The organism is Rhodococcus sp. JG-3 (assembly GCF_000482405.1).
Taxonomy (GTDB): domain Bacteria; phylum Actinomycetota; class Actinomycetes; order Mycobacteriales; family Mycobacteriaceae; genus Rhodococcoides; species Rhodococcoides fascians.
Genome location: NZ_KI519398.1, coordinates 4,536,820 through 4,766,188, shown reverse-complemented (window position 1 = coordinate 4,766,188; position 229,369 = coordinate 4,536,820). Strand labels below are relative to the sequence as shown.

Sequence of the window (229,369 nt, the reverse complement as noted above, 5' to 3'; positions counted from 1 at the left end):
TTCGCTTCGGGTGTGAGCGGCACGCGCATGATCTCGGTGATGCCGAGCGGTGCCAGAGCGGCACCGTACAACTCGGCACTGGCGGCGAGATCGGCGACGCCGATATTGAGGTGGTCGATCTGGGATCCTGTGCGGTCGATGTTCGTCATGCCCTGACGATTCCCGAGATCGCGGACGGTTACGGTCCTGAATCGAATGGATCTACCGTGTTCATTTCTGCGTCGAATCGATGACGGATGTAGTTTGCCCGGGCACGAGAGTCTCGGGCAATGGTGAACCGAGGTAACGACGTCAGGATCGGTCGCGACATTTCTCTGCGGGCCGGGGCCACACGTCGACAGTTTCTGACGTGGAGTGCGTTGGTGGGGGCGCTGGCCTTCACGCCCGAGCTTGCGGGGACATCCGCGACTGCAGGTGCGCAGTCCGTGATCACCCCCGACTATCCCTTCCGTCTCGGTGTTGCCTCCGGCGATCCGTTGCCCGATTCGGTGGTGCTGTGGACCAGACTCGCCACCGATCCGTTCGCCCCGCTGGGCGGCATGACGCCCGGCGTGGTGCCGGTCCAGTGGCAGATCGCTGCCGATGAAAAGTTCGGTCGTATCGCAGCGCAGGGTATCGAGCTGGCAACTGAATTCGACGGTTGGTCCGTTCACGTCGATGTGCGCGGGCTCGAGCCGGCGCGCGAATATTTCTACCGTTTCCTGGTCGGCCCACATGCGAGTCCCGTCGGTCGCACCAAAACTGCACCCGCACTTGGGCAGCCGCTGAGCACCCTCGATTTCGCCTGGGCCTCGTGCCAGAAATGGGAGGACGGCTACTTCGGCGCGTACCAGGACCTGGCGGCCTCGAATCTCGATGTGGTGTTCTTTCTGGGCGACTACATCTACGAGTACGCGATCAAAAACGAGGGTGCGCGGGCGGGCGAGCCGCGCACCGAATCGGCGGCCCGAGAAACCATGGTGCTGGCCGATTATCGCGATAGGTACGCCCTGTACAAGGCAGACGAGAACTTGGCGGCCGCACATGCGTCGGCACCGTTCGTCTCGACGTTCGACGACCACGAGGTGGACAACAACTGGGCCTCGCAGATCAGTCAGGACGCCCAGGAGTGGAGCCCGCGGAACGACCCAAGCCAGAACGACGATCCCCGAGAGTTCCTGCTACGCAGGGCCGATGCGTTCAAGGCGTGGTGGGAGAACACTCCGGTGCGCGCGAACCTGCGGCCCGTCGGTCCGGACATGAAGGTCTATCGCCGGTTCTCGTTCGGTGATCTGGTGGACTTCTCGGTGCTCGACACCCGGCAGTACCGCAGCGATCAGGCTCATGGAGACGGTGAGCACGCGCAGGACGCCGAGACGGCGGATCCGGCGCGCACCATCACCGGTGCGGCACAGGAACAATGGATCCTCGACGGATTCGCGGCGCCGTCGAGGTGGAACTTCCTGGCGCATCAGACCGTCATGTCCGATCTCGCGCAGGGGCAGGGCAACGACCGCAAGGTCGGCATGGATCCGTGGAGCGGCTACGAAGCGTCCCGGCATCGAATTCTCGACGGAGCCAGGGATCGTGGCACGAAGAACGTGGCGTCGATCGTCGGCGACATCCACCGGACGATCGTCTCGGAGTTGCGACGCGACTACCAGGATCAGGTCTCGCCGTTACAGGGAGTCGAGATCGCCACCACGTCCATCGCGTCGGGCAAGGACGGTGCCGACATCGACAAGACCGGTGCTGCGATCGCCGACGGTTCACCCCACGTCAAGTACGGAAATGCCCGTCGCGGCTACCTGCGCAGCACCCTGACACCCACCGAATGGCGTTCGGAGGTAAGGGTTCTCGATGCCGTGTCGACGCCGGGTAAGCCGGTTCGCACGGCCATGACGGTCACCGTTCCCGAGGGGCGGCCGGAGATTCAGCTGGGGTAGCGCCTGGTGCCGCAGGCTCATCCCGTGCCGAATGTTCGGATCATGGACCACACCTCGGGCCCCTCACTCGGTGTGGCGTGGCTCGAAACACGGAACCCGGCCCGCTCGTACAGGCGAACGTTGCGCAGATCCGATGTGTCCAAGGCCAACCCGGAGGCACCACGTTGCTGAGCTTCCTCGACGGCCTTCTCGAGCAGTAGTCCGCCGATCCCGTGCCCTTGCCGATGCGGTTGCACGCCGAGCGTTTCCAGTGTCCATGACCCCGGTGCCGCGTCGCTGGAGGACAGTCGGTCGATCCGATCTCCGTGTAGCTCGATGATCCGCGCGATGGATTCGTCACCGGGCGGAGGGGCATCTGCGGGCAGTAGTGCAGCGACCCCGGCGTAGTCGGCGGTGAGCAATACGATTCCGTGTCGATGCGCATGTTGTAGGTACAGCTGCTGGAGTTCCTGCAGCGTGGCCAGGTAGTCCTCGGCCGGGATCACCCATCGCGTCCATGGGTAGTCGGCAAATGCGTCGCGCAGTGTGTCGGCCGCTGTTGTCAGATCGTGGTTTTCGGCGAGTCGGGTGGCGGGATGGTGCATGGGTAAACCTCTGGAAAGACGGCTCAGCGCCCGTCGGCGATGATCTGTGCGACGTTGCGTTCGGCGAGTGCGGTGATGGTCAGTGATGGGTTGGCGGCACCGGTGCTGCCCGGGATCAGGGCACCGTCGACGACGTAGAGCCCGGGGTGGCCCTTGACGCGACCGTAATCGTCGGTGGCGTCGCCGAGTACTGCGCCGCCCAGGGGGTGCGCGGTGAAGGTGTCGTCGACATCGCGGGTGAACGGTTCGGCGGCGACGATGGTGCCGCCGGCCTGCGCCATGCGATTCTGCACGGCGCGTAGGGCTTCGACGGTGTCTCGGCTGCCACCCTTGGGCCAGTTCAGGGTCAATCTGTTTGCGGCGGAATCGAATCCGAAGTTTCCCCGAAGCGGGTCGATGGTCATACCGAGTGAGCCGAGGAAGCCCATGTTCACGGGAACGCCTGGGGTGTACCAGTTCTCGACGGTCAGGGGCAGTCCGGAGTCGTCGACGATGCGGGATGCGCAGGGCGCAGCCTGCGGTCCGGCAGACATCGGTCCGAGGGACCTGGTCATCGAGGCGTCGCCGTTGGTGCCCCAGCCGGTGCCGACGAATTCGTTGAGGTTCGACAATGCTCCGGTGGTGCGTGCGCGCATCAACAGTTCGGTGGTACCGATGGATCCGGCCCCGAGGACGAGGGTGTCGCACGTGAGTGTCCGGGTCTCGACGATGTTGCCGAACGGGTCGAGGCGTTCGATGTCGACGCGGTAGCGGCCGCCGGATTCGCTGCCGATCGCTGCGACGCGGTGGCTGTGGCACACCGTCGCGTTACCGGTGGCTTCGGCTTGGGGGATGTAGTTCTGGGTCAGGTCGTGCTTGGCACCGTTGGAGTTACCGAAAGTGCTTTCCCCGACGGTCGCGGACGGCCGGGAGCGGCCGGCGATCTCGTCGCGCACGACGTTCCAGTTCCAGTTGCCGTCGACTGCTTCGGGGCGGAAGCCTGCACGGCGGGCGTGATCGTCCCAGGTTCGTGAGTGAGCGAAGTTGGGGCTGTTGTAGACGTCCTCGGGCATCGCCGACGGCCGGAGCATGGAACGGGCCTTGGGATACCAGGTGGCTGCCATCTCGTCGTAGTTCAGGCGTCCGCCGAACGAGAGGTCGAAGAATTTCTTGTTCGGTGCGATGGTGACGCCGGTGTAGACCACGGAGCCGCCGCCGACGGCTGCGCCGCGCCAGACCGAGAGGTTCTCGTAGCGGGTGGTGTCGAGGACGCCGCCGAAGAGGTCGACCGGTCCGACAGGGAGACCGGTGATGTTGGTGAACGAGGTCTGCTGCCACAGTCCGCGGCCGTCGGCCGTCATGTCCGCCGTGAAGATTTCGCGCCAGGGGTCGCGCGGCCAGCGCAGTCCGCGCTCGAGAACGGTCACCGCGGTGCCGGCCTGGGCCATGCGTAGGGCGGCGGCGCTGGCTCCGAAGCCGGAACCGATGACGATGACGGGCGAGTGGTCCGGTGGCCGGGGAGGGTCGGCGAACAGTTCGGGTACCAACGACCGGATTCGGTCTGCTCCGATCGGCAGAGCGCCGGCGACGGAGGATCCGGGCAGTCCGGTCGAACTCAGGACCGGGGCTGCAGCGGCGCCGAGCATTCCGGCAGCGGCCAACCGCAACAGTTGCCTTCTATTCACGGCAGTACTTCCCCCTCGGACACCTCGCGGACAGCGCTCCCGATTCTGTCGTGTTTGCGACAAGAAAGCCAACGGTCCGGTCGTATTTCGGGACGGCTCCCAGCTCGGCCTCAGGTTTGCCTGCCAGACTCCGCTCATGGTGTCGGCATCGGTGGCTGTATTACTGCTCGTCGTAGCGGTCACGGGGGTCGTCGCGCACCTGTTCGACGGACGTGGGCAGCCGATGGCGGTCGCTGCGGCTTTGGCACATGTCCTCATGCTCGCGGCTGTGCCCGGAACCGTGTTGGCAGGTGTGGCCTTCGGTGGGTGGGGGCTGGCGGCAGGATCGGCGGTCTCTGCCGCGGCGGTCGCGACCCAGTTCCGGCTCCGCTACCGCCGCGTCGCCCGGAGGCCGAGCGAGTCGGACCTGACGGTGTTGCACGCCAACATCTGGCTGGGCCAGGCCGATCCGGGTGCGTTGATCGCGCTCGTCGAACACCATCGGCCGGACGTGCTCACTCTCGTCGAGCTGACGCCCGAGGCAGATGCGAGTCTGCGACCCAGGCTGTCCGAGCTGTTACCGCACGCCCACGTCAGCGCTGGACCCGGAGGGAACGGAACCGGCATCTACAGCCGATTCCCACTCGCCGACGAGCAGCGGCACGACGGCTTCGTGACGGAACTGCTGTCGGCTCGGGTACAGATGCCGGGCCGGCCGCTGGTGTTCGCGGTGCATCCTGTTCCGCCGTGGCCGCGGGAGCCGTCCGAATGGGTACGTGAGCTCGGGCTGCTTCGGCAGCTGCTGGCCAAGATCCCCGCCGACGACGGACCCGTCGTGGTGGCCGGGGACTTCAACGCCACGCAGGACCACCGGCGCTACCGCGACCTGCAGGACGGCCGATTCGTCGACGCCGCGGTGGCCACGGGAGCAGGCATGCTCAGGACGTATCCGGCGCACACCTGGCACCCGCCGGTCATTGCCATCGACCATGTTCTGGTGGCAGACATGGGGGTTCGTTCGGTCGAGGCCGTGACCGTCCCCGGCTCCGACCACCGCGGCATCCTGTCGCGATTGGCTTTCTTACCGAACTAGGGCTTTCCGAACTAGGGCTTTCCGAACTAGGGCTGGGCCGGCAACTGCTGCAGCGACCACTTGTTGCCGTCGGGGTCCGCGAAATACACGAATGTTCCCCAGCCCTCGTCCTTTGGCTCCTCGACGGTCAGGCCCACCGCGGTGAGGTGGTCGTAGGCCTCCTGGGCACTGTCGACAACCATCAGAATGCCTGCGCCGGCACCGGGTTCGGCGTCGGTGATGCCCTCGCCGATGGCGATGGAGCACGCCGATCCCGGGGGAGTGAGTTGGACGTACCGAATGCCTTCCCATGGGCGTGCGTCGTGGTCGGCATCGAACCCGATCGAGGTGTAGAACTCCTTGGCGCGGTCGACGTCGGTGACAGGGACGGTGATGAGTTCGATCTTCATGGTGAGAGTCATGAAGCAATGATGAGCCCCATTGCGGACACATTCAGTCCGCGATGAGCAGGTCGTTCCGAGAAATATGCCCGACGCCCCGCCGGTTGCAGCTGATGTGTTCTTCTCACTGCTCGACCGATCCCGCACGAGGGCAGGCGTCGACGACGCCGCAGCGCTCCGTCACACCGTCGAACGCGGCGTGCACGCCGAAAAGCTCGGGCTGCACCGGTTCTGGGTGGCCGAGCATCATGCGGTACCCGGTATCGCTTCGGGCGCGCCTGCGGTTCTCGCAGCGGCGGTGGCGTCGCAGACCTCGCGCATTCGCGTCGGATCCGGCGGGGTGATGCTGCCCAACCATCAACCGCTGATCGTGGCCGAGCAGTTTCTGATGCTGGAGTCGCTGTTTCCGGGTCGGGTAGACCTGGGCGTCGGGCGGTCGCTCGGGTTCACCGAGCCGGTGCGCGCCGCGCTGCGTCGAGACCGCGACGCTCCCGATACTTTCGAGGCCGACATCGCCGAACTGCGGTCGTATCTCGACGGGTCCGGTCCTGTGACCGCGCGGCCGGCAGCCGCGCCGCCGCCGATGTTCGTGCTCGCGACCGGTGCCGGTCTCGAGGTCGCCGCCCGCGCCGGGCTGCCGGTGGTCGTCGGTGGTCCTGTATTGCGCGGGGACGACCCATTGGCGCTGTATCGCAAGCACTTTCGGCCGAGTTCGCAACTGTCGGAGCCGTACGTGATCGTCTCGCTCGATGTGACGATCGCCGCGTACACAGCAGACGCGCGCCGTCTCGCACTCCCGGAGGCATGGGCGATGGCGCGATCGCGGCGCGAGGGCGAATTTCCGGCGCTCGAACCCGCCTCGTCGATCGACGAAACGCGGTGGACGCCGCGCACCCGAGATCGGATCGAATCCTCGTTGGACGCAACCATCCTCGGCACGGCCGAGCAGGTTCGGCCCCGGCTCGACGAGCTGATCGAGCGCACCGGAGCGGACGAGATCATGGCCTCCACGTCGACGTTCGACCGGGCCGAACTGTTCGCCGCGGACGCCGCTTTCGCTCAGCTCTCCGCCGCTGTTTCTTGAACCGGAGCTGTGGGCTGGGCCGGTGCCGTATCGGCCAGCGCGGCAACCAGATCGCGTTGAATGTCGGTGGCCGGCACGGTCGCGTCGACCACTGCCGAGACCGGTAGTCGCAGCCGACGGTCGGCCTCGGTGCGAAAGACGAGGCCGGTTTTGGGTGTGCTCTCGGCCGTGCTGGCGTAGAGGATCGACCAGCATTGCGGGTGGTTGAGCAGTTCGGCGCTCGCGGTGTGATCGGACGCCACCGGCGGGCCGAAGGTCAGTGGAAGCCCACTGCGTTTCATCTCGCGTTCGATGACGCGGTGCAACAGGATCTGCTCGCTTCGTTTCGGCAGCAGCAGTGGGTATTCGGCGAGTTGGCTCAGGCTTGGGTTGGGTTCCCCGGCCAGGGGATGGCCCTCTGCGAGGACGACGACGAGGTCCTCGGTCCACAGTTCGGTGACGTGCAGACCGGAGCGTTCGACGCTGCCGCGGATCAGTGCCACCTGGCAGTCACCCGACGTCACCGCTTCGATCTGTTCTGCGAATCGTTTGAGAACGAAGTCGATCTCGGCGTCGGGATGGCGTTCGCGTACCGCGACGATTGCCGAGATGGCGTTCGCGGCGAACGTCATGTTTCCGGTGAGGCGGAGTTGGTTTCGACGCCTGGTCGTCAGCGCCAACGCTGCCTGTTCGAGCTCCACCATGTGGCGGGCGATGGACACCAATTGTGCTCCGACGACGGTCAATCGGACTGTGCGTGAGGTGCGCTCGAACAGCGGCTCACCGATCTCGCGTTCGAGCTTGGAGATCTGCAGACTGATCGCTGATTGCGAGACGTAGCACCGCTCGGCGGCACGGGAGAAGTTGAGTTCTTCCCCGACCGCGAGGAAGTACTTCAGTTGCCGCAGCTCCACGGCGACCTCCATTCATGAGTTCTGCTCATGGATGCTATTTCAACTTTCGCGTTGATAGCGCAGGAACGGCGGAGTTTCATGGAGGTAGTTCTGCGATCTACAAGAAATGTGTGCTCGGAAAGGGAAGTGCCGTGAAAACGTACGACGTCGTCATCGTGGGTTCGGGATTCGGAGCGTTGGCCGCGGCCAAGGCTCTGGGCAAGGCCGGTGTGACGTTCTCTCTGATCTCCAGCACCACCGAGCACCTGTTCCAGCCGCTGCTCTACCAGGCAGCAACCGGGATGATCTCGACGGGCGAGATCGCCCCGCCGATCCGGCGCATTCTGGCGCAGTACGACTCGGCCGATGTGCGTCTGGGCCGAGTGGTCGACGTCGATCCCGAGAGCCATCAGGTCACCTACGTCGGTGGCGGCGAACGCCACACCATCGGTTTCGGTCGCCTGATCGTCGCCACCGGAGCCACTCAGGCCTACTTCGGCCGCGACGAGTTCAAGGACCGCACCTTCGCGCTCAAGACCGTCGACGACGCAATCGCCCTGCGTGAGCAGATTCTGAGCTGCTACGAAAAGGCGCACCAGACCTCCGATCTCGACGTACGCAAGGAGCTGCTCAGCTTCGTGGTCGTCGGTGCAGGCGCAACCGGCGTCGAACTGGCCGGCCAGATCAGGGATCTCGCGCACCGGTACTTCGCCGGCTCGTTCCCCGATATCGGACCCGACGACGTCACGGTCACCCTCGTCGACGGTGTGAAAGAGGTACTCCCCGCTTTCGGTGGCAAGCTCAGTGCCTATGCCCGCACCAAGCTCGAGAAGTCGGGCGTCGACGTCGTCACCGGTGCCATGGTGACCGATATCGCCGACGACGTCGTGACGGTGCAGGACGTCGACACGAAGACCTCGCGTACCTACCCGGCCAAGACCGTGATCTGGTCGGCCGGCGTTCAGGCCAGTGAGCTGGCGGCGACGATCGCCGAGCGCACCGGGTGCGAGACCGATCGGGCCGGTCGGTTGCTCGTGCACGACGACCTCACCGTCGGTACCGCGAAGGACATCTACGCGATCGGCGACGTGACCTCGCTGCACAAGCTGCCGGGACAGTCGCCGGTCGCGATGCAGCAGGGTCGCCACGTAGCCAAGACGATCATCGGAAAGGTCGACGCCGGAACGCCGTTCAAGTATGTCGACAAGGGCAGCATGTCGATCGTGGGCCGATTCAGTGCGGTGGCTCGACTGTTCGGCAAGGTCGACATGTCCGGACCGATCGCTTGGTTGATGTGGCTCGCGGTGCACCTGATGTACCTGGTGGGCTTCCGCAATCGTTACGTTGCAGTGGTGTCGTGGATGACGTCGTACATCGGCGACAAGCGACCGCACTTCCAGTACACCGACAAATCCGGGTCGATGCTGGAACTTGCCGACGAGACATCGGACAGCGAGACATCTGACGACGAGGAACGTTCAGCGGCTTAGGGTTCGGATAGAGCTAGCTGCTCACCAGACCGTTGCGGTAGGCCCAGATCACCACGTGCACTCGGGTGCTGACCTCGAGCTTGCGGCAGATGTTGCCGATGTGGGTCTTGACCGTACTCTGCTCGAGTCGCAGTGATCGGGCGATCTCGCTGTTGCCCAGCCCTGTCGCGAGCAATTGCACCACCTCCATCTCCCGGAGACTCAGGTCGTGTTGTGGGGCAGTGCTTCTCGCCGATCGCTGTGGTGCCCCGCGTCGCGCGAACTCCGCCATCAACCGCGGAGTGACGCGCGGCGACAGGGCCGCTCCGCCGGCGGCGACGGTCGTCACGGCGTCGGCGAGCTCGTCCGGATCGGCATCCTTGAGCAGGAATCCGGATGCACCGCTGTCGAGTGCGGCGAACACGTACTCGTCGAGATCGAAGGTGGTGACGACGATGATGCGAACATCGTCGAATCGCGCCAGGATTTCCCGTGTCGCGGTGAGTCCGTCGCCGTTCGGCATCCGAATGTCCATCAGTACGACGTCGGGCTGCAGCGTCGAGACCTGTTGAACGGCATGACGTCCCGACGAGGCGTGTCCGACGACCTCGATGGCGGAGTTGCCGGCCAGGAACAGCTCGAATCCCTGCCGAACCACGGGTTGATCATCGACGATCAGTACTCTGATCATGCCGATACCCCGTCGGGACGCGAGATTTTGCCGTCGACCGGTAGTTGCGCGCGCACCACCCAGCCTCTGCCGTCGGCGAGCTCATTCGGCCCGGCTTCCAGCGTCCCGCCGAACAGGGCTGCTCGCTCCCGCATGCCGGGAATGCCGAATCCCTGACCCGAGGAATCGTCCTGACCGGAGGTGGGGGAAGCAATCGTGTTGGAAACGGTCACCTCGACATTCGAGGCTCCAGTGCTGACCTGGACCAGCGCGGCGCAACCGGGCGCGTGGCGCCGGGCATTGGACAGTGACTCCTGCACGATGCGAAAGCTCGTCAACTGCACCGCGCTGTCCATGCGGGCTGCGTCGCCGGTGACCTCGAAGTCGATGGAGGCGAACGACAATCGAGACTGTTCGACGAGGTCGGTGATATCGGAGATCATGGGCTGTGGTGCGCCGCCGTCATTGTCGGTCGGGCGCAGGATACCGACAATTTGGCGGAGACTGTCGAGGGTGCGCTGACCGTGTCCGATTGCGCCGGTGAGTAGTTCGCGTGCCTGCTCGGGGTCGCTCGTGATGAGAGTCCTCGAAGCCTTGGCCTGGATGAGCATGCCGGTGAGGTGATGGGCTGCGACGTCGTGCAATTCGCGTGCCATGGTGCGCCGCTCATTGTCCAGAGCTGTCTCCAGGCGTTCTCGGTGCGCCGATTCGGCCCGCCCCAGTGCCGCCTCGCTCTCCAGTTCCTGGGCCCGGCCACGTGCGATGTATTTACCCAGCGCGATGAGCACCGTGTAGTTGATGGCCAGGTTGGCGATCTGTTCGGCCACCACTCCGACGCTGCCGCCAGGTCCGGCTGCGGCGTCGGGAAAGGACAGGCGTGTATCGACGCTGACCAGGATCTCCAGTATCAATCCTGCGCCGAGGGGAACGAAGAGTCGCGGGCCGCTCACGCGAATTGCCAACGCGGCGATGGCGAACCAGTACAGGGGAGTGAAACCCAAAGTGCGCTCGGGTAATACGAGGATGAGTGCCACGCTGATCGCGACCACAGCCGAGTACGAGAAGACAGGGTAGGTCCGGCGGACGCAGGTCGCCGCTGTCATCGCCAGTACTGCGACGACACTTACCGTGATCAGGGCCGGGCTCTCGACGAGTTCGTCTCTGGTGTCGCCGACCATGCCCGTCGAGAGTTGGAATGCGGCGTAGACGACGGTGGCCAGCAGCATCTCGACGGGCAGGACCACCGGATTACGGGGCCGCCAGGAAGGGCGGAACGTGTTCGGTATCCGGGACCTGCCCATCATCAGCGTCGACTCCGTTCTGCTGCAGTGTCTTTCGAGACTACTGCAGTATCTTTCGAGCGCCCAGGGCTCTTGGTTCCCAGCACCCACAGCGGTCCGGTGACGAACCAGAAGAACGTGATGACGCCGAGCGGTTGCACCACTGTTTTCAACGCTGCTGCCTGCTCCGAGTCTGCCACGGTGGCCGCCAGCACGTAGGTGATAGCCAGTGCTATTGCGGCAGCGCACAGCCATTTCACGAATCCTCGGATCTCGTTGCGGTAGGCCTGCGGTCCGGTCTTGGCTGGCGTGGACGGTGCCGGTCCTCCCGCAAACCGGTGGGCGAAGCGCACGTCCAGCCAGGCCACAGTGGAGTGTGCGAACACGAGGGTCCAACCGAGGTAGATACCGGCGAGACGGTGAGCGAACTCGACCTCCCCACCGCGATGCAAGTCGACGGCGACGGCAGCGACGAGGACGAGATCTAGGACCGGAAGCAGCGCCAGCACGACGGTGCTGGCTCGCCGCATCCTAGCCAGGTAGCGCACGCACAGGCCGCCGAGGACCAGTACCCAGAAACCGACTTCGCAGACGGCGATGGTGAGCAGAATCGGATTGTCCATGGGCCGATCTCACGCGAGTCGACTCTGATGCGGTATCCCGCCGAGGCGTCGTAGCTGGTGATTCCTACCGACGTACGACGCGGCAGTCCACCGAAAGTCGTAGTAGGCCGCGCTACTGTGGAAATTACGCATACGGGACACGAAAAGGGAGTCGACGATGGCAGGCAAGAAGATCGACAGAGTCCATGCACAGTCCGCGCTGGAAACGGTTCGCGAGAATCCCGGTATTGCATTGATTGCCGCCGCACCTGCATTGGTGGTGCTCGCGGTGGTGTGGTGGCTTCTCGGATTTCCCGCCGCGCTGATTCTGCTGATCGCCGCAGGCGGTGCCGGCTACCTGTATCTCCGGAACCGTTAGTCGGGTCTACGCGCCGTCGGAATCGGCGCGGGGGATGCAGAATTCGGTGATCGTGGCGGTACTCGCTGCCAGCTCGGCCCAGCTGCATTCGGTGGTCAGCACAGCGATCGCCGAGGTGGGGAAGCGGTGTCGCACTTCGCGGGCCACGTCGGTGTCGTCGTCGACGGCCAGTTCGAGTGCCGTCCACGGAATTCCGGGCTCGTGCCCGACGACCAACAGTGTCGAGACGGTCACGTCGTCGAAGTAGGTGTCCGCCAGTTTGATTTCGTCGATGATTTCGTCGGCCGAACCACCGTAGATGTCTCGCTCGAAGCGGGTGGGTGCATCGCCGAGGCCGGTGGCGGCCAAGGTCTCGCGAGTCCGCAGAGCCGTCGAGCACAACACGGCGTCGACGACCCCGACGTGCTCGGTGATCCAGGCTCCCGCCAGTCCTGCTTCCCGTTGGCCGCGTGGAGCCAGTGGCCGCTCGTGGTCGGGCACGCCGTCGGGGTAGCCGGATTTTCCGTGCCTCATCAGCACGAGAGTCCTAGTGGTCGCCATGCCGTCCACCGTAAACGGTCAGGGCAACCTCGTCGGGAACGACGTTCACCGGCTCGGGGAAAACGAACTTCCGCATTGCCCACCACCGGAAGGCGGTGGCGAGCAGGGTGCCGACAATGGAGCCACTGACGAAGTCCGCGATGTTCTCGGTGATGAAAGACACGTTGGGAGCGCGCAGATCCAGCACGTAACTCGACACCCAGAGCGGCAATTGGTTGATGGCCAGACCGGTCCCGGCGACGGCGAAGAACAGCGCTGCTTCGTGATGGCGACGTCGTCCGCCGCGGGCAGTGAACGACCATTCCCGGTTGAGAACGTACGACACGATCGTCGCGATCAGCACGGCCAGAACATTGGCTGTCACCGGCTTGTCCTGCAGGATCGTCCACTTCAAGCCGAAGAACAGCACGACGGTGACGACGAAGGTGATTGCTCCGACGATGAGGAACTTCAGAGCCTCGGCGTGCTTGACGAGGGGCGCGAGCCAACGCTCGGGAACGTGGTCGGTGAGGCGGTCGGACACATGCATCCCATCGACGTTACCTCGAGTAACGGGTTGGGTAGTCCCATCAACGATAGGCTCGCGGCACTATGGGCCGCCCGAAAACCAGTGCTCGCTTGTCCGTTCTGATCGTCTTCTTCGTCAACGGCGCGGTGTTCGCCAACTGGGCACCCCGCATTCCCGAGATCCAGAACTCGTTGTCCATCGATGTTGCCACGCTAGGTCTCGCACTTGCAGGGGTCGGTGTCGGCGGGCTTGCCGCAGCACCCGTTGCCGCCGTGCTGGTTCACCGATTCGGCAGTCGGTGGGCTGTTCTCGCGTCGGGACTCTTGTTGTGCGGTGCGTTCGTGCTCCCCGCTGTGGCGGTGTCGTGGTGGACGCTGCTGGCAGCTCTGGTCCTGCTCGGCGGGGCCGACGCGGTGATGGATATTTCCATGAATGCTCAGGGAGTGCTGGTCGAGGAGCGTGCGGGTCGATCTCTGCTCAGTGGCTTTCATGCCGCGTGGAGCGTCGGGGCGGTGGTGGGCGGAGTGGCGGGTTCTGCGGCCGCGGGTGCTCGCCTTCCGGTCGCAGTGCACTTCGCCTGCGTCGCCGTGGTGCTGGTTCTTGCGCTCGCGGCGGTCGGCCGGGGTCTGTTGGGTCCGGATGCGCGGCCGGATGAGTCCGCCGACGGCCCAACTCCTCAGCCGGCCGTCGGCCGTCCGATTGCGGCGCTGGCCATGCTCGGCGCGGTGGTTCTGCTGGCCGGCCTGATGGAGGATTTTCCGCAGTCCTGGAGCGCGGTGTACATGACGACCGAGCAGGGTGCCGGTCCTGGCGCTGCCGGTCTGGCGTTCGTGGCGTTCTCGGTGGCTATGTTGGTGGGACGCCTGGTGGGTGACCGGATCGTCGATCGGTTCGGACCGTCGTCGGTACTGACGGGTGGCGCAGCGCTGGTTGCGGTCGCATTTGCAGGCATCGCGGGGCTGTCGGTGCTCGCCGTCGACGTGCCTGTACTGGTCATCGCTGCATTCGCGGTCGCCGGCCTGGGTTCGAGTCCGCTGTTTCCCATCGTGTTCAGCCTGGCCGGACGGCTTCCCGGCGTCTCGTCGGCTGCGGCGATCTCGACCGTGTCGCTTATCTCGCGTGCCGGATTTCTGCTGGCACCGTTGGTGGTCGGGCGGGTCGTCGAGGCATCGGGCTTCGGGTCGGTATTGGCCGCGATCGCTGCCGCGGGCGTCGTCGTCGCGGTGATCGGGTGGCTCTACGGCCGCAAATTTCCCGTGGACTCGGCTCAGGACTGCGGCTCCAGATAAGTGCGCAACAACCGACGTACCTCGTCGGCCGTGAGTTGCTCGGGATACGTCACCGCCTGCAATGTCAGTCCGTCGATGTAGGTATGCAGTTCGGCCGCGGCATATTCGTCGACGGTGCTGTCGAATGTGAATGCGGGGGAGTTCGGTCGATCGAGATCGTGCAGGTGCGCCCACGCGAGCCGACAGAGGTAACGGCTGCCGAACCACCCGGCCGTCTTGAGGGCGGCTAGTCGCTCGTCGAATCTGGCACGCACGAGCGCTTCCAGCCACACCGATGCCTCGGCGCGGCGGTCCTCGTCGAGTGGCAGTAATTCCTCGAGGACTCGGATCGCGCGAACCAGGCCGTCACCGCCGGCCGGATGTTCCTCCAACCGATGTACGACGCGTTGCGTCATGGCCTCGGCCGCGAAGAGGACAAGTTCTCCTTGATCGGAGAAGTAGTACCGCAGTGATCCAGGGGAGACGCCGGCTTCGGCAGCGACGCTGCGTACCGTCGCCCCGTTCATTCCTGCTCGTTCGATGACGCGCCACACGGCGGCGACGATCTCCGCTCGGCGTGCGTCGTGGTCGACGATCTTCGGCATCGGTCTGTTCTAGCACGAGAGCGTTTTTTCGACACGACTGTGCTGAAACCGTGTTACGGTACAGCTGTGTTATTTAAACTCGCCGGGCTTGCGCTGGTGGACAGCATCGGAGTCGGGACACTTGCAGTTCCGTTGTGGATGATGCTGCGGCCGTCGTTTCGGGCAGGTGTCGTTCTGCTCCATCTGTGTGTATTGGGGCTGCTGTACCTCGGGGTCGGTATCGCCGTCTGGGCGGCCTCCGACGGCCTGAGGGTGGCGATTCCTGGTGACGCGTGGATTCGGTTGGCGGTGGGTGTTGTAGTCCTGCTCGTGGGGGTGGTCTGCGACCGTCGGCGTCGAGTCCCCAGCAGTGCGTGGTGGACGCGGCCCCCGGGAAGTGTTCGCGGGGTTGTTCTGCTCGCGGTCGCTGTGGGCGCGGTGGAGGTGGCGACGATGCTGCCCTACTTTTCGGCAGTTGCCATCGTGGGAGATGCGGACCTGGGGCGGTTGTCCTCGGTGTCGATTCTGGCGGCCTACGTGCTTGTGATGCTGTCGCCTGCCCTCGTCCTGCTGGCTGTCGGAGTGGTTGCGCAGGAGCGTATTTCGTCGGTCACGCGACCGCTGGTGCGGCGCGTGGACCGTTGGACCGGCGACGTAGCGGCAACGGTGTCGATCGTGGTGGGCGCGCTACTGGCCGCGAATGCGGCGATCGAACTGAATCTGGTCTGACCTGGTTGTGGTCCGAATCGATGAAAGGGAAGCGATGAAGGTACGAGAGGCGGGCAGCATCGTCGTGATCGTCGTCGGAGCTGTGCTGGCGCTGTTCTTCTGGGACCTGCAGTTCTCCTGGTTCCAGGGCGGCCCGATCGGCTGTGTTCTGGTGGTGCTCGCGATGGTCGACGTATGGGAATCGCGTCGCGGCACCCCGAGGAAGGGGCTGCTCGCGGAACTGCGAGACGACATCGTCGGCACGAAAGATTCGAGCGATGAGTCCGACCGTGACACCCGGCCGTGAGTGGCACCGCCGGTTCGTATCGCCGGGACCATACTGATTTCTCGGCCGAGGCGTGATAAACAAGCTGTTCGGCGATCTGTATCGAGCGGAATGGTGGTGGTCTGGTGACGACCGGTGTCGACGCGGGTCTTCGTGCTCGCTCGCCTCGGCGTGGTCTGACCGCTGCCGGTACCGCCGTGATGGTTGCGGCTCTGGTGGTCGGGTGGGTCGTCGTGTATTTCATCGGCTTGGTGGGTGCGCTGTGGCGTTTTCGTGAGCCGCATGCGCCGGCACCGATCCTCACGATGCACGATCAGTGGACCGATCTCGCGGTCGGCGCACTGCAGGTCGTTGTGGGGGCGATCGCGATCGGCGCGGTGCATCTCGCGCGGCGACGGACTTTGCCGGCGGTGCTGCCTCTGCGGCATGGCTCCGCGCGCGAGGCTGCGTTGACTTGGTGTGCTGCGATCGGCGCGGCGTCGGCGATAGTGCTCGTATTGTCGCGACTGAATATCGTCCGGTTCGGGTTCTCTATCCCTGCCTCTGTCGAATCGGATTGGCTTGCAGTCGTTTCCGCGCTCGCTGTCGGTCTGAGGGAGGAGCCGATTCTGGTGGCTCTGCCGGTTCTGCTGTTGGTGGGCAGGATGCCGATCTGGGCGATCATGGGGTTGTCGGCAACGTTGCGGGGCTTCCTGTACCTGTATTTCGGCGGCGGCGGATTCCTGTGGGCAGCCATATGGGGCGCGGCGGCGGTGTGGGTGTATTACCGATATCGGCGATTGTGGGTGCTGATCCTCATTCATGGATTCGTGATGAACATCCAGGTCTTCGACCGGGTGATTCCGTCCGACAATTCGGCGACGGTGCTGCAGTGGATCAACATTTTGATCCTGTTCGCGGCCCTGCTGTGGTGGATCACGCCCCGCGCCCTCGATGCGTTCCTGCCGAACACGGTGGCTGTCCGTTCCAACGATCGGGCTGTCGACACGACGCCTGTGGTGACCGACGTCGTGCTGAATCCCGAGAACGCGAACTCCGACCGATCCAGAAACGAACCACCCGTCAAGCCCTGACCATGCGCGCCTCGTGGCATTCCCACGTCGGGTCGAAGCGGGCTTCGCCGTCCAGCTCGAACCCGTTCTTGCGATAGAAGGCGATCGCGCGCTCGTTGGCGGCGGCCACCCACAGATACGCAGCGGGAGTGTCCTCACCTAGTGCGTCGTTCATCAACGCCAGTGCAATGCCGGTGCCGTGGTGTTCGGGCAGAACGTTCAACGACCACAATTCCCTGTGTGCAGGCGGATTTTCGTCGCGCGGGGGTCCTCCGGTCGCGAAGCCGACAATGCGTGAGTCGCCAACGTCGACTGCACATCGGGTGCGAACTCCACGCGCCGACGACTCGTCGCGATGGGCGATGATCTGCTGCCACCGTTCGATGCGGTGCGCGGGCCTCATCGCATCCAACTTCGCACCGTTGATCATTCCCGCATACGTTGCCTTCCAGATCGCAACGTGTGCTGTACCGATCTGCTGCTCGTCGCCGGGCCGGATGTCACGAATCGAGTAGCTGCGCATGGTGCCGTTATACCGGCCCGAACTCGGTGACCGAATCGAATTTTCTTGTCGGACCCCTCTCGTACTATCGAATACATGTTCGATACCGGGGGGTGGGGAGCGGTGGAGACGCCGTCGGTCGATGACTGTATTGCGGGGTTTCTCGATGTCATCGCGCTCAGCCGTGTCCAGGAGAATCTTGCCCGGGCGGGGACCGTCCTGGCGTACTGCGACGTGCTCGAAATGCGGTTGGAGGCTGCCGAATCCGACGGTGGGGACCCTGGCGAGACCGTTCGCGGCGCTTTGTGCGACTTGGCCGTGACGATGACCGGCACGCGTCGCGATGCGTCGGTGATGCACGATGTCGCCGAGCGTTTACATCGAATGCCGTTGACGGCCTTGCGTTTCGTGACCGGCAGCTTCGACTGGTCGACGGTAGTCACCATAACCTCGGTGTTGCATCGCGCCAGTGACGAGACCATCTCGACAATCGAATACGAGGTCTGCGCCGCAGGGGGCCGAATGCGTCCGCAGGCCTTGCGGAACCGAATCTGGCGGTTGTGGATGAGGGCCGATCCGGACGGCGCTGCGCAGGCTCGCGAGACCGCGAAGTCGGAGGAAGTCGGAGTGCGGATCGACCGCACCGGTCCCGGCGGTATTTCGTCGCTCATCGCAAAAATCACGCATCTCGAGGCGGCCGAAGCGGATGCGCTCATCGTCGAGATTGTGGGGACTGTCTGCAAGGACGATCCGCGGTCGACGGGGATGCTGCGGGCGGCGGGACTGATGGCGTTGCTACACGGCGAACATTCGCTGGCCTGTCAGTGCGATCTGGGCGACGACTGCCCGGTTGCGGGCGGCACCGATGATCTCCCTCCTCGGCGCGGGCATCTCCTTCAGATCGTGGTGGCGGTGGAGACGCTGCTGGGACTGTCCTCGGATCCCGCGTCCTTGGCGGACGGGACGCCCATCGATCCGGAGGTGGCGCGCATCGTCGCCACCGACGCGAAATGGCAGGCCATGCTGACCGAGTTGGTCGACATGCTCAAACCCGAGGGAAACAGTTCCGACGACGACGACGACGACGGCGACGGCGACGACGGCGACGACGGTGAGGGCGGCGACGACGGTGAGGGCGACGAGGGCGAGGGCGACGACGGCCCTCAGGGCGGTAACCCGAAAGGTGGAGGACCGTCTGGCAGAGGGCCGGATGGCGGTGACCCGAACGACGTGAATCCTGATGGCAAGTCCGGCCCTGACGGCGATTCCGGTCCCGACGGCCATGGCGGTTCCGAGGGCGATTCCGGTCCTGACGACGATGCGGGTCCAGGCACCGGCGACCAGGACGACCGTCGCGGAAGAGGACCGGACGGCGTTGGAGGCTCGCAGCGCGGTGAGTGCAGCGGTCGAGACCCGGGCAGCAGTAAGTACCCGGACAGCGGGCACGACCCAGGCTTGCGGTTGTCGACCGGTTTGTTGCTACGTCGAGTGGTGGGCATCGGGCGCGTGCGCGCTGCCGGCGAGCTTCCGTCGATACGCGGGTCAGGTGACTGCGCGAATTCACCCGCCGTCCCTGTGCTGGGGGAGGAGTCTGTCCGCGATGGGCTGGTCGTGCGGTGGCTCGCATGGATTGCCGAGAAGCCCGAGCGTGCTCGGGGCATCTTTCCCGACGGCCACGGCGGGGAGCGCAGTCCATCTCAGGCTGCGGTGACCTATCGACCCAGTGCCCGCGTCGCTGCTGTCGTTCGGGCGGCGTATCGCACGTGCACGTTCCCCCGTTGCGACGTGCCGTCGGCGCGGTGCCAGATCGATCATCTGGTGCCGTTCGATCAGGACGATCCGCGGCGGGGAGGTTGGACCATCGTGACCAATCTTCAACCGGTGTGCGTGTTCCATCATCAGGCGAAGACCTCGAAAACGTGGTCGGCGGCGATGGTGGCCGGAGGGGTAATTCTGTGGTCGAACTCGCTCGGGTTGCGCTCGATCACGTTGCCGGACTTCTCGATCGGATTGCACGCGGGTCGCAGCCGACGTCGGAAGCGGTCTGCGAAACTAGTGAAGTCCCTGTCCGAACCGACCCGATGGGAACTCGACTACAGCGGATCCGCACCCCCGACGCTCGCGGACTTCCGTGCTGCCTCGACGGACTCGGCAAGGAAGAGGCTGGCAGAGAAGAGGCGGGCCTATCTCGAGCATTGCCGCGTTGTACACGCACGAATACGTCAGGACTGGAGTCGATACGATCCTGCGCCCTTCTGACGCCGGCACTGCCGGTGCCCGATAGGTGGTCAGGGCCACGCACCTGCTACCTTGAACGCCGTTCAAGTATCTGGGGCAGGTGATCGCCCCTTCCTCGAGGAGCCACCGTGTCAGGTATCGACAGCAGTACTCGCCCGCCGAGCCGTAAGGTCGGTCGAATGAACGTCTCCGCCCGCGACATGGCGCAGATCGCGGTGTTCGCGGCGCTCATCGCCGCGCTCGGACTGCCGGGATCGATCACGGTGGGCTTCTCCGGAGTCCCGATCACCCTGCAGACCCTCGGCATCATCCTGGCCGGCGCAGTTCTGGGACCACGCAAGGGCACGGCCGCAGTACTCGTGTTCCTCGCCCTGACAATGATCGGCCTGCCGCTGTTGGCGGGCGGACGCACCGGCCTCGCGGCGATGGCCGGCCCCACCGTCGGATACTTGATCGGCTGGATTCCCGCAGCGCTGATCATCGGTTGGCTCACCGCCCGCATCCTGCCGAAGTACTCGATCGTGCTCGGACTGCTGATCAACGCCGTCGGCGGGATCCTCGTCATCTACATCTTCGGCACCATCGGATTGCTGCTCCGCACCGACGTCGGGCTCTTGGCCGCGATCACCACCAACGGACCGTTCCTGCCCGGCGACATCGCGAAGGTCGTCGTCGCCACGGTCGTCGCCAAGAGCGTGCACCGCGCTTACCCGGGACTGATCAAGAGGTGACTTTTACGCTGGGAGGTCGAGACCAGGACACCGCCATCGTCTGGCGCGGTCGCAGTCTCACCTACGCCGAACTCGACGCCGCCGTCGAGCAGTGGCCTCACCTCCCGGCACACGCCCAATCTCACGACGCCCAATCACACGACGCATCAGCACTGGATCTGCCGGACGCGTTGGTCTGTGTTGTCGCGGCGGCTCGGCAGGGGTGCGCGGTGCGAGTCGAGGACCCGGCCGCCAGGCCCGAACGCAGCGGCGACCCCGACCCCGACGCCTTCCTGCTGGTTGCAACCTCCGGTTCCACCGGCAAACCCAAGCCGCTCGCGCGGACCGCGGCGTCGTGGGTCGACAGCTTCGCCGAGTTCACCGACATCACCGGCATCCGTCCCACCGATTCGGTAGCGATCACCGGACCCCTGCACGCCACGATGCATCTGTTCGCGGCCTTGCATGCGCTGTGGCTCGGTGCCTGTGTCACCGACGATCAGGCGCAGGCCACGGTGGTACATGCGGTCCCCGCTGTGTTGCGGGACGTCGCTCCGCGGATGCCGCACCTTCGGATTGCGGTCGTTGCTGGAACGATGCTGGACTCCGTTGCAGCTCGGTCTGTTCCGGACAGCGTGAGACTGGTCGAATATTATGGGGCCGCCGAGTTGTCCTTGATCGCAGCGAGGGTCGTGGGTGAGCAGCCGACGCTGGCGCTGCTTCGCGACGTCGAGGTGCGCACCGACGACGGTTACCTGTTCGTGCGGTCCCCCTACGCCGCCTGGAGTGCACGTGATTGGTTCGCCGTCGGCGACCTGGCCGACGTGCGTGGCCGGGAACTCGTCGTCCACGGGCGCGGAGATGCGGCGATCAACGTCGGCGGCACCACCGTGATCGCCGAGGACGTCGAGCGAATTCTGGTCTCGATCGACGGCGTCCTCGCCGCCGCGGCGATCGGCACTCCGCACTCCGTTCTCGGCGAAACAGTCTCTGCCGTCGTCGAACTCGACGGTTCACGCGATCTGGACGTGGTGCGCGCCGATGCCCGAGCGATCATGACCAAAGAGGCACTACCGAGGCGGTGGACGGTGGTACAGCAGTTGCCCCGCACCGCCAGCGGAAAAATCGCACGCGGGGCACTGCTGGCTAGAGGAGCACTGGCGTGATGCCCACACCCGTTGTTGTCGCGGGTAAACGCACCGCGATCGGCATTGCAGGGCACGGGTTCGCCGATGTCACGGCACCTAACTTGGCGGTACCGGTTCTGAAAGCTGTTGCTGCAGAGATCGATCCGCTCGGTGTTCCGATCGACGACGTGATTCTCGGCAACTGCCTCGGCCCAGGCGGTGACGTCGCCCGAGTGGCGGCGTTGGGTGCCGGGCTCGGGTTCGCCGTCCCCGGGGTCACCGTCGATCGCCAGTGTGGATCCGGGTTGGACGCGTTGGCCCAGGCCGCGTCGCGCATCCGGAGCGGCGACGAGACGATGATTCTGGCCGGGGGAGTCGAATCTGCAAGTACCAGCCCGTGGCGGTTCTGGCCGCCCGTCGGCGACGCGGAGCCGGTCCGCTACACCCGAGCGCCGTTCGCGCCCGACGGTTTCGACGACCCGGACATGGGTGTTGCGGCGGATGATCTCGCGCGGCGTCGTGGGATCGGTCGCGAACGCCAGGATGCCTATGCCGCACGGTCTTTCGCCCGAGCGGCAGCGTACGACTTCTCCGCGGAAATCGTGGCTGTGAACGGCATGGCTACCGACGAGCGCATTCGGCCCAACATGACGACGCAGCGCCTGGGCAGGCTGCGCCCCACGTTCAGCACAGACGGGACCGTGACTGCCGGTAATTCGTGTGGAATCTCCGACGGCGCAGCCGTTCTGGCGGTCACCAGCCTCGAGCGAGCCGCAGGCATGCCGGCGCTGCGCATTCTCGGCAGCGCTGTTGCCGGGTCCGATCCTGCCCTCCCCGGGCTCGGACCGGTACCCGCGATCGACAAACTGCTCGCCCGCACCGGGGTGGCGCTGAGCGACATCGAAACAGTCGAGATCACCGAGGCCTTCGCGTCGGTCGTGCTTGCCGTCGCGGACGAGCTCGGCATCGACGAGGACCGCATCTGCCCGGACGGTGGTGCCATCGCAATGGGGCATCCGTGGGGAGCGTCGGGCGCAATATTGTTGGTGCGGTTGCTCTCTCGTATGCTGCAGCCCGGAGGCCCTGCGCTGGGGCTGGCGGCCTGCGCTATCGGGGGCGGGCAGGGAATAGCAATGCTGGTGGAGAGAGTGTCATGAGTACGGTCGCCTTCGAGAACATCTCTCACGCATTCGGCGAGCGGCAGGTGTTACGCGGTATCGATCTCGAATTCGACGAACGCCGTATCGGTATCATCGGGTCCAATGGATCGGGAAAATCCACGCTGGCCCGCATGATCAACGGGTTGATCAAGCCCGATACCGGCCGGGTCACGGTCGACGGAATCGACGCGGCCAAGAAGGGCGCGCAGGTCCGCAAGAAGGTCGGCTTCGTCTTCACCGATCCCGACTCTCAGATCGTCATGCCCACCGTCGCTGAGGATCTCGCGTTCTCGCTACGGAGGTCCGGGCTCAGCAAGACCGAGGTGGCCGAGCGTGTCGACGAGATGCTCGTCCGGTTTCGACTCGATCGGCACCGCGACCACCCTGCTCATCTGCTGTCCGGTGGACAGAAGCAGTTGCTCGCCATCGGGGCCGTCCTCATCCGGCGGCCGGAGGTGATCGTCGCGGACGAGCCGACGACGTTGCTCGATCTGCGTAACGGCCGCGTCGTCGCAGACGCCTTGAATTCGATGGACCAGCAGGTCATCGTCGTGACTCATCAGCTGGCATTGCTGGACGGTTTCGAGCGCGTCATCGTCATCGACGACGGGCGAATTGCATTCGACGGCACCCCGGCTGCCGCGGTCCCGGCCTACCGCGAGTTGATCGGATGATCGGTCTCTACCGCCCCGGTGATTCGTTGCTGCATCGGATGAGTCCGGGATCGAAACTGCTGGCGCTGATCGTTGCCATTCTGGCGACGGTGATTCTCGCACGCACACCGCTCGAGGTCGGCGTGGTTGCCGTAATGGTCGCAGTACTGTTCGCGGTCGCCCGCATCCCTGCGAAAGTAGCTCTGGCGCAACTACGTCCGGTGCTGTGGATGCTGCTGATCATTGGCGTGTTCCAGGTGATCATCACCACCTGGCAACGCGCAGTGGTGGTCTGCGGAGTGCTGATCGTCTCCGTCGCGTTGGCCGCGTTGGTCACGCTGACCACCCGGGTCACCGACATGCTCGATACCGTCACCCGAGCCCTCGGTCCCGTCCGCCGCTTCGGCGTCGACCCGGATCGAATCGGTTTGCTTCTCGCCCTTGCCATTCGCTGCATACCGTTGTTGGCGTCGATCGTGCAGGAAGTGTCGCAGGCCCGAAAGGCCCGCGGCCTGCAGTGGTCGATGACGGCCCTGGCCACACCGGTGTTGGTGCGTGCGCTCCGTACCGCCGATGCGATGGGCGACGCTCTGGTGGCGCGCGGTGTTGACGACGACGGTGTGGACGACGACGGTGTGGATGACGACGGTGCAGATGACGAGTGACCTTCTCACCGCGCGGATAGCGCAGCACTGCGATCGGGCAGACATCGCGATCGTCGACGCGACCGGTCGGATCACGTACCGGGATCTGTGGCGTCGGGTGGAACGTGCGGCCGCTTCGATGGCCGGGATGCATCGAATCGCGGTGTTGCCGACGTCGGACATCGACTCGCTGATCGTCGTCGCGGCCGCGATGCATGCCGGCGTGAGTGTCGTTCTGCTGCATCGGCATCTGCTACCCGGCGAATTCGTCGACGCGATGTCGGTCACTGCACCGTCGCTCATCGTGGCGCATCCGCGTCAGCACGCACGATTGCACAGGTGGGGTGCCGACGCGGTGCTGGCACCCGAGCAGCTCGCCGGCGACCGTGTTGCGCGCGTCGATCCGCCGGCACGCAGCGCCGAACTGCTCGTGGGCATCACCTCCGGAACCACCGGCCCACCGAAATTGTTCGTTCGTGATCAGGCGTCCTGGGCGGCCACGCTCGACCGTTCCGATTCTCTGTTCGATCTCGGTCCGGGCGACAGAGTGTCTGCATCGGGAACTCTCGATCACACGCACTTTCTCTACGGTGCGTTGCACGGGCTTACTCGCGGCGCAACGGTGGACCTGCGCACGGCGGCGGCCGCTCTCGAATATGCTCCGACACACCTGTATTCGGTACCGACGATCGCCTGGGACATCGCGCGGTCGAACGTGCAGTACCCCAGCGTCCGCGAGGTGCTGTCGTCTGCGGCGAGATGGCCGCAGTCGGGTCGGGCGGCACTTGCCACGGTGCTACCGAACGCGACCATGACGCACTTCTACGGCGCGTCGGAACTGAGCTTCGTCTCCTACGACCGTCGAACGTCCGAGGGGGCGGAGATCGAGGGGGCGCTGTTCGACGGCGTCGAGGTGGAGACCAGGGGAGAACTGCTGCACGTGCGCAGCGACATGCTGTTCGACGGCTATCTGAGTCGGGTGGGTGAGCACACCACCCTGACGGACGGGCCGGTCGACGGGTGGATGACGGTCGGTGATCGCGGCAGCGTCGACCAGGGCCGGCTGACCTTGCTCGGCCGCGGCAGCGAGACGATCGTTCGAGCCGGCCTCACGGTCGAGTTGCCCCCGATCGAGGCGGCGCTGTTGTCGGTCCCCGGTGTTCTCTATGCCGGAGTTCTGGGCCTGCCCGATGACCGAGCAGGGGAGATACCGGTCGCCGGAGTGGTTGTAGCACAGAATGATTCACCGACGGTGGCGCAGATACGGCGGCACCTGCGTTCGTTGCTCCCCGACCCGAGTCTGCCCGTCGTCATTGCGATCGTCGACGGTTTGCCGCGTACCCCGCGCGGCAAGCTCGATCGTCAGGCCTTGGGTGCAACCTTGGCGACGGTCCGGACCGTCGGTTCGCCCGAGGCTCCGGTGACGACGAACCAGACGGTCAGCGCTCCGCCCTCGTAGCGGTGACGCAGCGTCACGCGTTCGTTCGCCAGCACCGGCGTGAGGTATTCGATGACGGCGCGGTGGGGCGCTGCGGCCAGGTGCGGCAAGTCCACCAGGAGTTCTTCGACCGCGTGCCAGTACGCCGCGTTGTTGAGGTGGTTGAAAGGATCGATATCGGTTGCGCGCAAAGGGAATTCGATGTCGCTCTGGGACTGCGACGGTACCGGTTCGGTCAGCCACGCCTTCCAGCGCAAGCGGTGCTGATCGGTGGTCTTGGCCAGCATCTCCAGTGCCCCGTCGCTGATGCGCGTCGGCATGCCGGTGTCCTTGCTGATGTTGATCCAGAAGCCCTCGGTTTCGATGCGACCACCCTTGGGGGTCGTCACCGCCACCCGCATGTTGGACCACCGCGTCGACATCGAGGAACACCAGCGCCGCAGGTGCACGCGGTCGGGAAAGTGGATGGGCTCGAACACGTCGATGACGGTGCGTCGCACGATCCACATCGGGTCGGTCTTACCCAGAGGGGTGGCGTCGAGATTGTCGGTGCCGATGTCCTGGAGGTAGCGCGCGACACCGTCGAACCGCAGTCGGTTGTTGGGGTCGATGTCGCCGGTACGTACTGGCCAGCTCGTCTCGAAGCCTTCACCGGGCGGCGGCTCGGGTGCCAGTTCGTCGTCGAAGCCGGCCGGTTCCACGCGTGCATTGGTCACGTCCGCACTGTACGCGGGTGGACCCACGTGATACCCGTCAGAGGATGTGGCGAGCTCGCATCCCGTCGAACACCGGTGCCACCCGCACCACGTCACCGGTGGTGGGCGCATGCACCATCTGCCCGTTGCCCATGTAGATCGCCACATGTCCCGGGCCCGCCGCGCCCCAGTTGCCGAACAGTAGATCGCCCGGCTGTGCGAGGGCCATCGGCACCTCGGTGCCCACGTTCCACTGCGTCTCCGACGTACGCGGCAGGGTGACCTTTCCGCCCGAGGCCTTGAACAGTGCGTAGGACGTCAGGCCCGAGCAGTCGAATCCGCCGCCGGACGGTCCGTTGATGTTTCCGCCGCCCCACACGTACGGCAGGCCCAGGTAATCCATCGCCAATTGCACTGCCCGCCCGCCCATTCCGGTGAGATCGAGCCCGGCGAACGGAGTGAGGATGGCCGCGAACTGGGCCTCGGTGGCCCGGATGCGCGCTACGTAGGGCTTGGTCTGAGTCTCGTAATCGACTGACCCCGAAGGCATTCCGCCCGAGCGCAACACTGCACCCGCTCCGGCGTTGTATCCGGCGAGGGTCAGGTCCGTCGTGTCGCCCGAGACCTTGCCGTCGCGCTTCCAGCCGTCGACCTGTCCGTAGATGTCGCACAGCATCGTTCCCGACGCCATGACCGAGTCACCGATGCTGTTGACGTCGACCACGCCGTTGCCGTCGTAGTCCTTGCCGTAGGTTGCCCACGTTCCCGGCATGAACTGGCCGGGTCCCTGTGCGCCGGTGCTCGATACCGGAGCTGTCGGACCGTATCGAAATCCGTTCTCGGCGGCATAGAGTGCGGCGATCGTTGTGGCCTTGACGCCGCCGCAGATGTTGCCCGCCTTCTGCAACCACGGAACGAACGCGGTGATCGCTCCCACTGCACCCAAACCGATAGGACCGACATTGATGCCGGTGAACGTGATGGGTAGACCGGGGAACAGTGCTCGCCGAATGGCTTCGGCCGATGCCATGAACGCCGTCTGGGTCGCGATGTCGGCGGCGGTGTACGTCCGGCCGGCGAATTGCAGGGCGCCGGTGGCGAGCCCGGCGACGGCGCTGGATGCCGTACCGGACGAGAAGACACTGAAGGGAAGCGGGGCGCTCGGCGTGATCGCCGCCGGTGTGAGACCCGCAGCCATTCCCACTGCGGGCGAGGCTGCTGTGGGCGTCACTGCTGTGGGCGCTTCCGGCGTCTCGATCTCGGCAACCGTGGGCATTTCCGGAAGCATCGGTTCGACGGCGGTGTGCAGTCCCTCGGCGGCGTCGTTCAGGGTCCGGTCTGCGACGTCGGCGGCGGGTTCGGGCATGGTGCCCATCAGCTCTGCCCATTGATCGGACATCGTTTTTCCCTGGTCCTCGGCAGCGGCAGCGACCGCGGCTGCCTGATCCTTCACCGCCTGATTCTGCAGTGGAGCTGGGGCGTCCGTTCCGGCGACTGCGCCTGCGGCAGACACGATGACGGCAACGATGACTGCGAAGGGATCGCCTGCCATGCTTCGACTCCTGTTACTCGATCGTTCTTCCCCGAGCCAGGAGCTGTGATCAGACTCACCCGGGTGCTGCAATCATCATGCACGGTGCAGCCGATCGACTCATGAGTTTTGCGAAACTGTCAGAGCAGCGAAACTCAGAGCAACGAGGCCCAGTAGTCCGAGAACCGGATTCCGATGAGCGCGACGACGATTGCGTACCACACGGCGAGCAGCGTCCACCGCCATTCGAGGAAAAGACGGCCGACTGTGCCCGGGCATTCGTCCGGATTACTGGAGCCGGTGCTGATCAGTCGGCTCAGAGCCAGTACGAACAGTGGCATCGTCACCGCCCACACCACCATGCAGTACGGGCACAGGGCACCGATCTCGTAGAGGCTCTCGAAGATCAGCCAATGCACGAACACTTCGCCGAGCAGCAGACCGGCACTGAGTCCGAGCCAGAACCAGTGCGGGAGTTCGACGCGGCCGAGCCACAGGATACCGGCGACGAGAGCGACGGAGAACGCCACGATTCCGAGGATCGGATTGGGAAATCCGAACAGCGCAGCTTGCTTCGTGACCATCACCGACCCGCACGAGAGCACCGGATTCAGGCTGCACGACGGAACATAGGACGCGTCTTCGAGGAGCTTGAATCGTTCGATCGTCAGGGTCAGTGCGGCGAGGAGCCCCAGTGCGCTGAAGAGTGTGAAGACTGCAGCGCCGGCGCGAGTTCTCATGGTCGGTTACCGGTTGCTGCTCAGTTTCCGGCTGCCGCGGCGGCAGCGAGGATGTTCTCGGGTGTCGGGGTGGCGACGTCGGTGCCGTTGACACGGACGCTCGGCGTTCCGTTGATGCCCTCGCCGATGACGGTCTGCGTCTGGGTGGTGACCCAGTCCGTGTAACTGCCGTCGGTGATGCACGACGCGGTGGCGGGGGAGTCGGCACCGGCTGCGGCGGCGATCTCGACGAGCTTGTCGTCGGGCAGACCGTTGCCGTTCTCGGCGGGCTGCTCGGCGAACATCGAGTTGTGCCAGTTCATCCAACTGTCCCGATCGTTCTCGGCGACGCAGATCGACGCGCTCGCAGCACGAGTGGAATACATCGTGCCGTTCGAGAAGCGATCGAGAATGGAGATGGGACGGTAATCGACGGCGACGTTGCCTGCGTCGGCCAGCTGCTGCAGAGTCGATCCGCTGACCGACTCGAATGCCTTGCAGGCCGGGCACTGGAAGTCCTCGACGACGCTGACGACAGTGGTGGCATCGGGGTTGCCGAAACGAATGGCACCGTTCGCGGTGAGCGACGTGGGCGTCAGCTGCGGGCCCGATGTGGAACTGGCGTCGGGAGATGCCTCACCCGACGTCGAATCCTTGTTGACGATGAACAGAGCAATGGCTGCAACGAGTGCGATGAGAACTACCGCGACGACGATCTGGATCAGCGTTCGACGATTCTTGTCGCCGTTCTGCATTGCCCGGATGTCCTTGGACGCTCTGCCGTCTCTCGATGCCTTGTTGCTGGTGTTCACGGCGACCAGTTTATGCAGGACAACCTGAGTGTCAGATGAGAGCAAGGTCGAACAAGTGCAGTATCAGATAAGAGCAGTATCAGATAAGAGCAGCGAGTCGTTCGATTGCGAATCGGTATCCGTCGATGCCGAGTCCGGCGACGACTCCGCTGGCGATCGGAGAGACGTAGGAGTGGTGCCGGAACTCCTCGCGGGCGTGCACGTTGGAGATGTGCACCTCGATGATCGGGACCTCGGGGATGACGAGTGCGTCACGCAGTGCCACCGACGTGTGGGTCAGTCCGCCGGGGTTGATGACGATGCCCGACGCCACCCCGCGTGCCTCGTGGATCCAGTCGATCAACTGTCCCTCGTGGTTGGACTGCTCTGCTTTCACGTCGAGTCCGTGTGTGGCGGCGGTCTTCTCGCACAGGGCGACGACGTCGGCGAGGGTGGCACGGCCGTACACCTCGGGCTGACGGGTGCCGAGCATGTTCAGGTTCGGACCGTTGAGCACCAGCACTTGCTTGGCCATGACGTCACTCGCTTTCCTGCTCTACGAACTACCGGGTCCGATCATTCCACAGCGTGGTTGACACAATTGCCCCGTGAGCATTGGGAAGACGGTGAGTACGGGGAGAACCGTATGGGTGGTGTGGGGCGTCGGTGTCTTCGCGTATGTCATCGGGGTGCTGCATCGGACGGCCTTCGGGGTCGCAGGGCTGAGCGCTGCGGACCGGTTCTCGATCTCCCCGTCTCTGTTGTCCTCGTTCGTGGTGCTGCAGGTGGTCGTGTACGCGGCGATGCAGATTCCGGCCGGAGTGCTGCTGGATCGGATCGGTTCGCGCAAGATGATCGCTGCCGGTGCGCTGATCATGGCGTCGGCGCAGATAACGTTGGCGCTCACCGAATCGCTGCCGGTCGCGGTGGCGGCACGTGCATTCGTGGGCATCGGCGACGCGCTGACGTTCATCTCGGTCCTGCGTCTGGTGCCGCGTTGGTTCTCGCCGCGGCGGGTGCCGATCGTGTCCCAGTTGACCGGGCTGCTGGGTCAGCTCGGGCAGGTGCTCTCGGCCGTTCCGTTTCTGATTCTGTTGAACGGGCCGGGGTGGACTTTCGCTTTCGGTAGCGCGGCGGCACTGGGTTTGCTCGCACTCGTCCTCTCGCTCGCTCTGATTCGAGATCGTCCCGACGACAGCACTGCTCCGGAACCGGAGCCGACGTCGTTGCGACAGACGCTGGACTCCATCGGCGAGGTGTGGCGACGACCGGGAACCCGGCTCGGATTCTTCTCGCACATGGGGACCCAGTTCTCGATCACCACGTTCGCCTTGTTGTGGGGTGTGCCGTACATGACCACCGCTCAGGGATTGTCGGCGTCGACGGCCGGAGCGCTGCTGACGTTGTCGGTGCTGTCCGCGGTGGCGTCGGGCATCGTGCTCGGTTTGCTCACCGGGCGCTACCCGATGCGTCGGTCCTGGCTGGTGCTGGCGATCATGGTCAGCAACGCCACGATGTGGGCCATCGTGCTGTCGCTGCCCGGACCTGCGCCGCTGTGGCTGCTCGTTCTTCTCGTCGTGGTGATTTCCGTGGGTGGGCCCGGGTCGGTGATCGGATTCGACCTCGCCCGCACGTTCAATCCGAGTGCCAATCTGGGGACGGCTCAGGGGATGGTCAACATCGGCGGCTTCCTGGCATCGCTGTTGGTCATCGCGGCGATCGGGTGGATTCTCGACGCCATGGGCGGTTACGACTTCGACAGTTTCCGGGTCGCGATGCTGGTGCAGTTTCCCGTGTGGATCATCGCGATCATCGGGGTGCTGGCGACACGGCGCAAGACGCGCAAGGTGCTCGCGGCCGACGGCATCCACCCGCACACGATGCGCGAGGTCCGAGACCGGATGCGCCGCAAATAAACCTTTGCTTAGTCGGCTTTCTACGAGCATGCTGGTGGTCCGAATATCGTTGTAGGACACAAGCAAACGTTACGTAAAGGTGAAACAAAGAGATGGTAAGCGAGCCTGAAGCGACCGCCGAGCGTGAAGCGAGTGCGGTGAGTGGCGAGTACTCGCACCGCGAGATCATGACCATTCTGTCGGGCCTGATGATGGGTATGTTCCTGGCGGCTCTCGATCAGACCATCGTGTCCACGTCGGTACGTACTATCGCCGACGACCTGAACGGGTTCTCCGTTCTCGCCTGGGTGACAACGGCATATCTGATCACGTCCACTGTCTCGACCCCGCTGTACGGCAAGCTCTCCGATCTCTACGGGCGCAAGCCGTTCTTCATGACGGCCATCTCGATCTTCGTCGTCGGGTCCATGCTGTGCGGCATCGCGACATCGATGTACGAGCTCGCAGCTTTCCGGGCCGTGCAGGGTTTGGGTGCAGGTGGCCTGATGTCGATGGCGTTGGCGATCATCGGCGACATCGTGCCCCCGCGGGAGAGGGCCAAGTATCAGGGTTACTTCCTGGCGGTGTTCGGTACGTCCAGTGTGCTCGGGCCGGTCATCGGCGGTCTGCTGGCCGGGCAGTCGTCCATTCTCGGCATCACCGGCTGGCGCTGGGTCTTCTACATCAACGTTCCGCTCGGCATCATCGCGCTCGTCGTCGTCTGGCGGGTGCTGAACCTGCCGGTCTACCGCCGCGAGGCCCGCGTCGACTGGTGGGGCGCAGTGCTTCTCAGCGTCGGGCTCGTGCCGCTGCTGATCATCGCCGAGCAGGGCCGCGTCTGGGGATGGAGTTCGCCGCGGGCACTGCTGTGCTTCGGGATCGGCATCGTGGGCGTCATCGCGTTCGTTCTCGCCGAGACCAAGATGGGCGACGACGCCTTGATCCCCATGCGGTTCTTCCGAAACCCGTTGTTCTCGTTGTGTATTGCCGTCAGTGTCATCGCAGGCGCAGCCATGTTCGGCGGCATCTCGTTGCTGCCGCAGTACCTGCAGGTGGTCAAGGGTTCCTCGCCGACTCTCGCCGGTTATCAGACCTTGCCGCTCGTCGGCGCTTTGATGATCGCGTCCATCGTGTCGGGTTCGATCATCTCGAAGACGGGGCGGTACAAGACCTTTCCGATCGTCGGCACTGCGCTGATGGCGATCGCCATGTTCACGTTCCACTACGTGCACGCCGACACTCCGTTGTGGCAGACGATGGTCGTGATGGGTGTGTTCGGTCTCGGTCTCGGTTCGATGATGCAGCCGCTCACGTTGGCCATCCAGAATGCGATGCCGCCCAAGGACATGGGCGTCTCCACCTCGGCGGCAACGTTCTTCCGTCAGATCGGTGCGACGGTCGGCGTGGCGGTGTTCCTCTCGATGTTGTTCACGCAGCTGACGCCCAAGACCGGCGATGCGTTGGTCGCCGCCGGTTCGACGCCCGCGTTCCAGCAGGCCGTGCAGAGCGCGGCCACCAGTGCCGATCCGTTGGAGTCCGGGTTCGCGAAGGCCATCGCCTCGGGTGATGCATCCGTTGCCGGTAGTGCCTTGCAGGACAGTTCGTTCATCCAGAAGCTCGATCCCGCGCTCGCCGAGCCGTTCCGCATCGGCTTCTCCGACGCGATGGACTACGTGTTCCTGGCCGTGTCGATCCTGATGCTCCTCGGATTCGTCCTGGTGCTCTTCCTCAAGGAGGTGCCGTTGCGCACGATGTCGGGTCTGGCGGCAGCTCAGCAGGAGCGCGACGAAGAGCGAGCGAACGACGTGGGCACGGGTCTACATTGATGGCGTGAATTCGGAGAACTGGGTTCGGCTCGGCTCGGTGGACACCTGGTACGCCGAGGTGGGCGACGGGGAACCGCTGGTCCTTCTCCATCCTGGGGGCGCTGATGCGCGAGCACTGGATGTCACTGTTGCCGGGTTGTCCTCGGCGTTTCGGGTGTTCACCCCCGAACGTCGAGGGCATGGCCGCACCCCTGATGTTTCCGGGCCTGGTCTCTCCTCCGAGTTGACGTTCTCGGACATGGTCGACGACACCATTGCGTTCATCGAGCAGGTCGTCGGGCGACGGACGCGGTTGGCCGGGTGCAGCGACGGCGGTGTCGTAGCGCTACTGGTGGCGCTGCAACGCCCGGATCTGGTGGATCGTCTCGCCTGCGTCGCGAGCGTCTTTCATCGCGACGGTTGGGGCGGCGGGTTGTCCGGTCTCGCCGATGCCGACCGCAGCGATTTCGTATGGCGACTCGACGATATGCACAGTGCAGATCCCGCACTGACTGCTAGCGATCTCGCCGCGTTGTCGGTGCGCACTCTGGTGATGATCGGTGACGACGACGAGGTGAGCATCGAGCATGCTGCCGAGTTCTACCGCAGTGTGCCGGTCGCCGAGCTGGCAATAGTCCCGGGTACCTCGCATGGCGTGTTGGTCGAGAAGCCCGCGTTGTGCAATGCAATATTGCTGGACTTCTTCACCCGGGATGCAGTGCAGACGTTCGCGCCCATTCGCCGAGCCTGATCTGTGGTCACGGGTTGTGACGCAGGCCGTCGAACAGTGCGTCCAATCCGCGATCGAGTTCGTGGGCACCGTCGTATGTGGTGATGAGGGGCGGCAGGACGGACATGATCGGGAAGTCCTCGATAGGGAGTCTGCGTAACGCGAGGCTGAGTCTGTCGACTGTCTCGTCCGGGTTGTCCGTCGTCTCCTGCGTTTCACTGAGCACGTGACCGCGGAGCAACGACATCAGCAATCGGTAGGCCGAGAGTGACTCGGGGACAGTGAATCCCGCGGTGGCAAACAGGCCCAATATGCCTTCGAGTGACATCAGGGACCTGGTGGTGCCCAGGCCCAGCGGAGTTGCTCGCGGCCGAGTCGCCAGCAAAACGGCCGCGCGCGGATGTGCCAGGGCGAGTTCGCGATAGTGCCGACCGAAGATCGTCAGCTGACGTCGCCAGTCGGTGTCCGATCCGTCCACCGACACGAGGTCGCCGAGAATCGAATCGGCAACGGCGTCGAGTAGTGCTTCCTTGGTGGCGACGTACCGATACACGGTCATGGGGTCGCGATCGATCGAGACGGCCAGGCTGCGGATGGTCAGGCTGTCGAGTCCGGTGTCGTCGATGATGCCAAGGGCGGCCGACACGACGAATTCGTGGTCGATTCTGTCCCGAGAGTTGTGGCTGCTGCGATCCGAGGGGGTCATCACATTGCTCCACCATTTTCGGTTATTCAGACAAGCGGTAAGCCGACGGCTTTCGGTCGACAAACAATTTTATTGTTCACCAACGTCATTCGCTTGACCCTCGACCCTACACATGGTGTGCTGTAGGCCTACACCGTAGAGATACGGGGAAACTCGCTGTTGCGGAGTGGGCCACGAGCCTCCGCCCCCTCTACTCATGTCGCGCAGTTGAACAGCCAGCCGGCGACGCCATCGAAGTACGGATACCGCGAGACCTCGGCGCCCCTGGATCGTTCCAGTGACCATCGTCGATCGTCGTGGTACTTCTGCAGACATCATCGAATCTCGTCGGGGGAATCGATATCCCTAAAGCGTTGTGCGGCAACAAGCCTCGCACGCATCCCCTCGAACAGATCGGTACACACCATGTACTCTCCGCAACATCGTCCTGCGCAGTCCAGATCCCGACGCAAGGGCTCGGCGTTGATTCCCCTCGTCGGTACCGTCGCACTGGCCACCAGCGCACTCATGCTGGTCAACGCCTCTTCGGCCGACGCTCAATCACCTGCTGTCGCCGTCCCCACCGTCGGTCTCGGTGCCGCAGATCCGTACGCAATTCTTGCCGGCTCCACCGTGACCGACGCGGGTGGATCTGTGATCAACGGCTCCGTGGGTGTGAGCCCAGGTGACGGGAACCCTTCGAGCGTCAGCGGACTGCTGCAGGGCCAAGTGACCAACGGCGTCATAGATGACAAGAACGAACGAGCACTGAATGCGAAAGCTGCTCTGCAGGTTGCATATACCGACGCTGCCAACAGATCGGGTCCTGAACTGGTCCCGGTCGAGCTGGGCGGCACCACTCGGTACGCCGGTTTGTACAAGGGCGACACACTCGGACTGACCGGATCTCTGCCTCTGACGCTCGATGCGCAAGGCAATTCCGCTGCGGTCTTCATCTTCCAAGCTGGATCCACTCTCATCACGGGGTCGAACAGCAGTGTCTCGCTGATCAACGGGGCCAGCCCGTGCAACGTGTTCTGGCAGGTGGGAAGCTCGGCCACTCTCGGCACCGGCACCGATTTCGTCGGCACGGTCATGGCGCAGGCGTCGATCACCGCGACGACGGATGCCGATGTGCGGGGACGGCTCTTGGCTCTGACCGGCGCAGTCACCCTCGACTCGAACACAATCAGCAATGCGGAGTGTGGGATCACCGAACCTCCGGTGACGACGACGCCGCCGGTCACGACCACGACGCCTCCGGTCACGACCACCACACCGCCGGCACCCACGACAACGACACCGGCACCCACGACAACGACGACCGCCCCGGGTGGCGGCGGCGGTACACCGGGTGATGGTGGCGGTACGCCGCCGATCGTCATCGAAGTACCCCCGATTCCGGGTCTGCCGCCGATCCCCGGCATCACGCTTCCGCCGATTCCGGGTATCCCGAACGTGCCGGACAACCCGAACACGCCGGATCAGCCGAACACTCCGGACCAGCCGCGCACTCCCGATCAGCCGAACACCCCGGACCAGCCTCGGACTCCGGACCAGCCCAACACCCCGGACCAGCCGCGCACTCCGGATCAGCCGCGCACTCCGGATCAGCCGCGCACTCCGGATCAGCCGCGCACTCCGGATCAGCCGGGTACATACAACCCCGGTGGCCAGATCACCCAGATTCCCAACGGTGGAGTCGAAACGGGCGATGGCAGCACCAGCGTGCGGCCGACCGCGGCGTCGATGACGTCGATGTGGGCTGTGCTGTTGGTACTCGCTGCAGGCGGGGTCTCCGCCTTGGCGCTCAGCCGTCGTCGACGCTGAGCAACACGTGAACACTGAGATCGATACTGCTGCAGAAGTTTCCCGCACTGTGACCCGTCGCCGGGTTGCAGTGCGGGCTGCGGCAGCAGCCTGCCTGATGGTGGTGGCCCTCGTGTCGGGGTGTGCGACACCCGTCGATGAACCCGCTCCGACTCGAACGTCAGCGGCGACATCGGCTGACGTTGTTGCTCAACCCAATTCGGTCCCTGCCCAGAGCGGTGGTTCGGCCGATGGTGTCGCATCTCCGCCCGAACGTATCGAGATCGACGCGATCGGTGTCGATTCCGATGTGATGGACCTCGGGTTGAATCCCGATGGAGCAATGGAGGTCCCGCCGGGCGGTTTTCCCGCAGGCTGGTACACCGGATCGCCGATCCCGGGTCAGCTGGGACCGTCGATCGTTGCCGGCCACGTGGATTGGGCCGGTAGTCCAGGTGTCTTCTACCGACTCCGCGAACTGGAGCAGGGAGACGATGTGTCCGTCACTGCCGAGGATGGAAGTACGGTCCGGTTCGTCGTCAGCGCTGTGGAGCAGTATCCGAAGGATGCTTTCCCCACCCAGAAGGTGTACGGCGATCTCGACCACCCAGGGTTGCGTCTGATCACATGCGGTGGCCAATTCGATTCGGATGTCGCCAGTTACGAGGACAACATCGTCGTCTACGCGGATCGGGTCTGACGCTCTACCTTCCTAGCCCGGCTCGAGTTCGAGGTCGATGAAACTACCTGCCGTTCCGCGCCTTGGGGTCTGCGGTAGACGGTCGGAAGGTGCCCGTGATTTGCGAGCTGCGTAGTTGCAGGCACGGTGACGGCAGTGGTGCCGGCATTGGAGACCCAGAATTCGACGCCATCAGCAAGCATGACCGGAGTCCACAGGCCCATGGTCTTCAGGCTGTGGTAATAGCGGCACAGGCAGACCTTCATGTCAGCTCGAATCGCTCCAGCACCACCTGAGTGTCGTCGTTCACCGTGAAATTCGGATCACCCAGCTCCTCGCGGACTTCGACGGACTGCCAGAATCTTTCGTGTCCGGCACGCCACTGCGCCACATCGGCGTATCCCTCACCCTCGTCGAGCGCATGCTGCAGCGGAACATCGCTCAGCGCAACGACATCGACGGCCGTGGTCTCGATGACCCCGACCACGGCACCCGCCGAATTCACCACCGCACCGCGTTCGCCGACCCTCGGCAGCTCCTCGTCGGTGTACTGAGCCAACAGGCTTGCCGTGCTGGTCTTCGCGCCGGACAGCACGGCCGCAACCAGCGTGTCCCGTAGTGGGCCCGGGTAGGCGAACTCGACAATCGGCAGATCGGTCACTCACGCATCATATTTCGAGGTCTACCCACACCAGTCTGTGGTCCGACGGGTGCTCGGCCTGATCGGGCCAATACACCTGCGAGTCGCGCACGGTCATATCGTCCGACGGCAGCACGTAGTCCACCCGAAGGTCACCCGGCGTCGGATCAGCGAAATCGGCTGTGTCCGTGCCATGTCCATCGGACGTGGGTGCCGGATCTCGAACCCGCGGAAGATCCAGAACCTGTGCGATGGCACCGGCCACGGAGTCGCCGTCGACCGGATCGCTGTTCTGGTCGCCCATCATCACGAACGACGCTCCCTCGTCGAGTCCGCCTCGCACGCCGTTGTCGTCGTAGAGGTAGTCGGCACCGGAAATGTAATCGGCGCTCAACCGGATCTCGTCGTGATTGCGCTTACCGTTACGGTCCTCGGGTCCGTCGAAGGATGGGGGAGTGGGATGCGAGGCCAACACGTGCAGCGTCTTCCCGTTCACGTCGACGGGCACGTCCCAATGAGACTTGCTGGACAGTCGAAGCGCGTCTGCGTTCTCTCCGTAATAGTCGCGCGGTAACAGCGAGTTCGGCATGTCCTTCCACAGAAAGTTCTGGAACGTGCGTACCGAACCGGTGTCGATCGGGAACTTCGAGTACACCACCATGCCGTACTGACCGGGAAACTGTCCGAATCCCCAGGCGTCACCGGGGCCACCGAGTGCGCCGTCCCCGTCCAGGTCGAGTCCCGAGTCGACGCCGGTGTTCACCGGAGCAGTGAAGAAGAACGGGTATTGCCCGTCCAGATAGTTCTCGTTGAAGAGGGTCGGGCCATCCGATCCCGAATAGTCGAACTCGTTGACCAGCAACACATCCGGAGAGTTCGCGGAGATCACGTCGGCCACTGCGCGAGCCTGGGCGTTCTCCGCGCTCAGGTCGGTGACCAACTGTCCGGCCGCGGACCGATTGAGACTGGCGTTGAACATCGCCACCCGGATGCTCGACGGTTCGTCGGGGGTCGGGTCTGCAGTAGACGGGTCCGTGGTGGAGCAGCCGGCAGCCATGAAGGCGAGGGTAACGGCGACGGCCACAAGTCTCGACGTTTTCACGTTTCCGACCGTAGAGACGGCAAGCGAACGTAAGGTTACGAATTAACAAGCAAGCGTGCTTGCTTTTTTCTCGTGCCTTTGTGAAGCTGGTCCCATGGCAGACCTCGACTCACTCGTCGGCGATCTCCGTGCCGAGGGTGACGACCTCGACGCGCTGGTGGCCGAGCTGGCACCCGAACGCTGGGCGGCACCTACTCCGGCGGCGGGCTGGACGATCGCACATCAGATTGCGCACCTGTCGTGGACGGATCACGTCGCGGAGCGAACCACTTCCGCAGCGTCCGGTGATGCCGCGGCCGAGGAGGAGTTCGCCCGCACGCTGAAAAAGGCCTGGGAGAACCCCACCGGGTTCGTCGACGACGCCGCCGAGGAGGAAGCGAGCAATCCGGAACTGTTGAGCGCCTGGCGAACCCGCCGCCACGCCATGACGGACGCGCTGAAGCAGGTCCCGTCGGGCGTCAAGATCCAGTGGTTCGGGCCGCCCATGAGTGCCGCGTCCATGGCCACCGCCCGTCTCATGGAGACGTGGGCCCACGGACAGGATGTCGCCGACGCGCTGGGCGTCACCCGCGTGCCGACCGACCGAATCCGCGGAGTCGCACACATCGGCGTCCGGACACGGGATTTCGCCTACGCCGTCAACGAGCAGACTCCGCCGGCGGAACCGTTCGGAATCGAGCTCACCGCACCCTCGGGCGAAGTGTGGACATGGGGCCCCGACGACGCAGAACAGCGTGTCACCGGATCTGCACTCGACTTCTGCCTTCTCGTCACTCAGCGCGCACACCGCGACGATCTGGACGTTCGAGCCGACGGGGCCGATGCCGCGCACTGGCTCACCATCGCCCAAGCCTTCGCAGGCCCTCCCGGACAGGGACGAGACAAGGCAGGACGCGAGAAAGCATGACCGTACGTATAGGCAACTGCTCCGGTTTCTACGGAGATCGACTGTCCGCGATGCGGGAGATGCTCGAAGGAGGAGACCTCGATTACCTCACCGGTGACTACCTCGCCGAGCTGACCATGCTCATCCTCGGACGCGACCGAATGAAGGACGCGACCCGTGGCTACGCCAAAACCTTTCTGCGGCAGGCCGAGGACTGTCTCGGACTGGCACTCGACAAGGGCGTGAAGATCGTCGCCAATGCCGGCGGACTGAATCCGCGTGGACTGGTCGAGGCGTTGGAGAAGCTGGATTCCGGCGCGAAGATCGGCTACGTGGACGGCGACGACCTCCTCGGCAGGGCAGGCGAACTCGGCCTCGGCAGCCCGCTGACGGCAAACGCCTACCTCGGTGCGTGGGGAATCGTGGAATGCCTGAACTCCGGTGCCGACGTCGTCGTGACCGGTCGCGTCACCGACGCCAGTGTCATCGTCGGCCCCGCCGCCGCTCACTTCGGCTGGTCGACAACCGATTACGACGCACTGGCCGGCGCAGTCATCGCGGGCCACGTCATCGAGTGCGGTACTCAAGCAACCGGCGGCAACTACTCGTTCTTCACCGAGATCGCCGACATGTCCCGTCCCGGATTCCCGATCGCCGAGATCGAAGCCGACGGATCCTCCGTCATCACCAAGCACGAGGGCACCGGCGGTGCCGTCAGCGTCGGTACCGTCACCGCGCAACTGCTGTACGAGATCACCGGGGGCCGATACGCGAACCCCGACGTAACCGCGCGCATCGACACGGCGGTCCTGGCGCAGGAGTCCAGCAACCGAGTATCGATCAGCGGGGTCACCGGAGAAGCGCCGCCGCCCACCTACAAGGTCTCGCTCAACGCGCTCGGCGGCTTCCGCAACGAATTCACGATGGTGTTGACCGGCCTGGACATCGAGGCCAAAGCCGAACTGGCGCAACGGCAGTTCGAGTCGTGGTTGCCCGCCCGACCGACCGAGTTGGACTGGACTCTGGTGCGTACCGACAAGCCCGACGCCGAGACCGAGGAAACCGCAAGCGCGTTGCTGCGCTGCGTCGCCCGCGACAGTAACCCCGACGCGGTGGGACGCCAGTTCTCGGCTGTGGCGGTCGAACTCGCACTTGCCAGCTACCCGGGCTTCTCGGTCACCGCACCGCCCGGAAACGGAGCCCCGTACGGGGTGTTCACCGCAGGTTTCGTCGACGCACACGACGTACCGCATACGGCCCACCTGGCCGACGGCACCGAACGCAGCATCGCACCCTCGGCGGAGACGCGAGTCCTGGAATCGCTGGTCGAACCGCAGCTGCCGGCACCGCGAGCCGCCGAGGACACCATCCGACTACCACTGGGCACCATCGCCGCGGCCCGTAGCGGAGACAAAGGTGGGAGCGCCAACGTCGGGGTCTGGGTGCGCACCGATGACGAATTCGCCTGGCTGGTGCACGCATTGACGGTCGAGACCCTGAAGAAGATGTTGCCCGAGGCCGAAAAACTCACTGTCACTCGGCATGTACTTCCCAACCTGCGGGCGGTGAACTTCGTCATCGACGGCATTCTCGGCCAGGGCGTTGCATCGCAGGCCAGATTCGATCCACAGGCCAAGGGGCTCGGTGAATGGCTGCGGTCGCGGCACATCGACATCCCCGAAACACTCGCTTACAAGGGAGCACTCGTATGAGCATCTGGACGACGCCGGAGCGTCAGCAGCTTCGCAAGACCGTTCGCAGTTTCGTGGAGCAGGACATCGCGCCGCACATGAATCGGTGGGAGACCGAGGGCGAGATTCCGCGTGAGCTGCACAAGAAGGCGGCCGCTCTCGGTTTGCTCGGCGCAGGGTTTCCCGAGGACGTCGGCGGCGACGGCGGTGATCTCGCGGACGCGGTGCTGATCTGTGAGGAGATGCACCAGGCCGGCGCGTCGGGCGGACTGTTCGCTTCTCTGTTCACCTGTGGAATTGCGTTGCCGCACTTGGTTGCCGCGAGAGATCCTGAGCAAATCGACAAGTGGGTACGGCCGACGCTGGCGGGGGAGAAGATCGGCTCGCTCGCGATCACCGAGCCGGGTGGCGGCTCCGACGTGGGTCATCTGCGGACCAAGGCGGTCAGAGACGGCGACCATTACGTCGTCAACGGGTCGAAGACCTACATCACCTCGGGGTGCCGTGCGGACTTCGTCGTCACCGCGGTCCGGACGGGAGGCGAGGGTGCAGCCGGAGTGTCGCTCCTCGTCGTCGAAAGGGGCACACCGGGCTTCGAGGTCACCAGCAAGCTGGACAAGATGGGCTGGCGCGCCTCCGATACCGCCGAACTCTCCTTCGTCGACGCACGGGTTCCGGTGGCCAACCTGGTCGGTGCCGAGAACAGTGGCTTCGTCCAGATCGCGCAGGCATTTCTCACCGAGCGTATCGCTCTCGCCGCTCAGGCCTACGCCAGCGCGCAGCGGTGCCTCGATCTGACGCTGCAGTGGGTTCGAGACCGGGAGACCTTCGGAAAGCCGCTCATCGCACGGCAATCCGTACAGAACACCGTCACCGAGATGGCGCGCAAGATCGACATCGCTCGCGTGTACACCCGCTCCCTCGTCGAGCGGTCCATGCAGGAGGACGGTGACTTCATCGCCGAGGTCTGCTTCGCCAAGAACACCGCCGTCGAGTCCGGGGAGTGGGTGGCCAATCAAGCCGTCCAACTCTTCGGCGGACTCGGGTACATGCGCGAGAGCGAGGTCGAACGGCAATACCGCGACATGCGCATCCTCGGTATCGGCGGCGGAACCACCGAGATTCTCACCGGCCTTGCCGCAAAACGATTGGGGTACCAGGCATGAGCGTGCTGAAGTCCACTCTCGACACCGCATCGGAGCAGTACACCGGTGCCACCGAAGCCATGCACACCAAACTGGCCGAGATCGACGCCGAACACGACAAGGCGTTGCTCGGTGGCGGTCAGAAGTACGTCGATCGACACAAGAAGCGTGGCAAGCTGCTCGCCCGTGAGCGCATCGAATTGTTGATCGACGAGGATTCCGCGTTCCTCGAACTGTGCCCACTTGCGGCGTGGGGCAGCGACTTTCCCGTCGGTGCCAGCACCGTCATGGGTATCGGTGTCGTGTGCGGGGTCGAATGTCTCATCGTGGCCAACGATCCCACGGTCCGCGGCGGGTCCAGCAACCCGTGGACCCTGAAGAAGGGGTTCCGCGGCAACGACATCGCCACCCAGAACCGACTGCCGGTGATCTCTCTCGTCGAGTCGGGCGGTGCCGACCTGCCCACGCAGAAAGAGGTGTTCATCCCCGGTGGGCGCATGTTCCGCGATCTGACGCAGCTCTCGGCGGCCGGTATTCCGACCATCGCCCTGGTGTTCGGCAACTCGACTGCGGGCGGTGCCTACGTTCCCGGCATGTCCGATCACGTCGTCATGATCAAGGAACGATCCAAGGTGTTCCTGGCCGGACCGCCCCTGGTGAAGATGGCCACCGGTGAGGATTCGGACGACGAGTCGCTCGGCGGAGCCGAGATGCACGCTCGAAAGTCGGGTCTCGCAGACTACTTCGCCGTCGACGAGCAGGACGCCATCCGTATCGGACGCAGCATCGTCTCCCGGTTGAACTGGAAGAAGAAGGGGCCCGAGCCACGCACCGAGGTCATCGAGCCACTCGCCGATCCCGAGGATCTGCTCGGCATCGTCCCCACCGATCTGAAGATCCCATTCGATCCCCGCGAGGTCATCGCCCGCATCGTCGACGGTTCCGACTTCGACGAGTTCAAGCCGATGTACGGCGGCTCGCTCGTCACCGGTTGGGCAGAGTTGCACGGCTACCCGATCGGCATCCTCGCCAACGCACGCGGCGTGCTGTTCAGCGAGGAATCGCAGAAGGCGACGCAGTTCATTCAGCTCGCCAACCGGTCGAACACGCCACTGCTGTTCCTGCACAACACCACCGGCTACATGGTCGGCAAGGAATACGAGGAAGGCGGCATGATCAAGCACGGATCGATGATGATCAACGCCGTCTCCAACTCGAAGGTGCCGCACATCTCGATCCTGCTCGGGGCGTCCTACGGAGCCGGCCATTACGGCATGTGCGGCCGCGCCTTCGATCCTCGCTTCCTCTTCGCCTGGCCGTCCAGCAAATCCGCCGTCATGGGTGGCGCACAGCTGGCCGGCGTCATCTCCATCGTCGGACGCGCCGCCGCAGAAGCTCGCGGTCAAGCGTTCGACGCGGAGGCCGATGCCGGACTGCGCGCGATGATCGAGAATCAGATCGAAGCCGAATCGTTGCCGATGTTCCTGTCCGGACGCCTCTACGACGACGGCGTCATCGATCCCCGTGACACCCGCACGGTAGTGGGAATGTGCCTGTCGGCCATCGCCTCTGCCCCGATCGAAGGCACCGCGAACTTCGGTGTCTTCCGGATGTGATGCCCGCATGCTGAACAAAGTCCTCGTGGCCAATCGCGGCGAAATCGCCCGACGCGTCTTCACCACCTGCCGCGCGGAGGGCATCGATACCGTCGCGGTCTTCTCCGACGCCGACGCGGCATCTCCCCATGTGCGTGAGGCGGACTCCGCTGTGCGTCTGCCTGGGCAGAGCCCGTCCGAGACTTACTTGCGCGGAGAATTGATCATCGCCGCCGCGGTGCAGGCCGGAGCCGACGCGGTCCATCCGGGATACGGATTCCTCTCCGAGAACGCCGAATTCGCCCGGCAAGTTCTCGACGCCGGGTTGACCTGGATCGGACCGCCCGTCAAGGCCATCGAATCGATGGGCTCGAAGGTCGAGTCCAAGAAGATGATGGCCGACGCCGGAGTGCCGGTGTTGACTCGACTCGATCCCGAGTCGGTCACCGAGAACGAGCTACCGGTACTGATCAAGGCCTCCGCGGGCGGCGGCGGTCGGGGGATGCGCATCGTCCGCAGTCTCGATGCACTGCAGTCGGAGCTTGAGGCAGCCGGACGAGAAGCCCTCTCGGCCTTCGGCGATGGAACGGTGTTCATCGAGCGGTACATCGAAACCGGGCGGCACATCGAAGTTCAGGTCATGGCCGATCGATTCGGCACGGTGTGGACGGTGGGCGAGCGTGAATGCTCGATCCAACGCAGGCACCAGAAGGTCGTCGAGGAAGCTCCGTCGCCGCTCGTCGAACGCATCGACGGCATGCGCGAGAAGCTTTTCGAAGCAGCCACACTGGCATCCGAGGCCATCGGCTACGAGGGTGCAGGGACCGTCGAATTCCTCGCCGACGAAAAGGGAAATTTCTTCTTCCTCGAGATGAACACCCGCCTGCAGGTGGAGCATCCGGTCACCGAATGCACGACGGGTCTGGATCTCGTTGCGCTGCAGATCCAGGTTGCGGCGGGGGAGCGGCTACCGGCCGAACAGCCCACGACACGGGGACACTCGATCGAGGTTCGGCTGTACGCCGAGGATCCGGCTCAGGACTGGCAGCCGCAGAGCGGTGCCGTGCACCGATTCGAAATCCCTGGTGCGCAGTTCGAGGTGTCGGACAAAGCTGGATACATCAGAGTCGATTCCGGCGTCGAGACGGGCAGTGTGGTGGGAACGCAGTACGACCCCATGCTCGCCAAGGTGATCTCCTTCGCCCCGACGCGGGACCGAGCGGCGACTCTGTTGGCGAAAGCACTGCAGAACGCCACCATTCACGGCCTGAAGACCAATCGCGATCTGCTGGTCAACATTCTGCGCCATCCGGCGTTCCTGGCGGGCGACACCGATACAGCCTTCTTCGACACGCACGGCCTCGATGTCCTGGCTCAGCCGTTTGCGCAGGGCCGGGCCGAGGAACTGTCGGCGCTCGCGGCTGCCTTGGCCGACGCGGCGAGCAACGTCTCGCGAGCTCGGGTGAACCGGGGTCTACCCGGCGGCTGGCGCAATCTCCGGTCGCAACCGCAGCGCAAGACGTACAACGACATCACCGTCGAATACTCGATCGGACGCAGCGGACTCACCTCCTCGGTGGAGGGTGTCGAACTGGTGGAGCACACACCGACCTCGGTGACGTTGGACGACAACGGTATTCGTCGTATCTTCGCAGTGAGCACCTACGGGTCCGACGTGTTCGTGGATTCTTCCCTGGGCCCCGTTCGATTGGCTCGGGCACCGAGGTTCACCGACCCCACCGACGAGGTGGCGGCCGGATCACTGCTCGCGCCGATGCCGGGCAGCGTCATCAGAATTGCTGCTGCGCAGGGAGATACCGTCACCGCGGGCCAGCCCATTCTGTGGCTGGAGGCGATGAAGATGGAGCACACCGTGACTGCACCCGCCGATGGTGTGCTCACCGAACTGAACGTGCAGCAGGGTCAGCAAGTCGAGGTAGGACAGGTCTTGGCAGTAGTCACCGACACGCCAGTCGTCACCGATAACGGAGTGGAGCAACCATGAGTTTCATCGAAACCGAAGAGCAGAAGGGTCTGCGCAACGCAGTCTCGTCACTGGGCAAGCGCTACAACTACATCGATTACGTGCTGCCCAAGGCGCGTAAAGGTGAGCCACTGACCGAACTGTGGAACGAGGCGGGCAAGCTCGGCTTCCTCGGGGTCAATCTGCCCGAGGAATACGGCGGCGGAGGCGCAGGCATCTACGAACTTGCGCTCGTGCAGGAGGAGTTGGCTGCGCACGGTGCCGGTCTACTGCTCGTCGTCGTCAGTCCGGCCATCTGCGGCACCATCATCGGCAAGTACGGCACGCCGGACCAGAAGCAGGAGTGGCTCACCGCCCTTGCCGACGGTTCCAAGATCATGGTGTTCGGCATCACCGAGCCCGACGCCGGATCCAACTCGCACCAGATCACCACCACGGCGCGTCGCGACGGTGACGAATGGATCTTGAAGGGCAACAAGATCTATATCTCGGGCGTGGATCAGGCCGACGCCGTATTGATCGTTGCCAGAACGGAAGACAGCAAGACCGGCAAGCTCAAGCCTGCCCTGTTCATCGTGCCCACCGACGCTCCGGGACTGCAGAAGACGCAGATGCAGATGGACATCGTCGAGCCCGATCATCAGTTCGTGCTGTTCCTCGACGACGTCCGGTTGCCTGCCGAGGCACTCGTCGGTGAGGCCGACGCTGCCCTGATGCAGTTGTTCGCCGGACTGAACCCCGAGCGCATTCTCGGTGCTGCGATGGCTGTCGGTATGGGTCGATACGCTCTGGACGCGGCGGTCAAATACGCCAACGAGCGGACGGTCTGGAAGACGCCGATCGGCGCTCACCAGGGCTTGGCGCACCCGTTGGCGCAGTGCAAGATCGAGCTGGAGTTGGCGAAATTGATGATGCAGAAGGCCGCGGTGCTCTACGACTCCGGCGACGATTTCGGTGCCGCCGAGGCCGCGAACATGGCGAAATACGCTGCTGCCGAGGCCAGTATCAAGGCACTCGATCAGGCGATCCAAACCCACGGTGGTGCCGGGTTGAGCAGTGAATACGGATTGGCTGCGATGCTCGGAGCCGCCCGTATCGCCCGCGTTGCTCCGGTGAGCCGGGAGATGATCCTGAACTTCGTGAGCCAGCACTCGCTCGGCCTGCCGAGAAGCTACTGATGGCCGTTCTCGTCGAGTCGGGCAAGGACACAGCGTATTTGACGTTGGATTCGCCGCAGAACCGAAACGCGCTGTCGTCGGTGTTGGTCGAGGAGCTGACAGCGGGCCTCATCGCTGCGGCGCACGACGACGACATCAGAACGATCGTGCTCGGTCACACCGGTACGACGTTCTGCGCCGGTGCAGATCTCCGGGAAGCCGGGGCGTCGCCGGAGCTCCGGACTCGGCAGATGCTGGATCTGATGCGGCTGATCATCGACACCCCGAAACCCGTCGTCGTACAGATCGATGGTCATGTGCGGGCAGGCGGGATGGGGCTCGTGGCGGCGTGCGACGTCGCCATTGCCGGACCGGAAAGCTCGTTCGCGCTGACCGAGGTTCGCCTCGGACTGGCGGCGTCGGTCATCTCCGTCGCCGTGCTGCCGCGATTGACCTCCCGGGCGGCGAGTCGATACTTCCTCACCGGGGAAACATTCGACGGTGCCACGGCCCAGGAGATCGGTCTGGTCACCGTGGCCGACGCCGTTCCCGCGGCCGCGGTGGCCGACTACATGATCATGTTCAGGAAGTGCTCGCCGCAGGGCTTGGCCGAGTCCAAACAGCTCACCACCGCCGCGATCCGACGCGAGATCGACGAGCGCGGAACGGCCGTCGCCGAGCAATCGGCCAGGTTGTTTGCATCGGAGGAAGCCCGAGAGGGGATGATGTCCTTTCTGGAGAAGAGGCCGCCGTCCTGGGCTGCCGAAAAGTAGGTCGAGAAGGAGCAGGGAGATGGTGATGGCGCGCGAACCCAAGCAGGATCGCAGCAGGGTGACGCGTCAGCGACTGCTCGAGGCGACGATCGACTCGCTCGCCGAGCAGGGCTGGAGCGCAACGACGGTCGGGGTCGTCGCCGAGCGCGCCGGCGTCTCTCGCGGTGCCACCCAACACCATTTCCCGACGCGTGAGGACCTCATCACCGGGGCACTCGAGTACATGTTCGACACTCGGATGGACCATGCTCGCCGCGAGGCACAGGAGATTCCGCCCGGACCCGGCCGAACGAAACTGGTGGTGGAGAGGCTCGTCGAGTACTACACGGGTCCGATGTTCAAAGCGGCGCTGCAGGTCTGGACGGCGGCGTCGGCCGATCCGGAACTGCGTGATCGGATCGTCCCACTCGAAGAGCGATTCGGTCGTCGAGCACACACGATGGCCGTCGAGAACCTCGGAGTCGACGACAACGATCCCGTCACCCACCGTCTGGTCCAGGCGACGCTCGACCTGGCGCGTGGGCTCGGTCTCGCGGACGTCCTGACCGACGACGCGCGTCGCCGCGTCGAAATCGTGCGAGCCTGGGCCGATGTGCTCGATGCCTCGCTGAACGCGCGGCTGTCCGCCGTAGGAGCGGTAGCGCACTAGACGCGCACGATCTGCAGTTCCGATCGACCTGTGCTTGAGTCGGCTCGTGACTTCCGATTCCGCACGCGTCCACCGTGGCCATATCTTTCACATCGCGGGCTCGCCCACGGTGCTCGAGGCCGCAACCGCGTTGGTGTCCATTCCCGACGGTGCCCTCGTGGTCGGCGGTGACGGCAGGATCGAGTACTGCGGCGAGTTCGATTCTCTACCAACGCACTACGCCCATTCGGATGTGTTCGATCATCGGCCCGGCTTCCTACTGCCTGGATTCGTCGACACGCACATCCACTTCCCACAGACCTATGCCGGCGATTCCTACGGCGGCGGGCAGTTGCTCGAATGGCTGAACACGTGCATCTTTCCGTCCGAGTCGCGCTTCGCCGATCCGGAGTTCGCGGCGGCCGCTGCGCGCGACTTCTGCGCAGCACGCATTCGCGCCGGGACGACGCAGGCCATGGTGTTCGGGTCGGCATTCCCGCACGCACAGGATTCTTTGTTCTCCGAGACGCTCGAGCACGGACTGCGCATCGTCAGTGGCCGCGGGATCCAGACCACCGGCCCCGCGTCGGCGCACGCACTGATCACAAGTGAGGACGAGGCGATCCGCCTGGTGTCCGAGGAGATAGAGAAGTGGCACGCCGCCGATACCGGCGACGTCGACACGGCGATGCTGCACGTCGCCGTCGTACCGCGTTTTTCACTGTCGGTAACGACGGACACGCTGAGGAACCTCGGCGAGCTCTACGACTCCGTACGCGGCAGAGGCGTCTACTTCCACACGCACCTCAACGAGAACAACCGACCGGGCACCGGCGAGATCGACGCCACCAAGGGTGCGTACCAGGTCGAGAGTTACCTGGACACCTACGACGGCAAGTTCCTGCCGGGCTCGCAAGTAGGCGGCAAGAGCCTGCTCGGTCGACGGTCGATCCTCGCGCACGCGGTGCACTGCGAGGACGCAGAACTGACGAGGTTGGCCGAGACGGGTACGTCCATCGCGCACTGTCCCACGTCGCAGCAGTTCCTGGGCTCGGGCACGATGCCCTGGAAGAGAACCGTCGCCGCCGGGGTCACCATCGCCATCGGGTCCGATTTCGGTGGCGGTGACGAGTGGCTACTACCGCAGGTGCTCGCCGACGCGTTCAAGGTGCACATCTCCGAACCGGGAGACGCAGGCCTGTCGCTGCATCCGGCCGAACTGTTGTTCACCGGAACGCTCGCCGGGGCACGTGCACTCGACATGGAGGAGCGCATCGGCAACTTCGACGTGGGGAAAGAGGCGGACTTCGTCGTCGTCGATCCCGACGCGTGGCCGCAGCTGGCCGCAGCCGTCGACCACGGCGTGCGGGCCGAGGACCCCGAGCTGGCCCGCGACCAGACCCTATTCGCCCTGCTGATGGCCATGCGAGAGCCGGCCATCGTGGGTGTGTACGTCCAAGGACGCGCTGTGCACGGCACATGACCGCTGCCCTGTTCGGTTGGTAGGTTCGGTGCGACGCGAACTGCAGCATCGGACCAGCACGCGAAGGACGGCATGAAGCGAGTGACACTGGTGATCACCGCGGTCGCCGCGCTGATCGCAGGCTGCGGTGGCTCGGATACCGACGCCGCCGATACCGCGCCCGAGCCGTCGACGAGCAAGGCCGCGTACGAGCCCGGCCCGTTCTTCGGCGAATGCGGATCGATCAGCGACGCCGAGGTGCAGGCCGCGTTCGGTGCCGGACCGTTTGCCCAAGTCACCCGCAACTCCGTCGGCTGTCAGTGGGAAACCGTGGCCATCAGCGGACCGAGTGTCAGCTTCTCCTGGTATCGCGGCAGTCCGATCGGCCGCGAACGCGCCGGGTCCGAACTGATCGGCCGTCCGGCCAAGGACATCGCCATCGACGGCAACCCCGGATTCGAAGCCGAGCAGGGCCCGTTGTGCGAGATCGGTGTGCAATTCGGCGACGACTTCTTCCATTGGTCGGTCACCTACTCCGAACAGATCCCGGCGCGCCCGCCGTGCGACGTCGGGAACGAACTGGCGAAGCTGACCGTGGAGCGTAAGCAATGAAATCTCGAGCAAGTACTTCGAGACGGGTTTTCGCCGCCGCCGCGACCCTGCTGCTCGCGGCCGGTTGCTCTCAGTCGGTCGAGGGCACGCCGCGGCCGGCGAGCTTCGCCGGCTCGGGCAACCAAGAATTCACCAAGTTGTTGACCGAGTGCGATGCCGTCTCCGACGACCAGATTGCCGATGCCACCGGAGCCGACGAGATCGCTCGCGGCTTCTTCGGAGCGATCTGCCGATGGGATCTGATCGGTTCCGCGGGCATCGTGAAGGTGACGTTCAACTGGTTCGAGTCCGGCACTCTGGCCGCCGAGCGGGCAGCCGACGAGAAGATGACGTACACCGTCAGCGACACAACGGTGCAGGGACGCAAGGCAATACAGGCCCAACGGCCCAACGACCCGGACTCGTGCGGAGTGTCGGCCGGAGCGGACCAGGCGGGCATCTTCGGGTGGTGGGTGCAGTACCGTCCGGGCGTCGCACACCCCGATCCCTGCCAGGCGGCAGCGAAGCTGGCAGACCTCACACTCAACCTGAGCAGATAGGTTGCGTATCAGAGCGAAGGGTGTTTTGACCCGAGGCCGCGCCGCCGGGTATCGTTATGGGTCGTGTCCGGCCTGGCCGGACCGTTTGTGTGCCTATGCGAGGTACAGCCGTGCGCACGTTCGTCTCGAGAACGCGCAACCGGCTGGACGTGTGGGGGTATGCGACACACCCGACCGCGGGGTGCAAGAGACCCGCGGAGACGTCATGGGTGAGGAGCAGTGTTCTCTTGCTCCAACTGCTAGATCCCTGTTTATCGACACGAAGAAAGCCGGTTTATGCCAACGATCAACCAGCTGGTCCGTAAGGGTCGCACCGACAAGGTCGCGAAACTGAAGACCGCTGCCCTCAAGGGCAGTCCCCAGCGCCGTGGTGTGTGCACTCGCGTGTACACCACCACCCCCAAGAAGCCGAACTCCGCTCTCCGTAAGGTCGCGCGCGTTCGCCTGACCACCTCGGTAGAGGTCACCGCGTACATCCCCGGTGAGGGCCACAACCTGCAGGAGCACTCGATGGTGCTCGTTCGCGGCGGTCGTGTGAAGGACCTCCCGGGTGTGCGTTACAAGATCATCCGCGGCTCGCTCGACACCCAGGGTGTCAAGAACCGCAAGCAGGCTCGCAGCCGCTACGGAGCCAAGAAGGAGAAGAGCTGATATGCCACGCAAGGGCCCAGCACCCAAGCGGCCGCTGATCAACGACCCGGTCTACGGATCGCCGTTGGTCACGCAGCTCGTCAACAAGATCCTTCTCGACGGCAAGAAGTCGACCGCAGAGCGCATCGTCTACCAGGCGCTCGAGCAGGCTCGCGAGAAGACCGGCACCGACCCCGTCGTCACGCTCAAGCGTGCACTCGACAATGTCAAGCCGGCCCTCGAGGTTCGCAGCCGACGCGTCGGCGGTGCCACCTACCAGGTGCCCGTCGAGGTTCGTCCCGGCCGCTCCACCACGCTGGCACTGCGCTGGCTGGTCACGTTCTCGCGCGCTCGTCGTGAGAAGACCATGGTCGAGCGTCTGGCGAACGAGTTGCTCGACGCCAGCAACGGCCTCGGTGCCGCTGTGAAGCGCCGCGAAGACACTCACAAGATGGCCGAAGCCAACAAGGCGTTCGCTCACTACCGCTGGTGATCTCCTCGCTCGGGCGGTATTCGGAACTTTCCGATGCCGCCGGAGCGTTGATCAGCTCAGGCAATACCTCTTCCAACACCAAGGCGGGTTAACTCGTGGCACAGGACGTGCTGACCGACCTCAACAAGGTCCGCAACATCGGCATCATGGCCCACATCGATGCCGGCAAGACCACCACTACCGAACGCATCCTCTTCTACACCGGTATCTCCTACAAGATCGGTGAAGTTCACGATGGCGCAGCCACCATGGACTGGATGGAGCAGGAGCAGGAGCGTGGCATCACGATCACCTCTGCTGCCACGACGTGCTTCTGGAACGACAACCAGATCAACATCATCGACACCCCCGGTCACGTCGACTTCACCGTCGAGGTGGAGCGCTCGCTCCGCGTCCTCGACGGCGCTGTCGCAGTGTTCGACGGCAAAGAAGGTGTCGAGCCGCAGTCCGAGCAGGTGTGGCGTCAGGCCGACAAGTACGACGTGCCGCGTATCTGCTTCGTCAACAAGATGGACAAGCTCGGCGCGGACTTCTACTACACCGTGCAGACCATCATCGATCGTCTCGGTGCCAAGCCGCTGGTCATCCAGCTGCCCATCGGTGCAGAGAACGAGTTCGAGGGCGTCATCGACCTCGTGCAGATGAAGGCTCTCGTGTGGAGTGGCGAGACCAAGCTCGGCGAGAAGTACGAGATCCAGGAGATCCCGGAAAACCTCAAGGAGCGCGCAGACGAGTACCGCACGCAGCTGCTCGAGACCGTGGCCGAGTCCGACGAAGCGCTTCTGGAGAAGCACTTCGGCGGCGAAGAGCTCACGATCGACGAGATCAAGGGCGCCATCCGCAAGATGACGGTCAACAGCGAGCTGTACCCGATCCTGTGTGGATCCGCGTTCAAGAACAAGGGCGTTCAGCCCATGCTCGACGCGGTCATCGACTACCTCCCGTCTCCCCTCGACGTTGCCGAGACCATCGGACACGCCGTCGGCGACGAGGAGAAGGAGATCACTCGCAAGCCGTCCGCAGACGAGCCGTTCGCGGCTCTCGCGTTCAAGATCGCGACGCACCCCTTCTTCGGCAAGCTGACCTACGTCCGGGTGTACTCGGGCAAGGTCGACTCCGGCGCTCAGGTCATCAACTCGACCAAGGGCAAGAAGGAGCGTCTGGGCAAGCTGTTCCAGATGCACTCCAACAAGGAGAACGCGATCGCGACCGCGTCTGCCGGTCACATCTACGCCGTCATCGGCCTCAAGGACACCACGACGGGTGACACGCTCTGCGATCCGCAGAACCAGATCATCCTCGAGTCCATGAGCTTCCCGGACCCGGTCATCCAGGTCTCGATCGAGCCCAAGACCAAGTCCGACCAGGAGAAGCTGGGAACAGCCATCCAGAAGCTCGCCGAAGAGGACCCCACGTTCTCGGTGAAGCTGGACGAGGACACCGGCCAGACCGTCATCGGCGGCATGGGCGAGCTCCACCTCGACATCCTCGTCGACCGTATGCGTCGCGAGTTCAAGGTCGAGGCCAACGTCGGCAAGCCGCAGGTTGCGTACCGCGAGACCATCCGCAAGACGGTCGAGAAGCACGACTACACGCACAAGAAGCAGACCGGTGGCTCCGGCCAGTTCGCGAAGGTCATCATCAAGCTCGAGCCTTTCGAGGGCGAAGACGGCGCGACGTACGAGTTCGAGAACAAGGTCAGCGGTGGTCGTGTGCCCAGGGAGTACATCCCCTCGGTCGACGCCGGTGCACAGGACGCCATGCAGTACGGTGTTCTCGCCGGATACCCGCTGGTCAACGTCAAGGTCACACTGCTCGACGGTGCGTACCACGACGTCGACTCGTCGGAGATGGCCTTCAAGGTCGCCGGCTCACAAGCGTTCAAGGAAGCCGCCCGTAAGGCCAGCCCCGTCATCCTCGAACCCGTCATGGCCGTCGAGGTCATCACGCCCGAGGATTACATGGGTGAGGTCATCGGCGACCTGAACTCCCGCCGTGGTCAGATCCAGGCCATGGAGGAACGCAGCGGTGCCCGTATCGTCAAGGCACTGGTTCCGCTGTCGGAGATGTTCGGCTACATCGGAGACCTTCGGTCGAAGACGCAGGGCCGCGCTAACTACTCCATGGTCTTCGATTCGTACGCAGAAGTTCCCGCGAACGTAGCGAAGGAAATCATCGCGAAGGTCAACGGAGAGTAATTCTCTTCGTTTGCTGGACCACGCTCGACCTGTAATAAGTAACAACACATACGCGTGCGTGCCCCGTCGGGGCCCGCACAGATCAGTCCAGGAGGACACACAGTGGCGAAGGCGAAGTTCGATCGGACGAAGCCGCACGTCAACATCGGCACCATCGGTCACGTTGACCACGGTAAGACGACGCTGACGGCTGCAATCACCAAGGTTCTGCACGACAAGTTCCCGGACCTGAACGAGGCCTCGGCTTTCGATCAGATCGACAAGGCTCCGGAGGAGAAGGCTCGTGGTATCACGATCAACATCTCCCACGTCGAGTACCAGACCGAGAAGCGCCACTACGCGCACGTCGATGCACCGGGTCACGCCGACTACATCAAGAACATGATCACCGGCGCGGCTCAGATGGACGGCGCAATCCTGGTCGTGGCAGCTACCGATGGCCCGATGCCGCAGACCCGCGAGCACGTGCTCCTGGCCCGCCAGGTCGGCGTGCCGTACATCCTGGTCGCACTGAACAAGGCCGACATGGTCGACGACGACGAGATCATCGAGCTCGTCGAGATGGAGGTCCGCGAGCTCCTCGCTTCGCAGGAGTTCGACGAGGACGCACCGGTCATCAAGGTCTCCGCACTCAAGGCACTCGAGGGTGACGAGAAGTGGGGCGAGTCGGTTCTGGAGCTCATGCAGGCCGTCGACGACTCGGTTCCGGACCCCGTCCGTGAGACCGACAAGCCGTTCCTCATGCCCGTCGAGGACGTCTTCACCATCACCGGCCGTGGCACCGTGGTCACCGGACGTATCGAGCGCGGCTCGGTCAACGTCAACGAAGAGGTCGAGATCGTCGGCATCCGCCCCGGCTCGACCAAGACCACCGTCACCGGCATCGAAATGTTCCGCAAGCTGCTCGACTCGGGTCAGGCAGGCGACAACGTCGGCCTCCTCGTTCGTGGCATCAAGCGCGAAGACGTCGAGCGTGGACAGGTCATCATCAAGCCCGGCACCACGACTCCCCACACGGAGTTCGAGGGCAACGCCTACATCCTCTCGAAGGACGAGGGCGGCCGCCACACGCCGTTCTTCAACAACTACCGCCCGCAGTTCTACTTCCGTACCACGGACGTTACGGGCGTTGTGACCCTCCCCGAGGGCACCGAGATGGTCATGCCCGGTGACAACACCGAGATGTCCGTCACGCTGATCCAGCCGGTCGCCATGGACGTCGGCCTGCGTTTCGCAATCCGTGAGGGCGGTCGTACCGTCGGAGCCGGTCGCGTCACGAAGATCATCAAGTGATCTAGCTTCACCCAGCTCTACGAAAGCGGCACCCACCTTCTGGTGGGTGCCGCTTTTGCGTGTGCACGCGACCTCCTCAATGTGCGGCCTCCCTTGTGTGGCCCTCCCGTTGGACGGCCCTCCCGTCGGGATCAATGTGGGTTTCAGTCGCTCAGACTGCAACAAAGTCGCATTGATCCGGCGGGTAGAGGGGAGTACACGACCGGAAAATGGGACGCATCGGACGCGGCTGTCCCGTAACGTCGCTGCGGTGCTACTGACCGTGACTGCAAATGCCACAACCGATTTCCCGGACGCCTCCGATATCGGGTATTTGTTGCACAAGCACCCCGATCGCGTGCAGAGCTGGAACCTGCCGATGGGTGCCACCACGGTGCTGTATCCCGAGGTCTCGGCTGAGTGCACCACCGTCGCCGTTCTCGCCGATGCCGACGCCGCCTCCGCATTGGCGGTAGCGCTGTCGCGGCTGTTCAAGCAGACGCTGGCAGGCGTCTGTACCACAAGACCCGAATTGGTCTCTGCGGCAATCGATCTGAGCGTCACGATGCCGGCCGCGCCGTCGCGCGGTTCGCCAGATCTTGCGCCTCGGCTGTTCGGACCCCTCGGATGGAATGTCGAGGCCACCCCGATCCCACTGGATTCGACGCAGCCGAACTGGGGCGACTCCGAATACGTGGATCTGGTACTCACCGGCACCTTTCCTCTGTCGGCTGCGCTGCGGCACCTGTACGTACTGCTGCCAGTGCTCGACGACACCAAGCACTATTGGGTCGGTGAGGACGAGGCGGACAAACTCGTTCGGGCAGCGGGGGATTGGCTCGGCGAGCATCCGGAGTCGTCGTTGATCGCCTCCCGATATCTTGCGCACCGGCGTGAGCTCGTCGAGTCCGCACTCGATCGTCTGGTCCCCGATGCGCCGGAAGAGGTTGTCAGCCCACGGGATCCGACGTTGGCCGAGCAGCGAGTACATGCGGTACTGGCCGCACTCGGTGATGCCGGTGTGAAGTCGGTCGTCGACATGGGGTGCGGCGAGGGTCGCCTGTTGCGTGAGTTGCTTGCGCACAACACAATCGAGCGGATACTCGGTGCCGACGTGAGTGATCGTGCGCTGGCGAAGGCGCAGCGCAGGCTCCGGCTCGACGAGATGTCGGATCGGCAGCGTGGACGCATCGAACTGGTCCAGTCGTCGGCGACCTATCGCGACGTGCGGTTGCAGGGATTCGACGCGATGGTGCTCATGGAGGTCATCGAGCACATCGACCTCGAACGCCTTCCGGCGTTGGTGCGCTCGGTCTTTCGAGAGGCACGTCCGACAACGGTCTTCGTCACCACACCGAACTCGGAATACAACGTGCTGTACCCGGGCCTCGACGCCGGGGCCTTTCGGCACGTCGATCACCGATTCGAGTTCACCCGTGCCCAATTCGAGCAGTGGGCAACGTCGGTGGCGGACGCACACGCCTACACCGTTCGCTTCGACCGCATCGGACCCGTCGACGACGTGCTCGGCAGCCCTACCCAGATCGCGCTATTCACCAGAGAGGAGCAGTCCCAGTGAGTACCTACGAGATTCCGGACCTGTCCCTCGTCGTCCTCGTCGGCATCAGTGGATCGGGGAAGTCCTCCTTCGCTGCAGACCGGTTCGGCCCGTACGAAACCGTGTCGAGTGATGCCTGTCGAGGGATGGTCAGCAACGACCCCAACCTGCAGAGCGCCACCAAGGATGCGTTCGCCCTCCTCGAGTTCCTGGTCGCGACCAGGCTGCGGGCCGGTCTGCTCACCGTCGTCGACGCCACCAACGTGCAACCGGCGGCTCGCAAGGCCCTGATCGCACTGGCTCGTGAGCACGATGTCCTTCCGGTTGCCGTCGTGCTCGACGTGCCGGAACCGGTCTGTGCACAGCGCAACGCCGAACGCGCCGACAGGACGTTCGGCCGAGATGTGCTGCGTCGCCAGCAGTCTCAGCTGCAGCGCTCGATGCGAGGGCTGTCCAAAGAAGGCTTTCGCTCGGTCCATGTACTCGACGGCGTCGACGCGGTGGCGTCGGCGACGTTCGTTCGTACCCCGCTGCGGAGCGATCGACGGCAGCTTTCCGGGCCGTTCGATGTCGTCGGCGACATTCACGGATGTCTGTCCGAGCTCGAAAGCCTGCTCACGACATTGGGTTACACGCTCGAGCGCAACGCAGACGGTAAGGCAGTCGGAGCAACGCCTCCGGAGGGTCGAACTGCGGTGTTCGTCGGGGACTACGTCGACCGTGGGCCGGATTCGGTCGGAGTTCTGCGGCTCGTGATGGGGATGGTGGCAGAGGGTTCAGCACTGGCAGTTCCGGGCAATCACGAGAACAAGCTCGTCAAGGCGCTGCGAGGTCGGAAGGTCACTGCCTCACACGGTTTGGCCGAGACACTCGAGCAGCTCGGCGGCGAGACCGAGGAGTTCCGCCGCGACGTGCTCGAATTCTGTGATGGCCTCGTCGCACACCTGGTGCTCGACGGCGGAAAACTCGTCGTTGCGCACGCGGGGTTGATCGAGAAGTACCACAACCGGGCGTCGGGCCGAGTACGTAGCTTTGCCCTGTACGGCGACACCACCGGCGAGACCGACGAATTCGGGTTGCCGGTGCGGTATCCCTGGGCTCAGGACTATCGCGGGTCGGCGACGGTGCTGTACGGGCACACGCCGGTGCCGGAGGTGCAGTGGGAGAACAACACTGCGTGTCTGGACACGGGGTGTGTCTTCGGCGGCAAGTTGACGGCGCTGCGGTATCCGGAGCGGGAGGTCGTCTCGGTGCCGGCGGAGCAGGTCTGGTACGAGCCGACCCGGCCGCTGGGTGGGTTCGTTCGGGAGTCGTCCTCGCTGGATCTGTCGGACGTCATCGGACCGACCGGAGTGGAGACTGCGCTGCGTGGGCGTGTGTCGATTCGTCCGGAGAATGCCGCGGGCGCATTGGAAGTGATGAGCCGGTTCGCCTTGGCTCCGCAGTGGCTGCACTACCTTCCGCCGACCATGGCACCGAGTCGTACCTCGGAACGAGAGGGCTATCTCGAGTACCCGACGGAGGCATTCGACGCGTATCGGGCGCTCGGTGCGTCGACGGTGATCTGCGAGGAGAAGCACATGGGCTCGCGGGTGGTCGTCGTGGTGTGCCGCGATGCCGACACCGCTCGGGCGAAGTTCGACGCTCCCGACGGTGCCCTCGGCACCGCGTACACGCGGACCGGTCGGCCGTTGTTCGACGAGACCGTGACCGGGGTGCTCATCGCTGGGGTGGCCGACGCTCTGGAGGGGGCCGGCGTGTGGGATGAACTGTCCTCGCACTGGCTGGTTCTCGACTGCGAACTGATGCCGTGGTCTGCCAAGGCGGAGGGCCTGATCAAGTCCGAGTATGCGGCGCCTGCTGCCGTGTCCCGGGCGAATCTCGAGGCCGAGGAGTCCGTGCTCGCTCGGGCGGCCTCGCGCGGCCTGGCCGTGTCCGAACTGCAGGAACGGAACGTGAGTCGGCAGCGCAACCTCGCCGAGTTGACTGCTGCGTATCGGCGGTACAGCTGGCCGACGGATGGACTGGCAGGCGTCAGCCTCGCCCCGTTCCAGCTGTTGGCCTCCGGCGCCGGCGCGTATGCGGACCGCCCGCACGAATGGCACCTTGCACTGGCCGATCGACTGGTGGCCACTGCGCCGAAGCTGTTCACGACGACGCGTCGGATCGAGGTCGATCTGTCGTCGTCGGATTCGGTTGCGGCAGGGGTGACATGGTGGGAGGAGTTGACGGCACAGGGCGGTGAGGGAATGGTCGTCAAACCGGCGGCCAACATGCCGCGCGGAAAGATGCAGCCCGGCATGAAGGTTCGTGGCCGGGAGTACCTGCGGCTGATCTACGGTGCGGATTACACCGACCCTAATCGACTCACTGCACTGCGTAACCGAAACGTGGGACACAAGCAGTCGATGGCGCTACGCGAATACGCGCTCGGCATGGAGGCGTTGGACCGATCGGTGCGTGGTGAACCGTTGTATCGCATCCACCAGGCCGTGTTCGCGGTACTCGCACTGGAATCGGAGCCGGTGGACCCGCGGTTGTAGGTGCCTGCGGCAGTGGTGTGGCTATGCGCCATCTGGGGCACATAGCCACACCACTGCGGCGAAGCCGCACTCAGGCCCGCGGCGGTGAAAACGGAGTGATTCCGGCACCGATCGGTGCTGCAATTGCGGCGGTCACCGCTATGGATGCCCAGAAGGTGGTCGAGTCCAGCATCACGCCTCCGGCAAGTCCGCAGACCGCGACGACGATGCCACATCCGATCAGCAGTGCTGATTCAACAGCGGCGTGGAGCAGGCCGATTCGATCGGGGGCACGACGGGCGTTGAGCCAGATCATCGTCCCGGTCGTCGCGAACACCAGGGGGACGTAGAAGTAGAGGGAACTGTCACCGAGTTTCGATGCGAACGCGACGATCACCAGTACCGCTCCGAATGCCACCGGGACAGAGAGGGGCATTCCGCCGGACCATCGCTCGAATCTGCTGCGCGTCGATGCCGTCATGGATCCACCGTAACGTGACGTCAGGTCCGTTTGTCGATGTGCAGTTGGACGCGTGTCGCCACGTCCGCGCCGCCAAGCGACCGCGCCACGAACGCGGCGCGGGACTCAGCTTCGGCGGTGAAGCCGACGACGTCGAAATCGGCTGCAGCATAGACCGATACGGTGATGGTGGGCATACCTCGGTCGTCGATGGCAGTTCCCCTGGCCCGTCTTACGCCAGGGAACTGCGCCAACTCCGCGGCCACGCCCGACGCGATCGCACTCAGGTCCACATGCGCCGAGAAGTGTGGCTCCTCGATAACGCTCGCCGTTCCGGTCGTGCGTGGTGAGAAGTTGCCGATCAACAACACCAGCGCCGCGACGACGGCCACCGCGACGACGATTGCCAGAGTCGGTACCCACCAACCCTGCTGCGGCAGTTCGGCAATACGAGCACGGTCGAAGCGAGAGAGCGTCTCCCGTGCCCACGGAACGTCGTAGTGCCACGCAAGTGCGAAGCCGCCACCGGCGAGCAGAGCGGCTCCCGCGATGACGGCAACGACTCGATCCAGTCCGGCGACAAAGGTTTTCACTACGACACCCGTGTCGGTTGCGACACCGAGTGCTGCACCGTCAGACGCCGCCCACCCGCGGCGACGGACAGTAACGGACCGAGGGCAGCGCGCACGGCAGCGTCGGCAGTGTCCGGAGAAACAGCTCGATCTCGCTGCACCCGGACCTCGATCTTCCTGCGTGTGACGACGGTATGCGCGTCCACGACTCCGCGGGTGGACTGCGCTGCAGCACTGCACAATCGAGCGATGTCGGTCGGCGTGGCCCAGACGGTGGGTGTCGGGCCGCCCAATCCCGAATGAGTTCTCGTCCGAGGTTTGACGCCCGCAAAGACGAAGAGTGCACCGACGACGATCGATCCGATGGCGGGAGCGATCATCCACCCCTGCCAGTGCAGTTGCGAAACCCAGTGCACGGCATCGGCAATCCATGGGCTGCCGACGATGTGTCCCTGAGCGATGAAGAATTCGCGGCCGGCTACGAACGCCACGGCGAGGAGGGCGAACCCGAACACCAGCGCCACCGGCATCGCCGCGGGACCGGCCGTGGGTGGTCGAGGTGAAACCACCGCAGCAGCAACATCATCGGCGGCAACGTCGGGCCCGCGCGCCGAACGGTCCAGCGCGGTATCCGACACCAGCACGTTCACCCGATGCACGTGCACACCGGTCATCGTCGCCAGTGCGGCCTCGACGGTGCGGTGAACCGACTCGGTCACGTCGGTGATCTGCGAGGGCCAGCGCACTCCGATGTAGAGGTTGACCGAGACGGTGTCTTCTCCGAGGGTGACGTCGGCTCGGGGAAGTTCGCGGCCGGTCAAACGCGACATGCCGCCGGTGGTGCGGGTGACCCGAGGGTCCTTCGATGCCGCCGCGATGGCCGTTCTCGACAGCGCACGGTGTTTGATCTCCAGACTTCCGCGCGACTCGTCGTGGGCACTGTGGTGTTGCACTCCACAACTGTAGTGACGCGGTGCACCTCGGCCGGATCGGCGGCGCAATTCTTCCTGGCATACTGCGGTTGTGTCGGAAATCGTTCGGGTGACCACGTCGGATATTGCCTCGGCCGAGGCGTTGCTGGAGCCGGTCATGCGCCGGACGCCGGTGGTCGCGTCACGGATTCTGTCCGACCTGACCGGTCACGAGGTGCGCCTCAAATGCGAGAACCTGCAGCGCACCGGATCGTTCAAGCCGCGCGGGGCGTACAACCGCATCGCCAGGCTCGACGCCGACCAGCGAGCCCGAGGCGTGGTGGCGGCCAGCGCAGGCAACCACGCTCAAGGTGTCGCGTGGGCCGCGTCGCAGGTGGGGATCACCTCGACGGTGTTCATGCCGGTCGGAGTGTCGCTGCCCAAACTCGTCGCCACCAAGGCGTACGGCGCGACGGTTCATCTGGTGGGTAATACCGTCGACGAGGCTCTGACGTCGGCACGGGAATTCGCCGACCGTACCGGTGCCACGCTCATCCACCCGTTCGATCATCTCGATATCGTGGCCGGGCAGGCGACGCTCGGAACCGAACTGCTGCAGCAGATGCCGGACGTCGGCACCATCGTGATTCCCACCGGCGGCGGGGGACTGTTGGCGGGTGTCGCCGCTGCGGTGAAGCTGACGAGACCGGACGTCAGGGTTATCGGCGTGCAGGCCGAGGGCGCGGCCGCGTGGCCGGCGTCGTTGGAGGCGGGCCACCCGATCGCGCTGACGTCGATGTCGACGATGGCCGACGGCATCGCCGTCGGTCTCCCCGGATCGGTGCCGTTCGATCACGTGCAGGGCTGGGTCGACGACGTCGTCACCGTCAGTGAGGACGCGCTGTCGCGCGCCTTGGTGCTGTGTATCGAGCGAGCGAAGCTCATCGTCGAACCGGCGGGTGCCGCTGCGGTGGCAGCGCTCATGACGCACTCGGCCGAGGAATTGAGTCTGACGGGGTCGGTGTGCGCGGTGCTGTCGGGCGGAAACATCGATCCACTGCTACTCACTCATGTCATCACCCACGGGCTTCGGGCCGGTGGACGTTATCTGGCCGTGCGGGTGACGATTTCGGACAAGCCGGGCGGACTCACCGGCGTCCTGGGGGTCGTGCGCGACGCCGGTGCGAGTGTCGTCGACGTCGTGCATTCCCGCACCGGGGGACGTCTGGGTCTCGAGGAAGTCGACGTCATGTTGACCGTCGAGACACGCGGACCCGATCACCGCGGCACGGTTCTCGACGCCCTGGGCGCAGCGGGATATGCGGTGCAGGTCGAGAACTGACGGCCGGGTTCACACAGGTCGCACTGGTACCTTGATCAGCGACCTGGACCAGGACATCGGTGGGAGAAGTTTGCATGGCACGGCTCGTCGCGATCGTTTCCGCACTGGTGGGAATCCTGCTGACGATCTCGATACCGCTGTTGCCGATCGAACAACAACAGTCGTCGTTGACCTGGCCGCAGAGCGAGACCGTCGGCAATGTCGAGGCTCCGCTCGTCGGCTACACCCCGATCAGCGTCGACGCGACCGTTCCGTGTGCAGCCGCGGCTGATCTCTCCGACGGCGGCCTGTTGCTGTCCACGTCGCCCAAGGGATCGCCCGACGCCTATCGCTACGGTCTCGTCGCCGAGGTGACCGGGGGCGAGGCGTCGCAACTGAAGGTGACGCTGCGCGATTCGGTCCTGCTCGAGAAGCCGGTCGCGGAACTGAGCCCATCGACTGCGGGCGACTGCTTGCTGACGATCACCTCGAACGGCACCGCGACCACTGTCGGACTGACCGGTGACGACACCGTCTCCCGTGAGGGCGACGTGCGGCCCCAGCTGGTCGGAGTGTTCAGTGATCTGCAGGGCAACGTTCCCGGTCTGCAGCTGCAGGCCGAGCTGGACAGTAGGTTTTCTTCCACGCCCAGCGCGCTGAAGTGGTTCGCGATGATCGTCGGAGTGCTCGCCACGGGAATATCGCTGGTGGCCCTGCACCGCCTCGATCTGTCCGACGGCCGTCGCGCCCGCCGGTTCCTGCCGCGTCGCTGGTGGAGCTTCGGGCCGGCCGACGCGGTGGTGATCGGGACTCTGCTGGTGTGGCACGTCATCGGCGCGAACACCTCCGACGACGGCTATCAACTGGGCATGGCACGCACGGCCGATCACGCCGGGTACATGGCCAACTACTTCCGTTACTTCGGGGTGCCCGAAACACCGTTCGGCACACCGTTGTACGACATGTTCACCCTCCTCTCTCACGTCTCGACGGCCAGTGTGTGGATGCGGATCCCGACGCTGATCTGCGGCGTCGTCGTCTGGCTCGTCCTCAGTCGTGAGGTGATCCCGCGGTTCGGTGCCGCTGCCCGCGCGTCGAAAACTGCGTTGTGGACCGGCGGGCTGGTGATGCTGGCGTTCTGGTTGCCGTACAACAACGGTCTGCGCCCGGAGCCGTTCGTGGCTCTGGGCGTGTTGCTGACGTGGTGTTCGGTGGAGCGGTCCATCGCGACACGGCGACTGCTGCCTGCGGCAGCGGCGATTCTGATCGCTGCGTTGACGGTCACGTGCGCACCGTCGGGCTTCATCTGTTTCGCGCCACTGATTGCCGGTGCCCGGCCGGTGATTCAGATCGTCGTCGCCCGCGCTCGCGAGTTCGGCAGCACTACACTCGGCGCGGCAACACTGCTCGCCCCGCTGGTGGCGTCGGGCACGGTGGTACTCGTCTTCGCGTTCGGGAATCAGACCGTGGCCGGCATGCTCGAGATGCAGCGGGTGCACACTGCGGCCGGGCCGAGCCAGGCATGGTTCGAGGAGTACCTGCGCTACCAGTGGCTGATGAACATGGACATCGACGGCTCGCTGGCGCGCCGCTTCGGGGTGTTCGTCATGGTCGTCTCGCTGATCGCGGTGGTGATCGCGATGCTGCGTAAGGGCGGCAAGATTCCCGGCACCGCCACCGGGCCCGCTCGACGCATCGTCGGCATCACCGTCGGGGCCATGGCGTTGATGATGATCACCCCCACCAAGTGGACGCATCACTTCGGCGTGTTCGCCGGGCTCGCGGCCTCGGTTGCGGTGCTCGCGGCCGTGGCAACCGGCGCAGCGGTGCTCCGTTCGCGGCGCAACCGATTGCTGTTCGCGGCGGCCGTATCGTTCCTGACGGCGGTCGCCTTCACCGGAACCAACGGCTACTGGTACGTCTCGGCGTGGGGAGTTCCGTTCTGGGACAAGCCGATTCTCGTGGCCGGTCTCGGTATCTCGACGATGTTCCTCGGCCTGACGGTACTGCTGTTGCTCGCCGCCGTGTGGTTCCATCTGCGTGCGCCGTACGTCCGCGCCGACAAGCCGATGGCGCGATGGTGGTCGGTGCCGCCGATCGCCGTGGCCGCAGGTCTGATGGTGCTGCTGGCCGTGGCATCGATGGCCAAGGGCGCGGTGGCTCAGTGGCCGTCGTACTCGGTCGCGAAATCGAACCTGTCGGCGCTGGCCGGCAACACGTGTGGACTCGCGAACGACGTGCTGCTCGAGACGAACCCCAATGCCGATGTGCTGCAACCGGTCAGCGGCGACGCCGTCGCCGCTCTGGGGGCCGAGAACGACGGGTTCACCCCGGACGGGGTTGCGCGGGACCTCACCGCAGACAAGGAATCCTCGGCGTCGGGCACCTCGAACACCGTCGACACCGAGGATCAGCAACAGCCGACGTCGACCACCGGAGCCGGAACCGGGGGCAGTGCACTGCCGTACGGCCTCGACCCTGCGACCGTGCCGGTGCTGGGGTCGTTCGGATCGGACACTCCCGCCACCCTGACCACCGGCTGGTACGCGCTGCCCGCCGATCCCGGTCAGCTCGTCTCCATCGCCGCGGCCGGACGCATCCGCTCGGTGAACTCCGACGGCATCGTCACCTACGGCCAGAACCTCGAACTCGAGTACGGAGTGGACGGCCGGGCGCAGGGGCGGGTGACGCCCATCGACATCGGCCCGACGCCGTCGTGGCGCAACCTGCGGGTGCCGATGGACCTGATTCCCGCCGGCAGCAACATGATTCGTTTGGTACTGAGTGACACCGACCGCGACCCGGACCAGTGGCTCGCGGTCACCCCGCCGCGGGTGCCGCGTACCCAGACGTTGAACGAGGTGGTCGGGCGCGAGAATCCGGTGCTGTTGGACTGGGAGGTGGGCTTCAACTTTCCGTGTCAGCATCCGTTCGATCACCGACTCGGGGTTGCCGAAGTTCCGCAGTACCGGGTGTTGCCGGACCGCAGCGGTGCCGTCATCACCAACGCATGGCAGGACCATTTCGGCGGCGGCCCGCTCGGATGGATCGATGTCGTTGCCTCGGCCCGCACCATCCCGTCGTACCTGGACGGGGACTGGGATCGCGACTGGGGATCGATCGAGCAGTACACACCGTACGACCGGTCGGCTGAGCCGGCGAAGATCACAGCCACCGAGATCCAGCGTTCCGGCCTGTGGACGCCCGGTCCCATCAAAACCGGTTAATCTCTACGCGTTCGGAAGTCCTTATACCGACAGTGGAAGAAACGGGGAGAGGGCCATGGCGAACGCTATAGAAGTAGAGAACCTGGTACTTCGGTACGGGAAAAACGTCGCGCTCGACGGGATCGATTTCACGGTGCCCGAGGGCACGGTGCTCGGTGTGCTCGGCCCCAACGGTGCGGGCAAGACGACGGCGGTGCGGATCCTGGCCACTCTGCTGCAGGCAACGTCCGGTTCGGCGCGGGTGTTCGGGCTCGATGTGGCGAAGCAGGCCAACGAGGTTCGGGGGACGATCGGCCTGACGGGCCAGTTCGCAGCCGTGGACGAGTATCTGACCGGGTACGAGAATCTGGAGATGGTCGGTAGACTGTTCGGGCTGCGCAAGGCCGAGGCCAGGAAACGCGCCGACGAGCTGCTGAGCAGATTCGACCTCGAATATGCACGCGACCGCACCGCCAAGCAGTACTCGGGAGGTATGCGTCGCCGACTCGACATCGCGGCCAGTCTGATCGGCAGGCCACGGGTGGTGTTCCTCGACGAACCCACCACCGGTCTCGACCCGCGCAGCCGAATCACGATGTGGGAGTTCATCGCAGATCTCGTCCGTGACGGAACGACGATCCTGTTGACGACGCAGTACCTCGAGGAGGCGGACCGGCTCGCCGATTCGATCATCGTGCTCAACAAGGGCAAGATCATCGCGCGCGGCACCGCCGACGAGCTGAAGGCCCAAACGGGCGGCGAGCGAATCGAATTCGTACTCACGGACCGATCTCAGGCCGATCGCGCCAAGGAGATCCTGACCCCGATCGGCGTCGAGCCGCCCACCCTGGACGAACAGGTGGGACGGATCGTCATGCCGGTCAACGGTGGATCGAAGGATCTGTCCACGGCGTTGAGCCGTCTGGAAGCTGCAGGGATCGGGGTGGTCGACGTCGGTCTGCGACGGCCGAACCTCGACGATGTGTTCCTGTCTCTGACCGGTCAGACCACCGGCGAGCCCGAGGCTGCGGAGGAAGAGAAATGAGCAACGTTCTCCTGGATTCGGCGATCATCACCAAGCGAAACCTGATCAAGCTCAAGCGAGTTCCCGATCTGCTGTTCTTCGCAACGCTGTCACCGATCATGTTCGTGCTGTTGTTCGCCTATGTCTTCGGCAGTGCCATCGACGTACCCGGTATCGACTACAAGAGCTTCCTGATGGGCGGCATCTTCGTTCAGACGATGATCTTCGGTGCGTCCATCACCGGATCCTCACTGGCCGAGGATCTGCAGAAGGGCGTCATGGATCGCTTCCGGTCGCTGCCGATGGCGCGATCTGCCGTCGTCATCGGGCGGACGGCCGCCGACGTCGGCAACAACGTCGTCACCATCACGATCATGTCCATCACCGGACTCATCGTGGGCTGGCGCATCACGTCGTCGTTCTTCGACGCTCTGCTCGGTTACGTGCTGTTGCTGTTGTTCGCGTACTCGATTTCGTGGGTGATGGCGCTGGTAGGACTGATCGTGCGCTCCCCGGAGATCTTCAACAACGCGTCGTTCATCGTGATCTTCCCGCTCACGTTCATCGCGAACACCTTCGTGCCGATCGACAACTTCCCGAGCGTGCTCAAGACCATCGCGGAATGGAACCCCATCTCGTCGGTGACCCTGGCCGTGCGTGAGCAGTTCGGCAACACCAATCCGATGGCCCCACCGCCCGAGGTGTGGCCGTTGCAGAACCCGGTTCTTTACACGTTGATCTGGGTCGTGGTGATGCTCGTGGTGTTCGTGCCGCTGTCGGTCCGCAAGTACCAGAAGACGATGACTGCCTGAGATCGTCCGAAACGACAACACCCCCGGCCGCTGAGCGACCGGGGGTGTTGTTCGAGAAAAGGCTCGAATCAGGTGTGGTACGGCTCTGCGCTGACCAGCGTGACCTTCATGGTCTTGCCGTTGGGCAGGGTGTACTCGCGGGTGTCGCCGACCTTCGCGTCGATGAGCGATCCACCCAGCGGGGACGCGGGGGAGTACACCTCGAGCTTGCTGTCGCGGGCACCCTCTTCGCGGGTGGCGATCAGGAAGGTCTCGGTGTCGGACTCGTCGCCGTCGTAGTAGACCTTGACGACGGATCCGGGCAGAGCCACGCCCGACTGGGTGGGCGCCTCGCCGACCTTCGCGTTGTTGAGCAGTTCCTGCAGCTGACGAATGCGTGCTTCCTGCTGGCCCTGCTCCTCGCGCGCAGCGTGGTAGCCGCCGTTCTCCTTCAGATCGCCCTCTTCGCGACGCTCGTTGATCTCGGCGGCGATGACGGGGCGATTGGAAATGAGCTGGTCGAGTTCGCTCTTGAGCCTGTCGTGTGATTCCTGGGTAAGCCAGGTCACCTGGGTCTCGGTCATCTCGATCACTCCCTCGTAGTCGGAATCTCGAGTTCGATTCCGGTTTCTAGGCGGTAGGGCACGCAACGAAGAGGGGACTCCAATGGATGGATCCCCTTGGTCGGCCCGCATCCTGGAGCCGTCGACATCGTTGACGCAGGTAACCCTGCCCGCAATGCAGCAATACACGGCACCTGTGCGGCAGCCGTGTACGACCCGAGCTTACCACGAACAGGCTCTTCGCCTATCGGGCTCGTAAATACTCGGGAACATCGAGGCTGCAGCCGTACACGTCTCCGACGGCGGGTGGGGACGACGTCGTCACGTCGGTGGTGAGCTCCACCGTGGTCGAGGAGGACTCCGGTGGGATGTACACCTCGCGCCGTCCCGTCTCGGAACCGTCGCGAGAACGAGCGCGGACGATGCACACCGCCGGCTGCTCCGGGTTCTCTCGGGTGACGCTGAATCGGATCGACATCGTGCTCTCGTCGACGATGTCGAACGAAAGCTGGCTGCCTTCGACGGGCTTGACCGAGAATTTCGTGTACGCGTAGTAGGCCACGCCGAGCCCGACCAGCAGGACCAGTGCCACCAGTGCGATCTTCGTCGCACGTTTCGGAGCTCGCCGAATGCCGCTCGGACCGGAACCCGACGGGTATCTACCTGCGGGAAGTGCGTTGGTCATGTCAGCTCTCGGAGTGAAATCGGGGGTGCCGCTGGGGGCATGTCGGCGTCAGGTGGAACTATAGGGCAGGCAAGAACAAGGCGAATCCGAGGTGAGGAAGAACGTGTCCGGACTGCGGCTCATGGCAGTGCATGCCCATCCCGACGACGAGTCCAGCAAAGGTGCTGCGACCACGGCCCGCTATGCGGCCGAAGGGCACGACGTTCTGGTCGTCACGCTCACCGGCGGCGAGCGAGGGGACATCCTCAATCCGGCGATGGACATTCCGGGCGTCCACCAACGGATCAGGGAGGTTCGACGCGAGGAGATGGCCGAGGCCGCGCGCATCCTCGGGGTACAGCAGACGTGGCTCGGATTCGAGGACTCGGGACTCCCCGAGGGCGATCCGCTGCCGCCGCTGCCCGAGGGCTGCTTCGCGCTGGTGCCTTTGGAGGTGTCCACCGAGGCGTTGGTGAAGGTGGTTCGGGACTTCAAGCCCCACGTCATCACCACCTACGACGAACGCGGTGGCTACCCGCATCCCGATCACATCCGCTGCCACGAGGTCTCGATGGCCGCGTGGGAGGCCGCGGGCGATCCCGAGCGTTTCCCCGATGCGGGTGAGCCGTGGACTCCGCTCAAGCTCTACTACTCGCACGGTTTCCTGCGTAAGCGCATGCAGCTCTTCCACGACTGGTTCATCGATCGCGGCGAGGAGAGCCCGTTCGTCGACTGGCTGAAGCGGTGGGACGGTCAGCGCGACGAGATCATGGAGCGCATCACCACGCAGGTCGACGTGGGTACCTGGTTCGAGCAGCGCGACGACGCACTGCGAGCCCATGCGACGCAGATCGATCCCAACGGAGCGTTCTTCGCGGTGCCGGTGGACGTCCAACGCAAGTTGTGGCCCACCGAGGAGTTCGAGCTCGCCCGCACCCGCGTGACCACGTCACTGCCCGAGACCGACCTGTTCGCGGGAATAGAAGAGACCGAACAATGATCGTGTCGATCCTCGCCCAGCAGCCCACGGGGCCCGAGTTCGGCAAGTCGTCGCCGATCGGTCTGGTGATCCTCGTGGCGTTGCTGGTCGGAACGGCGCTGCTGATCTGGTCCATGAACAAGAAGATCAAGCGTCTGCCCGCGACGTTCGAGAAAGAAGATCCCACGCTGGATCAGGCGCTCGACGAGGGCACCGATCGTGGGGGCATCACGCCGAGCCCACAACCGGACACCAGCCGTCCGAAACCCGCTGTCTCCGACAAACCCGCTGTCTCCGACGAACCCTGATGCTCGACGCGAACACGCTGGGCGAATCCACCAGTCCGTATCTGCGTCAGCACGCCGACAATCCGGTGCACTGGCAGCAGTGGGGACCGCAGGCACTGCAGTCCGCGCGTGATCGCGACGTCCCGATCCTGTTGTCCATCGGGTACTCGGCGTGCCACTGGTGTCATGTCATGGCACACGAATCGTTCGAGGACGAGGCCACCGCGGCCCTGATGAACGAGCACTTCGTGTGCATCAAGGTCGATCGGGAAGAACGCCCCGATCTCGATGCGGTGTACATGAACGCCACTGTCGCGATGACCGGTCAGGGCGGTTGGCCGATGACCTGTTTCCTCACACCCGAGACCGAACCGTTCTACTGCGGGACGTACTACCCACCGGCCCCACGCCAGGGGATGCCCTCCTTCGAACAACTACTGACCGCAATCGCCGACACCTGGTCCACCCGGCGACAGGAGGTGTTCGACGCGTCCGCGGCCATCGTCACCGAACTGCGCAAACAGAGCTCCGGAATTCCGGCCGGCGGACGACCGATGGACGCCGATTTTCTGGCCGCGTCCGTCGCGGCGGTCTGCGCCGACGAGGACACCACGTACGGCGGCTTCGGCCGGGCACCGAAGTTTCCACCGGGTGCACTGCTCGAGGGTCTGCTCCGGCACTACGAGCGCACCGGCAACGGTGAGGTACTCGACGTAGTTCGACGTACCGCGGCGGCAATGGCGCGCGGAGGCATGTACGACCAACTCGCCGGCGGCTTCGCACGGTATTCGGTCGACGCCGAATGGATCGTTCCGCACTTCGAGAAGATGCTCTACGACAATGCGCTGCTGCTGCGGTTCTACGCGCACGCCGCCCGGGTCGACGATGATCCGCTGGTGCGTCGGGTGGCGTCGGATACCGCACGATTCATGCTCGGTGAATTGCGCACGGCCAACGGCTGTTTCGCGTCGGCGCTCGATGCCGACACCGAAGGAGTCGAGGGTCTGACCTACGTGTGGACCCCCGAGCAGCTGGTCGACACCCTCGGTTTCGAGGACGGTGTGTGGGCGGCAGGCCTGTTCGCGGTGAACTCCGCCGGCACGTTCGAGGCCGGTATGTCGGTGCTGCAACTGCCCGCCGAGCCCGAGGACTACGACCGGTTCGCCCGCATCCGGAACGCGTTGTCGGCGGCTCGAGCGTCGCGGCCGCAACCCGGTCGAGACGACAAGGTGGTCACCGCGTGGAACGCACTGGCCATCACCGCGTTGGCCGAGGCCGGAACCGGCGCGAACGAACCGACCTGGGTCGACGCCGCCGTCGAATGCGGCGAGCAACTGTTCGCCACTCACGTCGAATCGGGACGTGTCCGGCGGGCGTCCCTCGGTAGCGCAGTGGGTGAGGCCACCGGAGTGCTCGAGGACTACGCCTGCCTCGCCGTGGCCGCTGCCACGCTGTTCCAGGCCACCGGCGACGCCGTCTGGACCCGACGGATGACGACGATCCTCGACGCCGCGATCGAGCACTTCGCCGATCCCGACGACGCCGGCAGCTGGTTCGACACCGCCGACGATGCCGAGACCCTGGTGACCCGGCCGCGGGATCCGATCGACGGCGCGACTCCGTCGGGAGCGTCGACGATGGCCGAGGCTCTGCTCACCGCCGCCGCCCTCGTCGATCACGAATCGTCCGCACGGTACGCCGAACTGGCCGCTGCCTCGCTCGCACGAGCAGCGGCCATCCTCGAACGCGCCCCCAGGTCGGGTGGTCACTGGCTGGCCGTGGCCGAGGCGTCGGTGCGCGGCCCGATTCAGATCGCCGTGTCGCTCGCACCGGACGGTGAGTTGCTCGCCGCCGCGCGATCGCTGGCACCCGGAGGTTCCGTGGTGGTCGCAGGCTCGGCCGACTCGTCTGCGCTGCTGACGGGCCGACCGCCCGTCGACGGGCAGGAAACGGCGTACGTGTGTCGCGGATTCGTCTGCGACCGGCCTGTGACGTCGGTCGAGGATCTGGCGGCCGCACTGCGGAAGTGACGTCGCCGACGCGGTGTTCCGCCTTCCGACGGGTCGTCAGAACAGGACGAGCCACACTGCCACGAGGTGGCAGATTGCCGCCAACACCGTTGCTGCGTGGAAGAATTCGTGATGGCCGAATGTCGTGGGCCACGGGTTCGGCCACTTGGTGGCGTAGAGGACCGCCCCGACGCTGTAGAAGATGCCGCCGACCAACAGCAGCAGGAACGGTGCGAAGCCGACGTGCTCGATCAGGGTGGGAGCGACCGGCACGATCGCCCAGCCGAGCACGAGATACAGCGGTACCCCGACCCAGCGGGGAGCGGTGGGCCACAGCATCTTCAGAGCCACCCCGCAGATCGCTCCGATCCACACGACGATCAACAGAGTTCGTCCCGTCGCGGCCGGCAGACCCAGTACGGCGAACGGGGTGTAGCTACCGGCGATGAACAGGAAGATCATGGAGTGGTCGGCGCGTTTCATCCAGATCTGCGACGCGGTGGTCTTCCAGTGCACGCGGTGATAGGTGGCGCTGACGCCGAACACCCCGCACACGGTGATCGAATAGATGCCCGTCGCGAGGCCTGCGCTGACCGACACCAGGCTGAACGCCATCGTGACGAGGGTGATCGCGCACACTACCGCGACGCCGAAGGCGTACAGGTGAATCCAGCCACGCATGCGTGGCTTGACGGGTATCTCGTCCAGTCCGAACATCGTCATGAAAGATGACCTCCCGTTCCGCCGTAGTGAACCTACGCAACCGTAGGTTCGGACGCTACTGTACCGGCCGCCCGCTCGAAGACGTCGGCGTAAGGTGATCCTCCGTGGTGATGAGAGCAGCGGTGACGAAGTAGTGGTGATCATTCCGCAGAAGGTGCGCGGCGTTCTCTACAACGTGTACGAGCGGCGTTTGTTGAGTCAGCTCGAGGGTGTGCAGCACCCGCGGCACGTCGCGGTGATGTGTGACGGCAACCGGCGGTGGGCACGGGAGAACGGGTTCACCGACGTCGCGCACGGCCACCGCATGGGGGCGCTCAAGATCGCCGAGATGCTCGGCTGGTGCGACGCTGCCGGAATCGAGATGGCCACCATCTATCTGCTCTCGACCGAGAACCTCCGACGGGATGCCGACGAACTCGATTCGCTGCTCGACATCATCACCGACGTCGTCGAGGAGATCTGCGGACCCGAGATGAACTGGGGTGTCAAACTCGTCGGCACTCTCGATCTGCTGCCTGCTTCGACCTCACGCCGGCTCAAGGAGGCGGCTGCGCGCACCGAGGGCCGAACCGGAACGCACGTCAACGTCGCCGTCGGATACGGCGGGCGTCAGGAAATCGCCGACGCCGTGCAGTCACTGGTCACCGAGAAGATCGCCGAGGGCATCACCGGGGACGAGTTGGTGGCCTCGATCAACGTCGACGGTATCGACAGTCACCTGTACACCTCGGGGCAGCCCGATCCGGATCTCGTCATCCGCACCTCGGGAGAGCAACGCCTGTCCGGTTTCCTGCTGTGGCAGAGCGCATATTCGGAGATCTGGTTCACCGAGGCCTATTGGCCGGAATTTCGCCGCGTCGACTTCTTGCGGGCCCTGCGTGATTTCGCCGCACGGCACCGTCGGTTCGGTATCTGACGTGCACGGTACTTCGTAGCCTGCTACGAACTTCCACTCACGACCTGGACCTACAACTTTCGCAGGCGCAGCCGGTTGATCGCATGGTCGTTGTCCTTGCGTAGCACCATCGTTGCTCGCGGACGAGTCGGAAGAATGTTCTCCACCAGGTTCGGCAGGTTGATCGAATGCCAGAGATCCTCGGCCGCGATCTGCGCGTGATCGTCGGACAGTCCTGCATAGTGATGGAAATGCGAGGACGGGTCGGTGAACGAGGTCTTACGTAGCGCCAGGAATCGTTTGACGTACCAGCTTTCGATGTCCTCGATCCGAGCGTCGACGTAGATCGAGAAGTCGAACAGATCCGAGACCATCAGCCGAGGTCCGGTCTGGAGTACGTTGAGCCCCTCCACGATCAGGATGTCGGGCTGGCGAACCATGTGGTACTGGCCTTTGACGATGTCGTACGACACGTGCGAATAGACCGGCGCGCCCACCTCTTCGGTTCCGGACTTGACCTCGGTGACGAACCTGAGCAGCTTGCGTCGGTCGTAACTTTCGGGAAAGCCCTTGCGGTGCAGGATCCCTCGGCGCATGAGCTCGGCCGTCGGATACAGGAAACCGTCCGTGGTGACGAGGTCCACGCGGGGATGGTGATCCCACCGGGCCAGGAGTGCTTGCAGCACACGGGCAGTGGTGGATTTACCGACCGCGACGCTGCCCGCTACGCCGATGACGAACGGAACCTGTCGATCGGGATGTTTCTCACCGAGGAACGTGGCCGTTGCCGCGAACAACCGCTGGCGCGCGGCCACCTGGAGATGAATCAGCCGGGCCAGCGGCAGATAGACCTCGGCCACCTCGTCCAGATCGATCTGCTCACCGAGGCCGCGCAGACCGACCAGTTCTTCCTCGGTGAGTACCAACGGTGTGGATTGACGCAGCGTGCGCCACTGCACACGGTCGAACTCGACGTACGGACTGGACTCGCTCACGCACGCCACCTGAGCATCGGAGCTGCTGAGGATTCGGCGTTGCTCCTGTCGGGCGCGAGTCGCATGGTTCCAGATTGTGCTCGGTGCCTGTCCACCGCGCACGGGCGGGGTCGTTCGCCGTACTAGGGTTCGGATATGGATGCTGCTTCCCTGGTTCGCGAATACCTGTTGCTGGGCCTGAGTTTCGACCGACTCGAAGACGGTTTCGTCGACGCGTACACCGGTGATCCCGAACTGCGTCGAATCACCGAGAACGCCCCGGCGCCGGAGCCGCGTGAGCTCGTCCGTCGAGCGCAGACACTGCGCGCCGAGCTCGGCAACGTCGAACTGACAGCGGAACGCCGGACGTTTCTCGACGTCCACCTGCGGGCGTTGGAATGCTCCGCGCGCAAGTTCGCAGGCGAGAACATCGGCTTCGTCGACGAGGTCCACGCCTACTTCGACGTTCGAATCGCACCGGGGGATCAGGACCAGTACCTGCAGGCGCATCGCAAGATGGACGAGGTGCTCCCCGGACCCGGCTCGCTGAGCGAACGGTTGATCGCCCACCGCCGCGCCGACGTCATCCCAGCGGATCGACTGCAGGACTGCGTCGAAGCGTTCTCGTCCGCATTGCGCGACCGTGTCCGCGCCGAATACTCGTTGCCCGAGAACGAGAAGGTGACGTACGAGGTAGTCGGCGACAAGCCGTGGTCCGGCTTCAACTACTACCTCGGCAACTTCCAGTCCACCGTCGCGATCAACTCCGACATCGAACAGCAGATGGCCAACCTGCCCCACCTGATCGCGCACGAGTCCTACCCCGGCCACCACACCGAGCACTGCCGCAAGGAGACGGGGCTCGTCGGCGCAGGACAACTCGAGCAGACGTTGTTCGTGGTCAACACTCCGCAGTGCCTGATGGCCGAGGGGCTCGCCGATCACGCTCTCGGGGCGATCGTCGGCGAAGGCTGGGGCGCATGGGCGCAGGAAATCTACGCCGACCTCGGACTGCGATTCGACGGCGACAAGGCCGAGCGACTCTCGGCGGCGTCGAGCCAACTGCTGGGGGTTCGCCAGGACGCCGCTCTGTTGCTGCACGATCAGCACAGGAGCGAGGACGATGTGGCCGCCTACCTGGAGCGATGGTCACTTGCCTCGCCGCAGCGCGCACGGCAAAGTCTGCGCTTTCTGTCCTCGCCGCTGTGGCGGGCGTACATCAGTACCTACGTCGAGGGCTACAAGCTTCTCGCCGGCTGGCTGGATCAGGGAGAGACCGCCAGTGAGCGGGCGCAGCTGTTCGGCAGACTGCTCGACGAGCCACTGACACCGGGTGCAGTACGCGTCTCGTAAACTGGCCCAGGTCCGTTGTTTATTGATGCCCCCTTACTCTGCTGTCCCTTGGAGACTCCTGTTATGACTGACGTCAACAACCTGTCACTGGCCGAGCTCGATCCCGAGGTCGCCGCGGCGATGGCAGGTGAACTGGGACGTCAGCGCGACACCCTCGAGATGATCGCCTCGGAGAACTTCGTGCCCCGCGCGGTTCTGCAGGCCCAGGGCAGCGTCCTGACCAACAAGTACGCCGAGGGCTACCCCGGACGCCGCTACTACGGCGGCTGCGAGCACGTCGACATCGTCGAGGACCTCGCCCGCAATCGCGCCAAGGAACTCTTCGGTGCAGAGTTCGCCAACGTGCAGCCGCACGCCGGTGCGCAGGCCAACGCCGCGGTACTGATGGCACTGATCAACCCGGGCGACAAGATCATGGGACTCGATCTCGCCCACGGCGGCCACCTCACCCACGGCATGAAGCTCAACTTCTCGGGCAAGCTCTACGAGGTCGAGTCCTACGGGGTGTCGAAAGAAGATCACCGCATCGACATGGACGAGGTGCGCAAGCAGGCCATCGCCGCCAAGCCCCAGGTGCTGATCGCCGGCTGGTCGGCCTACCCGCGCCACCAGGACTTCGCTGCGTTCCGTTCCATCGCCGACGAAGTGGGCGCACTGCTCTGGGTCGACATGGCGCACTTCGCCGGACTCGTCGCCGCAGGCGTGCACCCCTCACCCGTGCCTTACGCAGACGTCGTGTCCTCGACGGTGCACAAGACCCTCGGCGGACCGCGCTCCGGCATCATCCTCGCCAAGAAGGAATGGGCCAAGAAGCTCAACTCCGCCGTGTTCCCCGGCCAGCAGGGTGGGCCGCTGATGCACGCCATCGCCGCGAAGGCCGTCGCCTTCAAGATCGCTGCGACGCCCGAGTTCAAGGAACGTCAGGAACGCACCCTCCTCGGCGCGTCGCTGCTCGCCGAGCGGCTCACCGGCGCCGACGTCGCCGACAAGGGCGTCTCCGTCCTCACCGGCGGCACCGACGTGCACCTCGTCCTCGTCGACCTCCGCAACTCCGAGCTCGACGGCCAGCAGGCAGAAGACCTCCTGCACGAGGTCGGCATCACCGTCAACCGCAATGCCGTGCCCTTCGACCCACGCCCGCCCATGGTCACCTCCGGCCTGCGCATCGGCACCGGCGCACTCGCCACCCGCGGATTCGGCGAAGCCGAGTTCACCGAGGTCGCCGACATCATCGCAACCGCCCTGGCCACCGGGCAGGCCACCGACGCCCTGAAAGAACGCGTCGTGAAACTGGCACAGAGCAAGCCGTTGTACGAGGGCCTCGAAGACTGGGGATTGCTGGGCTGACCCTGGCTTTCCTGCCCACCCCGGTCGCGTCAATGGACCACCGCAGCGTTCGGACGTCTGCAGTGGTTCATTCACGCTGGCCCCCGGTCGGATCAATGTGGCTATCAGTCGATCTGAGTGCAACAAAGCCACATTGATCCGACGGGGGAGGGCGGTCTCGGCACCGAACGTCCCGCCGACCTGGGGCGAATCGGCCGTAACGCGTTGTTCACCGACACGCCAGACTTCCAGCGAGCCGATACCGGATTTCGGCGGTACCGTCGGCAGTAACAGGCAGCGGGGAAGCTGCCTGTGCGGGAGGTTCTGATACGTGACTGAGCTAGTGAGCGCGAGAGGGCCGGTACCCGGTCCTCGTGTCACCTGACACATCGGACCCGACCGGCCGAGCGACAGAGTTTGCGCGGTGCCGCGCAAACGTAGGAGCCCCACGTGACCACTTCACGCTCCGTTTCCGCCCCTCTTCGGACATTCGTGCTCGATACCTCGGTCCTGCTGTCGGATCCGTGGGCAGTCATCCGGTTCGCCGAGCACAATGTGGTACTTCCGTTGATCGTGATCAGCGAGTTGGAGGGCAAACGCCACCATCACGAACTGGGATGGTTCGCGCGGGAATCCTTGCGCATGCTCGACGACCTTCGCGTAGAATTCGGCCGACTCGATCAGCCGGTCCCCATCGGAACGTCCGGCGGCACACTGCAAGTCGAGCTCAATCACACCGATCCGTCGGTGCTTCCCGTCGGATTCCGTACCGACTCCAACGATTCTCGAATCCTCGCCTGCGCCCTGAATCTGGCGGCTGAGGGCAAAGATGTGGTGCTGGTCAGCAAGGATATCCCGCTGCGCGTCAAGGCCGGTGCTGTCGGGCTCCCCGCCGACGAGTACCACGCTCACGACGTCGTGCCGTCCGGATGGACCGGTATGACGGAGCTCGAGGTGCCCTCCGACGCCGTGGACACCCTGTTCAACGACGGTGTCATCGATCTCGTCGAGGCCCGAGACTTGCCGTGTCACACCGGAGTTCGACTGCTTGCCGGACGGCAGAGTGCGCTGGGGCGCGTCACGCCCGACAAGCAGCTTCAGCTCGTGCGCGGCGAGCGTGAGGCGTTCGGCCTGCACGGTCGTTCGGCGGAACAACGTGTGGCGCTCGATCTTCTGCTCGACGAGAGCATCGGCATCGTCTCGCTCGGCGGCAAGGCCGGCACCGGTAAGTCCGCACTGGCTCTCACTGCCGGACTCGAGGCCGTCCTCGAACGTCGCTCGCATCGGAAAGTTGTTGTCTTCCGGCCTCTTTACGCCGTCGGTGGTCAGGAACTCGGCTACCTCCCCGGCAGTGAGAGCGAGAAGATGGGCCCGTGGGGCCAGGCCGTCTTCGACACCCTCGAAGGGCTGGCCAGCCCGGAGGTCATGGAGGAGGTCATCGCCCGCGGCATGCTGGAAGTGTTGCCGCTGACGCACATTCGCGGTCGCTCGCTCCACGATTCGTTCGTGATCGTCGACGAGGCGCAGTCGCTCGAGCGCAACGTGTTGCTCACGGTGCTGTCACGGCTGGGGTCGGGTTCCCGCGTCGTACTCACCCACGACGTCGCGCAACGAGACAACCTGCGGGTCGGACGACACGACGGCGTCGCTGCCGTCATCGAAAAGCTCAAGGGGCACCCGCTTTTCGCGCACATCACCCTCACTCGCAGTGAGCGTTCACCGATCGCTGCACTGGTGACCGAAATGCTCGAGGAATTCGGTCCGTCAGGGGCCTGACGCCCCTCGTGAGTGGAACTTCGTAGACTGCTACGAAGTTCCACTCACATGGGTCACCGGCCGAGTGCAGCCCTGAGCACTCCTCGCGCAACACCTTTCAGGAAATCGACGTTGTCGAAATAGTCGCGCCACACAGCTATTTTGCCGTCGCGCAGCTCGAATGTTCCGCACACCCAGAACTCGACGCGGAGCCGACGCCAGATCAGGACGTCGGTGCGCTCGGTGAGCACGACATCTCCGTCGGCCGCGATGTTGTGCACGACGACGTCGAAACCGTAACCCGGCTTGGCCAGCAGCGTCAGAAATCTGCCGACGTTCGAGATTCCGCGCACCTTGGGAAGCCCGACGTTGTGCCACACGATTTTCTCGTCGAGAAGCGCCAGCGCGCGATCGGTCTCGCGAAGCCTCAACGCGTCGAACAAGTTTTGCACGCTGTCGGTTGCTTGTCGGGTATCAGTCACTTGGTGAACCGTCCTAATCCATCGCCGTCGAAGAACTCGAGTGTGACCGTGTTCCCCTCGAATGTCGCCTGAGAAATCGTTCCGTCCGGTGCGTTCTCACCGGTCGGCTCGAACGCGAAGGTATCACCGTCCCAGTGCGACAACTCGTAGGAAGTCGAGTTCGGTCCGAGGGTCAACACCAGCCTCCCGTCGACCTCCGCGACGGTCGCCGGCCCCCAGTAGGCGTTCTGGTACGCCCCGGTGTACGACGTGAGCGGTTGTGGCGCAGCGGCATTCGTCGGAGCGGTCTTCCCCGCGAGGTCGCCCTCCGGCTCGCTCATACCGGCGAACGCATTCTTGTACAGCGTTCGCCAGTCCTCGCGTACCTCGCCGAACTGCACGAGGTCGGCGAACTCGGCCGTGACCGTTTCTGCGATGCCGAGTGGCGCGGCGTTGGTCAGTACCACGATGGCGACGTCGAGCGACGGGATCCAGAGAAAGTTCGTGCCCGCCCCGAGCGCGAACGCTCCGGAATGGCTGACGGTCGTGCGGCCGGCTGCACTGGTGGAGACGTTGAATCCGTACCCGTAGTAGCCCGCGCGCGAATCCGCCGTCGTCGACGGGCTCGAGACGATCTGCGCGCTGATGGCAGGAAGGAGGGCGTCGGGATCGACGATCTGTTTTCCGTCGTGGGTGCCGTCGGCGATGAGCATCGTCAGCCACCTGGCGAGATCGTTCACCGAGGAGCTGACGCCACCGGCCGGCGTCTGCGGATCGGGTTCGCGTTGGTATCGGGCCTGATACTCGCCGTCCACGAGGACGTGAGGTACCGCTCGGTCGGCGCGGCCGATGTAGTCGGAGAACGACGAGCTTGTCGAGGTCATGCCGAGCGGACCGTAGATCGTGTCCTCGCCGAGGGTGTCCCAGTCCTTGCCCGACGCGGCAGCGACGGCCTCGGCCGCGGCTGTGATCCCGAAGTTGGTGTAGTGATACGTGGAACGGAACGGATCGAGGGGCACCTCCCGAAGGCGCTCGAGGATCTGTCTCCGGTCGTAGCCGAGGTCTTCGAGTAGATCGCCCTCGTGCTCTGGGAGTCCGCTTCGATGCGCGTAGAAGTCGCCGACCGTGATGTTCTGAGTCACCCACGGATCGTCAAGCGCAAACCACGGCAGCTCGGAGACCACCGGCGTCGACCAGTCGATGACACCCGCTCCCACCTGTGACGCGACCACCGTCGCACCCACTGACTTGGACAGCGAGGCCAGCTGGAACACGGTGTCGCCGTCGATCGGGTCGTCCTTCCCCATTTCGCGAACGCCGAAGCCTTTCGAATAGACGACGTCGGCACCGTGCACGACGGCAATGGCCATACCCGGAATGTTCGACGATGCCATCAGCTCGTCGGCGATACCGTCGAGCTTGCCGACCGCATCGTCGACCCGACCGGCCGGAACGTCGACGCCGGCAACCTGGCCGGGCGACAGATCCTCGGTCGGCACCGGCTCGGACGCCGGTGGACTGTCTGCGGTGGGTGCGTCTTCGGAGCACCCTGCCAACAGAACCAGAGAGCACACGACAGAAAGACACAGAAATTTCGACCCGACCGCATCATGAGGAGTCCTCACGTCGATGATTGGATGCACCTGAGGATAGACCCGCAACGACCTGGCGTTAGGAGAATTCACAGAGGTCAGGGGCGCGACGTCGGACGCTCGGCGGCAGGCGCTACGGTTACCGCATGTCTACGAACCTGTCCGACGGTGATCTGCTGGTCCGTTTGGAGCCCGCGGTCGAAGAGAATCTACGACGCCATATCGAGGCAGCGAGTGATTGGCACCCCCATGAGCTCGCGCCGTTCGACGACGGCAAGAACTTCGCGTTCCTCGGCGGCGAGGATTGGTCGCCCGAGCAGTCGCACCTGAGCGACGTCGAAATTCTGTCCGCCACGGTGGGCGTGTTGGTGGCCGACAACCTCCCCGCCTACCACCGGGAACTGGCCCACGCCCTCACCGGCCTCGGTGCCTGGTGGAAGTGGACGGGCCGCTGGACGTCGGAAGAGAACCGACAGTCGATCGTGCTGCGCAACTTCCTGGTGATCACCCGCGCTGTCGATCCGGTCGCCCTCGAGCGAGTCCGGATGGAACACATGACCCTCGGATTCGACGCGCCCAGCCAGCGGCTGCTCGACATCCTGGCGCACTTCGCCATCGAAGAAGCTGCCGCCGCCCTGCGTAACCGCAACACCATCGCTTTGGGCAAGGATCCGGTGCTGGCCACCATCCTCGGCAGAATCGCCGACGACGACGAGCTGCAGTCGGCATTCTTCGCCAGCATCCTCGACGAGGCATTCGCTGTCGTACCCGATCAGGCTGCGCGCGCAGTGGCCGACCGTATCAACGGCTTCAAGATCCCCGAGATCGAGCTTCCCGACCGCGGCAGCAGCATCGCCGCCCTCGCCGAAGCCGGCATCTACGACGCCGACCAGGAACGCGACAAGGTGTTCAAGCCGTTGCTCGCAGGCTGGAAGATCTTCGACCGCACCGATCTGGGTGAGGACGGCCTGAAGGCACGCGAGGAACTCGCGCACCTGGCCTGAGGTTCGCCCCTTTCGAAAGCGACCCGCCCCCGGTCGGATCAATGCGACTTTGTTGCAGTCTGAGTGACTGAAACCCACATTGATCCAACCGGGGGCGGGCGCGTTCAAGGGTGCAGCGGGTCCTGCGGGTCCTGCGGGTAGAGCAGCGAAACTAGTCCTTGACCTTCGCCATGGCCAGGACGTCGAGGCGCTTGTCCAGTTCGGCTTCGCTGAGCTTGTCGCCGATCAGTCCGCGGTCGATGACGGTCTGACGGATTGTCTTCTTTTCCTTCAGCGCCTGCTTGGCGACTGCGGCCGCTTCCTCGTAGCCGATTGCGGAGTTCAGCGGCGTCACAATGGACGGCGAGGACTCGGCAAGGGTCTTGAGGTGCTCGACGTTGGCTTCGAGGCCGACGACGCACTTGTCGGCGAACAGCACCGAGACGTTGGCGAGCAACTTGAAGGATTCGAGAACGTTGCGGGCCATCATCGGGATGTACACGTTGAGCTCGAAGGCACCCGATGCGCCGCCGAAGGCCACTGCCGCGTCGTTACCGATGACCTGCGCTGCCACCTGGGTAACAGCCTCGGGGAGAACGGGATTGACCTTGCCGGGCATGATCGAGCTGCCGGGCTGCAGGTCGGGGAGTGCGATCTCCCCGAGTCCGGTGAGCGGCCCCGATCCCATCCAGCGAATGTCGTTGGCGATCTTGGTCAGTGACACTGCGATGGTGCGCAGTGCGCCGGATGCCTCGACCAGTCCGTCACGAGCGGCCTGCGCCTCGAACGAATCCTTGGCGGCGGTGAGGGCGTCGATGCCCGTCGACTTCACCAGAGCAGCAACAACTTTCGGGCCGAAGCCGTCGGGTGCGTTGAGGCCGGTGCCGACGGCGGTGCCGCCGATGGGCAGTTCACCCAGACGCGGCAGGGTGGCTTCGACGCGCTCGATGCCGGCCTCGATCTGCCGGGCGTAGCCGCCGAATTCCTGACCGAGAGTGACGGGGACGGCATCCATCAGGTGGGTGCGTCCGGACTTCACGACGTGCTTCCACTCGGTGGCCTTGGTCACCAGAGCCTCGTGCAGGTGCCGCAGCGCGGGCACCAGGGAGGTGACGGCTGCTTCGGTAGCGGCGACGTGCGTGGCCGTCGGGAACGTGTCGTTGGAGGACTGCGACATGTTCACGTGGTCGTTGGGGTGCACCTCGACGCCGTTGGCCTTGGCGATCGACGCGATGACCTCGTTGGCGTTCATGTTGGAGCTGGTGCCCGAGCCGGTCTGGAAGACGTCGATCGGGAACTGATCGTCGTGCTTGCCCTCGGCGATTTCGTTGGCGGCCGCGATGATCGCGTCGGCCAATGCGCCGTCGAGCAGACCGAGATCCTTGTTGACCTGCGCGCAGGCTGCCTTGAGCAGGCCCATCGCGCGGATCTGGGTGCGCTCGAGCGGGCGGCCCGAGATGGGGAAGTTCTCCACCGCACGCTGCGTCTGGGCGCGCCAGAGCGCGTCGATGGGGACGCGAACCTCTCCCATGGTGTCGTGTTCGATCCGGAACTGCTGTTCGTCTGTCTGCGTCATGAGCCTTACTTTGCCAGTCGTGGTTTCGGGGATCAGAAGGACGGTGCCTGGCCGGATTCGTCGGCGTCGAAGTCCACCGAGGAGTACTCGCGCAGCTTCTCGAGGCGGTGGTAGGCGTCGATCATGCGCACGGTGCCGGACTTGGAGCGCATGACGATGGACTGGGTGTGGGCTCCGCCGCCCGCGTAGCGGACGCCGCGCAGCAGGTCGCCGTCGGTGACGCCGGTGGCGGTGAAGAAGACGTTCTCGCCCGAGACGAGGTCCTTGGTGTCGAGGACGCGATCGAGGTCGTGCCCGGCGTCGATGGCCTTCTGCTTCTCGGTGTCGTCCGTGGGTGCCAGACGGCCCAGGATCGCGCCGTCCATGCAGCGCATCGCGGCGGCCGCGATGATGCCCTCGGGCGTTCCGCCGGTGCCGATGAGCATGTCGGTGCCGGAGTCGGGACGAGCGGCGGCGATGGCACCGGCGACGTCACCGTCGGAGATCAACCGGATGCGTGATCCGGCGTCGCGCACCTGCTGGATCAGTTCGGCATGCCTGGGGCGGTCGAGGATGCACACCGTCACGTCGGAGGCGGAACCCTTCTTGATCTTGGCGATGCGGGCGATGTTCTCGGCGACGGGGACGGTGATGTCGATGACGTCGGCGTAATCGGGTCCGACGGCGATCTTCTCCATGTAGAACACGGCCGAGGGGTCGAACATCGCGCCGCGTTCGGCAACGGCGAGTACCGAGATGGCGTTGGGCATGCCCTTGGCCATCAGGGTGGTTCCGTCGACGGGGTCGACGGCGAAGTCCACCTCGGGTCCGTTTCCGTTGCCGACCTGCTCGCCGTTGTAGAGCATCGGCGCTTCGTCCTTCTCGCCTTCGCCGATGACGACGACGCCGCGCATGGAGACCGAGCTGACCAACTGACGCATCGCGTCGACGGCTGCTCCGTCGCCACCTTCCTTGTCGCCCCGACCGACCCAGCGACCCGAGGCGAGCGCACCGGCCTCGGTGACGCGGACGAGTTCGAGTGCGAGGTTGCGATCTGGCGCCATGGCGCGAGTGGACTCGGTGCTGGCCGTCATCGGTTTGTAGCCTCCTGGTTGGTGGGGTGTTACCCAGGCAGGATTATCTCACTTCTGTGATGCCCGCGGTGGGGTCGGGTCGACTGTGAGGTACGCGCCGACCGAGCACTGCTGCACAGAGGGGATACTGGAGATGTGGCAAACAGCAAACCTCGGATTCTCAACAACAACCGCGACATGGTCTGGTCGCTGATTCCGCTGGTCATTGCATGTTTGTTGATTGCAGGCGTGGCCAGTCAGTGCTCGTTGAGCCCGGGTGGACCCAAGCAGGGACCCATTCCCAACTTCGACGTGAACTCGGCACTGCAGTACGACGCGGCCGAAATAGGGTTCCCGGTGCGCAATCCGGTCGTTCCCGAGGAATGGACGCCCAATTCGGGCAGCCGCGCGACCATTTCCGGTGACAGTGGTGGAGCGGCGTCGACTGTCGGATACATCACCGGATCGGGTGCGTACCTGCAGTTGACTCAGACGGCCGCGTCCGAGGAACTGGTGGTGCCGTTCGTGGCCGGGGAGACGGTGTACGCGTCGGGCGCGCAGAACGTCTCGGGTCGAGACTGGGTCGTGTACGGCGAGGAAGGCTCGCGCACCTACTGGGTCTCGGACTTCGGTGACGTGCGAATCCTATTGGGCGGCACGGCGAACACCGAGGAATTCACCACTCTCGCGGCTGCGGTCGAGGCCACCGAACCGCTCGCGCCCTAGCTGTCGTTCTCGGTGCTCGCCAGCGCGGTCTCGATGCGCTTGCGTGCGCCCGCCAGTTGTTCTTCGCAGCGCGTCGCCAGTTGTTCGCCGCGCTCCCACAGAGCGAGGGATGCGTCGAGATCGAGCCCGCCCTGCTCGAGGATCTTCACCACGCCGACCAGCTCGTCGCGGGCTTCCTCGTAGCCCAGTTCGGACACCGGCTTGTCTTCGTTCTCGCTCATCGAATCTCCCTCTGTCTTTTCACTCGGCGTCATTTCACTCGGCCCATTACTGCTGCGGTGACGGCACCGTCGGCCACCCGCACCCTGATCTGTGTACCCGGCGGCGCGTCCTCGACCGAACGTAGTACCTCGGGATCTGCACCCGGCACCACCCGCTGTACGACGGCATAGCCCCGGGCAAGTGTGGCAGCAGGCCCCAGCGTCGACAGCCTCGCCCGCAGATGTTCGACGAGCGTGTCCTGGGTGGTCAGCTCGCGCTGCACGTCGCGTCGAGCTGCATCGGCGAGTCGCCGAACTTCCTCGCGACGCTGTTCGAGGGCCGCCAATGGATCGGCCAACACGGGTCGATGCCGCAGCATCTCCAGCCCGCGTGCCTCCCGTTCCACCCAATTGCGGAGCGCTGCAGCGCTTCTGGCCTTCAGCTCCGCGACCAACGCTTGTTCGGCGACGGCGTCGGGCACCACGAGCTTGGCGGCATCGGTGGGGGTGGCAGCACGTAGGTCGGCGACGTGATCGCTGAGGGGACTGTCGGGCTCGTGTCCGATGGCGCTGACGATCGGCGTCGTCGCACGTGAGATGGCTCGGCACAGTGCCTCGTCGGAGAACGGCAACAGATCCTCGACGCTACCGCCGCCGCGGGCGAGGACGATGACGTCGACGCGCGGGTCGTCGTTCAGATCCTTCAGTGCGTCCAGAATTGCCGGCACCGCTTGTGGACCCTGAACCGGAGTGTTCCGTACCTCGAATCGCACTGCGGGCCAACGCCTCTGCGCGACGGTGAGGACGTCCTTCTCGGCTGCGCTGGCGCGGGCGGTGATGAGCCCGATGGTGCCGGGCAGGAACGGCAGCGGACGCTTGAGTCGCGGGTCGAACAGTCCTTCGGCCGCCAGCAGAGCCCGGAGCCGTTCGATGCGGGCCAGTAGTTCGCCGACACCCACAGCGCGAATGTCGGTGGCGCGCAGCGAAATGGTGCCGCGGCCGGTGAAGAACGACAGCTTGCCGTAGAGGATGACGCGCGCGCCCTCGGTCAGCGGGACGGGCGAGCGATCCAGCAGCTGCGGCGAGCACGTCACCGACAACGACATGTCTGCCGACGGATCACGCAGAGTCAGAAATGCCGTGCGTGTGCCGGGGCGGGCGTTGATCTGCGTCAGCTGCCCCTCGACCCAGATGCTGCCGAGTTTGTCGATCCAACCGGCCACCTTCATCGCGACGGTGCGCACCGGCCATGGTTGTTCGGCGGTACTCGCACCGGATGGAGCGGGGCCGGACTGAGTGGGGGGAGTGCTCACTTCGCCTTGGCGGTGGTGATTCGGTTGGCGAGCATGGTCTGGAACGGTGCACGAGCCGACGTCGCATTCTCGTACTCGAGCAGGGTTTCCAAGTCCTCGATGGACAGCGTGCGCAGCCGTGCGCGCAACTGAGCCAGGGCAAGAGTGTCGAAGTCGATCATCTCGACGATCTCGGGCTTCGTCGCAGCTGCTGCGGGCTTCGCCGACGTGTCCTGCACCGGTTCGTCCAGCGGAGGCGTCGAGTACAGGGCGAATCGTCCATTCGCTGCGATGGGCTCGGCCACCGGTGCGTCGGGAACATCTACGTCATCGGTGACTGCTGCGGAGTCGAACCTCGATGCGGCGGGGTACGCGTCGTCCTCGTCCTCGTCGAAACTCGCCCACGACGGCTGCTCCTCGCGCGGAGTTCCGATCACCGGCAGAGCCGAAATGACCAGATCGCCCTTGATGGCGAGGGCTGTCACCTGCTGCTGAAGCCGCATGCCGCGTGCCAACGCCTCGCTGACGACGGTCATGGGCAACATCAACGCGGAACCGGGAAGCTTGCGGGCCTCTTCCACGACGGTCACGGCGACGCCTGCAGCCACCCGCGCCGCAAAGGGGAGTCGAGTCATGCACACCAGACTGCCCGAAGTCGTCGCCTTTGGGTAGCCGACAGGCCAGGGCCTGCGGAATGACCCGGTTGCTGCGATGCACGTATCCTGGGAGGTATGTCTTCGGCCGTTCCTTTGAATCTTGGTATCGCACACTCCGCCGGCTCGCACACGACCGCGCATGCCGGGGGTAAGCGAGTGCTTCTCGCCGAGCCGCGTGGCTACTGCGCGGGCGTGGATCGCGCCGTCGAGACCGTCGAGAAGGCACTCGAACAGCACGGTGCGCCGGTGTACGTGCGCAAGGAGATCGTGCACAACAAGCACGTGGTCGAGACGCTGTCCGATCGCGGTGCGGTGTTCGTCGAGGAGACCGACGAGGTGCCCGAGGGTTCGCTGCTGGTGTTCTCGGCGCACGGTGTCTCGCCTGCGGTGCACACTTCTGCTGCCGAGCGGAACCTGCGGACGATCGACGCGACCTGCCCGCTGGTGACCAAGGTGCACCAGGAAGCCAAGCGGTTCGCCCGAGACGACTACGACATTCTGCTCATCGGCCACGAGGGCCACGAGGAGGTCGAGGGCACCGCAGGTGAGGCACCCGAGCACATCCAGCTCGTCGACGGCCCGGAATCGGTGGACAGCGTCACGGTGCGCGACGAGAACAAGGTCATCTGGCTTTCGCAGACCACGCTGAGCGTCGACGAGACCATGATGACGGTCGCGAAGCTGCGGGAGCGCTTCCCGACCTTGCAGGATCCGCCGAGCGACGACATCTGCTACGCCACGCAAAATCGTCAGGTCGCGGTGAAGGCGATGGCGCCGGAGTGCGATCTGGTGATCGTCGTCGGCTCGAAGAACTCGTCGAACTCGGTGCGTCTTGTCGAGGTCGCCCTCGGTGCCGGCGCACGGGCCAGCTACCTTGTGGACTACGCGAAAGAGATCGATCTGGCCTGGCTCGACGGCGTCGAGACCATCGGCATCACGTCGGGAGCGTCCGTGCCGGAGATCCTGGTGCAGGGCGTCATCGACCTGTTCGCCGAGCACGGATACGCGGACGTGCAGCCCGTCACCACCGCGAACGAGACCCTCGTCTTCTCCTTGCCCCGCGAGCTGCGCCCCGCACGCTGACCGGTCCATGACCGGCCAGTGTCGGTGGGGTCAGTCGTCGGCGTGGCGGTCGCGGTACCGAACCTGCGGCACCGGATGCGGAGGAATGTCGTCACGGCGCACGTTCGGCGGCGCGTCGTTCACGACCGGTTCGACTGTGTGCCGAGCGCTGCTGGAGTACGGATCGACGGCGTCCCGCGGCGGCTGAACCCGAGGGGAACGCTCCCGGCGAGGTTCCGTCGAATACGGTGCCTCGGACGGCTGCGGCCGCGATGGGCGCGCTACGCCGGGTGGGGGCGTGCGATCCTGCGGGTACTGGGCGTGGGAGCGGGAGGGCCGCTGGTACTCGGGCTGCGGACTCGCCTGGCGTGCGTATCCGGGCGTCGCCCCGGGGGTTGTTGCCGACCGTCGTGGCGCGGCACCGGAGTCGGTTGCGGCGCGAGAGGTTCCTCGGCGGCCCACGTACGGCTCGGGCACGATGTCGGTGGCCTCGACCGCGGACACGTCGTCACGGTCCGCCGCAGCTCGACGGCTACGTGCGCGCGACGGACGGTCTTCCTGCGCTCGCCGCTGTGCCCGGGTGAGTGTGTCGTCCTCGGAGGTCGGGCTCCGGCGAGCGGAGTCGCCGGCCTTGGTGCTTCGACGAGGGGCGTCTTCCGATTTCGTGCGACGCCGAGCAGTGTCGGCGGTCTTCGTGCTGCGTCGAACTGCGGGCGCGTGCGTGTTCTGCCGCTTCAGCACGATGCGTACGGCACCGAGGCCGACGGCCACGAGGGTGCCGAGCAGCATCAACGGAAACCGGTTGACCAGCGGAATCGCCACGTTCAGGATGATGTCCTTGAGGCTGGTGCCCGCGTTGTCGGTGAAGTACTGGTACGACAGCGGTACGGCCACGAACAGAATCAACGGGGCTTGGACCATCGCGGTGAACAGTCCGCGGTAGCGGACCAGCAATACCGCCGCGATGCAGCCGAGGATGTAGAGGAACGCGAACGCACCGGTCAGCTCGGTTCCACGCGCGGCGTCGATGAGAAACCCGAGAAAGGTCAGCCCTGCGGCGATCGCAACGGCACCCCACGCTGGTACGCCGGGCAGGGTCGCGAGGATGGATCGGTGATCCAGCGGTACCCCGGATCGGGCACGTTGGGAGGTAGACACCCCTCGAGGTTAGCCGTAGTTCAGCCCACTGCATCGCTGACATGACCGAAGTCGTGCCGGTAGCGGGACGAATCGGACGGCTTGGGACGCTCGTCCACGCGTGCGATCTCCACCGGTTCGGCGTCGAACAGCTCGAGCTCGTGCAGCTTGCGTGCGGTGACACCCACCCTGCTGTCGACCGACCCGACGGTGGAGTTGAAGGACTCCACAGCCTTGCCGAGGTGGGCTCCGAGCTTGTCGAGATGTGTCGAGACGATTCCGATGCGGCCGTACAGTTCGCGGCCCAGCTGGTGGATCCGCGCCGCGTCCTCGGCGATCGACTCCTGCTTCCAGGTGTATGCGACGGTGCGCAGTAGAGCGACCAGAGTGGTCGGGGTGGCAAGAATCACGTTCCGGCCGAAGGCGTACTCCAGCAGGCTCGTATCCGACGTCAACGCGGCGTCGAGAAACGGGTCGCCGGGAACGAACAGGACGACGAACTCCGGCGTCGGCTCGAACGCCTCCCAGTAGGCCTTGTCGGCCAGTTGATCGATGTGGGTGCGCAACTGCTTGGCGTGGCGGCGCAGATGCTTGTCGCGAGCACCGGGTTCTTCGTCCTGCGCGGCGTCGAGGTAGGCCGCGAACGGCACCTTGGCGTCGACGACGATCTGTCGATCGCCGGCGAGGCGAACGATCATGTCGGGTCGAAAGCCGTCCTTGCTCACCTGAGTGTCGAAGTCGCAGTGCTTGACCATTCCGGCGAGTTCGACGACCCGTTCGAGCTGGATCTCGCCCCACCGACCTCGGATCTGCGGTGCGCGCAGTGCGGTGACCAGTTGTCCGGTCTGCATGGAGAGCTGCATCGACGCGCGATGCATTCCGGTGACCTGTTCCGACAGCCCCGCGTACGCCCTGATGCGGTGGTGCTCGACTTCTCGCACGTGCTCGGCCAGAGCATCGACGGCGTCGTGCAGTGGCTCCACCAGATGGGACACCTGCTGGCCGATGACCGTCGAATTGCGCCGCGCGGAATCCTCGTTCACCGCGCTCAGCGACTGGCGCAGCAGCGCCTCGTTCTGGCGTAGAGCCGCCAGCTGGGCCTCCGCTCGTACGGCCCGATCACCCACCCGAGAGGCATGCAACAGCCACCCCACCACGCCGCCGATGGCGAGTGCGACGAGCAGGCCGAGCGCGGTGAGAATGTTCATGGTGCCGATGATGCAGCACGCCACCGACAAGTTCGGGCGAGACGAGCTGTGGGTCGATGCTCACGCCCGACAGGCCGACGAGCCTCGAATAGTTTGTCGGTGGTTGCCGATAGCGTCGTCGACATGAGAATCCTGCACACCTCGGACTGGCACATAGGTCGCACCTTTCATGGTGTCGACCTGTTGGCCGATCAGGGCGCAGTGCTCGAGTCCATCGCGGAACTGGTTGCCGCACAGTCGATCGACGTGGTCGTCGTCCCGGGTGATATCTACGACCGCGCCGTGCCGAGCGCGGATGCCGTAGTGGTGTGCAATCGCGGACTCGAAGCGATCAGAGCCGCCGGAGCCGTCATCGTCGCGACGTCGGGTAACCACGATTCACCCGCTCGGTTGGGTGCCGGAGCTGCGTTCGCCTCGGCCGGCGGACTGCATCTGATGACCAAGGTCGGCAGCGTCGCGACCCCGGTGGTCGTCGACGACGAGCACGGATCGGTTGCGTTCTACGGCATTCCGTACCTCGAGCCCGAGACCACCCGAGTCGAACTCGACGTTCCGGCGGCACGGACGCACGCCGAGGTGCTCGATGCTGCCATGGACTTGGTGCGCGCCGACCTCGCAGCGAGAGGCGAAGCAGGGCAACATGTTCGGTCCGTCGTCCTCGCGCATGCGTTCATCGTCGGCGGCGAAGCGACAGGTTCGGAGCGATCGATTTCGTCCGGGGGAATCGAAACGGCACCGGCATCGGCATTCGACGGCGTCGACTACGTGGCCCTGGGTCATCTGCATTCTCCGCAGACACTCACCGAGCGGGTCCGGTATTCCGGCTCCCCGTTGCCGTACTCGTTCGGCGAACGCTCGCACCGTAAGGCCGTGTGGATTCTCGAACTCGACGCCGACGGGCTCGGCAGCGTCGATCGAGTGGACTTGCCGGTGGTTCGCGGTCTCGCCCGCATCGAGGGCACGGTCGAGGAATTGACCACTCACGCAGCCTTTTCCGAATACGAGGATTACTACGTCTCGGCAGTGCTGACCGACGAGGTACGTCCCGTCGATGCAATGCGGTTGCTGCAACAGCGTTTTCGGCACGCGATCCATCTCGAGTGGCGTCGACCCGAAGACGACGGGGGGCTTCGGTATCGCGATCGTGTCCGCGGCCGCAGCGACCTCGAGATCGCGACGTCGTTCCTGACGGACATGCGTAGCGCGCCCACCGCAGCCGAGTCCGCTCTCTTCGAGCGCGCACTTGCTTCCGTGCAGCGCGAGGCCGAATCCATGCGCACACCGGCGAGCACCGTCGACCGCGGCGCTGCATGAGGCTGCACTCACTCGAGATCACCGCCTTCGGTCCCTTCGCGGGAACGGAGACGGTCGATTTCGACGCGCTGGGAGCCGACGGGCTGTTTCTGTTGCACGGTCAGACCGGAGCCGGGAAGACGACAGTGCTCGACGCCGTTGCCTTTGTGCTCTACGGCACCGTTCCCGGAGCACGGCGGGAGGGCAAGAGGCTGCTGTCCGACCACGCCGCGGCAGGTGTCGTCCCGCAGGTGACCCTCGAAGCAACCCTCGGTGGGCGACGAATCCGGATCGTGCGCAGTCCGGAGTTCCTGCGCCCCAAGCTCAGGACTGCCGGCACCACCAAGCAGCATGCCAAGGCGAGTCTCACGTGGCTCGACGGGCGTGGGCAGAACCTGACGCGGCTCAACGAGATCGGCGACGCGGTCAACGGGTTGCTCGGAATGAGTGCCGACCAGTTCTTTCAAGTGGTGTTGTTGCCGCAGGGCGAGTTCGCGAAGTTTCTGCGAGCAGACAGCGACGAGCGCGGAAACCTACTCGAAAGACTCTTCGACACAGGCAGATTCGGCGACGTGGAGGAATGGTTCGCCGAGCGGCGTCGAGAATTGGCCGCCGGTCTTGCCGACGCCGACCAGGCCATCGACATCATGCTGGGCAGAGTGTCCCAGGCCGCGGGCGTACCCGAGCCGTCCACCGACGACGCCGCGCCCGGTGAGCAGGCCCAGGATCCCCTCGAATGGGCGGCACGGGTTCTGGACGGTGCACGGCAGAACAGAACTCTCGCCCAGGGTCGTGCGGTGCTGGTCGACGCGGCAGCCGGGCGTGCGTCCGCCGCGCTGGCCGAGGCCACCAGCGCCCTGGACCTGCAGCGCCGACGCGCGATCGCCGAAGAGCAACTCGCGCAGTACCGGGACGGCGAAGCCGCCCGAGCAGCGCGACGCGCGGAACTGGCCGATTCTGCTGCTGCGGGTCCCATCGCCGACGCTGTCGCCGATCTGCGCCTTGCCGCCACTACCGCAGATGCGGCCACCACAGCGCTGACCGCCGCGGAACAGGCACTGCCGACGTCCGCAGAGGGCAGGCGCTTCCACGACGCACTGCAGTGGCCGCCGGTACAGAACGATCCGGCCGACGAGCGAGCAGTGGTTGCCGAGTTCGTACGAGCATGGACCACCGATGTCGCACGGCTGCAGTCGCTGCTCGGGACATCCCGTGAGGCCGACCGGCTGGACGCCGAGCTCGCAGAACAGCGCAGACAGCGTGCCGAGACCGTTGCTGCCATCGAACGCACGACGACGAAACAGGCGACACTTCCCGAGACCCTCGCCGCTGTGGAAGCGCGGGTGGCCCGCGCAGCCGCGGCCGCTGCCGAGCTTCCGGGACTGGACGAGCGGTGCGCCCGCGCTCAGGCGGCCGCTGAGTCGGCCCTCGAATTGGTGCGGACCCGAGCTGTTCTCGTCGAGGCAGAACGCGTCAGGGACCGTGCTGCAACCGCGCGCAACAGCGCCTGGGAACACTTGCTCGAGCTGCGCGAACGCCGCATCGACGGCATGGCCGCAGAGCTGGCTGCCCGCCTCGAGCCCGGTGCGCCGTGTGTCGTATGCGGGTCGGCCGAACACCCGAATCCGGCGGCTGCCGCGACGTCGACGGTCACGAAAGCGCAGGAGGACAAGGCCGCTGCCGCGGAGCGAAAGTGCGCTGCCGAGCTGGAACGGTCGATCGCGGCCGTCGCCGACGCCAGTCGTGCGGTCGATCTGCTGCACGACCGGACGGGCGGAGCCTCCGCCGCGGAGCTTGCTCACACCCTCGATGCGGCGACGACTGCCGTCCGAGACGCCCGAGCGAGGGCCGCCGACCTCGACCCGGCGACGACCGAGCTGCGCCGGCTGCGCGCCGAGTCGGATGCGCTGGCGGTCACGCTGCAGGATCTCGTCGCCAGGCGCAGCGCGCTGGACGAACGCATCGCAGCCACCGAGCGATCGGTGGCGCAGATGCGAGCGTCGGTAGCCGAGGAAATTGCCGAAGGCGCATCGTTGACCGAGCGAATTGCCCAGTGCGAGAAGCTGATCGACGGTGCCCGCCGACTGCAGGAAGCGCGAATCGCCTGGCTCGACGCCAGCGAGCAGCACGCCGCGCTGCGCGGCGAACTGGATCGACGGGTATCGGCATCGAACTTCGATTCCGCCGATGCAGCAGCAGATGCCGTTCTCACCGAAGACCGCGTCGAGCAGATCGAGACCGAACTTCGTCTCGCGGAGGAGCGTCGGGCACACGCCGAACACGTGCTGCTCGAACCCGGCATTGTCGCCCAGAGCGGGCAACCGCCGATCGACCTGGATCCGCTGCGTGCCCGGTTCGCCGAACTGGACGGCGCGGCGAAGGTTGCCGCGGGGGAGGTGGCCGAGTGTCGCCGACGCGCGGACGAGCTCGAGCGGTTGATCGCCGAACTGTTCGTGGCGGCTGCGGCCATCGCGCCGCAACGCGCCGAGTTCGACGAGCTCGCCAACTTGGCGGATGTGGTTGCCGGGCGTGGGCAGAATGCACGCAAGATGTCGCTGCGGTCCTACGTGCTTGCGTCCCGTCTCGAGGACGTCGCCGAGTCGGCATCGGCACGCTTGCGTCGGATGTCCTCGGGTCGTTACGAATTCGTGCACTCCGACGAGGCCGGCGTTCGCGGAAAGCGGGGTGGACTCGGTCTCGACATTCGCGACGACTACACCGGTGTGGTGCGTTCGGCCAAGACGCTCTCGGGCGGCGAGGCGTTTCTGGCGTCGCTCTCGCTCGCGCTGGGTCTCGCCGATGTCGTGGCCGCCGAATCCGGCGGGGTCGTTCTCGACACCATGTTCATCGACGAGGGGTTCGGCACGCTGGATGCGGACACGCTGGAATCGGTGATGGCCGTGCTCGACGAATTACGTGCGGGCGGCCGCGTCGTCGGAGTCGTCAGTCACGTCGACGAAATGCGTCAGCGCATTCCGAGCCGCCTCTACGTCAAGCGTGGACGCGCGGGCTCGACATTGCAGGTCGTTGCGTCCTGATCGGGGCTACTTCTTCCCCGGCGCAGCCTTCTCGTCCTCGTCCTCGTCCTCGAGGCCGGCCTGTTCGTCGGTCAGTCCCTCGGGTGCGGGGATCTGATCCTCTAGCTCGTCCTGATCGGGCTCGTTCGATCGCTCGTCGATCTGTTCGGAGACGTAGCGAATCAGCACAGCAGCCACCGCCGCGGCGGGCACTGCGAGGAACGCGCCGATGATCCCGAACAGCGAGCTGCCTCCGGTGACGGCGAGCAGCACGATCGCTGGATGCAGATTCATGCTGCGGCTCTGCAGGATCGGCTGCAGCACGTTGCCTTCGAGCTGCTGCACCGCGAGGATGATCGCGAGCACGATCAACGCGGTCGTCAGACCGTTGGCCACCAATGCGACGAGCACAGCGAGAGCGCCCGCGACGAACGCACCGACGATGGGGATGAAGCCACCGAGGAACGTCAGGGTGGCGAGCACCAATGCCAGCGGGACACCGAGGATCACCAATCCGAGCCCGATGAAGAACGCGTCGATGAAGCTGACGATGGCCTGGGTTCGGATGAAACCGCCCAGCGTCACCCACATGCGGGAGAGGACTTCGCCGAGATGGCGTCCCGCGCGGCCGCCGGAGAATCCGTGCAGCCACGGCAGGAACTTCGGGCCGTCCTTGACGAAGAAGAACGACAGCACGAGCACCAGGGCAAGGGTCACGAGGATGGAACCGGCTGCCGAGACGCCGCTGAACACGCCGGTCGCGATGACGTCGCCGCTGTCTTGCAGCCGCGAGACGATGGCCGATACCGCATTGTCGATCTGGTCGTCGCCGATGTTGAGCGGAGGTCCCTTGAGCCAGTCCTGCACCTGACCGATGCCGCCCGACGCCTGATCGACCAACTCGGGAGCCTGCTCGGCCACCGACGGAATGATCAGAGTGATGACCCCGCCGATCACGACGAAGAACACCACGAGCGACACGGACGATGCCAGCGCAGGCGGAAAACCAAGGCGCATCATCAGTTTCGCAGGTGGCCACAGAACCGTGGCCACGATCACCGCGAGTAGAACCGGTAGCAGAATCACCCAGAGATGACCGATCAGCCAACCGAACACCCACGCGCCGGCCGCGATGGAGATCAGGATGAGCGACCATTTCGCCAGCCAGAGGCCACCGGTTCCGATGAGGTCCCCGCGATCTCGTCCGGACTTCGCGGGCTTCGCAGTACTGCCGGGAACTGCCGATTCGGTCACGGTGGGTCCTCACATTCGGCGGGTGGCGGTTCGTGAAGAACCTTAACGTCCCACTCCGACGCGGTGTCGGTCAGAGCGCCTCGTGGGCCAACAGCCACTTCTTCGTCGGCAGTCCCCAACGGAATCCGCCGAGTGCACCGCCGATCCGAACCACTCGGTGGCACGGTACGAACAGGGCGGCGGCATTGCGCGCGCACGCCGACGCGGCACCGCGAATCGCCGTCGGCCGTCCGGACAATTCCGCGAACGCGGAGTACGTCACCGGCGCTCCGGGTTCGACAGTGCGCAGCACGTCCCAGGCGTGCATCAGGAATTCGCCCGATCGCTGTGCGACGTCGATGTCGTCGATGCGGTCGACGTCGCCGCGGTGGTAGGAGTCGACAGCTGCGGTGACGGCACCGAGGTCGGTGGCCGAGCGGACGTCGGTGGGTCGCAACGTCGGATGGATCAACACTCGGAGTTCCTCGACGTCGGCGGTCCAGCCCGACGCCAGCACGCGCTGATCGGCGTCGACGATGGTGGTGAACGGACCGATAGGGGTGTCCTGCGTTGCGGAGGTGGCCATCATGCCTGCCTTCTTTCCAGTGCGGTGATCCACAGGTGCATCGAAACGTAGGAACGCCACGGTGCCCAGCGTTGGGAGTTCTTCAACGAAATGTCCAGAGCCTGCGCGCCTTGGCGGACAACGAGATCGGTGTCGAGCAGAACGTCGGGGTCGCCCAGCAGTCGCATGACGACATAGCGGGCCGTCCACGGCCCGATTCCTTTGAGCGCGAGCAGTTCTCGTTCCAGATCGGGACCCTCCCGCGCGGGGTGCAATGTCACCGTTCCCGACGCGATGGCGTCGGCGACGCGGATGACGGTCTGGACCCGAGCCGCCGGGCCGGTGAGGACCTCGTGGCCGCGTTCGGCGATGACGGCAGCGTCGGGGAACAGCCGTCCGACGCGTCCGTCGCCGAAATCCAGTGGTGCCCCGAGCGCGTCGACGAGCCTGGCGGTGTGGGTGGCCGCTGCCTTCAGCGAGATCTGTTGCCCGATGACGGTGCGCAGCAACATCTCCGCCCCGTCGACGACCCCGAGTGCCCTGATACCCGGATGGGCGTCGACGCTCGGCGCGAGCTGGGGGTCGGCGCGCAGGGCCTCGTCGACGGCAAGCGGATCGGCGTCGAGATCGAGCAGGTGTCGAATCCTGGCCACGGCGGGAGCGAGATCGCGCATGTCCTGCAGAGTCAGTGCGGCGCTGACGAATCCGTCCAGGATGCGCAGTGCCACTAGTCCGGCAGCGTGCGGGAGCTGCAGGGAACGCACGTATTCGCCGTCGTCGGAAAACGATTCGATGCCCTCGACCACATGGCCTCGGAGAAACCACTCGACCCAGCCGCGGTCCAGCGGCGCGCGGTACGGCAGTCGCAACGTGACGGTGCCACCCGCAGTAGGTACGGCCGAGCGGTGCGCTTCTCGCCGCAGGGTCGTCGGATCGACCGCGAAGACCTCTTTGACGGTGTCGTTGAACTGGCGGACGCTCGAGAAGCCGGCGGCGAAGGTGATGTCGGCCATCGACATGTCGGTGGTCTGGATCAACGTGCGGGCGGTATGCGCGCGATGGGCGCGAGCCAACGCGAGGGGGCCGGCACCCACTTCTGCCGTCAGAACGCGGGTCAATTGCCGGCTCGAGTAGCCGAGGGTGCTGGCGAGGCCGTCGACGCCCCCGCGCTCGACGGCTCCGTCGGAGATCAGCCGCATCGCACGAGAACTGAGATCCGAGTGGATGTTCCATCGTGGGGAGCCGGGAGTGGCGTCGGGCTGGCAACGGCGGCAGGCGCGGTAGCCGGATTGTTGGGCCGCTGCTGCCGTGGCCAAAAACGAGACGTTGCCGGGCTTGGGGGTGCGCGCCGGGCAGGAAGGTCGACAGTAGATGCCGGTGGTGGAGACGGCGGTGAAGAACTGGCCGTCGAACCGTGCGTCACGCGAGGAGACCGCGCGATAACACCGATCGAAGTCCAGTTCTTGCACCTGCCGTTCGCTGCTCATGCTCCTACTGTGTCAGCGCGATCCCGCCAGTGCTAGCGGAAATCGGACAGCACCGTGTCAGCAGCATCGAGCCCCTGGGTTTCGGTCCGCTTCCGCGTGCCGGTCCTTCCAGTACTGCCGCACGGTCGGTGGCTCCTGGCCCGGGTGGTGCCGGGCCAGATGCGCGACGTAGCGGTCGTAATCGTGATCACCCATCACCGAGGTGATCCACCACCACAGCCCGCGCATCTAGTGCGCCGACCCGGGGCGTCGGACGGTGCCCGCATCGATCAGTTCGTCCCACTCGGCCTGGATCTGCTTCTCGGCGGGGGTGAGGACGAATCCGGCAGGACCGAAGATCTTCGATGGCACCTCCGGCTCCTCGTTGTCCGGCAGATCAGCTCCGCGAACGGCTCTGACGCACACGATGACTCCGGCGATGACGACGACCAGGACGAGTACCGCGAAGATGATCGAGAGGGTGCCCTGGATGAACGTGTTGCGAATGACCGCGTCGATGGCCTCGGGGGTCTTCGCGCTGCCGAAGCTGCTCAGGCCCTGCTCCTTTGCGTCACGGAACTGCGAATGCTGCGTCCAGTAACCGATGGCCGGGGTGGAGGAGAAGATCTTCTGGTACGAGGCCGTCATCGTGACGATGAGGTCCCAGGCGAGCGGAATGCCGGGGATCCAGGCCCATTTGTAGAGACCTCGTTTGACGACGATCACCATGACCACCGTCAGGGCGATGGCGGCGAGCAACTGATTGGCAATACCGAACAGCGGGAACAGGGTGTTGATGCCGCCGAGCGGGTCGGTGACTCCCATGAGAAGGATTGCGCCCCAGGCTGCGACGACGATCAGCGAGCAGATCCATGCTCCGGGACGCCACGACGGGTCCTTGAACTTCTTGGCCGAGGCTCCGGGCAGGTTGCCGATGCTGTCGGAGAGCATGAAGCGTGCGACGCGGGTGCCGGCATCGACCGTGGTGAGGATGAACAGTGCCTCGAACATGATCGCGAAGTGGTACCAGAACGACTTGAGCGATTCTCCGCCGAACACCTGGTGCAGAACCTCGGACATACCGAACGCCAGCGTCGGAGCGCCGCCGGTACGGGAGATGATCGACTCCTCGCCCACATCGGCTGCGGCCTGGCTCAATTCGCCGGCCGAGATGTCTCCGCCGCTCAATCCCAAACCGTTGACGTACTCCGCCGCGGTCTCGGGAGTACCGCCGGTCAGCGTCGCCGGTGCGTTCAGCGCGAAGTAGATGTGCTGATCGAGAACGCAGGCGGTGATGAGCGCCATGATGGCGACGAACGACTCGGTGAGCATGCCGCCGTAGCCGATCATGCGCATCTGCTTTTCCTTCTCGAGCAACTTCGGCGTGGTGCCGGAGGAGATCAGAGCGTGGAAGCCCGACAGCGCGCCGCAGGCGATGGTGATGAACAAGAACGGGAACAGCGATCCTGCGAATGCCGGTCCGTTGCCCTCGGTGGCGAAGGTGGTCATCGCGGGCATCTGAATCTCTGGACGGGCGATGAGAATGCCGACGGCCAGCAGCGCGATGGTGCCGACCTTCATGAACGTCGACAGATAGTCGCGCGGGGCGAGCAGCAGCCACACCGGCAGGATGCAGGCCAGCAGACCGTAGCCGATGAGCAGCCAGGCGACCGTCACCTTGGAGAGCGTGAACCAGTCTGTGCCCCATTCGGTTTCGGCGACCCAGCCGCCGGCGACGATGGCGAGCAGAAGCAGGACGACACCGATGAGCGAGACCTCGGTGACGTTGCCCGGCCGCAGGTAGCGCAGGTACACACCCATGAACAGGGCGATGGGGATGGTCAGCGCGATGGAGAACACGCCCCACGGACTTTCGGCGAGCGCGTTGACGACGACGAGAGCAAGAACCGCGATCAAGATGATCATGATGACGAACACCGCGATCAGCGCGGCGGTTCCGCCGACTACTCCGAGTTCGTCACGGGCCATCTGGCCGAGGCTGCGGCCGTTGCGGCGCGTCGAGATCCACAGCACCAGGAAATCCTGGACGGCTCCGGCGAACACGACGCCGATGATGATCCACATGGTGCCGGGCAGGTAGCCCATCTGGGCCGCCAGAACCGGTCCGACGAGGGGGCCCGCTCCCGCGATTGCGGCGAAGTGATGGCCGAACAACACCCGACGGTCCGTCGGCATGTAGTCCTTGCCGTTCTCCAAGATCTCGGCGGGCGTGGCTCGGTCGTCGCGAGGAAAGACGATCTTGCGTTCGATCAGTCTGGCGTAGAAGCGAAACGCGAAGATGTAGGTACACACCGCGGCGATGACGAACCAGACTGCGTTGGGATTCTCGCCACGGACGATGGCGATGATCGTCCAGGCGACGCCGCCGAGCAGGCCGATCACGACGAGCATCAGACGCTTGATCGGCGTCATGGGATGGGAATCGACGACTCCGACAGGTGGTAGGTCGGGGTCTGTCTTCAGCAATTCGACGTGTGGATCGTCGGCCGCTTTCAGTGACATGTGTGGGGTCTCCATGGTCGCAGGTGTGACTGCGATCACCCTATGCGTGACGCACTTGCACGTCCTCGAATCGACACTTCGCGGTGCGCCCGGCGGTCATTCGTGTGCGCCGAGTGGCGGCGGCCTGGAACCGGATGGTCCTGGGCTGCGTCGTACCGGGTGTCATCACTTCATTCATTCGGGGGGAACACCACATGTCGGGACCGTACGAGCAAACTCATCAGCAGACCTTTCCCGCGGCGCAGCCCTTCGCGCCCGTGCTGCCCGCGTCGAACGCAGGGTGGGCAGTGGTGGCAGTCATCTTCTTCTGGCCACTGGCCATCCCCGCGTTCAATCACGCGCTCAAGGTCCATCCTCTGTGGTCGATGGGTGATGTCCAGGGCGCGCAGTACTCGTCGCAGCGCGCAGCGTTCTTCGGCAAGCTGTCCCTCATCATCTTCGGCGTCTTCATCGTTCTCTACCTGGCGTTCATCGGCTTGGTCGTCTCGAACATGTGACGGGTCGACGGCGGTGTGCTGATCACCCGCGGGTGACCGAAATACCGCCGTCGACGTAGAGCGTGGTTCCGTGGACCATTGCGGCGTTGTCCGAGACCAGGAACAGAACGCCGTCGGCAATGTTCTGCGGTGACAGCACCGTGCCTGCCGGGGTTCCGGCCGTCATGGCGTCGAGGACCTGGCGTGCGTCCTCGTTGCCCGGGGTCAGAGTCGCTCCGGGCGCGAGGGCGTTCACTCGCACACCGCGGGGGCCGAACTCAGCGGCCCAGCTACGAGTGAGCTGCTCGTCGGCGGCTTTGGTGGCGGAGTACATGGCAGCGAACGGACTGCCCATCGTGGCCATCCACGACCCGATGTTCACGATGACTCCGCTGCCGCGCTCGGCCATGGCCGGTGCGAGCTCGCCGACGAGCACGTGCGGTGCTCGGACGTTGACGGCGAGCATGGCGTCGAGCTGGTCGTCGGGAAGATCGGCTGTCGCGGTGGCCGGATAGATACCGGCGTTGTTGACGAGAATGTCGACGCGGCCGCCGAGGGCGTCGGTAGTGCGGGCGGCGAACTCGCGAAGTTCGTCGTAGCTGCCCGACAGATCGACGTCGACGAATGCCGCTGTGCCGCCGGTTTTCGAGATGCGGGCCGCCAGGGCTTTGCCGCGCTCGGCGTCGCGGCCGCTGACGACCACCTTTGCCCCGTGGGCGGCGAGGGTGAGCGCGATGGCAGCACCGATCCCACTGGTCGATCCGGTGACGACGGCGGTGCGTCCATGGAGTTGTGTGGAACTGGGAGATGTCATGACGCCATGTCTACGGTCGCCGAATCGAGCGGACCAGGCGTCGTTCGACCTAGGTCTGTCATGACCAGGTTCGCGATCGCTCGCGTGGCTACTGTGGATTTCGTGAACGACGACAGGTCGGCGCTGAGTGCGTTTCTGCGTGATCGACGCGACCGCATCACTCCCGCCGAGGCGGGAGTACCGACCTATCCCGGTGCGCGACGGGTACCGGGCCTGCGGCGCGAAGAGCTCGCAGCGCTGGCCGGAGTGAGTCCGGATTACTACAGCAAGCTCGAACAGGGTCGCCAGGCCAATGTCTCATCCGAGGTGCTGCGAGCAATTGCTCGGGCGTTGAAACTCGACCGGGTGGAGTCCGCGCACCTGCTCGATCTCGCATCTCCAGCTGTGCCGGTCGACAGCGCCCCGGAGCGACCGGATCCGGGATTGCTGCAGGTCATGCGGGCGCTCGATCACGTGCCGGTGCTACTGCTCGGGCGCTCGGGAACCATCTTGGCCAGCAATGCGCTGGTTCGTGCGGTGTTGAGTCTGCAGTCGTCCGCCGGGGATTCGCTGTTCCACTATCTGTTTCGCAATCCCATCGCGCGGGAGCGAATCGTCAACTGGTCGCAGTTCGCGGCTGCCTCGGTTGCCGCGCTGCGCCGCGATCTTGCTCGTCGACCGGGCGATCCGACCCTGACCGCACTGATCGACGAATTGCGTTCGTCCGAGCCGTGTTTCGAGCAATGGTGGAGCGATCACGAGGTCGCCGAATTCGCAGGTGCAACCAAGATCATTCAGCACCCGGCGGCGGGCACCCTGCAATTCGGGATTGAGTTTCTGACCTCGCCGAGCGCGCAGGATCAAAGTCTGATCGTCTACACGGTCGAGGAGGATTCCAGTACGGCACACGTCCTGCCGATCCTGGCGAGCTGGGACCCGAATTCGGCGATCACCACGTGACCGGCATGGCCGATCACGCCGTCGAGTAGGCGCTGGCCGGGCACTGTCCGAGCTGGTCGTGTCGTCAAAGTAGACTCCATAGACCGTGAGCCTCACCCTCGGAATCGTCGGACTGCCCAACGTCGGCAAGTCCACCCTCTTCAATGCACTGACCAACAACGATGTGCTGGCCGCGAACTATCCGTTCGCGACCATCGAGCCCAACGTCGGCGTGGTCGCGCTGCCGGATCCCCGGCTCGAGAAGCTGGCCGAGGTGTTCGGTTCGGAGAAGCTCGTGCCCGCGCTGGTGTCGTTCGTCGACATCGCCGGCATCGTCAAGGGTGCGTCCGAGGGCGCAGGCCTGGGCAACAAGTTCCTCGCCAACATCCGTGAGGCCGACGCCATCTGTCAGGTCGTGCGCGTGTTCGCCGACGATGACGTGGTGCACGTCGACGGTCGCGTCGACCCCACCGCGGATATAGAGGTCATCGAGACCGAACTCGCGATCGCCGATCTGCAGACCCTCGAGAAGGCGATCCCGCGCCTCGAGAAAGAGGTGCGGATCAAGAAGGACCGCAAGCCGGCGCTCGACGCGGCTCTGGCTGCGCAGGCTGTGCTGAACGACGGCAAGACGCTGTTCTCGGCGAAGGCCAAGCTCGATTTCGAGCTGCTCGGTGAATTCCAGCTGCTCACCACCAAGCCGTTCCTATACGTCTTCAACGCTGACGAGTCGGTGCTGACCGACGACGCGAAGATCGGCGAACTGGCTCGCCTGGTCGCTCCTGCAGATGCGGTGTTCCTCGACGCGAAGATCGAGTCGGAGTTGCTCGAACTCGACAAGGAATCGGCAGCCGAGTTGCTCGAATCCGTCGGTCAGACCGAGCCCGGTCTCGACGCGTTGGCGCGCGCCGGCTTCCACACCCTGGGCTTGCAGACCTACCTCACCGCAGGCCCGAAAGAGGCTCGCGCGTGGACAATTCACCAAGGCGACACCGCGCCCCAGGCCGCAGGCGTCATTCACACCGACTTCGAGCGCGGCTTCATCAAGGCCGAAATCGTCTCCTTCGACGACCTCGTCGCCGCGGGTTCGATGGCATCGGCCAAGGCTGCCGGCAAGGTGCGCATCGAGGGCAAGGACTACGTCATGTCCGACGGCGATGTGGTGGAGTTCCGTTTTAACGTTTAGATCCCTGGCCATCGGCCGTCTAGCGGGCATCCGTCCGCTGTAGCTTCGAGGAACATCGCGTCCGCAGCCTGTCGAGTGCGGTCGTCCGCATTGGGCCATGATGCGCGTACCTCGACAGAGTCACGTTCGGTGAGCTGTGACCGAGGGCTTTTTGCAGTGTCACCACATCGCACCTGGCGTAGATCAAACCCGACGCGAAATAGTGCTGGAGATCGTGCAGATGCCAGTCAGGCTGACCCGCGCTGGCGAGCTTGCGGATCCGCGTCGATCCGACGTGGCCGGAAGTGGCCTAGTAGGCGAATGGGCGGTCGTTGGGCATGATGCTCGAATCCTCACACCACGGTGTCGTGTCGATGAAAGTGCCGGCCGTCGACCAGAATGGGTTCGTGAATTCCGACGGCCAGGTGATGAGGGGCTGGCAGTACGTCGTCACCGTCGAGGGTGTCATCGCCGGGGCGTCAATCCGGATGATACTACTCACGTCCGCGACGGTGGCTGGCGGTGCGCTGACGTTCGGTGTGGCGATCGGTGAGGGCGGTGCCGCGACGTTGCCGGAGCGGCTGGGCCAGCAGTCGCATGACGGGCGTTAGCGGGAACCGAGCACGTGGGCTGTCTGCTGCCGCTACGTTCCATTGATGTATATGGACTCATCCTCGTGCGCGGCGTTCGCAGGCGCTATCCCGTTCCTTCTTGTGACAGGCGTTCTCGATCAGGCGTGGCTGAAGAAGAACCAGCTCTATGGGAACGAATGGACCGGGAGTGCCTACAAAGCCCTCATCTGGGCATCGGTGATCGGCCTATGGTCGGCGCTTTGGGGGACTTTGATCGATGGAATACACGGGCCCTTCGTCTTGCTCGTCGTCATTCCAGCAGCCGTGACCACCGGAGCGATGATTACGATTCTGTCCGCGCACGCGGAGTCGCGATCAGGTAGATGACGCGCGAGATTTGCTCTACGCGCGCCAAGAACGAACCGCAGCCTCCATGGCGATGTGGACCACGGGAACCACCATGCCGAAATCTGATACGAAGTCACCGCCAGCGACCCGGGGCCACCCGTAGGCGTGCGCCGAACCGCTTGCTGAGTGCCAGATCCACTCCAAACTTTCCACAAGTATGAGAGGTTCGGGAGCTTCGTCGCCTAGCTTCTCGACGGTCTGTTTGCCTGTCTCCTCCGCTATCAACCGAATGATCTTGCCTTCGCCGTAGTGGTCCGCCTTCAGCAACGTGTCGGCACGTGCACGCATATCTGAGGCAAATTCCTCAGTTGGGACCATTCCTCGCAGATGCTCAAATTTTGCCGTCGCGTCAAGGGCTCTGAGCAAGCTTTTGGCTTCCTGCCGCAGAACAATGTGGGTGTTCGCTTCCCTTACTGCCCGGTCGTCGGGCCCAAGAACGAACGCAACTCTCGCTGCACCCAAGAGTGCTGCTCTCGCCAGCGATTGGACTCCGACAAGCGCGAATTTGTCGGCGTCGACAAAAATCGCCTGGATATGAACCAAGCAATCCCGTGCGGTTTCCAGACCTGCAATCATCGAGTCCAGCAACGAGATTGGTGCATCCGGTGCTAACGCGTTAAGCGACATCAGTTCGCTGCCTGGATCGGGTGTCCCGGAAACTTTAGTGTGCAATGTGTTGATGACGTCGATCGTCTGGAGTTGACGGCGTAAATGTTCGCGTGCCTTATCGTCCTTGATCCCTAAGCTGTACATCGGTTCGCTTCGTCGGTTTGCTGAGACATCGCAAGAGTTTGGCACATCGCACTGCGCGTTCAGGATGGGGTGCCGGTGTGGACTATCGCGTCTGAGGCTCGTATCCACGAAGGCACGGTACGAAATCATGTGAAGCGATTCCGCCTCGAAAATGACGGAATGTAGCGAGGATATCGTGGCAGGCTTCCTACTGGAACGTTCTCGAAATTCGACACCGCCGCCGGCAACCTTCTGGGGTTGTTGAGGAAAAAGCGTCACCTCTTGTGTGCAGCGTGCGGACTGCGCCCATAACGAAATTGGTTACCATCTTCCACGCTCGGGCCGTCTCGTCACTCGATCGACTAGTCGGCGAATACTCTCGGACATGTCGCGCGAAGAATTCAGCATGCGCTCGGCACGATCAATTGTCTCTGTATCCGTAGGGCTCGCGGCAGCGAGCCGTGCTCGCATGCGGTGGTATTGCTGAACTTTTGGCCCGATAGCGCCGCAGTTGTGCATCGTTTCGATCGCTGTGTCAAGGCGGGCGAGGACTTCGTTGTATCTGCTCATTCCGTCATTGTCCTCCTCGAAGCGCATTCTTCGAGGTGCGTTTCGTAGGGGAACCGGTCCGGCCCTCCTTCCGGTGTAGGACGATCCACGGGAGCCCTGGCTGGGGGCCGTCTCTGGTGCGCGGGTTCAAAATTTCCGTAACCGAGATGACGCAACAAGGGCGGGAATTGGCAGTCCGCACGTCAACCCTGAGTGGGGTTAACGACATGGCTACGGCCATGCCTGCGGTGCCCGCGCCCGTGCAGGTAGCCACACCAACCAACGCGGCCATGACTGTCGCATCGGACGCTCGGCAGTCGCAGGTACCTCCTCTAGCTACCTGTGCCATCATTGCTACATGGTGAACGAATCGCCCGGGGAGATGCACAGCGTGTCGGTTACCTGGCAACTCGACTCGGGACCACCGCCGCTGGTCAACCAGTTCGTTCTACAGGGCGTAGTGGACGGCGACGGTGGCCCTGGCGAGATTATCGTCACTGCCGGTTACGTCGCTCCGCCTCCGTCACCACCCGCACCGAACGGGTCCGACGGGCCGCATGCCGAAGAGACAGATTCGATTGCGGTAACGACTGTGGCCCGATTTGCGTTAACTAGACATCGGGCTGAACAGCTGGTGGGATACTTGTCTCAACAGATAGCACAGTGGGATCAGAATGATGCGTTGACGAGAGGAGGAGACCATGACGAGCGCGCTTGAACGAACAGTCGCGTCTGGGAGCCCAGCCATGTTTGACGTCGACACTCATCGCCGTGGTTTCGACAAGTACTACATCCGCCGGCCAGCTCGTCCCTCGGGATCAGAGCAGTTCGGCGCTGAGGTGACCCTACTGGCTCGCGGGTGTGTCGCTCACCTGCCAGCAATGGCCGCTCCGACATGGGTTGGAACTCCTCGGACCATGCCGCTCGGCGATCCACTGTCTCACTGGCTAGTGTTTTCCGCAGGCCAAACCACCTGCCTAGTTGCCGTTGACGATGCAGACGATGACTCCGAAGTTCGTGGCTACCTGTCTCGGCTTTGGGGACAGGACTGGGATAGTCCGGACGACGACATATACGACACCTGGTGAACCCTGGCGACCTAGTTGCGCTTTGGTTTCCGTTCTCTAGGCAGGAAGCAGGCCAAGCGCAATGGAAAAAGCGGCCTGTCCTTGTGTTGTCTAGGCTCGGGTTTGGCTTGGACGAGGTCATTGTGTGCGCAATGGTGACCTCGAACGAAAATAGATATCGGTCGGTAGGGCCTGGAGATGTCCGCTTACAAAGTTGGTCCAGCTTCGGACTACCAAAGCCATCAGTTGTGCGGTGCCGCCGAATCTGGTCGGCCGAACCACGCGACCTTGCAGGCCGGCAGTATGGCAGGGTCACACCTGCAGTCCTAGAGGCCGTCAAAGAAGAGATACGAGTAACGGTAGGCGTCTGAGCCGTTGCTTGGTGTACTCAGGTGCTGACCTCCAGTCGCCTGCGGAGCCTCTGCCCTGGTAAAGTCCGTTTTTGGTCTGCAAGCATCTCCAGGTTTCTGCTACCGGGTTGCGGTGGCGTCGACTCCTCTGAGGCCACAGAGCCCTCTGGGTTAAGTTTCGGGTCCGGACTCACGAGCAGGCATATTGATGCGGCCATCCCTGACTGCGATCATCATCACGAACGGCCGCATTAGCGGGTCGGAGAACCGGTAACGGGTTCGGCGGCCTTCATCGCGAGTTTCGAGTATCCAGGACGGTGGTCCGGCGAAGCGCTTTAAGTGTGCGAGAAAGCTGTCGGTTCGTCGCCTTCGGCCCGAGAGCGAAGAAAGTGCATCGCAAACGTCTACAGGCCGGAAGAAGCCGAGTTCGTCCCCTGGGGTGAGAGCACAGGCAATGAGGGTGAGCTCGAAACCTGCAGTAGTTGCTGGTGACGTCACGGCATCGGTGTAGGACACACGAATCCCTTGCGTCGCCTCCTCGATGGCAGAGAAGAGGGCACCCACCACGTGTTGCATTGATACGTCGGAGATTTGGTTCGTGAGACTTTGTTCACCTAGCGACCCCGCTAAGAGGTGGGTGTAATACGGAAAGCCTTGCGACATGCGTACTAGTCCATATACGGCCTCTGCGCCAAGCTCAATTTTGATCCCTGATCGACGCTCGAAGGCCTCAAAACCACCCTCTACGATCTCTGTTAATTCGGCGGGGGTCATGCGAGGCATTGCGATCTGCTTGACCGCGCGGTCTATCGAACGGTGACCCTGCATAAGCCCATCGACCGAGTCGGCCACCCCGACGATCACTAGCGTGCACGGCACCAGGTCATCGGACAAAGTCTTGATTAGGTCCGCGAAGAGGATCGTGGACTGGTGGTCACCAATTCGGTCGAACTCGTCGAGTATGACCAGGAATGGCATCTTGGAGGAGAAGACGTGCAACGCCCGCGCGACCGTGTCGGGCGACATAGCGTCGGCGAAGTCGAAAATGTCTTCGGCTCGACGGGTGAGATCCTCAAGCGCGTCAGCGTTCTCACGGTCAAGTAGGTCGCCTTCCTGACGAACGCGGGCGACAAGCTTCTTCCAGACCGACGCAAAATCGTCGTCATTCGAGCAGGGGATGCGGACCGCGAGGCCTGCTTTCACCGTGGACTGCTGGAATGCATCTTTCGCCATGTATGCCAGCGAGGTTTTGCCAACACCACGCTCCCCATACACCACGACATGCTGGCCCAGTTCGCCGATTGCGCCGACTACGCCGCGAAGCTCTCTTAGTCTGCCTTTGAACATCGAGCGGTCATCGGTAGGCGATGAAGGCCTGAATATCGTTTTCAAGATCGCGAGCTGTGCCTCTAGGGCCAGCACGTGACCAGGTTCGGTAGACATGGCCGAAATAATGCCTCCTGTGCGCTTCGTGATCAACTAGGAAGTTTTTGCTCCCACTAAATCGAAAACAACTCAACTAATCCACCGAAACCTTCAACTAATGCGGTTGTTGGTAGGTCAACGCTCAACTAGCGAGACTCAACCGCGAGTGGCACGCAAGTCGACTAGGGCTGCCGCGGCAGTGTCGCGGATGTCCACTCGGTGCCCGACCACCAACGGTGCAACGTCGGGTCGTTCATGTCGGGGTAACAGCCAGGTTGAACACCTGACCCCGCGGCGGTTGGCTGCACGATCACTGTTCGTTTGTTGCCGGCGCGCCACAGCAACCACAACACGAGCGCCACGAGAATGAACGGCGACGCAACCAGTAGGAATAAGCCGAGCACTACGTACTCGGCTGGCGACATCGACGTCAGTGCGGCTAGCGCGACGGCGACGATGAATACGATGCCTGCGGCGTTCCATCAGCCGCGGTGCTTCAGCGGTGCAGGCTTTCGTGCTACCACGGGTCGAGGCTCGCCCTCCCAATATATCCCGTTGTGGAATCGCTCCATTCCTTTCGGTTGGCCATCCTGAAACCATCCCGGCCGGATTTTATTGTGGTTCACGAGCAGTATTGTTTCCTTTTTTCGGGGCAATGTCCAACGCTGGCTAAAGAATTTGTAGTGCATGGGATGCAGGGCTACGGAATTGTAGTGCACGCACTACATACGTTGCCGCAGAACCAGTTCCGTTCATCCAAATGAATGATTAGGATTCCCCGATATGGCCTCAATGAGAACACGCATCACCAAGTCCAGGCACCTCAGAATCGACATTCTGTGGCGTGAAAACGGCAAACAGACATCCGCTGCATTCGGAGACACGACAGCCGCGCAACGTTTCAAAGACCTGGTTGAGAAACTGGGTCCGGCAGAAGCCCGCCAAATCACCGGCCGACACAAAACAGATCGGCCGACACAAAACAGATCGGCCGACACAAAACAGATCGGCCGGCAACAGAACCGACGGTCGCTGATTGGTGCTACATCCACATCGACAAGCTGACCGGTGTCGAGGAGGGCACGAAACACAAGTACCGTCGTTACGTCGACTTGGACATCGAACCCACACCGCTCGGAGCGGTTCCAGTGACCGCACTGAGCTACTTCGACGTCGCCGACTGGGTCAACGCGATGGAGACATCGAGCAAAACCATCCGCAACAAGCTCAGCTTCCTGTCATCCGCGATGAAGACCGCGGTACGAAATGGCACACGCACAGACAATCCATGCATCGGAGTACGTACGCCACGTGCTGACCCGCATGATGCGGTCTTTCTGTCCAAGCAGCAGCTCAGGGCGATCTTGGGTCGGATGCCAGAACGGTGGCGTCCACTCGCGACCTTTCTCGTCGGTACGGGCCTGCGCTTCTCGGAGGCAACGGCGCTCCAAGTCGGTGACATCGACAGTGAGGCAATGACCCTGCGAGTCACGCGGGCATGGAAATACACGGGCACTAGGTCTCGCAAGCTGGGTCCACCGAAGTCGCGCCGATCGAAGCGGACAATCGACGTGCCACATCAGGTGATCGCAGCGTGTGGAGACTTGAGCCGACCAGGCAGTGAGCTTGTGTTCATGAACTCGGTAGGCAACCCGATCCAGTCGCAGTCGTTCAATAACACCGGTTGGGTTCCTGCTGTCAAAGCTGCGATGGCGGACAACTCAGAAGTTCGACTGCCTCGGAGACCGCGGATCCATGACCTCCGCCATACGTGCGCGTCGATGATGATCAAGGGTGGAACCCCGATGCTGGTTGTGCGAGATCATCTGGGGCACGAAGACACAACCACGACGCTGAATTTTTATGGCCACGTTGATCGTGGGCAGATGCGCAAGGCCGCAGATGTCTTGGGCGATGAACTCCCGTAAGACGCCAGTCCGCAGCCAGTCCGCAGCCAGTCCGCAGTAGGTCCGATTCTTGCCGTAACTTTCCAACGCAACAAACTCTTGAATGCCCTGCTCAGGTATGGAACTCGTCATCAACCAACATCAGCAAACGCCCAGCGAAGAGTTTCGCTAAACGTGTAACTCTGCTCGGCCGGCCTCGTGTGGTGGCTCGATTCGTATCGGGACAAACCCGGACTGTGGCACACTCTCGGCGGTGAACAGGTCGCTGACGCTCTACGCCGAAGCCACAGGTGCCAACTGCGTCTCATCGCGGATAGGGACACCATCCGGCGCTGAGATTCGTGTGACTACCGAGTCGAACTACAGCCTGGACCACTCCGTGACTCCCTGGCTTCCTCCGCTGTTGGCAGCAGGTATGCGGCACAGGTGGGACGTCGACTTCGACGCTCCCGTGGACTCGGTGGCACTTCGCAATGCGTCGAAAGCTCAAAGTTTTCTTCGCAGCTGGTACCCGAGGCGGTTTCACAAGATATCGATTGCGGCAGAACGCGTACACAGTGTCTCCGAGGCGAAGGGCGTCGGTTGCTTCTTCAGCGGAGGTGTCGACAGCTTCTATTCGGCGATCACCCAGTCCGAACGCATTACCCACCTGATCTTCGTGCATGGATTCGACATCCACATCGACGACGAGGAGTTGGCGTCGAAAGCCTTGGCAGGGGCCCGAGAAGCGGCTGCGGATCTGGGCAAACCGTTGATTGAGCTCGAGACCACGGTCAGGTCGGCGCTGGGCGATCCCCTGCAGCTCGAATGGGGTGGGGTCTTCCACGGCCCCGCGCTGGCGCATGTCGGTCTGGCATTGTCGGAGCACCTGAGCACGGTCATCATCCCGTCGTCCTACAGCTACCGGCAGTTACATCCATGGGGGTCCCATCCGGATCTCGACCCCTTGTGGTCCAGTGGTGCCGTCGCATTCGAGCATCATGAGCTCGAACAAGACCGCTACGGAAAGATCCGTCGCATCGGCGGGAACGAGACCGCGATGAACCACCTGCGGGTCTGCTGGGAGAACCCCAACGGCCGCTTCCATTGCGGGCGTTGTGGCAAATGCACTCGCACGAAAGTCGGTTTGGCACTTGCAGGTGCCGAGAGCGCGACGCTCCCGGGCTCGATCGACAAGGACGCTGTGCGTCGGATGAAACTGATGGTCTGGGACCGACGCCAACTGCGGGACGGTCTTGCGGCGATGCAGACGTCGGGAACTCTCGACGCCGGCGTGCGCAAGGCTTTGAGGAAAGCCATTCGCCGCAGCTACTTCCATTCGGCCGCTTTGTCTCTTCGTAGCCGCATCTGACCGTCTGAGCGTTTCGGTTCGCGGGACGACGCAAATTGATCAACCGCCTACGGTCCGGGTGACCAGTAGCCGCCACCGTTCGCGCCGTCGGAGACGCAGAACATGTCGAATCCGTCCGGCGAGACCGCAATCCCTCTCGCTGCGGGGTCGCATTCCGACCCTGGCTCCGCATTGCCGTCGATGATCGGTGCCGACTGTACCCAATGCGCGCGAGTCGACCCTGCATAGGTGCACTTCAGGAACGTGCCATCGGCGGAGGTTCCGTGATTGTCGACGCCCGGATCGCATGGTCCGTCCACCTCGGGCAGTGGGGCCGAGGGGGTCTCGGTCGCGTCGACGGTGGTCTCGACCGGAGTCGGTGGTTCCGTAGCAGCAGGAACTGTGAAGAGTGCGGTAGCCGGTAAGGAGTACGGAACAAGTGTTTCGACGGATGCCGACGTTCTCGGCGTGAGAGAACCGAAACCGTAGACGACAGTTGCGACCACGAGCAGTTCGATCACTCCGATTGCCAAGCCAGCGATGGCAATTCCACGACCGGCAGGTCGCCAGAAAGCCAGGATTCCGAACACTATCGCGACGGGAAACAAGCCCAGCAGCGCCGCGATCAGTGAGATCACAGCGTACGGGTTGACCGGTTCGGTTGCGCGGTTGTCACCTTTGGTGAGATCTACGGTCATCGACTCGTTCCCCGTTCACGGTGTGAAAAACTAGGTGCGGAAGGTCATTCGGTGCGAACGCTACAGGCATCGGTGTCGGCCAGGTGGCAGTTGTCGTCTGCGCGCATGATCGACCGTCGGCTACGCTCCGAAGCAGTCGAACAGGAGGACATGGATGGGCCTGGAATACCTCGAGTCGTTGGTGCATCGAACTGCCACAGCGGGGGAGCCTTTCGAGCGTGGAGCCGACGAGTCGGAACTCGGATACCTGTCCGCACTGGCCGCGAGGCCCGGCACGAAGTCGATCTGCGAGGTCGGGTTCAATGCCGGCTTCTCGAGCTGGGCGTTCCTCGAAGCCTCTCCCGACGTGACCGTCGTATCCTTCGATCTGGCCGCGTATGCCTACAGCGATGCCGCGAAAGCCCATGTCGACGAACACTTCCCGGGCCGACACACCCTGATCCAGGGAGATTCGCACACCACCATCAAGGCTTATGCCGAGCAACACCCGGACGCGCGCTTCGATGTCATCTTCATCGACGGTGACCATTCTGTGGAAGGTGCCCGCGCAGACCTCGACGATCTTCGTGCGCTCGCCACCCCGGAATCGGTTGTCATCATGGACGACATCACGCCGTGGCTCTGGTTCGGCGAAGGTCCGACGCAGGCCTGGCAAGAGGCAGTCGACGCGGGTCGGATCCTGCACACCAACTACTTTCGCGACGGCGAACCCGTCGACGCGGTGACTCCTCCCGCCGCGCGTGCCTGGGCCGAGGGCCGTTACCCCTTCTGAAAACGGACGGGGTGTCGACCAGCGTTCATCGTCGACTGTCGGACACGGCCTGCCGAACCATGTCGGCGGCGGCGTCGGGTGTCGCTGCGAACTGAACGTTGTCGAACCGGTGCAGGTAGGCGTCGTAGATGCCGGATACCTTCCTGTTCGCGTTGTCCATCGCCACGACGCGCTTGCCCATCATCGCGGCCAATACGGCCGCATGCAGCCTATCGGTGAGCACGACGGGCGCCAGATTCAGAATGCGCTGCGCCACACGGAGGTTGAGCTTCGCTGTCTGCTCGTACGAGCGAACGAGAGCGGGGTACAGCAGGCGATTCGCTTTGGGGAAGTTGTATGCGATTCGGGTCGGCAGCGTCACCACCGTCGAGATCGCCAGATCCCTTCCGTGCAGACCCCAGTCGTACTGGACTGACGACGCGTCGACGTTCACCGAAGCATGACCGAGGCTTTCGGAATCGTCGCGCACGAGTTTCACGACGTCCACTGCAGAGTCTTCGGCGCTGTGTGCGATCTCGGCACCGAAAGCCATGTCCGGACAGTATTCGACGCGGTTGTTCGGGAAATGGGCGAGCGCCAGCTCGTACGAACGCTGTTCACGCAGCATGAGGGTGAGGTCCGGGTGCTGTGCGTAGAGGGCCGCGGTCCTGTGCATGGCGTCGGCGTCGGAGTAGTCGATGCTTTGGGGGAGGCACACGATCTTGTTGCGAGGAAACCGCGCAACGATTGCTTCACGAAATTTCTGGTCCATCGGCCAGCGGTCACCGAAATTTCCTCCGCCCTGCAGAAACAGGGTCCCATCACCGACTCGTTGTTCGAGCAGATCGTGGTTGTGGGTGAACGGATCGGACACGTAGTCGACGTGCACGTCCAACCGCTTCAGGTACTCGACCTCACCGGCGTAGATGAGCGAGTCACCGGCATTGAAGTGATTCGGAAAGTCCAAGTGAGCCACCCGATCTCCGGGTTTGGCATGCTGCCGCAGGACGGCCATGGTCTCTTCGCGTATCGCGTCGACTGTCTCGTATGTCATCGGGGACTCCGTCGCAGGCCGCGGCCGAGCGCGGCCACCCGAATTCGGAGTGCGCCGTAGTGGATTCCGATGTAGTGGGCCCACAGACCGCTGGGCATCGGTCGTAGTACCTTCGGCAACCACGGATTGCGAATTGTCGCGAGATACAAGATCGCCGCAGTGTGCGCGGGAATCCGGGCAAGTGACGACGGATGAGGGCAGCCCGCAGCACGGTGCTTGGTCGACAGTTGGTACGACGTGCGTCCGTACGCGCGGCCTTGCAAGAACGATCGACGAACCGTAGTTCTGATGCGGTAGGCGACCGACGCATCCGCGGCATGTCCGAGAGTGAATCCTGCTTGCTGAAGCCTCCACGAGTAGTCGACGTCTTCGGCACCGCCCACGAGGTCTTCGTCGAAGCCTCCGACCTCGTCGAAGACGCGCCTCCACAGCGCGAAATTGCTTCCCGGGGCATACGGCAGGTAGGCGGTGGGAAACAGGGTGCCGTTCGGCGGGTTGTCTCGCCACGCCGTCACCTCGGGCGGATTGAGGGAATCGTGTTCGATTGCGCCGCCCACGGCGTCATAGCTGTCGAGTGCGCACACCATGGCAGTCAGCCACGTCGGAGAAGCGACGTCGTCGTGGTCGACGAAGGCGATGATGTCGCCCCGCGCGGCTTCCACGCCGACGTTGCGGGCGTAGGAGACGCCACGCTTGGCGGAGGCGTCGACGATGCGCATCGACAGAGGTAGAGACAATTCTTCGAGATGTGAGCGGAGGCCGTCGGTCGAGCCGTTGTCGCTGACGATGAGCTCGACATCGCCTGTGTAGTCCTGCGCAGCAAGCGCGTGGAGCTGCTCGTTCAGTTCGGGCAAACCGTTGTACACGGGGAGGACGATAGAAACCAGACTGATACGCACGTTGTGACCCTACAACGAAATCCGGGTGCTGTTTGGTTAGGCATCCCAATCGTAGGAGTGGGGATCGCATAACTCGAAGGGTTGTGTGGCACCGCCATTTACACACACAGTTCGACTGTCACCTCGGACCGATATGGCTACGACTTTCCGCGCAGTCTCTTCTCCAACGGCGTCGGAAACGACGGGACCACCGCGGTACCGTCGAGTAGGGCGGTGATCCGATCGGCCTCTGCTGCAACCTCTTTCGATACCGCAGACCCGACGTCCTCGAGTAATTCCGTGACCACCGAACCGGTGGAATCCACGGCCCATCCGCCGACGATGCGTCCCTCCCACCAGATGGTCGGTCCGATATTTCCGAAGGTATCGAACAGTGGGGCCTTGTGTTCGCCGAGATACCAGTGTCGGTGCTTCCACCCCATCGGCGTGGGGTCCAGGGCGGGAAGCAGCATCGCCCGAGGCGGGGGATCCTGGAACACTGTGTCGGTCAACATGATTCCGTCACCCTCGGCCAGTTCGACGGCCACGGTGTCGAGTTCGGCGACCGCCCCACGGGTCTGCGTCTTGTTCCATCCCGTCCACCATTGCAGGTCGTCCAAGGTCGCCGGTCCGAACACGTCGAGCCAGCGCCGGGCCATATCGGCTCGGGCGGAAGTCTCGTCCAACTCGGGAATCCCGTTGGGCCACCACTGATCGATCGGTGCCCAGGCATGTCGGCGCGACGTCCACGCGCCGCGCGGCTCGACCCGTACCAGCTTTCCCTCCGCGGCCATCATCACCAACACTTCGGAGGTCACATAGCGTTTGACGTCGTACACCTTGTCCGTGGTCGGCAGCAGAGCGGTCTTGAGTCCGGGAACTGCTGCGGACAGCTCCGCCCCGGTCGCCGTGCCCATCGAGCGTAAAACGGCATCGGTCTCGGCTTCGGTTGCCGCCAGCCAGGATTCGACGTCGTCGATCACCGGTTCGGTCGGCAGCGTCGACACCTGCTTGATCAACCGGGTTCGCATCGTGCGGGCAACTCCGAGGCTGGCGGCAGCGTGGATCATCGGAACGTCGTCGTGCGCGACCACGAACATCGTGCGACGCATCGCCATCAAGCGAACCAAGCTACGGCGCTCGTACATCGCGTCACGAACGTCCGACAGTCCCAGCGATCGAGCGCGCGCAAGCACGGAGAGATACACGGTCGCGGGATCGGTGGCATGCAGCGCGAGCAACGATGACACCACGGATTCCGCACTCGGGGCGTCGGACAAGTGCTGCGCGACGAGCCGCTGTCGCCGCTGGACGTCGGTGATCTTCACGGGCTCAGTGTGACTGCTCGCGTGGCGCGGGACCGACGAAACCGGTGAGAAGCGCGTCGGCGATATCGGTCATTCCGTGCGCGCGGGCATCGTCGGCGGCACCGACGTGGTCGTACTCGACGCGCTCGAACGACACCGTCCAGCTGCCCGTGCTGTGATCGTCCAGCACTGCGTATCGGGCGTGTGGAGACCCCGATTCCATGACGTGGGGGTAGAGCTGATCGTCGTCGTACGCGGGCGCGCCGACGCTGCCCGGATTCACGACGAGCGTGCCGCTGGGGAGAGTCCACTGGCGCTGCAGATGGGTGTGGCCGCAGGCGATGACAGATCGGTCCGTGAAACCTGCTGCCCTTTCGATGATTTCGACCTCGGTTGCCTCGCGAGAGCCGTGAGGGTCCACCGAGTGCAGGAAGTACTGCTGATCATCGGTGGGTGTTCCGTGTACTGCGAGGATTCCGTTACCCAGCTCCAGCGAGAACGGGAGCGAACCCAGCCACCGTCGATGCTCGTCGTCGAGTCGATCGTGGGCATGCCGATCCCAACTGCCCATGGAATCGGGCTCCTGCTCGAGGAGGTAGCGATCATGATTGCCGGCGATGGTGGGGAAACCCAGTGCCATCAATCGATCCGCAGTTCGGCGCGGATGCAGTCCGCCGGAGAGCAGATCGCCGAGGTTCACCACGGAGTCGACGCATTGCCGTTCGATGTCTTCGAGGACGGCGTCGAGCGCCGCGATGTTGCCGTGAATATCGGCAATGAGAGCTACTCGCACAAGCACAGGATCGCAGCGTGGGCATTCGACTGCAACACGGCAACCCTCGTCGAGCGTTGGAGACTTCGCCCTCGGATCTCCGTCTTCGATGGGTGATTTCTCCATAGACCCTTGCTTGATGGGTCCCTAGTGTGGTCCAAGTCACTTCCGTTCGAAGGAAAGCCGAGCCCATGCCTGCAGTCACGACGAAGCCCGAGATCGAAACCAGGGTGGTCAAGAAGGTCGCTCGACGCATCATTCCGTTCCTCGGGGTGGCCTACTTCGTCAACTATCTCGATCGCACCAACATCGGGCTGGCCAAGCTCACGATGAGCGACGAGCTGGGGCTCACCGAGACGATGTTCGGATTGGCGTCCGGGCTGTTCTTCATCGGCTACCTGCTGTTCGAGGTGCCGAGCAACCTGGCCCTGCACAAGTTCGGCGCACGCCGCTGGATTGCACGCATCATGGTCTCGTGGGGAATCGTGGCCGCCGCCATGGCATTCGTACCCACAGCGGGCTGGCTGTACGGACTCCGCATCGTTCTCGGCATCGCCGAAGCGGGCTTCTTCCCCGGTGTTCTGCTGTACATGACGATGTGGTTCCCTCGCGCGTACCGAGTTCGACTGATGGGCCTGTTCATGCTGGCACTGCCGGTCTCCTCGGCACTGGGTGCGCCTCTGTCGAGTGCCATCATTCAGTACTGGGACGGACTGTTCGGACTCTCCGGTTGGCGCGTGATGTTCTTGTTCGAGGGCCTGCCCGCAATCGTTCTCGGTGTGATCACCTGGTTCTACCTGACCGATCGGCCGTCACAGGCCACATGGCTGGACGACGACGAGAAGAATTGGCTGACAGCGGAATTGGAGTCCGAGGGGTCGTCGAAGAGCGCGCACGTCACCGGCTCGGTCAAGCGGGCTCTCACCGACGCACGGGTATGGATGCTCGGACTGGTGTACTTCGGGATCACCTACGGCCTGTATTCGCTGAGCTTCTTCCTACCCAGCATCGTCGCCGGTTTCAAGAAGACGTTCGATACCAACTTCTCCCTCGTGACAACTGGGCTGATCGTCGCGGTTCCGTTCGCGGTGGGTGCCCTCGCCATGGTGTTGTGGAGCAGGCATTCGGACCGGACGGGTGAGCGCACCTGGCATGTCGCGATCCCCACGTTGATCGGCGCGGTCTCCATACCATTTGCGCTGTACATGGATTCGCCGTTCACCACGATGATCGCCGTGACGGTCAACGCAGTCGGAGTGTTCTGCGCGCTGCCGGTGTTCTGGTACCTGCCCAGTGCATTCCTCACCGGCGCAGGCGCGGCCGCGGGCATTGCGATCATCAACTCGGTGGGCAACCTGTCCGGCTTCGGCGCGCCGTACGTGACGGGCTGGCTACTCGACGCGACAGGGAACGCCCGCGCCGGACTGTGGGTCGTCGGCGGCGTCATGATGGTGGCCGTCGGGCTGGTGCTCGCGCTGCACCGTCGCACGGTGGGTGACAGCACGAGCAGTGATGCGGGAGCGCCGGTCTCGCACTGACGACCGAGTGGATCCGGAGCGGCAAGTCGTCTCGACGCCGAGCGGATCGGCTATCGATCCGCGACCCGTCGCCCGTCGACCCGGATCGTGGGGAGCCACGTCGCCAAGGTGCGCCCGAGGGTGGCGACCATGCGGGTTCCGAAGACACACAAGGTGCGTTCCCACGGGTGGCCGAAGGTCCCCTCGGTGAATTCGTCGCGGGCGAAGATGTAGTAGTCGCCGTTCGGGTAGACGGGTACCCGCCACTCGGCGTTCTCGGCCGCATCGGCGTGCGCTTGGGCATCGAAGCTGTAGCAGGGGTGTTGCCAGTCCAGGGCCACAAACGTGGGGTCATCCGCAAATTCGGTGACGAAGCAGCGCAGGGCTTCCGCATTGACTGCGTCGACTCTCGCAGACCATGAGGCCATCGTGCGTACGGTGTCTGCGTCGAGGTCGAATGTCATCGACGGGGCAGGCTCGGCAATGGCCGGCCATGAGTCAGGTGTGGTCCCGGGCCGAAACCCGAACTTGTTGTCGAATCGCGACCAATGCTCCGATGTCACGCTTCGGTCGAGTTCGGTCCACCCGATGGGCAACGCAGAACCGAAGTCCATGGTCAGCTTGCTTGTCATAGGTCCATCGTCCCAGGGCTTGAGAGGCTGCGATTTCAGGACGCGAATACCTTGCCCGGGTTCAGGATTCCGTGCGGATCCAGTGCCTTTTTCACTGCGCGGTGCATGTCCAGCACAACTGGGTCCAGCTCCTGTGCCAATCCGTCCATCTTGAGCAACCCCACGCCGTGTTCGCCGGTGACAGTGCCTCCGAGTTCCAATGCAGCGTCGATGATCTCGGCGAAGGCGGCCTGCGCGCGCTCGCGCGCCGGGATGTCGTCGTGCGGGGTGATGAGCAACGGATGCAGGTTTCCGTCGCCCGCATGGGCGATGTTGGCGATCGTTGTCTCGTATCGCAGTCCGATCTGTTCGATACGCGACAGCATCTCGGGCACATGCTTCTTCGGCACACAGACGTCCTCGGTCAACACCGGTCCGAGTCGCTCCATCGCGGGATACGCCAACCGCCGAGCAGAGAACAGGGCGTCGGCCTCCTCCTGATCGGTCGATACCGCTGACCACGTGGCTCCGGCCTCGTCGAAGCACGTCAGCATCTTCTCGGCCTGCTGGTCTCCGATGAGCCCCGGATCGTCGATCCGCCCGAGCAACACCACATTTGCCTCGACGGACAACCCCATGTTCTTCCAGGCGTCGACGGCGATGAGGCACTGCTTGTCGATCAACTCCAACGCCGACGGCGTCAATCCTGCGGCGGCGACTGCGGCCACGGCACGTCCGGCATCGACGATGCTGTCGAAGTAGCCGGCGACGGTGCGTTGTGGATCCTGCAGCGGGCGCAACTTGACGGTGATCTCGGTGATGATTCCGAGTGTTCCTTCGGATCCGACCATCAGACCCGCAAGATCGTATCCAGCAACGCCTTTCGCGGTCTTACGCCCGAGTCGTACCAATTCTCCGGTACCGGTGACGATCTGCATCCCCATGACGTAGTCGCGGGTGACGCCGTACTTGACGCAGCACAGCCCACCGGCGTTGGTGGCCACGTTGCCGCCGATCGTCGACCACGGCGCACTGGCCGGATCCGGCGGATACCACAGGCCCTGCTCTGCGACGGCTGCTCTGAGGTGATCGTTGACGACTCCGGGTTCGACGACGGCATAACGCTCGAGTGCGTCGATCTCCTTGATGGTGTCCATCCCGTCGAGCGCGAGCACGACGCAGCCTTCGGTGGCATTGGCTCCGCCGGACAAACCGGTACCCGCCCCGCGGGTGACGATCGGCGTTCCGTGGGCAAGACAGGCTCGAACGACGGTCTGCACCTCCTCGGCGGTCCGGGGCCGCACGACGGCAACGGGCAGCGAATACGGGGCCCACTCCGCCTCGTCGTGCTGGTAGGAGGCGATGACGTCCGGGTCGACCACGATGCGATCGGTGGGTAAGGCCTCGGACAGTTGTTCGACGAGCGTCATGTTCTCGACTCTAGCTGTGAGCTGGGTCTCGGCCAATGTAGGTTCTCTCTATGTCCGCGGAGAGGTCATGGATGGAACTTCTGCTCGACGACGCGTCTATCGATCGTCTTGAGGAGCACCGGAAGGCATTTCCGGGTGCCGAGGCGCACGCAGCTCTGCGGCTACGCGCCCTGCTGGATCAGCGACGTCAACGCAGCACGGAGTTGGCGGCACTCAACGACATCGCCGTGCGACTGACGACGGTGCGAGACAACCGTGCTCTTCTCCAAGAGGTCGTCGATCAGGCACGCAGGCTTCTCGGCGTCGACCTCGCCTACATGGGGTCCGTACAGGGAGACGAGTTCGTCATCGACGTCACCAGCGGAGCCCTCACTCCCCGGCTCGTCGGCCTTCGGCTCGAACAGGACGCAGGGCTCGTCGGACTCATCGTGCGCAGTGCGTCGCCGTCGTGGACCCCCGACTACCAGAGCGAGCCGGCGTTCCAGCACATCACCGGTGCGGACAGCGCGGCCCGGTCGGAGAACATGCGCGGTCTGCTCGGCGTGCCGTTGCGGGTGGGCGATCGAGTGATCGGCGCATTGTTTGCATGCAAGCGCCAGGAACGCGACTTCGCAGACAGTGAGATCGCCCTGCTCTCGGCGCTGGCCGCGCACGCGGCCATCGCCATCGAGAACGTACGGACCATCGATCGGCTCGAGACGCTGAATGCCGAATTATCGGAACGCACAGCCGAACTCGAACAGACACTGCAGTGGGACCGAACGTTGACCCAGGTGGTCCTGCGCGGCGGCGGCGTACGGACACTGGTGCGCGAGATTGCTGTATTGACCGAGCGTCCGGCGTACTTCGTTCCGGATGCCGCTGCGGTTCCCGCGGCACTGGCGGTCCACTCGGTGGAGGTCGACGAACTGCTACGCATGTGTGGCGACGGCAAGGACACCGTGTCGACGACGTCGATGACGGCTCATCGGGTGGCCGCAGCCGGTCAATTCCTCGGCGCGCTGATCTCGATCGGACCGGACGATGCCAGGACGCGTCTGCTGCTCGATCGAGCCGCGCCTGCAGTGGCCCTGTCACTCGCCGAGGAGCGAGCTGCCGCCGATTCCGCGCGGCGCGCCCAGGATGCGTTCCTGGTGGACCTGCTCTCGCACCCGGCGTCCACTCCGGATGCCGAACGGCGACAACTCCATTTGGCCGGACTTGCCCCCGACACGGCTTACTGTGTAGCCGTCGCGCAGGGTGCGTCGAGAACCAAGCTCGGCCGATTCCCGACAGGATCTGTTGTTGCGGAGCAAGGTTCGAGCCTGATCGTGGTGGTGCCCGCGCGCGATTCGGCGACGGTCACACCGATGTTCCTCGCCGGCGCCACCGTCGGAATCTCCGAGCCGAGCACCGGACCCGAGGCGCTGGCAAAGGGCTATCGGGAAGCTCGGCAGACCGTCGACGTGTTGGTCACCCTCGGCCGCGAGGGGGAAGCATGTTCGGCGCGGGGGCTGGGAATCTATCGAATTCTGCTCAGCCACTTGGCGCGTGAACATCTCGACGAACTCACGCAGGAAAAGTTGGGTCCGCTGTTGGCCGAGCAGAACAAGCGCGGGGTTCCGCTGATGGAGACACTCTCGACCTATCTGGCGCGTGGACGCCATCATTCGGCAACCGCGTCGGCTCTCGGGGTGCATGTCAACACGCTCTATCAACGACTCGACGCGATCGACCGCCTGATCGGAACGCACTGGCGCGACCCGGACAATGCTCTCGATCTTCAGGTCCTGATGCGGCTGCGCAGATCGGCCGACCTGCTGGGTCTGTGACGTCGATCGGGCTCTTCGGATCGGGGCGAGGCTCGCGGTGAGTCGGATAGCGTCGGGTCATGGCAGTCGACTTTTCGTGGTCTCAGTTTCTGTGGATAGTCTTCGTTTTCGTCGGCGTGCCGTCGACCTTCTGGGCGCTCCTTCTGTGGGCTCTGTTCTCGAGACTGCGAGAGGGGCCGGGGAAGGGATCTATGGGGCTGTGGGGCACCGGATCGCTTGCTGGCGCATCGGGTTTCGCCGCGTGTGCAGGGTGGCTGAGCTGGTCCGCCGACTATCGGGGCGAGTTCCGTGGACCGGGTCTCCCGGCCCCGAACGCGTTCCCGTCCTGGCAAGTGGCCGCGTGCGGGGCGACGGTGGTGTTGCTGTGCCTGCTGGCCGCGCATCTGTCGCGATGGGCGAATACCGGCGGACACGTCGCTGCGCTGGGTACGACCGCTGGGTTCTCGACGGCGTTCTGCATCTCAGCAAGCACCGATGTCACGGGGCAATCGGGCGTGGGTGTCATTCTGTGCATGATGGGCTGGGGTACCAGCTTGACACTGCTGATGGTCGTTCGGAACGTGGTCGGTGGACGAAAGCGGCCGGCAGTCGAGCCGTAACTGACGTCAGATCTCGATTCCCGTTGCCTCGACCACATTCGCCCACAATGCATCTCGCATCCGCGCGGAATCTCCGCGCCAGGAGGGATAGTGCGTCGGCCGCGGCGCTCGGTCGTGCCAGAATGTGCCGGTGCTGGTCAACGCGGGATCGGCGGCCACGAGCCAGACGATGGTGTCGGCACCGTCGTCGGCGCTGCGCAGAATGGGCTTCATCACCGAATCGAACAGTGGCATGGAGCCGGTGACGCCCGGCGTGGACGCCCAGCCCGGGTGCATGCTGTGCACCACCGGATCGTCCTCGAGTGAAAAGCGTTCGGCCAGTTGCTCGGCCACCACCACCTGCATTCGTTTCGTTCTGGCGTACGCCGTCATGCCGGAGTACTTGCCGTTCTCGTACTCGAAGTCCGGGTTCTGAAGGGGCACCGCATACATGCCGCCGCTCGATACGAACACCACCCGCGATCCGGCGTCGAACAATTCTCTCAGTCCCACCGTCAGTGCTACCGGTCCGAGAACATGGGTGGCGAAAGCGGATTCGTGTCCCTGTGCCGACAACCGCCGCTCGTCCGGCATCACCCCGGCGCAGTGCACGAGTGCATGCACCGATGTCAGTTCGGACGCCAATGCCGCGATCAGGGCCGCCACCGAATCGAGATCGCTGACATCGCACTCACGCACCACGAGCGAGGCGTCGGGCACTTCGGTTCGAATGGCAGCAGCGGCGGCGTCGAGTCGCTCGGCCGATCGTCCGACCAGGTGCACCCGCGCTCCGAGGCGGGCGAGCTGCTTCGCGGTAGCTGCTCCCAACCCCGAGGATGCGCCGGTCACCACCATGTCGATGGGGGACGCGAACGGTAACGGATCGGCGGCCCAGAATCGCCGACGCACCGTGGCACCGATTCGGGAATAGCCGGGAACGACGGCTCTGTCGAGAATCGTGTCCACCGTGCGGCTCAGCAATGACATGCTGCGCCAGTACCCCGGGGAGTCGGGATGTATGCGCGTCGGCAGCGACTGCTCGATGCCATGATGAGTCCATGGCGCACACCACGGTCTCAGACGTCACCCGCGACATCCTCGCCGATCTGCCCGCCCATCGACGCGAGACGTTCGAGCTCCGCCTCGAACAGTGGTTTCCCGATCTGCACGACGCCGTCACGGCTGTCTACCCCGACCCTGATGCAGTGGCTGCCACGCTCGTGGAGATCGCCGCCCGTGCGTACGCGGAACGGTCCGAGGATCTGCACAGACTCGATCAGCGTCGACTGCTCGAACCCGATTGGTTTCAGCAGCCGGACATGTTCGGCTACGCCTGCTATGTGGACCGTTACGGCGAGACGCTGCGCGGAGTCGGTGAACGACTGGATCACCTGACCGATCTGGGTGTCACCTACCTGCATCTGATGCCGTTGCTTCGACCGCGGCCGGGCGACAACGACGGCGGCTACGCAGTGATGGACTATCGCGCGGTGCGAGAAGATCTGGGCACCAACGAGGATCTGCGTACTCTCGCCGAGACTCTGCGCGGACGTGGTATCAGCATGGTGGTCGACCTGGTTCTCAATCACGTTGCTCGCGAACATGAATGGGCCGTCGAGGCGCGAGCCGGCGATCCGAAGTACCGCGACTATTTCTTGATCTACCCCGATCGGACGACCCCGGATTCCTACGAGCGCACCCTCCCCGAGGTATTTCCGGACTTCGCGCCGGGCAGCTTCACGTTCGACGACGAACTCGGCGAGTGGGTGTGGACCACGTTCAACGAGTGGCAGTGGGATCTGAACTGGGCCAATCCGGCTGTGCTGGAGGAGTTCGCGAGCATCGTGCTGCACCTGGCCAATCTCGGGGTGGAAGTGCTCCGCCTCGATGCGATCGCATTTCTGTGGAAGCGGCTCGGCACCAACTGCCAGAACCAGCCCGAAGTGCATGCGATCACCCAGGCTCTCCGAGCGACCGCTCGCCTTGCCGCTCCGGCAACGCTCTTCAAGGCCGAAGCAATCGTCGGCCCACGCGATCTGTTGCCGTATCTGGGGCAGGGCAGACACACCGGGCGAGTATCGGACATCGCTTACCACAACTCGCTGATGGTGCAGGTCTGGTCGATGTTGGCCACGGGCAGTACGGCTTTGGCGCGTCATGCCCTGGCGTCGTTACCGCCCACGCCACCGAGTGGCACCTGGGTGACCTATGTGCGATGCCACGACGACATCGGCTGGGCCATCGACGACGGTGACGCGGCGTCGCTCGGACTGTCGGGTGCAGGCCATCGGCATTTTCTGGCCGACTGGTACTCCGGCGAGTTCGACGGTTCCTGGGCCGAAGGGCTTGTGTTCCAGCACAATCCGGACACCGGGGATCGCCGGATCAGTGGAACCGCAGCCGCACTCACCGGTCTGGGCCCGGCCCGCCTGGATTCCGACGGCGCGTTCGGGCGAATCTTTTTGTCGCACGCCATCATTGCCGGATGGGGCGGCATTCCCGTCGTGTGGAGCGGTGACGAGCTCGGCTCCCCGGGAGACCCGAACTGGGCAGACGAACCGGCTCATGCCGAGGACAACAGGTGGGTGCATCGACCCCGCGTCACCGACGCCGACCGCGCCGGCCGATTTCAGCAGGGGAGCGACGCCCAACGAGTGTTCGACGGCATCGCTCGCATCGCGAAGGTGCGCTCCGGTCTACCGATGTTGCACGCCGAGGCGCCGGTCGACGTCCAGACCGAATCCGACGACGGCCTGCTCGTGGTGCGCAGACGTCATCCCAGCGGCACCCTGGTGGGGCTCTACAACGTCACTTCTGAGCACCGCCCGTTCCCCCATGCGCAGTTGATCGAGCTCGGCATCCCGGCCCCCACGGAGGTTCTCTCGCAGCACGACCTGGCGGTCGACGAGAACGGATCGGTATGGCTGCCGCCGTACGCGGCCTGGTGGATCGTCGACAGCCCGTCGCGCTAGAGGACGCATTACCGTGACCGAGCTGTTACCCTCCCCGGGACGGTGGGGCTGGATACGAACAAGGGGACAATCTCGATGCGCGGTCGGTTACGAAGTACGGTGCTCGCTCTGGTAGCGGTCATGGTCGCCACGATGGCAACGGTGCTGATGGGGACCGGCGTGGCGAAAGCCGACTCCGAGCTGGTCTACGTCTACTCGCCGTCGATGGACAAGAACATCCCGATCAAGGTGCTCCGAGCTGCCGGTGGCGGCCCTGCACCCACGCTGTATCTGCTCGACGGGTTGCGTGCGCCCGAGGACAACAGCGGTTGGCTCATCGAAACCGATGTCGAGAGCTTCTTCGCCGACAAGCACGTCAACGTGGTCATTCCGTTCGGCGGCGGCGGAACCTTCTACTCGGACTGGCAGCGCGACGACCCCAAGCTCGGACGGGTGAAGTGGGAAACGTTCCTGACCCAGGAATTGCCGCCCTTCATGGCCGATCGTTTCGGTAGCGACAACGTCAACAACGCCGTGGCCGGCCTGTCGATGAGCGGCACCTCGGCACTGAACCTGGCGGCTCACCGGCCGGACTTCTACAAGGCGGTGGCGTCGTTCAGTGGCTACCCGACGGCCAGCAGCCCCGGATTCGCTCAGGGCATCTCGGTCGCCGTCGGCGAGATGGGCGGCAACGCGCGCAACATGTGGGGCACCTGGCCGTCGGCAGACTGGATCCGCAACGATCCGTCGCTCAACGTGGGCGCGTTGCGCAACACGGCAGTCTTCGTCTCCTCGGGTAGCGGCTCACCGGCTACGGACCCCGTGTTCAACCCGGCCAGCAGCCGCTTCGACCCCGTCAAGTTCGCGCAGATGGTGCCGCTCGAAACCGCCGCAGGCATGAGCAGCCGAGCATTCGTTCCGTTGTTGCAGGCCGCAGGCGGTCGACCCAACGTCAAGATCACCGGCACCGGCGTGCACTGGTGGAATCACTGGCAGCAGCATCTGCACGAGGCGTGGTTCGAGACCATTGCCCCGGCAGTCGGTGGTTGATCGACGGCGAGTAATCGATAGTCCGACCCGGGAGATTCTCGCTACGATTCCGACATGAATGCACCCGTCATCGCCGTGGACTACACGGTTCTCGACTGTCCCGATCCGGCAGCGCTCGCCCGGTTCTACAGCACGATCCTCGGCTGGGAACCGGTGCGCGACGACGGAGATTGGGTGGTCGTCCACGGTCCGGGCGAACTGCGGTTGGCGTTCCAGAAGGCCCCCGATTTCACCCCGGTGGACTGGCCGAACGACGGCATCAAGATTCACCTCGATTTCGTAGTCGACGAGATGGAACAGGCCCGCGACTTCGTCGTCGATGCCGGAGCGACGTTGATCGACGACGCGCACGAGTCGTTCTGGGTGTACCGAGACCCGGTCGGCCACATCTTCTGTCTCTGCAAGCGAGACTGATCTGCGTTACGCGACCTGCGCGGCGGGCAGAGCTCGGCCGAGCCGCTCATCCTCTTGCTCACCGAGCCAGCGGGCGAGAACCTGGCATCCGGTGAGGCCGTCTGCATACGGCTCCGACGCGTAGGCGATGTGCCGACCGCCACCCGAGTTGGTCCAGACCCATCGTCTCCAGCCGAGCGACGTGGGCAGATACCCGGACACCTCGGTGGCCGCGGTGCGGAGGCGTCCAACATCCTTCGCCCACTGGGCCGGTCGTAGGCGAGTACGAGTCGCGTTCTGAAAACTGTTGCTGCGCAGAAGCAGCCACAGTTCGCGCAACCAGGTCTTGGGTGTGCGGAACGACATCCAGCGCGTCAGGTCGGCGATATCGCGAACGAGGCTGTCGTCGCTGGCATTGCAGATCATGTCCGACGCGAGAGCTATCCAGTGGGTCGGAATCGACTCCGGCAGAGCCGGCCCGATGCCGGCGACCCCGCGGCCGGTGCAGCCGGGCACCGCACCGGCCGGCTGCTGTGGGTCCGAGACCAGACCGGCCGCGACGATGCGGCTGCCGTCGACGATTCCGTCGTGAACGAGGCCCAGTACTTCGCGAACGACCGTTGCTCCCTGCGAATATCCGATCAGAGCGAGAGGCCCAGTGGTGTTCTCGATCGCGCGACGCAGGCGACGAACTCCGAGTTCGGTGCTGTGCCGGTAGCTCAGCCCGCCGAATGCAACGGGCCCGTACGACGCCGGGTAGCCCACCCAGCGGCCGACGAAGCGATCGTCGAGTGCGCCGACGACACACGACAGGAGACCGGTGACGCGGGTCCGATGGTCGGCCGGACGCGATTCGCCGGTGCCGCCGACCGCGAGTACGGTTACCTGCTCCTGGTTCATGGTTACCGAGTGTGGCCGACGAACCTGAGCCGAACGCCCGACAAATGCTGAGAACTGTCTGGCATTGACGCGTTCAACTCAGCGCGGCACGTACGTCGTCGAGGCCATCGCGCAGAAGTGTCTCGTAGCGATCCGGATCCGGTACGGCCGCTCGGTTGGACGTCACGCTGATCGCGACGGTGTCGCCGATACCGTGCACGCCGTGCGTGAGGCTCATGGCAGGGGAGAGGGCAGGGAACCCTGCCGTGAACCGAACGGGCCCGCCGCCGAGCGTGAGGTCTGCTGTACCGCGCGAGACACTGGATACGACCGTGTTGCCCGTGACGGTCGGCGGCACCGCAGTCGGATCGAACTGAGCGACTCCCCACGCCGCCAGGAATGCCGGGACATGGCGTTCTGTCTCGTTCTGAGATGCGCGGGCTGTCAACGTCACCGGGTGACCTGCTCGCGCTCTGCGCTCGGCCAGGTCTGCGGCCACGAGTCGGCTGCGAGTCCGCAGGTCCGGTTCAGCCGAAAACAAGCCGACGCCGACGTTGCCGAAGTTGTTGCGTGCGCCCACTGCAGCCGTCCGTGCGACGGTGACCTCGGCGGCGAGATCGGCCGAAGCATCGTCCGAATCGCCGAGGAACCGTTGGAGTGCAACGGAAATGGCGGTCAGAGCAGTGACGGTGATCGAGGTGTCGGCGAACTGGAGAGCCGGCTTGGGCAGCACGATCGTTCGCAGATCCGTCCGGTCCGTAGGCGCAACGTCGAGAGTCGTCAACGCGCGAGAACGTGCAGGAGGAGGGACCGAACCCGACGCGGTATCTTCCTCCAATCGCAGTGCGTCGCGTCGCGCCCGAATGCCGGCGCGAGCCATGCGCACTACTCGCACAGGCAGAGTCAGGGCGGCTACGGCGGCGGTCAGGGGTGCGGGTGGCGCAGTCGGTGTAACGGGCCGAGAGGGCACGGAATGTGTACCGAACAGCTCGCGAGCAGTTCGGGCGGCCAGTGTTCCGTCCGCGGCTGCGTGCGACAGTTGCAGAACAGCAACAAGACTCGGTCCGTCACACGCAGGAGCACCTGATACGTTCGGATACAGGTGCAGATGCCAGACCGTGTGTCGCGGGTCGACCTGACGCTCGAACGACGACGCGACGGCGTCGAGACATTCCTGCCACGTCCGGGGTTCGGGGTGAACGCTGATCGTGTCCGTGCCGGGGTCCATCGCAGTCCAGTGCGGACGCTCGAGACCGAACGGAACCTCTGTAATTCGGAGACCGAGCACCTCGATACCCGCGCTGCGAAGGCGCAGCCGTCGCACCGTGGACTCCAGTGGTTCGCGCGCTCCCTCGAAGCAATACAGCAGAAACTGGTCACTGGGGACCTTCGACGCCATCCAGTACGCCTGCGCGTCGACCGGGTGGAGACGCGCAGAGCCCGACAACAGAGGTTCGGCGAACGCACAGGGCACACCAGAAGCTTAAGGCGTGCATCGGCGATCGACGGTCTCGAAACAGACCGGTTTCGTTCTGTGAGCTGTCACGACGTTCGGCCCAGGACTTCTGCATCGGCCTCGGCGTTTTCGGCGTGGATCGACGCTAGCCTGATCCAATGCACCACCGCGCCCAGATATCACGACGCCCGCGCCGCCGCGGGCGGGTGTCGTGACACCGCGGGTCGCGTCGGGATATCGAGCAGGGCTTCGCTTTTCGACCAACGCGGCAGCATCGGCCGACTACGCCACCGATATCTCCTACACCGAATACGGGTCGTCCGCCTGCACCCTCGGAACAGCCGCGGACAACACCGTATTTCTCGCCCCGGCATATACCGTCGACGGCGTCGGAGTTCTGCACTCCTCCGATTTCGGACAATCCTGGCGAGCATCGGTGCCGGACGGCACGGTGAACACCGGCCGCCGAGCGCATATGTACTTCGACGATGCCGACGACCGGCTGTTTCTTACCGCCGGTCGCGTCGACTCGACACCGACGCGCATGTTTCGATCGGGCTTCGACCTCGGAATCAGCGACGACCGAGGTCGAACGTGGCGCTTCCGGAGAGTGGCATCCAAGGCCAGGACAGGTGCCAAGGTATTCGCCGGACCTCGGGTGTCCGCACCGGACGCGTCGTCTCCGTCTTCTGCTCGCGTGACGTACCTGTCCGCTCCCACGCCGTTCGCCCTCCGCGTGCGACCTCTGATCAACGCCACTCGCCAGGTGATCTGGCGTTCGTACGACGGCGGGACCAAATGGGAGGTAGCCGGCGGGTTCGACATCGACCCGAAAAACATTCCGGGACTTCCCGGTACGGACTACGTCGCATTCGGCACCGGTGTCGTCGGCCCGGACGGCACGGTCTACATCGGCGGCCGATACGGCCGTCGTTTCGCGGTCGCGGTCAGCCGCGACGAGGGTTTGACCTGGGATGTCCGCATAGTCCCCGGATCGGCGCTCGCCAAATATCACAACCCGTTGCACCTTCTGCTGCTCGCTTCCCGATACCTACTGCCGGAGTCGGTCGCTGTCGACTGCGACGGCACCCTGTACGCCCTGTGGCCGGACCGGGACGGATTGCTGCACGCTTCGTGGTCTTCCGACGGCGCGAACAGCTGGTCGAGACCCGTCGTGGTGTCCGCTCCTGGAGTGCGAGGTGCGCGGTTCGGTGCGATCACCGCCACCGGATCGGGGCGCGTCGGAATTTCGTACTACGGGCGTGAGGCCGGCCGCGCGTTCCACGGCTTCATCGCGCAGAGTCGCGACTTCCGCACTGCAGGACCGGTTTTCGTCGGTGGAAAGTACAACGAACCCGATGCTCCGCTGTTTCCGTACGGGTTCCGTCGAGGTTTCCCCGGCTCCGTTTTCAGGCGATCTCTCGACGAGATGGTGCGGGTCCGGTTCGCGCCCAACGGAGATCTCGTGACCGGAGCGGTCATGCAGATGCGCGGGCGGAACCGCTTGCGTCCCTGGGCCGCACGCGCGCGGCGCACCGAAATGCAGGCGGTTCTGGGTCGGCTCGGCCGCATCGATCGCTCCTGATGCAGCGAAAAGCCGTGCAGCGCAGAGCTACACGGCTTTTCGATCGTTCGATTGAACCTGAATCAGGCGACGTTCACCAGGCCGACCGTCGGGAAGAAGAAGCAACTCTTGTCCGAGCCGTCGATTGCCTTGTGGTTCACGGTGCCGAACACCGCGGCCAGAACGGTTCCCGATCCGGTCTGCACGGGGACAGCGCGCGCACCGGCAGCGGGCAACGTATTGAGTGCGTTGACCACGAGGGGCCGGGCCAAGTCCTTGAACTCCGCCGGAATTCCGGAATTGTCGAGGATCGACTGGGCCATGGTGGTGACCAGGCCGCCGAAGTCGGCGAAGCCGCCCTGCAGGGTGTTGACGTTGAACCACGCCACCTGCATGCCGGACTTATCGGCCGAGTCGTTGACGATGCCGGCCGGAACGAATGCGAACATCGTCTCGCCCTTGTTCACCGCGTTGAGTTCGGGAACAGGGATAGAGGGCAGGCCGGGCAGAGTGGCGATCGGCGGCACGGTCAGCCGGGGCCAGGGTCCGCCGGCACCACCGGCGACGCCCGGCACGATTCCGAGCGGCGCGCCCGGTGTGGCGGCGCAGTTGATCGCAGCGGTCGGGTAGAAGAACGGCGTGATGCCGAAGTCGGTGAGAGCCTTGTTGGCCGCGTCGAGGGCAGCGAAGGGGTCTGCGGAGGTGTTCTCGGCAACCGGGGTGCGCGAGTCGGCGATGGCATTCGCTGCGGCGAGCGAAGCACCGTCTTGCCCCTGCAATGCGGCGATCGCCCGGGCAAGCGGATCGGCGGGAGCCGGATCCGCTGCCGCAGTGGCGGGAACGGCGAGCAATGCCGCGCAGGAGAGCGCGAGCGCGCCCGCCAGACGGCTGAGGCGACGAGACATGTGTGACTCCTGTGACTTATGTGGCTGATGTTGCGTGTGCGCTGATATCACCACACATCATCTGGACGTCACAAGCTCAGCTGTAGACCGTTGTGCAATCGAGACGGACACGCACACCCCGCGTCAGCCGACGTCGATGCCGAAATCGCGCACGATTCCCTCCAGGCCGGACGCGTAGCCCTGACCGATTGCGCGAAACTTCCACTCGGCACCGCGGCGGTACAACTCGCCGAAGACCATCGCAGTTTCGGTCGACGCGTCCTCGCTCAGATCGAAGCGTGCGAGTTCGCGGCCGTCGGACTTGTCGACCACCCGAATGAAGGCGTTGACGACCTGGCCGAAGTTCTGTCCCAACGCGTCCGCGTTGTGAATCGATACCGGAAATGCAATGGAATCCACCTCGGGTGCCAGCGCTGCAAGATCTACGTCGATGCTCTCGTCGTCGCCTTCGCCCTCGCCGGTGCGATTGTCTCCGGTGTGCTCGATTGCCCCGTCGGGGGAGCGCAGGTTGTTGTAGAAGACGAAGTAGTTGTCGCTGAGCGCCTTCTTGTCGGTGCCGAGGCCGATCGCGCTCGCGTCGAGGTCGAAGTCCCCGCCGGTGGTGGAGCGGACGTCCCAGCCCAGTCCGACGGTGACCGCCGTCAAGTTCGGTGCTTCCTTCGTCAGCGAGACGTTTCCGCCCTTGGCGAGTGTTACGCCCATGTCCAACCACTCCTTCACGCCGTCGTTCGTGCTTCGTCCTCCCCACCCTATTCATGACTGCGGGCGCGGTGCTGGAGTTGCATGTGTGAACGACGAGGGATGCGGGTGGGGTGTGAGCAGTGGGGCTGGCGGTGCACATGTGTTTGTGGTGGGATACGACAAAACATCGAAAAGTAGCAGTGACGGCGCGCTTCGGTACGTAGGCGCGCCGTGGCAATCGAACGGCATGGGAGATTTTTGTGCAGGTTTCGCGACGTGAACTGTTCAAGTACGCCGCGGCCGGCTCCGCAGCCGCCGTCGGCCTGGCCGCCTTGGGCTCGGCCACCGCTCATGCCGACGCGGGGCTGGGAACGCTCGTCGACTACGCGGGAGGGGTGCCGTCGGCGTCGGCCATCAAGAGCGCAGGCCATCTGGGAGCTGTCCGCTACGTCTCGGATCGGCGTCCCGACGCGACCTGGATGGTCGGCAAGCCGATGACCGCGTCGGAGGCGCAGTCCCTCACCGAGGCCGGCCTGGAGGTGGTCTCCAACTATCAGTTCGGTAAGGGTGCCACCGCGGATTGGCGAGGCGGGTACGTGGCGGGCGTCAAGCATGCGAAACGTGGACTCGAGCTCCATCTGGCGGCCGGTGGCCCGTCCGATCGGCCGATCTACGCATCGATCGACGACAACCCGACGGCCGTCGAGTTCGCCACCCTCATCGCGCCGTACATCCTGGGCTGGCAGTCGGTGATCGGAGCGGAGAACACCGGTATCTACGCGAATTCTCCGACCATCGAATTGGCGTCCGTCGCAGGACTGGGCCAGTGGTATTGGCAGCACAATTGGGGGACCCCGAAGGGGTTCGTACATCCCGAAGCGCACATTCACCAGATTCGTATCGACAAGGACACGGTGGGTGGAGTGAAAGTGGATATCAACACTGTCTTGAAGTCCGATTACGGCCAGTGGTCGAAATCCGGTGCCGACATCGTCTGAATACCATCCGTGTAATTCGGTGGTCTTTTCTCCGGCCGATGAGCACGAAAACAATTCGCCCCCGGCTTCGAGAAGCCGGGGGCGAATTGTTTTCGTCTCGTGAGCTACGGAACGTAGACCGTGCCGATCGTCGGCAGGAAGTTGCAGCTGCGCGGCGGCGCTGCGGCGTCTTCCTTGGACTGAGTGGTGATCGATCCGGACACCACGGACAGCACGCGACCGGGGCCGGTGTCGGCGATGGCCGACAACGTCGCGGGGCCGTCGGCGTTGATCTTGGCTGCGCCGGTCAGGTCCTGGGTTCCCGATCGGCGGTTGTCGATGTTGAGCCACGTCACGGTGAGCGGAGCAGACTGCTGCGCGGCGAGAGGCGCGGTGCCGAGGGCGGTGAACACGAAACCGGCCTGGCCTGCAGCCGGTCCGGGGGGCGGCAACGTGGCCGGTCCGGGAACGGCCAAGGCGGTTCCGACGGAATCTGCGGTGTCGGAGATGCAGCCCTTACCCAGGGTCGGGTACAGGAACTGTGCGATGACGGGGCCGTCGGAGGGTAGCTCGGGCCCGCCGCCGCCGGATCCGTCCAGGAAGGTGATGACCGATTCCAGCAGCGACTTGACCTGGTCCGGAAGCTGCGCGGTTTCGAGAAGGGCGCGAGCCTGGCCGAGGAGATCTGCTGCGGGAGCGGCACCCACATCGGCCGGCCCTGCAGCTGCACCGACGATGGCAGGCGCGAAGGACGCGAGTGCCTCGATGTCGGAGAGGTTGGGCAGGGGTTCACCGGGAGCGGGCAGGAACTGGGCGATCAGCGCTGCGGGATCGGCCGGAGCAGCCGGCAGATCTGCCGGAGCCATGGGCACCAGAGGCTGAGCGGATGCGCTGGTCGGCACAACGAGTGCGGCGGCTGCGGCCACAGCCAGAGCTGTGACGACGCGACGCGTTCCGCGAGTACGAAGCACGGTGATATTCCCCATTCTGATCATGACGCAGGTCCACGGCGACAGCCGGTGCCCGAGGGGTCACTCTATGTAGAGCGATCCCGGATGTACAGCCGTAGTAGGTCCAGTCCTCCCCGGCTGAACTCTATCGAGGATTCTATGGGCCACGCGCTGCGAATTCTCCGCAGAATCGAACAATAGCGTGTTACGCGAGTGACCAGTGTGAAAGGTGATGTAAATGTTACGAGGGGATCGGCACGGTTAGGGTGGGTATCGATCGCCCTATAAGCTCGGCTGTCGATAAACGGCATCGATACCGAACGGAACCACACGCACCGTGAACCGACTTGTTCGGCTGGCCCCCGTTCTGCTGGCAGTTTCGGTGATCAGCCGATTCGTCTGGGCGTTCGTCACCCCCAACGGTATGAACCTCGTCGACCTGCACGTCTACGTCGAAGGCTCCGCTGCGCTGCTCGGCGACAACCTGTACGACTACACGTACTCGGTGCAGACCCCGGACTTCCCACTGCCGTTCACGTACCCACCGTTCGCCGCCCTGGTGTTCTTCCCGCTGCACTATCTGCCGTTCACGGTGGTCGGCATCGTCTGGCAGGCCGCGACGATGATCGCGCTGTTCGCAGTGGTCCGGCTCGCCCTGTCGATGGTTCTCGGCGACGACCGGGCCGCCGAGAATCGCTGGGTGAGAATCGCCATGCTGTGGACCGCGCTGGGGCTGTGGTCCGAGCCCGTGCGCACCACCCTCGACTACGGCCAGGTCAACGTGTTCCTGGTGCTGCTGGCGCTACTCGCGGTACGCAGCTCGCGCTGGTGGGTGGCGGGCGGACTCGTGGGGTTCGCCGCAGGCATCAAGCTGACCCCGGCCATCACGGGCCTGTACTTCCTCGCCACTCGGCGGTGGAAAGCCGCAGCATTCTCGGCGGTGGCATTCGCACTCAGTGTCGCGGTCAGCTACGCGGTGCTGGGGCGTCAGGCGGCCACGTACTTCACCACGTTGCTCGGCGATGCCGACCGCATCGGACCCGTCGGCTCGGTCTGGAATCAGTCTCTGCGCGGAGCTCTGAGCCGGATCGTGGGCGAGGACGTCGGCCAGGGACCGCTGTGGATCGCCGCCGCAGTGATCGCCGTGGTTCTCGCTGTGCTGGCATGGCGAGCACTCGATCGCCGCGACTACCTGGGAACCCTGGTCATCGTCCAACTCCTGGGCCTGTTGGTGTCGCCGATTTCGTGGTCGCACCACTGGATCTGGGTGATTCCGATGGTGATCTGGCTGCTGCACGGGCCGTTGCGCGATATCGCCGGAGCCAAGATCGTTGCCGGCTACTGGCTGGTGACGGTCACGGTGGGGGTGCCCTGGTTGCTGAGCTTCTTCCAGGAATCGATCTGGACCATTCCCCGTCCCGGCCTCGAGGCCTGGGCCGGTGCCGTCGACGTGATCGGATCTGCTCTGTTCCTCGGCTGGGTCGTCTACGCCGGACGTGTCATCCGGCAACGATCGCATCGATCCGACGCGCCAGATCCACGTCCTTCTGTGTGAGACCGCCGGCGCTGTGCGTGGACAGCGTGAACGTCAGCGTTCGCCACCTGATGTCGATGTCGGGGTGATGGTCCGCCTCCTCCGCGGCGTCGGCCACGCGGTTCACCACCTCGATCGCGGCGGGAAACGACGTCAGCTCGACGGTGCGAGTCAGAGATTTCTCCGCCACCGTCCAGTGGGTGAGCTGTGCGTCCTCGATATCGCGGTCGGTCAGCAATTCGGTCATAGAAAGATGGTGGCATGTCCGGTACCCCTACCGCTGTGGTTGTCGCGGCCGCGTTGATCGACGACGGTCGTCTGCTGCTCGCGCAACGAACTCGTCCGCCGGAGTTGGCCGGTCGGTGGGAGCTGCCCGGCGGCAAGGTCGAGCCGGGGGAGTCCGAGGACGCCGCACTGGCTCGCGAACTGCGCGAGGAACTGGGGGTCGAGTGTTCGATCGGTGCCGCGCTCAGTAGAGACGTCGAACTTGCCGGTGGCATGGTGTTGCGGGCCTACCGAGCCTCGATCGTCTCGGGAACCCCTGCGCCGCTGGAGCATTCGGCTCTACGGTGGGTCGATGCCGCGACGCTGCCGACGGTGGATCTGGTCGATGCGGACCGACTCTGGCTGCCGGACCTACAGGAAATTCTGCTCACTTCGCCCGAGCGGTCTTCAGACCTTTCTTGAGGTCTTTCTTGGTCGCGCCCGCGGATTCCAACTTCTTCATTCGCATGATCACGACGGGGCATTTGATGCAACGAACTTTCTTGCGGCAGCATTTTTTCTTGGGCTTCATCCCCGAGACATCTGCGGCCTTTATCTTGCCCATGAGCACCAAGACTAATGGGTGGCGCAGGTCACAGACCTGAGGGTGGCGCGGGGCACTGCCGGACTACGGGTAAACTCGATCAGTCGCGAGAACCTCGCGGTGCAGCGCGCTTCTCTAGCGACATAAGCCCGCTAGCGAACAAGAGCCCGCATTCGACTCCAGGAGAATTTTTCGCGTGAGCGCCCCAAGCAGTGCAGACAACATCGACAGCACCACTACTTTTCGCAACGTCGCCATCGTTGCACACGTCGACCATGGCAAGACCACCCTGGTCGACGCCATGCTTCGGCAGTCCGGCGCGTTCGAGGAACGTGCCGAAGCGATCGACCGCGTCATGGACTCGGGTGACCTCGAAAAAGAAAAAGGCATCACGATCCTGGCCAAGAACACGGCCGTTCACAAGCGCAATGCCGACGGCACCATCACCGTCATCAACGTGATCGACACCCCCGGCCACGCCGACTTCGGCGGAGAGGTCGAGCGCGGCCTGTCCATGGTCGACGGCGTCGTGCTCCTCGTCGACGCTTCCGAGGGCCCGTTGCCGCAGACCCGTTTCGTGCTGCGCAAGGCGCTCGCCGCGTCGTTGCCGGTGATCCTGGTCGTCAACAAGACCGACCGTCCCGACGCGCGTATCGAAGAGGTCGTCTCGGAGAGCCACGATCTGCTGCTCGACCTCGCGTCCGATCTCGACGACGAAGCGTCCGAGGCAGCCGAGCTCGCCCTCGACCTCCCCGTGCTCTACGCCTCCGGCCGTGAGGGCAAGGCCTCGAAGGTCCAGCCCCAGAACGGACACGCTCCCGACGCCGAGAACCTCGACGAGCTGTTCGAGGTTCTGCTCAGCTACGTCCCCGCGCCCAAGGGCAACGTCGACGCGCCGCTGCAGGCACACGTCACCAACCTCGACGCGTCGGCCTTCCTCGGCCGCCTCGCCCTGGTTCGTATCCACAACGGCCAGCTCTCCAAGGGCCAGACCGTCAGCTGGATGCGTGAGGTCGACGGCGAGCCCGTCGTCCAGAAGGCCAAGATCACCGAGCTGCTCAACACCATCGGCGTCGAGCGCGTTCCCGGCGAGAAGGGTGTCGCAGGAGACATCGTCGCCGTCGCGGGCTTCCCGGACATCATGATCGGCGACACCCTCGCCGATCTGGAGAACCCGGTCGCTCTGCCTCGCATCACCGTCGACCAGCCGGCCATCTCGGTCACCATCGGCACCAACACGAGCCCGCTCGTCGGACGCGTCAGCGGACACAAGCTCACCTCGCGCATGGTCAAGAGCCGCCTCGACCAGGAGCTCATCGGTAACGTCTCGCTCAAGGTCCTCGACATCGGTCGCCCCGATGCCTGGGAGGTCCAGGGTCGTGGAGAGCTCGCGCTCGCCATCCTCGTCGAGCAGATGCGTCGTGAAGGCTTCGAGCTCACCGTCGGCAAGCCCCAGGTGGTCACCCAGCAGGTCGACGGCAAGCTGCACGAGCCCTTCGAAGAGCTGATGGTCGACACACCGGAGGAATACCTCGGTGCAGTGACGCAGCTGCTCGCCGCACGCAAGGGCAAGATGGTCCAGATGACGAACCACGGCGCAGGCTGGGTTCGCATGGAATTCATCGTTCCCTCGCGTGGCCTGATCGGTTTCCGCACCGAGTTCCTCACGGACACTCGCGGCACCGGCATCGCGAACGCCGTCTTCCACGGTTACGCGCCGTGGGCCGGCGAGATCCGCGCCCGCCACACCGGCTCGCTCGTCTCGGACCGTCACGGCACCGTGACCCCGTTCGCGATGATCCAGCTGGCCGACCGCGGCACGTTCTTCGTCGAGCCGGGCGCAGACACGTACGAGGGCATGGTCGTGGGCATCAACCCGCGTCAGGAAGACCTCGACATCAACGTCACCCGCGAGAAGAAGCTGACCAACATGCGTCAGTCCTCCGCCGACGTCATGGAGACCCTGGCCAAGCCGAAGAAGCTGGACCTGGAAATGGCCATGGAGTTCTGTGCAGGCGACGAGTGCGTCGAGGTGACCCCCGAGGTCGTCCGCGTCCGCAAGGTGCACCTCGATTCCAACGAGCGCGCCCGTGAGCGTTCGCGCAGCAAGACGCGCGACAAGGCTGCTCTGTAAGACAGATCCTGTACGGCAGAAGCGACGTGTCACCATCGTGGGACGTCGCTTCTGCCGTACCTGTAGCCGATCACGAAGGAGATCCTCGTTGCGTAACGTACTGATGCCGGTGGTTCTGGCCTCCGCCACTGCCCTGGTACTCACCGCATGCACCGCGGATCCACCGCCACCGATCGAGAGCGTCGAAACTCCGGTCACCACGACGACCGTGCCGTCGAAGACCGGCGACCCCGTTGTCGTGGCGATCGACGACGTGGGCATCGGGTTCAACCCACACCTGCTGGCCGACCAGTCGCCCGCTACCGCCGCGGTCAGTTCGCTCGTGCTGCCCAGCCCGTTTCGTCCCACCCTGAACCCCGACACCGGCGTGACCACGTGGGAGCCGGACCTGTCGCTGTTGATCTCCGCCGAAGTGACGTCTCAGTCTCCGTTCACCATCCGGTACCAGCTACGCAACGAGGCCCAGTGGTCCGACAGTGCACCGATTGCGGCCGAGGACTTCCGGTACCTCTGGCAGCAGATGATCACGCAGCCGGGCGTCGTCGATCCGGCCGGCTACGCACTGATCAGCGATGTTGCCTCTTCGGGCGGCGGCAAGACCGTCGACGTCACCCTCGAGTCGCCGTATCCGGCGTGGCAGCGATTGTTCGCCGACCTCGTGCCCTCGCACCTGCTCAAGGATTCGCCCGGCGGCTTCGAGGGTGGTCTCACCGACAACGTGCCGGTCTCCGGTTCGCGGTTCAACATCAAGACCGTCGACCAGGGCCGGGACGAGATTCTGCTGGAACGAAACGATCGCTTCTGGGACCAACCCGCCTCGCCCGACCAGATCCTGATTCGGCGCGGAGGCACCCCCGCACAGTTGGCCGATTCGTTGCGGTCGAGTGACGCTCAGATCGCACAGGTTCGGGGTGGGTCTGCGACGCGCGCGCAACTCTCGGCAATCCCCGGGGTCCGCACCGACACGATCCACCAATCGCGAGTGTTGTCGATGACCGTGAACGGCCGGGCACCGAATATGTCGGATCTGCTTGTGCGGCAGGGGATCATGGGTCTGCTGGACCCGAACCTGCTGGCCACGGTCGGGGCCGGCGGAGGGGCGACGGATCGCCGAGCCGCGGCCCAGTTGTCGTCGCCGTCGGACCCCGGCTACACCGCGACCGCACCCGCCCCGATCGGCAGAACCGCGGCCCTCGACCTGCTTCGCCGCGCCGGCTTCGTTCCGACACCCGACGCGATCATGACCTCGACGCCGAGCGCGGGCGCATCCACGACCTCTGCTGCGCCGCCGACCACCAGCGCGCCGACCACGAGTGCGCCGGCTCCCGGAGTACCCCGACTTGCAGACGCCGGCGGTACAGCGCTGCGATTCGTCATCGGTGCCGTCGAGAACGACGACATCGCACTGGCCGTGGCCGGCACCGCCGCGGACGAGCTCGTCAGTGCGGGTATCGACGCGACCGTCACTCCGCTGCCCGCGGACGAGTTGTACTCGACGGCGCTGACCGACGGCGGCGTCGACGCCGTGGTCGGGTGGACCAGTGCGGGCGTGGACCCGGCAACGGCCCTGGCCTCGCGCTTCGGCTGTGTTGTCGAGCCGGCTCCGGGGAGCAGCGGCAGCGTGGACGCCCCGCGCAATCTGTCCGGCCTGTGTGTTCCGGAATTACAGCCGACGATCGACCGCGCCCTGGTAACCGGCGTCGATGCGACGATCGTTGCCGAGGAGATCGAGCCCAAGCTGTGGTCTCTGGCGTCGACGCTGCCGATCATGCAGGACCAGTCCGTGGTGGCTGCGGTGCCGGGTATCACCGGCGTCTCGTTGACCGGGCCGGTCGAGGTCGGCATCTTCGCCGATGCCGCGAAGTGGATCCGGACGGTCCGGTGAGCACCGTGCGCTTGCCTCGGGTGATCATCTTCGACGTGAACGAGACCCTGTCCGACATGGCTCCCATGGCGGCGCGATTCGCCGACGTCGGAGCGCCCGAGCACCTGTTCCCGACGTGGTTCGCGGGAGTGCTGCGGGACGGGTTCGCGCTCGCGGTCGTAGGTACCGCTCGGCCGTTCGCCGAGGTCGGTTCCGGTGTGCTCGAGGCGTTGCTGTCCGATGCTGCGATCGATCGCCGGTTGGACGATGCTGTGGACCACATCATGGCCGGTTTCGCCGAGCTCGAGGTGCATCCCGATGTGGTAGCCGGAGTGAATGCGCTTGCAGCGCTTGGCATTCGGATGATCACCCTCAGTAACGGGTCCGCGTCGCTCGCGCAGTCTCTGCTCGAACGAGCCGGCGTGCGGAGTGCTTTCGAGTTGCTGCTGTCGGTCGAGGACGCCGGACGGTGGAAGCCGCACGCCGATGCCTACCGCTACGCGTTGGAGCAGTGCGGTGTCGAACCCGGCGACGCGATGCTGGTGGCCGTGCACCCCTGGGATATCGACGGTGCGCACCGGGCAGGCCTGTCGACGGCGTGGCTCGATCGCGAGAACCGTCCTTATCCCGACCATTTCGTCCCTGCCGATGTGACAGCGCAGTCGTTACCGGATGTGGCGCGAATGCTCGGCGAGCGATGAACGGCTGCCCGACCCAGAGACCGAGACAACGATGACACAGCGAGTAGCGAGCGACGAGGCATGACGGAACAGGTTGTGACAGAGCAGGTTGTGACAGAACAAGCGATGACGCAGCCGCAGCGGTTGCTGCTGGTCCATGCGCACCCGGACGACGAGAGCATCACCACCGGCGGGACCATCGCCCATTACGTGCGCGCGGGCGTCGACGTCACCGTGCTCACGTGCTCGCTCGGTGAAGAGGGTGAGGTGATCGGCGATACGTGGGCCGATCTCGTGGTCGACCGAGCCGATCAGCTCGGTGGCTACCGAATTCTGGAACTGCATCGCGCACTCGCGGCGTTGGGCTGCAACCCGCCCCGCTTTCTCGGTGGTGCCGGCCGCTGGCGAGATTCTGGAATGGCCGGAACCCCGGCTGCTCTCAAACCGCGCGCCTTCGTCAACGCAGACCGGCAGGAGGCGCTCGGGGCGCTCGTGTCGGTGATCCGCGAACTCAGGCCTCAGGTCGTCGTCGGTTACGACCCCGAGGGTGGCTACGGACACCCCGATCATCAGCAGGTCCACTCCCTGGTGACCGAGGCGGTCGAGGTCTGTGGAACGGACGCCCATCCCGCGGCCGGAGGTCCGTGGGAGGTAGCGAAGTTCTACTGGACCGTCACCGGCCGCGATCAGCTGGACGCGGGACTACGGGCGATCGCCGATATCCCCGAGGGGTGGCGCATGCCCCTCGACGGTGAGTTGCCGAGTGTGGCCGAGGACATGATCACCACCAGCATCGATGTCCGCGGTGTGCTCGACGCGAAGACCGACGCGTTGCGTGCGCACGCAACTCAGGTGACGGTTGCGCCCTCGGGTGCCGAGTACGCACTCTCCAACGACATCGTTCAGCCGATCCTGCTCGACGAGCAGTACGTACTCGTGCGGGGCGTGCTCGGCGCCGACGGGGCGGGCAGGGAGAACGACTTGTTCGCGGGCGTACTAGGCTGTGTTCCGAATCACTGATCTCATGACAACAGGGGCGGAACACATATGTACAACTGGGTAGTGCAGGACGCAATCGTCGCGTTCGTCGATTCTCTCAAGCCGCAGTTCGGCGCACAGGCAGATCTGTACCAGTACGTTCTGGGCCAGATCGCCATGGGTGCGAGCAACTTGCTCACCTCGCTGGGCTATCCGCCGGTTTCCTGAGTGCCGGTGCCCGGTTTTTCGAATGCGATGCCCGGTTTTCGAATGCGGTGCACTGAAACGACCCGGGCCAAGGCAGTATTGGGCGCATGATCTCGAAGGCCGCATCCAATACTGTCGCCCTGGTGTCGTGGGCGACGGTCGCAGTACTGGTGTTCGACGGCTTCCTGTCCGGAATCCTGTCGGTCTTCTTTCTCCCGACCTACGTGGGGTCGGTGCAGTTTCCCATCAGCGCGTTGCTCGGGGGCATCGCGAACGTCGCTCTGGTTCTGGCCGCGCGTAAGGTCGCCGAACGGCCGATCTGGGTGGCGTCGCCGCTGCTCGGATGGTTCGTCGCAGTAGTGCTGTGCATGTTCGGCGGCCCCGGCAACGATGTTCTGCTGCTGGCCGACTGGCGCACGATGCTGCTCATCGTGGCCGGTGCCGGGCCGGCGGGTGTGCTGCTGTTCATGTTCAGAATGAAAGCCATCACAGCAAGCGTGCGTGCCGACCCGCATTCCGGAGCACGTCCTCGATCATCGTCGGAGTCAGCAGTCCGGTGAATGTGTTTCGCTGACTGACGTGGTAGCTGGCGAACACGGTGATCGAGCCCAGATCGAGCTGCACGCCGTGACCGAATTTCGGTGCAGGCCTGGGTATTTCCCACCCGTTCGCGGCGAGAATCGGTAGCAGCGACTGCCAACCGAACGCCCCGAGCACGAGAATCGACTTCAGTCGCGGACGCAGCAAGCGCAATTCGTCGTCGAGCCAGGGGCGACACCGATCGCGCTCGGCGGGAGTCGGCTTGTTCTGCGGCGGAGCGCAGTGCACGGGGGCTGCAATACGAACTCCGTTGAGCGTCAGCCCGTCGCCGATGTGCGTCGCGGTCGGTTGGCTGGCGAGCCCGACGGCATGCATGGCTCGGTAGAGCACGTCTCCGCTGCGGTCCCCGGTGAACATCCGACCGGTGCGATTGCCGCCGTGGGCGGCCGGGGCGAGTCCGACGATCAACATCGACGCATCGGCCGGGCCGAAACTGGGAACGGCTCGCCCCCAATACGTTTCGTTGGCAAACGCGGCGCGCTTCTCGGCAGCGACCTGTTCGCGCCACTGCACCAGCCGTGGACAGGCGCGACACTGGGACACCGCCAGGTCGAGCTGCGCAATGGTCTGCGGGCGCTCCTTCTTCATCGGCTCCTTCTTTACCGGCTGCGTCTTCACGTGCTGCGTCTTTACGTGCTGCGTCGAAGCCAGACGTCCCCGGCACCCGGTGTGACGGCGTCGATCATGGCCCACGCGTTCTCGATGGGTATGTCGACCACCTCGTAGCGTCCGACGCCCGCCGGTGTCGCTGCCACGACGGTGCCCACGCCGGCGCGACGTTGGAAGAACGTCTGCCGCACCGTCCAACCGATGATGCCGCCGGCTTCGAGGCTGTGCCGGGTGCGGTCGAGCGATCCGTGCTGGGTGATCAGCCAGCCGGGCAGGACGGCGTGCCCGAGGCCGCGGTAGCGGTCGTGAGCGAGTCCGACGGCGGCCACGAACAGCACGGCCACGGCGATCCAGGCGAGGATCGGGATCGGTGCGCCGAGAGACTGCGCAATTCCCAGTCCGGCCGCGACGACGAGCAGCGGTAGAACCGCCCGGGTGTAGCGGCGTCGCCGCGCGGCAGGTCCGTGCTGCAGAAGCGGGCGGTCGGCATTGCCGTGCATGCCTGCATCGCCGAGCACCGTGGTCATCATGCGCAGCGCCTCGGCCCGCGGAGCCTGGGGAAGCAGTAGCGACGATTCCTTCTTCTCGGCGCTCACTCCGGTCATGATGGCGTCGAGTCGGGCCCCGCCGACCGACCTCAGTAGTAGAGGCAGCGACAGAGAAGTGCCGCGCAGTCTCTTGCGGTCGAGGGTCGACTGACGGGTGCGGAGCAGCCCGTGGCTGACGTGCAACGTGCGGCCCTGGTCGGTGACGGTCAGGTTGCCGTAGGTGATCAGGTATCGAACGCAGGCGAAGATGCTGGACACCACGAGGAGCACAATCAGTGCGAGGACGACGAACAGGGCGATGCCGAACCGTTGCGCCGATTCGACGCTGTTCGAGACCACCGACGTCTCCGCCAACGTTTGTCCGATGCCGTACTGGAACAGCACGCCCACTGCCGCGGCGATGGTGACGATGCCGGTGATGGAGAACGGCGCGAACCGCACCCACGAGAATTGCCAGTGTGCAATCTCGACCCCGGGATCGGCTGCGGCAACGGGCATTCCGTCGCTCGGCGTTGTTCGGCCCGACACTCGCTGCAGCAGTTCGCCGCGAAGCTCCGGCACCAGTGACGTGTCGAGGGCGTTGAGCTCGAAAGCCTCGCCTTTGCCCGCCTGCTGTCCGGTCCCGATGCGGAGAATGGACAGGCCGAGCACCCGGTGCAGTACATTCGCTTCCACGTCGACCGACCGAATCCTGTTGCGCGGAATGGACAGTACTTTCTTCTGCAGTACGCCGGTGCGCAGTTGTACGTGCACCGGCCCGATCCGGTAGCTGGTGGTGAACCAGCGCGCAATCGCGAACACGACGACGACCGCGAGGATGCCCAGACTCCAGTAGTGATTACCGCTCTGACTGCCGACGAAGAACGAGATCAGCAGTACCGGCAGGATCTTGATGCCCTCGTTCACCGGATGCACCAACAACATTCGCTTGTCCAGGCGCAACCACGGCTGCTCCTCTTCGACTGCCAGCAACTCCGCCTGATCGGTCATGTGGCATCTCCGACGGTGCGGCCGGCGATATCGGTCAGTCGCGTGACGGTCTCGTCCGCAACGGCCTGATCGAGTGCGGTGATCTTCACCGCGCCCGCCGACGATGCCGTCGTCACGGTGACCGTCGCCAACCCGAGCAGGCGATCGAGTGGTCCGCGCTCGGTGTCGACGGTCTGCACCCGCGAGATGGGGGCGATGCGTCGTTCTTGGCTGAGCCAACCGGTGCGGGTGTACACGGCGGTATCGCTGATCTCCCAGCGGTGCACCCGGTAGCGCCACTGCGGCACGATCGCGAGGTGCAGTGCGGTCAGCACGACCGATACGACGAGGACGGTGACGTGCAGCCACGACGTCCGGTTCGAGTCGACGAAAAACCAGACGATCTGAGCGATGAACACCGGTAGCCACAGCAGTCCGGCGCTCAGGGTCCAGAGCAGACGCGCACGGGGAGAAGGCTGCCACTGTGGGTCTGTCATCGTTGTCACGGTACAAACCTAGCGCTGCCCCGTCGTGCGCGTTTTGTGCCCTTCCAGGTACGCAAAACGCGCACAAGGGCCGCAGGCCCACCCGCGGGTGGCACGTGCGTACCAAGAAGGCGCATGATCGACTGGTGACTTCGCAGCCTGATACCGCTCCAGCCGCCTCCGCCATGCGCCGCGTCCTGCGTCGCGCCCGCGACGGGGTGTCGCTGAACGTCGACGAGGCAACCGTCTTGCTGCACGCTCGCGGTGACGACCTGGTGGATCTGATGACGTCGGCGTCCCGGGTTCGCGATGCCGGGTTGGAGTCGGCGGGCCGTCCCAAGACCGTGTCGTATTCACGCAAGGTGTTCGTGCCCATCACGCGGTTGTGCCGCGACAAGTGCCACTACTGCACGTTCGTCACGGTGCCGGGCAAGCTCAATGCGGCCGGGCACGGGATGTTCATGGATCCCGACGAGATCATCGACGTCGCCCGCAAGGGGGCCGAGTTGGGCTGCAAGGAGGCGCTGTTCACGCTCGGCGACAGGCCGGAGGAGCGGTGGCCCGAGGCCAAGGCGTGGCTGGACTCGCGCGGCTACGATTCGACTCTGGACTACGTGCGCGCGATGTCGATCAGGGTGCTCGAGGAGACCGGCCTGCTGCCGCACCTCAATCCCGGAGTGATGTCGTGGCAGGAACTCTCGCGCCTCAAGCCGGTGGCCCCCTCGATGGGCATGATGCTCGAGACGACGTCGCGTCGGCTGTTCGAGGAGAAGGGGCAGGCCCATTACGGCAGTCCCGACAAGGATCCCGAGGTTCGGCTGCGCACGCTGACCGACGCGGGCCGGCTCAACATTCCCTTCACGACGGGCATCCTCGTCGGCATCGGTGAGACGTTGCGGGACAGGGCCGAGTCCATCATGGCAATTCGTAAGGTGCACAAGTCTTTCGGTCATGTGCAAGAGATCATCGTGCAGAACTTCCTGGCCAAGTCCGATACCGCGATGCGGTCGGTGCCCGATGCCGGTCTCGAAGAATTCCTGGCGACCATCGCGGTGACGCGCATGGTGGTCGGTCCGTCGATGCGAATTCAAGCCCCGCCGAACCTCGTCGCAGCGGAGGAGACCGCAGCGTTGCTCGGCGCAGGCGTCGACGATTGGGGCGGTGTCTCGCCGCTGACTCCCGACCACGTCAATCCCGAGCGGCCGTGGCCGAACCTCGACACTCTTGCCGAGTTGTCGGCGGCCGCCGGTTACACGCTCGTGGAACGCACTGCCGCGCAGCCGCAGTACGTGTTGGCCGGTGCACCGTGGATCGACCCGCGAATCTCGGCACACGTGCGGGCGGTGGCCGACCCGGAGACCGGGATGGCACGCGAGGGCGTCAACCCGACCGGTCTGCCGTGGCAGGAGCCGGACGAGGAATGGGAGTCTTCGGGACGGGTGGATCTGAACACCGAGATCGACACCCAGGGCCGCAACACCGAGACGCGCTCGGATCTGGCGAATGCGTTCGGCGACTGGGATTCCATTCGTGAGCAGGTGCGCGATCTGGCCGGTCTCGAACGAGTCGACCGCGACCTGGTGTCGGCATTGACAGCAGCGGAGAAGGACCCGGCCGGTCTGTCGGACGAGCAGTACCTCGCACTGGCGACGGCCGAAGGCCCCGGCATGGACGCCGTTGCCGCGCTCGCCGACGATCTGCGTAAGCAGGTCAACGGGGACACCGTCACCTACGTGGTGAACCGGAACATCAACTTCACCAACATCTGCTACACCGGATGCCGTTTCTGCGCGTTCGCGCAGCGCAAGGGCGACGCCGACGCGTTCACACTGTCCACCACCGAAGTCGCCGACCGTGCGTGGGAAGCGCACGTCGTCGGGGCCACCGAGGTGTGCATGCAGGGCGGCATCGACCCCGAACTGCCGGTGACGGGATACGCCGATCTGGTCCGTGCGGTCAAGGCGAAAGTGCCGTCGATGCACGTGCACGCGTTCTCGCCGATGGAGATCGTCAACGGGGCCTCTCGCGGCGGCCAGTCGATCCGCGAGTGGCTCACCGAGCTGCGGGCAGCCGGCCTGGACTCGATTCCGGGTACCGCCGCGGAGATCCTCGACGACGAGGTGCGGTGGGTGCTCACCAAGGGCAAGCTCCCCGCAGCCGAATGGATCGAAGTGATCACCACCGCGCACGAGGTGGGCCTGCGATCGAGCTCGACGATGATGTACGGGCACGTCGACAATCCGTCGCACTGGGTCGGGCATCTGAACGTACTCAAGAAGATCCAGGACAAGACGTGCGGGTTCACCGAGTTCGTGCCGCTGCCGTTCGTGCACCAGTCGTCGCCGCTGTATCTGGCGGGTGCCTCGCGGCCCGGCCCGACCAACCGCGACAACCGCGCGGTACATGCCCTGGCCAGGATCATGCTGCACGGCCGTATCGACAACATTCAGACGTCATGGGTGAAATTGGGAATCACGGGTACACAGGCGATGCTGAACGGAGGCGCGAACGATCTGGGCGGGACCCTGATGGAAGAGACGATCTCGCGCATGGCGGGTTCGCAGAACGGTTCGGAGAAGACCGTCGCGGAACTGCACGAGATCGCCGACGGCATCGGACGACCGGTTCGTCAGCGCACCACCACGTACGGCCCGGCACCGGCGGTGTCGGTCGCCGGCCTGATCTGACCTACAGGTCTTTACCCGAAACGGAGTTTGCCCGACATGGACGACCGTCGAGTCGCCGCGGTACTGAGCAGTGCCGTCGCCATCATTCATCCCGTGCTCGACATCCTGGCCACGCGTGACCCGATCGGACTGAAAGGACGGACGTTCCGCGAGTCCTCCGCGGACGATTCGACTCTCGACAACGTCATCGACTTCCTGGCCAAGGCGTTCGACACCACCGACTTCCCGGGCACCGCCGGCTGGGAGAAGCTCGACAGTGATGCTCGTTCGCAGTGGTGGGTCAATCGCATCGGAGCTCTCAACACTGTTGCCGTCGCCTTCCCCGGCGTCTTCGGCATCCTGGTCAACCGTCTGCCGATCCAGGACCTGCTCGGGTTCGCCAACCAGGCGATGGTGCTCGTCGCCGTGGCTCGCGAATCCGGAGTGACCGACCGCGAGACGCACGTGGCGCTGCTCGGGTCGGTGCTGTGCAAGCGTGACCTGACGTCCTTGGCCGACAGTGCTCCTGCGAAGAAGGAAGAATCGCCGAAATCCGGCCCGTTCGCACTGCTGCGCGGAATGTGGCAGATCGCCAACGTGCTGCGTGACGTGGCAGGCGAGTTGGAGAAGCGCCCGCATCCACGCGGGTTCTATCGGGTACTCGGAGCCATCCCGCTCGTCGGTGGCGTCGCCGGATATCTCGGTGAGCGGGGCGCACTGTCGCGCGCTGCCAAGCAGGGACGCAAGTGGCTCGCCGCCCACAAGACGGCGTCGGCTTCGGTGGCCCAGCCCGCGAAGCAGCTCCGGCGATAGCAGGCCGGAGCAGGTGAGGTCACCCTGGTCGGATTGTCCCAGGTTCGGACCGCGATACTAGGATGCTGAGGGCGCGAGAGCGCCCACGATCTATACAAGGAGGGGAGAGCAGCAGTGACCTACTCGATTGCAGAACCGTGCGTAGATGTACTGGACAAAGCGTGCATCGAAGAGTGCCCGGTGGATTGCATCTACGAGGGTAACCGAATGCTGTACATCCACCCCGACGAATGCGTCGACTGCGGAGCCTGCGAACCCGTGTGCCCCGTCGAGGCCATCTTCTACGAAGACGACGTGCCCGAGCAGTGGAGTGCATACGTCAGCGCCAACGTCGATTTCTTCGACGATCTCGGATCTCCGGGTGGCGCAGCGAAACTCGGCAAGACCGACTACGACCCGCCGTTCATCAAGGCTCTGCCTCCCATGGGCGAGAACTGACGCCTTGGCACGCAGAGCGGTGGCAGCGACGCTGCCCGACTTTCCGTGGGACTCGCTGACCGCTGCCAAGGAGAAGGCGTCGGCGCACCCGGACGGCATCGTGAATCTGTCGGTCGGCACGCCCGTCGACCCGGTCGCCGAGGTGATTCGGGTCGCGTTGAACTCGGTGGCCGACGAGCCCGGTTACCCGACGACCGTCGGTACCGCCGCGCTGCGGGAGGCCGCGGTAGCGTCGCTCGAACGTCGCTACTCGATCACCGGTATCTCGACCGACGCGGTGCTTCCTGCCATCGGCACCAAAGAAATGATCGCCTGGTTGCCGAGTCTGCTGGGTCTGGGTGCCGATGATCTGGTCGTCATCCCCGAACTGGCATATCCCACATACGAAGTGGGTGCGCTGCTCGCCGGCGCACGAATTCTTCGTGCAGACGGACTGAATCGTCTCGGCCCTGAACGCGCCTCGCTGATCTTCGTCAACTCGCCGTCGAACCCGACCGGCAAGGTGCTCGGAGTCGAGCACCTGCGCAAAGTCGTCGAGTGGGCCCGCGAGCGCGACGCCATCGTCGTCTCCGACGAGTGCTACCTGGGTCTGACCTGGGAAGCCGACGCAGTCTCGGTGCTCGATCCTCGCGTCTGCGACGGCGATCACACCAATCTCTTAGCAGTGCACTCACTCTCGAAGACCTCGAATCTGGCCAGCTACCGCGCCGGTTTCGTCACCGGCGACGCTTCCCTGATCGCCGAATTGCTCGAGGTTCGCAAGCACGCAGGGATGATGGTGCCGCTCCCCATTCAGGCCGCCATGACCGCGGCTCTGGCCGACGACGAGCACGAGAACATCCAGCGAGAGCGATACCGCGCCCGGCGAACGACTTTGAAGTCTGCCGTCGAGGCAGCCGGATTCCGCGTCGACCACTCGGAGGCCGGGCTCTACCTGTGGGCCACCCGCGACGAGCCGTGCCGCGACACCGTCGACTGGCTCGCCGAACGCGGGATCCTCGCCGCACCGGGAGAGTTCTACGGACCGAACGGTGGCAAACACGTCCGCATCGCACTGACTGCGACGGACGAACGCATCGAGGCTGCGGCGGCTCGCCTGCGCGGTTAGCCGAGCTTCCTGATGCGCTGAGTGTTGGTGCGCTGAGTGTCCACAATTCGGCTTGATCGACGGGATCCCGCTTCTCGATGTGAATTGTGGACACTCACCTCAGTTGGCTTCGGCCCCGCTGACGCCGCTGAAGCGTGTGGGCTCGAGGTGCGCTGAGTGTCCACTATTCGGCATAGCGAACGGGATCCCGCTTCTCGATGTGAATTGTGGACACTGAGCTCAGTTGGCCCCTGGTCGGATCGGGTGTTCTCATGTACCCATGACCCTCAGCCTGCTGCTCAGCTTCGCCGGTGTGTGCTTTCTGCTGGCGATTCTGCCCGGGCCGGATTCGTTTCTGGTGCTTCGCTACAGCATCGGCGGCCTCAAGCCAGGTGTCGCTGCAGCGATGGGTGTCGCGATCGGCGGACTGTTCTGGGCCGTGCTGGTGGCCGTCGGGTTGGCGGCGATCGTCGAGCAATCCGCGACGGCATACCGCGTCGTCAAAGTTCTGGGTGGGTTGTACCTGCTGTATCTGGGCGTGAAGGCTTTTCGAGCCCGCCGGAAGAACAAGGTGGCAGGCGAGCCGTTGGTCCCGGTGGCGGCATCCGCATGGTCGGCGTTCGGTGCCGGAGTTCTCTCGTGCGCGCTCAACCCGAAGGTCGGACTGTTCTACCTAGCGGTGGTGCCGCAGTTCCTCACTGTGGTCACGTTCACCGGTGCCATGACGCTCGGGCTGGTCGAGGTGGTTGTCGCGGCCGTGGTGATGGGAGTGTTCTCCGTTCTCGCCTCACGCGCTGTGACGCTGCTGCGTAAACCGGCCGTGACCGACTGGCTGGACCGCATCAGCGCTGGATTCCTCGTCGCCCTCGGAATCGGAACGGTGGCGTCTTCGGCCTAGTTGCGGTGGGCCGTCAGTCGAGGTCCGGCTCGCCGACGTCCCATCCGCCGCGCCTGATGCGCAGGATGTAGACCAATTCGTTGCTGCCGAAGGCTTCGACGGTGGTGAACCGCTTCGGTTCGGCGTTGACCTCGGGGTTGCGCGCGTGCGCCTCCTCGTAGAGCTGAGTCGCTCGGAGGTCGGCCAACTCCACTCGCGTCCAGAAATCGTCGGACTGCACCGAGTAGACCAGTCGCGGCGCCCCGTCACTGACGTGCGCGAGGTCGATGTCCTCGTCGTCGGAGTCCTCGTCCTCGAGGTCCAGGTCGAGGTCGTCTTCGGAATCGACGTCCTGTTCGGCGTCGGTTCCGATCAGATAGACACCCGCCTGCAGGTCACCGGCGGCGACCGTCATGTACTCGGCGTAGTCGCCGGTGTCGATTCCGTCCACGTCCATGTCTGTACGGTAGCCATGTGCTGCTTCGTTCACTGAACCCACTCGCCGTTGCGCGGGGAGACGATATTCCCGACGCCGTCACCATCGACGGCATCTCGCTCTCTCGTGCCGACATCCTGGGAGCGGCGACTTCCGTAGCCGAGCGCATCGGCCGGGCAGATCGGCTCGCCATTCACGCGACGCCATCGGTGAAAACGGTGCTCGCCGTCGTCGGTGCGTTGATTGCCGGCGTCACCGTTGTTCCCGTCCCACCGGATGCAGGCTCGGCCGAACGTGAGCACATCCTCCGTGATTCGGGTGCGCAGGCGTGGCTCGGCGAAGCGCCGCCGGACACCGCAGGTCTGACGGTTCTGCCGGTGCGTCAGCACGCACGGTCGTGGCACAGCTACCCCGAGCCGCAGCCGTCGTCGATCGCGTTCGTGCTCTACACCTCCGGCACCACAGGCCCACCGAAAGGTGTGCTGATTTCTCGCAGCGCCATCGCGGCCGGGCTCGACGCGTTGGCGCAGGCCTGGAGCTGGACGTGGAAAGACACTCTGGTGCACGGTCTTCCGCTGTTTCACGTGCACGGACTGATTCTCGGGTTGCTCGGCCCACTGCGAGTCGGAAGCCCGTTGATCCACACCGGCAAACCGACTCCCGAGCTCTATGCGGCAGCGCGGGGTTCTCTGTATTTCGGGGTGCCGACCGTATGGTCGCGCGTCGCCGCGGATGAGACGTCCGCCCGCGCCCTGGCCCACGCCCGACTATTGGTGTCCGGCAGTGCGCCGCTCCCGGTTCCGGTGTTCGAGAAGCTGCGTGAGTTCACCGGTCAGGCTCCGATCGAGCGGTACGGCATGAGCGAAACCCTCATCACCATCAGCACCCGCGCCGACGGTGAACGTCGACCGGGATCGGTGGGACTGCCCGTCGCAGGCGTCGAAACCCGACTGCTGGGCGAGAAGGGCGACATCCTGCCGCACGACGGCGAATCCATCGGCGCATTGCAGATCCGCTGCCCCATGCTGTTCGACGGCTACCTGAACAACCCCGAGGCGACGGCGAAGACCTACACCGAGGACGGGTGGTTCGACACCGGAGACGTCGCGCTCATCGAGCCCGACGGGTTCCACCGCATCGTCGGGCGAGCCTCGACCGACCTGATCAAGTCCGGCGGCTATCGCGTCGGCGCGGGGGAGATCGAGACCGTGCTGCTGGGGCACCCGAGCGTGGACGAGGTGGCCGTCGTCGGCCTGCCGGACGACGATCTGGGTCAACGCATCGTGGCGTTCGTCGTCGGTACCGAGGTCGAGGACCGAGTGCTCATCGACCTGGTGGCCACCGAATTGTCGATCCACAAGCGGCCCCGGGAGATTCGCGTCGTCGACTCGCTGCCGCGCAATGCGATGGGCAAGGTGCAGAAGAAGCTCCTCGGCTGACTCCGCGTTGTGAGCGCGGGTCGGGAGAAACGCGCTAGCTTCGAGTCATGAACCTCGACGGCGCACGCATTCTCGTATTCGGTGCCAGTGGCGGACTCGGCGGCCCGATCGTCGAGCAACTCGCCCAGGCCGGCGCGCGGCTGACCGTCAGCGGACGCAGCCTCGAGTCCTCGGAGCAGCACGCGGTCAATGCCGATCTGACGCTGCCGGATTCGGCTCGATCGGTAGTCGCGGAGGCCGTCGAACACCACGGCGGTCTCGACGGGATCGTGATCGCGGCCGGTGTGGTGGCGTTCGGTCCGGTCACCGAGGTCGACGACGACACCGTCGACGAGCTGCTGCTGCTCAACTACCTGGCACCGCTGCGCATCATGCGTGAAGCGCTGACCACTCTGGATCAGGGTGGATTCGTGCTCAACATCAGTGCGGTGGTCGCAGACAAGCCGATGCCCAACATGGGTGCCTACTCGGCGAGCAAGGCCGCGGCGAGTGCGCTGCTGAAAAGTGTTCGCACAGAGGCACGGAAGTCGAAGATCCGTATCGTCGACGTGCGCCCTCCGCACACCGAGACGGGGCTGGCGACGCGGCCGATCGCCGGGCAGGCACCGAAACTTCCGCAGGGCCTGACGCCGGAGGCGGTAGCAGCACGGATCGTCGCCGCGATCACCGACGACGAAACCGACGTCGGCGCAGACCAGTTCTCTTAGGCTATTGTCGGCACCGTGACCGAGACACATGTGACCGACGCGGGCAGAAGGCTCGTGCGTCGTCGCACCATCGATCTGTGCCTGGTCTGCACTTCTTCCTGTTCGTAACTGTCGATCGAACCCAGCCCCGACGAGCTCCACGCGCTCCTCGGGTCGTTCCGGCAACCTTTTTCGACGAACAGGATCACTCATGACCACATCTGTCTCCCATCTCGGCGGCGTCATCGCTGCCACCGACGACGCAGTACGCGCGGACGCGAAGAACGCTCACGCTGTATTCCGTGCCTCCGCCACCGCGCACGATGCCGTCGCCAGCACCGTCACACTCGGCAAGTTCAGCGTCGAGGTCGACGAGCCGCCGGCCCTCGGTGGAGAGAACACGGCCGCCAATCCCGTGGAGTACTACCTCGCGTCGCTGCTGTCCTGCCAGGTGGTCACCTACCGCGTCTGGGCCGAGAAGCTCGGTATCGTCGTCGACGACATCAAGGCGAAGGCCGAGGGCGACCTCGACGTACGTGGCTTCTTCGGGTTCGACGACGACGTGCGGCCGGGATTCGGTGAGGTGCGCGTCGTCGTGACGGTCACCGGGCCCGAGACCCGTGAGCGGTACGAGGAATTGCAGCAGGCCGTGGACGATCACTGCCCGGTACTGGATCTCACGCGTAACCCCACGCCGATCCACACCGTCCTCGAAACGGCCTAACGTCATGAGCGAGCGAACATTCGGCCTGCGTACCAGAGCAATTCACGCCGGCGCGCGGCCCGACTCGGCAACCGGTTCGCGTGCGGTGCCGATCTATCAAACGGCGAGCTACGTGTTCGAGGATTCTGCTGACGCAGGGGATCTGTTCGCTCTGCAGAAGTACGGCAACGTCTACAGCCGCATCGGTAACCCGACGGTCGCTGCCTTCGAGGAGCGCATCGCGAGCCTCGAAGGCGGCATCGGGGCGGTCGCGTTCGCCAGCGGGCTCGCGGCCGAGTTCGCGGTGTTCGCCGCGCTGGCCGGCACCGGTGATCACATCGTCGCGGCAGCCGGACTCTACGGCGGAACCGTGACGCAACTCGACGTCACACTGCGGCGCTTCGGCGTCGAGACCACCTTCGTTCCCGGCACGGACCCGGCCGATTATGCGGCGGCGGTAACAGATTCGACCAAGTTGATTTACGCGGAGGTCATCGGTAACCCCTCCGGTGAGATCGCCGATCTCGAGGGTCTCGCCGCGGTCGCGCACGACCATGGGATCCCGCTGGTGGTCGACGCGACTATGGCGACACCGTGGTTGAGCCGGCCGATCGAGTTCGGAGCCGACATCGTCATTCACTCGGCAACGAAGTTTCTCGGCGGTCACGGCTCCACGCTCGGCGGCGTCGTGGTGGAGTCCGGTCGATTCGATTGGGGCCGAGGCAAGTTCCCGCAGATGACCGAGCCGGTGGCCTCGTACGGGGGCCTGTCGTGGTGGGGCAACTTCGGGGAGTACGGATTTCTCACCAAATTGCGCAGTGAGCAACTGCGCGACATCGGTGCAGCACTGGCTCCGCACTCTGCCTTCACGCTGATCCAGGGCGTCGAGACGTTGCCGCAGCGCATGGACGCGCACGTGGCCAATGCGCGCGTCGTCGCCGAGTGGCTCGAGTCGGACCCACGCATCGAGTACGTGAGATGGGCTGGTTTGCAGAGTCATTCGCACCACGACCGCGCCGCGAAATATCTGCCCTCGGGTCCGGGCGCGGTGTTCGCATTCGGCATCGAAGGTGGTCGCGACGCCGGCCGAACGTTCGTCGAGAGCGTCCAGGTGGCCAGTCACGTCGCGAACATCGGCGACGTACGCACCCTGGTCATCCACCCGGCCAGCACCACCCACCGACAGCTCAGCGATGATCAACTGGCCGGCGCGGGGGTGGGGCCCGAACTCATTCGGATCAGTGTCGGCCTCGAAGACGGCGAGGACCTGCTGTGGGATCTCGATCAGGCCTTGACGCTGGCAACCGGGAAGGCGCGGTCATGAGCGAACGAACCTGGCAGGGACCCTCCGCTCAGGACCGTCAGCGGATCCTGCGTGAGACGAAAACCGTCGCGATCGTCGGTGCGTCCAAGAACCCGTCGCGAGCAAGCTATTTCGTCAATCGGTATCTGTCCTCGACAAGCAACTACGAAATATTTCTCGTCAATCCGACGGTCTCGGACATCGAAGGAACGACCGTCTATCCGACTCTCGCGGATCTACCGAAAAGTCCGGACCTGGTCGACGTCTTTCGCAAGTACGACGATCTCCCGGATGTATTGAGCGAAACCATTGCTGCGCAGGCGAAGACGATCTGGTTGCAGCTCGGGTTGTGGCACGAGCAGGTTGCCCACGACGCCGAGGCGGCGGGACTGAACGTCGTCATGGACCGGTGCCTCAAGATCGAACACGCCCGCTTCCACGGCGGGCTGCACTTGGCCGGATTCGACACGGGAGTGATCGATTCGCGTCGACCGCGGGGTTAGGGGTCAGGCCTTCAGTAGGCGACCGCTGATTATCGCGGCCAACGATCGTGGCGCGAGACGCACACTGCCGGCGCTGATCTTGTTGGAAAGACCGGACACGACGCTGGCAGGGGTACGGCGAGAGTCCAAGGCGCGCATGGCCGTCGAGACCACCTGCTCGGAGGTCTGGAAGTTGCCCACTGCGGCATCCTCGGATCCGACGACGTCGAAGAACTCGGTGCGCGTCGGGCCGGGGGAGAGAGCGAGGATCTTCAGCGGTGACGTGCGGTACTCGTAGGCGAGCGCCTCGGTGAAGTTCAGTACGAACGCCTTCGTCGCCCCGTATACCGCCATGTTCGGAGTGGGCTGATACGCAGCGGTACTCGCGATGTTGATCAACGCGCCGGTCAGATTCGGCAGAAACGCATGTGTCAGATCCACCAGCGCGCTGACGTTCAATGCGATTTCCGACGCCACCCGCGCCGGATCCTCGTCGCGAAAGCGCCCGTGGGTCCCGAATCCTGCATTGTTGACCAGCGTGGTGGGTGTTACCCCTTTGTCGGCCAACGCCTTTCGTAGTGACTCGCCGATGCCCGGCACGCCCAGGTCCATGGCGACGGCGGTCGCGGTGACGCCATGGTCTGCTTCGATGCGGCGGGCAAGTGTCTCGAGTCGGTCCGCCCGTCGTGCCACGAGGACGACGTTCTCGCCGCGTGCGGCAAAGCGATGTGCGAATTCCTCGCCGAGGCCGGAGCTCGCCCCGGTGATGAGTGCTGTGGATGTCATGCGAGCAAATGTAGGCACTGTCAGCATTGTTGTCAACGCCAGCATCGCCTAGGGTGAGTCCATGGCAACGGAGCGCTACCACCACGGTGATCTGCGCGCGGTGCTCCTGGAGGAGGCCGAGCAGAGCATCGCCCGCGACGGCGTGGATGCGCTGTCGCTGCGGCAGTTGGCCCGAGACGTGGGTGTCAGTCACGCAGCCCCCGCGCGCCACTTCCGCGACAAGCAAGCACTGCTGGATGCGTTGGCGCTGCACGGCTTTCAGGAAATGAATCGCCGAATGGTCGACGCGGCCACCGGGCCGGGAGAGCTGCTGGCCAAGTTTCGTGGTGTCGCCCGCGCCTACCTGGGCTTTGCCGTCGAACATCCACAGCTACTGGACGTCATGTACAGCACCAAGCATCACCCCGAGGCCAGCGAACAACTCAAAGACGTTGCGCACGAAAGCATGGCGGCGACGGAATCCTTGTTGCGCGCTGCGATGGACGCGGGAGTCATCACCGAAGCATCGCCTGCCGTCCTCGCCCGCGTCGCGTTCGCGAGCGTCCACGGACTCGCCGTGCTCGCCGCCGGCGACCTCCTCGACGGCATGCCTGCCGATGACCTGCTCGACGCCACGGTCGACACCCTGCTCCGCGGATTCACCTGACCGGGTCGTTCCGCAGGCTCCACTCTTGCCATCGGGTCGTTCCGCAGGCTCCACTCCCACCCGTCCGAGTCGTTCCGCAGGCTCCACTCCTGCCATCGGGGCATTCCGCGGGCTCCACTCTTGTGTCGCTAAGTTGTCGGTATGACCGAATACGACCTGCAACGCTTCGTCGACGCCCAGGATCCCGTCTGGAACGTCGTGGTCAAGGAGTTGAAGGCAGGCCGGAAGCAGACGCACTGGATGTGGTTCGTGTTTCCGCAGTTGGCCGGCCTGGGCCGCAGTGCCACCGCTCAGCACTTCGGCATCGCAGACCTGACCGAGGCCGAGCTGTACCTGTCCCACGAAGTTCTCGGGCCACGCCTGAAGAAAGCCGCGCAGCTCACTCTTGCGATCGAGGGCAGTACGGTCGACGAGATCTTCGGTTACCCGGACAATCTGAAGCTGCACTCGTCCATGACGCTTTTCGCCGAAGCTACCAAGGGACAGTCCGTTTTCGTCGAAGTGTTGCAGAAGTATTTCTCCGGCGAATTCGATGGCGCAACACTCGACTTGCTCGACGAGCGATACCGCTAGCATCGCATCCATGACCACTCCACTCGCCGGATCCATTGCCTTCGTCCATGCCGCCTGGCACCTGGACATCGTCGATCGTGCGCGGGTGGGTTTCTCCGCCGAACTCGGGCAGTTGGGCCATGCCGACACCGCGGTCGACGTCTTCGAGGTGCCCGGAGCATTCGAGATCCCGCTGCACGCGCAGCGTCTCGCCAGAACCGGAAAGTATGCGGCGATCGTCGCCGCAGCGCTCGTCGTGGACGGCGGAATCTACCGACACGACTTCGTCGAAACGGCGGTGATCGACGGTCTGATGCGGGTGCAGCTCGACACCGACGTCCCCGTGTTCTCGGTGGTTCTGACTCCTCATCACTTCCACGAACACGCCGATCACAACGCCTTCTTCACCGCGCACCTCGAAACCAAGGGTGCCGAGGCCGCGCGCGCCGTGGTCAAGACACTGGCTTCGCTCGGAACCATCGGCTGACGCTGCCGCAGGCAGACCGGTGGTCGACGTGCGATCCGTGCTCGCGGAGCTCGAACGGCGTGAACCCATTTTCCACCGCCGTGAGTACGGCATCACGCGTGAAGATTTCGATCGTCTGACCGATGTCGATTTCTGGGAGGTCGGTGCGTCCGGTACCCGATACGACCGTGACGAGGTGTGGGCCGTTCTCGGGAAGCGCTATCGACAGGACCCGTCAGGAGACCACGACGTCGACTGGGAAACCAGCGATTTCGAGGTCCGTGAGGTTGCCCCGGACACGTACTTGCTGACGTACACCTTGCTGCAGGTCGACAGACTTACGCGGCGAGCGACGCTCTGGCAGCGACGCGCGGGGGAGTGGACAATCCTGTATCACCAAGGGACCGTTGTGCTCTAGGCATTTCTCTTACCATGGGCCACCGACAGGTTGCAATTCACGAATCCTTATGCACAGCAATAGTTTTCGATTGCACCATCATTGCGTATCGAACACACGTTCGATACACTTCTTCCTATGACCACGGAGATCTGGCAACTGAGCGAAGCAGAACTGCTCGCCGACGCTGCCGCGGTCTCTCATGACATCCAACTGCTGGAAGCCCGGCGGATCGCATTGGTCGCTGAAATCGACACCCGCGTGAGCCGGGAGAAGCTCGGCTTCCCCGGCCCCGCCGGTTGGCTCACCTCCACCACCCTCCTCACCCCCAGCAAAGCCACCAAGATCGTCGCCCTCGCCCGCGGCATGAAGAACTTCCCCGACATCGCCGACGCCGTCAACACCGGCAGCATGACCATCGACCACGCCGCCCTGATTCTCACCTTCGCTGAAACACCACCGAAGAACCTCCCGCAAGAGGGTCGCGATATCGCCCGCACCGCGATGATCACCGCCGCCACCGGACCCGGTGCACGCACCGACAAGATCCGTGAAGCGATCACCAAACTCGAAGACACCTACGGCAGCGACAAGCCGCCCCCGGAAGACACCGACCGCAACGAACTGTTCGCATCGAAGATGCTCAACCAACGCCTGTGCCTCAAGGCCGACTTCGATGCCGTCACCGCAGAAAAGCTCTTCACCGCACTCTCACCGCTGACCGAACCTCGGCCCGCAGCCGACGGCACCCCCGACGAACGCAGTCCTGCGAGGCGACGCGCCGACGCATTCGGGCAGATCCTCGACCACTACCTCGCCTCGAAGGATCGCCCCACCGAAGGCGGCGAGAGACCGCACATCAACCTCCACATCCGGTTGCAGGACCTCCAGAGCCTGGACGGCCAGAGCAGTGACGACATCACCGACGACGAAACCACCCGCGCTGCAGCAGAATCCGACTCAGACCTGGTCGACCCGGTCGACATCGACACCACAGCAGAAACCAACAACGAGGCCGGTTCAGTGACTGCGGATCGCGGTGCATATCGGGACCTGTTCGGCGACGGCACCACCGTCGGCTGGCTGCCGTGGATGGGCCCGCTCTCCCGCAACACCTCTCGCCAACTGGCCTGCGATTGCCTTCTCGCCGCCATCGTCATGGACGAGAACGGCAACCCACTCAACCTCGCCCGCACCGCCCGCACCGTCACCGCGAAACAGAAACGAGCACTGACCGCCCGCGATCACGGCTGCGCCTTCCCCGGCTGCGGCAAACCCGCCGCCTGGACCGAAGGTCACCACATCTGGCACTGGGCCGACGGCGGCCCCACCGACATGAACAACCTGGTCCTCCTGTGCGGATTCCACCACCGACTCATCCACCACTCCGATTGGGACGTGTTCATCGGCACCGATCAGCACCCCTGGTTCGTACCCCCGGCCACCGTCGACCCCTACCGACAACCCAGACCATCCCACGCCCGAGCAGGCCCCCACATCGCCTGACCCCTCGAAACATCCAGCCCCACACAAACACACCAGCCCCGCACCGAGAACACGGTGCGGGGCTGGAAGAGATTGTCCGACTGATCGATTGGAGTCGATCGGGCTCTCAGTCGTTGGCGTGCAACGCTGCGTTCAGCTCGACGCCGGTGCCCTTCCACGGCACAACCTCGACCGCACCCGAGAGCGAGTTACGACGGAACAGGAGGTTGGACTTGCCGCTCAGCGTCGCCGCCTTCACCACAGTTCCATCCGGTCCACTGACCTTCGTTCCGGCGGTGATGTACAGCCCCGCCTCGACGACGCAGTCGTCACCGAGTGAAATGCCGAGTCCGGAGTTGGCACCGAGCAAGCAGCTCTTGCCGACGGAGATGACGTTCTTGCCGCCACCGGACAGCGTGCCCATGATCGACGCACCGCCGCCCACGTCGGAACCGTCACCCACCACGACGCCCGCGGAGATGCGTCCCTCGACCATCGAGTTACCGAGCGTGCCTGCATTGAAGTTGACGAAGCCCTCGTGCATGACCGTCGTTCCACTGGCCAGATGAGCACCGAGGCGCACACGGTCGGCGTCGGCGATGCGGACGCCGGTGGGAACGACGTAATCGACCAGACGCGGGAACTTGTCTACGCCGTACACCGTCACCTGGCCGCGGGCACGCAGCTTCGCACGCACAGTCTCGAAGCCCTCGACCGCTGCGGGTCCGAAGTTGGTCCAGACGACGTTGGCGAGCAGTCCGAACAGCCCGTCGAGATTCTGACCGTGCGGCTCGACCAGGCGATGCGACAGCAGATGCAGTCGTAGGTACGCGTCGTGGGCGTCGATCGGAGCATCGTCCAGAGATGCGATGTTGGTGCGCACTGCGACGACCTCGACGCCGCGCGCCTCGTCCGCACCGACCAGCGCGGCCAGCTCCGCGGGGATGTCGGATCCTTCGAGTCGAGTCGTGCCGGCCTCGAGTCCCGACCCGAGCTCCGGGCTCGGAAACCAGGTGTCGAGAACTACGCCCGATGTCGTGATGTTGGCAATACCTACTGCTGTTGCTCCCTGTGCACTCACGGCTCGAAGAATACGCGGTGGTGCGTCGTGCGTGGTTCGGTGACTGGGCGCCGCAGGTTCCCAGGTGATTTCCGGGCACACCGACCGGCGGTCGTCGCCGGTTCGGTCACGACGGCGGTTCGTTATCCGTTCGACTGACGAGCGTGACCACATCGGGATTCGCGGAGACCGGCCCGGGGCCGGTGGGCTGACAGAGTGACGACAATGACCACCCGCAGGATTTCGCTCGGAAGAGGAGCAGTGTCGATGATGGCCGACGGGATGTCGTTCACCGGGTTGGTGGCAACCTTCGCTTCGACCATCATTCTCGGAGTCGCTTTCGGCTTGGTTGTCGCCGAGGCGTGGTAGAAATGCCCATCGGCTGACAGGGGGTCGCCGTAGGCGGGGGATTCCATGAGTTCGAGCAGGTCAATAGCTATGCGTTCGATATTCTCGGTGGTCGCTGCAACACTCCTGGCGGTGACCGGTGTGGTAGCCGGTTCCGGTACCGCAGCCGCCGCACCCAACTGCGCCGGAGTCGGTGGGAAGTCGGCAGAGGTCGCGAAAATTCCGGGGGCTGCGCTGGAGGGCCTTGCCGTCGATGGGTCGGGCCGCGCGTATGTCACCGATATCGTCTCGGGCCGGGTGTACCGCATCGACGCACCTGGACAGCCCGCGTATCCCATTGCGAAGGTTCCCAGCGGCGGCGGCGGAGCTCTGGCGTGGATGCCCGACGGGACGCTCCTGGTCGGCTACGGTGCCGATCCCCGTGTATTCGTCGGAGACGTCGTCAAGGCCGCCGGCATCGTTCGACTCGACATCGACACCCTTGCCGTCACTCCCTTTGCGAAGGGACTCAGTGCAGCCAACGGACTCGCCGTTGCTGCGGACGGAACCGTCTACGCTACCAACGACTTCGGTTCGCTCATCGGCCGCATCAGCCCCGACGGTTCTGTCGACCCGAGCTGGGCGCGCTTGCCGAGCGCCAACGGCGCGGTGCTCGATTCCGCTGGGAAATATCTCTACGTCTCTCGGACTTTCGTGAACGCGGGCGTCAGTCGAATTCCGATTGCAAATCCGTCGGCACCGGAAGACCTGCTCGATCTGAAGGGGCTCGACTCGTTGGCTGCCCCGGACGGTCTCACTCTCGACGCCGCCGGCCGTCCGGTGGTACCGCTCAATGCAGGCGGTTCCGTCGTCCGCATCGATGCTCCGGGGGTCACCTGCTTGATCGGTACCGGCACTCGGTTGACCAGTGTCGTCTCCTACGGTCGCTCCGAGCAGGGGTTTTCGAGCGGAAGATTGTTCGGCGCAGGCTTCGACGGCGTGGTCCGCGAGATTCCGGGGCCCAAAGCCTAGGGTTGTCGCCGTGACGCTCGATTTGCATGCCGACCCGATAGACCTCACCGCAGCGCTGGTGGACATCCCCAGTGTCAGTGAGGACGAGGCGCGTATCGCCGACGAGGTGGAGCAGGCACTTCGCGAGCAGACCACGGGCTTCGAGATAATTCGGAGCGGCAACGCCGTCCTGGCCAGAACCAACCGCGGGCTGGGTTCACGGGTGATGCTCGCCGGTCATCTCGACACCGTGCCGATAGCCGACAACGTCCCGTCGAGGCGCGAGCACGAGAGCGCCGAGGGGGACATCCTGCACGGCTGCGGGACCGTCGACATGAAGTCGGGCGATGCGGTGTTTCTTCACCTCGCCGCAACGATCGACAACCCGGCACACGACCTGACTCTGGTGTTCTACGACTGCGAGGAGATTGCTGCCTCACGCAACGGTCTCGGTCGCATCGAACGTGAGCTACCCGAATGGCTGAACGCCGACGTCGCGATTCTGGGCGAACCGTCCGGCGGGTTCATCGAAGCCGGTTGCCAAGGCACACTGCGTGTTCGGCTGACGGCGTCGGGAACCCGAGCGCACAGTGCCCGATCCTGGTTGGGCGACAACGCCATTCACAAGTTCGGTGCGGTGCTCAATCGGCTGGCGGCCTACCACGCTCGCAGCGTCGATATCGATGGATGTGTATATCGCGAAGGGCTGCAAGCAGTTCGGATCGCGGGCGGGGTGGCGGGCAATGTGGTCCCCGATGCCGCCGAGCTCGACGTCAATTTCCGTTTCGCACCGGACCGCAGTGTCGACGAGGCCGTCGAGCATGTTCGTGAGGTGGTCGACGGACTCGATCTCGGGTTCGAGGTGACCGACTCGTCACCGGGTGCGCTGCCCGGTCTGAACCAGCCTGCTGCCGTTGCGCTCATCGAGGCAGCGGGAGGGCAGTTCCGGGCCAAGTACGGCTGGACCGACGTCTCCCGGTTCTCGGCCCTCGGCATACCCGCGGTCAACTACGGACCGGGCGATCCCAACCTCGCCCACAAGCGCAACGAGCGCGTCCCGGTCGAACAGATCACCCACGTCACACAGGTTCTACGGAGCTACCTCTCCGCCGGATAGCCTGAACGCCATGAACAGCGTCGAGGGTCCCAGTGGTTTCGAACAGATCGGCAGCGAAAAGCCTGCCAAACACAAGGGATCCGTCGTACTTCGCCGCGGTCGAAACACCGAGACGTCCACGTCGGACCAACGATTGCTCGACGAACGCGGATCCGGCAATTGGATCCACTCGGACACCTGGCGCGTGCTGCGCATTCAGAGCGAATTCGTCGAAGGTTTCGGTGCTCTGGCCGAGGTGCCGCGAGCGGTGACGGTGTTCGGTTCGGCGCGCACACCCGTCGACCATCCCGAATACGAGCGGGCGCGTGAACTCGGAGCTGCCCTGGCGCGTGAAGGCTTCGCCGTGATCACCGGCGGCGGTCCCGGTGTGATGGAGGGCGCGAACCGCGGCGCGAGCGAGGCCGACGGGTACTCCATCGGACTGGGCATCGAGCTGCCGTTCGAGCAGGGCCTCAACGACTGGGTCGATCTCGGTGTCAATTTTCGATACTTCTTCGTGCGCAAGACCATGTTCGTCAAGTACTCCCAAGCGTTCGTGTGCCTGCCCGGAGGCTTCGGTACTCTCGACGAACTCTTCGAGGCGCTCACACTCGTGCAGACCGCGAAGGTCACACGATTCCCGATCGTGTTGCTGGGCAAGGACTTCTGGTCGGGATTGCTCGACTGGATCAAGACCACTCTCGTGAAAGAAGGCAAGGTGTCCGAGAAGGACCTCGACCTCATCCATTGCACCGACAGCGTCGACGAGGCCGTCCGCATCGTCCGGGAGGCCCAGCAGTGAGCGTGCAGCCGGTCGGCGTTTCGGGGATCAGCGTGTGTGTCTACTGCGCATCGGGACCGGTCGACGCGTCGTTCATCGATCTGGCGCGTGAGGTCGGTACCGAGATCGGTCGACGTGGTTGGCAGCTGGTGTCGGGCGGCGGCAACGTCTCGATGATGGGCGCGGTGGCCGCGGCGACACGCGCAGCCGGAGGCAACACCGTCGGTGTCATCCCGAAAGCGCTCGTGCACCGCGAGGTCGCCGACGTCGATGCCGACGAGTTGATCGTCACCGACACGATGCGTGAGCGGAAGAAGATCATGGAGGACCGAGCCGACGCGTTCATCACGTTGCCCGGCGGCATCGGAACGCTCGAAGAACTGTTCGAGACGTGGACGGCCGGCTATCTGGGCATGCACAGCAAGCCGATGGTGATGCTCGATCCGTTCGGGCACTTCGACGGCCTGATGCAGTGGATCGACGGTCTGAGCTCCACCGGGTTCGTGCAGCAACGAGCCCTCGACGCGCTCGTGCGCACCACTTCTGTCGACGAGGCCCTGGACGTGTGCGGCGCGTTGTGAAAGTTCACCAACCGAGCCCGCCTGACGAAGTGCTGGAAGTTGTTACTCTCTAGTAGGGTTAGTTATCTCACATCGTCTCAAAGGGGAGCTCATGGCTGTCGATGCCCGTCAGAAAATCGGAGTGACCGACCTCGCGGTCGCGTTGCCGAAAATGGTGACGGAGGTGCCGAGCCTGCTCAAGGGGCTGGCGGGCTTTACCCGCAAGCCGGACCACAAGGTCTCCATCGGACTGATTTTCCAGGACGCGGCAGCCAAGAACAGCAGTCGACCGTTCGTCCGTTTCGAGGGTGAGTCGATCTCCTACAAGGACGCGAACGCGCTGGTCAATCAGTACGCCGCAGTGTTCACCGACCGGGGGGTCGTACGCGGCGACGTCGTCGGTGTGCTGAGCAAGAACCGCCCCGAGGCGCTGTTCGCGGCGCTGGCTGCCGTGAAGCTCGGTGCCACCGCAGGCATGCTCAACTACAACCAGCGCGGCGACGTGCTCGAGCACAGCCTCGGAATTCTCGAAGCGAAGGTGCTGGTCCTCGACGAGAACGCGCAGGAAGCGCTGGATTCTCTGGACGGCGAGCCCAAGGTCGGGTCGGTGTTGCCGCTGAAGGAGCTCGGCGAGCTGGCCGCGAAGGCGTCGACGGCCAACCCGTCGGTCACCGCGGAGATCCAGGCCAAGGAGAAGGCGTTCTACATCTTCACCTCGGGAACGACGGGCATGCCCAAGGCCAGCCTGATGAGCCACTTCCGTTGGCTCAAGTCGATGTCGGGCCTGGGCAACATGGGCGTGCGACTGCGCGGCGACGACGTCATCTATTGCTGCCTTCCGCTCTATCACAACAACGCGCTGACGGTGACGCTGTCCTCGGTGCTCGCCGGCGGCGCGACGATGGCCATCGGTAAGCAGTTCTCGGTGAGCAACTTCTGGGAAGACATTCGCGTCAACAAGGCCACGGCGTTCACCTACATCGGCGAGCTCTGCCGGTACCTGCTCACGCAGCCGAAGAAGGATTCCGACCGGGACAATTCGGTCAAGCTGATCGTCGGCAACGGACTGCGACCGGAGATCTGGGAGGAGTTCACCGAGCGATTCGGTATCTCCCGCGTCGCGGAGTTCTACGGTGCCAGCGAATGCAACATCGCCTTCATCAACGCACTGAACATGAAGAAGACCGCCGGAATCTGCCCGTTGCCGTATGCCGTGGTGCAGTACGACGAAGAATCGGGCAAGGCCAAGCGCGGCCACGACGGCAAGCTCCGCAAGGTCGGCAACGGTGAAGTGGGCCTGCTGCTGTCCAAGATCACCGACCGGGCCCCGTTCGACGGGTATTCCGACGACAAGGCCACCGAGAAGAAGATGGTGCGCGACGGGTTCAAGGACGGTGACGCGTGGTTCGACACCGGCGACCTCGTTCGCAAGCAGGGCTGGATGCACGTCGCATTCGTCGACCGACTGGGAGACACTTTTCGCTGGAAGGGCGAGAACGTCGCCACGACCCAGGTCGAGGGTGCACTCGGTAGCCACCCGGCAGTGGACGGTGCCGTCGTCTACGGCGTCGATATCGAGGGTGCCGACGGCAAGGCCGGTATGGCTGCGGTGACCCTGCGCGACGGTGAGTCCTTCGACGGCAAGTCGTTCGCCGAGCACCTCTACGACAAGCTGCCGACCTACGCGGTGCCGCTGTTCGTACGCATCGTCGACAGCCTCGAGCAGACCTCGACGTTCAAGAGCCAGAAGGTCGCTCTACGCAAGCTGGGGTTCCAGGAAGACGGTGACAGCGAACTCCACGTGCTGCGCGGCAAGTCCGGTGGCTACGAGAAGTTCTACGACGGCTACGTCGACGAGGTTGCCGCCGGCAAGGCCCCTAAGGGGTAACCAGCAAGCTCGAGGCGAGGGTGGCCTCGAGCCATCGTGCGTAGCGGTCGGTCGTCCAGCCCGACCGCTCGCACAACATTCGGTGCATTTCGGGGCTGGTCAGGGCCCAGATGGTGGTTCCTGCCGTTTCGAGGTCAACGGCCAGATCTCCACGTGCCCCGATCCACTCGGCGATCTGCATCATCGCCGATCTGCGTTGTCGGTCCTGGATATCGCGTCGTAGTGCTGCGATGTCCTCGTCGACGGCAGCCGCGCTGAGCAAGATGTCGTCGACCGCTCTGATTCGCGCGACCTGTTCGGCGATTCCTGACGCGAACATGCGGAGCTGCGTGCGTTGATCGAGTTCGTCGCGCACGGCCGATGCTGATGAGCGCTGCATGATCGGCGTCGGGTCGGTGTCTCCGCCGATGTCCAGATCCACCATTTCTCTGAGCAGCGTGCGCTTGTTCTTGAAGACGTGGAAGACGGTGTCCGCCGAGACACCTGCCGCGGCGGCGATCGACGGCACCGAGGTTGTGCCGTATCCGTGGGCGAGGAAGAGTCCGCGCGCGGCCTCGATGATGCGGAGTCGGGTGCCTTCGGCCTGCTGTTGCCGCACGGCGGAGTTGTAGGTCCTCTTGACGTTTTCGGTCATCGGGTCGAGTATATGCATATTGATCCGAGTGCCACTTGAACGAATCGGGGCGTCATGGATATCCAACAGGCGAAAGATCGAGTGGGACGGGTCTTCGAGGACGGATTCGGGCGGGGTGATCTCTCGACGGTGGATGCAGCACTCGCGCCGAGCGCTGTCGACCGGCACGCTTTCGGACAGGACGAGCCGGATATGGCGGCACACCTCAAAGGCGCGATCGCGATGTTCCGTTCTGCGATGCCGGACCTGCGCGTGACGATCGGTGATCTCTTCGGGGAAGGAGACCGCATCGCCGCGCGGGTCGAGATGGAGGGAACCCATACGGGCTCGCCTCTGTTCGGCGTGCCATCCTCGGGGCTGTCCGTTGCGCTCGAACAGTTCCACGTCATCGAGCTCGACGCCGACGGACGTGGTGCCCGGCACTGGGCGAATGTGGGTGCCGACACCATCGCGCTCGGGCACCTCCGCCGAAATGCCACTATGGATGAATGAGCACTCTGTGCGGTAAGCCGGTCGCCGACGATCGAGCTCTGGTCATGGCGATCGTCAATCGCACCCCCGACTCGTTCTACGACGGGGGCGCGAATTTCTCCGACGATGCAGCGATGGCGTCCGTGCACAGGGCTGTCGCCGAGGGTGCCGACATGGTCGATATCGGCGGCGTCAAAGCAGGCCCCGGTGATCTCGTCGACGCGGCGGAGGAGATCCGCCGCGTCGTGCCGTTCGTCGAGGCCATCCGGGATGCGTATCCGGATCTGCTGATCAGTGTCGACACCTGGCGTAGCGAGGTTGCTCGCCTGGCCTGCGGTGTGGGAGCCGATCTGATCAACGACACCTGGGCCGGAGCCGATCCCGAGTTGGTGCGCGTCGCCGCTGCCGAAGGAGTCGGGATCGTCTGCTCGCACACCGGCGGTGCCGTTCCGCGGACCCGCCCGCACCGGGTTCGGTACACCGACGTCGTGGCCGATGTGGTCGCGGAAGTCACCGCAGCTGCCGATAACGCGGTCGCGGAGGGGGTGAAGAAAGATTCGATTCTGATCGATCCGACCCACGATTTCGGGAAAAACACCTATCACGGGCTCGAGTTGTTGCGTCGCGTGGACGTTCTTGTAAACACCGGGTGGCCTGTGCTCATGGCGCTGAGCAACAAGGACTTCGTAGGCGAGACTCTAGGGGTAGAGCTCGCCGACCGGTTGGAGGGAACATTGGCAGCGACAGCATTGGCCGCAGCAGGCGGAGCCCGGATGTTCCGGGTGCACGAAGTTGCGTCGACCAGAAGAGTCGTCGACATGGTGGCAGCGATCCAGGGACGACGAACCCCGGCGCGGACGGTCAGGGGGCTGGCATGACACTGGCCGATCGAACGGACGTGACCCGAATGTGGTCCGAGACCAACAGCTGGGACACCCCCGAATGGACCATCGCCGAGCTCGAGGCCGCCAAGGCGGGCCGCACGGTGTCCGTGGTGCTTCCGGCGCTGAACGAGGAACAGACGGTGGCTGCCGTCATCGACACCATCCACCCGTTGCTCGGTGGCCTCGTCGACGAACTGATCGTGCTCGACTCGGGCTCGACCGACGAGACGGCAGTACGCGCGAGAGCGGCCGGTGCCCGTGTCATCAGTCGCGAGGAGGCAGTACCGGGGCTCGATCCGGTACCGGGCAAGGGCGAGGTGCTGTGGCGATCGGTCGCGGCGTCGACGGGTGACCTCATCGCCTTCGTCGATTCCGATCTGATCAATCCCGACCCCGCGTTCGTGCCGAAACTGCTCGGACCACTGCTGATGGGCGACGGCATTCATCTCGTCAAGGGCTACTACCGACGTCCACTTCGCGTCAGTGGCACCGAGGACGCCAACGGCGGTGGACGCGTCACCGAGTTGGTGGCTCGACCCTTGCTCGCGGCGCTGCGCCCGGAGTTGACCGGCGTGATCCAGCCGCTGGGCGGGGAGTACGCGGGCACTCGCGAGTTGTTGTCGGCGGTGCCGTTCGCGCCCGGTTACGGGGTGGAGATCGGCCTGCTTCTCGACACGTACGACCGGCTCGGTCTGCAGGCCATCGGACAGGTGAACCTGGGAGTGCGAAAGCATCGCAATCGGCCGCTTGTCGAACTCGGGGCGATGAGTCGGCAGATCGTCGGAACGATGCTCAATCGGTGCGGCATGGTCGATTCCGGTGCCGGACTTATGCAGTTCCGCGTGGCAGGGGATTCGTTCGAGCCGTTCTCGACCGAAGTGTCGTTGGCCGATCGACCGGCGATGAACTCGCTGATCTGACCGACCACCAGGTGCGTCCAGCCGACGTGTCGGGCAGCCGTGACAAGATCGTGGCATGTTGACGCTGTTGATCTACATCATCGTCATTGCAGTCGTCGCTGCGGCGTTGTTCTTCATCGCCGCAGCGGTGTTCGGTCGCGGTGAAGAGCTGGGGCCGTTGCCCGAGGGAACCACCGCAACAGTGCTGCCGGCCGAAGGAGTCACCGGTGCCGATGTGCGCGCGTTGAAGTTCCAGCAGACGTTGCGGGGTTACAAGCCCAGCGAAGTCGATTGGGCCCTCGAGCGCCTGGGCGGCGAGATAGACATGCTGCGGTCACGGCTGTCCGCGGCGCAGGAGTCAGGTTCTCGATCCCCGCTGTCGGGGCAGCCCGGCAGTGCGGGCCTCACGGATAGTTCTGGCCTCACCGACAGTGCCGGCCTCACGGATAGTTCGGGCGTCACAGGCACGGTCGAGTCGGACGAACGGTGAGCGCAGTCGCGGGGCCGGACGGCAAGCTGCGCTGCCCGTGGGGTGCCACCGACGACGAGCTGTATCGCACCTATCACGACACGGAGTGGGGGCAGCCGCTGCACGGCCGCAATGAGCTCTACGAGCGCCTGTGTCTGGAAGCGTTTCAGTCGGGCCTGGCGTGGATCACGATCCTGCGCAAGCGGGAAAGCTTCCGCACTGCTTTCGCCGGGTTCGATCCCGACGCAGTGGCCCGCTTCGACGACGCCGATGTGGAGCGGTTGATGAACGACCCGTCGATCGTGCGGAACCGACTCAAGATCGAGGCTGCGGTGAGCAACGCTCGCGCGATCGTCGACCTCGACGACACCGATCTCGACACTCTGCTGTGGTCCTTTGCGCCGGAGCCCAGGTCACAGCGGCTCACGGAGTTCACCGACGTGCCCGCGTCGACACCCGAATCGACGGCATTGGCCAAAGAGCTCAAACGCCGCGGGCTACGGTTCGTCGGTCCGACTACCGCTTACGCATTGATGCAGGCCACCGGAATGGTCGACGATCACCTGTTGGGGTGTTGGGTGCAGGTCACGAATACCGACTCAGGTTCCCCCCATCGACGGCGATAGGGAAGAATGGCACAGGACACTCCGTCGCCCCGCGACGAATTTATCTTTTAGGCCGAGGCGCCGAGCAGGTGGGCGCAGATCTGGAGGGAGCAGAGGATGGCGGCGATGAAGCCCCGGACCGGGGACGGTCCCCTCGAAGCAACCAAAGAGGGACGAGGAATCGTCATGCGTGTCCCGCTCGAGGGGGGCGGCCGTTTGGTCGTCGAATTGACCCCCGACGAGGCCGCGGCACTCGGTGACGAACTGAAGGGCGTCACCGGCTGATCGCCACGTCGATCGATCATCGCTCAGCCCCGCTCGCCGCACCGGCCAGCGGGGCTTTGTGTTGTGATCAGCAGGGTTGTGATCGGCGATGTTGTGATCGGCAGGTCGTTTCCGGGGGAGTGCCGGAGAATCTGTCTCGATGTGAAAGAGGTGCTCGATGCTGACCGACGTCGTCGATCTGCTGGTCTGCCCACAGTGCCGCGTCCGTGAGGTCGAGTCGGGCCTGGGTCTCGGTGAGACCGATCGAAGTCTGTGGTGCGATCGTGGTCATTTGTTCGACGTGGCCCGGCAGGGGTACGTCAGCCTGTTGACAGGCGACGGCGGCAAGTTCACCGGTGATTCGGCCGAGATGGTCACAGCCCGTGAGAAGTTCCTCGGTGCCGGTTATTTCGAGCCCATCGCGGCGGCGGTGTCGGCGGCTGTTCCGCCCGAGTCGGACGTGGTCCTCGATGTCGGGGTCGGCACCGGGTATTACCTCGCAGGTGTCCTGGACGCGCGTCCGGCCGCGCTGGGGGTCGGGGTGGACGTGTCCAAGTTCGCGGCACGCCGAGCCGCGCGGTCGCATCCCCGGCTCGGGTGCGTCGTCGCGGACATCTGGAGCGGGCTACCGATTCGGGCGGGTGCCGTGTCTGCGGTGACGTGTGTGTTCTCGCCGCGCAATGCCGGTGAACTGCATCGAGTTCTCGGCGACGACGGCACGTTGGTGGTCGTCACGCCGACGTCGCGGCATCAGCGTGAGCTGCGCGGGCCGCTGGGGCTGATCGGCGTCGAAGAGGACAAGACCCGTCGGCTCGGTGAGTCGCTGTCGGGTCTGTTCGGGTCGGTGGCCGAGACCCCGCTCGAGTACTCGATGATGCTCTCGCACAACGACATCGAGGAACTCATCGGGATGGGGCCGTCGATTCGGCACGGTGACCCCGGTGCGCGGTCCGCGGCGTTGAAGGATTTGCCCGACACCGTCCCGGTCACCGCGTCGGTGACGGTGTCGACTTACCGAAAGATCTCTCAGCCCCGACGCGCCAGCGCGTCGTTGTAGACGGCGAGGGTCTGTTTCGCGATCGACGCCCACGAGAATTCGGCAACGGCCCGCTCGCGGCCGGCCTTGCCCATCGCCGTCGCCAGTGCGGGGTCGAGAGCGACCTCGTTGACGGTGTCGGCGAGGGTTCGCTCGAAGACGTCGGGCTCGTACGAGTTGTAGTGCACCAGCCGTCCGGTGCGGCCGTCGTCGACGACCTCGGGGATGCCGCCGACGTCCGACGCCACGACCGCGGTTTCGCAGGCCATCGCCTCGAGGTTGACGATGCCGAGTGGCTCGTACACCGATGGGCAGACGAATACTGCTGCGGCGGAAAGGATCTGGCGAATCTTGTCGGTGGGGAGCATGTCCTTGACCCAGAAGACCCCGCTGCGTTGCTCGGCCAATAACGCCACTGCGCGTTCGGTTTCTGCGGCGATCTCCGGAGTGTCGGGCGCGCCCGCGCACAGGACGAGCTGAATCGACGGATCGAAATGGTGTGCCGCGGCGATGAGGTGACCCACGCCCTTCTGCCGAGTGATGCGGCCGACGAACGCGACGATCGGCTTGCTGGGATCCACCCCGATCTCGTCGAGAGTCGACGTGCCGTGATCTGCGTACCACCGCTCGGTGTCGATCCCGTTGCGCACCACGTGGACTCGACTCGGGTCGAGGCGCGGATAGGCGTCGAGCACGTCTTTGGCCATGCCCTCGCTGACGGCGATGACGGCGTCGGCGTATTCCACCGCGTTCTTTTCCGACCACGACGAGATGCGGTAACCGCCGCCCAGCTGTTCGGCCTTCCACGGCCGTCGCGGCTCGAGCGAGTGGGCGGTGAGGATGTGCGGTACGCCGTACAGTTCTGCCGCGAGGTGACCGGCGAGGCCGGTGTACCAGGTGTGCGAATGCACCACGTCCGCTCCCGCTGCCGCGTTGGCCATCCGCAGTTCCGCCGACAACGTCGTCAGTGCTGCGTTGGCTCCGGCGAGTGCCGGATCGGGATCGTGCACCTGTGCGGTGTCGCGCGGAGCTCCCATGCAGTGGATGTCCACCTCGCACAGCGACTTCAGCTGCGCGGTCAACTCCGTGACATGAACTCCTGCGCCACCGTAGATCTCCGGCGGGTATTCCTTGGTCATCATCGCTACTCGCACGTGAACGAACCTACATTCCCCGGCAGTTGTGCGTGTACTGGTAGCAAGGTTCTCTCGGTGCGGATAGGTTGGGTGGGTGAGGACACAACCGCACGTACTAGGGATTGTGCTTGCAGGCGGAGAGGGTAAGCGCCTTTACCCGATGACCGCGGACCGAGCCAAGCCAGCCGTTCCCTTCGGGGGCGCCTACCGACTCATCGACTTCGTGCTGAGCAATCTCGTGAATGCCGGTTACCTCCGGCTCTGCGTGCTGACTCAGTACAAGTCCCATTCCCTGGACCGCCACATCTCGCAGACGTGGCGACTGTCGGGTTTCGCCGGGGAGTACATCACTCCGGTCCCGGCACAGCAGCGTCTCGGCCCCCGGTGGTACACCGGCAGCGCCGACGCCATCTTCCAGTCGCTGAACCTGGTGTACGACGAGGACCCCGAGTACATCGTGGTCTTCGGTGCCGACCACGTGTACCGAATGGATCCGGAGCAGATGGTGCAGCAGCACATCGACTCCGGCGCGGGCGTCACCGTCGCAGGTATCCGGGTTCCGCGTAGCGAGGCATTCGCGTTCGGCTGCATCGACTCGGACGAGAACGGCAAGATCACCCAGTTCCTGGAGAAGCCGGCGCAGCCGCCCGGGACCCCCGACGACCCGGACGTCACGTATGCGTCGATGGGCAACTACGTGTTCACCACCAAGGTGCTCGTCGATGCCATCAAGGCGGACTCCGAGAACTCCGACTCCGACCACGACATGGGCGGCGACATCATCCCGGCGCTCGTCGAAGCAGGCGTGGCCTCGGTCTACGACTTCAACGACAACGTCGTTCCCGGTGCCACCGAACGCGATCGCGGCTACTGGCGAGACGTCGGCACCATCGACGCCTTCTACGACGCCCACATGGACCTCGTGTCGGTGCATCCCATCTTCAATCTCTACAACCGCCGCTGGCCCATCCGCGGATCGGCCGAGAATCTGCCGCCCGCCAAGTTCGTCCAGGGCGGCCTCGCTCAGGAATCCGTCGTCGGTGCCGGCTGCATTCTCAGCGCCGCCACCGTCCGCAACTCGGTACTGAGCTCGAACGTCATGATCGACAGCGGCGCGACCGTCGAAGGCAGCGTCCTGATGCCCGGAGTCCGGATCGGCAAGGGTGCCGTCGTTCGGCACGCGATCCTGGACAAGAACGTGGTCGTCGGTGACGGCGAAATCGTCGGAGTCGATCTCGAACGCGACCGGGAACGCTTCAACGTCAGTGCCGGGGGAGTCGTCTCCGTCGGCAAGGGCGTCTGGATTTAGAGCAGAGCCTGCGGCAGTGGTGCGGTTAGGTGCCGCAGAGGGCACCTAACCGCACCACTGCGCGGAGCGAACTCACGCCCGCGACGCGCAGATCAACCCGTCGCCCAGAGGGAGCAGCACCGTCGTCAGGCGCTCGTCCTCGGCGATGGCACGCGCGGCCGACCGAACGGCCACCGCGGTCGCGTCGCGCTGAGTCGGATCTGCAACCCGTCCACCCAGCAATGCGTTGTGCAGCACCAGAACTCCGCCGGGGCGTAGCAACCGCACACTCTCGGCGACGAAGTGCGGATGGTCCGCAGGGCTGGCGTCGATGAACACCAGATCGTAGGTGTCGTCGGCCAATCGGGGGAGCACGTCCAACGCCCAGCCGTTGATCAGCCGAGTGCGGGACGGCGCAATTCCCCCTGCCCGGAATGCTTCTCGCGCTGCCCGCTGGTGCTCGGGCTCGGTGTCGATGGTGGTGAGAACCCCGTCCGCACGCATCCCGTCGAGCAACCACAGACCGCTGATTCCCGCGCCTGTTCCGATTTCGACGACCGTCTTCGCGCCGAGCATCTGAGTGAAGATGCTCAGGATGGCACCGACGGACGGCGGCACCGGAGCGGCACCGAGGTCGACGGCTCGCTCTCTGGCTGCGATCAGAACCTCGTCCTCCTGAGCGGAGTCTTCGGCATAAGCGAGCATCTTCTCGGCGTTGGTCGGCACGTCCCGAGGTTATCGTGCCCGGGGCTCGATCTCACGCACACATTCTCAGGTGGGCCTCAGGTGATTCATACCGGACCCACACGCGGGTCGGTCAGGCTATGGAGGAATCGCAGGTCCGTCTCGATTGCGAAGTGTGAGCTGGAACATCCGAGGGTAGTCGTCGGTTGCATCAGAAGGACGTACGCAGTCCTGAGCAGGAGGATCCAACTATTTACAAGATCAACGGCGATCGCGACATCGCTCGTCTACCCGAGTCCGTGCCCACCCCCGACGACCTCAGCGGCACCGCAGTGTTCGATGCGACCGGCGAGAACTCCACCATGCCGTCCTGGGACGAGCTCGTTCGCGAACACGGCGACCGCGTCTACCGACTCGCGTACCGTCTCTCCGGTAATGCCCAGGACGCAGAGGACCTGACTCAGGACACCTTCATCCGCGTGTTCCGCTCCCTGTCGAACTACCAGCCGGGAACGTTCGAGGGCTGGCTGCACCGCATCACGACCAACCTGTTCCTCGACATGGTTCGTCGCCGCAGCCGTATCCGCATGGAAGCACTGCCCGAGGACTACGACCGCGTTCCGTCGGACCGGCCCAACCCCGAGCAGATCTACCACGACGCTCGCCTCGACCCGGATCTGCAGTCTGCGCTCGATTCGCTGGCACCCGAGTTTCGCGCCGCAATCGTGTTGTGCGACATCGAAGGACTGTCGTACGAAGAGATCGGTGCGACACTGGGCGTCAAGCTCGGAACGGTTCGTAGTCGCATTCACCGTGGCCGTCACGCGCTACGGGAGTACCTTCGAGTGCACGGGAAGGTCGACTCGGGTCACGCAAGTGTCCACTAGCTACGAGGAGGGTTGGATGACGCAGGCACGCAAGCCTCGGCAATTCAGCTCCACCGAACATCTGGCCAGTGAAGCCGTCGCAGCCTACGTCGATGGTGAACTACGAATGCCCGCTCACCTCCGCGCCGCTCACCACCTCTCCGAATGCCCGGAATGCTCGGCCGAGGTCGAGGCGCAGCAGCAGGCGCGTCGTGCGCTGCGCGGAGCAGGCGAGATGTCGATGCCACATTCGCTCCTCGGTTTGCTGAGCCAGATTCCGTCCTGTGCAGGCGAAGACGGGCCCGCTCGATCCAAGCGGTCGTTCATGGCGTCCGTCGAGGCCGTGCGCCGTCGTCGACGCTGACCGCCGCGTTTTCTGCCCGACGAGTCCTCACCTGCATCGAGCTGCCCCGACCGCTCGAGTGATACTGAACTCTCACACCGACGTATGCGAGGGGTAACCGGACGCGTGACATCGAATTCGACCAGCACCGAGACCACAGGCACAGCAGACGAAGGTCCACGGTTGCCGCCGCGTCCGGTCCATCGACCCACCGTCGATCCGGTGTCGGCCTCGGTGTTCGGACGTCCCGATGACGTCGGCGGTTCGTTCTCCCCACGTCGCCCCGACGAACAACTGCCTTCCCGGCTGTCGGTCCGGCCGCCGGACCCCGTCCTGGCCGAGGCTTTCGGACGTCCCGATGACGCCACCGAGTCATTGCAGCGCGACCCCGACGCCGTCGACGAGTCCGACGCCGGCCCCCAGGTTCCGGCCGATCCGTGGCGTGATCCCGCGTCCCGAGTGTCGCTGGGCGGCGCGGCCCTCGACACCCCACCACCTCCTGTGCTCCCTCCTGGAACCAAGCTCGGTGTGCGCGACGTCTTGTTCGGGCGATCGGTATCCGTGCGGGCGCTCGTCGTACTCGGTGTCGTTGCCCTCGTCATCGGCTTGGTCGGTGGACTGTTCGGCCGCCTGACCGCCGAAGTGACCGGCGCACTGACCAGTCAGAAAGTGACACTGACCCAGTCCAGTGGCGACGACGTCCCACGCGGCCAGATCAGCAAGGTGGCCGACGCGGTCCTGCCGTCGGTCGTCTCCATTCAGGTGACCCTCGGCGAGACCGGAGGCACCGGCTCGGGCGTCGTGATCGACGCCGACGAGGGCTACATCGTCACGAACAACCACGTGATCTCGCTCGCCGCATCCGACGAGGACAAGTCGACCCTCGAAGTCACCTTCTCCGACGGCACCAAAGTGCCCGGACGCATCGTCGGCCGCGACACCAAGACCGACCTCGCCGTGCTCAAGACCGACGTCGGCAACCTCACCGAGGCTCAGCTCGGACGCTCCGACGACGTCCGCGTCGGCCAGGACGTCATCGCCGTCGGGTCGCCGCTCGGCCTGAACAAGACGGTCACCTCGGGCATCGTCAGTGCGCTCGACCGCCCCGTCGCGCTGTCGGGGGAGGGCACCGACACCAACGCCGTCATCGACGCGGTACAGACCGACGCAGCCATCAACCCGGGTAACTCCGGTGGCCCCCTCATCGACTTCGAAGGTCGCGTCATCGGCATCAACTCCGCCATCCGAAGCGAGAGCGGCGGATCGGTGGGACTGGGCTTCGCGATACCCGTCGACGAGGTCACCGAGGTGGCGCAGGCCCTGATTCGGGACGGCGTCATGCGGCACCCGGATTTCGGGATCAACGCGCGTTCGGTGATCAACGAAACCTCGGCCGGCGCAGAAGTCGCCAACGTCCGGGCCGGTGGGCCGGCCCAGCAAGCCGGAATCGTCGAAGGTGACGTCATCACCAAGGTCGGCGATCGCGCAGTGGGCGATGCGGACGAACTGGTGGTCGCGGTCCAGGAGACCACTATCGGCCAGTCAGTACCCGTGCAACTCGTCCGTTCGGGACGGCTGGTGGACGTCTCCGTCACGCCGGTTTCGGACTGACGACGTAGGCTGGCAGGCGTGTTCGCGAACATCGGTTGGTCAGAGTTCCTCATTCTCCTCGTGGCAGCTCTGGTCATCCTCGGCCCGGATCGCCTTCCCGGCGCCATCAGCTGGGTGTCCAAGTCCATCCGTCAGGTCAAGGACTACGCGAACGGCGCGAGTCAGCAGCTCAAGGACGAGCTGGGTACCGACTTCGAGGACCTGCGCAAACCGCTTGCGGACCTCAACCAGCTCCGCGGTATGACACCCCGAGCCGTGATCACCAAACACCTGCTCGACGGCGACGACTCGGTCTTCAAGAACCCGCTGGACGACACCTTCAAGGGCAAGCCCTTCGACACCAAGCCCAAGAACATGGGCGGACCGACGCCGCAGAACGGCGTGTCCTCGGGCAGTACATCCGGGGGTGGAGTGTCGATGAGCAAGAACGAGCCGAAACTCGCGGCCGGCGATACCCCGCCCATCGACGCGGACGCCACGTAGGCATAGCCCCAACCGGCCCGACGAACCACCCAGTCTGCAGGCTGCGCCCGCCCGACCGCTGCGCCCCCGTCGGATGAATGTGGGATTCAGTCGCTCTGAGTGCAACAAAGGCGCATTGATCCGCGGCGGGGCGGGCGGGCGGGAGCGGGCGGGCCAGTGGCTAGAGCACCTTGTTCAGGAAGTCCTGGGTGCGTGGGTTCTGCGGGTTCCCGAACAGCTCGTCGGGTGTTCCCTCTTCGACGATGACGCCCTCGGCCATGAAGATCACTCGATCCGCGACCTCACGCGCGAAGCCCATTTCGTGGGTGACGACCACCATCGTCATACCGCCCTTGGCGAGGTCGCGCAGTACCTGCAGAACTTCGCCGACCATTTCGGGGTCCAGGGCGCTGGTGGCTTCGTCGAACAGCATGATCGACGGGTTCATGGCCAGTGCCCGCGCGATGGCCACGCGTTGCTTCTGCCCACCGGATAGGTTGGCGGGCTTGTAGTCGGCACGCTCCGACAGTCCTACCTGTTCGAGCAGCTGCAGGGCCGCGTCCTTGGCCTGCGACTTCGTCATTTTCTTGGTTTCGACGGGTGCGAGCATGACGTTCTCGAGGGCTGTCATGTGCGGGAAGAGGTTGAAGTGCTGGAACACCATGCCGATGTTCTGGCGCACCTTGTCCAGGTCCACGTTCTTCGCCGTCAGGTCGGTTCCGTCGACGACGACCGATCCGGCGGTGATGTCTTCCAGCTTGTTCAGGCAGCGTAGGAACGTGCTCTTGCCGGAGCCGGACGGCCCGATCACGCAGACCACTTCACCGTTGGCGATCTCGGCGTCGATGCCCTTGAGAACCGTGTTGTCGCCGAACGCCTTCTGCAGGGCCTTGATCGAGATCTTCGTTCCCGGACCTTTGTCGACCGGCAGGTCCTTGGTCAGTTCGGTGCTCATTTGTTGATCCTCTTCTCGAGCCGGTTCGACAGCTTGGTGAGAGCCATGATGATGATGAAGTACAGGACGCCGACGATGAGCCACATGTTGAACGACTCGAAGTTGCGAGCGATGATCAGACGACCGGTCTGCGTCAGCTCGGCGAGGCCGATGACCGAGAGCAGCGAGGTGTCCTTGAGCGTGATGACGAACTGATTGATGTACGACGGGATCATCGTGCGAATTGCCTGGGGCATCACCACTTTTCGCATCGACTTGAGGTAGCTGATGCCGAGGCTGCGGGACGCCTCCATCTGGCCCTTGTCGACGGCGAGGATGCCGCCGCGGACGATCTCGGCCATGTACGCACCGGCGTTGAGCGAGAGTGTGATGATGCCTGCGGTGAACGCCGACATCTGGAAGTTCAGTGCCGCGGGTACGCCGAAGTAGATGAAGAATGCCTGCACCAGAAGCGGTGTGCCACGGAAGATGTCGACGTAGGTGGTTCCGATGCCGCGGAGCACGATGTTGGTCGAGACGCGAAACAGGCCGAAGATGCCGCCGAGTACCAACGCGATGGCGATGGAGATGACGGTCAGCACGATCGTGAGCCACAGACCCTTGAGCAGCAACTGCCAGCTGCTGGCGATCAGGCCGGGGATCGAGGTGTCGGCGGTGGACGCGTCGGCGTTGAGGTAGGTGTCGAGGATTTCGTCGTACTGGCCGTTGGCGCGCAGGTTTTCGAGGCCGGTGTTGAACTGGTCGAGCAACTGGGCGTTGGTGCCCTTGGCGACGGCGAATCCGTAACTGGCACCGGCTTCTTTCTCGGTGACCGTCTTGAAGCCGTTGCCCTGGGTGATGCCGTAGGCGAGAACCGGGTAATCCTCGAAGGCCGCTGCGGAGTTTCCGGTGCGCACTTCCTCGAACATGGTCGCGGAGTCGTCGAAGCTGCGGATGGTGAAGCCGTACTGATCGGCGATCGACGTCGCGAACGTCGCACCCTCGGTGCCGTTCTTGACCGCGACCGACTTACCGCGCAGGTCTTCGTAGCCCTTGATCTCGTCGTTCGAATCCAGAATCGCCATCTGGACACCGGAATCGAAGTACGGATCGGAGAAGTCGAAGGTGGCCTTGCGCTCGTCGGTGATCGACATGCCGGCGATCATTCCGTTGAACTGGCCGCTCGTGACGCCCTGGAGTGCGGTGTCGAATCCGACCTGCTCGACGGTGTAGTCGAAGCCCTGGTCGACGGCGATGGCCGCGAGCAGGTCCATGTCGATTCCGACGAGTTTGCCTGTCTCGTCCTGGAATTCGAAGGGCGCGAACGTGGTGTCTGTCGCGATCGAGTAATTCTGGGCAGGCGGGGCAGGTTGTGCCGACGCCAGCGCGGGACCGAGTACGGATCCCAGCAGGGTCATCAGCAGTGCGATCAGGACCGGAACGACGACCGGCCTGACCCGATGCGGCTTCTTCATGAAGGCCACTCTCTATCGACAGTAGGATTGAAGGCAAATCATAAGGCTCCAACCCTGTTCCCCGCGTCGTTTGTCGGGTATAAGCGCCTGCCTTACAGTTTCCGGGTGGTGTCGATTCCCAGCGACATTCCCACCAGTCCGCGCTCGCGCACCGCAAGTTTTCCGGCGACCGCCTCGAGTGCTTGTGCCGCAGGCGAATTCGGGTGGCCCAACACGATCGGAGTACCGGCGTCGCCGCCTTCACGGACGGCGGTGTCGAGCGGAATCTGGCCCAGCAGAGGCACCTTTGCACCCACGGCCTTGGTGAGGCGATCCGATACGTCCTGTCCGCCACCGGATCCGAAGATATCCATCCGGGTACCGTCGGGTAGCTCGAGCCATGACATGTTCTCCACGACGCCCGCGACGCGCTGACGCGTCTGCAGTGCGATCGCTCCGGCGCGCTCGGCGACCTCGGCAGCGGCTTGCTGAGGGGTGGTGACCACGAGGATCTCTGCGTTCGGAATCAGTTGTGCGACAGAGATTGCCACGTCACCGGTACCGGGCGGAAGGTCGAGGAGCAGCACGTCCAGGTCGCCCCAGAACACGTCGGCGAGGAATTGCTGCAAGGCCCGGTGCAACATGGGTCCGCGCCAGACGACCGGGGTGTTGCCCTCGGTGAACTGAGCGATCGAGATGAACTTCACGCCGTGCGCCTGCGGCGGCATGATCATCTTCTCCACCTGCGTGGGTCGCGCGTCGTTGCCGAGCATGCGGGGAACGGAATGGCCGTAGATGTCGGCGTCGAGCACACCCACCGACAGGCCGCGGGCGGAAAGGGACGCGGCAAGGTTGACCGTCACGCTGGACTTGCCCACGCCGCCCTTGCCCGACGCCACCGCGTACACGCGCGTCAGCGATCCGGGTTGCGCAAAGGGAATGACCGGCTCGGCGGAATCGCCGCGCAGGGACTTGCGCAGTGCGGTGCGTTGCTCGTCGTTCATCACGTCGAGTTCGACCGTCACGGTGCCGACTCCGGCGACGTCGGCGACGGCGTTCTTCACGCGATCGCTGATCTCGGTCTTCATCGGGCAACCGGAGGTCGTCAAGTAGATGCCGACGCCGACGGCTCCGTCGGGGGAGATGTCGATGCTCTTGACCATGCCGAGGTCGGTGATGGGTTTACGGATCTCGGGGTCGATGACCTTCGTCAGCGCGGTCCGAACGTCGGATTCGGTCAGTACAGCCATTGCTTCATGCTATGCGGTGCACCGAGTCCCGATGAACAGCAGGGCAGCTCGATCTAGTGCTGCGTTGAATTCAGTGAATCCGCGGCAGCTGGTCCGAGGAGGGCACGATGCCGGTGGCGTAACCGGCCGACCATGCGAGCACGTTCGCCACGTAGGCCATCGAATTGTTGTAGCGCAGGATTGCCCGGGTGGTCGAGGCCAGGTCGCGGGCGTTGGTGCCGTCGTCGCACAGGTACATGCCGGTGGCCAGGGCCGCGTCGTACAGGTTCTGTGGGTCGGAGACTCCGTCGCCGTTGCCGTCGGCGTGGTAGAGGTTCCACGTAGAGGGCAGGAACTGCATCGGGCCGACTGCGCGGTCGTACTGGGTGTCGCCGTCGAGCGCGCCGCCGTCGGTGTCGCGAATCACCTGATTGCCGGCGAGGGTGCCGTTGAGAACCGGTCCGAGAATGGGCTCGTGCAGTTCGCCCGAGTCGTCGACCTTGCCGTTGTTGGCGTGGGTGGATTCGACGCGGCCGATGCCGGCGATGACGGTCCAGCTGATGCCGCAGCCGGGCTGCTGCTGGGCCAGGATGCGTTCGGCGTTCTTGTATGCAGAGACGTTGACGACCGGGATCGCGATCGGGCTGACCGCAAGGTTGGTGGGCAGCTCGGGTGTGGGCGGGATCTCGGGAGCCGGGGCGGGCGCGGGGACCGGGGCGGGTGTCGGCAGCTCGGCCTGAGCCACCGGCTGCGCCTGCTGGTCCTGGGCGATCGGCTGCGGGGTCTCGACCACGGAGTTCGATTCCTGTGCGGCCGGGGCCGTCTTGGCGGTGACGAACGGGATGTATTCGGTGGCTCCGGCGCTGGTCGCGGCCGTGACGAGTCCTGCGGGGACGAGGCCTGCCAGAGCAATCACCGAGTTCCGTCGAACCTTGGAATTCGATGCTTTTCTGTGACGACCCACGCGCGCTGTACCTCCTGATTTCCCCGGATGATCTCCGGGGCCCGACCTGATGACCGGGATCGAGGGTACCTGATTCGAGACTGTTCCGTTATCGGGCCGTTACCAGGCGCGGAGCGGTGCACGGTTTATTGCGGGTCGGTCTCGCCCGACGCGTCGTCGGCCAGGCGTGCGGCCGCTTTCTTGCGCGCCTTCTTCGGTGCGTTGGCGGGTTGACCCGTCGCTTGTTCCAGCAACGCCCTGATGTCGTCGAGTTCGCGGCGCAGATAGTCACGGGTGGTGACTTCACCGACGGCGATACGCAGAGCTGCGAGCTCCCGCGCGAGGAACTCGGTGTCGGCCTTGGTCTGCTGAGCCCGCGACCGATCCTCTTCGAGAGAGACGCGGTCGCGGTCGTCCTGCCGATTCTGGGCGAGCAGGATCAACGGCGCGGCGTACGCGGCCTGCGTCGAGAAGGCGAGGTTGAGCAGGATGAAGGGATACGGGTCCCACTGCAGATTGACGGCCACGACGTTGAGGAAGATCCAGACGATGACGATGCCGGTCTGAATCGCCAGATAGCGTCCGGTGCCCAGGAACCTGGCGGCTTTCTCACCCGACTTACCGAGATCGAAGTCGAAGTTGACGTTGAACAGCCGCGAACCGCGCGGCGTGTCCATTCTCTGGCGTGCTGTTTCTTTCACTGTCCGGCCACTTCCTGATCTCGCCAGTCCTCGGGCAGCAGGTGATCGAGGACGTCGTCCACGGTCACGGCCCCGACCAGGTGGTCCTCGTCGTCGACCACCGGGCCGCAGACGAGGTTGTACGTCGCGAAGTACCGCGTCACCGCGGTCAGGCTGTCCTCGGGGGACAGCCGCGGGAGTGCGCTGTCCACGACTCCGCCCACCAGACTCGCCGGGGGTTCTCGCAACAGTTGCTGCAGGTGAACACAGCCCAGATATGGGCCGGTCGGTGTTGCGGTCGGCGGCCGCACCACGAACACGAGTGAGGCCAGCGCAGGCGTCAGGTCGGGGTTGCGTACCCGAGCGAGGGCCTCGGCCACCGTCGTCGACGCGGTGAGGATCACGGGCTCGGGCGTCATCAGACCGCCGGCGGTGTCGGGGGAGTGTTCGAGCAGGCGGCGGACCGGCGCGGAGTCCTCTGGATCCATCAGTCGCAGAAGCGATTCCGCTTCGGTCTCGGGTAGCTCGCCGAGGAGGTCGGCGGCGTCGTCGGGGTCCATGGCCTCGAGCACGTCGGCACCGCGGTCGACTCCGAGGTAGTGCATCAGCTCCACCTGATCGTCGTCGGGCAATTCCTGGACGACGTCGGCGAGGCGCTCGTCGTCCAACGCCCGCGCCACCTCCATGCGGCGCTTGACGGGGAGCTCGCGCATGGCATTCGCCACGTCGGCGGCGCGCAGGTCCTCGAACTGCATCAACAGCTGCGCCACACCCTGGTCGGGCATCGACAGTTCGTTCTGCGTGAGCCCCTGCACGTGTTGCCAGTCGACGACGTGGATGGCACCGCGCCGCGCAAGGCGTTGGCGCTGCTTACGCACCGCCACGCGTGCGACCTTCCAGTCTCGAGTTCGGGTGAGCTCGATGCCGAGATCGACGACGACGGAATCGGTGTCGTGCAACTCGTCGAGTTCGGGATCGTCGACGCGGACCTTGGAGTCGAGGATCTGCGCGAACACCAGAATCTCGTTCGCGCGCTGAGTGAATCGGCGCAGACTGACGTTGCCGGTGGTGAGCTGGACGGAGTTGGGCTCGATGCTGGTCACTCGTAGCATCGGGACGAAAATTCTTCGGCGCGTTGCCAATTCGACCACGAGTCCGAGGACTCGCGGCTGTGCCCTGCCCACGCGCATGGAGACCACCACGTCGCGCACTCGCCCGATCGATTCGCCGTCGGGGCCCAGGACGCCGAGGCCGGCGAGCCTGGCCGCGAATACCTTGCTCAGTGCTGCCATGATGGCAAGGTTAGAGGCAGGGCAATACAGCGGGTGAATCAGACAGGGGTAGTGCTTTCGATGGGTGCTTCGGGATTGCGTCGATCGGTACTGGCCGTTCCGGGCAGTTCGGACAAGATGATCGCCAAGGCCAAGGGCCTGCCTGCCGACGCGATCTTCCTCGATCTCGAAGATGCCGTCGCGCCGATCGCCAAGGTCGAGGCCCGCGCACGCATCGTCGACGCGTTGAACTCCGACGGGTGGGGCGATCAGCTCAAGGTCGTGCGCGTGAACGACTGGACGACGCAGTGGACGTACGGAGACGTCATCGACGTCGTCTCCGGGGCGGGTGGAAATCTCGACGCCATCCTGTTGCCGAAGGTCGAGTGTGCGGCGCACGTACAGGCGTTGGATCTGTTGCTCACTCAGCTCGAGAAGGAGCACGGTCTCGACGTCGGGGCCATCGGCATCGAGCCGCAGATCGAGAGCGCACGCAGCCTGCGCAACATCGACGAGATCGCAACCGCGAGCCCCCGGGTGCAGACGTTGGTGTTCGGGCCGGCCGACCTGATGGCGAGCGTCAACATGCGCACCCTCGTCGTCGGGGAACAGCCGGTGGGATACGACACCGGCGACGCCTATCACCACATTCTGATGACGATCCTGCTGGCGGCTCGGACGCACGGATTGCAGGCGATCGACGGCCCGTACCTGCAGATTCGTGATCTCGACGCGTTTCGCCGGGCCGCGGGACGGACGGCCGGCCTCGGGTTCGACGGTAAGTGGGTGCTGCACCCGACGCAGATCGAGGCGGCCAACGAGATCTTCGCGCCACGACAGGACGATTACGACAAGGCCGAGATGATTCTCGACGCCTACGAGTTCCATACCTCGGCGGCGGGCGGCGCTCGCGGTGCGGTGATGCTCGGCGACGAGATGATCGACGAGGCGAGCCGCAAGATGGCGCTGGTCGTCTCGGCGAAGGGGCGGGCGGCCGGTCTGACACGCACGAAGACGTTCGAGCCGCCGATCTCCTGATCGAGGCGGTTGTCCGAGGGCCGAACAATGGGTGTGACGGTGCCGGAGCGGAGCCTGCAGAAGCGACCAGAAAAGTCCGTTTCGGGGCACAATGGAGTCATGACCAATCCCCTCTCACAGCCGGGCCGCCCAGGGCAAGGACTGCCGACGCCGCCGTCCGGTTGGCCCATCGGTTCCTACCCCACCTATGCCGAGGCGCAGCGCGCCGTCGATTTCCTCTCCGACGAGGAATTCTCGGTACAGGACGTCACCATCGTCGGCGTCGATCTGATGCAGGTCGAACGCGTTCTCGGCCGGCTCACCTGGCCCAAAGTCATTGGCGGAGGCATCGTTTCGGGTGCATGGTTGGGCGTGTTCCTCGGTCTCGTCCTCGGGATCTTCAGCGAGAACATCTTCGGCGCGTTGCTCATCGGCGTCGGCGGCGGCATCATCTTCGGCCTGATCTCGGCGTCCATTCCGTATGCCGCGACCAAGGGACAGCGTGATTTCGCGTCGAGCATGCAGTTGGTCGCCGGACGCTACGACGTCATCTGCGAGCCCCGGACGGCAGAGAAAGCACGCGACCTGCTCGCCAAACTGTCGATTTGATCACAACGGTTGGACGACCAGGCAACCGACAGGTAACGGAATAGCCCCAAATCGCCCTCGAGGCCAGTGAGTTCGGTTACGTTTCTCTCGTGCACGGCAGTGCCGACACAAGGGCTGCGCGAGTAACCGAACGTACGGAGGCGGGACAGTGCCGAGACATCGTGGTCGTAGGCGTGGAAAAGCAACGAGGATAGGGGTGTTGGCGGCAGCGGCTCTGGTGACGAGTCCGTTGCTCGCAGCGTGTGGTTCGTCGGACAGTTCGGTTCCGGTTCTGAGTTTCTACACTGCCGCAGACGGCGCAGAGCAGTACGCCGCTGCGGCACAGGTGTGTTCGGACGCCTCCAACGGCCGGTATCGGGTGGAGCAGCGAACACTGCCCAAGAGTGCCAACGATCAGCGCCTGCAGCTCGCGAGGCGTCTCGCCGGAAACGACAAGACGTTGGATCTGATGACGCTCGACGTCGTCTGGACCGCCGAATTCGCCGAGGCCGGATGGGCATTGCCCGTCCCGGACGACCTCTCGGCGAAGCTGCGCGACGGGTCCACCCTGGAAGGCCCGCTCGCCACCGCGGAATGGCAGGACCAGCTCTACGCCGTTCCGCTCAACTCCAACACCCAGTTGCTCTGGTACCGGCCCGACGAGGTGCCGGGCGGTACCCCGCCGCAGACGTGGGATCAGCTGATCGACGTGGCCGAGGCCAACGCGGCCGCCGGTAAGCCCGCTCAGATCGGTGTGCAGGCCAAGCAGTACGAGGGCTTCATGGTCTGGTTCAACTCGCTGCTCGAGAGCGCGGGTGGGTCGGTGGTCGCCGAAGACGGAACGACGGTGACCCTCAACGACACTCCCGAGCACCGCGCCGCCACCGAGAAGGCCCTCGAGATCATCAAGCGGGTGGCCACGGCCGACGGCCGCGATCCATCGGTCTCGCAGAGCGACGAGGCGACAGCTCGACTCGGGATGGAGTCGGGGCGGATGGCCTTCCAGGTCAACTACCCGTTCGTGCTTCCCGGCCTGAAGGAGAACGCCGTCGCCGGGGCAGTGTCGTTCCTCGATCTGGCGAATGTGCCTGCCGATCAGCAGGATGCACGCATCGCCGAGGTCTTCCGCAGTGCTCCGTATCCCGAGGTGAACGCGGGGGAGCCCGCCAAGGTCACCATCGGCGGCTTCAACATCGGCGTCGCGAAGACCACTCAGCACGAGGACCTCGCCTGGGAAGCCGTCGAGTGCCTCACCAACCAGGAGAATCAGCGCAACAACGCCGTCAACGGCGGCGTGCCCCCGGTGCTGAAGTCGCTGTACTCCGATCCGGAGTTCCAGGCCGTCTATCCCGCATGGGAAGGGGTGCTCGGTTCCATCGAGTCCGCGGCAGTGCGGCCCGTTTCGCCTGCCTACCAGAGCATTTCGATTCTGTTGACCGATGCCCTCAACCCGCCGCAGAACATCGATCCGGTTGCCGACGTGGACAAGCTCGCAGAACTGGTCAGCAAGGCCGTCAATTCCGAAGGGTTGATTCCATGAGCGATCCCACCGAATCGCAGCCGCAGCCCGCCGATCGGCAGGCGGCTCTGAAGAACATCTCCGACGGTAAGAAAGCCGAACGACGCCTGGGATTGCTCCTCGTCGCACCCGCGGCGATCCTGATGCTCGCGGTCACCGGCTACCCGATCGTGTACGCCTTCTGGCTCAGTCTGCAGAAGTACAACCTCGCGTTCCCCGAGGATCGCCAATTCGTCGGCATCTCCAACTACGTGACCGTGCTGTCCGACGGCTACTGGTGGACGGCATTCGGCGTCACCGCCGGCATCACGATCATCTCGGTGATCATCGAGTTCATCCTCGGTCTGGCAGTGGCTCTGGTCATGCACCGCACCATCTTCGGCCGCGGACTCGTCCGCACCGTGGTGCTCATTCCGTACGGCATCGTGACCGTCGCCGCCGCGTACAGCTGGTACTACGCCTGGACCCCGGGCACCGGTTATCTCGCCAACCTGTTGCCCGACGGCAGCGCGCCGCTCACCGAGCAGTTCCCGTCGCTCGCGATCGTGGTTCTGGCCGAGGTGTGGAAGACGACCCCGTTCATGGCCCTGCTGCTGCTGGCAGGCCTGGCTCTGGTGCCCGACGATCTGCTCAAGGCCGCCGAGGTGGACGGAGCGGGTGGCTGGACGCGGCTGATGCGGATCACCATTCCGTTGATGAAGCCGGCAATTCTCGTCGCGGTCCTCTTCCGCACGCTCGACGCGTTCCGCATCTTCGACAACATCTACGTCCTCACCCGAGGGAGCAACGAGACAGGATCGGTGTCGATTCTCGGTTACAACAACCTGTTCGGCGCGTTCAACCTCGGACTCGGGTCGGCGATCAGCATTCTGATCTTCTTCTGCGTCGCGATCATCGCGTTCGTGTTCATCAAGTTGTTCGGTGCCTCGGCACCGGGATCCGACGACGGAGGCCGCAAGTAATGACCACTGTTACGCCTCGCAAGAAGGTCGGTTGGACGGTCGTCAACGTCCTCGTCCTCCTCTACGCGCTCGTTCCGTTGGCGTGGATCATCAGCCTGTCGTTCAAATCGACGGCCACGATCGCCGACGGAAAGTTCATCCCGCAGTCGTTCACTCTGGAGAACTACAAGGGCATCTTCTCCACCAACCAGTTCACCTCGGCGCTGGTGAACTCCATCGGAATCGGGTTGATCACCACGGTGATCGCCGTCGTGATCGGCACCATGGCCGCGTATGCCGTTGCCCGGCTGGACTTTCCGGGCAAGAAGCTCCTGGTCGGTGCGGCTCTGCTGATCGCGATGTTCCCCCAGATCTCGCTGGTGACACCGTTGTTCGACATCTCGCGCTCGCTCGGTCTGTTCGACACCTGGCCGGGTCTGATCATCCCGTACATCACCTTCGCGTTGCCGTTGGCGATCTACACCCTCTCCGCGTTCTTCCGCGAGATCCCGTGGGAGCTGGAGAAGGCGGCGAAGATGGACGGAGCAACGCCCGCACAGGCTTTCCGCAAGGTCATCGCCCCGCTGGCGGCACCCGGTATCGTCACCGCGTCGATCCTGGTGTTCATCTTCGCCTGGAACGACCTCCTGCTCGCCATCTCGCTGACGGCGACGGAACGTTCGGTCACCGTCCCGGCGGCCATCTCGCAGTTCACCGGTAGCTCTCAGTTCGAGGAGCCCACGGGATCGATCGCGGCAGCCGCCGTCGTCATCACCATCCCGATCATCATTTTCGTGCTCTTCTTCCAACGACGTATCGTGGCGGGCTTGACGTCCGGCGCAGTGAAGGGATAACCGTCATGGCCGAAATCGTTCTCGACAAAGTCACCAAGCTCTACCCGGACGGCGCCGCTGCCGTCAGCGACGTCGACATCACCATCGCCGACGGCGAATTCATCATCCTCGTCGGACCGTCCGGCTGCGGAAAGTCCACCACGCTCAACATGATCGCCGGGCTGGAGGACATCTCGTCCGGTGAGCTGCGGATCGCGGGGGAGCGCGTCAACGAGAAGGCGCCGAAGGATCGCGACATCGCGATGGTGTTCCAGTCCTACGCGCTGTACCCGCACATGACGGTCCGGCAGAACATCGCCTTTCCGCTGACGCTCGCCAAGCTCTCCAAGACCGAGATCAACGACAAGGTCGAAGAGGCTGCCAAGATCCTCGATCTCAGTCAGCACCTCGACCGGAAGCCCGCCAACCTCTCCGGTGGTCAGCGACAGCGAGTTGCGATGGGCCGCGCCATCGTTCGCACCCCCAAGGCCTTCCTGATGGACGAGCCGCTGTCCAACCTCGACGCCAAGCTGCGAGTCCAGACGCGCGCCGAGATCTCGCGGCTGCAGAAGCGCCTGGGCACCACCACCGTCTACGTCACGCACGATCAGACCGAGGCCATGACCCTCGGCGACCGCGTCGTGGTGTTGCGCGGCGGGCTCGTGCAGCAGATCGGTTCTCCGCAGGAGCTCTACGACAAGCCGCGAAACCTGTTCGTGGGCGGCTTCATCGGATCGCCCTCGATGAATTTCGTTCCGGGACAGCTCACCTCGAACGGAGTGTCCACGGCCCTCGGCGACATCGAGATCCCGCTCGAGCGAATGGACGCGATCAAGGCCAAGAACCCGGGCCGCGAGGTGGTCGTCGGTATCCGTCCCGAGCACTTCGAGGACGCGGCACTGATCGACGGCTACCAGAAGATGAGCGGTGCCACCTTCACCGCAACCGTCGACGTGCTCGAGTCCATGGGCAGCGACAAGTACGTCTACTTCACGCTGAAGGGTGCCAAGGTCGAGTCCAGCGAACTCCAGGAGCTGGCCGCCGATGCCGGCATCGCCGATCTCGGTGGCGCACAGGTGGTCGCGCGTCTGGCAGCCGAATCCAAGGCCGCCGAGGGTGGTCAGGTGGAACTGTGGTTCGACCCGGGCAAGATCTCGGTGTTCGACCAGGCGTCGGGTGCGAACCTGACAATCTGAGCGGCTGCGCCGCATGTGAGCGGAACTTCGTAGCCCACTACGAAGTTCCATTCACATGCCGCAGGCTCTACAGTGGCACGTTCGACGTGGTGTTCGGTTCGGACTCGGCGACCCGCACCGATTGCCGCGCTGCCGGGGTGCTTCTGATGGCCAGGGCTGCGGCGGCGACGACGGCGCAGGCCACGGCACCGGCGACGAAGGCTGCGGTGTACGCGCTCTCGCGGGCCACGTTTGTGCCGTCGATGGTGAACATCGCCAGCACGGTGGACAGCGACGCACTCGCGATCGACGTGCCGACGGTGCGCACGATCGAGTTGACGCTGTTGGCCACGCCGGTGTCCGCCGCGCTGACCTCGGCCATGAGCAGGTTGGGCAGGGCCGCGAACGCGAGGCTGACGAACGTGTTGATGACGATGCCCGCGGTGATGAGCTGCCAGGTGTGATCATGGGCCACCGCGACGAACGCAAATCCGAGAACGCCGATCACCGCACCGCCGACGAGGACTCGGCGCGGCCCGAACGATCCGATGAGGCGACCGCTGATCACCGCGGCCACCACTCCTACCGCTGCACCGGGCAGCAGGTACACGACACTCGCTTCGAGAACGTTGGCGGTGAATCCGTAGCCGGCGACGGCACGTGGGGTCTGCACGAAGTAGGAGCAGGCCAGGAAGTTGGCAAACATTCCGACGCCGACGAACAGGGTGGCGACGTTGGTGGCCAGCAGTGGCCCGTGAGTGAGCATGCGGGGTGCGACGAGCGGGGCATCGATGCGTTTCTCGAAGATCCACCAGACTGTTCCCAGCAGCACGCCCGCGACAGCGCATCCGATGGTGGCCACCGAACCCCAGCCCCACGTGCGGCCCTGGGTGAGGGCCAGGAACAGCAGCAGGAGTGTGCCCGCCAGAAGCACGGCACCCCACCAGTCGACCGACCCGCTGCCGCTACGCGGTCGGGCCGGGACACCGAACCACGCGATGCCGAGTGCAACCACGACGATGGCGACGGTGAGCCAGAAGACGCGGTGGTAGTCGGCACCGTTGGCCGTGAGCAGCCCCGTCAGCACCAATCCGAATCCGCCGCCCACGCCGAGAGTGCCGGACAGGATCGACATCGAGCCGACGAGTGCGCGCGGTGGCATCTCGTCGCGCAACACCGCCAGGGCGATGGGGAACAGGGCGTACGAGACGCCCTGCAGAATGCGGCCGACCAGCAGCCAGGTCAGTGAATCGGTCAACGCTGCCAGCAGCGACCCGGCCAGCACGACGGTCAGGACGCCGATGAGCACGGGGCGTTTGCCGTGCAGGTCGGCGAGTCGGCCGATGACGGGGGTGGCGATGACCGCGGCCAACAGGTTCGCCGTCAGCACCCACCCGGCAGCGGTGGTGCTGACGCCCAGTTGGGTGCCGATGGTGCCCACGATGGGAACGACCATCGTTTGCAGGACGGCGAGGGTCATGACGATGAAACAGAGTCCTGGCAGCAGCGTGCGGCGGGTGGACATGGAAGAGCTACCTCGTTACCTATGACAACCGAAAATACGAACCGATCGAACTAAAATGTTGAACGCATCTAATTAATTATCGGGTACCGGTTTCCCCGGTGTGAGCCGAGGTGCCTCGGAGGAGCTACTGCGTCCGGTTGGGCTTCCCCAGGGCCTTCTGCCGGAGTTCACTGACGATCTCGTCGTTCCAGACGTGCTCGCGCACCAGCCGATAGCGCTCACGGCTCATCCACAGATAGGCCTCGGCATCGGTGCGGTCTTCGAGAATCTCGGCCGCCCGGACCATGCGGACCACCGGCAGGTACTCCTCACCGAACCAGCGTCGTGCGACCGTTCCGCGGTCGACGAACTCCCCGAGTTCCTGCATCAGCCGAAATCCCCAGGCCTCCACCGACTCGCTCAGTTGCGCGTAATCGAACGGGTCGGTGACCTGTACCGCCTCGCGTGCGCGTCCCACCAGGGGCACGCGACTCAGGAAGATGCGGCGATGATCCTTGATCAACAGATCGCCGCGCCGGGTGATGCCCTCGGGGGAGATACGCGTGATGATCTCGGTGACGACGGCGTCGATCGTCGTGCGATGCATCGCGAACGCAATCGACACCCGGTGGTGCCCGTCGACGACGAAGTGCATGCCGCCGATGCGGTACACCTGGATCGGCGGCATCGCTTCACCGCGGCGCTGCGCCGCCGCCAACCGCTGCCAGCGTTCCCTGATCCGCGCCGAGGTCGGCCTGAAGAACCTGTCGAAGTCCCGGGTGCGGTCGACACTTCCGACGATGGTCTCGACGCGAATGACCTGCAGACCCAGGTGCCGTTCACCGACCTTGCCGAGGGCAGCGACCACCTCGTCGAACGGCAGGATGGTGTTGACGTCGTCGGGTTGACGCCGCAGCCACCCGACGAGTCTCGCCACGTCGGCGCGTCGACGCTGGCGGGTGAAGTCGTTCTCCGCGTCGGCGGCCGGAAATCCGGTGTCACGTGCCATGTCTGCGCCTCACGATCCTCGGTGCTTCGACGTGCTGTCGCTGCCCACCCGGTTCGACGTCGAGCAGGGTGTATCCGACGGTGTTGATCACCGCCGCCCCGTGCAGGGCCAGATCGTCCGGGGTGTGGCCGTGTGGATGAATGTGGCCGTGCAACAACAACTGTGGGGAGAGCCGACGCGTCACCTCGTCCAGGCAGTCGAAGCCGACGTGTGCCGGGTCGGTGTCGTCGCCGACTCCGAGGGGTGGGCTGTGAGTGAGCAGAATGTCCACCGGCCGTACGTCCTTGCGGACGTTGCGATTCCACGCGAATGTTCGAGTGAGGGTGCGTGAGCGTCTGCGCTGCTGACGTTGCGTCCATTGATTGGGTCCGCCGTTGTAGCGGATCGACCCGCCGAGACCGGCGATACGCAGACCGGCAGCGGACACGATCCGCCGGTCGACGTTGATCGCACCCACCGGCCCCGGCCAGGTGGCAGGCAGCCCGGCGCGCATCCAGCCGGCCTTCCCGGCCGAATAACCCGTCAGGTCCGCGTCGTGATTGCCGGGAACGAACACGCACGGAGCGTTCAACGCATCGGTCAGGTACTCGAGGTAATCGAACGGAAGGTCACCCGCGCCGAGAATCAGATCGACGCCGAGCGACTTCACCTGCGGACTCCACAGAGATTCGATCGTTTCGTCGGACACAGCGAGAACGGATACCACGGGTACGACGGTACCCACCTCGTCCGCGGTGGCACCTCCGAACGGACTTCTCGGGCACCGGTGGTGTTGGATGGGTCTCGTGAGCGAGAGTGTCATTACCGCGGTACGCGCACATCTGGTGACCGAGATCGGCGACGACAACCCGTCGTCCGCGTCCGTGACGTTCCTCGGCCTGGAGTCACTGGACGTGCTGCGATTCGGTGCGGACTCCGACGTGGTGCGGTACGTAAGCCTCGGCTGCTCGCGTCATCCCATGGCGGACCCGAACGACATGGTCGCCGATCCGTCCCGTGGCCCTCGCGCCGAACTGGTACTGACCCTTCGCGGTGGCGCAGGCGTGGCGTCGGGCGTCCACAAGAGCTTGGCCGTGCTCGCGGCCTCGCCTGCGGTGGAGGGCGTCGTGCTGGTGGAGGACGCCCTGCTCGATCTCGGTGAGCCGCTGTGGACCAACGCGCCGTTCACGGCCGTGCTGCTCGGGCCGAGCGACATCGCGGACCTGCCGCTGCCGGAGCCTTTCGATCCGGTTCATTTCTTCGCCGCGGTGCCGTTGACCGGAACCGAGGCCGCCTGGGTGCGGTTGCGCGGGGCGGACGCGTTGCGCGAGGCCTGGAAGGAAGCGGGGATCGACGTTCGAGACCCCAACCGGTCCGCAGCCAGCCTCTGATCGGGCTCCTGCGCACAGGGTGTCGATTTCCGGTGGCTACCCGCTTCTGTCGGAGGTCGTCCCTGGTTGTAGATCTCAGGCGCAGGATCTACAGCCAGTTGTTCTTGTGGAACGTGCGCCACAGACCGACGCACACGCAGGCGACGATCGCGACGATCGTGTGGTAACCGTAGGTCCAGTGCAGCTCGGGCATGTTGTCGAAGTTCATGCCGTAGATGCCGGCCACCATGGTCGGCACCGCCGCGATCGCCACCCAGGACGAGATCTTGCGCATGTCGAGGTTCTGCTGCATCGTCACCCGAGCCAGGGCGGCGTCGACGAGCGAGCTGAGTACCTCGTCGTATTCGGAGATACGTTCGGCGACGGTGGTGTGATGGTCCTGCACGTCGCGCAGGTACCGCCGGACGGACTTCGGAACACTGGGCTCCTGGACCAGTCGTGCGAGCGGCGTCGACAGTGGTGTCACCGACCGGCGTAGTTCCACGACCTCTCGCTTGAGCAGATAGATGTTCTCGATCGGCACGTGGTGATGCGGAGAGAACACCTCCTCCTCCATGCCGTCGACGTCCCTCTCGATCGAGTCGGTGACGGCGAGGTACTCGTCGACGACGTGGTCGGCCACCGCGTGCAGCACCGCCGACGGGCCGAGCGCGAGCTGCTCCGGATTGTCCTCGAGGCGCTGGCGCACGCCGGCCAATCCGGAGTGTTCGCCGTGTCGGACGGTGATGACGAAATCTCGACCGACCATCACCATGATCTCGCCGCTCTCGACGATCTCGTTCGCCGTCGTCACCGATTCGTGTTCGACGTACTTGACCGTGCGCAGGACGAGGAATGCGACGTCGTCGTATCGCTCGAGCTTGGGCCGCTGATGCGCGTGCACGGTGTCCTCGACCATCAACTCGTGCAGGTCGTAACACTGAGCGATCGCGTTCATCTGACGGTCGTCCGGCGCATGCAGGCCCACCCAGACGAACCCCTCGCCGCGGGCTCGTACTTCGGCGATCGCGGACGTGTGAGTGAACCGGCCGGGTAGCCGGGAGCCGTCGACGTAGACAGCGCAGTCGACGATGGCGCGCGCCGTCGGCACCGGTATTCGTGGACTCGAATCGGGAACGGCCTTGTTTCCTCGTCGGTGCAGCGAGGGCAGTGAGGGACGCGGTGGAAGGGACGGCATGGCGGGCAATCGTACGCCAGGAAAACGACAGAACAGTGGGCCCGGAACATCACGGCGGTACGCCTGGGACACTGTTCTGGTGCTCATCGATCTCCACACCCACTCGACAGCGTCCGACGGTACCGACAGCCCGGCCGAGCTGGTTCGCGCTGCGTCGGCAGCGGGCCTGTCGGTGGTGGCGCTCACCGATCACGACACCACGGCCGGATGGGACGAGGCCGCTGCCGCATCGCCTGCAGGCCTGACGCTCGTGCGCGGCATGGAACTGTCGTGCACCGGTCGTGGGGAGGACGGCACGCCCGTCCCGGTGCACCTGCTGGCGTACCTGTTCGACCCCGAGAACGAGGCATTCGCCGCCGAGCGTGCACGACTGCGCGGTGAGCGGGTGACCCGGCTGCGGGCCATCGCCGAGAACATGGCCGCGGACGGCCTACCCATCGATCCCGACGCGGTTCTCGCCTCGGCCGGGGAGGCCGCCGGTCGTCCCCATCTGGGCCAGGCTCTGATCGAGGCCGGCTACGTCTCGGACATGGACGCGGCGTTCGCCGGTCCGCTGGCAACGGGTGGCAAGTATTACGTGGGCAAGGTCGACACTCCACTCGACGTCGCCGTCGAGATGATCGCCGCCGCAGGCGGCGTCAGCGTGCTCGCGCATGCCCGGGCCCGCAAGCGCGGACGCATCCTGGATCTGGACCACATCCGAGAACTCACCCCGCTCGGGCTCGGCGGTGTGGAAGTCCACCACATGGACCACTCGCCGGAGGACACCGTGGTGATGGCCGAGTTGGCTGCGGAGCTGGACCTCATCGTCACCGGGTCCTCGGATTATCACGGCACCAACAAGACCGTGAAGCTGGGCGAGTACACCACCGACCCGGAGCAGTACGACCGACTGATCGCGGCGGCCCGGTCATGAACTTCGACGTGACGCTGTACTTGACGGTTCTGATCACGCTGTTCGTGATCATGGATCCACCGGGCGCGATTCCGGTGTTCCTGTCCCTGGTGGGACGCAAGAGCAAGGAAGTGCGCAACAAGGCCGCATGGCAGGCACCCGCGGTCTCGCTCACCGTCATCTCGGTGTTCGCGATCGGCGGCCAGGCCATTCTGAGCTACCTGCACATCGGCATTCCGGCACTGCAGGGCGCGGGTGGACTTCTGCTCCTGCTCATCGCGCTGTCGTTGCTCACCGGTAAGGGCGCGGGCGGCGACGCGGCGGCCGAGGACGTCAACGTCGCACTCGTGCCGCTGGGAACGCCGTTGATGGCGGGCCCCGGAGCCATCGCCGCGGTGATCGTCTACGTCAGTCAGGCCGACGGCAACGCGAGCTCGTTGCTCGCAATTGCCTTGGGCATCATCACGATTCACGTCCTGTTCTTCGTGATTCTACGATTCTCCACCGTCCTCATCCGGCTGCTCGGCGAGGGCGGCATTTCGCTGCTGGCGCGCATCGCAGGCCTGTTGCTCGCCGCCATCGCGGTGCAGTTGATCGCGGACTCCGTCCGCGGATTCGTGGCCGGAGCATGAGCGGGGCCGGAGCGGGTGCCGGGCTGCGCTTCCTACGCGGGCTCAGCGGCATCGTCACCGCCGGACTCGTGGTGCTGGCTATTGGCGTCGGCGTCACCCAATATCTCGGTCAGTCCCGCGGCTACCCGGGACCGGGCGCGCTGTCGGTCACCGTGCACATCGTTGCCGCTGTCGTCGCCATCGCAGCTCAGCGCATCGCCGATCATCGACGCGGATTCACCGCCTTCCTCGGAGCGATCGTGGTCTTCGTGGTCACCGGTCTCGTCCTGTGGACCCAATGGTGGCAGTAGGGCAGTAGGGCAGTGGTGGCAGTAGTTCACGCTGGTTTCTGACTCTGTGGTCAGGTCGGTGGGCGGTATGGCACACTTGGGCCGTTGCAGCGATGCGGCTACAGCCCATCGTTGACTGTGCAGGCACACCCGCCGCACGTGCGAGACACGCTTTTCGGCAGTCGGCAGCCAGCACTGGCGCCCTCCGGTAGTCCGCGACCTTTTCGAGCATCAATCACTTCGTAGACACGTGTTGCCTCGTCGAGGCCGACAGTGCGAGGAGCTTTCACCGTGACGGCAGTCGAAGACACCACAGGAACACCATCGGCAGTTGCGGCCGCGATCACCGACGACGAGATCTTCGCCGGGCATCTCGGCGGCAAGCTTTCGGTCCAGTTGGCCGCGCCGCTCGAGACCCAGCGCGATCTCTCGATCGCGTACACCCCGGGAGTGGCCCAGGTCAGCCGTGCCATCGCCGCCGACCCGGCACTGGCCAAGCGCTACACCTGGACCGACCGACTGGTCGCCGTCATCTCCGACGGTTCCGCGGTGCTCGGCCTGGGCGATATCGGTCCGCGCGCGTCGTTGCCGGTGATGGAGGGCAAGGCGGCGCTGTTCAAGAAGTTCGCCGGCCTCGATTCCATCCCGATCGTGCTCGATACCCACGATGTCGACGAGATCGTCGAGACGATCGTGCGGATGCGACACAGTTTCGGAGCCGTCAACCTCGAAGACATTTCCGCCCCGCGGTGTTTCGAGGTGGAACGACGCGTCGTCGAGGCACTGGACTGCCCCGTGATGCACGACGACCAACACGGCACGGCCATCGTCGTCCTTGCGGCGCTGACGGGTGCTGCACGGGTACAGGGCCGGGACCTGGCCGGGCTTCGAGTGGTCGTCTCGGGTGCAGGCGCTGCAGGCGTTGCGTGCGCGAACATGTTGCTCGCCGCCGGCATCTCCGACGTCGTGGTCCTCGATTCCAAGGGCGTCGTCTCGGCCGATCGCGGTGACCTCGCCGGCGTCAAGGCCGACCTCGCCGCACGGACCAACCCTCGTGGACTGAGCGGGGGACCTGGCGATGCGCTGGCCGGAGCCGACGTGTTCCTCGGACTGTCCGCAGGCAAGGTGGACGAGAGCGTCATCGCCTCGATGGCCCCCGAGTCCATCGTGTTCGCGCTCTCGAACCCGGATCCGGAGATTCACCCGGAGGTGGCCAGGAAGTACGCGGCCATCGTCGCGACCGGACGCAGTGATTTCCCCAATCAGATCAACAACGTTCTGGCCTTCCCCGGTGTGTTCAAGGGCGCGCTCGACGCCGGTGCACGCCGTATCACCGAAGGCATGAAGCTCGCCGCTGCCGAGGCAATCCTCTCGGTTCTCGGCGACGAGTTGGCCGCGGACCGAATCGTCCCGAGCCCACTCGATCCTCGCGTCGCCCCGGCCGTTGCGGACGCAGTTGCGGCAGCAGCGCGAGCCGAGGGCGTCGCGTAGGAAAACAGAAAAAAGCACCCCGAACCCCGCCCTATCCGGGCCGGTGGTTCGGGGTGCTTTTAGTTTGCGTGAGTCGTCGTCAGACTTTTGCCAGTCCGGTCGGCATGCGCCGGAGGCGACCGGTTCCCGGCACCGACGTCCACACTGCAAGGGCGAGAAGGCCGTCGACGACGAGTGTGAGCAGCGCGACGAGGATCGCCCCGACAAGAACCCGGCCGTAGTCGTACAGCGCGAGACCGTCGAAGATGTAGCGACCGAGCCCGCCCAGGTTGACGTAGGCCGCAACGGTCGCGGTGGCGATGATCTGCAGGGTGGTGTTCCGTAGTCCGCCGAGGATCAGTGGGAGTGCATTGGGGATCTCTACCCGCAGCAGCACCTGTGATTCGGTCATCCCCATTGCACGGGCGGCGTCGACCACGTGGGCGTCGACGTTGGCTATTCCCGAGTAGGTGCCCGCCAGCAGCGGCGGTATCCCGAGCAGGACCAGCGCGATGATCGGCGGGATCAGACCCAATCCGATCACCAGGACCAGGAACACCAACACACCCAGAGTCGGCAGTGAGCGCAGAGCGTTGACCAGTCCGACGACCACCGCTTCGCCGCGGCGCAGGTGACCGATGATCAGTCCGATGGGAATCGCGACAGCGGCCGAAAGCACAACGGCCAACAGCGAATACCACATGTGCTCGAGCAGTCGAGCGCCGATTCCCGTCGGCCCGGCCCAGTTGGCACCGTCGAGGATGTACGAGAACGCTTCGGAGAACAGATTCATGCGCGCGCCTTCCTCGTCGACGAGCTGTCCTGCCGGGTCCACGGCGTGAGTCGACGGCCCACCAGGTACAGGGCGGCGTCGAAGATCAACGCCAAGAACACGATCGAGATGATGCCGGCGAAGATCTGATCGGGATAGTCACGTTGGTAGCCCTGGGTGAACAGCTGGCCGAGACCACCGATACCGATCACCGAACCCACCGAGACCAACGAGATGTTGGTGACCGTGACAACTCGAATATTGGCGATGAGCACCGGCAAGGACAGGGGGAGCTCGACAGTCACCGCCCGTCGTAACGACGAAAAGCCCATGGCCTGAGCCGAATCGACGACGGCGAACGGAACCGAATCGAGTGCCTCCGGAACCGCGCGAACGAGCAGAGCCGTGGAGTACACCGTCAGTGCGATCACCACGTTCAGCGGATCGAGCACAGGCAGTCCCACGACCGCAGGAATGGTGACGAACAGTGCCAGTGACGGCAACGTGAACGCAATGCTGGCCACCGTCAACGTGATTCGGCGGACCCACCGCGTATTGCGAATCAGGGTGCCGACCGGAACGGCGATGAGCAGTCCGATGAGCAGGGGCACGAGCGACAGATACAGATGTGTCTTCGTGTACCCGAGTACGACGCCGAAGTTGTCGAACAGCCAGGTCACTGTGCGTCGTTCCCGGTCGCGCCGAAGTGGTGGCGATTGCGCTCCTCGTCCTCCGACTTGCGCTGTACGGCCAGGTTTTCGAGAATCTCCGCACCGTCGACGCTGCCCACGGCGGCACCGGCCGAATCGACGGCGACGCCGATTCCCGACGGAGACGAGATCGCCGAGTCGAGCGCCTGCCGTAGATCGCCGCCCTCGAGGAACAGCGACCCACCGGCCGCGGTGCTCTCGTCCAGGCTGCCGCCGCCGCGTACCTTCTCGACGCCGGTGGCGTCGATCCAGCCGAGGGGACGACGCTGGGAGTCCACGACCAGAACCCACTGCCCTTGGTCGAGTCGCAGGGTGCTCATCTCGTCCTCGGTCGCGGTATGGATCGGATGCATCGTCACCGACTGCGCGGAGCGGAAAGACAGGCCGCGGTAGCCGCGGTCGCGGCCGACGAACGACGCCACGAACGACGTCGCCGGTGCCGCGAGCACGGTCTCGGGCTTGTCGTATTGCTGCAGACGACCCTGCGGTCCGAAGACTGCGATGTGGTCGCCCAGCCGCACGGCCTCGTCGATGTCGTGCGTGACGAACACGATCGTCTTCTTCAGATCGGCCTGCAGCCTGAGCATCTCGGTCTGCAGATCCTCACGCACCACCGGATCGACGGCGCTGAAGGGTTCGTCCATCAACAGAATCGGTGGGTCCGCGGCGAGCGCGCGGGCCACACCGACGCGCTGTTGCTGCCCGCCGGACAGCTGCGCCGGGTAGCGGGACGCGAGAGCGGGATCCAGGCCCACTCGTTCCAGTACCTCGAGCGCCGCCTTGCGGGCAGCGCGCCGGGACTGACCGTTCAACACCGGAACCGTCGCAACATTGTCGACGACGGAACGGTGGGGCAGCAGCCCGGCACTCTGGATGACGTAGCCGATTCCTCGGCGCAGCTTCACCGCGTCGGTGTCGGCGATGTTGCGGCCGTCGACCGTGATGACACCCGAGGTGGGCGCGATCATCCGGTTGATCATGCGCATCGACGTCGTCTTGCCGCAGCCGGACGGCCCCACGAACACGGTGAACGAGTGTGGCTGGATCACCAGGTCCAACGAGTCGACTGCCGTGGTGCCGTCCGGGTACGTCTTGGTGATGTTCTCGAAGGTGATCATCAGCTGACCGGCTGGTCCAGACCCTTGTCCTTGACCCACGCCGTTGCCGCCGCAGCCGGTTCGACCTTCTGGTCGCCGGACACCGACGTGTTCAGTGCGATGAGCTCTTCGGTGGTGATCTGCGCCGAGACGGCGTCGAGAACCTGAGTGAGCTTGTCGGACTGCTTGGACGTCCGCAGCACCGGGATGACGTTCTGAGCGGCGAAATTGTTCTCCGGGTCTTCGAGAACCACGAGATCGTTCTGCGCGATGGCAGGCGAGGTGGTGAAGATGTCCGCCGCGACGACCTGGCCCGACACGAGTGCCTCGACCGTGGCCGGTCCGCCGCCGTCGGAGATGGGCACGTAGTTACCGGGGGAGATGTCCAGGCCGTACTTCGCTTTCAGGCCCGGCAGTCCGCCGACGCGCTCCTGGAATTCCGGCGTGCCCGCGAACGTCACCTCTGAGGAGAACGGTGCGAGATCGCCGACGGTCTTCAGATTGCGCTCGGTTGCGGTCGCGCGGGTGACGACGACGGCATCCTTGTCCTCGCCGGGTGCCTGGGCCGTCACCGAGAGGTCGTCGCCGAGTGCGGCGGGCAGTGCCGCCAGCACGTCCTCGGACGAGGTGGCCGTGGCAGATTCGTCCAAGTACTGGAGCAGGTTGCCCGTGTAATCGGGAATCAGGTCGATCGAGCCGTCGCGGACGGCGGGAATGTACGCCTCGCGGCTACCGATGTTCAGCTTGGTGCTCACCTCGAAACCGTTGGCGCGCAATGCTTCTGCGTAGATATTCGCGACGGTCTCGGACTCCGGGAAGTTGGCCGAGCCGACGATGATCGAGTTCGTGTCGTCGTTGTTCTCGCCGCCTCCGCTCGAGAGCGGATCCGAATTTCCGCCGCAGGCGGTCAGTGCGGTGACCGACAGGGCGAGCGCGGCAACGGCCGCCACTGCCTTCGGGGCGGAGAACGCGCGCGTGATTCGGGAGGTGGTCATGGTGTCCTTCCATCGGTTCGGGCACAGACGAAGCCCCAACTCCGACGGGTGCCGCCCGATCACCGGGGACACCGCCGAACCAGGACTCGGGCTGCTCGGGATGGTAGTCGACATCGCCGTGCCCATAAGGTTGGTTCGACTACCCTCTCGTTCGCATCTGTGCCCCGCGGTCGGGATCGGTAAACCCCACGGGCAGTGAACAGGAGAAAATGAGAGTGCGTTCGTCGATTCTGGCAGCGGCCCTCGCGGTCACTATTGCAGGTTCCGTCGGTGGGTGCAGTGCGGCCGACCGGGCCGAACCTGGGCACATGCCCGTCGTCGTCGGAGCCGGGAATTCCGACCTCTCCCGGTTGCTCGCACAGATCTACGCAGGAGGACTCCGGTCGACGGGAGCCGAGGTCTCCGTCGCCGAGAACCTGGGGGATCGGACGGCGTACCTCGCGGCGCTGGACCGCGGCGAGGTATCGATGATCCCCGACCTGACCGGGGACCTGTTGCGCACCTTCGACACCCTGGCCGGGGCAACCGAAACAGAGGACGTGTTCACCGAGCTGAACCGATCGCTGCCCGCCGGACTGTCGGTGGGAGACTACGCAACCGCCGAGGATCGATTGGCCCTTGCTCTCGCTCCAGACGCGATCTTGGACGAGGGCGCGACGGTGACCGAATTTCTTCGTCGGGACGACGTGACAGTCGGAACGGTCGAGGGGGAGGTCGATCCGATGGACGTGAGGATGGAGGGTGTGGGCAGTCCCAGCTTCACCGGGGCCCGTTTCTCCGAGTTCATGGTGTACCCGGATGCGCAGTTCGCCGTCGACGACCTGAATTCCGGTGCGGTGGATGCTCTCGCGATTCGGACTGCGTCGTTCGGTCCGCTGGCCAAGGATCTGACGACTCTGCCCGACGACGATCACGTGTATCCGGCGCAGAACGTCGTTCCGCTGTACCGCACCGGTGTGCTGGACGAGAGTGCGGTGAAGTCGTTCTCGGTGGTGGCGGGGGAGCTGACGACAGCGGACCTCGCCGACATGATCGGCGAGGTCCGCGGGGGTGCTGCGTCAGGCGATGTCGCCGGCCGCTGGCTCGGCGAGCACAGCCTCTGACACGTCGGACTTCTGCTTTGCTCTGAGCTTGCGGCCCAGATAGGAACCCATGTGCTGGACGGCTTCGGCTGCTTCCCGCAGGATCGACGCCTGCAGATGCGCCACGTGCCAGAGCCTCTTGTACTCGATGTACTCGAGTTCGACGCCGGACAGGCGCAGCTTGTCCGCGAACGCGGTGATCTGCGGATAGAGCACCTCGTCCGTCCCGACGTGCATGACGACCGGAGGCAGCTCATCGAGGTTGCCCTGGAGCGGCGCGAAGCCTTGATCCAGCGGGTCGCCCGCCCCGAGATACGCGTCGGCCGAGGAGTTCGACCACCCGGTGTTGACCACCAGGTCGCGCGGCTTGACCGCGTCGCGTGCGCCCGGATCGACCCACGGTGAGATCAATCCGAGTGCTGCCGGCCTCGCGCCGTCGTCCACCAGCCGCCTCGCCGTCGCGACGGTCAACCCGCCGCCTGCCGAATCACCGGCGATGGCGATGCGATCCGGGGTGAAGCCGTGCGAACGCACCAGTTCTCGGAACGCCGCCACGGCGTCGTCGAGCGCGGCCGGGTACGGGTTCTCCGGGGCCAGTCGGTAGTCGAGTACGTACACGGCGCTGGCCGACTCTCGGGCCAGATGGGCGGCGAGCGATCGGTGGGTGTTGATCGAACCGATCGTGAACGCGCCCCCGTGGAGGTACAGGATGGCGGTGTCGCGTTCGGTGGCTCCGACGGTGATGCGCTCGGCTCGCCTGCCCGCGAGCGTCAGCTTCTGCGCGACGGTCCCGTGCGGGAGCGTCTGCACGGGAGCCGCGGCCTCGAGGACCGCCCGCTGCGCCCGGAAGGACAGACGCGGATTCAGCGCGAGGCGATAGAAGGGCTTGAGCGCCGCCGCAACGATCGGCAGTGGAACGTAGAAGGCTTTCACGACGCGGCCCGCCTACTTCTTCGACCGTGGCATGGCCCGATTGGACACCGCAGCGATCAGGCCCTGGTACCGCGAGCCGGTGATGCGTTGCAGCAGATCGAGCGCGATGGCGTCGGAACCGATGAGCACGCGACCCCGGCCCTTCTCGACGCCCTTGAGAATGGTCTTGGCCGCGTCGATCGGGGTGGTCTTCGCCAACTTGCTGTCGAAGAACTTCGCCACGTCGGCCTGGTCGAAATTCTCGGCGACGGTGGCGTTGCGGGCGATGGCAGTCTTGATGCCGCCGGGGTGCACCACGGTCACCTTCACCGGAGCCTTCGCGATCAACATCTCCATGCGCAGCGACTCGCTGAATCCGCGGACGGCGAACTTCGCAGCGTTGTACGCGGACTGGGACGGCATCGCCAACAGGCCGAACAGGCTGGAGATGTTGACGATGTGGCCGTCGCCCGAGGCCTTGATGTGCGGCAGAAATGCCTTGGTGCCGTTGACGACGCCCCAGAAATCGACGTCGACGATGCGCTCGATGTCCTTGAACGAGGACTTCTCCACGTCACCGTGGTAGGCGATGCCCGCGTTGTTGTAGATCTGGTTGACCTTGCCGAAATGCGCGACGACGGCCTCGGCGTAGTCCAGCACGGTCTCGCGCTGCGAGACGTCGAGGAAATCGGACTTCACCTCGGCTCCGAGTGCTTCGACGCGGCGCACCGTCTCGTCGAGTCCGGCGGTGTCGACGTCGGACAGTGCGAGCTTGGCTCCGCGTCCGGCCAGCTCGAGGGCCAGGGCCCGGCCGATTCCCGAACCCGCGCCGGTGACGACGGCTACCTTGCCTGTGAATGTGCTCATCGTGCGGACACCTTGTCTGTGTTGTTGCCGGCGGCCGTGCTCGCCGACGCGGAGGTCAGATCTGCGGTTGCGACGCTACGGTACGCATCGAGATCGAAATGCTTGGTCTGACGACGGAACTCGAACGTGAACCCGGGCCACAGGGTGGTGTTGTTTCCGTGCTTGTCCAGATACCAGCTGGCGCAGCCACCGTTCATCCAGACGCTCTTGGCGAGCTGGTCCTGCAGAGTCACGTTGTACTCGTCCTGCACGTCCTTGCGCACTTCGATGGTCCCGATGTCGTGCTTGTCGATGGTGTTCAAGGCGTCGACCAGGTAGTTGATCTGCGACTCGATCATGAAGACCATCGAGGTGTGCCCGAGGCCGGTGTTGGGGCCGACGAGGAAGAACATGTTCGGGAAGTTCGCCACCGCGGCACCCTTGTAGCCCTGCTGTCCGCCGTCGTCGAACGTCTGCGCCAGCGTCCGGCCGTCCTTGCCGACGATGGCTTGGTATGCAGGCGAATCGGTGACGTGGAAGCCGGTGGCGACGACGAGTGCGTCGATCGGGCGCTCGGTGCCGTCCTTGGTGACGATCGATCCCTTCCGGATCTCGGCGATGCCGTCGGTCACGAGGTCGACGTTGCTCTGCGCGAGAGCGGGGTAGTACGCGTTGGAGATCAACATGCGCTTGCAGCCGATGCGGAAGTTCGGAGTCACCTTCGCGCGCAGCGCCTTGTCCTTGATCTGCGTGCGCAGATGATTCTCCGACGCCCACTGCAGCGGCTTCATGAACGCGGGGTTCTTCGCCAGCCCGACGACCTGGGTCTCACGCATCGCGTAGATGCCGGCGCGGGCGAGGCGCTGGAAGCCGGGCACATGCTTGAAGGCGAAGCGCTCGAGCTTGGTGTACGGGCGATCGGCGCGAGGGAGGATCCACGGCGCGGTGCGCTGGTAGACGTCGAGGTGCTCGACCTGGCCTGCAATGGCGGGAACGATCTGGATCGCCGACGCGCCGGTCCCGATGACGGCGACGCGCTTACCGGCGAGCGAGACGTCGTGGTTCCACTGAGCGGAGTGGAAGACGTCGCCCTCGAAATCGTGAATTCCCTTGATATCGGGCAGGTTCGGCTCACACAGTGCGCCGACGGCCGAGACGACGATCTTGGCGGTGTAGTTGCCGGTGGTCGTCTCGACGTCCCAGCGGCTGGTGGAGGCGTTCCATCGCGCCGACGTCACGTCCGTGCCGAAGACGTGCTTGTCCATGACGCCGTACTTGCGCGCAACTCCGGCGATGTACTTCTGGATCTCGGGCTGGGTGGAGAACGAACGAGTCCACTCCGGGTTCAGCGCGAACGAGTACGAGTACAGATGCGAGGGCACGTCGCAGGCTGCACCGGGGTAGGTGTTGTCGCGCCAGGTACCGCCCACATCGTGGCCGCGTTCGACGACGACGAAATTCTTCTTGCCTGCCTTGGTCAGCTTGATCGCTGCTCCGAGCCCGGCGAAACCACTGCCGATGATCAGCGTATCGACGTGACGCGGCGACGTTGCGCGGTCCGAAGTATCTGTTACGGGAAGACTCATGTAGAGCAGACTAGAAGCTTACTGAGTGTGAGTCAATAGTTATTGACTACTATTCAATAGGATGATTGCATGGCGGATGTGAACCGCGCTGGAGTATCGACGACGAAAAGGACCAGACTCAGTCCGCAGCAACGACGAGCGCAGCTGATCGAGCTCGGCACCGAGATGCTCGCCGATCGGCCACTCGAACAGATCTCCGTCGAGGACATCGCCGATCAGGCCGGAGTCTCCCGAGGTCTACTGTTCCACTACTTCGCGTCCAAGCAGGACTTTCACCTCGAAATAGTCCGCGAGGCGTCGCGGTCGATGATCGAACGGACCGCACCCGACCCCGACCTCGAACCCTTCGAGATTCTGCGCGACTCCATCGCCAACTACGTCGACTACGTCAGCGAGAAACGCGACACCTTCATCTCCCTGCTCCGCGGCACGGCAAGCGGAGACCCCCAGATGCGCGAGGTGTTCGAGCAGACCCGCACCACCATGGCCGATCGCACTCTCGTCCAACTCGCTCAACTCGACGTCGATGTCACCCCCACCATCGACCTCGCCGTCCGCGGGTGGATCGCCTTCGTCGAAGAAGCCACCATCACCTGGCTCAGAAATCCACAGATCACCCGCGACGAGTTGATCGACCTGAACGTCAACGCCCTACCTGCTGTCGCCCTGGCCCCGGGCATGATCTCCGCGCTGCTGGGAGCCGACGCCGACGCCTGAGCCCCGCCCCAGTGTGCGTCCCCCCGGTTCGACGTCCTCCCCGGTTGGACGTCCTCCCCGGTTGCAGGTCCTCCCCAGTTGGGATCAATGTCCCTTTGTTGCAGTCTGACCGACTGAATCCCGCATTCATCCGAAGTGCGGCCGAGGCCACAGCCGAATGAATGCGGCTTTGTTGCAGTCTGACCGACTGAATCCCACATTGATCCCAACCCGGGTGCGCCCAGAAACGACGAAAGCGGCCCACTCCCGAAGGAGTGGGCCGCTTGTCGCTGTCGGAGATCTAGTCTTCGCCGACCTTGTTGAAGGCCTCGTCGATGATTTCGAGTTGCTCGACGGCGTGCACCTTGCTCGATCCCGAGGACGGTGCGGACATGGCGCGACGGGAGATGCGCTTGATGCCGACCAGCTTTTCGGGCATGAGTTCGGGCAGTGCGAGACCGAAGAACGGCCAGGCACCCTGGTTCGCAGGCTCTTCCTGAACCCAGCGGAATTCCGTTGCGTTCGGGTAGCTCTCGAGTGCTTCCCGGATTCGACGCGTCGGCACGGGGTAGAGCTGCTCGATTCGGACGATGGCGACGTCGTCGCGGTTGTCCTTCTGCTTGCGAGCGAGGAGCTCGTAGTAGAGCTTGCCGCTGACCATCAGCACACGCTTGACCTTGCTGCGGTCGCCGGTGCCGGTGTCGTAGGTGGGCTCGTCGAACACCGAGTGGAACTTGCCGTCGGTGAAGTCCTCGATGTTGCTCACTGCTGCCTTGTTGCGCAGCATCGACTTCGGGGTGAAGACGATCAGCGGGCGACGGATTCCGTCACGCGCATGCCGACGCAGCAGGTGGAAGTAGTTCGCGGGGGTCGAGGGGAGTGCGACGGTCATCGATCCTTCGGCGCACAGCGTCAGGAAGCGTTCGATGCGTCCGGACGTGTGGTCCGGGCCCTGACCCTCGTGGCCGTGCGGGAGCAGCAGCACAACGTCGGAGAGCTGTCCCCACTTGGCTTCACCGGACGAGATGAACTCGTCGATGATGGACTGGGCACCGTTGACGAAGTCACCGAACTGCGCTTCCCACATCACCAGTGCGTCCGGGTTGCCCACGGAGTAGCCGTACTCGAAGCCGACGGCCGCGAACTCGCTCAGTGCGGAGTCGTAGACCATGAACTTGCCGGGATTGTCGCTGCCGATGTTCTGCAGCGGCGTGTACTCGGAACCGGTCTTGCGGTCGATGATCACCGAGTGCCGCTGCGTGAACGTGCCGCGGCGGGTGTCCTGGCCCGAGAAACGAATGTTGCGTCCCTCGTCCACGAGCGAGCCGAGTGCGAGCAGTTCGCCGAAGGCCCAGTCGACCTTGCCCTCGTACGCCATTTCCCGACGCTTCTCGAGCACCGGCTTGACGCGGGGGTGCACGTTGAATCCCTCGGGAATGTCGAGGTGCGCATCACCGATGCGGTGCAGGACGGCCTTGTCGACGGCTGTGGTGAGTTTGGTCGGCAACTGCTGGTCGAGTTCGACCGATTCGCTGGGCTCCGGGGTGTACTTCTCGAGTTCGCGTACCTCGTTGAAGACGCGTTCGAGCTGACCCTGGTAGTCGCGGAGCGCGTCCTCGGCTTCCTTGAGCGAGATGTCGCCACGGCCGATGAGCGATTCGGTGTAGCTCTTGCGGACGCTGCGCTTGGTGTCGATCACGTCGTACATCGCCGGCTGGGTCATCGAGGGGTCATCACCCTCGTTGTGTCCGCGACGGCGGTAGCAGATCATGTCGATGACGACGTCCTTGTGGAACTTCTGACGGAAGTCCACTGCGAGCTGAGCCACCCAGGCACATGCCTCGGGGTCGTCGCCGTTGACGTGGAAGATCGGCGCGGCGATCATCTTGGCCACGTCGGTGCAGTACTCGGACGAGCGCGAGAACTCCGGCGAGGTGGTGAAGCCGACCTGGTTGTTGACGACGATGTGCACGGTTCCGCCGGTGCGGTAGCCACGCAGATCGGACAGGTTCAGCGTTTCCGCGACGACGCCCTGGCCTGCGAAGGCCGCGTCGCCGTGCAGCATCAGCGGCAGCACGGAGTAACCGCCCTGGCCGGTGCCCTTGTCCAGGAGGTCCTGCTTGGCCCGGACGAGGCCTTCGAGAACGGGGTCGACGGCTTCGAGGTGCGACGGGTTCGCCGTGAGCGAGACCTTGATGTCGTTGTCGCCGAACATCTGGATGTACGTGCCCTCGGCGCCGAGATGGTACTTCACGTCACCGGAGCCGTGTGCGGCAGCCGGGTTCATGTTGCCCTCGAACTCGGTGAAGATCTTCGAGTACGGCTTGCCGACGATGTTGGCCAGCACGTTCAGACGACCGCGGTGCGGCATGCCGATGACGACCTCGTCGAGGGCGTACTCGGCGCTCTGGTCGATGACGGAGTCCATCATCGGGATGACCGACTCGGCACCTTCGAGCGAGAAGCGCTTCTGTCCGACGTACTTGGTCTGCAGGAACGTCTCGAAGGCCTCGGCTGCGTTGAGCTTGCTGAGGATGTACTTCTGTTGCGCCACAGTTGGTTTGACGTGCTTGGCTTCGACGCGTTCCTGCAGCCACGAGACCTGCTCGGTCTCGAGGATGTGGGTGTACTCGACGCCGACGTGGCGGCAGTACGAGTCGCGCAGGACGCTGAGCACGTCGCGCAGCTTCATCTTGTCCTTGCCGTGGAATCCGCCGACCTTGAACTCGCGGTCGAGGTCCCACAGCGTCAGGTCGTGGCTGATCACGTCGAGGTCCGGATGCATCCGGAACTTGTCCTTGGTGAACTGCAACGGGTCGGTGTCGGCCATCAGGTGACCGCGGTTGCGGTACGCCGCGATGAGCTCGAGCACGCGGGTGTTCTTGTCGACGGTGCCCTCGGGCAGATCCTTGCGCCAGCGGATCGGCTCGTACGGGATCTTGAGCGAATGGAACAGCTCGTCGTAGAACTCGTCGCTGATCAGCAGATTGTGGATCGTCTTGAGGAAGTCGCCCGACTCCGCACCCTGAATGATGCGGTGGTCGTACGTCGAGGTCAGCGTCATGAGCTTGCCGACGCCGAACTCGGCGAGACGCTCGTCGCTGGCACCCTGGAATTCCGCCGGGTACTCCATGGCACCGGCACCGATGATGGCACCCTGGCCGTTCATCAGGCGCGGGACGGAGTGGACGGTGCCGATTCCGCCGGGGTTGGTCAGCGAGATCGTGACGCCCTGGAAGTCCTCGCCGGTGAGCTTGCCGTCGCGGGCACGCCGGACGATGTCCTCGTACGCGTTGTAGAACTGCGTGAACGTGAAGTCCTGCGTGTTCTTGATGGCCGCGACGACGAGGGAACGGTTGCCGTCCTTGCCGGGAAGGTCGATCGCCAGACCGAGGTTGATCGACGCCGGAGTGACGGCATTGGGCTTGCCGTCGACCTCGGCGAAGTGGCGGTTCATGTTCGGGAACGCCTTGACGGCCTGCACGATGGCGTAGCCGAGCAGGTGCGTGAACGAGATCTTGCCGCCGCGGGTACGCGCGAGGTGGTTGTTGATGACGAGGCGATTGTCGACCATGAGCTTGGCCGGGATGGCTCGCACGCTGGTAGCTGTCGGAATCTGCAGCGAAGCGGACATGTTCTTGGCAACCGCTGCAGCTGCGCCGCGCAGAATTTTGCTCGACTCTTCACCGAATTCGGCAGCGGCGGGCTTGGCCGGGGCTGCCTTCTTCTCGGCCGGCTTGGCCGGGGCCGACTTCGCCGGAGCAGGCTTGGATTCAGCAGCCTTGGGAGCTGCGGCCTTCGCGGGGGCTTCGGTCTTCTTGGGAGCTTCGGTCTTCGGGGCTTCGGTCTTCGCGGCCGAGGCGGCGGGCTTCGCAGGAGGCGCGGGTGCTGCGGGAGGAGCGGACTTGGCCGAGCTGCCGTTCGAGGCCGAGCCGTTGGAACCGGACTTACCGTTGGAGATGGGGTTCTCGTCGATCACGGCTTCGGGGTCGTAATCGGTGAGGAACTCGTGCCAGCTCGCGTCGACGGAGGACGGGTCCTGCTTGAACCGCTGGTACATCTCGTCGACCAGCCATTGATTTTGTCCGAATTGGGTAGTAGAGCTGCTGCTCACGGCAGTAGTTCGCCTCGTTTCTGTCTTCGTTCCCGATCAGCGCGCGTACGACTCCAGGCTAGACCTCGGGTCGAGATCGCGTGCGTCCGGGACGTAGCTGTGATATGTACTCACCGGTAACCATCGGCCTCGTTGTCGATGACCCCGTTGACTATCGAATTATTCCCCCGGTTCGTTTCGGCTGCAGCCCACAATGTGGCGTAGAAGCCGTCCCGTTTGCGAAGTTCGGAATGTCGTCCGACTTCCACGATACGACCACCTTCGACGACCACGATCAAATCCGCTCGTGCGGCGGTGGCCAATCGGTGCGCGACGACCACTGCGGTGCGGGTTCGCGCAACGGCGTTGCTGGCTTCGAGGACCTTGCGTTCGGTGGCCGGATCGAGGGTCGCGGTCGCTTCGTCGAGCAGGAGTAGATCGGGATCCACCAGTTCGGCGCGGGCCAGCGCAATGAGCTGTCGTTGGCCGGCCGACAACCCTTGGCCGCGTTCGCCGACAGGTTGCTGCATACCGCCGCGAAGTGCAGCGATGGTGTCGAGGGCCCCGACCGAGCGTGCCGCGTTCTCGATGTCGGCCCTGCTGGCATCGGGCCTGCCGTACGCGATGTTCGACGCGATGGTTCCGGTGAACAGGTGGGCTTCCTGCGGTACGACGCCCAGCCGGTGGCGGTAGTCGGACAACCGGTAGTCGCGGAGGTCGTGGCCACCTACGCGTACCGATCCCGAGGTCGGGTCGTAGAACCGAGCGAGCAGCTTCACGACGGTGGATTTGCCTGCTCCGGTGCGGCCGACCAATGCGACGGTGGTGCCGGCCGGGATGCTGAGAGATACCTCACTGAGCGCGTCGGAGTGAGCTCCGGCATACCGAAAGCTGACGTCGACGAGGTCGATGTCGGCGTGCAGGCGATTGCCGACGACTGCACCGGACCCGGTCGCTGTCGCTGTTTCGATCGAACTCGTCGTGCGTAGGAGGTCTCCGATTCGGCCGACGCCGACGCGGGCCTGCTGGTAGCCGTCGAATACTTGCGAGAGTTGCTGGATCGGGCCGAAGAGGAGTCCGAGGTACAACACGAACGCCACCAGGGTGCCCGCGGTGGCGGTGCCCGTGGCGATTTGATGCGCACCGACGAAGACGACGACGGCCAGCGCGACATCCGAGAGCAGCGTGATGAACGGGAAGAACACCGAGATCGCGGTCTGCGATCGCATGCGGCTCGCACGGTAGCGGTTGCTGCGTTCGGCGAAGCGAGAGGCTGCGTACTCCTCACGTCGGTATGCCTGCGCTGCGCGCAGTCCGGTGACGTTCTCCTGGAAATCGGCGTTGACGATCGAGATGCGTTCGCGCGAGGTCGAGTACGCAGCCGAGGAGATGCGTCGGAAGACGACGGTTGCGACGGCGAGCGGCGGCACGACGGCCAGGGCGACCAGCCCGAGCGTCGTATCCGTGACGAGCAGTGCGATCGCGATGCCGACGACGGTCAGCACGCTGACCACGGCCGTGGACGCGCCGGTCTGGATGAACGACGACAGCGCATCGACGTCGGTGGTCATTCGCGTCATGATGCGCCCGGACAGCTCGCGCTCGTAGTAGTCCAGCCCGAGTCTCTGAATGTGCGCGTAGCTGCGTACTCGCAATCCGAACAGCACCCGCTCGCCGGCTCGTGCGGTGAGCACGGTCGTCGCGCAGACCACGAACCAGCTGGCAGCAGCCAGGGCGACGCCTATCGATGTTGCGATCCACAGGGTGTCGGAGTCCCCGCGGGCCACGCCGCCGTCCACCGCGTACCGGACGAGTGAGGGAAAGGCGATCGAGGCGATCGAGTCCAGCGCCAGCAGCACCACGACACCTGCCAGCAGCAGCCGGACAGGACTCAGCAGTCGTGAGAGCCGGAATTCCGGGTCGGGTCGACGCAACTGTTGTCCCGATCCGCCTGGTTCCTCCGTTGCCGGTGGCAGGGCTGCCACCGCGTCGGAGATGGCCTGCGTCGGTGCCAACGAGCCGAATGCGCCGGCCATCGCTGCGCCGTGGGTGCCTCCGCCTCCGGCACCTGCGGGCGGCATCGCGGTACCGGGGTTCGATGCGGCTTCCAGAGCATCGTCCGGCCAGAGCATCGCCGCCGACGGTTCCGTGCGCGGTTCCGGTGCGGCGTCGCTGTGTTCGTTCTCGTCTCCGCCCGCGAGGAGAGCGCGGAACAGTGGGCAGCGCTCGTCGAGTTCGTCGACTGTGCCGGTGTCGATGATGTGTCCACCGTCGAGGACGGCTACTCGGTCGGCCAACGTCAGCGTCGATCGGCGGTGTGCGAGGACGAGGGTCGCCCGGGTACGCACGCCGCGCAATGCGTCGAAGATGGCGGCCTCGGTCTCGGCGTCGACGGCGGAGGTGGCGTCGTCGAGGACGAGAATCCGCGGCTCGACCAACAGGGCGCGAGCCAGGGCGATGCGTTGGCGTTGCCCGCCCGAGAGGGTGAGGCCGCGTTCGCCGACGAGACTGTCGTAGCCATCGGGCAGAGCGTCGATGAAGGTCGAGGCCTGAGCCAGCCGAGCCGCGTGTTCGATCTCCTCCGCGCTTGCCTCGGGCCTGCCGAGCGCGATGTTGGCGGCGATGGTGTCGGAGAACAGAAACGGCTCGTCGAAGACCAACGACACCGCTTCGCGCAGTGACGCGGAATCCAGGTCGTCGATGTCGATGGACGTGTCCCCGGAGGTCACCGCGATCCGGCCGCGAGTAGGGCGATAGAAGCGGGGGAGCAGCAGGGAGAGCGCGGTCTTTCCCGAGCCCGCGTGTCCCACGACGGCCACCGTCTCCCCGGGGGCGATGCTCAGGTCGAGGTCGCTGAGAACGTTGCGCTCTGCCTCGAATCCGAACGTGACGCCGGTGAGGTGGACGCCGAGGGGGCCGTCGGGCAGTGCGATGGGGTGCGCCGGTTCCGGTGCGGTCGGCTCGGTGTCGACCACTTCGTAGACGCGCTCGACGGCCGCGCGGGAGAGCTGCGCCATGATCACCACCGACGACACGGTTCGGGTGACGGCCGACAGCGTGGCCACGTAGGTGGCGAAGGCGAGGAAGGTGCCGATGGTGATGTGGCCGTGCAGTGCCAACCAGCCGCCGAGAGCGATGACGCCGACCAGTCCGAGCTGAGGAATGGTTGCCATGGTCGGTGCGAACCGTGAATTGATGCGGGCCGAGCGCATACGTTCGGCGAACAGCCTGCGCCCGAGAGCTTCGATGCGATCCACCGCACGCGCTTCCTGCCCGAAGCCCTTGACCACCCGGACTCCGGTGACGGTCTCCTCCACGTGCTGGGCCAGATCGGCGGCGCGCTGTTGTGCTGACCAGGTGGCAGCGAAGAGGGTGGGTCGCATCCGGTAGACGACGACGCTGACCGCGGGAACGATGACGACCGCGACAAGGGTGAGCAGCGGTGAGAGGTAGGCCATCACGACCAGGGCCAGGACGAACTGCAGAATTGCCCCGGCCGACAGCGGCACCATGGCGAGCAGACCCTGCACCAACTGCAGGTCGGTGATCGATCTCGACACGACCTGGCCGGTTCGGATTTCGTCCTGCTTGCGACCGTCGAGTCGCTGCAGCGACGCCAGCAGGTCCATCCGCAGATCGTGTTGGACATCGATCGACAGGCGCCCGGCGAGCATGCGCCGACCGAACTGGCAGGCGAACCGGAGAGCACCCAGCAGTGCGATGGCTATCGCGACTCCGGCGATCACGTCGTTCTTGCCTGCGCTGGCGTCGTCGATCGCGAGGCGCGTCAGCAGCGGAAACGAGATGTCGATGAGCGCGGCGATCATCGTCACGCCCAGTGCGCCGAGTGCCGTCCGCCGGTGCAACATGCACTGCGCGAGCAGACGTCTGATCCAGCCACGCCGTGTGATCGACGACGCGGTGATCGACGACGCGGTGGTCGGCCGGGAGTCGGTGGGTACGCCGGACGAGCCGGGGGCGGTTTCCAGCAGACGGGTACTGCCCGTATTGCTGCCCGACCCTGCTCGATCCTTCACGTATTCGCTGTGTGCCATCGATTCACACGGTAGACCCGGCTACCGACAGCAGGATCGGGCGAACATCCCCACCGATGCGGTGGTCAGTCGATGTCCCGGGTACGGGCCAGGAACCACCCGCCACCGGTGAGGATCACGGCCCACAGGGCAAGTCCGAGCGGAGCCCACGGCCACGACGCGAGGTCGCCCGCATCGTCCAATTGTGTCGCTGCCATCGTCGGCAATGTCAGGTTCGACGGCAGCGCGGTTGCCACCGGTCCGAAACCGACTCCGAACAGAATGAGGGACAGCAGTCCTTCACCGAACGGCAGCCAGGCGACGAGCACGATGGCGGCCCAGGTCGGGGATTTGAGCAGCAACCCCAGCCCGGCTCCGATGAGCGACCACAGCACCACGGCGAGCAAGCACGACGCGACGACGCCGATGAAAGCGCCGTCGAGGACGATTGTTCGTTGGCTGAAGATCAGCAGACACACCAGGCTCGCCAGGAGCACGACGAGGCCGTACCCCAGGGCGAACAGGGCGGTGACGATGAGTTTGGCGGCAACGACGCCGTCTCTGCCGCGGGCCGTCAGGAAGCTGGTGGTGATGGTCTTGTGTCGAAACTCGGTTCCGGCGTTGACCGCGCCGAAGATGCCGGCGAACAGGATGGCGGCACCCGCGGCGACGTACAGGCCGATGGAGGCGACACCGCCGGCGATCTGAAGATCTTCCTCGAACTCGCCCAGCTGGTTCGCGATCACCGAGGTGATGACGGACGCGAACACGCCGACAACGATCGGTGCGATCGCCAGCGCCCACCAGAACTTCAGTGTGGTGACCTTGCGGATCTCGGATGTCAACAGCGCGTTCATCGCGAACCCCCGTTCCAGTTCTGCGGTGGTCCGTAGCTCTGTGGCGGCGGTGAGTACCCCTGGTTGTATCCAGGCGGTGGCCCGTATCCAGGCGGTGGTCCGTATCCCGGCGGCGGTCCGTATGCAGTGGGTTGGACGGGTGCTGCGGTGTACTGACCGGCGGTCATGGACAGGAACACCTGCTCGAGGTCGACGTGTTCGCTGGTGGTGCCGAAGACCGCGACCCCAGCGTCGGCCGCGATGCGCGTGACGGTGGCGGCGTCGGCACCCGCGACGCCGATGCGGCCGTCGGGCAGCAGTTGGGTGTCGGTGAGTCCGGTGGACGACAACGCCAGAGCCAGTTTCGCCGGGTCGGACGCGGCGACGAGTACGCGGCTCGGGCGGCTGGATCGCAGCTGAGCGATGGATCCCTGGTACATCAGGGTGCCGGCGCTGACGATGACGAGAGTGTCGACGGTCTGCTCGATCTCGCGCAGGATGTGGCTCGATACCAGGACGGTTCTCCCCGATGCCGCGAACGCTTTGAGGAAGTCTCGAAGCCAGGCGATCCCCTCGGGATCGAGGCCGTTCGCGGGTTCGTCGAGTACGAGGATCTCGGGATCGCCGAGTAGAGCTGTCGCCAACGTCAATCGCTGACGCATGCCGAGAGAGAACCCGCCTGCTGCGCGGTGCGCGGCGTCGCCCAGACCGACGAGGTTCAGGACGTCGAGGGCGCGGCTGTCGGGTACCCCGATCGCCGCGGTATAGATCTTCAGGTGGTGCTCGGCGCTGCGTTTGGGGTGCAGACTCAGCGAGTCGAGAACGGCCCCGACGGTACGGGCCGGGTGGGTCGCCGTACGAAACGGAACGCCGTTGACGAGGCCGACGCCCGAAGTCGGGGCGACGAGGCCGAGCAGCATCCGCAGTGTCGTGGACTTGCCGGAGCCGTTCGGCCCGAGAAATCCGGTGACGGTTCCGCGTGGAACGACGAAGCTCAGGTCCGAGACCGCGCGAACGGTACCGAATTGTTTCGTCAGAGCCTGCGCTTCCAGCGCCGGAGCCGAGTAGCTGGTCATCTGTGCGGTGTCCCCCTGGCCGTCGGTGCACCTCGTGTGCCGGTTGCTTGGCGGCAACCGGTACACGAGGTTACGGGGTGGGACCGACGGGCGGGATGACCCGGTTTCAGCGATGCAACGCCGCAGCGATCTCCCGGTACGTCTCGAGCGGGTCGGCGTCGTCGGGCAGCGAGTGCAGCGTCACGTGCGACGCGCCTGCAGTGAGGTGCTCGTCGAGTCGCGCCGCGATGGCGTCGGCATCGCCGTGTGCGACGAGCGCGTCGATCAGTCGGTCACTGCCGCCGTCGCCGATTTCCTCGTCCGAGTAGCCGAGCCGGTTCAGATTGTTGGTGTAGTTGCGCAGATGCAGGTAGGGATTGTTCACCGGTGGCCGACCGATCGCGCGTGCCTTCTCCGGATCGGTCTCGAGCACCACCTTGTGCTCGGGAGCGAGAATCTTGTTCGGCCCCACTGCTTCTCGGGCTTCACGGGTGTGTTCGGGAGTGGTCAGATAGGGGTGCGCGCCTGCGGTACGGCTCGCGGCCAGCGCGAGCACCTTGGGGCCGAGCGCGGCGAGGACCCGACGCTCCATCGGGACTCCGGCCTCGTCGAGGTCGTCTAGGTAGCTCACCAATGCGTCGTACGGCTTCTGATACTCCTGGGTGGCCTCGGGGTGACCGGCACCGATGCCCAGGACGAACCGTCCGGGGTGCTTGCTCTCGATGCGGTGATACGACGCGGCGACGTCGGCGGCTGCATCGGACCAGATGTTGACGATGCCGGTGGCGACGACGATGGTGTCCGTGGCGTCGAGGATCTCCTCGGTGGTCGTCAGGTCCGCGGGCGGGGATCCGCCGAGCCAGATGGTCCCGTAGCCGAAGGACTCGATGGCGCGGGACAACTCCGGCGTGAACGCCGAGTGCAGTCGCCAGACGCCGTACTTGCCGAGTTCAGGTGTGGAAGTCATGTTCGAAGTCAACGCAGCAGCCTCTCGAAGATTCCGGGCATTCTCATTCGTCCGGTTCGATGATGCGATTTTCCGGGAACCGTGCGGGCGGCGGGCCGAAGGCGTCACGGGCGTTCTTGATGACGCCTTTGCCGACCACTCGGTTGCCCGCGCCGCCGATCGCCGCGCCGATTCCGGCGGGAAGCATCTTGCCGACCAGCAGTGCACTGCGCTTGGCCAGGTATTTGGTGACGAACTTCTTCACCAGCGATTTGTTCATGCTGGCCATCGAGCCGCCCGGGATGCGCGAGGTGACGAGTGGGCCCCAGTTCTTGGCTGTCTTGCCCACTGTTCGTTGAACGATCTGCATGCCCGATTCGCCCAGTGCCACCGAGAGCACCAGCGCGCGTCGCTGCTGGTGATTCTCGACGGGAATGCCGTGCACGGACGCGACCGACAGCGTCAGCAGAGCGGACGACTCGATGAAGAAGGCGGTCTCGGCACCGACGGCGGCGAGCGATGCGACCGTACCGATTCCGGGGACCGCCGCTGCGCCTCCCACTGCCGATCCGCTGCCGGTGACCGCCAGCAGGAATCGCTTCTCGAGCCGTTCGATGATCTGGGCCGGGGTGTCGTACGGGTGTGCTCGACGCACGTGCGCGACATATTTGTCGACGGCGGGCCCCTGTAGGCGGCTGGCGTTGTCCAGGATGTTGACCAGGGCCCGTTCGAGCTTGCCTCCGCTCGAGATCTCGACCTGAGCGTCGTCCTTCTTGCCTGCCATCGATACCTCTTTCGGTTGCGAGCGTCGGTGACGCTGGTCGGGGGAGTTACCCGCGAATTCTTCGTTGCACACGTACGGGGCAATTTAGACTGGTGGCGTGCAGATTCCTGCGAGCGAGGTGGTGTCCGGTGGCGCGCGCCGCGTCGGGGTGCGGGCATGTTCGAGACTCTGTCGAGCGGCATCGCGGCGTCGCCGGTGACGATTCGCGCGGCCGACGAGGAAGGTATGGCGTCGTGACGACACACGTTTGGCCCACTCTGAAGTACGACAACGCACGCGACGCGATCCGATTCATCGTCGACGTGTTGGGATTCGAGGAGCGCGCGGTTCACGGCGAAGGCGACCGCGTCGATCATGCGGAACTGCGCTGGCCCGACGGCGGCGGGGTGATGCTGGGCAGTGTTCGCGACGGGAGTGCCATCGGCGAACTGCCGCCGGGTGTCGGGTCGATCTACATCGTCACCGACGACCCCGACGGCATCCACGATCGCGTCGTCGCGGCGGGCGGCACCGTCACGCAGGGCCTGCGCGAGGAGGAATACGGCAGCCGCGGCTTCACCTGCCGCGACGCCGAGGGGGTCTACTGGAGCTTCGGTACCTACGCCGGGGCATAGCCGTCACTGTTACACCCAGTGCTCGGGCGGGACCAGTTCGTCCGGCTTCGGCGGCTGCGGCGCGGTGCCGTCGCCGAAGGGCGATCCGCCGAGTGATTCACGTCCGTGCGGTTCGAGCCAGCCGGCCAGATCGGGCCCCTTCGGCACGATGCCCGACGGATTGATGTCGGTGTGCACCTCGTAGTAGTGCCGCTTGATGTGATCGAAGTCGACGGTGTCACCGAATCCGGGAGTCTGGAACAGGTCGCGTGCGTAGTTCCACAGCACCGGCATCTCGGTGAGCTTGCTGCGGTTGCACTTGAAGTGGCCGTGGTAGACGGGATCGAAACGGACGAGGGTGGTGAACAGTCGCACGTCGGCCTCGGTGATGTGCTCGCCGACGAGATACCGCCGGGTGGACAGCCGTTCGACGAGCCAGTCGAGGCGAGCGAACAGGCGGTCGTACGCCTTTTCGTATGCCTCTTGCGAGCCGGCGAATCCGCAGCGGTAGACGCCGTTGTTGACGTCCTTGAACACCAGATCGGCCACCTCGTCGATCTCGCCGCGGAGCGCCTCCGGGTACAGATCGGGCGCGCCCTCGCGGTGGTACTGCGTCCACTCGGTGCTGAGGTCGAGGGTGATCTGTGGGTAGTCGTTGGTGACGACCTGGCCGGTGGGAACGTCGACGATCGCCGGCACGGTGATGCCTCGTTCGTAGTCCGGGAACCGTGCGAAGTAGGCGTCCTGCAGCCGAGGGATCTGTAGAACCGAGTCGACGCCGCCCGGCTCCTCCTGGAAGTTCCAGCTGCGCGGGTCGTGGGTCGGACCCGGAATGCCAAGGGACAGAACATCTTCGAGCCCGAGGAGTCGACGCGCGATGATGGATCGATGGGCCCACGGGCAGGCCCGCGCCGCGATCAACCGGTAACGCCCGGGCTCCACCGGATACCCGTCCCGGCCGTCGGCGGTGATGCGCGTCGGGATGTAGTTGGTATCGCGCTTGAATTCCTCGCCCGGCTTCACGTAGGTGGCGTCCTCGGCCATGATCGAACTCCTCACATCGGTCGGTCTCACGAACGCTACCCAGTCCGGACCGGATTCAAGCGCCTAGGTTCGACGCACGGCGGTGTGGCAGGCGCCGATCTCCACGTAGTCGAGCCGGGCGGCAAGGCGTCGAGCGGTCGTGTTCTCCGGTCGCGCTCGCCACTGCGGTATCAGGCCGTCGTCGATGGCATCGTTGGTCGCGAGCCGCCCGACGACCGCGGCGTATCCGTGTCGTCGGTGTTCCGGGTCGGTGAGAACGCGCATGTCGGCCAGGATCATATTTTCTTCCGAGTACCCGGCCGAGGCCAGGGATCGCGCCGAATCCGCGGGTCGGTCGTCTCCGAGCAAAGTGAACCAGTGCCGCGACACCGGCTCGCCGAATGCCTCCGTCACGTCGGCCTCGCTGCAGTGCTCCGCCAGAGCACGGGCGTGCTCTGCGTCGTGGGAGATCAGCGGATCGTGGACGTCGATGGTGTGGCCGATCTCGGATCCGTAGGCCAGCGTGTGGGAGTCGATCTCGTACTGCTCGACGCGATCGCCCAGCAGCGTCGCCAACCACGTCCGACCGGTGTCTGCCTGGCCCTCGATGCCGCGTGCGGCGTCCACGGCCCAGGACGGCCCGACGATCAGAGTGGTCTGCGCCAGTCGGAGTACGACGATGTTCTCGGTGTCGGTCCGATGTTCGACGCGGTCCGCGGTGGTATCGAGGGCACGGTCGTCCAACGACAGCCGTCGGCACCAGGCGAGTCGGACGATGTCGAGTCGGTGGGGATCGAATCGGTCGGCTTCGTAGGCAGGCAATTCCACGGTTCGACAGTAGCGACGGCACTTGAACCGACGGGCTGCGGCAGCTGTGGCGGCATTTCTGTTTCACCGTCCCAAAGCAATCTTTCGAACTTTTTCGCCCCCGGTGTTTCGCTCAGCGCCAATAGATGGCAGACTCGGTTTTGAGATTAGAGCTTCGACGTGAAGATCTAGCTCGCTTACAGAAGGTTTACAGAATGACGCAGGGCAGTGTGAAGTGGTTCAACGGCGAAAAGGGCTTCGGCTTCATCGAGCAGGATGGTGGCGGACCGGACGTTTTCGTTCATTACTCGGAGATTCAGGGTAGCGGCTTCAAGTCGCTCGACGAGGGCCAGCGCGTGGAGTTCGAGGTGGGCCAGGGTCAGAAGGGCCCCCAGGCTACCGGCGTCCGCGCCATCTGATTCAAGCTTCGTAGCCCGATTTCTCCTGGTGGACTGAAACTCTAGACTTTTTCAGCACCAGAAACTCGGTGACAAGGCCGGATACACGGAAGTAATTCCGAGTATCCGGCCTTCGTCTGTTCGGTGAGGGCATCGACCGTGGTCGGTGCCCATTCTGCGTCGAAAGACGCCTTTGTCCCCTGGTGGGCGCATTGTCCGGGTTGCTCCGAGGCTACCGCCGGCCCTATATTCCAGTTGGAATAATTCGTGCGGGATAGGTGACAGGGGGATCGATGCGAGCTGGAACCGTCAATCCGCTGGGCGTCTCGATTCTGGCTCTGCTCTCGGAGGGCCCGATGCATCCCTACGAGATGTATCAATTGCTGCTCTCCCGCAAGGAAGATCGAATCGTCAAGATTCGCCCGGGTTCGCTCTATCACGCGGTCGCACGTCTGCACGAGCAGGAACTGGTCGACGAGGTCGGAACCGACCGGGGTGGCAACCGTCCGGAGCGCACCACCTATCGGATCACCTCGGCCGGACGGCAAGTGCTGACCGATCGGCTGACCGAAATTCTGAGAACCCCGGTGCGTGAATACCCGCAGTTCGTCCTCGGCCTGTCCGAAATGCACAACCTACCCGCATCCGACGCGACCGCCCTGTTGCGGGAGCGAATCGTGGACCTGACCGCGGACATCGACGAACTGTCGGGCTATCAACAGCTCGCAGCAGATCGCCAGATATCCGAAATCTATTGGGCCGGAATCGATTACATTCACCACATGCTGCGCGCAGAAGTGCAGTGGCTGACGCGCTACCTCGATCGGATCGACAGCGGCGAGCTCGACTGGCCGCATCACATCTCCGCACATCACACGAACCCGACTTCGGGGATAGGGAGCGCTACATGAATTCCGTCGAGACTGCCCCGTCGCAGCACGAGATCAGACCGTGGCCGGCGCTGTGGGCACTGTGCTTGGGCTTCTTCATGATCCTGGTGGACACGACGATCGTCGCGGTCGCGCAACCTGCGATCCTCACCGGGCTGAACACCGACATCAACAACGTCATCTGGGTCACCAGCGCGTATCTCCTCGCCTACGCCGTTCCGCTGCTGGTCACGGGCCGATTGGGTGACAAGTTCGGTCCGCGGAATCTGTACATCGCCGGCCTGGTGCTGTTCACTCTCGCGTCCGTGTGGTGTGGGCTGTCGGGATCGATCGACATGCTCATCGCGGCGCGCGCGGTTCAAGGTCTCGGCGCGGCGATGATCACCCCACAGACGATGGCGGTGATTACTCGCGTGTTCCCGGCGGAGAAGCGCGGAACGGCGATGGGGGCATGGGGTGCCGTCGCAGGCGTCGCTACGCTCGTCGGGCCGATTCTCGGCGGTGTGCTGGTCGACTCGCTCGGCTGGGAATGGATCTTCTTCATCAACGTGCCGGTGGGCATTCTCGCAATTGCGTTGGCGCTGAAGTTCGTTCCGGTGCTGCCGACCCACGATCACAAGTTCGATCTGCTGGGCGTTGCGCTCAGCGCTGTCGGACTCTTCTGCATCGTCTTCGGTATCCAGGAAGGTCAGAAGTACGACTGGGGTACCGGCGTGTGGATCCTCATCGGTGTCGGTCTGCTGGTCTTCGCGGGGTTCGTCTACTGGCAGTCCGTGAACACCAGCGAGCCGCTGGTGCCCTTGGCCCTGTTCCGCGACCGCAACTTCTCGCTGTCCAATATCGGTATCGCCGCAATGGGTTTCGCGATGTCCGGCATGATGCTGCCGATCATGTTCTACGCGCAGAGCGTCACCGGTCTGACGCCCACCCGATCGGCACTGCTGTTCGTTCCGATGGCGCTGCTCACCGGACTGCTCGCACCCAATATCGGCAAGCTCGTCGACAAGACGCATCCGCGGTACATCGCCGGATCGGGACTGTTCATCCTCGCCGCGTCGCTGCTGTGGTTCGCCTACGAGATGACGCCCACGACGGCCATCTGGAAGTTGCTGCTCCCCGTCGCTGCAATGGGTGTGGCGAATGCGTTGATCTGGTCTCCGCTGGCAGCGACGGCCACTCGCAATCTTCCGATGAGCCAGGCGGGTGCCGGTTCGGGAATTTACAACACCACCCGCATGATCGGCTCGGTTCTCGGTAGCGCGGGCATCGGCGCGCTCATCCAATCGCGCTTGGCCGCCGAACTACCTACCGGTGGATCGGCTTCGGGGGCAAACGAATTCGCCGGCCGAGTGCCCGAGATGCTGCGTGACGGCTTCACCACCGCCATGGCGCAGTCGCTGATTCTGCCCGCCGTCGTGCTCCTGGTCGGCATGGTCGCGGTCTGTTTCTACGCCCGGCCTGCGTTCGAGAAACCCATGTGAGTGGAACCTCGACCCCTGCTACGAAGTTCCACTCACATGCGGCGAAGCCGCTCTACAGCCCCAGATCCCGGCCGATCAGTTCCTTCATGATTTCGTTCGATCCGGCCCAGATCTTGGTCACGCGAGCGTCTTTCCACGCGCGGGCGGCGCGGTATTCGTTCATGAATCCGTAGCCGCCGTGCAGCTGGACGCAGTGGTCGAGAATTTCGTTCTGCACCTGCGAGCTCCACCATTTGGCCTTGGCTGCGTCGATGGCCGTCAGCTCGCCCTGGCCGTGGGCGACGATGCAGTTGTCGATGTATGCCTGCGCCACATCGAGTTTGGTGACGAGCTCGGCGAGCAGGAACTTGTTCCACTGCAGCGAGCCGATCTGCTGACCGAATGCCTTGCGGTCCTTGGCGTACTGCAGCGTCTCTTCGAGAATGGGCCGTACGTGTCCGAGGTTGGCCACCGAGCAGCTGATGCGTTCCTGGGGGAGCAGCTGCATCATGTGGATGAAGCCGCCGTCGAATTCGCCGATCATGTTGGCGCTGGGTACTCGCACGTTCTCGAAGAACAGTTCCGCGGTGTCGGATTCGGGCTGGCCGACCTTGTCGAGTTTGCGGCCGCGGGTGAATCCTTCGGTTCCGTTCTCGACGGCGAACAGCGTGATGCCCTTCGCCTTCTTCTCGGGCGTGGTGCGCGTGGCGACGATGACGAGGTCGGCGGAATTACCGTTGGTGATGAACGTCTTCGAGCCGTTGATGATGAAGTCGTCGCCGTCCTTGACGGCGGTGGTCTTCAGCGCGGCGAGGTCCGAGCCGCCGGAGGGCTCCGTCATGGCGATGGCGGTGAGGATCTCGCCGCTGCAGAACCCGGGCAGCCAGCGCTTCTTCTGCTCTTCGGTGGTGAGCTTGACGAGGTAGGGCGCGACGATGTCGACGTGGATACCGAAGCACGACGCCACCGCGGCACTCGAGCGGGCGAGTTCCTCACCGAGGACGGCGTTGAATCGGTAGTCCTCGGCTCCGCTGCCGCCGTATTCCTCGGGCACTTCGAGGCCGAGGAAACCGTTGCGTCCTGCTTCGAGCCAGATCTCGCGGTCGATGTATCGCTGTTCGACCAGCTTTTCCTCGACCGGTGTGATCGTCCTGGTGACGAACTCGCGTACCGATGCGCGGAAGTCGTCGTGGTCGGACTCGAACAGGCTGCGCTTCACTTACTTGTTCCTCTCGGTAACGGCTGATACGCGCACAATACTCGTCGGTAACTACGCCCCGGAACGCGTATGGCACTATGCGAGGCATGGCTGACGCACCTACCTCGCTCGTCCGATCGACCACTGCGGCCGGCGCCGAGGTCGCTGTCCTGACGTTCGATCACGG

221 protein-coding genes (2 of these 221 running past the window's edge) are annotated in these 229,369 nt (G+C 64.7%); 128 read left to right on the top strand and 93 right to left on the bottom strand.

The annotated features are described in order from the left end of the window. On the bottom strand, window positions 1-149 hold the 5' portion of the coding sequence (locus K414_RS0123755) for a VOC family protein (RefSeq protein WP_027498208.1). It extends 274 nt beyond the left edge of the window; 149 of the gene's 423 nt are visible here — the first part of the coding sequence; its start codon is at window positions 147-149; the stop codon falls past the left edge of the window. Between the two features lie 120 nt (window positions 150-269). Between K414_RS0123755 and K414_RS0123750 the strand changes: the two genes are divergently transcribed. After that, window positions 270-1,925: an alkaline phosphatase D family protein gene (locus tag K414_RS0123750; RefSeq protein WP_027498207.1), complete on the top strand. Its 1,656-nt coding sequence runs from the start codon at window positions 270-272 to the stop codon at window positions 1,923-1,925. A 17-nt stretch (window positions 1,926-1,942) separates the two neighbouring features. Here the strand turns inward: K414_RS0123750 and K414_RS0123745 are convergent, their stop codons facing one another. Then, window positions 1,943-2,509 carry a GNAT family N-acetyltransferase gene (locus tag K414_RS0123745; RefSeq protein ID WP_027498206.1) on the bottom strand — a complete coding sequence of 189 codons (567 nt, stop codon included), beginning with the start codon at window positions 2,507-2,509 and terminating at the stop codon, window positions 1,943-1,945. A 23-nt stretch (window positions 2,510-2,532) separates the two neighbouring features. Beyond that, window positions 2,533-4,134: a GMC oxidoreductase gene (locus tag K414_RS0123740; RefSeq protein WP_237606579.1), complete on the bottom strand. Its 1,602-nt coding sequence runs from the start codon at window positions 4,132-4,134 to the stop codon at window positions 2,533-2,535. 175 nt (window positions 4,135-4,309) lie between these two features. Here K414_RS0123740 and K414_RS0123735 point away from each other — a divergent pair, with 175 nt between their 5' ends. Then, window positions 4,310-5,245, top strand: a complete 936-nt coding sequence (locus K414_RS0123735) for an endonuclease/exonuclease/phosphatase family protein (RefSeq protein ID WP_027498204.1) — start codon at window positions 4,310-4,312, stop codon at window positions 5,243-5,245. Between the two features lie 26 nt (window positions 5,246-5,271). On the opposite strand, the gene K414_RS0123730 is transcribed toward K414_RS0123735, so the two are convergent. Further along, on the bottom strand, window positions 5,272-5,646 hold the full coding sequence (locus K414_RS0123730; protein ID WP_027498203.1) for a VOC family protein: 375 nt from the start codon (window positions 5,644-5,646) through the stop codon (window positions 5,272-5,274). A gap of 94 nt (window positions 5,647-5,740) precedes the next feature. Here K414_RS0123730 and K414_RS0123725 point away from each other — a divergent pair, with 94 nt between their 5' ends. Then, the gene (locus K414_RS0123725) at window positions 5,741-6,709 is read left to right on the top strand and encodes an MsnO8 family LLM class oxidoreductase (protein WP_202595113.1); all 969 of its coding nucleotides are present in this window, start codon (window positions 5,741-5,743) and stop codon (window positions 6,707-6,709) included. Here the strand turns inward: K414_RS0123725 and K414_RS27835 are convergent. After that, window positions 6,685-7,602, bottom strand: a complete 918-nt coding sequence (locus tag K414_RS27835; RefSeq protein ID WP_032399467.1) for a LysR substrate-binding domain-containing protein — start codon at window positions 7,600-7,602, stop codon at window positions 6,685-6,687. The two genes, K414_RS0123725 and K414_RS27835, sit on opposite strands and share 25 nt — an antisense overlap. A gap of 131 nt (window positions 7,603-7,733) precedes the next feature. Here K414_RS27835 and K414_RS0123715 point away from each other — a divergent pair, with 131 nt between their 5' ends. After that, a complete protein-coding gene (locus K414_RS0123715) occupies window positions 7,734-9,071 on the top strand; it encodes an NAD(P)/FAD-dependent oxidoreductase (protein ID WP_027498201.1) in 1,338 nt (445 codons plus the stop codon). Between the two features lie 13 nt (window positions 9,072-9,084). Here the strand turns inward: K414_RS0123715 and K414_RS0123710 are convergent, their stop codons facing one another. The 3 genes from K414_RS0123710 to K414_RS27825 are packed head-to-tail and all read right to left on the bottom strand — an operon-like array spanning window position 9,085 to window position 11,623. Next, a complete protein-coding gene (locus K414_RS0123710; RefSeq protein WP_027498200.1) occupies window positions 9,085-9,741 on the bottom strand; it encodes a response regulator transcription factor in 657 nt (218 codons plus the stop codon). Next, window positions 9,738-11,024, bottom strand: coding sequence for a histidine kinase (locus tag K414_RS27830; protein ID WP_081701662.1), 1,287 nt, complete (start codon window positions 11,022-11,024; stop codon window positions 9,738-9,740). The genes K414_RS0123710 and K414_RS27830 overlap by 4 nt, the downstream gene beginning before the upstream one ends. After that, on the bottom strand, window positions 11,024-11,623 hold the full coding sequence (locus K414_RS27825) for a hypothetical protein (RefSeq protein ID WP_237606376.1): 600 nt from the start codon (window positions 11,621-11,623) through the stop codon (window positions 11,024-11,026). The genes K414_RS27830 and K414_RS27825 overlap by 1 nt, the downstream gene beginning before the upstream one ends. Window positions 11,624-11,780: 157 nt before the next feature. Between K414_RS27825 and K414_RS0123695 the strand changes: the two genes are divergently transcribed. Then, window positions 11,781-11,981: a membrane protein gene (locus K414_RS0123695; RefSeq protein WP_027498199.1), complete on the top strand. Its 201-nt coding sequence runs from the start codon at window positions 11,781-11,783 to the stop codon at window positions 11,979-11,981. Between the two features lie 6 nt (window positions 11,982-11,987). On the opposite strand, the gene K414_RS0123690 is transcribed toward K414_RS0123695, so the two are convergent. Together K414_RS0123690 and K414_RS0123685 are read right to left on the bottom strand one after the other, a co-directional pair. Then, a complete protein-coding gene (locus tag K414_RS0123690; RefSeq protein ID WP_027498198.1) occupies window positions 11,988-12,521 on the bottom strand; it encodes a histidine phosphatase family protein in 534 nt (177 codons plus the stop codon). Then, complete coding sequence (locus tag K414_RS0123685) at window positions 12,508-13,050, bottom strand: GtrA family protein (RefSeq protein ID WP_027498197.1); 543 nt, start codon at window positions 13,048-13,050, stop codon at window positions 12,508-12,510. Before K414_RS0123685 ends, K414_RS0123690 begins: the two co-directional genes overlap by 14 nt. Before the next feature lie 62 nt (window positions 13,051-13,112). On the opposite strand from K414_RS0123685, the gene K414_RS27820 reads away from it, so the two are divergent. Then, window positions 13,113-14,318, top strand: a complete 1,206-nt coding sequence (locus K414_RS27820; protein ID WP_051365265.1) for an MFS transporter — start codon at window positions 13,113-13,115, stop codon at window positions 14,316-14,318. Here K414_RS27820 and K414_RS0123675 read toward each other — a convergent pair. Then, complete coding sequence (locus tag K414_RS0123675) at window positions 14,297-14,902, bottom strand: TetR family transcriptional regulator C-terminal domain-containing protein (RefSeq protein WP_027498196.1); 606 nt, start codon at window positions 14,900-14,902, stop codon at window positions 14,297-14,299. The genes K414_RS27820 and K414_RS0123675 overlap by 22 nt on opposite strands. A 66-nt stretch (window positions 14,903-14,968) precedes the next feature. On the opposite strand from K414_RS0123675, the gene K414_RS0123670 reads away from it, so the two are divergent. The 3 genes from K414_RS0123670 to K414_RS0123660 all read left to right on the top strand — a co-directional run bounded on the left by K414_RS0123670 (window position 14,969) and on the right by K414_RS0123660 (window position 16,948). Further along, window positions 14,969-15,610 (top strand): GAP family protein, encoded by a 642-nt coding sequence (locus K414_RS0123670; RefSeq protein ID WP_161631823.1) that lies wholly within the window; start codon window positions 14,969-14,971, stop codon window positions 15,608-15,610. A gap of 34 nt (window positions 15,611-15,644) precedes the next feature. Beyond that, window positions 15,645-15,896: a hypothetical protein gene (locus tag K414_RS0123665; protein ID WP_027498194.1), complete on the top strand. Its 252-nt coding sequence runs from the start codon at window positions 15,645-15,647 to the stop codon at window positions 15,894-15,896. A 104-nt stretch (window positions 15,897-16,000) separates the two neighbouring features. Continuing rightward, entirely contained in the window at window positions 16,001-16,948 is a 948-nt protein-coding gene (locus tag K414_RS0123660; RefSeq protein ID WP_051365264.1) for a CPBP family intramembrane glutamic endopeptidase, read from the top strand. On the opposite strand, the gene K414_RS0123655 is transcribed toward K414_RS0123660, so the two are convergent. Further along, window positions 16,938-17,450 carry a GNAT family N-acetyltransferase gene (locus tag K414_RS0123655; protein WP_027498192.1) on the bottom strand — a complete coding sequence of 171 codons (513 nt, stop codon included), beginning with the start codon at window positions 17,448-17,450 and terminating at the stop codon, window positions 16,938-16,940. The genes K414_RS0123660 and K414_RS0123655 overlap by 11 nt on opposite strands. A 75-nt stretch (window positions 17,451-17,525) precedes the next feature. Between K414_RS0123655 and K414_RS29480 the strand changes: the two genes are divergently transcribed. The 7 genes from K414_RS29480 (at window position 17,526) to K414_RS0123620 (ending at window position 25,420) form a co-directional block, all read left to right on the top strand. Beyond that, complete coding sequence (locus tag K414_RS29480; protein WP_027498191.1) at window positions 17,526-19,688, top strand: HNH endonuclease signature motif containing protein; 2,163 nt, start codon at window positions 17,526-17,528, stop codon at window positions 19,686-19,688. 107 nt (window positions 19,689-19,795) lie between these two features. After that, complete coding sequence (locus K414_RS0123645; protein WP_027498190.1) at window positions 19,796-20,398, top strand: biotin transporter BioY; 603 nt, start codon at window positions 19,796-19,798, stop codon at window positions 20,396-20,398. Beyond that, window positions 20,395-21,543, top strand: coding sequence for an AMP-binding protein (locus tag K414_RS0123640; RefSeq protein ID WP_027498189.1), 1,149 nt, complete (start codon window positions 20,395-20,397; stop codon window positions 21,541-21,543). The genes K414_RS0123645 and K414_RS0123640 overlap by 4 nt, the downstream gene beginning before the upstream one ends. Then, window positions 21,540-22,661: a thiolase family protein gene (locus tag K414_RS0123635; protein ID WP_343294192.1), complete on the top strand. Its 1,122-nt coding sequence runs from the start codon at window positions 21,540-21,542 to the stop codon at window positions 22,659-22,661. The genes K414_RS0123640 and K414_RS0123635 overlap by 4 nt, the downstream gene beginning before the upstream one ends. Beyond that, window positions 22,658-23,338 (top strand): ABC transporter ATP-binding protein, encoded by a 681-nt coding sequence (locus K414_RS0123630; protein ID WP_027498187.1) that lies wholly within the window; start codon window positions 22,658-22,660, stop codon window positions 23,336-23,338. Before K414_RS0123635 ends, K414_RS0123630 begins: the two co-directional genes overlap by 4 nt. Beyond that, entirely contained in the window at window positions 23,335-23,982 is a 648-nt protein-coding gene (locus K414_RS0123625) for an energy-coupling factor transporter transmembrane protein EcfT (protein WP_027498186.1), read from the top strand. Before K414_RS0123630 ends, K414_RS0123625 begins: the two co-directional genes overlap by 4 nt. Then, a complete protein-coding gene (locus K414_RS0123620; protein WP_237606367.1) occupies window positions 23,873-25,420 on the top strand; it encodes an AMP-binding protein in 1,548 nt (515 codons plus the stop codon). Before K414_RS0123625 ends, K414_RS0123620 begins: the two co-directional genes overlap by 110 nt. On the opposite strand, the gene K414_RS0123615 is transcribed toward K414_RS0123620, so the two are convergent. From K414_RS0123615 to aroQ, 5 genes are all read right to left on the bottom strand, one after another. After that, window positions 25,324-26,115 carry an acyl-ACP thioesterase domain-containing protein gene (locus K414_RS0123615; RefSeq protein ID WP_081701724.1) on the bottom strand — a complete coding sequence of 264 codons (792 nt, stop codon included), beginning with the start codon at window positions 26,113-26,115 and terminating at the stop codon, window positions 25,324-25,326. The two genes, K414_RS0123620 and K414_RS0123615, sit on opposite strands and share 97 nt — an antisense overlap. Before the next feature lie 37 nt (window positions 26,116-26,152). After that, entirely contained in the window at window positions 26,153-27,646 is a 1,494-nt protein-coding gene (locus tag K414_RS0123610) for an NlpC/P60 family protein (RefSeq protein ID WP_027498183.1), read from the bottom strand. Between the two features lie 134 nt (window positions 27,647-27,780). After that, window positions 27,781-28,365 carry a vitamin K epoxide reductase family protein gene (locus K414_RS0123605; protein ID WP_027498182.1) on the bottom strand — a complete coding sequence of 195 codons (585 nt, stop codon included), beginning with the start codon at window positions 28,363-28,365 and terminating at the stop codon, window positions 27,781-27,783. A gap of 20 nt (window positions 28,366-28,385) precedes the next feature. Then, on the bottom strand, window positions 28,386-29,156 hold the full coding sequence (locus K414_RS0123600; RefSeq protein ID WP_027498181.1) for a thioredoxin domain-containing protein: 771 nt from the start codon (window positions 29,154-29,156) through the stop codon (window positions 28,386-28,388). A 79-nt stretch (window positions 29,157-29,235) separates the two neighbouring features. After that, window positions 29,236-29,670 (bottom strand): type II 3-dehydroquinate dehydratase, encoded by a 435-nt coding sequence (gene aroQ / locus K414_RS0123595; RefSeq protein ID WP_027498180.1) that lies wholly within the window; start codon window positions 29,668-29,670, stop codon window positions 29,236-29,238. 91 nt (window positions 29,671-29,761) lie between these two features. Between aroQ and K414_RS0123590 the strand changes: the two genes are divergently transcribed. The 3 genes from K414_RS0123590 (at window position 29,762) to K414_RS0123580 (ending at window position 33,586) form a co-directional block, all read left to right on the top strand. Further along, window positions 29,762-31,051: an MFS transporter gene (locus K414_RS0123590; protein WP_032407458.1), complete on the top strand. Its 1,290-nt coding sequence runs from the start codon at window positions 29,762-29,764 to the stop codon at window positions 31,049-31,051. Window positions 31,052-31,143: 92 nt separating this feature from the next. Then, on the top strand, window positions 31,144-32,856 hold the full coding sequence (locus K414_RS0123585) for an MDR family MFS transporter (protein ID WP_051365262.1): 1,713 nt from the start codon (window positions 31,144-31,146) through the stop codon (window positions 32,854-32,856). Window positions 32,857-32,860: 4 nt separating this feature from the next. Continuing rightward, complete coding sequence (locus K414_RS0123580; protein WP_081701660.1) at window positions 32,861-33,586, top strand: alpha/beta hydrolase; 726 nt, start codon at window positions 32,861-32,863, stop codon at window positions 33,584-33,586. A gap of 7 nt (window positions 33,587-33,593) precedes the next feature. Here the strand turns inward: K414_RS0123580 and K414_RS0123575 are convergent, their stop codons facing one another. Beyond that, window positions 33,594-34,271 carry a TetR/AcrR family transcriptional regulator C-terminal domain-containing protein gene (locus K414_RS0123575; RefSeq protein WP_027498176.1) on the bottom strand — a complete coding sequence of 226 codons (678 nt, stop codon included), beginning with the start codon at window positions 34,269-34,271 and terminating at the stop codon, window positions 33,594-33,596. 405 nt (window positions 34,272-34,676) lie between these two features. On the opposite strand from K414_RS0123575, the gene K414_RS29795 reads away from it, so the two are divergent. Together K414_RS29795 and K414_RS0123565 are read left to right on the top strand one after the other, a co-directional pair. Next, window positions 34,677-36,080: an ice-binding family protein gene (locus K414_RS29795; RefSeq protein WP_027498175.1), complete on the top strand. Its 1,404-nt coding sequence runs from the start codon at window positions 34,677-34,679 to the stop codon at window positions 36,078-36,080. A 7-nt stretch (window positions 36,081-36,087) separates the two neighbouring features. Then, entirely contained in the window at window positions 36,088-36,759 is a 672-nt protein-coding gene (locus K414_RS0123565) for a class F sortase (RefSeq protein ID WP_202595082.1), read from the top strand. Window positions 36,760-37,000: 241 nt separating this feature from the next. On the opposite strand, the gene K414_RS0123560 is transcribed toward K414_RS0123565, so the two are convergent. After that, window positions 37,001-37,399, bottom strand: coding sequence for an ASCH domain-containing protein (locus K414_RS0123560; RefSeq protein WP_027498173.1), 399 nt, complete (start codon window positions 37,397-37,399; stop codon window positions 37,001-37,003). A 7-nt stretch (window positions 37,400-37,406) separates the two neighbouring features. Continuing rightward, complete coding sequence (locus K414_RS0123555; RefSeq protein ID WP_027498172.1) at window positions 37,407-38,480, bottom strand: endonuclease/exonuclease/phosphatase family protein; 1,074 nt, start codon at window positions 38,478-38,480, stop codon at window positions 37,407-37,409. Window positions 38,481-38,574: 94 nt separating this feature from the next. Here K414_RS0123555 and K414_RS0123550 point away from each other — a divergent pair, with 94 nt between their 5' ends. The 17 genes from K414_RS0123550 to K414_RS0123470 all read left to right on the top strand — a co-directional run bounded on the left by K414_RS0123550 (window position 38,575) and on the right by K414_RS0123470 (window position 59,646). After that, window positions 38,575-39,387 carry a TIGR03084 family metal-binding protein gene (locus tag K414_RS0123550; protein WP_027498171.1) on the top strand — a complete coding sequence of 271 codons (813 nt, stop codon included), beginning with the start codon at window positions 38,575-38,577 and terminating at the stop codon, window positions 39,385-39,387. After that, window positions 39,384-41,078 carry an acyclic terpene utilization AtuA family protein gene (locus K414_RS0123545; protein WP_027498170.1) on the top strand — a complete coding sequence of 565 codons (1,695 nt, stop codon included), beginning with the start codon at window positions 39,384-39,386 and terminating at the stop codon, window positions 41,076-41,078. The genes K414_RS0123550 and K414_RS0123545 overlap by 4 nt, the downstream gene beginning before the upstream one ends. After that, window positions 41,075-42,223: an acyl-CoA dehydrogenase family protein gene (locus tag K414_RS0123540; protein WP_027498169.1), complete on the top strand. Its 1,149-nt coding sequence runs from the start codon at window positions 41,075-41,077 to the stop codon at window positions 42,221-42,223. The genes K414_RS0123545 and K414_RS0123540 overlap by 4 nt, the downstream gene beginning before the upstream one ends. Beyond that, on the top strand, window positions 42,220-43,818 hold the full coding sequence (locus tag K414_RS0123535; RefSeq protein ID WP_027498168.1) for a carboxyl transferase domain-containing protein: 1,599 nt from the start codon (window positions 42,220-42,222) through the stop codon (window positions 43,816-43,818). The genes K414_RS0123540 and K414_RS0123535 overlap by 4 nt, the downstream gene beginning before the upstream one ends. 7 nt (window positions 43,819-43,825) lie before the next feature. Then, the gene (locus K414_RS0123530) at window positions 43,826-45,802 is read left to right on the top strand and encodes a biotin carboxylase N-terminal domain-containing protein (RefSeq protein ID WP_027498167.1); all 1,977 of its coding nucleotides are present in this window, start codon (window positions 43,826-43,828) and stop codon (window positions 45,800-45,802) included. Then, the gene (locus tag K414_RS0123525; RefSeq protein WP_027498166.1) at window positions 45,799-46,959 is read left to right on the top strand and encodes an acyl-CoA dehydrogenase family protein; all 1,161 of its coding nucleotides are present in this window, start codon (window positions 45,799-45,801) and stop codon (window positions 46,957-46,959) included. The genes K414_RS0123530 and K414_RS0123525 overlap by 4 nt, the downstream gene beginning before the upstream one ends. After that, on the top strand, window positions 46,959-47,711 hold the full coding sequence (locus K414_RS0123520) for an enoyl-CoA hydratase family protein (RefSeq protein ID WP_027498165.1): 753 nt from the start codon (window positions 46,959-46,961) through the stop codon (window positions 47,709-47,711). Before K414_RS0123525 ends, K414_RS0123520 begins: the two co-directional genes overlap by 1 nt. Before the next feature lie 25 nt (window positions 47,712-47,736). Next, window positions 47,737-48,360, top strand: coding sequence for a TetR/AcrR family transcriptional regulator (locus K414_RS0123515; protein ID WP_027498164.1), 624 nt, complete (start codon window positions 47,737-47,739; stop codon window positions 48,358-48,360). Window positions 48,361-48,406: 46 nt separating this feature from the next. After that, window positions 48,407-49,822 (top strand): guanine deaminase, encoded by a 1,416-nt coding sequence (locus K414_RS0123510; RefSeq protein ID WP_027498163.1) that lies wholly within the window; start codon window positions 48,407-48,409, stop codon window positions 49,820-49,822. A gap of 72 nt (window positions 49,823-49,894) precedes the next feature. Continuing rightward, window positions 49,895-50,413: a DUF3558 domain-containing protein gene (locus tag K414_RS0123505; protein ID WP_027498162.1), complete on the top strand. Its 519-nt coding sequence runs from the start codon at window positions 49,895-49,897 to the stop codon at window positions 50,411-50,413. After that, window positions 50,410-50,952: a DUF3558 domain-containing protein gene (locus tag K414_RS0123500; protein ID WP_027498161.1), complete on the top strand. Its 543-nt coding sequence runs from the start codon at window positions 50,410-50,412 to the stop codon at window positions 50,950-50,952. The genes K414_RS0123505 and K414_RS0123500 overlap by 4 nt, the downstream gene beginning before the upstream one ends. Before the next feature lie 276 nt (window positions 50,953-51,228). Then, entirely contained in the window at window positions 51,229-51,603 is a 375-nt protein-coding gene (gene rpsL / locus K414_RS0123495; RefSeq protein WP_027498160.1) for a 30S ribosomal protein S12, read from the top strand. A gap of 1 nt (window position 51,604) precedes the next feature. Further along, window positions 51,605-52,075: a 30S ribosomal protein S7 gene (gene rpsG, locus K414_RS0123490; protein ID WP_003941856.1), complete on the top strand. Its 471-nt coding sequence runs from the start codon at window positions 51,605-51,607 to the stop codon at window positions 52,073-52,075. 95 nt (window positions 52,076-52,170) lie between these two features. Next, entirely contained in the window at window positions 52,171-54,273 is a 2,103-nt protein-coding gene (gene fusA / locus K414_RS0123485) for an elongation factor G (RefSeq protein WP_027498159.1), read from the top strand. A gap of 102 nt (window positions 54,274-54,375) precedes the next feature. Then, complete coding sequence (tuf, locus tag K414_RS0123480; protein ID WP_008714056.1) at window positions 54,376-55,566, top strand: elongation factor Tu; 1,191 nt, start codon at window positions 54,376-54,378, stop codon at window positions 55,564-55,566. 262 nt (window positions 55,567-55,828) lie between these two features. Next, window positions 55,829-57,124, top strand: coding sequence for a 3' terminal RNA ribose 2'-O-methyltransferase Hen1 (locus K414_RS0123475; RefSeq protein ID WP_237606355.1), 1,296 nt, complete (start codon window positions 55,829-55,831; stop codon window positions 57,122-57,124). After that, entirely contained in the window at window positions 57,121-59,646 is a 2,526-nt protein-coding gene (locus tag K414_RS0123470; protein WP_027498157.1) for a polynucleotide kinase-phosphatase, read from the top strand. Before K414_RS0123475 ends, K414_RS0123470 begins: the two co-directional genes overlap by 4 nt. A 70-nt stretch (window positions 59,647-59,716) precedes the next feature. Here K414_RS0123470 and K414_RS0123465 read toward each other — a convergent pair whose 3' ends face one another. Genes K414_RS0123465 through K414_RS27810 form a run of 3 tightly spaced genes read right to left on the bottom strand, consistent with a single transcriptional unit; the run spans window position 59,717 to window position 61,610 of the window. Next, entirely contained in the window at window positions 59,717-60,106 is a 390-nt protein-coding gene (locus K414_RS0123465; protein WP_027498156.1) for a hypothetical protein, read from the bottom strand. Window positions 60,107-60,126: 20 nt separating this feature from the next. Next, entirely contained in the window at window positions 60,127-60,678 is a 552-nt protein-coding gene (locus K414_RS0123460; protein WP_027498155.1) for a hypothetical protein, read from the bottom strand. Next, window positions 60,678-61,610 carry a DUF6286 domain-containing Asp23/Gls24 family envelope stress response protein gene (locus K414_RS27810; protein ID WP_037219520.1) on the bottom strand — a complete coding sequence of 311 codons (933 nt, stop codon included), beginning with the start codon at window positions 61,608-61,610 and terminating at the stop codon, window positions 60,678-60,680. Before K414_RS27810 ends, K414_RS0123460 begins: the two co-directional genes overlap by 1 nt. A 136-nt stretch (window positions 61,611-61,746) precedes the next feature. On the opposite strand from K414_RS27810, the gene ilvA reads away from it, so the two are divergent. From ilvA to K414_RS0123435, 4 genes are all read left to right on the top strand, one after another. Further along, window positions 61,747-62,910, top strand: coding sequence for a threonine ammonia-lyase (gene ilvA, locus K414_RS0123450; protein ID WP_237606577.1), 1,164 nt, complete (start codon window positions 61,747-61,749; stop codon window positions 62,908-62,910). A 74-nt stretch (window positions 62,911-62,984) separates the two neighbouring features. Then, window positions 62,985-66,116 (top strand): arabinosyltransferase domain-containing protein, encoded by a 3,132-nt coding sequence (locus tag K414_RS0123445; RefSeq protein WP_027498153.1) that lies wholly within the window; start codon window positions 62,985-62,987, stop codon window positions 66,114-66,116. A 55-nt stretch (window positions 66,117-66,171) separates the two neighbouring features. After that, complete coding sequence (locus tag K414_RS0123440) at window positions 66,172-67,140, top strand: daunorubicin resistance protein DrrA family ABC transporter ATP-binding protein (protein WP_027498152.1); 969 nt, start codon at window positions 66,172-66,174, stop codon at window positions 67,138-67,140. Then, a complete protein-coding gene (locus K414_RS0123435; RefSeq protein ID WP_027498151.1) occupies window positions 67,137-67,931 on the top strand; it encodes an ABC transporter permease in 795 nt (264 codons plus the stop codon). The genes K414_RS0123440 and K414_RS0123435 overlap by 4 nt, the downstream gene beginning before the upstream one ends. 68 nt (window positions 67,932-67,999) lie before the next feature. Here the strand turns inward: K414_RS0123435 and greA are convergent, their stop codons facing one another. Next, entirely contained in the window at window positions 68,000-68,494 is a 495-nt protein-coding gene (gene greA, locus K414_RS0123430) for a transcription elongation factor GreA (RefSeq protein ID WP_027498150.1), read from the bottom strand. A gap of 223 nt (window positions 68,495-68,717) precedes the next feature. Continuing rightward, window positions 68,718-69,158 (bottom strand): DUF4307 domain-containing protein, encoded by a 441-nt coding sequence (locus K414_RS0123425; RefSeq protein ID WP_027498149.1) that lies wholly within the window; start codon window positions 69,156-69,158, stop codon window positions 68,718-68,720. 103 nt (window positions 69,159-69,261) lie between these two features. Here K414_RS0123425 and mca point away from each other — a divergent pair, with 103 nt between their 5' ends. From mca to K414_RS0123410, 3 genes are read left to right on the top strand one after another with little or no spacing between them, the layout of a single operon-like run. Further along, complete coding sequence (gene mca, locus K414_RS0123420; RefSeq protein ID WP_027498148.1) at window positions 69,262-70,137, top strand: mycothiol conjugate amidase Mca; 876 nt, start codon at window positions 69,262-69,264, stop codon at window positions 70,135-70,137. Further along, a complete protein-coding gene (locus K414_RS0123415) occupies window positions 70,134-70,424 on the top strand; it encodes a hypothetical protein (protein WP_027498147.1) in 291 nt (96 codons plus the stop codon). The genes mca and K414_RS0123415 overlap by 4 nt, the downstream gene beginning before the upstream one ends. Beyond that, complete coding sequence (locus tag K414_RS0123410) at window positions 70,424-72,433, top strand: thioredoxin domain-containing protein (protein ID WP_027498146.1); 2,010 nt, start codon at window positions 70,424-70,426, stop codon at window positions 72,431-72,433. Before K414_RS0123415 ends, K414_RS0123410 begins: the two co-directional genes overlap by 1 nt. Before the next feature lie 36 nt (window positions 72,434-72,469). Here K414_RS0123410 and K414_RS0123405 read toward each other — a convergent pair whose 3' ends face one another. Further along, window positions 72,470-73,135 (bottom strand): hemolysin III family protein, encoded by a 666-nt coding sequence (locus tag K414_RS0123405; protein ID WP_027498145.1) that lies wholly within the window; start codon window positions 73,133-73,135, stop codon window positions 72,470-72,472. A 133-nt stretch (window positions 73,136-73,268) separates the two neighbouring features. Here K414_RS0123405 and K414_RS0123400 point away from each other — a divergent pair, with 133 nt between their 5' ends. Then, entirely contained in the window at window positions 73,269-74,051 is a 783-nt protein-coding gene (locus K414_RS0123400) for an isoprenyl transferase (RefSeq protein WP_027498144.1), read from the top strand. A 50-nt stretch (window positions 74,052-74,101) separates the two neighbouring features. Here the strand turns inward: K414_RS0123400 and coaA are convergent, their stop codons facing one another. After that, window positions 74,102-75,034: a type I pantothenate kinase gene (coaA, locus tag K414_RS0123395; protein ID WP_027498143.1), complete on the bottom strand. Its 933-nt coding sequence runs from the start codon at window positions 75,032-75,034 to the stop codon at window positions 74,102-74,104. A gap of 126 nt (window positions 75,035-75,160) precedes the next feature. Between coaA and K414_RS0123390 the strand changes: the two genes are divergently transcribed. From K414_RS0123390 to K414_RS0123375, 3 genes are all read left to right on the top strand, one after another. Continuing rightward, window positions 75,161-76,357, top strand: coding sequence for a hypothetical protein (locus K414_RS0123390; protein WP_027498142.1), 1,197 nt, complete (start codon window positions 75,161-75,163; stop codon window positions 76,355-76,357). A gap of 63 nt (window positions 76,358-76,420) precedes the next feature. Next, window positions 76,421-77,704, top strand: a complete 1,284-nt coding sequence (glyA, locus tag K414_RS0123385) for a serine hydroxymethyltransferase (protein WP_027498141.1) — start codon at window positions 76,421-76,423, stop codon at window positions 77,702-77,704. Window positions 77,705-78,133: 429 nt separating this feature from the next. Beyond that, on the top strand, window positions 78,134-79,459 hold the full coding sequence (locus K414_RS0123375; RefSeq protein ID WP_027498140.1) for a PhoH family protein: 1,326 nt from the start codon (window positions 78,134-78,136) through the stop codon (window positions 79,457-79,459). 53 nt (window positions 79,460-79,512) lie between these two features. Here K414_RS0123375 and K414_RS0123370 read toward each other — a convergent pair whose 3' ends face one another. Further along, window positions 79,513-79,890 carry a limonene-1,2-epoxide hydrolase family protein gene (locus tag K414_RS0123370; protein ID WP_051365414.1) on the bottom strand — a complete coding sequence of 126 codons (378 nt, stop codon included), beginning with the start codon at window positions 79,888-79,890 and terminating at the stop codon, window positions 79,513-79,515. A gap of 26 nt (window positions 79,891-79,916) precedes the next feature. Further along, the gene (locus tag K414_RS0123365) at window positions 79,917-81,464 is read right to left on the bottom strand and encodes a serine hydrolase (RefSeq protein WP_237606574.1); all 1,548 of its coding nucleotides are present in this window, start codon (window positions 81,462-81,464) and stop codon (window positions 79,917-79,919) included. 173 nt (window positions 81,465-81,637) lie between these two features. On the opposite strand from K414_RS0123365, the gene K414_RS0123360 reads away from it, so the two are divergent. After that, entirely contained in the window at window positions 81,638-82,495 is an 858-nt protein-coding gene (locus tag K414_RS0123360; protein ID WP_027498137.1) for an acyl-ACP desaturase, read from the top strand. Between the two features lie 151 nt (window positions 82,496-82,646). On the opposite strand, the gene K414_RS0123355 is transcribed toward K414_RS0123360, so the two are convergent. Both K414_RS0123355 and glpX read right to left on the bottom strand, forming a co-directional pair. Further along, window positions 82,647-84,050 carry a class II fumarate hydratase gene (locus tag K414_RS0123355; RefSeq protein ID WP_027498136.1) on the bottom strand — a complete coding sequence of 468 codons (1,404 nt, stop codon included), beginning with the start codon at window positions 84,048-84,050 and terminating at the stop codon, window positions 82,647-82,649. Window positions 84,051-84,082: 32 nt separating this feature from the next. Then, on the bottom strand, window positions 84,083-85,123 hold the full coding sequence (gene glpX, locus K414_RS0123350) for a class II fructose-bisphosphatase (protein WP_027498135.1): 1,041 nt from the start codon (window positions 85,121-85,123) through the stop codon (window positions 84,083-84,085). A 135-nt stretch (window positions 85,124-85,258) separates the two neighbouring features. Between glpX and K414_RS0123345 the strand changes: the two genes are divergently transcribed. Then, a complete protein-coding gene (locus tag K414_RS0123345; RefSeq protein WP_027498134.1) occupies window positions 85,259-85,828 on the top strand; it encodes a DUF4245 domain-containing protein in 570 nt (189 codons plus the stop codon). Here K414_RS0123345 and K414_RS0123340 read toward each other — a convergent pair. Genes K414_RS0123340 through K414_RS0123330 form a run of 3 tightly spaced genes read right to left on the bottom strand, consistent with a single transcriptional unit; the run spans window position 85,825 to window position 87,955 of the window. Further along, entirely contained in the window at window positions 85,825-86,049 is a 225-nt protein-coding gene (locus K414_RS0123340; protein ID WP_027498133.1) for an exodeoxyribonuclease VII small subunit, read from the bottom strand. The genes K414_RS0123345 and K414_RS0123340 overlap by 4 nt on opposite strands. A gap of 29 nt (window positions 86,050-86,078) precedes the next feature. Further along, entirely contained in the window at window positions 86,079-87,341 is a 1,263-nt protein-coding gene (xseA, locus tag K414_RS0123335; RefSeq protein ID WP_027498132.1) for an exodeoxyribonuclease VII large subunit, read from the bottom strand. Continuing rightward, window positions 87,338-87,955 (bottom strand): lipid droplet-associated protein, encoded by a 618-nt coding sequence (locus K414_RS0123330; protein WP_027498131.1) that lies wholly within the window; start codon window positions 87,953-87,955, stop codon window positions 87,338-87,340. The genes xseA and K414_RS0123330 overlap by 4 nt, the downstream gene beginning before the upstream one ends. A 96-nt stretch (window positions 87,956-88,051) precedes the next feature. On the opposite strand from K414_RS0123330, the gene K414_RS0123325 reads away from it, so the two are divergent. Further along, window positions 88,052-89,059: a 4-hydroxy-3-methylbut-2-enyl diphosphate reductase gene (locus K414_RS0123325; RefSeq protein ID WP_027498130.1), complete on the top strand. Its 1,008-nt coding sequence runs from the start codon at window positions 88,052-88,054 to the stop codon at window positions 89,057-89,059. Window positions 89,060-89,089: 30 nt separating this feature from the next. On the opposite strand, the gene K414_RS0123320 is transcribed toward K414_RS0123325, so the two are convergent. Both K414_RS0123320 and K414_RS27805 read right to left on the bottom strand, forming a co-directional pair. Continuing rightward, window positions 89,090-90,196: a DUF6542 domain-containing protein gene (locus tag K414_RS0123320; RefSeq protein ID WP_027498129.1), complete on the bottom strand. Its 1,107-nt coding sequence runs from the start codon at window positions 90,194-90,196 to the stop codon at window positions 89,090-89,092. Window positions 90,197-90,216: 20 nt separating this feature from the next. Then, complete coding sequence (locus K414_RS27805; protein ID WP_037220511.1) at window positions 90,217-91,383, bottom strand: DNA recombination protein RmuC; 1,167 nt, start codon at window positions 91,381-91,383, stop codon at window positions 90,217-90,219. 123 nt (window positions 91,384-91,506) lie between these two features. Here K414_RS27805 and K414_RS0123310 point away from each other — a divergent pair, with 123 nt between their 5' ends. Both K414_RS0123310 and K414_RS0123305 read left to right on the top strand, forming a co-directional pair. Next, window positions 91,507-92,697: an exonuclease SbcCD subunit D gene (locus K414_RS0123310; protein ID WP_027498128.1), complete on the top strand. Its 1,191-nt coding sequence runs from the start codon at window positions 91,507-91,509 to the stop codon at window positions 92,695-92,697. Then, window positions 92,694-95,714, top strand: a complete 3,021-nt coding sequence (locus K414_RS0123305; protein ID WP_027498127.1) for an SMC family ATPase — start codon at window positions 92,694-92,696, stop codon at window positions 95,712-95,714. The genes K414_RS0123310 and K414_RS0123305 overlap by 4 nt, the downstream gene beginning before the upstream one ends. A gap of 6 nt (window positions 95,715-95,720) precedes the next feature. Here K414_RS0123305 and K414_RS0123300 read toward each other — a convergent pair whose 3' ends face one another. The 5 genes from K414_RS0123300 to K414_RS0123280 all read right to left on the bottom strand — a co-directional run bounded on the left by K414_RS0123300 (window position 95,721) and on the right by K414_RS0123280 (window position 101,480). Beyond that, the gene (locus K414_RS0123300; RefSeq protein WP_027498126.1) at window positions 95,721-96,947 is read right to left on the bottom strand and encodes an AI-2E family transporter; all 1,227 of its coding nucleotides are present in this window, start codon (window positions 96,945-96,947) and stop codon (window positions 95,721-95,723) included. A 70-nt stretch (window positions 96,948-97,017) separates the two neighbouring features. Further along, complete coding sequence (locus K414_RS0123295) at window positions 97,018-97,512, bottom strand: methylated-DNA--[protein]-cysteine S-methyltransferase (RefSeq protein WP_174557298.1); 495 nt, start codon at window positions 97,510-97,512, stop codon at window positions 97,018-97,020. Beyond that, window positions 97,512-98,978: an AlkA N-terminal domain-containing protein gene (locus tag K414_RS0123290; protein ID WP_027498124.1), complete on the bottom strand. Its 1,467-nt coding sequence runs from the start codon at window positions 98,976-98,978 to the stop codon at window positions 97,512-97,514. The genes K414_RS0123295 and K414_RS0123290 overlap by 1 nt, the downstream gene beginning before the upstream one ends. 57 nt (window positions 98,979-99,035) lie before the next feature. Then, window positions 99,036-99,206, bottom strand: a complete 171-nt coding sequence (locus K414_RS28715) for a YbdD/YjiX family protein (RefSeq protein WP_072692145.1) — start codon at window positions 99,204-99,206, stop codon at window positions 99,036-99,038. After that, a complete protein-coding gene (locus tag K414_RS0123280; protein ID WP_027498123.1) occupies window positions 99,207-101,480 on the bottom strand; it encodes a carbon starvation CstA family protein in 2,274 nt (757 codons plus the stop codon). Between the two features lie 194 nt (window positions 101,481-101,674). On the opposite strand from K414_RS0123280, the gene K414_RS0123275 reads away from it, so the two are divergent. Beyond that, window positions 101,675-101,977 carry a CD225/dispanin family protein gene (locus K414_RS0123275; protein WP_052057009.1) on the top strand — a complete coding sequence of 101 codons (303 nt, stop codon included), beginning with the start codon at window positions 101,675-101,677 and terminating at the stop codon, window positions 101,975-101,977. 22 nt (window positions 101,978-101,999) lie between these two features. On the opposite strand, the gene K414_RS0123270 is transcribed toward K414_RS0123275, so the two are convergent. Further along, on the bottom strand, window positions 102,000-102,770 hold the full coding sequence (locus tag K414_RS0123270; protein ID WP_027498121.1) for an SDR family oxidoreductase: 771 nt from the start codon (window positions 102,768-102,770) through the stop codon (window positions 102,000-102,002). Between the two features lie 102 nt (window positions 102,771-102,872). Here K414_RS0123270 and K414_RS0123265 point away from each other — a divergent pair, with 102 nt between their 5' ends. From K414_RS0123265 to K414_RS0123255, 3 genes are all read left to right on the top strand, one after another. After that, window positions 102,873-103,709, top strand: coding sequence for a helix-turn-helix transcriptional regulator (locus K414_RS0123265; RefSeq protein ID WP_027498120.1), 837 nt, complete (start codon window positions 102,873-102,875; stop codon window positions 103,707-103,709). An 85-nt stretch (window positions 103,710-103,794) separates the two neighbouring features. Further along, window positions 103,795-104,874, top strand: a complete 1,080-nt coding sequence (gene ychF / locus K414_RS0123260; protein ID WP_027498119.1) for a redox-regulated ATPase YchF — start codon at window positions 103,795-103,797, stop codon at window positions 104,872-104,874. A gap of 386 nt (window positions 104,875-105,260) precedes the next feature. After that, complete coding sequence (locus tag K414_RS0123255; protein WP_152530467.1) at window positions 105,261-105,464, top strand: hypothetical protein; 204 nt, start codon at window positions 105,261-105,263, stop codon at window positions 105,462-105,464. A gap of 363 nt (window positions 105,465-105,827) precedes the next feature. Here K414_RS0123255 and K414_RS0123245 read toward each other — a convergent pair whose 3' ends face one another. Together K414_RS0123245 and K414_RS0123240 are read right to left on the bottom strand one after the other, a co-directional pair. Next, the gene (locus K414_RS0123245) at window positions 105,828-106,694 is read right to left on the bottom strand and encodes a hypothetical protein (RefSeq protein ID WP_152530466.1); all 867 of its coding nucleotides are present in this window, start codon (window positions 106,692-106,694) and stop codon (window positions 105,828-105,830) included. Between the two features lie 2,008 nt (window positions 106,695-108,702). Beyond that, complete coding sequence (locus K414_RS0123240) at window positions 108,703-110,010, bottom strand: ATP-binding protein (protein WP_081701656.1); 1,308 nt, start codon at window positions 110,008-110,010, stop codon at window positions 108,703-108,705. 1,094 nt (window positions 110,011-111,104) lie between these two features. Here K414_RS0123240 and K414_RS27795 point away from each other — a divergent pair. Beyond that, complete coding sequence (locus tag K414_RS27795; RefSeq protein ID WP_051365259.1) at window positions 111,105-111,884, top strand: site-specific integrase; 780 nt, start codon at window positions 111,105-111,107, stop codon at window positions 111,882-111,884. 322 nt (window positions 111,885-112,206) lie between these two features. Further along, on the top strand, window positions 112,207-113,214 hold the full coding sequence (locus K414_RS27790) for a hypothetical protein (RefSeq protein ID WP_237606346.1): 1,008 nt from the start codon (window positions 112,207-112,209) through the stop codon (window positions 113,212-113,214). 47 nt (window positions 113,215-113,261) lie between these two features. On the opposite strand, the gene K414_RS28370 is transcribed toward K414_RS27790, so the two are convergent. Further along, a complete protein-coding gene (locus tag K414_RS28370) occupies window positions 113,262-113,891 on the bottom strand; it encodes a DUF4190 domain-containing protein (RefSeq protein ID WP_051365257.1) in 630 nt (209 codons plus the stop codon). Between the two features lie 154 nt (window positions 113,892-114,045). Here K414_RS28370 and K414_RS0123215 point away from each other — a divergent pair, with 154 nt between their 5' ends. Then, window positions 114,046-114,663, top strand: a complete 618-nt coding sequence (locus K414_RS0123215) for a class I SAM-dependent methyltransferase (protein WP_027498114.1) — start codon at window positions 114,046-114,048, stop codon at window positions 114,661-114,663. Window positions 114,664-114,688: 25 nt separating this feature from the next. On the opposite strand, the gene K414_RS0123210 is transcribed toward K414_RS0123215, so the two are convergent. The 4 genes from K414_RS0123210 to K414_RS0123195 all read right to left on the bottom strand — a co-directional run bounded on the left by K414_RS0123210 (window position 114,689) and on the right by K414_RS0123195 (window position 118,674). Next, complete coding sequence (locus K414_RS0123210) at window positions 114,689-115,696, bottom strand: polysaccharide pyruvyl transferase family protein (protein ID WP_027498113.1); 1,008 nt, start codon at window positions 115,694-115,696, stop codon at window positions 114,689-114,691. Next, window positions 115,693-116,595: a glycosyltransferase gene (locus tag K414_RS27780; protein ID WP_051365256.1), complete on the bottom strand. Its 903-nt coding sequence runs from the start codon at window positions 116,593-116,595 to the stop codon at window positions 115,693-115,695. The genes K414_RS0123210 and K414_RS27780 overlap by 4 nt, the downstream gene beginning before the upstream one ends. Window positions 116,596-116,732: 137 nt before the next feature. Beyond that, entirely contained in the window at window positions 116,733-117,902 is a 1,170-nt protein-coding gene (locus tag K414_RS0123200; protein WP_027498112.1) for a winged helix DNA-binding domain-containing protein, read from the bottom strand. 4 nt (window positions 117,903-117,906) lie between these two features. Further along, window positions 117,907-118,674, bottom strand: a complete 768-nt coding sequence (locus K414_RS0123195; protein WP_027498111.1) for a metallophosphoesterase family protein — start codon at window positions 118,672-118,674, stop codon at window positions 117,907-117,909. A 170-nt stretch (window positions 118,675-118,844) separates the two neighbouring features. Between K414_RS0123195 and K414_RS0123190 the strand changes: the two genes are divergently transcribed. Then, a complete protein-coding gene (locus K414_RS0123190; RefSeq protein WP_027498110.1) occupies window positions 118,845-120,191 on the top strand; it encodes an MFS transporter in 1,347 nt (448 codons plus the stop codon). A 50-nt stretch (window positions 120,192-120,241) separates the two neighbouring features. Here the strand turns inward: K414_RS0123190 and K414_RS0123185 are convergent, their stop codons facing one another. Further along, complete coding sequence (locus K414_RS0123185) at window positions 120,242-120,802, bottom strand: DUF2716 domain-containing protein (RefSeq protein WP_037219510.1); 561 nt, start codon at window positions 120,800-120,802, stop codon at window positions 120,242-120,244. 35 nt (window positions 120,803-120,837) lie between these two features. After that, window positions 120,838-122,211 (bottom strand): FAD-linked oxidase C-terminal domain-containing protein, encoded by a 1,374-nt coding sequence (locus K414_RS0123180; RefSeq protein ID WP_027498108.1) that lies wholly within the window; start codon window positions 122,209-122,211, stop codon window positions 120,838-120,840. Window positions 122,212-122,282: 71 nt separating this feature from the next. Here K414_RS0123180 and K414_RS0123175 point away from each other — a divergent pair, with 71 nt between their 5' ends. Together K414_RS0123175 and K414_RS0123170 are read left to right on the top strand one after the other, a co-directional pair. Continuing rightward, window positions 122,283-124,022, top strand: coding sequence for a GAF domain-containing protein (locus K414_RS0123175; protein ID WP_037219509.1), 1,740 nt, complete (start codon window positions 122,283-122,285; stop codon window positions 124,020-124,022). Between the two features lie 59 nt (window positions 124,023-124,081). Next, window positions 124,082-124,621: a hypothetical protein gene (locus tag K414_RS0123170; protein WP_027498106.1), complete on the top strand. Its 540-nt coding sequence runs from the start codon at window positions 124,082-124,084 to the stop codon at window positions 124,619-124,621. A gap of 6 nt (window positions 124,622-124,627) precedes the next feature. Here the strand turns inward: K414_RS0123170 and K414_RS0123165 are convergent, their stop codons facing one another. Then, on the bottom strand, window positions 124,628-125,587 hold the full coding sequence (locus K414_RS0123165; RefSeq protein ID WP_027498105.1) for an SDR family NAD(P)-dependent oxidoreductase: 960 nt from the start codon (window positions 125,585-125,587) through the stop codon (window positions 124,628-124,630). A 71-nt stretch (window positions 125,588-125,658) separates the two neighbouring features. On the opposite strand from K414_RS0123165, the gene K414_RS0123160 reads away from it, so the two are divergent. The 3 genes from K414_RS0123160 to K414_RS0123150 all read left to right on the top strand — a co-directional run bounded on the left by K414_RS0123160 (window position 125,659) and on the right by K414_RS0123150 (window position 129,015). Next, window positions 125,659-127,572 (top strand): alpha-amylase family protein, encoded by a 1,914-nt coding sequence (locus tag K414_RS0123160; protein WP_027498104.1) that lies wholly within the window; start codon window positions 125,659-125,661, stop codon window positions 127,570-127,572. 75 nt (window positions 127,573-127,647) lie between these two features. Further along, window positions 127,648-128,601 carry an alpha/beta hydrolase family protein gene (locus K414_RS0123155; protein ID WP_032369664.1) on the top strand — a complete coding sequence of 318 codons (954 nt, stop codon included), beginning with the start codon at window positions 127,648-127,650 and terminating at the stop codon, window positions 128,599-128,601. 54 nt (window positions 128,602-128,655) lie between these two features. Then, complete coding sequence (locus tag K414_RS0123150) at window positions 128,656-129,015, top strand: VOC family protein (protein ID WP_027498102.1); 360 nt, start codon at window positions 128,656-128,658, stop codon at window positions 129,013-129,015. Window positions 129,016-129,021: 6 nt separating this feature from the next. Here the strand turns inward: K414_RS0123150 and K414_RS0123145 are convergent, their stop codons facing one another. Together K414_RS0123145 and K414_RS0123140 are read right to left on the bottom strand one after the other, a co-directional pair. Further along, window positions 129,022-129,894: a PE-PPE domain-containing protein gene (locus K414_RS0123145; protein ID WP_027498101.1), complete on the bottom strand. Its 873-nt coding sequence runs from the start codon at window positions 129,892-129,894 to the stop codon at window positions 129,022-129,024. Between the two features lie 73 nt (window positions 129,895-129,967). Next, window positions 129,968-131,347: a WS/DGAT domain-containing protein gene (locus tag K414_RS0123140; RefSeq protein WP_051365255.1), complete on the bottom strand. Its 1,380-nt coding sequence runs from the start codon at window positions 131,345-131,347 to the stop codon at window positions 129,968-129,970. A 193-nt stretch (window positions 131,348-131,540) separates the two neighbouring features. Between K414_RS0123140 and K414_RS0123135 the strand changes: the two genes are divergently transcribed. Further along, window positions 131,541-132,914, top strand: coding sequence for a sialidase family protein (locus tag K414_RS0123135; RefSeq protein WP_027498099.1), 1,374 nt, complete (start codon window positions 131,541-131,543; stop codon window positions 132,912-132,914). Between the two features lie 62 nt (window positions 132,915-132,976). On the opposite strand, the gene K414_RS0123130 is transcribed toward K414_RS0123135, so the two are convergent. Together K414_RS0123130 and K414_RS0123125 are read right to left on the bottom strand one after the other, a co-directional pair. Further along, window positions 132,977-133,798, bottom strand: coding sequence for a hypothetical protein (locus K414_RS0123130; RefSeq protein ID WP_027498098.1), 822 nt, complete (start codon window positions 133,796-133,798; stop codon window positions 132,977-132,979). Window positions 133,799-133,921: 123 nt separating this feature from the next. Further along, a complete protein-coding gene (locus K414_RS0123125; protein ID WP_027498097.1) occupies window positions 133,922-134,500 on the bottom strand; it encodes a TerD family protein in 579 nt (192 codons plus the stop codon). Window positions 134,501-134,739: 239 nt separating this feature from the next. On the opposite strand from K414_RS0123125, the gene K414_RS0123120 reads away from it, so the two are divergent. Continuing rightward, window positions 134,740-135,477, top strand: a complete 738-nt coding sequence (locus tag K414_RS0123120; protein ID WP_027498096.1) for a DUF1906 domain-containing protein — start codon at window positions 134,740-134,742, stop codon at window positions 135,475-135,477. 104 nt (window positions 135,478-135,581) lie between these two features. Here the strand turns inward: K414_RS0123120 and K414_RS0123115 are convergent, their stop codons facing one another. Then, the gene (locus tag K414_RS0123115; RefSeq protein ID WP_045840775.1) at window positions 135,582-136,442 is read right to left on the bottom strand and encodes a hypothetical protein; all 861 of its coding nucleotides are present in this window, start codon (window positions 136,440-136,442) and stop codon (window positions 135,582-135,584) included. A 301-nt stretch (window positions 136,443-136,743) separates the two neighbouring features. Here K414_RS0123115 and K414_RS0123110 point away from each other — a divergent pair, with 301 nt between their 5' ends. Beyond that, window positions 136,744-137,961: a mannosyltransferase gene (locus K414_RS0123110; RefSeq protein ID WP_027498094.1), complete on the top strand. Its 1,218-nt coding sequence runs from the start codon at window positions 136,744-136,746 to the stop codon at window positions 137,959-137,961. Here the strand turns inward: K414_RS0123110 and K414_RS0123105 are convergent. Further along, the gene (locus tag K414_RS0123105; RefSeq protein WP_027498093.1) at window positions 137,906-138,187 is read right to left on the bottom strand and encodes a 4a-hydroxytetrahydrobiopterin dehydratase; all 282 of its coding nucleotides are present in this window, start codon (window positions 138,185-138,187) and stop codon (window positions 137,906-137,908) included. The genes K414_RS0123110 and K414_RS0123105 overlap by 56 nt on opposite strands. Before the next feature lie 14 nt (window positions 138,188-138,201). Here K414_RS0123105 and K414_RS0123100 point away from each other — a divergent pair, with 14 nt between their 5' ends. The 7 genes from K414_RS0123100 to K414_RS0123065 all read left to right on the top strand — a co-directional run bounded on the left by K414_RS0123100 (window position 138,202) and on the right by K414_RS0123065 (window position 145,171). Next, a complete protein-coding gene (locus tag K414_RS0123100) occupies window positions 138,202-138,627 on the top strand; it encodes a (deoxy)nucleoside triphosphate pyrophosphohydrolase (RefSeq protein ID WP_027498092.1) in 426 nt (141 codons plus the stop codon). 317 nt (window positions 138,628-138,944) lie between these two features. Continuing rightward, on the top strand, window positions 138,945-140,882 hold the full coding sequence (gene typA, locus K414_RS0123090; RefSeq protein WP_032365354.1) for a translational GTPase TypA: 1,938 nt from the start codon (window positions 138,945-138,947) through the stop codon (window positions 140,880-140,882). 103 nt (window positions 140,883-140,985) lie between these two features. Further along, window positions 140,986-142,767, top strand: coding sequence for an ABC transporter family substrate-binding protein (locus tag K414_RS0123085; protein WP_027498089.1), 1,782 nt, complete (start codon window positions 140,986-140,988; stop codon window positions 142,765-142,767). Continuing rightward, window positions 142,764-143,447 carry a haloacid dehalogenase type II gene (locus K414_RS0123080; RefSeq protein ID WP_032369865.1) on the top strand — a complete coding sequence of 228 codons (684 nt, stop codon included), beginning with the start codon at window positions 142,764-142,766 and terminating at the stop codon, window positions 143,445-143,447. The genes K414_RS0123085 and K414_RS0123080 overlap by 4 nt, the downstream gene beginning before the upstream one ends. 105 nt (window positions 143,448-143,552) lie before the next feature. After that, window positions 143,553-144,446 carry an N-acetyl-1-D-myo-inositol-2-amino-2-deoxy-alpha-D-glucopyranoside deacetylase gene (gene mshB / locus K414_RS0123075; RefSeq protein ID WP_032369864.1) on the top strand — a complete coding sequence of 298 codons (894 nt, stop codon included), beginning with the start codon at window positions 143,553-143,555 and terminating at the stop codon, window positions 144,444-144,446. A gap of 27 nt (window positions 144,447-144,473) precedes the next feature. After that, window positions 144,474-144,632: a hypothetical protein gene (locus K414_RS29475; protein ID WP_008714214.1), complete on the top strand. Its 159-nt coding sequence runs from the start codon at window positions 144,474-144,476 to the stop codon at window positions 144,630-144,632. Window positions 144,633-144,718: 86 nt separating this feature from the next. Continuing rightward, window positions 144,719-145,171 (top strand): hypothetical protein, encoded by a 453-nt coding sequence (locus K414_RS0123065; RefSeq protein WP_027498086.1) that lies wholly within the window; start codon window positions 144,719-144,721, stop codon window positions 145,169-145,171. Here the strand turns inward: K414_RS0123065 and K414_RS0123060 are convergent. Genes K414_RS0123060 through K414_RS0123050 form a run of 3 tightly spaced genes read right to left on the bottom strand, consistent with a single transcriptional unit; the run spans window position 145,098 to window position 147,834 of the window. Continuing rightward, entirely contained in the window at window positions 145,098-145,799 is a 702-nt protein-coding gene (locus K414_RS0123060; protein WP_027498085.1) for a uracil-DNA glycosylase, read from the bottom strand. The genes K414_RS0123065 and K414_RS0123060 overlap by 74 nt on opposite strands. A 41-nt stretch (window positions 145,800-145,840) precedes the next feature. Then, window positions 145,841-147,358: a PH domain-containing protein gene (locus K414_RS0123055; protein ID WP_027498084.1), complete on the bottom strand. Its 1,518-nt coding sequence runs from the start codon at window positions 147,356-147,358 to the stop codon at window positions 145,841-145,843. Further along, entirely contained in the window at window positions 147,355-147,834 is a 480-nt protein-coding gene (locus K414_RS0123050) for a PH domain-containing protein (protein ID WP_032369653.1), read from the bottom strand. Before K414_RS0123050 ends, K414_RS0123055 begins: the two co-directional genes overlap by 4 nt. Window positions 147,835-147,968: 134 nt before the next feature. Between K414_RS0123050 and K414_RS0123045 the strand changes: the two genes are divergently transcribed. The 5 genes from K414_RS0123045 to K414_RS0123025 all read left to right on the top strand — a co-directional run bounded on the left by K414_RS0123045 (window position 147,969) and on the right by K414_RS0123025 (window position 153,724). Further along, a complete protein-coding gene (locus K414_RS0123045; protein ID WP_272913804.1) occupies window positions 147,969-150,509 on the top strand; it encodes a bifunctional FO biosynthesis protein CofGH in 2,541 nt (846 codons plus the stop codon). A 36-nt stretch (window positions 150,510-150,545) separates the two neighbouring features. Next, window positions 150,546-151,301 (top strand): hypothetical protein, encoded by a 756-nt coding sequence (locus tag K414_RS0123040; protein ID WP_027498081.1) that lies wholly within the window; start codon window positions 150,546-150,548, stop codon window positions 151,299-151,301. Between the two features lie 114 nt (window positions 151,302-151,415). Beyond that, the gene (fdxA, locus tag K414_RS0123035) at window positions 151,416-151,739 is read left to right on the top strand and encodes a ferredoxin (protein WP_027498080.1); all 324 of its coding nucleotides are present in this window, start codon (window positions 151,416-151,418) and stop codon (window positions 151,737-151,739) included. A gap of 4 nt (window positions 151,740-151,743) precedes the next feature. Further along, window positions 151,744-152,847 (top strand): succinyldiaminopimelate transaminase, encoded by a 1,104-nt coding sequence (gene dapC / locus K414_RS0123030; protein WP_032390334.1) that lies wholly within the window; start codon window positions 151,744-151,746, stop codon window positions 152,845-152,847. Window positions 152,848-153,106: 259 nt separating this feature from the next. Beyond that, entirely contained in the window at window positions 153,107-153,724 is a 618-nt protein-coding gene (locus K414_RS0123025) for a LysE family translocator (RefSeq protein WP_027498078.1), read from the top strand. Window positions 153,725-153,737: 13 nt separating this feature from the next. On the opposite strand, the gene K414_RS0123020 is transcribed toward K414_RS0123025, so the two are convergent. Continuing rightward, window positions 153,738-154,160, bottom strand: coding sequence for a hypothetical protein (locus tag K414_RS0123020; protein WP_027498077.1), 423 nt, complete (start codon window positions 154,158-154,160; stop codon window positions 153,738-153,740). A gap of 17 nt (window positions 154,161-154,177) precedes the next feature. On the opposite strand from K414_RS0123020, the gene K414_RS0123015 reads away from it, so the two are divergent. The 5 genes from K414_RS0123015 to K414_RS0122995 all read left to right on the top strand — a co-directional run bounded on the left by K414_RS0123015 (window position 154,178) and on the right by K414_RS0122995 (window position 158,773). Further along, entirely contained in the window at window positions 154,178-155,578 is a 1,401-nt protein-coding gene (locus tag K414_RS0123015; protein ID WP_027498076.1) for an acyl-CoA synthetase, read from the top strand. 47 nt (window positions 155,579-155,625) lie between these two features. Continuing rightward, window positions 155,626-156,285 carry an SDR family oxidoreductase gene (locus tag K414_RS0123010; RefSeq protein WP_027498075.1) on the top strand — a complete coding sequence of 220 codons (660 nt, stop codon included), beginning with the start codon at window positions 155,626-155,628 and terminating at the stop codon, window positions 156,283-156,285. 190 nt (window positions 156,286-156,475) lie between these two features. Further along, window positions 156,476-156,988, top strand: a complete 513-nt coding sequence (locus K414_RS0123005) for an OsmC family protein (RefSeq protein ID WP_027498074.1) — start codon at window positions 156,476-156,478, stop codon at window positions 156,986-156,988. Between the two features lie 4 nt (window positions 156,989-156,992). Then, the gene (locus tag K414_RS0123000) at window positions 156,993-158,291 is read left to right on the top strand and encodes an O-acetylhomoserine aminocarboxypropyltransferase/cysteine synthase family protein (protein ID WP_027498073.1); all 1,299 of its coding nucleotides are present in this window, start codon (window positions 156,993-156,995) and stop codon (window positions 158,289-158,291) included. Continuing rightward, a complete protein-coding gene (locus tag K414_RS0122995) occupies window positions 158,288-158,773 on the top strand; it encodes a CoA-binding protein (RefSeq protein ID WP_027498072.1) in 486 nt (161 codons plus the stop codon). Before K414_RS0123000 ends, K414_RS0122995 begins: the two co-directional genes overlap by 4 nt. A gap of 3 nt (window positions 158,774-158,776) precedes the next feature. Here the strand turns inward: K414_RS0122995 and K414_RS0122990 are convergent, their stop codons facing one another. Then, window positions 158,777-159,538, bottom strand: a complete 762-nt coding sequence (locus K414_RS0122990) for an SDR family oxidoreductase (protein WP_037219506.1) — start codon at window positions 159,536-159,538, stop codon at window positions 158,777-158,779. Between the two features lie 61 nt (window positions 159,539-159,599). Between K414_RS0122990 and K414_RS0122985 the strand changes: the two genes are divergently transcribed. The 5 genes from K414_RS0122985 to K414_RS0122965 all read left to right on the top strand — a co-directional run bounded on the left by K414_RS0122985 (window position 159,600) and on the right by K414_RS0122965 (window position 163,105). Next, window positions 159,600-160,184, top strand: a complete 585-nt coding sequence (locus tag K414_RS0122985) for a TetR/AcrR family transcriptional regulator (protein ID WP_027498070.1) — start codon at window positions 159,600-159,602, stop codon at window positions 160,182-160,184. Window positions 160,185-160,325: 141 nt separating this feature from the next. Next, a complete protein-coding gene (locus tag K414_RS0122980) occupies window positions 160,326-160,757 on the top strand; it encodes a DUF1810 domain-containing protein (RefSeq protein ID WP_027498069.1) in 432 nt (143 codons plus the stop codon). Window positions 160,758-160,767: 10 nt separating this feature from the next. Next, window positions 160,768-161,223, top strand: coding sequence for a 6,7-dimethyl-8-ribityllumazine synthase (locus K414_RS0122975; protein ID WP_027498068.1), 456 nt, complete (start codon window positions 160,768-160,770; stop codon window positions 161,221-161,223). A 28-nt stretch (window positions 161,224-161,251) separates the two neighbouring features. Next, window positions 161,252-161,620, top strand: a complete 369-nt coding sequence (locus tag K414_RS0122970) for a DUF4440 domain-containing protein (RefSeq protein ID WP_237606342.1) — start codon at window positions 161,252-161,254, stop codon at window positions 161,618-161,620. A 117-nt stretch (window positions 161,621-161,737) separates the two neighbouring features. Then, window positions 161,738-163,105, top strand: a complete 1,368-nt coding sequence (locus K414_RS0122965) for an HNH endonuclease signature motif containing protein (RefSeq protein ID WP_051365253.1) — start codon at window positions 161,738-161,740, stop codon at window positions 163,103-163,105. A 106-nt stretch (window positions 163,106-163,211) separates the two neighbouring features. Here K414_RS0122965 and dapD read toward each other — a convergent pair whose 3' ends face one another. Then, window positions 163,212-164,165 (bottom strand): 2,3,4,5-tetrahydropyridine-2,6-dicarboxylate N-succinyltransferase, encoded by a 954-nt coding sequence (dapD, locus tag K414_RS0122960; protein ID WP_027498065.1) that lies wholly within the window; start codon window positions 164,163-164,165, stop codon window positions 163,212-163,214. Between the two features lie 204 nt (window positions 164,166-164,369). Between dapD and K414_RS29220 the strand changes: the two genes are divergently transcribed. From K414_RS29220 to K414_RS0122930, 6 genes are all read left to right on the top strand, one after another. Continuing rightward, window positions 164,370-164,513 carry a hypothetical protein gene (locus tag K414_RS29220; protein WP_155288421.1) on the top strand — a complete coding sequence of 48 codons (144 nt, stop codon included), beginning with the start codon at window positions 164,370-164,372 and terminating at the stop codon, window positions 164,511-164,513. A gap of 69 nt (window positions 164,514-164,582) precedes the next feature. Continuing rightward, on the top strand, window positions 164,583-165,503 hold the full coding sequence (locus K414_RS0122950) for an SMP-30/gluconolactonase/LRE family protein (protein ID WP_230592918.1): 921 nt from the start codon (window positions 164,583-164,585) through the stop codon (window positions 165,501-165,503). A gap of 10 nt (window positions 165,504-165,513) precedes the next feature. Further along, window positions 165,514-166,599: a succinyl-diaminopimelate desuccinylase gene (dapE, locus tag K414_RS0122945; RefSeq protein WP_027498062.1), complete on the top strand. Its 1,086-nt coding sequence runs from the start codon at window positions 165,514-165,516 to the stop codon at window positions 166,597-166,599. A 10-nt stretch (window positions 166,600-166,609) separates the two neighbouring features. After that, window positions 166,610-167,380, top strand: a complete 771-nt coding sequence (locus tag K414_RS0122940; RefSeq protein WP_051365252.1) for a TIGR00730 family Rossman fold protein — start codon at window positions 166,610-166,612, stop codon at window positions 167,378-167,380. Beyond that, complete coding sequence (locus tag K414_RS0122935) at window positions 167,377-167,940, top strand: TIGR00730 family Rossman fold protein (RefSeq protein WP_230074810.1); 564 nt, start codon at window positions 167,377-167,379, stop codon at window positions 167,938-167,940. The genes K414_RS0122940 and K414_RS0122935 overlap by 4 nt, the downstream gene beginning before the upstream one ends. A gap of 91 nt (window positions 167,941-168,031) precedes the next feature. Then, window positions 168,032-169,807, top strand: a complete 1,776-nt coding sequence (locus K414_RS0122930) for a long-chain-acyl-CoA synthetase (protein ID WP_027498059.1) — start codon at window positions 168,032-168,034, stop codon at window positions 169,805-169,807. Here K414_RS0122930 and K414_RS27770 read toward each other — a convergent pair. After that, window positions 169,797-170,441: a TetR/AcrR family transcriptional regulator gene (locus K414_RS27770; RefSeq protein ID WP_051365251.1), complete on the bottom strand. Its 645-nt coding sequence runs from the start codon at window positions 170,439-170,441 to the stop codon at window positions 169,797-169,799. The two genes, K414_RS0122930 and K414_RS27770, sit on opposite strands and share 11 nt — an antisense overlap. A 54-nt stretch (window positions 170,442-170,495) precedes the next feature. On the opposite strand from K414_RS27770, the gene K414_RS27765 reads away from it, so the two are divergent. The 7 genes from K414_RS27765 to K414_RS0122890 all read left to right on the top strand — a co-directional run bounded on the left by K414_RS27765 (window position 170,496) and on the right by K414_RS0122890 (window position 175,090). Continuing rightward, on the top strand, window positions 170,496-170,933 hold the full coding sequence (locus K414_RS27765) for an ester cyclase (RefSeq protein ID WP_051365250.1): 438 nt from the start codon (window positions 170,496-170,498) through the stop codon (window positions 170,931-170,933). Next, window positions 170,930-171,790, top strand: a complete 861-nt coding sequence (folP, locus tag K414_RS0122915; protein WP_027498058.1) for a dihydropteroate synthase — start codon at window positions 170,930-170,932, stop codon at window positions 171,788-171,790. Before K414_RS27765 ends, folP begins: the two co-directional genes overlap by 4 nt. Continuing rightward, entirely contained in the window at window positions 171,787-172,716 is a 930-nt protein-coding gene (locus K414_RS0122910) for a glucosyl-3-phosphoglycerate synthase (RefSeq protein WP_027498057.1), read from the top strand. Before folP ends, K414_RS0122910 begins: the two co-directional genes overlap by 4 nt. Window positions 172,717-172,771: 55 nt before the next feature. Continuing rightward, window positions 172,772-173,185, top strand: coding sequence for a DivIVA domain-containing protein (locus K414_RS28365; RefSeq protein WP_048315935.1), 414 nt, complete (start codon window positions 172,772-172,774; stop codon window positions 173,183-173,185). 26 nt (window positions 173,186-173,211) lie between these two features. Then, window positions 173,212-173,790 (top strand): DNA-3-methyladenine glycosylase I, encoded by a 579-nt coding sequence (locus K414_RS0122900; RefSeq protein ID WP_237606562.1) that lies wholly within the window; start codon window positions 173,212-173,214, stop codon window positions 173,788-173,790. 96 nt (window positions 173,791-173,886) lie between these two features. Continuing rightward, window positions 173,887-174,054: a DUF3117 domain-containing protein gene (locus K414_RS28695; RefSeq protein WP_008714277.1), complete on the top strand. Its 168-nt coding sequence runs from the start codon at window positions 173,887-173,889 to the stop codon at window positions 174,052-174,054. A 157-nt stretch (window positions 174,055-174,211) separates the two neighbouring features. Then, window positions 174,212-175,090, top strand: a complete 879-nt coding sequence (locus K414_RS0122890; protein WP_027498055.1) for a methyltransferase domain-containing protein — start codon at window positions 174,212-174,214, stop codon at window positions 175,088-175,090. On the opposite strand, the gene glgA is transcribed toward K414_RS0122890, so the two are convergent. Then, window positions 175,060-176,223 (bottom strand): glycogen synthase, encoded by a 1,164-nt coding sequence (glgA, locus tag K414_RS0122885; protein ID WP_027498054.1) that lies wholly within the window; start codon window positions 176,221-176,223, stop codon window positions 175,060-175,062. The two genes, K414_RS0122890 and glgA, sit on opposite strands and share 31 nt — an antisense overlap. Before the next feature lie 76 nt (window positions 176,224-176,299). Between glgA and glgC the strand changes: the two genes are divergently transcribed. Then, window positions 176,300-177,514 (top strand): glucose-1-phosphate adenylyltransferase, encoded by a 1,215-nt coding sequence (glgC, locus tag K414_RS0122880; RefSeq protein WP_027498053.1) that lies wholly within the window; start codon window positions 176,300-176,302, stop codon window positions 177,512-177,514. A gap of 72 nt (window positions 177,515-177,586) precedes the next feature. Here the strand turns inward: glgC and K414_RS0122875 are convergent, their stop codons facing one another. Continuing rightward, window positions 177,587-178,198: an O-methyltransferase gene (locus K414_RS0122875; RefSeq protein WP_032365496.1), complete on the bottom strand. Its 612-nt coding sequence runs from the start codon at window positions 178,196-178,198 to the stop codon at window positions 177,587-177,589. 257 nt (window positions 178,199-178,455) lie between these two features. Here K414_RS0122875 and sigE point away from each other — a divergent pair, with 257 nt between their 5' ends. The 4 genes from sigE (at window position 178,456) to tatB (ending at window position 181,480) form a co-directional block, all read left to right on the top strand. Beyond that, window positions 178,456-179,064, top strand: coding sequence for an RNA polymerase sigma factor SigE (gene sigE, locus K414_RS0122870; RefSeq protein WP_174557314.1), 609 nt, complete (start codon window positions 178,456-178,458; stop codon window positions 179,062-179,064). 16 nt (window positions 179,065-179,080) lie between these two features. Then, complete coding sequence (locus K414_RS0122865; protein WP_032365497.1) at window positions 179,081-179,407, top strand: hypothetical protein; 327 nt, start codon at window positions 179,081-179,083, stop codon at window positions 179,405-179,407. Window positions 179,408-179,491: 84 nt separating this feature from the next. Beyond that, the gene (locus tag K414_RS0122860) at window positions 179,492-180,997 is read left to right on the top strand and encodes a trypsin-like peptidase domain-containing protein (protein ID WP_027498049.1); all 1,506 of its coding nucleotides are present in this window, start codon (window positions 179,492-179,494) and stop codon (window positions 180,995-180,997) included. 18 nt (window positions 180,998-181,015) lie between these two features. Further along, entirely contained in the window at window positions 181,016-181,480 is a 465-nt protein-coding gene (gene tatB, locus K414_RS0122855; protein WP_027498048.1) for a Sec-independent protein translocase protein TatB, read from the top strand. A 160-nt stretch (window positions 181,481-181,640) separates the two neighbouring features. On the opposite strand, the gene K414_RS0122850 is transcribed toward tatB, so the two are convergent. The 6 genes from K414_RS0122850 to K414_RS0122825 form a co-directional block, all read right to left on the bottom strand. Next, window positions 181,641-182,414: an amino acid ABC transporter ATP-binding protein gene (locus K414_RS0122850; protein ID WP_051365249.1), complete on the bottom strand. Its 774-nt coding sequence runs from the start codon at window positions 182,412-182,414 to the stop codon at window positions 181,641-181,643. Then, the gene (locus K414_RS0122845) at window positions 182,411-183,868 is read right to left on the bottom strand and encodes an amino acid ABC transporter substrate-binding protein/permease (protein ID WP_027498046.1); all 1,458 of its coding nucleotides are present in this window, start codon (window positions 183,866-183,868) and stop codon (window positions 182,411-182,413) included. The genes K414_RS0122850 and K414_RS0122845 overlap by 4 nt, the downstream gene beginning before the upstream one ends. 92 nt (window positions 183,869-183,960) lie before the next feature. Then, the gene (locus K414_RS0122840; protein WP_027498045.1) at window positions 183,961-185,097 is read right to left on the bottom strand and encodes a P-loop NTPase; all 1,137 of its coding nucleotides are present in this window, start codon (window positions 185,095-185,097) and stop codon (window positions 183,961-183,963) included. 70 nt (window positions 185,098-185,167) lie between these two features. After that, window positions 185,168-186,040, bottom strand: a complete 873-nt coding sequence (locus K414_RS0122835) for a murein transglycosylase (RefSeq protein WP_027498044.1) — start codon at window positions 186,038-186,040, stop codon at window positions 185,168-185,170. Between the two features lie 125 nt (window positions 186,041-186,165). Further along, window positions 186,166-186,696 carry a DUF1003 domain-containing protein gene (locus K414_RS0122830; RefSeq protein ID WP_051365248.1) on the bottom strand — a complete coding sequence of 177 codons (531 nt, stop codon included), beginning with the start codon at window positions 186,694-186,696 and terminating at the stop codon, window positions 186,166-186,168. Between the two features lie 20 nt (window positions 186,697-186,716). Beyond that, window positions 186,717-187,991, bottom strand: a complete 1,275-nt coding sequence (locus tag K414_RS0122825) for a CBS domain-containing protein (RefSeq protein WP_027498042.1) — start codon at window positions 187,989-187,991, stop codon at window positions 186,717-186,719. A 60-nt stretch (window positions 187,992-188,051) separates the two neighbouring features. On the opposite strand from K414_RS0122825, the gene K414_RS0122820 reads away from it, so the two are divergent. The 6 genes from K414_RS0122820 to ugpC all read left to right on the top strand — a co-directional run bounded on the left by K414_RS0122820 (window position 188,052) and on the right by ugpC (window position 194,064). Beyond that, on the top strand, window positions 188,052-189,008 hold the full coding sequence (locus K414_RS0122820) for a CoA ester lyase (RefSeq protein WP_027498041.1): 957 nt from the start codon (window positions 188,052-188,054) through the stop codon (window positions 189,006-189,008). A gap of 99 nt (window positions 189,009-189,107) precedes the next feature. Then, window positions 189,108-189,596, top strand: coding sequence for a general stress protein (locus K414_RS0122815; RefSeq protein WP_027498040.1), 489 nt, complete (start codon window positions 189,108-189,110; stop codon window positions 189,594-189,596). A gap of 196 nt (window positions 189,597-189,792) precedes the next feature. Further along, window positions 189,793-191,115: an ABC transporter substrate-binding protein gene (locus tag K414_RS0122810; protein ID WP_027498039.1), complete on the top strand. Its 1,323-nt coding sequence runs from the start codon at window positions 189,793-189,795 to the stop codon at window positions 191,113-191,115. Then, window positions 191,112-192,056 (top strand): sugar ABC transporter permease, encoded by a 945-nt coding sequence (locus K414_RS0122805; protein WP_027498038.1) that lies wholly within the window; start codon window positions 191,112-191,114, stop codon window positions 192,054-192,056. Before K414_RS0122810 ends, K414_RS0122805 begins: the two co-directional genes overlap by 4 nt. Further along, window positions 192,056-192,889 carry a carbohydrate ABC transporter permease gene (locus tag K414_RS0122800; RefSeq protein ID WP_027498037.1) on the top strand — a complete coding sequence of 278 codons (834 nt, stop codon included), beginning with the start codon at window positions 192,056-192,058 and terminating at the stop codon, window positions 192,887-192,889. The genes K414_RS0122805 and K414_RS0122800 overlap by 1 nt, the downstream gene beginning before the upstream one ends. Before the next feature lie 5 nt (window positions 192,890-192,894). Then, window positions 192,895-194,064, top strand: a complete 1,170-nt coding sequence (gene ugpC / locus K414_RS0122795) for a sn-glycerol-3-phosphate ABC transporter ATP-binding protein UgpC (RefSeq protein ID WP_027498036.1) — start codon at window positions 192,895-192,897, stop codon at window positions 194,062-194,064. Between the two features lie 67 nt (window positions 194,065-194,131). On the opposite strand, the gene K414_RS27755 is transcribed toward ugpC, so the two are convergent. From K414_RS27755 to K414_RS0122780, 3 genes are all read right to left on the bottom strand, one after another. Continuing rightward, window positions 194,132-195,568 (bottom strand): MFS transporter, encoded by a 1,437-nt coding sequence (locus tag K414_RS27755; RefSeq protein ID WP_051365247.1) that lies wholly within the window; start codon window positions 195,566-195,568, stop codon window positions 194,132-194,134. 124 nt (window positions 195,569-195,692) lie between these two features. After that, the gene (locus K414_RS0122785; protein WP_027498035.1) at window positions 195,693-196,556 is read right to left on the bottom strand and encodes a hypothetical protein; all 864 of its coding nucleotides are present in this window, start codon (window positions 196,554-196,556) and stop codon (window positions 195,693-195,695) included. Beyond that, the gene (locus K414_RS0122780) at window positions 196,546-197,262 is read right to left on the bottom strand and encodes a metallophosphoesterase (RefSeq protein ID WP_027498034.1); all 717 of its coding nucleotides are present in this window, start codon (window positions 197,260-197,262) and stop codon (window positions 196,546-196,548) included. Before K414_RS0122780 ends, K414_RS0122785 begins: the two co-directional genes overlap by 11 nt. A gap of 79 nt (window positions 197,263-197,341) precedes the next feature. Between K414_RS0122780 and K414_RS0122775 the strand changes: the two genes are divergently transcribed. Next, a complete protein-coding gene (locus tag K414_RS0122775) occupies window positions 197,342-197,926 on the top strand; it encodes a suppressor of fused domain protein (RefSeq protein ID WP_027498033.1) in 585 nt (194 codons plus the stop codon). Window positions 197,927-198,014: 88 nt separating this feature from the next. Here the strand turns inward: K414_RS0122775 and K414_RS0122770 are convergent, their stop codons facing one another. Further along, window positions 198,015-199,103 carry a magnesium and cobalt transport protein CorA gene (locus tag K414_RS0122770; RefSeq protein ID WP_027498032.1) on the bottom strand — a complete coding sequence of 363 codons (1,089 nt, stop codon included), beginning with the start codon at window positions 199,101-199,103 and terminating at the stop codon, window positions 198,015-198,017. Between the two features lie 79 nt (window positions 199,104-199,182). Here K414_RS0122770 and K414_RS0122765 point away from each other — a divergent pair, with 79 nt between their 5' ends. From K414_RS0122765 to K414_RS0122750, 4 genes are all read left to right on the top strand, one after another. Continuing rightward, a complete protein-coding gene (locus K414_RS0122765; RefSeq protein ID WP_027498031.1) occupies window positions 199,183-200,019 on the top strand; it encodes a PHP domain-containing protein in 837 nt (278 codons plus the stop codon). Then, a complete protein-coding gene (locus K414_RS0122760) occupies window positions 200,016-200,630 on the top strand; it encodes a MarC family protein (RefSeq protein ID WP_027498030.1) in 615 nt (204 codons plus the stop codon). Before K414_RS0122765 ends, K414_RS0122760 begins: the two co-directional genes overlap by 4 nt. After that, window positions 200,627-200,920 carry a hypothetical protein gene (locus tag K414_RS0122755; protein WP_051365246.1) on the top strand — a complete coding sequence of 98 codons (294 nt, stop codon included), beginning with the start codon at window positions 200,627-200,629 and terminating at the stop codon, window positions 200,918-200,920. The genes K414_RS0122760 and K414_RS0122755 overlap by 4 nt, the downstream gene beginning before the upstream one ends. A gap of 270 nt (window positions 200,921-201,190) precedes the next feature. Then, entirely contained in the window at window positions 201,191-202,390 is a 1,200-nt protein-coding gene (locus tag K414_RS0122750) for an NADP-dependent malic enzyme (RefSeq protein WP_027498028.1), read from the top strand. A gap of 79 nt (window positions 202,391-202,469) precedes the next feature. Here the strand turns inward: K414_RS0122750 and K414_RS0122745 are convergent, their stop codons facing one another. From K414_RS0122745 to K414_RS0122730, 4 genes are read right to left on the bottom strand one after another with little or no spacing between them, the layout of a single operon-like run. Then, window positions 202,470-203,162: an ABC transporter permease gene (locus K414_RS0122745; protein WP_027498027.1), complete on the bottom strand. Its 693-nt coding sequence runs from the start codon at window positions 203,160-203,162 to the stop codon at window positions 202,470-202,472. Then, a complete protein-coding gene (locus K414_RS0122740; RefSeq protein ID WP_027498026.1) occupies window positions 203,159-203,821 on the bottom strand; it encodes an ABC transporter permease in 663 nt (220 codons plus the stop codon). Before K414_RS0122740 ends, K414_RS0122745 begins: the two co-directional genes overlap by 4 nt. After that, the gene (locus K414_RS0122735; protein WP_027498025.1) at window positions 203,818-204,969 is read right to left on the bottom strand and encodes an ATP-binding cassette domain-containing protein; all 1,152 of its coding nucleotides are present in this window, start codon (window positions 204,967-204,969) and stop codon (window positions 203,818-203,820) included. Before K414_RS0122735 ends, K414_RS0122740 begins: the two co-directional genes overlap by 4 nt. Continuing rightward, window positions 204,969-205,943: an ABC transporter substrate-binding protein gene (locus K414_RS0122730; RefSeq protein ID WP_027498024.1), complete on the bottom strand. Its 975-nt coding sequence runs from the start codon at window positions 205,941-205,943 to the stop codon at window positions 204,969-204,971. The genes K414_RS0122735 and K414_RS0122730 overlap by 1 nt, the downstream gene beginning before the upstream one ends. 209 nt (window positions 205,944-206,152) lie before the next feature. Between K414_RS0122730 and K414_RS0122725 the strand changes: the two genes are divergently transcribed. Beyond that, window positions 206,153-207,046, top strand: coding sequence for a glycine betaine ABC transporter substrate-binding protein (locus K414_RS0122725; protein ID WP_027498023.1), 894 nt, complete (start codon window positions 206,153-206,155; stop codon window positions 207,044-207,046). Here K414_RS0122725 and K414_RS0122720 read toward each other — a convergent pair. The 3 genes from K414_RS0122720 to K414_RS0122710 are packed head-to-tail and all read right to left on the bottom strand — an operon-like array spanning window position 207,002 to window position 210,369. After that, a complete protein-coding gene (locus tag K414_RS0122720; protein WP_027498022.1) occupies window positions 207,002-207,958 on the bottom strand; it encodes an alpha/beta hydrolase in 957 nt (318 codons plus the stop codon). The two genes, K414_RS0122725 and K414_RS0122720, sit on opposite strands and share 45 nt — an antisense overlap. Window positions 207,959-207,970: 12 nt before the next feature. Next, window positions 207,971-208,804: an SDR family NAD(P)-dependent oxidoreductase gene (locus K414_RS0122715; protein ID WP_027498021.1), complete on the bottom strand. Its 834-nt coding sequence runs from the start codon at window positions 208,802-208,804 to the stop codon at window positions 207,971-207,973. Then, window positions 208,801-210,369, bottom strand: a complete 1,569-nt coding sequence (locus K414_RS0122710) for an NAD(P)/FAD-dependent oxidoreductase (RefSeq protein ID WP_027498020.1) — start codon at window positions 210,367-210,369, stop codon at window positions 208,801-208,803. The genes K414_RS0122715 and K414_RS0122710 overlap by 4 nt, the downstream gene beginning before the upstream one ends. Before the next feature lie 69 nt (window positions 210,370-210,438). Here K414_RS0122710 and K414_RS0122705 point away from each other — a divergent pair, with 69 nt between their 5' ends. Then, window positions 210,439-211,086 (top strand): TetR/AcrR family transcriptional regulator, encoded by a 648-nt coding sequence (locus K414_RS0122705; RefSeq protein ID WP_032371667.1) that lies wholly within the window; start codon window positions 210,439-210,441, stop codon window positions 211,084-211,086. Between the two features lie 280 nt (window positions 211,087-211,366). Here K414_RS0122705 and K414_RS0122700 read toward each other — a convergent pair whose 3' ends face one another. From K414_RS0122700 to K414_RS0122675, 6 genes are all read right to left on the bottom strand, one after another. Beyond that, window positions 211,367-215,179 (bottom strand): multifunctional oxoglutarate decarboxylase/oxoglutarate dehydrogenase thiamine pyrophosphate-binding subunit/dihydrolipoyllysine-residue succinyltransferase subunit, encoded by a 3,813-nt coding sequence (locus tag K414_RS0122700; protein WP_080729385.1) that lies wholly within the window; start codon window positions 215,177-215,179, stop codon window positions 211,367-211,369. Window positions 215,180-215,289: 110 nt separating this feature from the next. Continuing rightward, window positions 215,290-219,027 (bottom strand): ABC transporter ATP-binding protein, encoded by a 3,738-nt coding sequence (locus tag K414_RS0122695; protein ID WP_037220493.1) that lies wholly within the window; start codon window positions 219,025-219,027, stop codon window positions 215,290-215,292. 251 nt (window positions 219,028-219,278) lie between these two features. Next, the gene (locus K414_RS0122690) at window positions 219,279-220,049 is read right to left on the bottom strand and encodes an ABC transporter permease (protein ID WP_027498016.1); all 771 of its coding nucleotides are present in this window, start codon (window positions 220,047-220,049) and stop codon (window positions 219,279-219,281) included. Continuing rightward, complete coding sequence (locus K414_RS0122685) at window positions 220,046-221,104, bottom strand: ATP-binding cassette domain-containing protein (protein ID WP_027498015.1); 1,059 nt, start codon at window positions 221,102-221,104, stop codon at window positions 220,046-220,048. The genes K414_RS0122690 and K414_RS0122685 overlap by 4 nt, the downstream gene beginning before the upstream one ends. Before the next feature lie 106 nt (window positions 221,105-221,210). Beyond that, the gene (locus K414_RS0122680; RefSeq protein ID WP_027498014.1) at window positions 221,211-222,050 is read right to left on the bottom strand and encodes an LLM class F420-dependent oxidoreductase; all 840 of its coding nucleotides are present in this window, start codon (window positions 222,048-222,050) and stop codon (window positions 221,211-221,213) included. A gap of 43 nt (window positions 222,051-222,093) precedes the next feature. Next, window positions 222,094-222,813, bottom strand: coding sequence for a hypothetical protein (locus tag K414_RS0122675; RefSeq protein ID WP_037219502.1), 720 nt, complete (start codon window positions 222,811-222,813; stop codon window positions 222,094-222,096). 233 nt (window positions 222,814-223,046) lie between these two features. Between K414_RS0122675 and K414_RS0122665 the strand changes: the two genes are divergently transcribed. Further along, the gene (locus K414_RS0122665; protein ID WP_027498012.1) at window positions 223,047-223,427 is read left to right on the top strand and encodes a VOC family protein; all 381 of its coding nucleotides are present in this window, start codon (window positions 223,047-223,049) and stop codon (window positions 223,425-223,427) included. A gap of 9 nt (window positions 223,428-223,436) precedes the next feature. Here the strand turns inward: K414_RS0122665 and K414_RS0122660 are convergent, their stop codons facing one another. Continuing rightward, window positions 223,437-224,450 (bottom strand): glutathione S-transferase C-terminal domain-containing protein, encoded by a 1,014-nt coding sequence (locus tag K414_RS0122660; protein ID WP_027498011.1) that lies wholly within the window; start codon window positions 224,448-224,450, stop codon window positions 223,437-223,439. A 63-nt stretch (window positions 224,451-224,513) separates the two neighbouring features. Further along, window positions 224,514-225,257, bottom strand: a complete 744-nt coding sequence (locus tag K414_RS0122655; protein WP_027498010.1) for a GNAT family N-acetyltransferase — start codon at window positions 225,255-225,257, stop codon at window positions 224,514-224,516. A gap of 194 nt (window positions 225,258-225,451) precedes the next feature. Here K414_RS0122655 and K414_RS0122650 point away from each other — a divergent pair, with 194 nt between their 5' ends. The 3 genes from K414_RS0122650 (at window position 225,452) to K414_RS0122640 (ending at window position 228,005) form a co-directional block, all read left to right on the top strand. Beyond that, window positions 225,452-225,655, top strand: a complete 204-nt coding sequence (locus K414_RS0122650) for a cold-shock protein (protein WP_008714360.1) — start codon at window positions 225,452-225,454, stop codon at window positions 225,653-225,655. Window positions 225,656-225,927: 272 nt separating this feature from the next. Further along, complete coding sequence (locus K414_RS27745) at window positions 225,928-226,545, top strand: PadR family transcriptional regulator (RefSeq protein ID WP_051365245.1); 618 nt, start codon at window positions 225,928-225,930, stop codon at window positions 226,543-226,545. Next, a complete protein-coding gene (locus K414_RS0122640; protein WP_027498009.1) occupies window positions 226,542-228,005 on the top strand; it encodes a DHA2 family efflux MFS transporter permease subunit in 1,464 nt (487 codons plus the stop codon). Before K414_RS27745 ends, K414_RS0122640 begins: the two co-directional genes overlap by 4 nt. 52 nt (window positions 228,006-228,057) lie before the next feature. Here K414_RS0122640 and K414_RS0122635 read toward each other — a convergent pair whose 3' ends face one another. Next, complete coding sequence (locus tag K414_RS0122635; protein WP_027498008.1) at window positions 228,058-229,203, bottom strand: acyl-CoA dehydrogenase family protein; 1,146 nt, start codon at window positions 229,201-229,203, stop codon at window positions 228,058-228,060. A gap of 86 nt (window positions 229,204-229,289) precedes the next feature. On the opposite strand from K414_RS0122635, the gene K414_RS0122630 reads away from it, so the two are divergent. Next, window positions 229,290-229,369 carry the 5' portion of an enoyl-CoA hydratase/isomerase family protein gene (locus K414_RS0122630; protein ID WP_027498007.1) on the top strand. The gene runs 712 nt beyond the window's last position, so the window shows 80 of its 792 coding nt (coding positions 1-80); it begins with the start codon at window positions 229,290-229,292; the stop codon falls past the right edge of the window.

Excerpts from the sequence above, each read along its gene's own strand:
- K414_RS0123750 (WP_027498207.1), top strand. The coding sequence starts at position 270 with ATGGTGAACCGAGGTAACGACGTCAGGATCGGTCGCGACATTTCTCTG.
- K414_RS0123745 (WP_027498206.1), bottom strand. The coding sequence starts at position 2,509 with ATGCACCATCCCGCCACCCGACTCGCCGAAAACCACGATCTGACAACA.
- K414_RS0123740 (WP_237606579.1), bottom strand. The coding sequence starts at position 4,134 with ATGCTCGGCGCCGCTGCAGCCCCGGTCCTGAGTTCGACCGGACTGCCC.
- K414_RS0123735 (WP_027498204.1), top strand. The coding sequence starts at position 4,310 with ATGGTGTCGGCATCGGTGGCTGTATTACTGCTCGTCGTAGCGGTCACG.
- K414_RS0123730 (WP_027498203.1), bottom strand. The coding sequence starts at position 5,646 with ATGACTCTCACCATGAAGATCGAACTCATCACCGTCCCTGTCACCGAC.
- K414_RS0123710 (WP_027498200.1), bottom strand. The coding sequence starts at position 9,741 with ATGATCAGAGTACTGATCGTCGATGATCAACCCGTGGTTCGGCAGGGA.
- K414_RS27830 (WP_081701662.1), bottom strand. The coding sequence starts at position 11,024 with ATGATGGGCAGGTCCCGGATACCGAACACGTTCCGCCCTTCCTGGCGG.
- K414_RS27825 (WP_237606376.1), bottom strand. The coding sequence starts at position 11,623 with ATGGACAATCCGATTCTGCTCACCATCGCCGTCTGCGAAGTCGGTTTC.
- K414_RS0123695 (WP_027498199.1), top strand. The coding sequence starts at position 11,781 with ATGGCAGGCAAGAAGATCGACAGAGTCCATGCACAGTCCGCGCTGGAA.
- K414_RS0123690 (WP_027498198.1), bottom strand. The coding sequence starts at position 12,521 with ATGGCGACCACTAGGACTCTCGTGCTGATGAGGCACGGAAAATCCGGC.
- K414_RS0123685 (WP_027498197.1), bottom strand. The coding sequence starts at position 13,050 with ATGCATGTGTCCGACCGCCTCACCGACCACGTTCCCGAGCGTTGGCTC.
- K414_RS27820 (WP_051365265.1), top strand. The coding sequence starts at position 13,113 with ATGGGCCGCCCGAAAACCAGTGCTCGCTTGTCCGTTCTGATCGTCTTC.
- K414_RS0123675 (WP_027498196.1), bottom strand. The coding sequence starts at position 14,902 with ATGCCGAAGATCGTCGACCACGACGCACGCCGAGCGGAGATCGTCGCC.
- K414_RS0123665 (WP_027498194.1), top strand. The coding sequence starts at position 15,645 with ATGAAGGTACGAGAGGCGGGCAGCATCGTCGTGATCGTCGTCGGAGCT.
- K414_RS0123655 (WP_027498192.1), bottom strand. The coding sequence starts at position 17,450 with ATGCGCAGCTACTCGATTCGTGACATCCGGCCCGGCGACGAGCAGCAG.
- K414_RS29480 (WP_027498191.1), top strand. The coding sequence starts at position 17,526 with ATGTTCGATACCGGGGGGTGGGGAGCGGTGGAGACGCCGTCGGTCGAT.
- K414_RS0123630 (WP_027498187.1), top strand. The coding sequence starts at position 22,658 with ATGAGTACGGTCGCCTTCGAGAACATCTCTCACGCATTCGGCGAGCGG.
- K414_RS0123625 (WP_027498186.1), top strand. The coding sequence starts at position 23,335 with ATGATCGGTCTCTACCGCCCCGGTGATTCGTTGCTGCATCGGATGAGT.
- K414_RS0123610 (WP_027498183.1), bottom strand. The coding sequence starts at position 27,646 with ATGGCAGGCGATCCCTTCGCAGTCATCGTTGCCGTCATCGTGTCTGCC.
- K414_RS0123605 (WP_027498182.1), bottom strand. The coding sequence starts at position 28,365 with ATGAGAACTCGCGCCGGCGCTGCAGTCTTCACACTCTTCAGCGCACTG.
- aroQ (WP_027498180.1), bottom strand. The coding sequence starts at position 29,670 with ATGGCCAAGCAAGTGCTGGTGCTCAACGGTCCGAACCTGAACATGCTC.
- K414_RS0123585 (WP_051365262.1), top strand. The coding sequence starts at position 31,144 with ATGGTAAGCGAGCCTGAAGCGACCGCCGAGCGTGAAGCGAGTGCGGTG.
- K414_RS0123575 (WP_027498176.1), bottom strand. The coding sequence starts at position 34,271 with ATGACCCCCTCGGATCGCAGCAGCCACAACTCTCGGGACAGAATCGAC.
- K414_RS29795 (WP_027498175.1), top strand. The coding sequence starts at position 34,677 with ATGTACTCTCCGCAACATCGTCCTGCGCAGTCCAGATCCCGACGCAAG.
- K414_RS0123550 (WP_027498171.1), top strand. The coding sequence starts at position 38,575 with ATGGCAGACCTCGACTCACTCGTCGGCGATCTCCGTGCCGAGGGTGAC.
- K414_RS0123545 (WP_027498170.1), top strand. The coding sequence starts at position 39,384 with ATGACCGTACGTATAGGCAACTGCTCCGGTTTCTACGGAGATCGACTG.
- K414_RS0123540 (WP_027498169.1), top strand. The coding sequence starts at position 41,075 with ATGAGCATCTGGACGACGCCGGAGCGTCAGCAGCTTCGCAAGACCGTT.
- K414_RS0123535 (WP_027498168.1), top strand. The coding sequence starts at position 42,220 with ATGAGCGTGCTGAAGTCCACTCTCGACACCGCATCGGAGCAGTACACC.
- K414_RS0123530 (WP_027498167.1), top strand. The coding sequence starts at position 43,826 with ATGCTGAACAAAGTCCTCGTGGCCAATCGCGGCGAAATCGCCCGACGC.
- K414_RS0123525 (WP_027498166.1), top strand. The coding sequence starts at position 45,799 with ATGAGTTTCATCGAAACCGAAGAGCAGAAGGGTCTGCGCAACGCAGTC.
- K414_RS0123520 (WP_027498165.1), top strand. The coding sequence starts at position 46,959 with ATGGCCGTTCTCGTCGAGTCGGGCAAGGACACAGCGTATTTGACGTTG.
- K414_RS0123515 (WP_027498164.1), top strand. The coding sequence starts at position 47,737 with ATGGCGCGCGAACCCAAGCAGGATCGCAGCAGGGTGACGCGTCAGCGA.
- K414_RS0123505 (WP_027498162.1), top strand. The coding sequence starts at position 49,895 with ATGAAGCGAGTGACACTGGTGATCACCGCGGTCGCCGCGCTGATCGCA.
- K414_RS0123500 (WP_027498161.1), top strand. The coding sequence starts at position 50,410 with ATGAAATCTCGAGCAAGTACTTCGAGACGGGTTTTCGCCGCCGCCGCG.
- rpsL (WP_027498160.1), top strand. The coding sequence starts at position 51,229 with ATGCCAACGATCAACCAGCTGGTCCGTAAGGGTCGCACCGACAAGGTC.
- rpsG (WP_003941856.1), top strand. The coding sequence starts at position 51,605 with ATGCCACGCAAGGGCCCAGCACCCAAGCGGCCGCTGATCAACGACCCG.
- K414_RS0123465 (WP_027498156.1), bottom strand. The coding sequence starts at position 60,106 with ATGACGGCATCGACGCGCAGCAGATTCGAGCGATGGTCCGGCGGAATG.
- ilvA (WP_237606577.1), top strand. The coding sequence starts at position 61,747 with ATGCGCCGGACGCCGGTGGTCGCGTCACGGATTCTGTCCGACCTGACC.
- K414_RS0123445 (WP_027498153.1), top strand. The coding sequence starts at position 62,985 with ATGGCACGGCTCGTCGCGATCGTTTCCGCACTGGTGGGAATCCTGCTG.
- K414_RS0123440 (WP_027498152.1), top strand. The coding sequence starts at position 66,172 with ATGGCGAACGCTATAGAAGTAGAGAACCTGGTACTTCGGTACGGGAAA.
- K414_RS0123435 (WP_027498151.1), top strand. The coding sequence starts at position 67,137 with ATGAGCAACGTTCTCCTGGATTCGGCGATCATCACCAAGCGAAACCTG.
- greA (WP_027498150.1), bottom strand. The coding sequence starts at position 68,494 with ATGACCGAGACCCAGGTGACCTGGCTTACCCAGGAATCACACGACAGG.
- K414_RS0123425 (WP_027498149.1), bottom strand. The coding sequence starts at position 69,158 with ATGACCAACGCACTTCCCGCAGGTAGATACCCGTCGGGTTCCGGTCCG.
- K414_RS0123415 (WP_027498147.1), top strand. The coding sequence starts at position 70,134 with ATGATCGTGTCGATCCTCGCCCAGCAGCCCACGGGGCCCGAGTTCGGC.
- K414_RS0123410 (WP_027498146.1), top strand. The coding sequence starts at position 70,424 with ATGCTCGACGCGAACACGCTGGGCGAATCCACCAGTCCGTATCTGCGT.
- K414_RS0123405 (WP_027498145.1), bottom strand. The coding sequence starts at position 73,135 with ATGACGATGTTCGGACTGGACGAGATACCCGTCAAGCCACGCATGCGT.
- K414_RS0123390 (WP_027498142.1), top strand. The coding sequence starts at position 75,161 with ATGGATGCTGCTTCCCTGGTTCGCGAATACCTGTTGCTGGGCCTGAGT.
- glyA (WP_027498141.1), top strand. The coding sequence starts at position 76,421 with ATGACTGACGTCAACAACCTGTCACTGGCCGAGCTCGATCCCGAGGTC.
- K414_RS0123360 (WP_027498137.1), top strand. The coding sequence starts at position 81,638 with ATGTCTACGAACCTGTCCGACGGTGATCTGCTGGTCCGTTTGGAGCCC.
- K414_RS0123355 (WP_027498136.1), bottom strand. The coding sequence starts at position 84,050 with ATGACGCAGACAGACGAACAGCAGTTCCGGATCGAACACGACACCATG.
- glpX (WP_027498135.1), bottom strand. The coding sequence starts at position 85,123 with ATGACGGCCAGCACCGAGTCCACTCGCGCCATGGCGCCAGATCGCAAC.
- K414_RS0123340 (WP_027498133.1), bottom strand. The coding sequence starts at position 86,049 with ATGAGCGAGAACGAAGACAAGCCGGTGTCCGAACTGGGCTACGAGGAA.
- K414_RS0123330 (WP_027498131.1), bottom strand. The coding sequence starts at position 87,955 with ATGACTCGACTCCCCTTTGCGGCGCGGGTGGCTGCAGGCGTCGCCGTG.
- K414_RS0123325 (WP_027498130.1), top strand. The coding sequence starts at position 88,052 with ATGTCTTCGGCCGTTCCTTTGAATCTTGGTATCGCACACTCCGCCGGC.
- K414_RS27805 (WP_037220511.1), bottom strand. The coding sequence starts at position 91,383 with ATGAACATTCTCACCGCGCTCGGCCTGCTCGTCGCACTCGCCATCGGC.
- K414_RS0123310 (WP_027498128.1), top strand. The coding sequence starts at position 91,507 with ATGAGAATCCTGCACACCTCGGACTGGCACATAGGTCGCACCTTTCAT.
- K414_RS0123305 (WP_027498127.1), top strand. The coding sequence starts at position 92,694 with ATGAGGCTGCACTCACTCGAGATCACCGCCTTCGGTCCCTTCGCGGGA.
- K414_RS0123295 (WP_174557298.1), bottom strand. The coding sequence starts at position 97,512 with ATGGCCACCTCCGCAACGCAGGACACCCCTATCGGTCCGTTCACCACC.
- K414_RS0123290 (WP_027498124.1), bottom strand. The coding sequence starts at position 98,978 with ATGAGCAGCGAACGGCAGGTGCAAGAACTGGACTTCGATCGGTGTTAT.
- K414_RS28715 (WP_072692145.1), bottom strand. The coding sequence starts at position 99,206 with ATGCGCGGGCTGTGGTGGTGGATCACCTCGGTGATGGGTGATCACGAT.
- K414_RS0123280 (WP_027498123.1), bottom strand. The coding sequence starts at position 101,480 with ATGTCACTGAAAGCGGCCGACGATCCACACGTCGAATTGCTGAAGACA.
- K414_RS0123275 (WP_052057009.1), top strand. The coding sequence starts at position 101,675 with ATGTCGGGACCGTACGAGCAAACTCATCAGCAGACCTTTCCCGCGGCG.
- K414_RS0123270 (WP_027498121.1), bottom strand. The coding sequence starts at position 102,770 with ATGACATCTCCCAGTTCCACACAACTCCATGGACGCACCGCCGTCGTC.
- K414_RS28370 (WP_051365257.1), bottom strand. The coding sequence starts at position 113,891 with ATGACCGTAGATCTCACCAAAGGTGACAACCGCGCAACCGAACCGGTC.
- K414_RS0123215 (WP_027498114.1), top strand. The coding sequence starts at position 114,046 with ATGGGCCTGGAATACCTCGAGTCGTTGGTGCATCGAACTGCCACAGCG.
- K414_RS0123210 (WP_027498113.1), bottom strand. The coding sequence starts at position 115,696 with ATGACATACGAGACAGTCGACGCGATACGCGAAGAGACCATGGCCGTC.
- K414_RS0123190 (WP_027498110.1), top strand. The coding sequence starts at position 118,845 with ATGCCTGCAGTCACGACGAAGCCCGAGATCGAAACCAGGGTGGTCAAG.
- K414_RS0123185 (WP_037219510.1), bottom strand. The coding sequence starts at position 120,802 with ATGACAAGCAAGCTGACCATGGACTTCGGTTCTGCGTTGCCCATCGGG.
- K414_RS0123180 (WP_027498108.1), bottom strand. The coding sequence starts at position 122,211 with ATGACGCTCGTCGAACAACTGTCCGAGGCCTTACCCACCGATCGCATC.
- K414_RS0123175 (WP_037219509.1), top strand. The coding sequence starts at position 122,283 with ATGGAACTTCTGCTCGACGACGCGTCTATCGATCGTCTTGAGGAGCAC.
- K414_RS0123170 (WP_027498106.1), top strand. The coding sequence starts at position 124,082 with ATGGCAGTCGACTTTTCGTGGTCTCAGTTTCTGTGGATAGTCTTCGTT.
- K414_RS0123165 (WP_027498105.1), bottom strand. The coding sequence starts at position 125,587 with ATGTCATTGCTGAGCCGCACGGTGGACACGATTCTCGACAGAGCCGTC.
- K414_RS0123160 (WP_027498104.1), top strand. The coding sequence starts at position 125,659 with ATGGCGCACACCACGGTCTCAGACGTCACCCGCGACATCCTCGCCGAT.
- K414_RS0123155 (WP_032369664.1), top strand. The coding sequence starts at position 127,648 with ATGCGCGGTCGGTTACGAAGTACGGTGCTCGCTCTGGTAGCGGTCATG.
- K414_RS0123150 (WP_027498102.1), top strand. The coding sequence starts at position 128,656 with ATGAATGCACCCGTCATCGCCGTGGACTACACGGTTCTCGACTGTCCC.
- K414_RS0123145 (WP_027498101.1), bottom strand. The coding sequence starts at position 129,894 with ATGAACCAGGAGCAGGTAACCGTACTCGCGGTCGGCGGCACCGGCGAA.
- K414_RS0123130 (WP_027498098.1), bottom strand. The coding sequence starts at position 133,798 with ATGTCTCGTCGCCTCAGCCGTCTGGCGGGCGCGCTCGCGCTCTCCTGC.
- K414_RS0123125 (WP_027498097.1), bottom strand. The coding sequence starts at position 134,500 with ATGGGCGTAACACTCGCCAAGGGCGGAAACGTCTCGCTGACGAAGGAA.
- K414_RS0123115 (WP_045840775.1), bottom strand. The coding sequence starts at position 136,442 with ATGGGGAATATCACCGTGCTTCGTACTCGCGGAACGCGTCGCGTCGTC.
- K414_RS0123105 (WP_027498093.1), bottom strand. The coding sequence starts at position 138,187 with ATGACCGAATTGCTGACCGACCGCGATATCGAGGACGCACAGCTCACC.
- K414_RS0123100 (WP_027498092.1), top strand. The coding sequence starts at position 138,202 with ATGTCCGGTACCCCTACCGCTGTGGTTGTCGCGGCCGCGTTGATCGAC.
- K414_RS0123085 (WP_027498089.1), top strand. The coding sequence starts at position 140,986 with ATGCCGGTGGTTCTGGCCTCCGCCACTGCCCTGGTACTCACCGCATGC.
- mshB (WP_032369864.1), top strand. The coding sequence starts at position 143,553 with ATGACGCAGCCGCAGCGGTTGCTGCTGGTCCATGCGCACCCGGACGAC.
- K414_RS29475 (WP_008714214.1), top strand. The coding sequence starts at position 144,474 with ATGTACAACTGGGTAGTGCAGGACGCAATCGTCGCGTTCGTCGATTCT.
- K414_RS0123065 (WP_027498086.1), top strand. The coding sequence starts at position 144,719 with ATGATCTCGAAGGCCGCATCCAATACTGTCGCCCTGGTGTCGTGGGCG.
- K414_RS0123060 (WP_027498085.1), bottom strand. The coding sequence starts at position 145,799 with ATGAAGAAGGAGCGCCCGCAGACCATTGCGCAGCTCGACCTGGCGGTG.
- K414_RS0123055 (WP_027498084.1), bottom strand. The coding sequence starts at position 147,358 with ATGACCGATCAGGCGGAGTTGCTGGCAGTCGAAGAGGAGCAGCCGTGG.
- K414_RS0123050 (WP_032369653.1), bottom strand. The coding sequence starts at position 147,834 with ATGACAGACCCACAGTGGCAGCCTTCTCCCCGTGCGCGTCTGCTCTGG.
- K414_RS0123040 (WP_027498081.1), top strand. The coding sequence starts at position 150,546 with ATGGACGACCGTCGAGTCGCCGCGGTACTGAGCAGTGCCGTCGCCATC.
- K414_RS0123025 (WP_027498078.1), top strand. The coding sequence starts at position 153,107 with ATGACCCTCAGCCTGCTGCTCAGCTTCGCCGGTGTGTGCTTTCTGCTG.
- K414_RS0123020 (WP_027498077.1), bottom strand. The coding sequence starts at position 154,160 with ATGGACGTGGACGGAATCGACACCGGCGACTACGCCGAGTACATGACG.
- K414_RS0123010 (WP_027498075.1), top strand. The coding sequence starts at position 155,626 with ATGAACCTCGACGGCGCACGCATTCTCGTATTCGGTGCCAGTGGCGGA.
- K414_RS0123005 (WP_027498074.1), top strand. The coding sequence starts at position 156,476 with ATGACCACATCTGTCTCCCATCTCGGCGGCGTCATCGCTGCCACCGAC.
- K414_RS0123000 (WP_027498073.1), top strand. The coding sequence starts at position 156,993 with ATGAGCGAGCGAACATTCGGCCTGCGTACCAGAGCAATTCACGCCGGC.
- K414_RS0122995 (WP_027498072.1), top strand. The coding sequence starts at position 158,288 with ATGAGCGAACGAACCTGGCAGGGACCCTCCGCTCAGGACCGTCAGCGG.
- K414_RS0122990 (WP_037219506.1), bottom strand. The coding sequence starts at position 159,538 with ATGACATCCACAGCACTCATCACCGGGGCGAGCTCCGGCCTCGGCGAG.
- K414_RS0122985 (WP_027498070.1), top strand. The coding sequence starts at position 159,600 with ATGGCAACGGAGCGCTACCACCACGGTGATCTGCGCGCGGTGCTCCTG.
- K414_RS0122980 (WP_027498069.1), top strand. The coding sequence starts at position 160,326 with ATGACCGAATACGACCTGCAACGCTTCGTCGACGCCCAGGATCCCGTC.
- K414_RS0122975 (WP_027498068.1), top strand. The coding sequence starts at position 160,768 with ATGACCACTCCACTCGCCGGATCCATTGCCTTCGTCCATGCCGCCTGG.
- K414_RS0122965 (WP_051365253.1), top strand. The coding sequence starts at position 161,738 with ATGACCACGGAGATCTGGCAACTGAGCGAAGCAGAACTGCTCGCCGAC.
- K414_RS29220 (WP_155288421.1), top strand. The coding sequence starts at position 164,370 with ATGACCACCCGCAGGATTTCGCTCGGAAGAGGAGCAGTGTCGATGATG.
- K414_RS0122950 (WP_230592918.1), top strand. The coding sequence starts at position 164,583 with ATGCGTTCGATATTCTCGGTGGTCGCTGCAACACTCCTGGCGGTGACC.
- K414_RS0122940 (WP_051365252.1), top strand. The coding sequence starts at position 166,610 with ATGAACAGCGTCGAGGGTCCCAGTGGTTTCGAACAGATCGGCAGCGAA.
- K414_RS0122930 (WP_027498059.1), top strand. The coding sequence starts at position 168,032 with ATGGCTGTCGATGCCCGTCAGAAAATCGGAGTGACCGACCTCGCGGTC.
- K414_RS27770 (WP_051365251.1), bottom strand. The coding sequence starts at position 170,441 with ATGACCGAAAACGTCAAGAGGACCTACAACTCCGCCGTGCGGCAACAG.
- K414_RS27765 (WP_051365250.1), top strand. The coding sequence starts at position 170,496 with ATGGATATCCAACAGGCGAAAGATCGAGTGGGACGGGTCTTCGAGGAC.
- folP (WP_027498058.1), top strand. The coding sequence starts at position 170,930 with ATGAGCACTCTGTGCGGTAAGCCGGTCGCCGACGATCGAGCTCTGGTC.
- K414_RS0122910 (WP_027498057.1), top strand. The coding sequence starts at position 171,787 with ATGACACTGGCCGATCGAACGGACGTGACCCGAATGTGGTCCGAGACC.
- K414_RS28365 (WP_048315935.1), top strand. The coding sequence starts at position 172,772 with ATGTTGACGCTGTTGATCTACATCATCGTCATTGCAGTCGTCGCTGCG.
- K414_RS28695 (WP_008714277.1), top strand. The coding sequence starts at position 173,887 with ATGGCGGCGATGAAGCCCCGGACCGGGGACGGTCCCCTCGAAGCAACC.
- K414_RS0122890 (WP_027498055.1), top strand. The coding sequence starts at position 174,212 with ATGCTGACCGACGTCGTCGATCTGCTGGTCTGCCCACAGTGCCGCGTC.
- K414_RS0122875 (WP_032365496.1), bottom strand. The coding sequence starts at position 178,198 with ATGCTCGCTTATGCCGAAGACTCCGCTCAGGAGGACGAGGTTCTGATC.
- K414_RS0122865 (WP_032365497.1), top strand. The coding sequence starts at position 179,081 with ATGACGCAGGCACGCAAGCCTCGGCAATTCAGCTCCACCGAACATCTG.
- K414_RS0122860 (WP_027498049.1), top strand. The coding sequence starts at position 179,492 with ATGCGAGGGGTAACCGGACGCGTGACATCGAATTCGACCAGCACCGAG.
- K414_RS0122850 (WP_051365249.1), bottom strand. The coding sequence starts at position 182,414 with ATGAGCACCGAACTGACCAAGGACCTGCCGGTCGACAAAGGTCCGGGA.
- K414_RS0122845 (WP_027498046.1), bottom strand. The coding sequence starts at position 183,868 with ATGAAGAAGCCGCATCGGGTCAGGCCGGTCGTCGTTCCGGTCCTGATC.
- K414_RS0122840 (WP_027498045.1), bottom strand. The coding sequence starts at position 185,097 with ATGGCTGTACTGACCGAATCCGACGTTCGGACCGCGCTGACGAAGGTC.
- K414_RS0122830 (WP_051365248.1), bottom strand. The coding sequence starts at position 186,696 with ATGGACACGCCGCGCGGTTCGCGGCTGTTCAACGTCAACTTCGACTTC.
- K414_RS0122825 (WP_027498042.1), bottom strand. The coding sequence starts at position 187,991 with ATGGCAGCACTGAGCAAGGTATTCGCGGCCAGGCTCGCCGGCCTCGGC.
- K414_RS0122820 (WP_027498041.1), top strand. The coding sequence starts at position 188,052 with ATGGGTGCTTCGGGATTGCGTCGATCGGTACTGGCCGTTCCGGGCAGT.
- K414_RS0122815 (WP_027498040.1), top strand. The coding sequence starts at position 189,108 with ATGACCAATCCCCTCTCACAGCCGGGCCGCCCAGGGCAAGGACTGCCG.
- K414_RS0122805 (WP_027498038.1), top strand. The coding sequence starts at position 191,112 with ATGAGCGATCCCACCGAATCGCAGCCGCAGCCCGCCGATCGGCAGGCG.
- K414_RS0122800 (WP_027498037.1), top strand. The coding sequence starts at position 192,056 with ATGACCACTGTTACGCCTCGCAAGAAGGTCGGTTGGACGGTCGTCAAC.
- ugpC (WP_027498036.1), top strand. The coding sequence starts at position 192,895 with ATGGCCGAAATCGTTCTCGACAAAGTCACCAAGCTCTACCCGGACGGC.
- K414_RS27755 (WP_051365247.1), bottom strand. The coding sequence starts at position 195,568 with ATGTCCACCCGCCGCACGCTGCTGCCAGGACTCTGTTTCATCGTCATG.
- K414_RS0122785 (WP_027498035.1), bottom strand. The coding sequence starts at position 196,556 with ATGGCACGTGACACCGGATTTCCGGCCGCCGACGCGGAGAACGACTTC.
- K414_RS0122770 (WP_027498032.1), bottom strand. The coding sequence starts at position 199,103 with ATGCCGTCCCTTCCACCGCGTCCCTCACTGCCCTCGCTGCACCGACGA.
- K414_RS0122760 (WP_027498030.1), top strand. The coding sequence starts at position 200,016 with ATGAACTTCGACGTGACGCTGTACTTGACGGTTCTGATCACGCTGTTC.
- K414_RS0122755 (WP_051365246.1), top strand. The coding sequence starts at position 200,627 with ATGAGCGGGGCCGGAGCGGGTGCCGGGCTGCGCTTCCTACGCGGGCTC.
- K414_RS0122745 (WP_027498027.1), bottom strand. The coding sequence starts at position 203,162 with ATGAATCTGTTCTCCGAAGCGTTCTCGTACATCCTCGACGGTGCCAAC.
- K414_RS0122735 (WP_027498025.1), bottom strand. The coding sequence starts at position 204,969 with ATGATCACCTTCGAGAACATCACCAAGACGTACCCGGACGGCACCACG.
- K414_RS0122730 (WP_027498024.1), bottom strand. The coding sequence starts at position 205,943 with ATGACCACCTCCCGAATCACGCGCGCGTTCTCCGCCCCGAAGGCAGTG.
- K414_RS0122725 (WP_027498023.1), top strand. The coding sequence starts at position 206,153 with ATGAGAGTGCGTTCGTCGATTCTGGCAGCGGCCCTCGCGGTCACTATT.
- K414_RS0122715 (WP_027498021.1), bottom strand. The coding sequence starts at position 208,804 with ATGAGCACATTCACAGGCAAGGTAGCCGTCGTCACCGGCGCGGGTTCG.
- K414_RS0122710 (WP_027498020.1), bottom strand. The coding sequence starts at position 210,369 with ATGAGTCTTCCCGTAACAGATACTTCGGACCGCGCAACGTCGCCGCGT.
- K414_RS0122705 (WP_032371667.1), top strand. The coding sequence starts at position 210,439 with ATGGCGGATGTGAACCGCGCTGGAGTATCGACGACGAAAAGGACCAGA.
- K414_RS0122695 (WP_037220493.1), bottom strand. The coding sequence starts at position 219,027 with ATGTTGCACCGGCGGACGGCACTCGGCGCACTGGGCGTGACGATGATC.
- K414_RS0122690 (WP_027498016.1), bottom strand. The coding sequence starts at position 220,049 with ATGAACGCGCTGTTGACATCCGAGATCCGCAAGGTCACCACACTGAAG.
- K414_RS0122685 (WP_027498015.1), bottom strand. The coding sequence starts at position 221,104 with ATGACCAGCTACTCGGCTCCGGCGCTGGAAGCGCAGGCTCTGACGAAA.
- K414_RS0122680 (WP_027498014.1), bottom strand. The coding sequence starts at position 222,050 with ATGACTTCCACACCTGAACTCGGCAAGTACGGCGTCTGGCGACTGCAC.
- K414_RS0122675 (WP_037219502.1), bottom strand. The coding sequence starts at position 222,813 with ATGGCAGGCAAGAAGGACGACGCTCAGGTCGAGATCTCGAGCGGAGGC.
- K414_RS0122660 (WP_027498011.1), bottom strand. The coding sequence starts at position 224,450 with ATGGCCGAGGACGCCACCTACGTGAAGCCGGGCGAGGAATTCAAGCGC.
- K414_RS0122650 (WP_008714360.1), top strand. The coding sequence starts at position 225,452 with ATGACGCAGGGCAGTGTGAAGTGGTTCAACGGCGAAAAGGGCTTCGGC.
- K414_RS27745 (WP_051365245.1), top strand. The coding sequence starts at position 225,928 with ATGCGAGCTGGAACCGTCAATCCGCTGGGCGTCTCGATTCTGGCTCTG.
- K414_RS0122640 (WP_027498009.1), top strand. The coding sequence starts at position 226,542 with ATGAATTCCGTCGAGACTGCCCCGTCGCAGCACGAGATCAGACCGTGG.